The 203641-nt window shown below is 39.9% G+C and carries 180 protein-coding genes and 2 tRNA genes; 109 read left to right on the forward strand and 73 right to left on the reverse strand.

Annotated elements, in window-relative coordinates; translation table 11 throughout:
• Positions 1-111: 111 nt before the first annotated feature.
• Genes SAR02S_RS03495 through SAR02S_RS13645 form a run of 4 tightly spaced genes read left to right on the forward strand, consistent with a single transcriptional unit; the run spans position 112 to position 5487 of the window.
• A complete protein-coding gene (locus SAR02S_RS03495; RefSeq protein ID WP_041956912.1) occupies positions 112-1449 on the forward strand; it encodes a TolC family protein in 1338 nt (445 codons plus the stop codon).
• Positions 1446-2252: an efflux RND transporter periplasmic adaptor subunit gene (locus tag SAR02S_RS03500; RefSeq protein WP_232293978.1), complete on the forward strand. Its 807-nt coding sequence runs from the start codon at positions 1446-1448 to the stop codon at positions 2250-2252. The genes SAR02S_RS03495 and SAR02S_RS03500 overlap by 4 nt, the downstream gene beginning before the upstream one ends.
• 3 nt (positions 2253-2255) lie before the next feature.
• Positions 2256-3845, forward strand: a complete 1590-nt coding sequence (locus SAR02S_RS13640; protein WP_041956915.1) for an efflux RND transporter permease subunit — start codon at positions 2256-2258, stop codon at positions 3843-3845.
• Positions 3832-5487, forward strand: coding sequence for an efflux RND transporter permease subunit (locus SAR02S_RS13645; protein WP_041956917.1), 1656 nt, complete (start codon positions 3832-3834; stop codon positions 5485-5487). The genes SAR02S_RS13640 and SAR02S_RS13645 overlap by 14 nt, the downstream gene beginning before the upstream one ends.
• A gap of 33 nt (positions 5488-5520) precedes the next feature.
• Here the strand turns inward: SAR02S_RS13645 and SAR02S_RS13410 are convergent, their stop codons facing one another.
• Positions 5521-5688, reverse strand: a complete 168-nt coding sequence (locus tag SAR02S_RS13410; protein WP_156961433.1) for a hypothetical protein — start codon at positions 5686-5688, stop codon at positions 5521-5523.
• Complete coding sequence (locus SAR02S_RS03515; RefSeq protein WP_041956920.1) at positions 5685-5933, reverse strand: DNA-binding protein; 249 nt, start codon at positions 5931-5933, stop codon at positions 5685-5687. Before SAR02S_RS03515 ends, SAR02S_RS13410 begins: the two co-directional genes overlap by 4 nt.
• A 220-nt stretch (positions 5934-6153) precedes the next feature.
• Here SAR02S_RS03515 and efp point away from each other — a divergent pair, with 220 nt between their 5' ends.
• The 3 genes from efp to SAR02S_RS03530 all read left to right on the forward strand — a co-directional run bounded on the left by efp (position 6154) and on the right by SAR02S_RS03530 (position 9241).
• Positions 6154-6717, forward strand: a complete 564-nt coding sequence (efp, locus tag SAR02S_RS03520; protein WP_041956922.1) for an elongation factor P — start codon at positions 6154-6156, stop codon at positions 6715-6717.
• A gap of 105 nt (positions 6718-6822) precedes the next feature.
• Complete coding sequence (locus SAR02S_RS13155; RefSeq protein WP_052433511.1) at positions 6823-8679, forward strand: methyl-accepting chemotaxis protein; 1857 nt, start codon at positions 6823-6825, stop codon at positions 8677-8679.
• 13 nt (positions 8680-8692) lie between these two features.
• Positions 8693-9241: a DJ-1 family glyoxalase III gene (locus SAR02S_RS03530; RefSeq protein ID WP_041956924.1), complete on the forward strand. Its 549-nt coding sequence runs from the start codon at positions 8693-8695 to the stop codon at positions 9239-9241.
• A 126-nt stretch (positions 9242-9367) separates the two neighbouring features.
• Here the strand turns inward: SAR02S_RS03530 and SAR02S_RS03535 are convergent, their stop codons facing one another.
• Positions 9368-12301 (reverse strand): MutS-related protein, encoded by a 2934-nt coding sequence (locus SAR02S_RS03535; protein ID WP_041956933.1) that lies wholly within the window; start codon positions 12299-12301, stop codon positions 9368-9370.
• Between the two features lie 104 nt (positions 12302-12405).
• Here SAR02S_RS03535 and SAR02S_RS03540 point away from each other — a divergent pair, with 104 nt between their 5' ends.
• From SAR02S_RS03540 to SAR02S_RS03550, 3 genes are read left to right on the forward strand one after another with little or no spacing between them, the layout of a single operon-like run.
• Complete coding sequence (locus SAR02S_RS03540; protein ID WP_041956935.1) at positions 12406-12810, forward strand: DUF2721 domain-containing protein; 405 nt, start codon at positions 12406-12408, stop codon at positions 12808-12810.
• Between the two features lie 16 nt (positions 12811-12826).
• A complete protein-coding gene (locus SAR02S_RS03545; RefSeq protein WP_041956937.1) occupies positions 12827-13666 on the forward strand; it encodes a CvfB family protein in 840 nt (279 codons plus the stop codon).
• Entirely contained in the window at positions 13663-14877 is a 1215-nt protein-coding gene (locus SAR02S_RS03550) for a BaiN/RdsA family NAD(P)/FAD-dependent oxidoreductase (RefSeq protein ID WP_041956939.1), read from the forward strand. Before SAR02S_RS03545 ends, SAR02S_RS03550 begins: the two co-directional genes overlap by 4 nt.
• Here SAR02S_RS03550 and hemJ read toward each other — a convergent pair.
• Positions 14874-15398 (reverse strand): protoporphyrinogen oxidase HemJ, encoded by a 525-nt coding sequence (gene hemJ / locus SAR02S_RS03555; RefSeq protein ID WP_041956940.1) that lies wholly within the window; start codon positions 15396-15398, stop codon positions 14874-14876. The genes SAR02S_RS03550 and hemJ overlap by 4 nt on opposite strands.
• Before the next feature lie 62 nt (positions 15399-15460).
• A complete protein-coding gene (gene cowN, locus SAR02S_RS03560; RefSeq protein WP_041956941.1) occupies positions 15461-15763 on the reverse strand; it encodes a N(2)-fixation sustaining protein CowN in 303 nt (100 codons plus the stop codon).
• A gap of 194 nt (positions 15764-15957) precedes the next feature.
• Between cowN and SAR02S_RS13415 the strand changes: the two genes are divergently transcribed.
• Entirely contained in the window at positions 15958-16119 is a 162-nt protein-coding gene (locus SAR02S_RS13415) for a hypothetical protein (protein WP_156961435.1), read from the forward strand.
• A gap of 43 nt (positions 16120-16162) precedes the next feature.
• On the opposite strand, the gene SAR02S_RS03565 is transcribed toward SAR02S_RS13415, so the two are convergent.
• The 6 genes from SAR02S_RS03565 to SAR02S_RS03590 form a co-directional block, all read right to left on the reverse strand.
• Positions 16163-17404, reverse strand: coding sequence for an EAL domain-containing protein (locus tag SAR02S_RS03565; RefSeq protein ID WP_052433512.1), 1242 nt, complete (start codon positions 17402-17404; stop codon positions 16163-16165).
• A gap of 98 nt (positions 17405-17502) precedes the next feature.
• On the reverse strand, positions 17503-17937 hold the full coding sequence (locus SAR02S_RS03570) for a host attachment protein (protein WP_041956943.1): 435 nt from the start codon (positions 17935-17937) through the stop codon (positions 17503-17505).
• A gap of 95 nt (positions 17938-18032) precedes the next feature.
• A complete protein-coding gene (locus tag SAR02S_RS03575; RefSeq protein ID WP_156961436.1) occupies positions 18033-19061 on the reverse strand; it encodes an NADH:flavin oxidoreductase/NADH oxidase in 1029 nt (342 codons plus the stop codon).
• 10 nt (positions 19062-19071) lie between these two features.
• Positions 19072-20472: an efflux transporter outer membrane subunit gene (locus SAR02S_RS03580; RefSeq protein ID WP_041956947.1), complete on the reverse strand. Its 1401-nt coding sequence runs from the start codon at positions 20470-20472 to the stop codon at positions 19072-19074.
• The gene (locus tag SAR02S_RS03585) at positions 20462-23587 is read right to left on the reverse strand and encodes an efflux RND transporter permease subunit (protein ID WP_041956948.1); all 3126 of its coding nucleotides are present in this window, start codon (positions 23585-23587) and stop codon (positions 20462-20464) included. Before SAR02S_RS03585 ends, SAR02S_RS03580 begins: the two co-directional genes overlap by 11 nt.
• Positions 23587-24738: an efflux RND transporter periplasmic adaptor subunit gene (locus SAR02S_RS03590; protein WP_052433513.1), complete on the reverse strand. Its 1152-nt coding sequence runs from the start codon at positions 24736-24738 to the stop codon at positions 23587-23589. Before SAR02S_RS03590 ends, SAR02S_RS03585 begins: the two co-directional genes overlap by 1 nt.
• A gap of 150 nt (positions 24739-24888) precedes the next feature.
• On the opposite strand from SAR02S_RS03590, the gene SAR02S_RS03595 reads away from it, so the two are divergent.
• The 4 genes from SAR02S_RS03595 (at position 24889) to dnaE (ending at position 31271) form a co-directional block, all read left to right on the forward strand.
• Positions 24889-25287: a PAS domain-containing protein gene (locus SAR02S_RS03595; protein WP_041956949.1), complete on the forward strand. Its 399-nt coding sequence runs from the start codon at positions 24889-24891 to the stop codon at positions 25285-25287.
• Entirely contained in the window at positions 25284-26987 is a 1704-nt protein-coding gene (locus tag SAR02S_RS03600) for a cache domain-containing protein (protein ID WP_041956951.1), read from the forward strand. The genes SAR02S_RS03595 and SAR02S_RS03600 overlap by 4 nt, the downstream gene beginning before the upstream one ends.
• 122 nt (positions 26988-27109) lie before the next feature.
• Positions 27110-27598 (forward strand): hypothetical protein, encoded by a 489-nt coding sequence (locus SAR02S_RS03605; RefSeq protein WP_041956953.1) that lies wholly within the window; start codon positions 27110-27112, stop codon positions 27596-27598.
• A 127-nt stretch (positions 27599-27725) separates the two neighbouring features.
• A complete protein-coding gene (gene dnaE / locus SAR02S_RS03610; protein ID WP_041956956.1) occupies positions 27726-31271 on the forward strand; it encodes a DNA polymerase III subunit alpha in 3546 nt (1181 codons plus the stop codon).
• Between the two features lie 16 nt (positions 31272-31287).
• On the opposite strand, the gene SAR02S_RS03615 is transcribed toward dnaE, so the two are convergent.
• Positions 31288-32304: a sensor histidine kinase gene (locus SAR02S_RS03615; protein WP_041956958.1), complete on the reverse strand. Its 1017-nt coding sequence runs from the start codon at positions 32302-32304 to the stop codon at positions 31288-31290.
• Between the two features lie 68 nt (positions 32305-32372).
• Between SAR02S_RS03615 and SAR02S_RS03620 the strand changes: the two genes are divergently transcribed.
• Positions 32373-33641 (forward strand): aminotransferase class V-fold PLP-dependent enzyme, encoded by a 1269-nt coding sequence (locus SAR02S_RS03620; protein WP_041957296.1) that lies wholly within the window; start codon positions 32373-32375, stop codon positions 33639-33641.
• Between the two features lie 185 nt (positions 33642-33826).
• A complete protein-coding gene (locus tag SAR02S_RS03625) occupies positions 33827-35647 on the forward strand; it encodes a KUP/HAK/KT family potassium transporter (RefSeq protein WP_041956960.1) in 1821 nt (606 codons plus the stop codon).
• 252 nt (positions 35648-35899) lie between these two features.
• Here SAR02S_RS03625 and SAR02S_RS03630 read toward each other — a convergent pair whose 3' ends face one another.
• The 3 genes from SAR02S_RS03630 to SAR02S_RS03640 all read right to left on the reverse strand — a co-directional run bounded on the left by SAR02S_RS03630 (position 35900) and on the right by SAR02S_RS03640 (position 37695).
• Positions 35900-36379: a hypothetical protein gene (locus SAR02S_RS03630; protein WP_041956962.1), complete on the reverse strand. Its 480-nt coding sequence runs from the start codon at positions 36377-36379 to the stop codon at positions 35900-35902.
• A gap of 52 nt (positions 36380-36431) precedes the next feature.
• A tRNA-Ile gene (locus SAR02S_RS03635) sits at positions 36432-36508 on the reverse strand.
• 80 nt (positions 36509-36588) lie between these two features.
• Positions 36589-37695, reverse strand: coding sequence for an FtsW/RodA/SpoVE family cell cycle protein (locus SAR02S_RS03640; protein WP_041956964.1), 1107 nt, complete (start codon positions 37693-37695; stop codon positions 36589-36591).
• A 179-nt stretch (positions 37696-37874) separates the two neighbouring features.
• On the opposite strand from SAR02S_RS03640, the gene SAR02S_RS03645 reads away from it, so the two are divergent.
• The 12 genes from SAR02S_RS03645 to SAR02S_RS03700 all read left to right on the forward strand — a co-directional run bounded on the left by SAR02S_RS03645 (position 37875) and on the right by SAR02S_RS03700 (position 51092).
• Positions 37875-38858 carry an RluA family pseudouridine synthase gene (locus SAR02S_RS03645; RefSeq protein WP_041956966.1) on the forward strand — a complete coding sequence of 328 codons (984 nt, stop codon included), beginning with the start codon at positions 37875-37877 and terminating at the stop codon, positions 38856-38858.
• A complete protein-coding gene (locus SAR02S_RS03650) occupies positions 38785-40041 on the forward strand; it encodes a fibronectin type III domain-containing protein (RefSeq protein WP_232293979.1) in 1257 nt (418 codons plus the stop codon). Before SAR02S_RS03645 ends, SAR02S_RS03650 begins: the two co-directional genes overlap by 74 nt.
• 9 nt (positions 40042-40050) lie before the next feature.
• The gene (gene trmB, locus SAR02S_RS03655; RefSeq protein ID WP_041956968.1) at positions 40051-41229 is read left to right on the forward strand and encodes a tRNA (guanosine(46)-N7)-methyltransferase TrmB; all 1179 of its coding nucleotides are present in this window, start codon (positions 40051-40053) and stop codon (positions 41227-41229) included.
• Positions 41213-41884, forward strand: coding sequence for a cell division ATP-binding protein FtsE (locus SAR02S_RS03660; RefSeq protein WP_041956971.1), 672 nt, complete (start codon positions 41213-41215; stop codon positions 41882-41884). The genes trmB and SAR02S_RS03660 overlap by 17 nt, the downstream gene beginning before the upstream one ends.
• Complete coding sequence (locus SAR02S_RS03665) at positions 41871-42680, forward strand: cell division protein FtsX (RefSeq protein ID WP_041956974.1); 810 nt, start codon at positions 41871-41873, stop codon at positions 42678-42680. The genes SAR02S_RS03660 and SAR02S_RS03665 overlap by 14 nt, the downstream gene beginning before the upstream one ends.
• Positions 42677-43909 carry a murein hydrolase activator EnvC family protein gene (locus SAR02S_RS03670; RefSeq protein ID WP_041956975.1) on the forward strand — a complete coding sequence of 411 codons (1233 nt, stop codon included), beginning with the start codon at positions 42677-42679 and terminating at the stop codon, positions 43907-43909. The genes SAR02S_RS03665 and SAR02S_RS03670 overlap by 4 nt, the downstream gene beginning before the upstream one ends.
• A gap of 68 nt (positions 43910-43977) precedes the next feature.
• Complete coding sequence (gene pyrH / locus SAR02S_RS03675; protein WP_041957299.1) at positions 43978-44697, forward strand: UMP kinase; 720 nt, start codon at positions 43978-43980, stop codon at positions 44695-44697.
• A 9-nt stretch (positions 44698-44706) separates the two neighbouring features.
• The gene (locus tag SAR02S_RS03680) at positions 44707-44922 is read left to right on the forward strand and encodes a DNA-directed RNA polymerase subunit omega (protein WP_041956977.1); all 216 of its coding nucleotides are present in this window, start codon (positions 44707-44709) and stop codon (positions 44920-44922) included.
• A gap of 11 nt (positions 44923-44933) precedes the next feature.
• On the forward strand, positions 44934-47090 hold the full coding sequence (locus SAR02S_RS03685) for a RelA/SpoT family protein (protein WP_041956979.1): 2157 nt from the start codon (positions 44934-44936) through the stop codon (positions 47088-47090).
• 27 nt (positions 47091-47117) lie between these two features.
• A complete protein-coding gene (tyrS, locus tag SAR02S_RS03690) occupies positions 47118-48323 on the forward strand; it encodes a tyrosine--tRNA ligase (protein ID WP_041957301.1) in 1206 nt (401 codons plus the stop codon).
• Positions 48323-49420 carry a nitronate monooxygenase gene (locus tag SAR02S_RS03695; RefSeq protein WP_041956982.1) on the forward strand — a complete coding sequence of 366 codons (1098 nt, stop codon included), beginning with the start codon at positions 48323-48325 and terminating at the stop codon, positions 49418-49420. The genes tyrS and SAR02S_RS03695 overlap by 1 nt, the downstream gene beginning before the upstream one ends.
• A complete protein-coding gene (locus SAR02S_RS03700) occupies positions 49389-51092 on the forward strand; it encodes an N-acetylmuramoyl-L-alanine amidase family protein (RefSeq protein WP_232293980.1) in 1704 nt (567 codons plus the stop codon). The genes SAR02S_RS03695 and SAR02S_RS03700 overlap by 32 nt, the downstream gene beginning before the upstream one ends.
• Here SAR02S_RS03700 and SAR02S_RS03705 read toward each other — a convergent pair.
• The 4 genes from SAR02S_RS03705 to SAR02S_RS03720 form a co-directional block, all read right to left on the reverse strand.
• On the reverse strand, positions 51079-51813 hold the full coding sequence (locus SAR02S_RS03705; RefSeq protein WP_041956985.1) for a competence/damage-inducible protein A: 735 nt from the start codon (positions 51811-51813) through the stop codon (positions 51079-51081). The two genes, SAR02S_RS03700 and SAR02S_RS03705, sit on opposite strands and share 14 nt — an antisense overlap.
• Entirely contained in the window at positions 51814-52386 is a 573-nt protein-coding gene (locus tag SAR02S_RS03710) for an adenylate kinase (RefSeq protein WP_041956987.1), read from the reverse strand.
• Positions 52387-52400: 14 nt separating this feature from the next.
• The gene (gene aspS, locus SAR02S_RS03715; protein WP_041956989.1) at positions 52401-54149 is read right to left on the reverse strand and encodes an aspartate--tRNA ligase; all 1749 of its coding nucleotides are present in this window, start codon (positions 54147-54149) and stop codon (positions 52401-52403) included.
• A gap of 222 nt (positions 54150-54371) precedes the next feature.
• Entirely contained in the window at positions 54372-54938 is a 567-nt protein-coding gene (locus SAR02S_RS03720; protein ID WP_041956990.1) for a YajG family lipoprotein, read from the reverse strand.
• Positions 54939-55037: 99 nt separating this feature from the next.
• On the opposite strand from SAR02S_RS03720, the gene SAR02S_RS03725 reads away from it, so the two are divergent.
• The 15 genes from SAR02S_RS03725 to mrdA all read left to right on the forward strand — a co-directional run bounded on the left by SAR02S_RS03725 (position 55038) and on the right by mrdA (position 68784).
• Positions 55038-55913, forward strand: a complete 876-nt coding sequence (locus SAR02S_RS03725) for an NAD(+) kinase (protein WP_041956992.1) — start codon at positions 55038-55040, stop codon at positions 55911-55913.
• A gap of 11 nt (positions 55914-55924) precedes the next feature.
• Positions 55925-57451, forward strand: a complete 1527-nt coding sequence (locus SAR02S_RS03730) for an AAA family ATPase (RefSeq protein ID WP_052433530.1) — start codon at positions 55925-55927, stop codon at positions 57449-57451.
• A 101-nt stretch (positions 57452-57552) separates the two neighbouring features.
• Entirely contained in the window at positions 57553-59202 is a 1650-nt protein-coding gene (locus SAR02S_RS03735; RefSeq protein WP_041956994.1) for a lactate permease LctP family transporter, read from the forward strand.
• A 126-nt stretch (positions 59203-59328) separates the two neighbouring features.
• Positions 59329-60582: a GGDEF domain-containing response regulator gene (locus SAR02S_RS03740; RefSeq protein WP_041956996.1), complete on the forward strand. Its 1254-nt coding sequence runs from the start codon at positions 59329-59331 to the stop codon at positions 60580-60582.
• A complete protein-coding gene (locus SAR02S_RS03745) occupies positions 60582-61382 on the forward strand; it encodes a TatD family hydrolase (protein ID WP_041956998.1) in 801 nt (266 codons plus the stop codon). Before SAR02S_RS03740 ends, SAR02S_RS03745 begins: the two co-directional genes overlap by 1 nt.
• A gap of 26 nt (positions 61383-61408) precedes the next feature.
• Positions 61409-62653: a lytic transglycosylase domain-containing protein gene (locus tag SAR02S_RS03750; protein WP_041957000.1), complete on the forward strand. Its 1245-nt coding sequence runs from the start codon at positions 61409-61411 to the stop codon at positions 62651-62653.
• Positions 62634-63434 (forward strand): septal ring lytic transglycosylase RlpA family protein, encoded by an 801-nt coding sequence (locus SAR02S_RS03755; RefSeq protein WP_439645568.1) that lies wholly within the window; start codon positions 62634-62636, stop codon positions 63432-63434. Before SAR02S_RS03750 ends, SAR02S_RS03755 begins: the two co-directional genes overlap by 20 nt.
• 1 nt (position 63435) lies before the next feature.
• On the forward strand, positions 63436-64008 hold the full coding sequence (gene hisB, locus SAR02S_RS03760; RefSeq protein WP_041957002.1) for an imidazoleglycerol-phosphate dehydratase HisB: 573 nt from the start codon (positions 63436-63438) through the stop codon (positions 64006-64008).
• Positions 64008-64505: a KdsC family phosphatase gene (locus SAR02S_RS03765; protein WP_041957004.1), complete on the forward strand. Its 498-nt coding sequence runs from the start codon at positions 64008-64010 to the stop codon at positions 64503-64505. The genes hisB and SAR02S_RS03765 overlap by 1 nt, the downstream gene beginning before the upstream one ends.
• A 17-nt stretch (positions 64506-64522) precedes the next feature.
• Complete coding sequence (gene lptC / locus SAR02S_RS03770) at positions 64523-65035, forward strand: LPS export ABC transporter periplasmic protein LptC (protein WP_232293981.1); 513 nt, start codon at positions 64523-64525, stop codon at positions 65033-65035.
• A complete protein-coding gene (lptA, locus tag SAR02S_RS03775; protein ID WP_041957008.1) occupies positions 65036-65500 on the forward strand; it encodes a lipopolysaccharide transport periplasmic protein LptA in 465 nt (154 codons plus the stop codon).
• Entirely contained in the window at positions 65497-66099 is a 603-nt protein-coding gene (gene yihA, locus SAR02S_RS03780; RefSeq protein ID WP_041957009.1) for a ribosome biogenesis GTP-binding protein YihA/YsxC, read from the forward strand. Before lptA ends, yihA begins: the two co-directional genes overlap by 4 nt.
• Entirely contained in the window at positions 66096-66554 is a 459-nt protein-coding gene (locus SAR02S_RS03785; protein ID WP_041957011.1) for an N-acetyltransferase, read from the forward strand. The genes yihA and SAR02S_RS03785 overlap by 4 nt, the downstream gene beginning before the upstream one ends.
• Positions 66521-66994 (forward strand): hypothetical protein, encoded by a 474-nt coding sequence (locus SAR02S_RS03790; RefSeq protein ID WP_041957306.1) that lies wholly within the window; start codon positions 66521-66523, stop codon positions 66992-66994. The genes SAR02S_RS03785 and SAR02S_RS03790 overlap by 34 nt, the downstream gene beginning before the upstream one ends.
• Positions 66991-68784 carry a penicillin-binding protein 2 gene (gene mrdA / locus SAR02S_RS03795; RefSeq protein ID WP_041957013.1) on the forward strand — a complete coding sequence of 598 codons (1794 nt, stop codon included), beginning with the start codon at positions 66991-66993 and terminating at the stop codon, positions 68782-68784. Before SAR02S_RS03790 ends, mrdA begins: the two co-directional genes overlap by 4 nt.
• Before the next feature lie 51 nt (positions 68785-68835).
• Here the strand turns inward: mrdA and SAR02S_RS03800 are convergent, their stop codons facing one another.
• Genes SAR02S_RS03800 through mobB form a run of 7 tightly spaced genes read right to left on the reverse strand, consistent with a single transcriptional unit; the run spans position 68836 to position 74341 of the window.
• Positions 68836-69414 (reverse strand): DJ-1/PfpI family protein, encoded by a 579-nt coding sequence (locus SAR02S_RS03800; RefSeq protein ID WP_041957015.1) that lies wholly within the window; start codon positions 69412-69414, stop codon positions 68836-68838.
• Between the two features lie 3 nt (positions 69415-69417).
• Positions 69418-69837, reverse strand: a complete 420-nt coding sequence (gene ybeY, locus SAR02S_RS03805) for an rRNA maturation RNase YbeY (protein ID WP_041957017.1) — start codon at positions 69835-69837, stop codon at positions 69418-69420.
• Positions 69838-69849: 12 nt separating this feature from the next.
• On the reverse strand, positions 69850-70854 hold the full coding sequence (locus tag SAR02S_RS03810) for a hypothetical protein (protein WP_041957019.1): 1005 nt from the start codon (positions 70852-70854) through the stop codon (positions 69850-69852).
• Positions 70851-72782, reverse strand: a complete 1932-nt coding sequence (gene metG / locus SAR02S_RS03815; RefSeq protein WP_041957021.1) for a methionine--tRNA ligase — start codon at positions 72780-72782, stop codon at positions 70851-70853. Before metG ends, SAR02S_RS03810 begins: the two co-directional genes overlap by 4 nt.
• A 33-nt stretch (positions 72783-72815) precedes the next feature.
• Positions 72816-73013: a hypothetical protein gene (locus SAR02S_RS03820; RefSeq protein WP_041957023.1), complete on the reverse strand. Its 198-nt coding sequence runs from the start codon at positions 73011-73013 to the stop codon at positions 72816-72818.
• Positions 73006-73842: a class 1 fructose-bisphosphatase gene (locus SAR02S_RS03825; protein ID WP_041957024.1), complete on the reverse strand. Its 837-nt coding sequence runs from the start codon at positions 73840-73842 to the stop codon at positions 73006-73008. Before SAR02S_RS03825 ends, SAR02S_RS03820 begins: the two co-directional genes overlap by 8 nt.
• Before the next feature lies 1 nt (position 73843).
• Positions 73844-74341 (reverse strand): molybdopterin-guanine dinucleotide biosynthesis protein B, encoded by a 498-nt coding sequence (gene mobB / locus SAR02S_RS03830; protein ID WP_041957026.1) that lies wholly within the window; start codon positions 74339-74341, stop codon positions 73844-73846.
• A gap of 100 nt (positions 74342-74441) precedes the next feature.
• Here mobB and SAR02S_RS03835 point away from each other — a divergent pair, with 100 nt between their 5' ends.
• Entirely contained in the window at positions 74442-74918 is a 477-nt protein-coding gene (locus SAR02S_RS03835; protein WP_041957028.1) for a hypothetical protein, read from the forward strand.
• Here SAR02S_RS03835 and SAR02S_RS03840 read toward each other — a convergent pair.
• The 7 genes from SAR02S_RS03840 to sdhA form a co-directional block, all read right to left on the reverse strand.
• Positions 74860-76503, reverse strand: coding sequence for a lytic transglycosylase domain-containing protein (locus tag SAR02S_RS03840; protein WP_041957029.1), 1644 nt, complete (start codon positions 76501-76503; stop codon positions 74860-74862). The two genes, SAR02S_RS03835 and SAR02S_RS03840, sit on opposite strands and share 59 nt — an antisense overlap.
• Positions 76493-76789, reverse strand: coding sequence for a YggT family protein (locus SAR02S_RS03845; protein ID WP_084218441.1), 297 nt, complete (start codon positions 76787-76789; stop codon positions 76493-76495). Before SAR02S_RS03845 ends, SAR02S_RS03840 begins: the two co-directional genes overlap by 11 nt.
• Complete coding sequence (locus SAR02S_RS03850; RefSeq protein ID WP_041957030.1) at positions 76786-77973, reverse strand: glutamate--tRNA ligase; 1188 nt, start codon at positions 77971-77973, stop codon at positions 76786-76788. The genes SAR02S_RS03845 and SAR02S_RS03850 overlap by 4 nt, the downstream gene beginning before the upstream one ends.
• A complete protein-coding gene (locus tag SAR02S_RS03855) occupies positions 77966-80215 on the reverse strand; it encodes a glutamine--tRNA ligase/YqeY domain fusion protein (RefSeq protein ID WP_041957031.1) in 2250 nt (749 codons plus the stop codon). Before SAR02S_RS03855 ends, SAR02S_RS03850 begins: the two co-directional genes overlap by 8 nt.
• A gap of 298 nt (positions 80216-80513) precedes the next feature.
• Positions 80514-81368: an 8-methylmenaquinol:fumarate reductase membrane anchor subunit gene (sdhE, locus tag SAR02S_RS03860; protein WP_041957032.1), complete on the reverse strand. Its 855-nt coding sequence runs from the start codon at positions 81366-81368 to the stop codon at positions 80514-80516.
• 3 nt (positions 81369-81371) lie between these two features.
• A complete protein-coding gene (gene sdhB / locus SAR02S_RS03865; protein WP_041957033.1) occupies positions 81372-82331 on the reverse strand; it encodes an 8-methylmenaquinol:fumarate reductase iron-sulfur subunit in 960 nt (319 codons plus the stop codon).
• Positions 82331-84181, reverse strand: coding sequence for an 8-methylmenaquinol:fumarate reductase flavoprotein subunit (sdhA, locus tag SAR02S_RS03870; protein WP_041957035.1), 1851 nt, complete (start codon positions 84179-84181; stop codon positions 82331-82333). Before sdhA ends, sdhB begins: the two co-directional genes overlap by 1 nt.
• 183 nt (positions 84182-84364) lie before the next feature.
• Between sdhA and SAR02S_RS03875 the strand changes: the two genes are divergently transcribed.
• The 8 genes from SAR02S_RS03875 (at position 84365) to SAR02S_RS03910 (ending at position 93543) form a co-directional block, all read left to right on the forward strand.
• On the forward strand, positions 84365-85264 hold the full coding sequence (locus SAR02S_RS03875; protein WP_041957037.1) for a LysR family transcriptional regulator: 900 nt from the start codon (positions 84365-84367) through the stop codon (positions 85262-85264).
• A 127-nt stretch (positions 85265-85391) separates the two neighbouring features.
• On the forward strand, positions 85392-86033 hold the full coding sequence (locus SAR02S_RS03880; protein WP_041957038.1) for a Crp/Fnr family transcriptional regulator: 642 nt from the start codon (positions 85392-85394) through the stop codon (positions 86031-86033).
• A gap of 226 nt (positions 86034-86259) precedes the next feature.
• Complete coding sequence (gene nrfH, locus SAR02S_RS03885) at positions 86260-86793, forward strand: cytochrome c nitrite reductase small subunit (protein WP_041957044.1); 534 nt, start codon at positions 86260-86262, stop codon at positions 86791-86793.
• An 11-nt stretch (positions 86794-86804) separates the two neighbouring features.
• On the forward strand, positions 86805-88337 hold the full coding sequence (nrfA, locus tag SAR02S_RS03890) for an ammonia-forming cytochrome c nitrite reductase (RefSeq protein WP_041957046.1): 1533 nt from the start codon (positions 86805-86807) through the stop codon (positions 88335-88337).
• 100 nt (positions 88338-88437) lie between these two features.
• Complete coding sequence (locus tag SAR02S_RS03895) at positions 88438-90816, forward strand: cytochrome c biogenesis protein CcsA (RefSeq protein WP_041957048.1); 2379 nt, start codon at positions 88438-88440, stop codon at positions 90814-90816.
• The gene (locus tag SAR02S_RS03900) at positions 90809-91459 is read left to right on the forward strand and encodes a hypothetical protein (RefSeq protein ID WP_041957050.1); all 651 of its coding nucleotides are present in this window, start codon (positions 90809-90811) and stop codon (positions 91457-91459) included. The genes SAR02S_RS03895 and SAR02S_RS03900 overlap by 8 nt, the downstream gene beginning before the upstream one ends.
• A gap of 16 nt (positions 91460-91475) precedes the next feature.
• Positions 91476-92138, forward strand: a complete 663-nt coding sequence (locus SAR02S_RS03905) for a Crp/Fnr family transcriptional regulator (RefSeq protein WP_041957052.1) — start codon at positions 91476-91478, stop codon at positions 92136-92138.
• 28 nt (positions 92139-92166) lie between these two features.
• The gene (locus SAR02S_RS03910) at positions 92167-93543 is read left to right on the forward strand and encodes a type IV pili methyl-accepting chemotaxis transducer N-terminal domain-containing protein (RefSeq protein ID WP_041957054.1); all 1377 of its coding nucleotides are present in this window, start codon (positions 92167-92169) and stop codon (positions 93541-93543) included.
• Positions 93544-93546: 3 nt separating this feature from the next.
• Here the strand turns inward: SAR02S_RS03910 and SAR02S_RS03915 are convergent, their stop codons facing one another.
• From SAR02S_RS03915 to SAR02S_RS03925, 3 genes are all read right to left on the reverse strand, one after another.
• Positions 93547-96021, reverse strand: a complete 2475-nt coding sequence (locus SAR02S_RS03915) for a sensor domain-containing protein (protein ID WP_052433514.1) — start codon at positions 96019-96021, stop codon at positions 93547-93549.
• Between the two features lie 110 nt (positions 96022-96131).
• Entirely contained in the window at positions 96132-101141 is a 5010-nt protein-coding gene (locus tag SAR02S_RS13160) for a PAS domain S-box protein (RefSeq protein ID WP_052433515.1), read from the reverse strand.
• Between the two features lie 12 nt (positions 101142-101153).
• Positions 101154-101882, reverse strand: coding sequence for a response regulator transcription factor (locus tag SAR02S_RS03925; protein WP_041957056.1), 729 nt, complete (start codon positions 101880-101882; stop codon positions 101154-101156).
• Positions 101883-102185: 303 nt separating this feature from the next.
• Here SAR02S_RS03925 and SAR02S_RS03930 point away from each other — a divergent pair, with 303 nt between their 5' ends.
• From SAR02S_RS03930 to SAR02S_RS03945, 4 genes are all read left to right on the forward strand, one after another.
• On the forward strand, positions 102186-103877 hold the full coding sequence (locus SAR02S_RS03930; protein WP_041957057.1) for a methyl-accepting chemotaxis protein: 1692 nt from the start codon (positions 102186-102188) through the stop codon (positions 103875-103877).
• Positions 103878-103924: 47 nt separating this feature from the next.
• Positions 103925-104140: a hypothetical protein gene (locus SAR02S_RS03935; RefSeq protein ID WP_041957058.1), complete on the forward strand. Its 216-nt coding sequence runs from the start codon at positions 103925-103927 to the stop codon at positions 104138-104140.
• A 133-nt stretch (positions 104141-104273) separates the two neighbouring features.
• The gene (locus SAR02S_RS13650) at positions 104274-105902 is read left to right on the forward strand and encodes a methyl-accepting chemotaxis protein (RefSeq protein WP_052433516.1); all 1629 of its coding nucleotides are present in this window, start codon (positions 104274-104276) and stop codon (positions 105900-105902) included.
• A gap of 102 nt (positions 105903-106004) precedes the next feature.
• Entirely contained in the window at positions 106005-106574 is a 570-nt protein-coding gene (locus SAR02S_RS03945) for an RBBP9/YdeN family alpha/beta hydrolase (protein ID WP_041957059.1), read from the forward strand.
• Between the two features lie 30 nt (positions 106575-106604).
• On the opposite strand, the gene SAR02S_RS03950 is transcribed toward SAR02S_RS03945, so the two are convergent.
• From SAR02S_RS03950 to SAR02S_RS03960, 3 genes are all read right to left on the reverse strand, one after another.
• Complete coding sequence (locus SAR02S_RS03950) at positions 106605-107315, reverse strand: LrgB family protein (protein ID WP_041957060.1); 711 nt, start codon at positions 107313-107315, stop codon at positions 106605-106607.
• Positions 107312-107659 (reverse strand): CidA/LrgA family protein, encoded by a 348-nt coding sequence (locus SAR02S_RS03955; protein WP_041957062.1) that lies wholly within the window; start codon positions 107657-107659, stop codon positions 107312-107314. Before SAR02S_RS03955 ends, SAR02S_RS03950 begins: the two co-directional genes overlap by 4 nt.
• A gap of 515 nt (positions 107660-108174) precedes the next feature.
• On the reverse strand, positions 108175-108387 hold the full coding sequence (locus SAR02S_RS03960; protein WP_041957064.1) for a 4Fe-4S dicluster domain-containing protein: 213 nt from the start codon (positions 108385-108387) through the stop codon (positions 108175-108177).
• A gap of 162 nt (positions 108388-108549) precedes the next feature.
• On the opposite strand from SAR02S_RS03960, the gene SAR02S_RS03965 reads away from it, so the two are divergent.
• The 14 genes from SAR02S_RS03965 (at position 108550) to SAR02S_RS04030 (ending at position 123480) form a co-directional block, all read left to right on the forward strand.
• Complete coding sequence (locus SAR02S_RS03965; RefSeq protein WP_041957065.1) at positions 108550-109686, forward strand: nicotinate phosphoribosyltransferase; 1137 nt, start codon at positions 108550-108552, stop codon at positions 109684-109686.
• Between the two features lie 193 nt (positions 109687-109879).
• Positions 109880-111124: an HD domain-containing phosphohydrolase gene (locus SAR02S_RS03970; protein ID WP_041957067.1), complete on the forward strand. Its 1245-nt coding sequence runs from the start codon at positions 109880-109882 to the stop codon at positions 111122-111124.
• Between the two features lie 268 nt (positions 111125-111392).
• Positions 111393-112484, forward strand: a complete 1092-nt coding sequence (locus SAR02S_RS03975) for a methyltransferase (protein WP_041957069.1) — start codon at positions 111393-111395, stop codon at positions 112482-112484.
• Between the two features lie 273 nt (positions 112485-112757).
• Entirely contained in the window at positions 112758-114149 is a 1392-nt protein-coding gene (locus SAR02S_RS03980; RefSeq protein ID WP_041957071.1) for an OprD family outer membrane porin, read from the forward strand.
• 285 nt (positions 114150-114434) lie between these two features.
• Positions 114435-117221 (forward strand): nitrate reductase catalytic subunit NapA, encoded by a 2787-nt coding sequence (gene napA / locus SAR02S_RS03985; protein ID WP_041957073.1) that lies wholly within the window; start codon positions 114435-114437, stop codon positions 117219-117221.
• Between the two features lie 27 nt (positions 117222-117248).
• The gene (gene napG, locus SAR02S_RS03990; protein ID WP_041957075.1) at positions 117249-118070 is read left to right on the forward strand and encodes a ferredoxin-type protein NapG; all 822 of its coding nucleotides are present in this window, start codon (positions 117249-117251) and stop codon (positions 118068-118070) included.
• Positions 118067-118900 carry a quinol dehydrogenase ferredoxin subunit NapH gene (napH, locus tag SAR02S_RS03995; protein ID WP_041957077.1) on the forward strand — a complete coding sequence of 278 codons (834 nt, stop codon included), beginning with the start codon at positions 118067-118069 and terminating at the stop codon, positions 118898-118900. Before napG ends, napH begins: the two co-directional genes overlap by 4 nt.
• A complete protein-coding gene (locus tag SAR02S_RS04000) occupies positions 118897-119421 on the forward strand; it encodes a nitrate reductase cytochrome c-type subunit (protein WP_198133068.1) in 525 nt (174 codons plus the stop codon). The genes napH and SAR02S_RS04000 overlap by 4 nt, the downstream gene beginning before the upstream one ends.
• Before the next feature lie 2 nt (positions 119422-119423).
• Positions 119424-119942, forward strand: a complete 519-nt coding sequence (locus SAR02S_RS04005; protein ID WP_041957078.1) for a ferredoxin-type protein NapF — start codon at positions 119424-119426, stop codon at positions 119940-119942.
• The gene (locus tag SAR02S_RS04010; protein WP_041957080.1) at positions 119939-120886 is read left to right on the forward strand and encodes a WD40 repeat domain-containing protein; all 948 of its coding nucleotides are present in this window, start codon (positions 119939-119941) and stop codon (positions 120884-120886) included. Before SAR02S_RS04005 ends, SAR02S_RS04010 begins: the two co-directional genes overlap by 4 nt.
• Complete coding sequence (locus SAR02S_RS04015) at positions 120883-121236, forward strand: chaperone NapD (protein WP_041957082.1); 354 nt, start codon at positions 120883-120885, stop codon at positions 121234-121236. Before SAR02S_RS04010 ends, SAR02S_RS04015 begins: the two co-directional genes overlap by 4 nt.
• Before the next feature lie 10 nt (positions 121237-121246).
• Entirely contained in the window at positions 121247-121783 is a 537-nt protein-coding gene (locus tag SAR02S_RS04020) for a PAS domain-containing protein (RefSeq protein ID WP_041957084.1), read from the forward strand.
• Between the two features lie 300 nt (positions 121784-122083).
• Positions 122084-123052 carry an SLAC1 anion channel family protein gene (locus SAR02S_RS04025; RefSeq protein ID WP_041957086.1) on the forward strand — a complete coding sequence of 323 codons (969 nt, stop codon included), beginning with the start codon at positions 122084-122086 and terminating at the stop codon, positions 123050-123052.
• Positions 123053-123093: 41 nt separating this feature from the next.
• Positions 123094-123480 (forward strand): DUF6858 family protein, encoded by a 387-nt coding sequence (locus SAR02S_RS04030; RefSeq protein WP_041957088.1) that lies wholly within the window; start codon positions 123094-123096, stop codon positions 123478-123480.
• Position 123481: 1 nt separating this feature from the next.
• Here SAR02S_RS04030 and SAR02S_RS04035 read toward each other — a convergent pair whose 3' ends face one another.
• Entirely contained in the window at positions 123482-124072 is a 591-nt protein-coding gene (locus SAR02S_RS04035) for a DUF134 domain-containing protein (RefSeq protein ID WP_041957090.1), read from the reverse strand.
• Positions 124073-124198: 126 nt separating this feature from the next.
• Here SAR02S_RS04035 and SAR02S_RS04040 point away from each other — a divergent pair, with 126 nt between their 5' ends.
• The 3 genes from SAR02S_RS04040 to SAR02S_RS04050 all read left to right on the forward strand — a co-directional run bounded on the left by SAR02S_RS04040 (position 124199) and on the right by SAR02S_RS04050 (position 126411).
• The gene (locus tag SAR02S_RS04040) at positions 124199-124564 is read left to right on the forward strand and encodes a NifB/NifX family molybdenum-iron cluster-binding protein (protein ID WP_041957091.1); all 366 of its coding nucleotides are present in this window, start codon (positions 124199-124201) and stop codon (positions 124562-124564) included.
• 98 nt (positions 124565-124662) lie between these two features.
• The gene (gene ychF, locus SAR02S_RS04045) at positions 124663-125763 is read left to right on the forward strand and encodes a redox-regulated ATPase YchF (RefSeq protein ID WP_041957093.1); all 1101 of its coding nucleotides are present in this window, start codon (positions 124663-124665) and stop codon (positions 125761-125763) included.
• 81 nt (positions 125764-125844) lie between these two features.
• Entirely contained in the window at positions 125845-126411 is a 567-nt protein-coding gene (locus tag SAR02S_RS04050; protein ID WP_041957096.1) for a toxin-antitoxin system YwqK family antitoxin, read from the forward strand.
• Between the two features lie 12 nt (positions 126412-126423).
• Here the strand turns inward: SAR02S_RS04050 and SAR02S_RS04055 are convergent, their stop codons facing one another.
• A complete protein-coding gene (locus SAR02S_RS04055) occupies positions 126424-127167 on the reverse strand; it encodes a ferredoxin-thioredoxin reductase catalytic domain-containing protein (RefSeq protein ID WP_041957097.1) in 744 nt (247 codons plus the stop codon).
• Positions 127168-127370: 203 nt separating this feature from the next.
• Between SAR02S_RS04055 and SAR02S_RS13165 the strand changes: the two genes are divergently transcribed.
• From SAR02S_RS13165 to SAR02S_RS04140, 17 genes are all read left to right on the forward strand, one after another.
• Positions 127371-127931 carry a TorD/DmsD family molecular chaperone gene (locus SAR02S_RS13165; protein ID WP_052433517.1) on the forward strand — a complete coding sequence of 187 codons (561 nt, stop codon included), beginning with the start codon at positions 127371-127373 and terminating at the stop codon, positions 127929-127931.
• Complete coding sequence (locus tag SAR02S_RS04065; protein ID WP_041957099.1) at positions 127928-130204, forward strand: molybdopterin-dependent oxidoreductase; 2277 nt, start codon at positions 127928-127930, stop codon at positions 130202-130204. The genes SAR02S_RS13165 and SAR02S_RS04065 overlap by 4 nt, the downstream gene beginning before the upstream one ends.
• Before the next feature lie 12 nt (positions 130205-130216).
• Positions 130217-130855 (forward strand): 4Fe-4S dicluster domain-containing protein, encoded by a 639-nt coding sequence (locus SAR02S_RS04070; RefSeq protein WP_041957101.1) that lies wholly within the window; start codon positions 130217-130219, stop codon positions 130853-130855.
• Positions 130856-130859: 4 nt separating this feature from the next.
• Positions 130860-131222, forward strand: a complete 363-nt coding sequence (locus tag SAR02S_RS04075) for a hypothetical protein (RefSeq protein ID WP_041957102.1) — start codon at positions 130860-130862, stop codon at positions 131220-131222.
• Between the two features lie 81 nt (positions 131223-131303).
• Positions 131304-131996: a response regulator transcription factor gene (locus SAR02S_RS04080; protein WP_041957104.1), complete on the forward strand. Its 693-nt coding sequence runs from the start codon at positions 131304-131306 to the stop codon at positions 131994-131996.
• Complete coding sequence (locus SAR02S_RS04085; protein ID WP_041957105.1) at positions 131983-133653, forward strand: ABC transporter substrate-binding protein; 1671 nt, start codon at positions 131983-131985, stop codon at positions 133651-133653. The genes SAR02S_RS04080 and SAR02S_RS04085 overlap by 14 nt, the downstream gene beginning before the upstream one ends.
• Positions 133646-135313 (forward strand): HAMP domain-containing sensor histidine kinase, encoded by a 1668-nt coding sequence (locus tag SAR02S_RS04090; RefSeq protein WP_198133069.1) that lies wholly within the window; start codon positions 133646-133648, stop codon positions 135311-135313. Before SAR02S_RS04085 ends, SAR02S_RS04090 begins: the two co-directional genes overlap by 8 nt.
• A gap of 145 nt (positions 135314-135458) precedes the next feature.
• Positions 135459-136565 (forward strand): OprD family outer membrane porin, encoded by a 1107-nt coding sequence (locus SAR02S_RS13170; RefSeq protein WP_156961438.1) that lies wholly within the window; start codon positions 135459-135461, stop codon positions 136563-136565.
• 144 nt (positions 136566-136709) lie between these two features.
• A complete protein-coding gene (locus tag SAR02S_RS04100) occupies positions 136710-138746 on the forward strand; it encodes a cache domain-containing protein (RefSeq protein ID WP_041957106.1) in 2037 nt (678 codons plus the stop codon).
• Positions 138746-139456, forward strand: coding sequence for a response regulator transcription factor (locus tag SAR02S_RS04105; RefSeq protein ID WP_041957109.1), 711 nt, complete (start codon positions 138746-138748; stop codon positions 139454-139456). Before SAR02S_RS04100 ends, SAR02S_RS04105 begins: the two co-directional genes overlap by 1 nt.
• Positions 139457-139570: 114 nt before the next feature.
• Entirely contained in the window at positions 139571-140161 is a 591-nt protein-coding gene (locus SAR02S_RS04110; protein WP_041957111.1) for a hypothetical protein, read from the forward strand.
• Positions 140162-140171: 10 nt separating this feature from the next.
• Positions 140172-142640, forward strand: a complete 2469-nt coding sequence (gene torA, locus SAR02S_RS04115) for a trimethylamine-N-oxide reductase TorA (RefSeq protein ID WP_156961439.1) — start codon at positions 140172-140174, stop codon at positions 142638-142640.
• A 151-nt stretch (positions 142641-142791) separates the two neighbouring features.
• A complete protein-coding gene (locus SAR02S_RS04120; protein ID WP_041957115.1) occupies positions 142792-143085 on the forward strand; it encodes a c-type cytochrome in 294 nt (97 codons plus the stop codon).
• 9 nt (positions 143086-143094) lie between these two features.
• Positions 143095-143601, forward strand: coding sequence for a Rieske 2Fe-2S domain-containing protein (locus tag SAR02S_RS04125; protein WP_041957117.1), 507 nt, complete (start codon positions 143095-143097; stop codon positions 143599-143601).
• Positions 143602-143610: 9 nt separating this feature from the next.
• Positions 143611-144861: a cytochrome b gene (locus tag SAR02S_RS04130; protein WP_041957119.1), complete on the forward strand. Its 1251-nt coding sequence runs from the start codon at positions 143611-143613 to the stop codon at positions 144859-144861.
• The gene (locus SAR02S_RS04135) at positions 144858-145712 is read left to right on the forward strand and encodes a c-type cytochrome (RefSeq protein WP_041957121.1); all 855 of its coding nucleotides are present in this window, start codon (positions 144858-144860) and stop codon (positions 145710-145712) included. The genes SAR02S_RS04130 and SAR02S_RS04135 overlap by 4 nt, the downstream gene beginning before the upstream one ends.
• 279 nt (positions 145713-145991) lie before the next feature.
• A complete protein-coding gene (locus SAR02S_RS04140) occupies positions 145992-147191 on the forward strand; it encodes an OprD family outer membrane porin (RefSeq protein ID WP_041957124.1) in 1200 nt (399 codons plus the stop codon).
• Positions 147192-147239: 48 nt separating this feature from the next.
• On the opposite strand, the gene SAR02S_RS04145 is transcribed toward SAR02S_RS04140, so the two are convergent.
• Together SAR02S_RS04145 and SAR02S_RS04150 are read right to left on the reverse strand one after the other, a co-directional pair.
• A complete protein-coding gene (locus SAR02S_RS04145) occupies positions 147240-149228 on the reverse strand; it encodes an EAL domain-containing protein (RefSeq protein WP_232293982.1) in 1989 nt (662 codons plus the stop codon).
• Positions 149164-150054 (reverse strand): phosphatidylserine decarboxylase, encoded by an 891-nt coding sequence (locus SAR02S_RS04150; RefSeq protein ID WP_041957126.1) that lies wholly within the window; start codon positions 150052-150054, stop codon positions 149164-149166. Before SAR02S_RS04150 ends, SAR02S_RS04145 begins: the two co-directional genes overlap by 65 nt.
• 184 nt (positions 150055-150238) lie before the next feature.
• Here SAR02S_RS04150 and SAR02S_RS13175 point away from each other — a divergent pair, with 184 nt between their 5' ends.
• Positions 150239-152101: a sensor domain-containing diguanylate cyclase gene (locus SAR02S_RS13175; protein WP_052433520.1), complete on the forward strand. Its 1863-nt coding sequence runs from the start codon at positions 150239-150241 to the stop codon at positions 152099-152101.
• A gap of 11 nt (positions 152102-152112) precedes the next feature.
• Positions 152113-153483, forward strand: a complete 1371-nt coding sequence (dbpA, locus tag SAR02S_RS04160; RefSeq protein WP_041957325.1) for an ATP-dependent RNA helicase DbpA — start codon at positions 152113-152115, stop codon at positions 153481-153483.
• Positions 153484-153509: 26 nt separating this feature from the next.
• On the opposite strand, the gene SAR02S_RS04165 is transcribed toward dbpA, so the two are convergent.
• A complete protein-coding gene (locus SAR02S_RS04165) occupies positions 153510-154121 on the reverse strand; it encodes a helix-turn-helix transcriptional regulator (RefSeq protein WP_041957128.1) in 612 nt (203 codons plus the stop codon).
• Between the two features lie 78 nt (positions 154122-154199).
• On the opposite strand from SAR02S_RS04165, the gene SAR02S_RS04170 reads away from it, so the two are divergent.
• From SAR02S_RS04170 to SAR02S_RS04185, 4 genes are all read left to right on the forward strand, one after another.
• Complete coding sequence (locus SAR02S_RS04170) at positions 154200-155051, forward strand: NAD(P)-dependent oxidoreductase (RefSeq protein ID WP_041957130.1); 852 nt, start codon at positions 154200-154202, stop codon at positions 155049-155051.
• 392 nt (positions 155052-155443) lie between these two features.
• On the forward strand, positions 155444-156760 hold the full coding sequence (locus SAR02S_RS04175; RefSeq protein ID WP_052433521.1) for a 2-isopropylmalate synthase: 1317 nt from the start codon (positions 155444-155446) through the stop codon (positions 156758-156760).
• 91 nt (positions 156761-156851) lie between these two features.
• A complete protein-coding gene (locus SAR02S_RS04180; RefSeq protein ID WP_041957131.1) occupies positions 156852-157541 on the forward strand; it encodes an MOSC domain-containing protein in 690 nt (229 codons plus the stop codon).
• Between the two features lie 17 nt (positions 157542-157558).
• A complete protein-coding gene (locus tag SAR02S_RS04185) occupies positions 157559-158218 on the forward strand; it encodes a LysE family translocator (RefSeq protein ID WP_232293983.1) in 660 nt (219 codons plus the stop codon).
• Between the two features lie 38 nt (positions 158219-158256).
• On the opposite strand, the gene SAR02S_RS04190 is transcribed toward SAR02S_RS04185, so the two are convergent.
• A complete protein-coding gene (locus SAR02S_RS04190; RefSeq protein ID WP_041957133.1) occupies positions 158257-159858 on the reverse strand; it encodes a methyl-accepting chemotaxis protein in 1602 nt (533 codons plus the stop codon).
• Positions 159859-160007: 149 nt separating this feature from the next.
• On the opposite strand from SAR02S_RS04190, the gene SAR02S_RS04195 reads away from it, so the two are divergent.
• Positions 160008-160247, forward strand: coding sequence for a helix-turn-helix domain-containing protein (locus SAR02S_RS04195; protein ID WP_041957134.1), 240 nt, complete (start codon positions 160008-160010; stop codon positions 160245-160247).
• A 104-nt stretch (positions 160248-160351) separates the two neighbouring features.
• Here SAR02S_RS04195 and SAR02S_RS04200 read toward each other — a convergent pair whose 3' ends face one another.
• Positions 160352-161179 (reverse strand): MipA/OmpV family protein, encoded by an 828-nt coding sequence (locus SAR02S_RS04200; RefSeq protein WP_052433522.1) that lies wholly within the window; start codon positions 161177-161179, stop codon positions 160352-160354.
• A 152-nt stretch (positions 161180-161331) separates the two neighbouring features.
• Here SAR02S_RS04200 and SAR02S_RS04205 point away from each other — a divergent pair, with 152 nt between their 5' ends.
• Together SAR02S_RS04205 and SAR02S_RS04210 are read left to right on the forward strand one after the other, a co-directional pair.
• Positions 161332-162783, forward strand: a complete 1452-nt coding sequence (locus SAR02S_RS04205; RefSeq protein WP_084218442.1) for a sensor histidine kinase — start codon at positions 161332-161334, stop codon at positions 162781-162783.
• Positions 162780-163427 (forward strand): response regulator, encoded by a 648-nt coding sequence (locus tag SAR02S_RS04210; RefSeq protein ID WP_041957136.1) that lies wholly within the window; start codon positions 162780-162782, stop codon positions 163425-163427. Before SAR02S_RS04205 ends, SAR02S_RS04210 begins: the two co-directional genes overlap by 4 nt.
• A 36-nt stretch (positions 163428-163463) precedes the next feature.
• Here the strand turns inward: SAR02S_RS04210 and SAR02S_RS04215 are convergent, their stop codons facing one another.
• From SAR02S_RS04215 to SAR02S_RS04230, 4 genes are all read right to left on the reverse strand, one after another.
• Positions 163464-164810: an alkyl/aryl-sulfatase gene (locus tag SAR02S_RS04215; protein ID WP_198133070.1), complete on the reverse strand. Its 1347-nt coding sequence runs from the start codon at positions 164808-164810 to the stop codon at positions 163464-163466.
• Between the two features lie 65 nt (positions 164811-164875).
• Positions 164876-165460 (reverse strand): NAD(P)H-dependent oxidoreductase, encoded by a 585-nt coding sequence (locus SAR02S_RS04220; RefSeq protein WP_041957137.1) that lies wholly within the window; start codon positions 165458-165460, stop codon positions 164876-164878.
• A gap of 47 nt (positions 165461-165507) precedes the next feature.
• Positions 165508-165933 carry a MarR family winged helix-turn-helix transcriptional regulator gene (locus tag SAR02S_RS04225; protein ID WP_041957139.1) on the reverse strand — a complete coding sequence of 142 codons (426 nt, stop codon included), beginning with the start codon at positions 165931-165933 and terminating at the stop codon, positions 165508-165510.
• An 80-nt stretch (positions 165934-166013) separates the two neighbouring features.
• Positions 166014-166724, reverse strand: coding sequence for a YebC/PmpR family DNA-binding transcriptional regulator (locus SAR02S_RS04230; protein WP_041957141.1), 711 nt, complete (start codon positions 166722-166724; stop codon positions 166014-166016).
• A 122-nt stretch (positions 166725-166846) separates the two neighbouring features.
• On the opposite strand from SAR02S_RS04230, the gene SAR02S_RS04235 reads away from it, so the two are divergent.
• The 5 genes from SAR02S_RS04235 to SAR02S_RS04255 all read left to right on the forward strand — a co-directional run bounded on the left by SAR02S_RS04235 (position 166847) and on the right by SAR02S_RS04255 (position 172030).
• Positions 166847-167443 (forward strand): lactate utilization protein, encoded by a 597-nt coding sequence (locus SAR02S_RS04235; protein ID WP_041957143.1) that lies wholly within the window; start codon positions 166847-166849, stop codon positions 167441-167443.
• A gap of 179 nt (positions 167444-167622) precedes the next feature.
• On the forward strand, positions 167623-168564 hold the full coding sequence (locus tag SAR02S_RS04240; protein ID WP_041957145.1) for a TAXI family TRAP transporter solute-binding subunit: 942 nt from the start codon (positions 167623-167625) through the stop codon (positions 168562-168564).
• A 158-nt stretch (positions 168565-168722) separates the two neighbouring features.
• On the forward strand, positions 168723-170789 hold the full coding sequence (locus SAR02S_RS04245; protein ID WP_041957147.1) for a TRAP transporter permease: 2067 nt from the start codon (positions 168723-168725) through the stop codon (positions 170787-170789).
• Between the two features lie 32 nt (positions 170790-170821).
• Positions 170822-171163, forward strand: coding sequence for a DUF1850 domain-containing protein (locus tag SAR02S_RS04250; protein WP_198133071.1), 342 nt, complete (start codon positions 170822-170824; stop codon positions 171161-171163).
• A gap of 33 nt (positions 171164-171196) precedes the next feature.
• Positions 171197-172030, forward strand: a complete 834-nt coding sequence (locus tag SAR02S_RS04255; RefSeq protein WP_041957151.1) for a YitT family protein — start codon at positions 171197-171199, stop codon at positions 172028-172030.
• Here the strand turns inward: SAR02S_RS04255 and SAR02S_RS04260 are convergent.
• Genes SAR02S_RS04260 through groES form a run of 3 tightly spaced genes read right to left on the reverse strand, consistent with a single transcriptional unit; the run spans position 172027 to position 174809 of the window.
• On the reverse strand, positions 172027-172812 hold the full coding sequence (locus SAR02S_RS04260; protein ID WP_041957153.1) for a hypothetical protein: 786 nt from the start codon (positions 172810-172812) through the stop codon (positions 172027-172029). The genes SAR02S_RS04255 and SAR02S_RS04260 overlap by 4 nt on opposite strands.
• Positions 172813-172872: 60 nt before the next feature.
• On the reverse strand, positions 172873-174513 hold the full coding sequence (gene groL / locus SAR02S_RS04265) for a chaperonin GroEL (RefSeq protein ID WP_041957155.1): 1641 nt from the start codon (positions 174511-174513) through the stop codon (positions 172873-172875).
• A 29-nt stretch (positions 174514-174542) separates the two neighbouring features.
• Entirely contained in the window at positions 174543-174809 is a 267-nt protein-coding gene (gene groES / locus SAR02S_RS04270) for a co-chaperone GroES (protein ID WP_041957157.1), read from the reverse strand.
• A 212-nt stretch (positions 174810-175021) separates the two neighbouring features.
• On the opposite strand from groES, the gene SAR02S_RS04275 reads away from it, so the two are divergent.
• Positions 175022-175098: transfer RNA gene (locus SAR02S_RS04275), tRNA-Met, on the forward strand.
• 341 nt (positions 175099-175439) lie between these two features.
• On the opposite strand, the gene SAR02S_RS04280 is transcribed toward SAR02S_RS04275, so the two are convergent.
• From SAR02S_RS04280 to SAR02S_RS04375, 20 genes are all read right to left on the reverse strand, one after another.
• A complete protein-coding gene (locus SAR02S_RS04280; protein WP_041957159.1) occupies positions 175440-176618 on the reverse strand; it encodes a hypothetical protein in 1179 nt (392 codons plus the stop codon).
• A 188-nt stretch (positions 176619-176806) separates the two neighbouring features.
• The gene (locus tag SAR02S_RS04285; RefSeq protein WP_369384979.1) at positions 176807-177223 is read right to left on the reverse strand and encodes a tyrosine-type recombinase/integrase; all 417 of its coding nucleotides are present in this window, start codon (positions 177221-177223) and stop codon (positions 176807-176809) included.
• Positions 177224-177362: 139 nt separating this feature from the next.
• Positions 177363-179414: an HlyD family efflux transporter periplasmic adaptor subunit gene (locus SAR02S_RS04290; protein WP_041957162.1), complete on the reverse strand. Its 2052-nt coding sequence runs from the start codon at positions 179412-179414 to the stop codon at positions 177363-177365.
• Between the two features lie 4 nt (positions 179415-179418).
• Positions 179419-180705 carry an HlyD family efflux transporter periplasmic adaptor subunit gene (locus tag SAR02S_RS04295; protein WP_041957163.1) on the reverse strand — a complete coding sequence of 429 codons (1287 nt, stop codon included), beginning with the start codon at positions 180703-180705 and terminating at the stop codon, positions 179419-179421.
• Positions 180702-181415 (reverse strand): efflux RND transporter periplasmic adaptor subunit, encoded by a 714-nt coding sequence (locus tag SAR02S_RS04300; RefSeq protein ID WP_041957165.1) that lies wholly within the window; start codon positions 181413-181415, stop codon positions 180702-180704. Before SAR02S_RS04300 ends, SAR02S_RS04295 begins: the two co-directional genes overlap by 4 nt.
• Positions 181412-182854: a TolC family protein gene (locus tag SAR02S_RS04305; RefSeq protein ID WP_052433523.1), complete on the reverse strand. Its 1443-nt coding sequence runs from the start codon at positions 182852-182854 to the stop codon at positions 181412-181414. The genes SAR02S_RS04300 and SAR02S_RS04305 overlap by 4 nt, the downstream gene beginning before the upstream one ends.
• 3 nt (positions 182855-182857) lie before the next feature.
• Positions 182858-189577, reverse strand: coding sequence for a beta strand repeat-containing protein (locus SAR02S_RS04310; RefSeq protein ID WP_041957167.1), 6720 nt, complete (start codon positions 189575-189577; stop codon positions 182858-182860).
• 247 nt (positions 189578-189824) lie between these two features.
• Positions 189825-190295 carry a nitrous oxide reductase accessory protein NosL gene (locus SAR02S_RS04315; RefSeq protein WP_041957169.1) on the reverse strand — a complete coding sequence of 157 codons (471 nt, stop codon included), beginning with the start codon at positions 190293-190295 and terminating at the stop codon, positions 189825-189827.
• A 9-nt stretch (positions 190296-190304) separates the two neighbouring features.
• A complete protein-coding gene (locus SAR02S_RS04320; protein ID WP_041957171.1) occupies positions 190305-191132 on the reverse strand; it encodes an ABC transporter permease in 828 nt (275 codons plus the stop codon).
• Between the two features lies 1 nt (position 191133).
• Positions 191134-191643 (reverse strand): hypothetical protein, encoded by a 510-nt coding sequence (locus tag SAR02S_RS04325; RefSeq protein WP_041957173.1) that lies wholly within the window; start codon positions 191641-191643, stop codon positions 191134-191136.
• Between the two features lie 62 nt (positions 191644-191705).
• Positions 191706-192149 (reverse strand): nitrous oxide reductase accessory protein NosL, encoded by a 444-nt coding sequence (locus tag SAR02S_RS04330; protein ID WP_052433524.1) that lies wholly within the window; start codon positions 192147-192149, stop codon positions 191706-191708.
• Positions 192136-192774, reverse strand: coding sequence for an ABC transporter ATP-binding protein (locus SAR02S_RS04335; RefSeq protein WP_041957175.1), 639 nt, complete (start codon positions 192772-192774; stop codon positions 192136-192138). The genes SAR02S_RS04330 and SAR02S_RS04335 overlap by 14 nt, the downstream gene beginning before the upstream one ends.
• The gene (locus tag SAR02S_RS04340; RefSeq protein ID WP_041957177.1) at positions 192771-193679 is read right to left on the reverse strand and encodes a NapH/MauN family ferredoxin-type protein; all 909 of its coding nucleotides are present in this window, start codon (positions 193677-193679) and stop codon (positions 192771-192773) included. The genes SAR02S_RS04335 and SAR02S_RS04340 overlap by 4 nt, the downstream gene beginning before the upstream one ends.
• A 14-nt stretch (positions 193680-193693) precedes the next feature.
• Positions 193694-194179, reverse strand: a complete 486-nt coding sequence (locus SAR02S_RS04345) for a c-type cytochrome (protein WP_041957179.1) — start codon at positions 194177-194179, stop codon at positions 193694-193696.
• Positions 194176-194763 carry a c-type cytochrome gene (locus SAR02S_RS04350; RefSeq protein WP_041957181.1) on the reverse strand — a complete coding sequence of 196 codons (588 nt, stop codon included), beginning with the start codon at positions 194761-194763 and terminating at the stop codon, positions 194176-194178. Before SAR02S_RS04350 ends, SAR02S_RS04345 begins: the two co-directional genes overlap by 4 nt.
• Positions 194760-195494 carry a 4Fe-4S dicluster domain-containing protein gene (locus SAR02S_RS04355; protein ID WP_041957182.1) on the reverse strand — a complete coding sequence of 245 codons (735 nt, stop codon included), beginning with the start codon at positions 195492-195494 and terminating at the stop codon, positions 194760-194762. Before SAR02S_RS04355 ends, SAR02S_RS04350 begins: the two co-directional genes overlap by 4 nt.
• Positions 195495-195505: 11 nt before the next feature.
• The gene (locus SAR02S_RS04360) at positions 195506-196804 is read right to left on the reverse strand and encodes a nitrous oxide reductase family maturation protein NosD (RefSeq protein WP_084218443.1); all 1299 of its coding nucleotides are present in this window, start codon (positions 196802-196804) and stop codon (positions 195506-195508) included.
• A 5-nt stretch (positions 196805-196809) separates the two neighbouring features.
• The gene (locus SAR02S_RS04365) at positions 196810-197595 is read right to left on the reverse strand and encodes a hypothetical protein (protein ID WP_041957184.1); all 786 of its coding nucleotides are present in this window, start codon (positions 197593-197595) and stop codon (positions 196810-196812) included.
• Between the two features lie 131 nt (positions 197596-197726).
• The gene (nosZ, locus tag SAR02S_RS04370; RefSeq protein WP_041957186.1) at positions 197727-200330 is read right to left on the reverse strand and encodes a Sec-dependent nitrous-oxide reductase; all 2604 of its coding nucleotides are present in this window, start codon (positions 200328-200330) and stop codon (positions 197727-197729) included.
• Positions 200331-200525: 195 nt separating this feature from the next.
• Positions 200526-202172 carry a PAS domain S-box protein gene (locus SAR02S_RS04375; RefSeq protein WP_041957188.1) on the reverse strand — a complete coding sequence of 549 codons (1647 nt, stop codon included), beginning with the start codon at positions 202170-202172 and terminating at the stop codon, positions 200526-200528.
• Between the two features lie 112 nt (positions 202173-202284).
• Here SAR02S_RS04375 and SAR02S_RS04380 point away from each other — a divergent pair, with 112 nt between their 5' ends.
• From SAR02S_RS04380 to SAR02S_RS04390, 3 genes are all read left to right on the forward strand, one after another.
• Positions 202285-202974: a response regulator transcription factor gene (locus tag SAR02S_RS04380; protein WP_041957190.1), complete on the forward strand. Its 690-nt coding sequence runs from the start codon at positions 202285-202287 to the stop codon at positions 202972-202974.
• Positions 202975-203097: 123 nt separating this feature from the next.
• Complete coding sequence (locus SAR02S_RS04385) at positions 203098-203376, forward strand: c-type cytochrome (protein WP_232293984.1); 279 nt, start codon at positions 203098-203100, stop codon at positions 203374-203376.
• Positions 203377-203474: 98 nt separating this feature from the next.
• A partial coding sequence (locus SAR02S_RS04390; protein WP_041957192.1) for a twin-arginine translocation signal domain-containing protein occupies positions 203475-203641 on the forward strand: 167 nt, incomplete at its 3' end.

Raw genomic sequence — 203641 nt, forward strand, 5'->3', positions numbered from 1 at the left:
ATTTAATTACCTTTTTCTAAAATAATGCATTTAATCTTTTCAGATAAATAAATAAATATTATAAGTTTGATAACATTGTTATAATTTATGAAATTAGGATAGGAGTTTTGCATGAAAGTCTTGCTTTTTCTCTTACTTGCTAGTGGTCTTTGCTTTGCAGAAGATGGGCTAAGTTTAGACGATGCCATTAAAAAAGTGAAAGAGCAAAACAGTGAAATTGCTATTGCAAAGTTTGATGAGCAAATAAAATCCTTAGAACATCAAGCCGCCGTTGGTCAAAACTATGGTAGTGTAGAACTTTCCCAAACAGCACTTCGCAGCAACGATGCGCTTTCCATTTTTGGTTATAAACTTCAATCCCGCCAAGCCACATTTGCTGACTTTGGTTTTAAACAGTTTACGGGCAGTAACTATATGCAAACGCCTGAAGATCTTAACAACCCCAAAGATAGAAATCATTTTCAAACCAAAGTAGAGTACACCATTCCGCTTTATACGGGTGGTAAGTTAGAGCAGTACGGCAAAATCACCAAAGCATTAGAAGCGATGAGTACATTGGACAGAGAAGCGATGAGTTTACAAAAAATTTATGAGCTTAAAAAAAGTTTTTTTGCCATTTCGCTTTTGGATGCTTATCTTTACAATTTACACATCATTGCTTCCAATACGGCCAAACTTGAAGCGCGTACCGAAGCGATGATGCAAGAGGGGTATGTTAAAAAAGTGGATCTTTTAGAAGTCCAAAGCAAACAAGCCGATGTTGAGCGTCTCATAAATCAAGCTGAAGCCAATAGAAAACTTTTGTACTATTTTGTCTCTTTCTTGGTCGATGAATCTATCCAATCCATCAAAGGAAGTTATGAAGATGCGCAGACTCTTTTAGTCGCCGATGAGCGTCTCTTAAACGATAACCTTGAGATCAAAAAAGCAGAACAAAGTGTGGAAATCTCTAAGATGAACCTCGCAGTGCAACAGAGTGCTTTTTTACCACAGGTGGGTGCCTTTGCCAATTATGGGAGCAGTGACGATAAGTATATGAATGACTTTTCAAAAAACGATGCTTACACGGTAGGACTTCAAGTAAAATGGAACCTTTTCAATGGCGGAAGCGATAAAAACAGTTTAGAAAAAGCGCGTGTCGAAAATCTTAAAGCAACACAGCAGTTAGGGCTTGCAAAGAAAAATATTGCCTTGTCTTTAAAACAGATTCAAACGCAGATTCAAAATCATGAGTATGAGATCAAGAGCCTTAAAAAAGAGGTGGAACTCGCACATCTTATCTATGAAAATTATGCAGGCAGATACGAGCAAAAACTTGTCTCCATCAATGATGTTTTAATCAAGCAATCTGAAGAGCTGACCAAAGTGTTGAGACTTCGTGAAGTCCAGAATGCACGCAATGAGAAGATCTTCGAGCTTCAAAAATTAGCCAGTAAGGAAATGCAGTGAAATCTTTACATGTAAAAGTGCTCATGCTTAGTTTAATTGCCTCTGTAACGCTTCATGCAACGAGCTTAAACTTGAGTGGCAGTGTCATCTCAGAGAACCAAAAAACGATTTCCAGCCGTTACATGGGCTTTGTTCAAGCCGTTTATGTGAGTGAAGGCGATGTGGTTAAAAAGGGCGACCTACTCTATACGATTGACTCCAAAGAGGTTGATACGGCACTCACTCAAAGCGAACTTGCTACTTCCCAAGCAGAGCTAAATTTGAAAATGTATGAGAACCAATACAAAAATTCTGTTCTCAACTTAGAGCGCTATCAGCGTCTGCTTGCCAAAGACATGGTTTCAAAGTATGAAGTTGAAAACCTTGAACTCTCCACTGCCAATCTCAAAGCGACGGTAGAAATCGCACAAAAGCAGGTAGCATCTGCGAAACAAAAGCGTCAAGAGGTTCAAAACCAGTACCAATACCTCAAGGTTAAAGCTCCTAATGAGAGTGTGGTGATCGAAAAGCATATTAAAGCAGGTGAGATGGCACTTTCAGGGGTTCCTACTCTTGTATTGGCTGATTTAAGCTCGCTTAAAATCAGTACGGAGATCGCGGAGAGTTACCTCAAAAGTGTCAAAATAGGAGATCGTGCGCGCGTGGAAGTACCTTCCATTGGTTGCATTAGCGAAGGGAAGGTTGAAGCGATAATCCCAAGTTCCAACCCTATGGCACACACGTTTAAAATGAAACTCTCGTTTACATGTAAAGAAGCCAAAGCTTATCCCGGTATGTACGCTATCGTGGTTTTAGGTGAGTAAACAATGAAATACAAAGAGAAATATCTAGCGGGTTACTTAGCGCGTCTTTTTTTACGTAACCCTCTCACGATGATCTTAGGGGCAACACTCATTACCTTAGGTGTCATAGCGCTCTCTTTGATGCCACGCGAAGAGGACCCTCAAATCTCAATCAGTGGGGGTGTTGTCATCGTTTCTCTGCCCGGAGCCAGTGCTGCGGAAGTGGAGCAAGTCGTCATTCGTCCGCTAGAGCGACGCATCAAAGAGATTAAGGGAGTGGAGCATATTTACGGTGTTGCGAGTGATAATGTGGGCATTGTAAATGTCATGTATTACATTGGTGAAAACCGTGAGGCATCCAACCTCAAGCTTTACGATAAAGTGATGCAAAATATGGACCAAATGCCTGCTGGAACGTCTACGCCGCTGGTTCGTCCTTTTGACATTGATATCGATATACCCATTCTCTCCATTGCTTTTTATGCAAAAAAGCCACAAGGTGTTGATAACGTAAGCCTTTATAAGCGAGTAGAAGCGTTTCGAAATTCTCTTGGAAATGTCCCCAATGTGGCTAAAACGGAGATCAAAGGTGAGCACAAAGAGCAGTTTAACATCGAAATTGATCTTCTAAAACTCTCTGGCTATAACCTCTCGTTAGATCAAATTGTTGGGGCATTAAAGTCATTGACTGCCTCTTCACCCGAAGTGAAAAATAGAACCCAAGACGGTAAATTGATCGTCTTGGGTGTCAAAAATGCGTTAGAGCGCATCGAAGATATTCAAAATCTTATTGTGGCACATTACGGTGGTTCGGTTGTTTATCTTAAAGACATTGCCGCGATTCATTTAAGCGATGATATTCAAAATAAAAAGAGTGCACAGATAAGCTACAAGCAAGGTGAAAACTTTACTCCCTTGCAAGATCAGGTAACGCTCAGTATTTCAAAACTTAAAGGCTCCAATGCTGTTGTCATTGCAAATGATGTATTAAAACGCCTTGAAGCTTCACAGGGAGCATTAGAAAAGGCGGGAATTGGGTATATCGTAACGCGAAATTATGGCGAGCGTGCCAATGAAGCGGTGAATGAGCTGGTGTTTCACCTTCTTATCTCCATTGTGATTATTGCACTGTTGCTTATATTTATTCTCGGGTGGAGAGAAGGTTTGATCGTCACGTTAACCGTTCCTGCCATCTTAGCCATTACCATTTTTATTGCGTATATGAGCGATCAGACAATCAACCGCATTACGCTTTTTGCTTTCTTACTCAGCCTTGGACTCTTAGTGGATGATGTCATCGTGGTGATTGAAAATATCCACCGTCACCTACATGCTGAGGAGGCTAAAGATAAAGAGATGGATGAACTTCTTATCGAAGCAACGGATGAGATAGGCGCTCCCACCAATCTTGCAACGATTGCCATTATTCTTACGATGGTACCAATGGCGTTTGTGGGACAGATGATGGGTGAGTTTATGAAGCCTATACCGCTGAATGTTCCTGTGGCAATGATGGCTTCTCTTTTGATCGCCTATATTTTTACGCCCTTTCTTGCACGCAAACTTTTAAAAAAACCAACGCATACGAAAGGAGAGAGCAATGCAAAAATTTGAGCAGTTTGTTCACTCTCTTTTACTCGAAGAGCGTAAAAAAAAGTTGGTACTTCTTTTCACCTTGGCAGCATTTATACTGGCAGTGTTGATGTTCCCCACAAAAATCGTTCTAGCAAAGATGTTGCCCAGCAAAAGTGCTAATACTTTTTCTATCTATGTTGATCTGCCCAATGGAAGTTCTTACCAAGAGACCAACCATGTCAATGCGTGTGTAGTAGGCATCTTGCAAAAAGAGAAAGAGATTCAAAATATCGAAGTGTTTAATGGCATGGGCTCACCTTTGGATTATGCAGGTTTGGTGAAAGGATCAGGGCTTAAGAGCGGTGAACACGTAAGTGAAATCGTGGTTAATCTCAGTGCTATTCATGAACGAGATGAGCGCTCCTTTGCCATAGTTCATCGCTTACGCCCGTTGATCCAAAAAAACTGTGAGGCACTCATCCCCCAGACGTCCATTAAGATGGTCGAACAGCCCGCAGGCCCTCCAACGATGGCTGCCCTTGTCATTGAGCTTTATGGGGATAATGCCGAACGCCTTGGCACGCTTTCCGAGCAGATCAAACGAATCGTGATGCAGACAAAAGATTTGGTGGATGTGGACATCATGAGCGATGAGATTTATGAGAAGTATGCACTGATCTTGGATAAAGAAAAAGTGAGTCGAACCTATCTTAGTATTGAGAAAATTAACGAGTTACTCTATCTTGGATTTGAAGGGATGCATGTAGCACACAAAAACAGTGAAAATTCTCCTTCCCAAATCCCTCTTTATGTCGTACTGAGTTCACCTTCCAAGTCACTGCCTCACGCTTCCATCGAGGAGCTTAGCGCTAAGCTTAGTTCGTTAAAATTGCTCAATGCACAAGGTATGATGGTGCCACTGTCTGAAGTGGTACGTGTTGAGAAAGTAGCTTCTTCCCCAACCATTATGTCAAAGAACTTACAGAAAATGGTGAGCATCGTAGCAGAAGCAGATTTGGTTTCCCAAGTCTATCCGCTTTTAGAGGCACGCTCTCGCATTAAAGAGGCATTGGGCAATGAGTTTGAGATAAGCAGAAGCCATCTTTTTGATCTAACCCTCAAAGATAAAAAGAGTGGTGAAGTGTACGAGCTGGTTTGGGATGGTGAGATGAAAGTGACGATGGATACCTTTCGAGATCTCGGCGGTGCTTTTATCGCAGCCCTTGTTTTGATCTTTTTACTCATGGTTGTTTACTACAAAAGTTTTGCGCTCTCTGGCATTGTGTTGCTTGGTAGTTTTCTCTCTATTATTGGGGTGATTATGGGGCATTGGATTATGGATCTTTTTTCTTCAACGACGTTTTTTCTCACTGCAACGTCACTTATTGGCTTTATTTCGCTGATGGGCATTAGCTCACGCAATGCACTTTTGTTGATTGATTTTACACAGACATTGATGAAACAAGGTACTCCGAAAAAAGAGGCAATAGCCCAAGCGAGTGCGACACGTGCAAAGCCGATTGTACTGACAGCTGCGGCTATTATTTTAGCCAGTACACTGCTTGCAACAGATCCTATTTTTGGGGGTCTTGGTGTGGCTCTTATTTTTGGGACGATTGCGGCGGTGATTGTCTCTTTGGTGGTAGTACCAGTGCTTATGGATAGTACGAAAGCAATTTAAGGACGTTTACATGTAAATCATAGATAGGGCAACTTATTGTTTTACATGTAAAAGTTTTCGACGCGTTGAAACGAGCAGACGCATGACGCGATACATAAAAAGACGCTTGTTTATCATGCTGATCTTGCGGCAATTTTTATCTTTCAAACATTCAAATACCTCTTCTAACGCCAACTTCTCACTCACGGATAGATTTGTCATACCGTTCCTTTTTGCCCGTCATTTATCTTGCGCACCAATCTCACAATATCTTCATCTCTTAACATTCCAAGCATATTAAAAACCACAGGAATCCCCATAGGCGCGCTACTTCCGAGTCTCCACTCTTGGTAGGTACGCATCGAAATACCAAAGTTTTCTGCCATCTTTTTTTGAGAAATTTTTTTACCCATATTCTCAGCTTCAATAGCATTATGCAAAAGATTGATGATATCGCTTGTTTTCATCGTACGATTCTACTTTAAAACGTATTAAATATAAATTAAATTGTATAAAATATACTAATTAATTTATATTATAAACTTTATAACAGATATTATATCTTTTTAATTGTTATTTTAATCATTTATATTGATTTAAACATACAATATATTGTATAAAAATAAGTCATTTTGTTGTCTTGACTTTTTTCGCTATAATGGCGAAAACTAATATTTAGGAGAAGTTATGGCCTCTATCGGAATGGGCGACTTAAAAAAAGGGTTAAAGATCGAATTAAACGGTGTCCCTTATAAAATTGTAGAGTACCAACATGTCAAACCAGGCAAAGGTGCGGCATTTGTACGTTGTAAAATTAAATCTTTTGCAAATGGTAAAGTAATTGAAAAAACCTTCCACGCAGGCGATAAATGTGAGACTCCAAATCTTGAAGATAAAATCATGCAGTTTTTGTATGACGATGGTGATTTTTTACAATTTATGGATAGCGTTACGTATGAGCAAATCGGTCTTACACGTGACCAAGTAGGTGAGGCAGCAGACTGGATCATTGATGGTATGAATGTCGATATGCTTTTCCACAACGGTCAACCTATTGGTGTTGATGCTCCTGCGTTTGTAGAGCTTCGAATCGTAGAGACTCCACCAAACTTCAAAGGTGATACCCAAGGTGGTAAAAAACCAGCAACTCTTGAGAGTGGCGCTGTTGTTCAAGTTCCTTTCCACGTTGTTGAGGGTGATCTCATCAAAGTTGACACGGTACGTGGCGAATACTTAGAAAAAGTAAAATAAGCTTACATGTAAAAATATAGCGCCGTTAAGGCGCTATACCTCTCTTCTTCTTTTCCCCTTTAGTGCTATAATAACCTCATAACTCAACTGTTTAGGGGGCTTTCAATGTTTACACATCTCTCCATCAAAGCTCGCAATATTATTTTGGCATGTGTCGTTTTATTGGGACTCACAGCGATTCACTCGACAGCAAAATTTTTTAATGACAAAGAAAAAGAACTTTTAAATCTTCGAATGGATGTCACCTTACTCAAAGAGGATATTTTGACGCTGCGAAAGCATGAAAAAGATTTTTTGATGCGTAGTGATATAAAGTATGAAAAAGCACTTATTGAATCAGCAATCCAACTCACCGAGCGGTTACAAACACTTTCTCAACAAGCAAAGCAAAAAGGGATCAATACAGATGAATTGAAACATTTAAGCGAAGTGATTACGACGTATGTAACGGTTTTTAATGAAGTGGTTACTCAAAAAAAGAAAATAGGGCTTACCCCAGATGAAGGGCTAGAAGGGAAAATGCGTCAAGCCATTCATGATGCTGAAAATGGATTTAAAGAGCTCAAAGACTATAAAATGCAAACTTTGATGCTTACCCTTCGTCGCAATGAAAAAGATTTTATGCTTCGTTTCTCACCAAAATATTTTGAAGAACATGGTGCAAACTATAAAAAAGCACTCGAGTACGTTCAAAGCCATGACGAGCTTGCCTTTTCAGTTAAACTTTTGGAAATATACCGTGAGAGCTTTATCGAGTTTGTCAAAGCAAATGAGGTGTTAGGCTTAGATGAAAAGAGTGGGTTGAGTGGTAAATTGCGTACGACTGTACACCAAACAGAAGAGCTGGTTGACTCTTCCATTAAAAATTTAGACCATGAAATAGCATCAACCCTTCAACAAACAACGTTTATTTATGTTTTCGTTGGAGGTACGGTTGTTAGTATCGTTTTATGTTTGATTGTCCTTATTATTCGAAGCGTCCTCCTACCACTACGTGCGTTAACCAAAGCCATTGTTTCTAATGAACGTGATTTGACACTGCGCTATAGTACACCTTACAATGATGAACTCAAAGAAATCGCTGATGCACTCAATGCTTTTATGGAACGACTGCGACAGATTGTTATAGGTGCTATTCATGCAAGCGATGAAAATGCCGCTGTGTCACATGAACTTTCGACAACTTCCAATAACATCGGTAAGCGTGCGGAGGAAGAGAGTCGTATTGTCGCGCTTACAACGCAAACAGGCAATCAAGCGCGTGACAAGATTGATGATTCGGTTAGTAACTCTAAAAAAGCACAAACAGAGATCGCCCAGACCAATGACGCACTGATTGAAGCCAATCAAATTTTTGGTGTTTTAATTCAAAAGATTGAACAGACAGGTGTCGTTGAGAGCGAGTTACAGCATAAGATGATTACCCTCTCTCAAGATGCAGACAAAGTCAAAGACATTTTAAGTGTTATTGGTGATATTGCGGATCAGACCAATCTGTTAGCCCTCAATGCTGCAATTGAAGCAGCGCGTGCAGGTGAGCATGGCCGAGGGTTTGCTGTCGTTGCTGATGAGGTACGCCAGCTGGCTGAGCGAACGCAAAAAAGTTTGGTTGAAATTCATGCTACAGTGAGTGTTATCGTTCAAGCGATTGTCAACTCTGCTGATCAGATGGAAAAAAATGCAAAACTTTTTGATGGTCTTGTCTCTCAGTCGGCGGAAGTTTCACATAAGATAGGGACTTCAGTTGGGCTTATGGGTAGCGCAATTCAAGTCGTCTCTTTAGCGACACATACATCAGAGGAAACGGGCAGTGAAATCAAAACAATCGTCGATGAAATCAATGAGATCAATCACATTACCTCAAGTAATGCAAGAGACATCGAAGAGATCGCCTCTGCTGCGGAGCATCTACACAGTGTGACACAAAAACTAAACGATCAATTGCACTATTTTAAAGTGTAAAAGAAGGAAAAAAATGAACAAAAAAGTACTAGTTCCTTTAGCTACAGGATTTGAAGAGATCGAAGCACTCACGATCGTCGATATTTTAAGACGAGCAAATGTGGAAGTGGTTATGGCAGGTTTAGAGTCTTTACATGTAAAAGGCGCGCATGGTATTGTTGTTGTTGCCGATACGCTTATAAACGAGTTGGACGGAAATAATTTTGACATGATCGCACTTCCAGGCGGACTTCCTGGCGCTACAAATTTGGCAGCGCATACGAAGGTACAAACGCTTTTAAAAGAGTTCGATGCCAAGGATAAATCCATAGCGGCTATTTGTGCCGCACCGTATGCCCTTCATACCGCAGGGGTGCTGAAAAATAACTACACATGCTACCCCGGATTTCAAGCTAAAATTGGGAGTGCAGGGTATAACGCCAAGGATAAAGTAGTGATGGACGCTAACATCACAACATCACAAGGTCCAAGTACAGCGATGCTATTTGCTCTTTCTTTGGTGGAACAACTCTGTTCTCGTGAGGTGAGCGAAAATTTAGCAAAAGATTTACTTCTAGTTTAAGAGGAAAAACAATGTTCCTGGCAACTCTATTATCGTTAAAAAGACCAACATACAAGATTAGAAAGCAATCAATTAACAACTGAAATTATGTTGGGTATGGTCAGTGTTGCTGTATTGCGTAAAGCTTTACTTCTCTTCGTAGTGGAGTTTGAGTCCTTCACTGCTCATCACAAACCCGCTAATAACGATTTTGCCTTCATGCACCATTTTATGATGTTTCGCACACAGTGGGATGAGATTGTAGCGATGGTTTTGATGGAAGTGGTCGATGTTACCGTTGGCATCGGCACTCTCTTGCGCTTTGATGTGATGCACTTCATCGACATATTCATCACAGAGTGCGCATTTGGAGAGGTAGAGATTTTTGTTGTATTTGCTACGTTTTTTCTGCTTTAAAAGCTCCACTTCGCCAAGTTCTCCCGCGAGGCTTCTTCTGATGTCATAAGCCGTTTTGATAAACTCTTTATCCATATGCAAAGATTTGGCAAACTCTAAACCATACAATGAACTACCACTACCAATTTCGAGCTTTCGGTTGTAAAGCAGTTTGTCATTCTCTTCATCGTAACTGACTCCTAAATGCAGATAGATTACTTTTTTAAGCTCCGCGATTAAAGGCAAATGGCTCAGCTGATGCAGATGGGTGGCAAAGACAAAGAAAGAGCCTAAAGCGTGCATCTTCGTAATGGCACTCGCCACAATGGCGAGAGCAGACTCAGTCTCCGTTCCATGGCTGATCTCATCGCCAAGCACGAGTGAAAATTCTGTAGTACGGTTAAAGATATTTTTGAGCTCAAGCATCTCGACCGTGAAGGTTGAAAGCCCTTTGTAAAGGTTGTCATGGCTGATAATGCGTGTGAAGATTTTATCGAACAGGTTAAAACGCATGGAAGCACACGGTACAAAAAAGCCCGCTTGCGCCATGATAACGGCAATGCCAAGACTTTTCATGAGCGAAGATTTGCCACTGGAATTGATGCCATAAAGCAAAATACCTTGTACTTCATTGGCATTGCACGCTTCTAAGGTGACATGATCGTGGGTGATCTCAGGTGAGCAGTTTCCTAAAAAAATATCGTTGGGAATGTAAATGCCATTTTCCTCGCGTGACTCAATGAGCGGATGGCGAAGTCCAATGGCTTCGATAAAGCGTTTTTCTTCTTGCATCGGCAACAGCTCAGGTCTTGCGTAGTTGAAATGTACCGCACATTTGGCGTTGCTTAGGGCAACATCAAGGGTTCCCACAAACGAGATAAGATGCTCTAATGTAAGGGCGTAATGCGTCTCGATTTTTTCCAGCATCTCATCGTAACGCTGTTTGACCAAAGCGATCATTTGCAGGTTGCTGAGTGTGATCTCTTGGGAAATTTCTTCAATCAAGGATGCTGAAATCTTCACGCTGTTTTTGAGATGCCTAAAGGTAAAGTCTTTGAAAAAGTAGTGCTTCTCTCCAATGGTGATGAAGCTCTGCATGAGTTTTTCTTCAATCAGCGCAAAACGGTTTTTGCTGATAGAGATGTAGTGTCCTTCACTCTCCAACCACTCGATGCTTAGCGTCGTGCGGTTGCTCTCTTCAAAAAGTGCTTCAATATGGCGTGAGATATGCTCAAGCGCACTAAAACGCTCTTCTTTGCTCTGCTCGATCTTGTCGATTTGCGGATAGACCCCTTTAAGAAAAAGGTTTTCGCTGATCTGATCTTTGCGAAACTTGGCGCACACATCGAGTACAAACGTACTTTTGAGCATTTCTAAAAGTGCTTCACTCTCATCGAAAAGATCTTTGGGGGTTGGAACTTTTTTAAGTTCGGCTTCTTTGAGAATGCCTAAGATCGCTTCGAGGGAAGTGCTGAGGTAATCAAGCTCCAAAGGGTGCAATTTTTTAAGAGCAATCCGTCTTAAAATGCGCTCCAAATCATAGACTTGTTTTAAAGCAATCTCAAATTTTTTGTACTCTTTGATAAGTTGGGAACTTAGATCAAAACGCTCGTTTAGCGTTTTAAGATCGCAAATAGGATTGAGCAAACGCTCTTTCAAAAGGCGCTTTCCGATGGCAGTAGAGGTTTGGTCGATCAGGTTTAAAAGTGTCATCTCAGAGGGATTTTTGGAGATGATGTCAAGCTGTTCAAGGGCATTGTTGCCGATGTAAAGATAACGACTGTTGCCTAGTAAAATAGGACGACTCATCTTTTCGATAATGTTGGCATCATGCTCAATGATAAAATCGCACAAAATCGCTAAGGATTCGCTCGCGTAAGGGTAGCGTTCGATGTCGAGGTATTCGATAGGTGAGAGCAGGGAACGAATCGCATAAATGCGCCCAAAAAGCTCATTTTGATACGCTACTTTAAGGCGCTCTTTGTTGATGCTGTGCGCGACGCTTGGTGTAATTTCAAGGTAGTTTTGCACCCACTCTTTATCGATGCTTTCGGTGTTAAACGTGAGGACAATTTCGCTGGTTTTATAGGTTTGTAAAAGGTTGAAAATCTCATCAAGTGCATACGTTTTATCTTCTCTCGTACCATGCACCTCGTTGATGATGGTCTTTCCAGTAGTGACATCAATCGCACTGTAGCCAACGGAGTAGATCTGATGATTGCAGTCAACAAGCAGAGAGACAAGGTAATTTTCGCTCGATTCAATGAGGTAGTCAAAGTTTGTACCCGGACTTATGATGTTTGAGATGTAACGCTTTACATGCGGTGGCTCGCCTTTTTGGCGTACTAAAACGATGGTGTATTTTTTACTCTGAACCAGACGTGCAAGGTAGCGATCAAGTGAAACAGAGGGAATGCCCGCAAGCAAAGGATTTTGGAGTGAATTTTCTAAAATGGATTTGTTTTTACGGGTGAGTTGGATGTTCAGTAGCTCTGAAACTTCTTTAGCTTTACCGATTTGATGCGTTTCATTGTTCACTTCGTAGGTTTCAAAAAAAGAGCCTATCTCCATAAAAACAATCGTATTTTTGCCATATTTTGCTTCAAAAAAGAGCTGAAGGTCGAAGTAGATTTCAGTGAGAAGTCTCTCTTTGGAGCAGAGCATTTGAGCAATATTTTCAAGCATTAAAACCAGTACCGCCTTTAAAAGATAGATTCAATTATACACAAAGGAAGCATAAAGAAAGGGGTTGTTTGGTACAATAAAGAGACTATACATGAAGGATGAACATGGAGATTGAAATTTCAACACCTGCTCTTTTATTTCCCGCGGTTTCGCTTTTGTTGTTGGCTTATACCAACCGTTTCTTGGCTGTGGCTCAGCTTATTCGGATGCTTCACCGTCAATCAACAGAGCGTGAAAATTGTGAAGAATATAAGCAAATTGAAAACCTCAAACACCGATTAGAACTTACCAAATGGATGCAATTTTTTGGAGTGCTCTCTATCTTGCTCTGCACACTTTCCATGTTTGAACTTTTTTTAGGACTCTTTGGCATCGGTAAACAGATCTTTGGGCTCAGCCTCATCGCAATGTGTATTTCGCTTTTTATCTCACTTTGGGAAGTGATGATCTCGACGCATGCGCTGAATATGGAACTGAGTGATATGCATGACAAGTGCAAAATAAAATAAACTATAAAGAAATAAAATGAATCAATACCTTCTCGTAGGCGAGAAAAATCGCCTCAAAATCAACCGATATACCGACAATGGCGTTTACTTGATCTGTGAAGATCAAGACGAAGTTCTCATGCCAAACCAATACGTCACTTTTGCAATGAAAGAGGGCGATGAAATCGATGTCTTTGTCTATTTTGACTCGGAAGATCGCATCGTGGCAAGTACCACATTTCCCAAGGCAATGCTGGATGAATTTGGCTGTTTTGAAGTGGTAGATGTAACGCCATTTGGTGCTTTCTTGGACTGGGGATTACCCAAAGATCTTCTCGTACCTAAAGCGCTTCAAAAGTTCCCCTTTTATGTGGGTATGAAGGTCATCGTGCAGGTCTGTTTGGACGATGAAACAGGGCGCATCATCGGCAGTCAAAAATACAATGATTTTTTAAAGAAAGATCTTAGCGCACTCAAACTCAAACAAGAGGTCAATGTGTTGGTGCGTGAGCGCACACCACTTGGCTTTAAAGTGATCGTTAACAATCTTTACGATGGACTGATTTTTCACAATGAAATTTTTGAAAACATCGAAGTGGGCGATGAAAAAGTAGGGTTCATTAAGACCCTAAGGAAAGATGGCAAACTCGACATCATCTTACAACCCATTGGCGATAAAAGCGATAAGGTCGCAGCTGCGAAAATCGTAGAGATTTTAAGCCTCACAGGAGGCGCTTGCGAGATGAATTACAAAAGTACCCCTGAGCTTATTTCCGAGCGTTTTGGTCTTAGCCGTAAGGCGTATAAACGCGCACTTACCAAGCTGATTGATGCGAAAAAACTCGAAGTGAACGATGAGGGAATGCGTCTTTTATGAGCCGTGTTGCCATCATCGGAGCGGGGGCTTCTGGACTGGTCTGTGCCATCGAAGCGGCACGTAAAGGTTTACATGTAACGCTTTTTGAGAAGAACAGTAAAGTGGGTCGAAAAATCCTTGCTACAGGCAATGGCAGATGCAATATCTCCAATGAAAAGATCAACATAACGTGCTATCATGGCGAATCACCTAGCTTTGCCAAAGAGGCATTGAGGCGTTTTGATACGTTTACATGTAAAGCCTATTTTCGCTCTTTAGGGCTGGAAATGCGTGAAGGAGAAGAAGGCAGACTTTACCCGATGAGTCATCAAGCTTCCAGTGTGGTGGATATGCTGATCCATGAGGCACGAAGTTTGGGCGTGAACGTTTCACTTGAGAGTGAAGTGCTCAAAATAGAGAAAAAAGGTGCAGAATTTATTTTACATGTAAACGAAAAAACGCACGCTTTTGATGCATGTGTGATCGCGACAGGAAGTGTTGCGATGCCAACCCTTGGAAGTTCTGGCAGTGGTTATGCGTTTGCGAAAGCTTTGGGGCACAGTGTCATTGCGCCGTATCCTTCACTCGTGCAATTTGTCAGCGATGAGCCGCACCTTAAAGAGGTGAGTGGTGTGAAAGTGGACGCGGGTGTGGAACTTTACATCGCTAACCAAAAACGTCAAAGTGTGCAGGGCGATCTGCTTTTTACCGCGTATGGACTCTCCGGTAGTGCTATCTTAGATATAAGTCGTGCCGCGTCTAAAGCCTTTGTGGATGGTGAGGCCGTGCATGTTGTGCTTGATCTTTTGCCAAATCTCAGTCGTGAAGAACTTACGTCATTGCTTCAAAAACGACTTTCTTTTGCGAAAGATAAATCTCTTACCTTATGGCTAGAGGGAATCATTCCTAAAAAACTCGCTCATTTCATCGTTGAAAATACAAAATTAACCCACATCAAAGAGGCAGCAGCTCTTGGGGCAAAAGAGATGAAAAAGATCGTTTTTGCTTTGAAGTCATTACGTTTACATGTAAAAGCCACCAAAGGATTTGAGAGTGCTGAAGTGTGCGCAGGCGGTGTGGATGTCAGAGAACTGGATGCTAAAAATCTGATGTCGAAAGAGATCAAAAATCTCTATTTTTGTGGGGAAGTTTTAGATATTGATGGCGATTGTGGAGGGTTTAATCTCCACTTCGCTTGGGCTTCAGGCTATCTTGTCGGACAGAGTGTTTAGTCTTTTTTATCTTTATGTGCAGGTTGTTGCATAATCATATAAATGATAAAAGCAAAAAATGCAATGGTAATGGTTGTAAAAAGCAATGAAAACGTTTTAACCACCACATAGGCTACGATCAAAATGGAAAGAAGAGTTGGTACTTCATTGTAGGCGCGAAAAAATTTGCCACTGCGTTTACACTCATCTTTTTCTAATTCTTCTCGGAAATATTCTAATGAAAACGAATACGCGGTCATTAACGCAACCACGACTAATTTTGCATAGAGCCATTCGCCTGTTTCAAATAAGATAGGGTTGATAATGAGCATTGCTGAGCCACTAAGAAGTGTTGCCCAAAAAGCAGGAAGTCCGATGTATTTGTAGACTTTGTACTCTTGTATTTTAACAACTTCCACAAATTCACTTTTGTGAGAGTGTTCCACATGATAGACAAAAAGACGTGGCAGATAAAAAAGCATCGCCATCCATGACATAAATGCCATAACATGAAACGTTAAAATCCAACTATAATACTCCATTTTTCGCTCCTGCAAAAATATGTGCGCATTATAACAAGTATAAGAGGTTTTTTAAGGGATTTTTAACAGCACTCCATTTCAGCTTTTTCCATCAATTCAATGCCTTTTTCAAACTCGTACTCTTCAAAGAGCGCAGAAAGATAAAAAACATGCGAGCAGATGTGGTACAAAATATCTTTCGCGTCATGTTTCGCAAAAACAGCTTTGTAGTCATTCGGAATAAGCGTTTCAAAACGAATCCACAAATCATCTTTAGCTTCAGGGTGAAGCTCAAAAAGTTCGTACATAGCATCGAGCACTTGGGTGGCATTTTCATAGCAGTCAATGTTGTGAAAACTCACATAACGATCGCGTATCTCTTCCATTAAAGGCAGCCTTTTTAAGAGGCTTATGCATGTTGTGTTCCTTAACATTACAAGGAAAATAAATGATTAAAAAAAGTCTCTCACACTTTCCTCTTTGTCAATCTAAAGAGTGCTGATTTTAAACAAGAAATATTGATGTATAGTGGAATTAGCTGCAATGCTATAGCATCAATGAAATCAAAAAAGGATATCCAATGAAAAAGAGTTTAACATTTATAATGCTTCTGTTTGTGGTACTTATGGCGAGTGGTTGTGAAACATGGCGTGGTGTCAAAAAAGACACATCTAACGGCGCTGAATGGAGCAAAGATAAGGTCAATGATGGCGCTAAATACATCGAGAAAAAAACCGAGTAAAGATAAAGAGACAGGCTACTTAAAATGTTTACATGTAAATATTTTAATGAAGCACTAAACTCTCAAAAGGGGTTGGTTCACTCCACAAATAGCCTTGAAAATAGTCAATGCCTAGCTCTTTACATGTAAGGTAAATATCTTCGCTTGCAACAAATTCTGCAATCGTTTGCATTCCTACTTTTTGGGCAAAGGTAACGATGGCTTCAACGACGGCTTTATGGGTGGCATTTTTATTGATCGTTTTAATGAGTGAGCCGTCTATCTTGATAAAGTCCGCTTGGAGTTTGACCAGATACTCAAAGTTCGAGTAGCCCGTTCCAAAATCATCAATGGCGATCTTTACGCCTTGGCTTTTAAGCAAGGTTAAAAAGGAGATGACTTCAGGATGGTTTTCGATGCCTTCTCCCTCTGTGATCTCGATGGTAAGGTGCTCACTTACATTGTGCTCGTACATCTTCTCCAGTAAAAAATCAACTCTGCTTTGATCTAAAATATCGCTCAGCGAGAGATTGATGGAAAACTCCGCCCGTTTGTCTGCAAAAAAAGCAAAGGATTTTTGAATCACGATTTTGGTGATGTTTGCGTAAAGATTGGCACGTTTGGCATGTTCTAAAAAAAGATAGGGTGAGATAATGCGACCCTCATGGCGAAGACGTACCAAGCACTCAAACTTTTGGATTTTCCCGCCTTCAATGCTTTGTGCAAAAACCTCAAAACGATCTTTTTTCAAAGCTTCACGAATGGTGTTTTCCCATGTGAGATCGGCCTTGGCATTGGACTGAGGATTGCATAAAGAAGGATTTTTGGCATCGTAGATCATAAGGTCTTTTCCGATGCGTTTGGCTTGTTTGATGGCAAATTCGGCATTGAGAAAAAGGTCGTCGTAGCCTATGGCAACACCAATGCGAAGCGGAGCGTAAATCTTTTCATTTTCCATTTCAATGGGAGAATAGCCAAAGTACCAGAGGCATGATTCAATGTTTTGTAAAAAATGCGCTTGCTCGATCTCTTTGCCCGCAAGAATAGCAAAAAGATCAGCACCCAGATGAAAGACAACGGCTCTGGAAAAGCGACGTTGGATTCTTTGCGAGATGATTTTGAGGATTTGATCGCCCACTTCATACCCAAAGGAGTGGTTGAAGTTCCAAAATCCATTGACGTTTAAAAGAGCTAGTTTATTGGCTGTTGAATTGGCAAGGGTATTGACAAAGCGCTGGCGATCTGGCAGTTCCGTCAGCGGGTGAATTCTGCCATATCGCAATTCATACTTTAGCTCTTTTCGCATACCTTCGCGCACCTTGTGTGTTTTGTGTGATAGTTTAAATTTTGCCACTATTGTACTATGACATTATTTAAAAAATTATCTTGGGCACCCTAACGAGGTTATTTGGAAAAATGCCCCAATATTTCATCGGTTGGAGTCTTTGTCAAATCAAGTGTTAGATTGAGGGTAAGGCTCGTTTGGATGGAAGGGTTGAGTGCTGTGAAGATTTTATGGTTAATGGCTTTAGGTGCGGCAAAGAACCACTCATCATGCTCATGCTTTAAGAGAGTCTCAGAAATTTGCAAGACAAGCTCGCGAATTCGCTTTAGCTCTTCTTCTTCTGCCATGTTATGGTTCTCTCCTGAGCCTTGGCGACCCCATGCTGTTTCACAATGACCTGAACGATCGGAGAGTTTTTCACTTGGCTTTTGATGGACGTCGAGGCTATCACTGCTTAAAAGGCATTCAAGCGACTCTCTGCCCATAGGGTCTGCTTTAACACGAAAGAGTTTGAAATGCTGTAAGTCCGCAACAACAACTAGTTTGGATGACATATTAACTCCTTTTGAAGCGTATAAAACGCCTAAGATGTTTTATTATACTCCAAAGTTTTTCAAAAAACGTTACGTTTTTAGCTTTACATGTAAACTCAAAAAGCCCTTAAATACGAAGACTCAATTAAAGCTTTTTTCCCTTCTTCTTTGGCCGCATAGAAGACAAAGTTAGGGTTGCGTAGGAGTTCTCTGCCGTAAGCTACCAAATCGCAAAAGCCTCCTTGTAAAAGCTTTTCGCCTTCTTCTGCTGTGGTAATGAGTCCGACGGCAATCGTTGGAATCTTCACACTTTCACGAATGACTTTGGCATAAGCGGCTTGGTAGAGTGGCACAAGTGGGGGCATCTGTTGCGCTTCATTGTTGCCACCTGCTGAGACGTGAATCATAGCAACACCAATATTTTGAAGCTTTTTAGAGAGGTAAATACTCTCTTCAACACTCCATCCCTTTTCCATCCATTCGTCCGCACTGATGCGTACAAACAGAGGAACATCTTGAGTGGCATCTAAAATGGCTTGGGCAATTTCAATAACGAAGGCGCAACGGTTTTCCAAACTGCCACCGTATTGGTCGGTGCGTTGATTCGAAAGTGGCGATAAAAATTCACACAGCAAATAGCCGTGTGCCGCATGTAATTCAAGAAATTCATACCCAGCGTAGATAGCGCGAAGAGCAGCTTGTACGAAGTGTTTTTTAACCTCTTGCATCTCTTCGAGACTCAGTTCATGTGGAAGTTTATAGCCATTTTTATCGCTAAACGCAATTGGGCTAGGCGCTACGGGAGTAGAGGTGGCACAGATACTTTTACGTCCTGCATGGGCGAGCTGTACGCCCATTTTTGCCCCATAAGCATGGCATAAATGGATGAGTTGTTGATGTCCTGATACTTGGTTATCGTCCCAAAGACCAAGATCATTGTCGCTGATTCTGCCACGAGCCTCTACCGCGGTTGCTTCAACGATAATGAGACCCACCCCACCCATCGCGCGTGCTGTATAGTGGACAAGATGAAATGGAGCTATAAGCCCATCATTTTCAGCTTTGTACATACACATAGGTGGCATAACCACTCTGTTTTTGAGAAAAATGCCATTTTCTTCATACGGGCTTAAAAGTAGGCTCATCATCACTCCTTTATTTTATGGCTAAAAGTTCGCTCTCTCTCCATCCACCGCCCAGTGCTTTGAAAAGCTCAGCTTGGGATGTGAGAAGGTATTGTTTGGTCGCAACAACACTTAAAGAAGCACTTAAAACACTTTTTTGTGCATCTAAGACTTCAAGTTGATTGGCAACACCTTGGTTAAAGCGTTTGGTTGAGAGGTCTAACACTTTTTGATACGCTTTAAGTTCCTCTTCTTGGAAGGCGAGTCGGCTTTTGGCTAAGTTCTCTTTTGCCAATGTGTCATGGACTTCTTTATAGGCTTTTTTAACACTTTGCTCGTAACTGATTAGGGAAGATTGTAGATCGGTTTCGGAGATAGATACACGTTGTTTGATACGCCCAAAGTCAAAAATAGGCACGCTCAAACTTGGTCCAAAGCTCCATCTGTTGGCGGTTGATTTAAGAATGTTACCCAGATCATCACTTTGTTGGCCATAACTTCCTGTCAAACTAATCGTTGGAAAATAGGACGCTTTTTCAACACCAATAAGGGCATTTTTGCTTTTAAGATTTTCCAACGCCTCTTTAATGTCAGGGCGATTTTCCATAAGCGATGAAGGGACACCACTCGGAATTGAGAGCGCATTTGGAAGGCTTGTGTCTGCTGTTTGCATTTCAAAAAGTGCTTGTGGACTTTTCCCTACCAAAATAGCAAGAGCACTTTGTTGGAGTTTATAACTTTCCATCAAACTGTTTTGAGATGCTTTAACATTGTTGTATTGCGCTAAAGCTTGGTTGGCTAAAACATCGCTGATGGTGCCGACTTTTTGCTGTTTGGAGCGAAATTCATAGCTTGCTTTGTAAGCGTTCGCACTTTGTTCTAAAATCGCCATACGTGCTTGCAGGGAGGCTAGGTTAAAGTAAGCACTCACAACATCGTGAATCAAGCTATTGCGCAGTGTTTCTCTTGCTGCCTCAGTTGATAAATAGAGTGACCAGTTTGATTCGCTTTGACTGGAGAGTCTTCCCCAAAAATCAATTTCGTAAGACAAGCTACCACCCAGCGTGTAGTCAGAGTACTCAGCGCGTTTATTTTTCGTTGTAAACGCCTCATTACTGGTTTCTTGACGCGTGGCTCCCGCATTGGCATTCAGTGTTGGCAATTCATTCGCTTCACTTAAGCCAAATGTTTGACGTGCTTTAAGGACTTTCAGTGCAGAAAGTTTCAGGTCGTCACTGCCAACAAGCGCTTCATCGACAAGGGCATTAAGCTTGGCATCGTTAAATTGTTTCCACCACTCTTTGTTTACATGTAAAGCCTCTTGGCTGCTTTGAGGTATTCCCACTTTGGGAACATTCAACTCTGGTTTGAGTGAACATCCACCTAAAAAGAGGATGGTAACAAAGGATAAAAGGGTAATGCTACGAGTCATGAACGACTCCTTTTTTGGTCAATTTCTCTTTGGTCTTCATAATGAGATAGAAAAAGAGCGGCACAAAGAATGTCCCGATCAACGTAAGCGTAACCATACCACCCACAACCGTTGTTCCGATGATATGACGGCTATTTGCCCCCGCACCTGAACTGATGGCAAGAGGAAGAGTTCCAGCGATAAAGGCAAACGATGTCATAACAATAGGACGGAACCTTATTTTTGCCCCTTCGATGGTTGCATCAATGAGACTGTGACCTTCACGAAGTTTGTGCATCGCAAATTCAACCATTAAGATTGCATTTTTAGAAGAGAGTCCGACAAGTGTTACAAGACCTACTTGGAAGTAGATGTCGTTTTGCAAATCTCTAAAATAGACTGAAAGTGCCGCACCCAAAAGGGCAAATGGAACGGCTAGAACGATTGCAAAAGGAATCGTCCAACTCTCATAAAGAGCAGCCAAAATCAAGAATACAAAAATGATCGCATAGATAAAGGCGGTATTGCCGCTTTTCTCCAATAGTTTTTCTTGGTACGATGTTCCTGCCCATGCTATGGTGTAACCGTTGGGGAGGACACTTTTAGCAACTTCTTCAATGACACGAAGTGCATCACCGGAGCTGTACCCAGGGCTAGGTTGACCTGAAATTTGTGCCGCTTGGAACATATTGAATTTTTGAATAATCGAAGGACCCACAATGCGTTTAATACTAGCCAAAGAACTAATAGGAACGAGTCTGCCTTCACTGGATTTGACGAAGACATCATTGTAGTTTTCAACACCTTCTCTAAAGGCGCTATCACTTTGGACGTTTACGTGGTAGGTTCTACCAAAGAGGTTAAAGTCGTTGGTGTAGGTATTTCCAAAGGTTGCTTGAATGGTTGTAAAGATGTCTGCTACATCCACGCCTAAAGATTTAGCTTTTTCGTTATCGACACTGATGAGAAACTGAGGTACATTGGTGTTGAGTGTGGAACGCATCGCAGAAAGTTCTTTTCGTTCGCTCGCACGTGCCAAAATCTCTTTAACATAGCCATCCAGCACTTGGATGTTTGCGCCTGTTCGATCTTGCACATACATCTCAAAGCCACCTGTGGTACTCATACCCATAATAGGAGGAGGGGTTACAGGAATGAGCATCGCCTCTTTATTTTGAGACAGACCTCGCATCATTTGACCAGCGATTGCTTGTGAAGTTTGATCCGCATGAGGTCGCTCATCCCACGTTTTTAGACGAATAAAGCTAATACCCGAATCGGTTTTATAGGCATTGATAATAAAATCAAGTCCTGACATAGCACCTACACGTTCAACATTGGGATTGGTAAGGGCAAAGTCACTCACCTCTTGGCTTACCTTTTGGGTACGACCAAGGGATGCACCAGGCATAAGGTTGTTGATGACCAGAATCATACCTTTGTCTTCATTGGGAACCAGTCCTGTTGGAATGCGCGCGATAATCACTAAAATAGCAACAATCATAACCGCAAAAATCGCTACATTGAAAAATCCAAAGCGAATAGTTTTACGAACACCTGTTGAAAAGAGGTTGGTTCCCACTTCAAAGAATTCGTTGAACTTTTGAATAAACCAAAACGGCTCACTCTCATGTTTACGTAAAAGCAGGGCACAAAGAGCAGGTGTCAACGTCAACGCCACGATACCAGAGATGGTAACGGAGATGATGACGGTCATCGCAAATTGCTTGTACATCATACCACTAAAGCCACCCATAAATGCCGCAGGAATAAACACGGCACATAAGACCATTACGATGGCGATAACAGGATTTGTGATCTCTTTCATAGCCTTAATGGTCGCATCTTTAACGCTTAAGTCTTCTTCTCGCAAAATACGCTCAACGTTTTCGATAACAACGATCGCATCATCAACAACCAGACCAATGGCTAAGGTTAGACCAAAGAGCGTTAATAGGTTGATCGAAAAGCCTGCGGCATAAAAACCTGCAAAGGTTCCAACGATGGAGACAGGAATCGCAAGAACGGGGATAAACGTCGCTCGAAGATTTCCCAAAAAGAGGTAGATGATTCCCACAACGAGGGCAATAGAGAGAAGTAAGGTAAAGATAACCTCATGGATCGATTCGCGTACGAAAACGGTTGGATCATACGCAGTATCCACTTCAAGGTCGCTGGGGAAGTTTGGTGAAATTTCAGAGAGTTTTTTCTCTAAAAGGTCAGAAACTTCAAGAGCATTCGCCCCCGAAGCAAGGAAAATACCAATAGGAATCATCGGTTTATTATTAAAAATACCACCAAAATAGTAGGACTCTACGCCCAGTTCAACATTGGCGACATCTTTAAGTTTTAAGGAAGAGCCATCCGCATTGGTTTTGAGCAGAATATTTTCAAACTCATTTGCGCTTTTGAGCCTTCCATCGGTTTTAACCGTATAGGTATAGGTTGGCTGTTTGACCATCGGTTCTTGTCCGATTTGACCTGCTGCATATTGTTCATTTTGACTTTTGATCGCATTAATCACTTCAGCCGTTGTCATCTCATACGTGGCTAATTTATCAGGTTTGATCCAGACGCGAATCGCGTAGTTTTTATTACCAAAGATGGTGACATCACCAATGCCGGGTATTCGCTTAAGATCATCGACGATATTAACGAGCGCATAGTTAGAGATAAAGGTTGTGTCGTGCGAATTGTCTTTTGATGTGAGCGTTAAAACTTTCAAAATATCAGGGGAACGCTCTCTGGTGGAGACACCTTGTCTGCGTACAGCTTCTGGTAGTTTGTTGGTGGCAATTTGCACACGGTTGTTAACATCCACTTTGGCTTGAGCAACATCGGTTCCAATTTGAAAATAGACATTGACGCTCACACTTCCACTTGGAGAGGCTGTTGTGGTCATGTAAAGCATATTGCTTACACCGTTGATCTCTTCTTCTAAAGGTGCAGCAACCGTGGTGGCTATGGTTTGAGCATCCGCTCCTGGATACGTCGCAGAAACAATAATCTGCGGTGGAGCGATGCTTGGATACTCTTGAACGGGCAGTGATTTAATCGCAATAATACCCGCCAAAACAATGACGATTGAAACGACCGTTGCAAAGATAGGTCGATTGATAAAAAACTTTGAAAACATTATTTCGCTTCTTCGTTGATCACTTTATCAACTTTGACAGGTGCACCGGCTTTAATTCTAAAGAAGTTGTTGACAATAACCGTATCCCCCTCTTTAAGCCCATTTTCAATGACATAGTCATTTTCACTTGCTTCTCCAACTTTGACAGGTTTAACCACTGCTTTACCATCTTCAACAATAAACACAACGGTTCCTAGAGGATTTTGAAGGACGGCTTTTTGTGGAACCTTGATAACGTTGTTACGGGTAAGTCCAACAAGATTGACTTTAACAAATTGGTTAGGAAGAAGCTCTTTACCTTCATTTTTAAAGGTCGCACGCGCTTTGAGTGAACCTGTTTTGGCATTAAGTGAGCTGTCTAAAAAGTCAACCACACCTACCTCTTTAAACTTCGCATCACCGATCTGTAAAGAGGCTTTGAGTTTACCCTCTGTTGGGTTTGACCATTTGCCATTTTTGATGTTGTATTTTTGTTTCATAATGTCAATATCGGGAATCGAAAACTCTACATGTAAAGGATTGATCTGTGTTATATCCACTAACGCAGTGCCATCTGTGACAAGAGCGCCAACATCGACCTGTTTGATGCCTGTCATACCGCTCATTGTTGCTTTGATCGTGGTACGATCTAGGTTAATGGTAGCATTCTGTAAAGAAGCTTTTGCACTAGCAAGACTCGCTTTTGCTCCCTCATACGCCCAGTATGCGGTGTCTTTTTCTTGCTCACTTGAAGCACCTGATTCGAAAAGTGCTTTGATTCGCTCCCAATCTTTGGCTGCTTTTTGCAGTTGGACATCCAACGCATTGGCATTGGCTTTGGCAAGATTGAGCGCAGCTTCGTAGCTATCTGGCTCAATTTTATAGAGCACATCGCCTTCTTTAACAAAATCGCCTTCATTAAAGAATTTTTTCATCAAAATACCGTTGGCTCGTGCCTTAATCGTGACACTTTGCGAACTGATAGTTTTACCAGGGTATTGTAAGCTTAACGCTTCTTCTTTAGCCGAGGCAATTTTATAAACATCCACTGCAGGAGCAGGTGCGTTTGTGGTAGCAGGGGAAGGCTGTTTTTTTGCCTCTTCCGCGTAGCTGTGCGTTCCTAAAGCGAGGCACGTGACTAAAAGAAAGATCTTCTTGTTAAGTAAAAACATCAGTATTCCTTAGTATCATTTAATAGTTCATAAATTGTAACATATTGGTGTTAATAATATCTAAATGGCAGTATGTGAATCAAAGCTTTAATAAATTTTAAATCTAACAAAACTTATAATCGAGCCAAAGATGACTTTAAGGATACACGAATGCAAACCATAGGTGATGAGATTTTGCTTGATGACACCTCTATATTGGTTTCCGAAACGGACGCAAAAGGCATCATCGTTTATGCCGATGAAACGTTTGTCAAATACTCTGGCTATAGCTTAGAAGAGCTGATCGGAAAACCCCACAATATCATTCGCCATCCTGATATGCCAAAAGCTGCCTTTAAAGAGCTTTGGACGAGTGTTAAGAGCGGGAATGTTTGGCAAGGGTTTGTCAAAAACCGCATTAAAAATGGAAAATTTTATTGGGTCTATGCGACGGTTTTTCCTTTTGGTAAAGATCATTATCTCTCCGTTCGTAAAATGGCAAGTAGAGATGAGGTTGAAAAATACTCAAAACTTTATGCAACCATGCGTGCAAGTGAGGGACAAAAATGAGACAGTTAACGATTCAATTTAAAGTCACAATGTTACTGGTTGTCTCATTGGTGCTCACCGCAATGATTTCCACGTTGGTGGTAGTTTTTTTAATGAAAAATGAAGCAGCAGGACGGCTGGAAGGCATACGTGCGGTGATGACACGTGAAAAAGTCGAAGCGCTTTCGGATAAAGTTAAGATCGCGTATCACGTGACGAATTCGTTTTATGAGGCATTGCAAAATGATCCCCAAAAGAGCGACCCTGAAGTGATTAAGGCGTACCAAGAAAAAGCAAAAACGGCGATTAAGAAGCTTCGTTTTGGAGAAGATGGCTACTTTTGGATTAACGATTTTGCTCCTAAAATGATAATGCACCCCATTAAACCCGCTCTTGATGGTGCAGATTTGAGCAAGTCTAAAGACCCTGCGGGTAAATTTTTATTTAATGAATTTGTCGATGTGGTCTCAAAAAATGGCAAAGGTGTGGTGAACTATTTGTGGGAAAAACCAGGCTTTAACACACCGCAAGCCAAAATCTCTTTCGTGGAAGGTTTTAAGCCGTGGGGCTGGATCATAGGATCGGGTGTTTATGCAGATGATATCGACGCACTCGTTGCCAAAGAGAAGCAAAAATTGGATGAGGCATTGCTTGATTTGATGATTCGCAATAGCATTATTCTCTTAGTCGTGGTAACACTTTTTTCTTTTATTTCACGCTATCTTAGTCACAAACTGATTGGTCGTCGTATGGCGGATTTGAAACAGTATGTTGAAGATTTTGGTCTTTATGTCACCAACAAAAAAAATCTCATTGATGAGCGTTTGAATGACCATGAAAACGATGAAATAGGCTCAACCGTCAGTGTCATCGATAAAACGTTTAAAGACTTTGAAAAACTACGCTTGGATGATATTCGCGTGGTGGGAGAAGTGTTGATTATCTGTTCTAAAATGTCCAATGGGTATATGAACAATAAAACATCGTACGTTTCATCCAATTTCTTGACCAATCGACTCTCGTATGAGATCGATGCAATGATCGCTAAAGTCAATGAAGTGATGCAAGCAACGCTCTCTTCACTTAAAAATTTTCAAAGCGGTGATTTTAGTAAGCCGATTGTGATCTCTACCAGCGGTGAGCTAAGAGAAATGGTTGAGGGTGTGAATGCCCTTGGTAGTTCTCTTGCCCAAATGATTCAGGAAAATGCGGAACAGAGTGCTAAGATCAATGAGAGTTCACAACAACTTGCAAACTCCGTTGCGATAATCAAAAATGAACCACTGAGCGATCTGAATCGTATTGTGAAGAAAACTACCTCTTCAATGCAAGAGATGGGTTCGATCCAACAGCATCTTGCCGATACGCTGAGTACCTTGACACACAATGCCAAAGAGGCGCATGACATCTTAAATATGATTGGTGATATTGCCGATCAGACGAATTTACTTGCACTTAATGCTGCCATAGAAGCGGCGCGTGCAGGTGATCATGGGCGTGGTTTTGCTGTTGTCGCAGATAACATTCGTGAACTGGCCGATAAAACCAACCACTCATTGAGTCAAATTCAAGCGACGATTGGTGTTATTGTGAACGGGATCGTTGATAGTTCTGCAAAAATGAGCCATAATGCTAAAGAGATGAATACTCTCACCAGCGATGTTGAGGAGATTCAAGAAAAGACAGGAGATATCCTTTCTATCATGAGTAAACTTGGCTAAATAACATTACATGTAAAGATGAATTTCTTTACATGTAACCCCTTTTTACCTTTAGTTCCCCCTTCATTTTTTGTCACACTTCCCGATATAGGTGTGGGGCAAATAAAATGAAGGAGATGGACATGAGTACCATCAACACATCTTACACCAATCAAGTTCTGGTAGATCAAAATCAAAAAAGTACCAGTAGTGCTGTGGCATCAACTCAATCGCAAGATGAGAGTGCTACAACAACCTCTAGTAGTATACCCGTAGACAGCGTTGAAATTTCAGATGAAGCCAAAGCGTTAGCTTCGACTTCACCATCGTCAACTTCGAGTGAGGATTCAACAACGAAAGAAGACTCCAGTAGTAGCACACAAAGCGGGGGCGCCAGTGCAGCTTCAGGAGCCAGCGGTTCGTCATCATCAAGTAGTAGTACCATGATAGATGCACAGATAAAAGCATTAGAGAAGAAAATCGCTGCTCTTGAAAAAGAGATCGCAGCAGAACAAAAAACATCGACAAATGATGAAGCGAGTGAAAAAAATCTTCAGCTAAAACAAGCACTTCTCGCGACGTATCAAGCACAGCTTGCTGAACTTCAACAACAAGCGGCTGAATCAGCCTAAAAACCCTTTTTGGCTTGGGAAAAAGCTTTACATGTAAAAGTTACATGTAAAGCTTTTAAGGCATCTCTTACACCCTCTTAAGTCCTCTTTAGATACAATCGAAAAAATTATATTTAATAGAGAATTTATGAGCGAAATAACCTACACCCATTTACATTTACATACTGAATATTCACTACTTGATGGTGCCAATAAAATAGGCAAACTAGCGAAAAAACTCAAATCCCAAGGCGTAACATCGGTGGCTATCACCGACCATGGTAACATGTTTGGCGCGATTGATTTTTACAAAACCATGCGCAAAGAAGGCATCAAGCCCATCATTGGTATGGAAGCGTACATTCACAACCAAGATGACATCGGCGACAAAACCACCAAACAGCGTTTCCACCTCTGCTTGTACGCTAAAAATGAGATAGGCTATAAAAACTTAATGTACCTCTCTTCCATGAGTTATATCAAAGGCTTTTACTACTATCCACGCATTAATAAACAACTTCTTCGTGACCACTCTGAGGGCTTAGTCTGTTCGGGGGCGTGTTTGCAAGGTGAAGTCAACTGGCATCTCAACCTTAACAACAAGCGCAACGTTCAATTTGGAGCGCGTGGTTATGAGAGGGCTAAAGAGATTGCCTTAGAGTATCAAGAGATTTTTGGTGAAGATTTTTACTTAGAGATCATGCGTCATGGTATTCCCGATCAACACTTCATCGATGATGACATTTTGCGTATTTCTAAAGAGACTGGCATTAAACTCATCGCGACCAATGACACCCACTACTTAGAACAAGACAATGCCGAAGCACACGAGGCATTTATGTGTATCGCAATGAATAAAGAGTTCGATGATCCTAATCGCTTACGCCATTCCGTACACGAATTTTACGTCAAATCTCCAGCAGCCATGAGCGATCTTTTTGCGGATATTCCTGAAGCTATTTCCAATATCCAAGAGATTGTCGACAAGTGTAATTTAGAAATCAAACTGGGCGATCCAACGCCTCCAACCTTTAAGTTTATGAAAGAGTATGCCCAAAAAGAGGGATTGAGTTTTGAGAGTGATGATGACTTTTTTGCGTATCACAGTAGAGAAGGGTTAAAAAAACGTCTTGTCTATGTTGATGAGAGTAAACATGAAGAGTACAAAGCCAGACTTGAGCGCGAGATCAAAATCATCTGTGACATGAAATTCCCTGGTTATATGCTCATCGTTTGGGATTTTATCCGCGAAGCTAAAGACCGTGGTGTTCCTGTAGGGCCTGGGCGGGGTTCTGCGGCAGGTAGCTTGGTGGCCTATTCGCTTTTCATCACCGACATCGATCCGATGCCTTACAACCTTCTCTTTGAGAGGTTCTTGAATCCTGAACGTATTAGTATGCCCGATATCGATATTGACTTTTGTCAAAGCAGACGGGGCGAAATTATAGACTATGTGGTTGAAAAATACGGTCGTTACAACGTAGCGCAAGTCATTACTTTTGGTAAGCTTTTGGCAAAAGGAGTTATTCGTGACGTGGCACGTGTTCTTGCCATTCCTTACGCCGAAGCCGATGCGATGGCAAAACTTATTCCTGATGAACTGGGCATAACGCTCAATGGCATTGGTGTAGAAGGAGAAGAGGGTTACAAAGGTGGAGCTTTTCAAAAAGAGCCAAAACTTCGTGAACTCATCGAAAGCAGTCCAAAAATGCAGCGTGTGTGGAAGTTTGCCTTAGCGCTTGAAGGACTAAACCGAAACTCTGGTATGCATGCCGCGGGTGTCGTTATCAGCGATGAAGAGTTGTGGCATAAAACACCACTCTATCAACCTTCAGGTGAAGATCATCTCGTCACACAGTATTCACTAAACTATCTTGAAGATGTGGACTTAATCAAGTTCGACTTCTTGGGTCTTAAGACTCTTACGGTGATTGATAATGCACTTAAACTCATCAAGTCTCGCTACAGTAAAGAGATCAACTTTAACACGTTAGATATGAATGATCCTAAAGTGTATGAATTGATTCAAAGTGGTGATACTGTAGGCCTTTTCCAGATAGAATCCAGCGGTATGCAGTCTTTGAATGAAAGGCTCAAACCTACCAGCTTTGAAGATCTTATTGCGGTTTTGGCGTTGTACCGTCCAGGTCCGATGGAATCAGGCATGTTGGATGACTTTATTGACCGAAAAAATGGCAGAAAAGAGATCAGCTACTTCTTTGATGAATTTACTGAGCCTCTTCGCCCGATCTTAGAGCCAACCTATGGGGTTATCGTTTACCAAGAACAGGTTATGCAGATTGTTCAGTCCATCGGTGGTTTTAGCCTCGGTGAAGCGGATCTTATTCGTCGTGCGATGGGTAAGAAAAAGATCGATTATATGAAACAAAAAGCCGAAGAGTTTGCGCAGGGTGCAGTCAATCAAGGATTGGATCGTGCACATGCCATCGAGCTGTTTGGTTTAATTGAAAAATTTGCGGGATACGGTTTTAACAAATCGCACTCCGCGGCATATGCGATGATTACCTTCCAGACAGCGTATTTGAAGTGTTATTATCCGCAAGAGTTTATGGCAGCGTTACTGACCAGCGAGCAGGACAATACCGATAAAATCGTTAAGTACATCGATGAGGTTAAACGCATTGGACTTAAACTTTTACCACCAAGTATTCAGCACAGTTTGATCGAATTTAGCGCGATCACTGACAGTAATGGTGAAGAGGCGATTCTCTTTGGTATGGGTGCGATCAAAGGTGTGGGTAATGCTGCGATTAGTAAAATCTTAGAAGCCAGAGCAGATGCGCCATTTGCGGATATGAGCGATTTTATCTCTCGCATCGATAGCTCGAAAGTCAACAAAAAAGTATTGGAGTCTTTCATCAAATCAGGCAGTTTTGATGACTTTGGCTACTCAAGACGTGCGCTTTTAGAGAATATTGATGGCATCATTGATGCGAGTGCTGAGTGCAGTCGTGCGAAAAAGATGGCAGAATACTCACTCTTTGGGGATGCCGAAGAGATGACAACGGTGCAAGTGAACATCGAAAATATTCCAGAGTTTGATAATAAGCGTATCCTCGAACTTGAAAAAGAGACCATCGGTTTTTACATTTCGGGACATCCTTTGGATGCCTTTAGAGCTGAAATTGATGAAATGAACTATACGCTTTCCAGCGAACGCGATCAGATTGAAGATGGTTCAAAAGCTCTTTTTATCGGCAAAGTTGAGAGCATTACCGAGAAGATCAGCAAAAAAGGCAATAAATTTGGCATCATCTCTTTGATGGATTTTCATGGCTCTATGGAGTTAACCGTATTTGAAAAGCAACTCGAAGCGCTCTCTCGTATGGACAGTGAAAAACCACTCTGTTTTAAAGTCGAAGTGACCAATGATGGGCAAAATGCAAAGATACGCGTTATGAAAATCATGGAACTCAGTGATGCTAAAAAAGAGAAGATCGAGACCAAAGTTATTGAAGTGCCACTTGATCCTAAAGTGCTTCTTATTGATCTGAGTGATGACACCACAAAACTCGATCTTTTATACCAGTTGGTGCGTCAGAGTACGGGGCGCAGACCTTTGCATCTTATCATTACGTCTAAGTTACAAGATGTGGTGATCGAAACAGGCTTTGGTGTTGATGATAGTATTGATGAGAAAATCGCAGAATTGGCATATGTAAAGGTTGTATAAACCTTTACATGTAAAACTATTTTGGGATTCTAATTTCAAAGCCTTTAGGCTCTTCGAGCAGATTGATCTTGCCATTATGGGCTTGAATGATTTGCAAAGAGAGAGCCAACCCTAAACCATTGCCTTTGGTTTTGGTCGTTTTAAACGGCTCAAAGAGGATGTTTTTATTCTCAATGGGCTTGCCATCATCCTTTACATGTAAAAGGACAAACTCGTCATCTTCCACAAAAGCGATACTGACATTTCCGATCTCTTTCTCGCACTCTTCAATCGCATCAATCGCGTTAAAAATAAAGTTTTGAAGCACCAAATTCAGCAGCTCAAAATCAGCTTTGATCTCGACATGCGGTAGATCAAAATGAAACGCCACATCTTTGGTGTAGGAATAGTGTGAAATGGCTTGTTCGCACTCTTTGATCAATCGATCAATATAAAAATAACTTGGATTGATCTGCACACTTTTGGTAAAAAGAAGGGTTGCTTTAATAATGCGTTCCACCCGCCAAATCGCTTTTTTGATCTCTGTAACGAGAGGTTTAACACTTGGGTCAACCTTTTTGAGTAGCGTCGAAGCTAAAAGTGAAACAGAGCCGATAGGATTGCGAATTTCATGAGAGAGGTGAGCTGCGACTTGTCCCATGGAAACAAGGCGTTCTTGACGCTTTCCTTCGGTAATATCCGTAGCGGTAATAATTTTTTTATCACTTTTTGTCACGCTTTTAACAAGGTACGATCTTCCTTCAAAGTCAAGTTCACTTGCTTCATCAAGCGACAAACCTTCCAAAATAGCACCCATTTTTTTGGCTTCGCTGTTTTGCAAAAAGATAGCGCCATCTTCATCAAAAACCCACAATGCATTTGGCTGTACTTCGATGATTTGACGAATAAAATCTTGCAGAGAGGTATACGATTCATTCAGTTTTTTGTATTCATCTTCAATGACATAGGTTTGGTTGATAAGATCTTCTAGCCCTTGTTTAAAGAGCTCTTTTTCTTTCGCACTGAGGCTGTTGAGTAACGTTTCATCAATCATATTTGATTCCTATCATCGCTTTAAAGGTTTATAAAGGGTATAATACCCGAAAATTTTTGGATAAAGTCGTGCAAGCAATACGCAAAAATATTATTAAAGATAAAAATCTTCTCTATTTCGACTATACTGCGTCAGGTCAAGCGTATAAACCGATTGAAAAACAGATGCAAGCTATACTTAAAACCTATGCTAATACCCATTCTGAAGTCGCTTCCAATGCCGTTAAAACAAGCAAATATTATGCCAAAGCACGCAGTGATCTTAAAGTTGCCCTTGAAATTGATGAGAGTTTTTACGTTTTTCCTTGTGGAACCGGAGCTACTGGTGCGATTAAAAAATTTCAAGAACTCATGGGAATTTACATTCCGCCTCGCACGTTAAAACGCTTTACATGTAAACCCGAAAATCTTCCTGTTGTCTTTGTAGGACCTTATGAGCATCACTCCAATGAGCTGAGTTTTCGTGAGGGTTTGTGCGAAGTCATCCGTGTACCATTAGATAAAGATGAAAAGATCGATATGGCGTTTTTGCAGACGCATCTTGAGGAAAATAAAGAGCGTGAAATCATCGCCTCTTTTTCAGTAGCGTCGAATGTTACAGGTATTGTGAGTGATTATAAGAGCATTTATACGCTTATCAAACGTTACAACGGTATTTTATGCCTTGATGCCGCAGCAGCGTCGGCTTACATTAACATCGACTGTAATTATTATGATGCACTGTTTCTCTCTCCGCATAAGCTATTGGGTGGGGTTGGGTCATGTGGTATTTTAGTCATGAAAAAAGCGCTGTGTACTGAAAAAACACCGACGTTTGCAGGGGGCGGAACGGTAGGGTATGTCTCTCGCACTTCGCACAATTTTTTAAGCGACATCGAACTCATCGAAGATGCAGGAACTCCTGCTATTTTGCAGTTTATCAAGGCTTCATTAGCGTATAATCTTCGTAATGAAATCGGCTTAGAAAAAATTCATGCACTTGAAGAGGAGTTGAAGTTCTATTTTGGCTCACGCATACGCTTAATTGAAGGTGTTAAACTTTACTGCAAATATTCACAAGATAAATTGCCTATCTTTTCACTGAATTTTGAAGGGATTAACCCTTATACTATTTCTCAGTATCTCTCCGATCATTTTGGAATTCAAACCAGAGCAGGATGCAGTTGTGCAGGACCGTATGGTCATGACCTGCTTCATCTTGAAGATGGTCAAAGCTTTGATGAAAAGCCAGGCTGGCTTCGCATCACTATTCATTATACTCATACGAAAAAAGAGATTGACGCTCTCTTGAAAGCGATTCAAAAAGCGGTTCATGCATTAAAAAAATCGTGTCTTTAAAATGCTTTACATGTAAGGATTTAAGAGGCTAAGCGCTCTTTTAAACCTTACATACTTCTTTTACTTTTTTTTCATTTTTGTTACTTTTAGTAAAATTTAATATTGTTAGCACTAGAATAACAGCTTGCGCATTTAAAAATAGAGCAAAAAAAAACGTTTTTTCACAAAGAAGAGGATACCTATATATGACGTTAAAAGAACGTATTAAAAATGAGATGATGGTTATTAAAGCACTTGGTGTTGTTTATGGAGATATTGGAACCAGTCCTATCTATACCTTGGCAGTTATCTTCTTAATTATTCCGCCAACCATTGTTAGTATTTATGGCATTTTATCGTTTGTATTTTGGGCGTTAACGATTCTTGTAACGATCCAATATGCTTGGTTAGCGACCAGTTTGAGTGAAAAAGGTGAGGGTGGTACGGTTGTGCTCATCCAGATGTTAACACCACATCTCAAAAGTGCCAAGATGGTTACGATGGTATCGATCTTAGGGTTTTTAGGTCTTTCTTTAATGATTGGCGATGGTGTTATTACCCCTGCCATTAGTATTCTCAGTGCGGTGGAAGGTATTCTTTTGATCCCTGCGTACGCAGAACTTCCTCAAATAGCACTTTTAGTACTTGCCGCACTCATAGCCTTTGCTCTTTTTGTGGTTCAGAAAAAAGGAGTTGAAAAGGTTGCCGCCGCATTTGGACCTATCATGGTTATCTGGTTTTTCTGTTTAGGTGGCGTCGGTTTGTGGTATGTGAGTCAAGATGTTTCTATTTTTAAAGCTATAAGTCCTATGTATGCGATTAATTTTGCACTGGATCATCCTGCTATTACGTTTATTATTCTCGCGGACATTATCCTTGCAACGACAGGTGGTGAGGCATTGTATGCGGATATGGGACATTTAGGACGTTTGCCTATTCTGAAAGGGTGGATCTTTGCATTTGGAGCCTTGATCTTAAGTTACTATGGACAAGGTGCTTTTTTATTGACCCATCCCGAATCCGTTGGTAGTCCTTTGTTTGAAATGATGCATGAGTTTGCACCCACTTTTTATATTCCTTTTCTTATCTTAACGATTATAGCAACCGTCATTGCTTCTCAGGCAATGATTAGCGGTATTTTTTCCGTGCTTTATCAAGCGATGACGACACGTATTTTCCCTCATTTTCGTGTCGAGTACACGTCACACGAGTTACGCTCACAAATCTATGTAGGATCCATCAACTGGTTCTTATTTGTCTGTGTCATCATTATGCTCTTTGTCTTTAAAGAGTCTGCCAAATTAGCAGCAGCGTATGGTTTAGCCGTTGCGGGTGCCATGTCGATCACAGGTGCTTTAATGACGATGATCTTTGCGTATCGCAAAGAGTGGATTAAAATGACTTTTGCAGCTTTATCGGGAAGCGTGAGTTTTATTTTCTTCTCATCATGTTTATTGAAAATTCCTCATGGCGGCTTTTGGTCTCTTCTAATTGCAGCCGTTCCACTCGCTTTTATCGTTCTTTATACGCAAGGGCAAGAACGTCTTTACTCTTCCTTTCATTCTGTCGATAAAGAAAATTTTCTACAAGCGTACAATAGTTATTATGCCAAAGAGTCTCACATCGATGGAACAGCACTCTTTTTTGCACGTAAAGCGGAAAATATACCAGCGTATATTCCTAAAACAATGTTTCAAAATGGCATTTTGTATAAGCAAAATGTGATTGTAAAAGTAAAGCCTACCAATGAACCTTTAGGCATTCGTACAGAGTTCAAATCCTTGGCAGATGGGTTAGATCTTTTAGTCATTCATGTGGGCTACATGGAAGTCTTTAATATGGAAGAGATTCTTAAAAAAGAAGATATTCACGAGCGAACCATTTTCTATGGTGATGAAGAAATTGTCTCGAAACATTTTGCATGGAAACTCTACGCATTAGTTAAAGATATGTCACCAAGTTTCGTAAGCTTCTACAATTTCCCACAAGAAAAACTCATTGGCGTTTCACGTCGCATTGAAATCTAAATGACACCAGAGCGCTAGGAAAGGCAAGAAACTTCCTAGTGCTTCCGTCCCTTCCTTCGTTTTACATCTCTTATACACAATGACTGTTGTGCTTTAGACGTAAGAAGATTCTAAAGACACATTATTATATTAAGGTTATGAAGTTTGATATTTGTATGCCATATTTAAGATAAAAAAATTAAATGGGAAGAGATAAAGCAGAAGCGTACATGACGGTAGAAAACCCCCGAAGGGGGAAGAGGAGTCGAAAGATTACTTTCGGCTACCTGATTCGCTGTATTGTTTCATACTCTCAAAATAAGTGTCACGAAGAACGTTAACGTATGCAGAAGCTCTTTTGGTATCGGTCAAAGTAATCAGTGCTTCATTGCCAAATTTATCGCTTACTTTTGAGAGGTCATAAGCGAGTTTTGATTTATCATTAAGTTTAGTAAGTGCTTTGTAAAATGCTTCATCAATCTCTTTGTTTTTGAGTTTGTCATTTTGGTAAAGATAGAGCGCTACACGGTAAACTTCATCTTTATCGGTGCTATAAACTTCGACATATTCGATAGCATTATCTAGGAGCTTAATATTGAAATAATTTTGATCCTTAGTGACACAGGAAAACTCTGTACATTTGAAACCATTGGCTTCTAAATAGACTTTATCTTTACCAATAAGATCATCTAAAAAACCTGCGAAGAGAGAAAGCTGGGAAACGAGTGCTAGAAAAAGAATTCCTTTTTTCATAACATTTACCTTTGTGTATCAAATTAAACGAATTCAAAACTTAAGAAGCAAGTGGTGGGTCCTGAGTGGCTCGAACACTCGACCACCCCGTTATGAGCGGGGTGCTCTAACCAACTGAGCTAAGGACCCATTTTAAAGAGTGAAATTTTACCTTTTTTATTGTTAAAAGAATATAAAAAACAGATGAAAAAAGAACGTTAAATAGGGCGCTAGAGCGAATATTTAATCGAGCGATAGGTTGGATCAAACCTGAATGCCAAGAGATTTTCCAAGATGCCAAAAAGAGCAAAAAAGGTGATAAAACTACTGCCTCCGTAACTGTAAAAAGGCAGTGGAACACCTACAACAGGAGCAAGCCCTATGGTCATGGCAATATTAATGCTCATATAAAAGAAAATGAGCAATGAGATACCACTGGTAATCACCTTAGCAAAGTAGTCATCTTTAAGCAGAAAATTAAGACTTAAGAGGTGTGTTACTAAGAAGGCATAGCATAAAATAAGTCCCAACGCACCCCAAAAACCAAGGCGTTCTACAGTATATGCAAAGATAAAATCGCTGGTAGCAATGGGTAGGAACTTATAGTGTGTTTGTGTCGCTTCACTACGCTCTTTACCTGTGAGTCCGCCTGAGCCAATAGCGATAATAGATTGTTGGACGTGATAACTAGGTTTCTCAGACATAAAATCTGAAATACGTTTTTTTTGATAATCATGTAAGCTATTGTACATGACGGGGCTACTAATACCAATAACAAGCGCGAGCGTTAACCATATTTTTTTATTGACACCAATGACAAAAAGTGTGCTGTACCCTAGTAAAAGAAGGATCATCGCCGTTCCAAGATCTGGCTCTTTGGCAATTAACACAAAAGGAAGCAAGATATAGAAACTCAGTTTAAAAAACGATTTCCATCCATAGCCATTTTCATCAGGGGGATTGTGTTTGATCAGATAGGCAAGCATTAAAATAAAAGCAGGTTTGAAAATTTCAGAGGGCTGAATGGTAAAATGCACAAAAGGAATTTCTAGCCATCTGCGTGCGCCCAGTTTTGCAATACCAAAAAAATCAACACTGACGAGCAAGATGATGGTTACCCAGTAAAAAAAAGGGATGACCCACTCTATTTTTTTGATAGGGATAAGAAAAAACAGAAGAAATGTGGCAAAGCCAACGGTATAGTAAACGATCTGCTTATTGGCAAGCATGACGTTGGCTTCAGAGATAAGAAAATAAGAGAGAACGATAATAGGCAGAATAAGTATAGGAATTAAAAAATCAAAATGTGTTAATATGCGCCTATCAATTTGAAACACAACACTTCCTTGGTTATTGATAAAATTAGATTTTTTGCAGTTTCACAAGAAGTATCTGCCTTGAATAAAGCAATCTTGCGCAGACTCTTAGGTCTTAGACGAAAGAGGCGTTGTAAAAAACTAGGTTCCATTGGAACTTTAAATTGAAGTATATCAAAAAATAGAAGAAAGTAGGCTAGATGGAGTTTACATGTAAAGAGTCAAAAAGGCTGGATGCTGCCATGAGCGAAGCTTTGGAATTACCACGCAATCAAGTCGAAAAACTCATTAAAAACGTGGGTGTCAATGTGGATGGAAAGCTTATCACTAAATGTAGTTTCAAGCTGAATGAAGGCAATGTCGTTCAGTATGAATTTGTCCAAGCAGAAGAAAATCCAAGCAGTTATGAAGTTAATTTTGACGTGCCTATTTTATACGAAGATGATGATCTTTTGGTGATTAATAAACCTCCTTTTTTAACGGTTCATGGAGCACCCAGTGTGAAAGAAGCAACACTGGTGGATTGGCTTAAATTTAAGGGTATTAACCTCTCAACGATCAGTGGAGAAGAGCGTCATGGCATTGTGCATCGTATCGATAAAGAGACGAGTGGCGCACTGGTAATTGCTAAAAATAACGAAGCTCATTTAAGCCTTTCATCGCAACTGGAAGATAAAAGTATGGGCAGGTATTATCTTGCAATGATTGATTTACCGCTTAAAGATAATATGGTGGTGGAGCTACCCATAGGGCGCAGTCCTAATAATCGCTTGAAAATGGATGTTGCAAAGCGTGATGGAAGAGTGGCGAAAAGTGCTTTTTCAAAACTTGTAACATCACGTGATGGTAAAAAAGAGCTGATTGCTGCAAAACTTTTTACAGGGCGAACGCATCAGATTAGAGTTCACCTCCAAGCCCTCTCTCGCCATATCTTGGGAGATAGTTTATACGGCTTTAAGAGCCAAAATGGTACAATACCAAGAGTTATGTTACACGCATACATTTTGTATTTAAAACATCCTAGAACAGGGCAATTTTTACAAATACATGCCCCATTATGGGATGATTTTGATGCTTATTTATCACACCATTTCAGTAAGGAAGAGATACATGAAAAAATTACTTTGGATAGTATCGTTAGTGGCTTTGAGTCTCATGATAGGTGGCTGCACAAAGACGCTTGAAACGCCGAAAGAACCCGTTGTTGACGCTTCTTTACCTCGTATAGAGGGAATTCGCACACTTGCAGGTGCAACAGAAGTCGGTTTTGAATGGACTCCTATTTACAGTGAACAGATAGAAGGGTACTACTTGTACCGCATGGAAGGCAATAGCATGAAAAAAATTGCCACCATTAAAGACAAATACGTATCGCACTATGTCGATACAAAATTAAAACCAAATTCTAACTATTCTTATCAAATGAGTACGTACTCGTCGGATAAACATGAATCTGCGCTAAGTTCTGTAGTAAGTGTAACAACGACAGGTCCCGTTACCAATACAGTCACACTAGGTTCGATTGATTCTGTTTCGTTTATCAATGCCGTTTCAGGACTTCCTGCTCGTATTAAAATCATTTGGCGACCACATTCTGTAGAGACGGTAGAGTACTATATCATCGAGCGTAATGAGTACAAATCTACTTCATGGGACGAAGTTGATAAAGTCAAAGGTAGATTGAATGCCGAATACATCGATCAAGATGTTAAAGACAACTATGTCTATCGTTATCGCGTGAAAGTCAAAACTTCTGATGGTGTTGTCTCAAAACCAAGTGATACTGTTGAAGCGCATTCAAAGCCTTTGCCTCGGGGTATTACCGGTGTAAAAGCAACGTCTGATTTGCCTAAAAAAATTATATTGACATGGAATGCTGCGACGGCTAGCGATTTTTCCTATTATAAAGTCTATCGTTCTCCAACATCGAGTTTGTTGTATAGCTTCTATGGTAAAACCAAAAACACAGAATTTGAAGACTTAATCAATGACAATGGCAAAACATACTACTACAAAGTGGTTGCAGTTGATGTTGATGGACTGGAATCAAAACAAGATGGCCCAACAGCAGGTATGACACTCTCAGCATTGAATGCTCCTGTCGTAAGTTCTGCTAAGTACGATGGTAGCTCCATCTCTATTGCCTGGGGTGGTGATGATAATGCTATTAAATACAGCATTACCAAAGAGTTTGAAATGGCTGGTAAAACACAAAAACAGACGTTTACAGGCATTTTTGAGAGTAACTTTGTTGATCAAGATGTTGTTCGCGGTGTTGAGTATAAATACAATATTATTGCTCTTGACAAATACGGTATTGCTTCGAATCCTTCTGATAGTGTTGTTATCAAGACACCAAAGGAATAACAGTAGCTAATGCCAAATTTTCATACGCAAACATTAAAACCATTAAGCTACCCTTGCACGTATAACGAGACCACCTTTAGTTACGAAGCCCACTCCAAAAGGGGCAATAAACTGGTCATGGCTTCGATGCAAGGGGAGCAACTCCTTATTCGTATTCATCAAAAAGAGGATGGCGTTCTTCTTGTTAAAGGCGACAAAGTCACTCGCCCCACACAAGCCTCTTTTTTGCAAAAAGTATTGATGGATTTTCGTGATCTGAGTGAAGCCAAAGAGATTTTTTCCAATATTGAGCCGAAAAAGTTTTTACATGTAAAGCATTCTCCTTACCTCAAAGAGATCGAATTTTTTGCAACGCATTTTGATGTTGAGCGTGAAATTTGGGTAGAGATTGGCTTTGGAAGTGGACGACATCTCCTCCATCAAGCAAAGAAACATCCGCATATTCAGTTTATTGGATTGGAGATTCATAAGCCCTCCATTGAGCAGGTTTTAAAGCAGTGTGAGCTTCAAAATATTGAGAATATTCTTGTGATTGACTATGATGCACGCCTTTTTATGGAATTTTTACCTTCCAATGTTGTAGGGCGCATCTTTGTGCATTTCCCTGTGCCTTGGGATAAAAAACCGCATCGTCGTGTCTTCTCAGCCGCTTTCATTGAAGAAGCGCTCCGAGTTTTACATGTAAAGGGTACACTAGAGCTTAGAACCGACAGTCCGCTCTATTTTGAGTTCTCTTTTGGACAAATGATGCTACTTTCTCGCTCGGACGTACATGTTAAGAAAAATGCTGAGTTGGAGATAACCAGCAAGTATGAAGACCGTTGGCGTAAAATGGAAAAGGACATTTATGATGTCATTTTAACCAATGAAATTACAGCGGAGCCTATCCCAAAATTAGGCACATTGCATTTTGATGAAGAAGTAGATTTTTCCAAAATTCGAGATGCTTTTAAAGATGACCTTTTACGTGGTGATGGCTTTTTTGTCCATTTTGAAGAGCTGTTTGAAATCGATGATAAAAGCGGACTCATTCGTCTCTCTTTTGGCGCGAATGAACGCAATGAGAAGTGTTTTATACAGATTCAAGAGGGCAAGGTAACGTATCTTCCTGAGACAATTTTAGCAACTAAAAACAATAGCGCTGCGCACAACTTAATTAAAGAGTGGTTTCATGGAATATGTGATTAAAGCCACTGGCTTAAATATTAGCTATGGCAGAGATGAGCCTATCATTACCGATGCTAGTATGCAGATTAAAGCACAAGAGTTTGTCTTTATTACGGGCAAAAGCGGTAGTGGAAAATCGACGATTATCAAGTCGCTTTACGGTGAACTTTTCCCAAATCATGGAAGCCTCAATGTGTGTGGTATTGATTTTAAAAATATTAGCAGCTCTAAGCTCAATCTCTTAAGGCGTTATTTGGGCGTGGTTTTTCAAGACTATAAACTGATCGATGAGTGGACGGTTGAGCAAAATGTGATGCTGCCTCTTATCATTGGTGGCTTTTCAAAAAGTGTCTGTATTAAACAAGCGCACAAGCTTTTAAAACATGTCAAATTATTGCATAAAATTAACAAGTACCCTTATGAACTTAGTGGCGGCGAACAGCAACGTGTCGCTATGGCAAGGGCTTTAGCACATAATCCTGTGCTTATTTTGGCGGATGAGCCAACGGGTAACTTGGATAGCTACTCCAGTGAAGTCATCTGGAATCTACTCAAAGGTGCAAAAGAGCATTTAGGGACAACGGTGCTGGTTGTAACACACAATATTCCCTCAACATTGGGAATTGATTATAAACACTATTTCCTAGAAGGTGGCGTATTGCATGAGGTCAGTTAGCAGTCATTTTTCAATTATGATCTCTGTTTTTGTTCTGCTCTTTTCATTTCAATTTACGAATGTGATTAAGAGTATTGTGAATGATTATGCGACCAAAATTGTTAATGATTATGCCATTGTTGTTGTCTCCTCAGCAGAGCTCAAAGAAGAAGAGCTTAAAAAACAGATCCCTGAGATTGAAAGCTTATCGGAAATTAGCAGCAAGAAAATTTTAGATCGTCTCAAAAATGATATGTCTTCTAAAAACTTATCGCTTTTACAAGTGGCACTTCCTAAGTTTTACTCTTTGAAACTTGAATCCATCCCTAACAAAAAAAGAGTTGAGACTATTAAGCAAAAGCTTATGAGTATTAACACGATCTCACGGATTGAAACGTTTGCAAAAACACATGAGAAGATGTTCAAGATGTTGCAGCTTTTGCAAGCGATGGTCTATATTTTTGCCTTTTTCGTAGCCTTTGTTGCAATTCTTCTTATCTTTAAGCAGATTCGTATTTGGACGTATGAACACAGTCGTCGCATGTCCATTATGACGCTTTTTGGTGCCTCATTCTTTATGAAAAGTGCTATGTTATACCGTATGACCTTGGTTGATTCTTTGGTAAGCTCGATTGTTGTCTGTGCACTCTATATTGTTGCCCCAAAATTAGCGATTGTCAAAGATTTTGCTGCCGAACTTGACATTATGATTCCTGAGTTTAATCTTCTTTTTGAGGGAGGCACACTCATCGGCGCTTCGATTATTTTTGCATTGGTTTCTGTAACGATTGTTTCTCGTAAAATAGGACGTGTATGAGACTATGGTGTTTGCGTGTGGCACTGTTCTTGCCACTCATTTTGGTAGCGGCTCCCAATACAACGCAAAAAATTGATGAAAAAGCAAAAACACTGCAAGAAAAGCTTCAAACCGAAAAGCAAATTCATGGAAAGTTGCAAGATATTGCTAATGATATTGTGAATGAAGAGAAGGATATTGAAAAGATTAAAGATAAGATCGAAGATCTTGGTCGTAACATCAATGAGTCACAAGAGACAGTATCTCGTAAAAATGAATACCTTGATAAACTGACTAAAGATACCCAACAGCTCTCTTCGCAAAAGAGAGATTTAGAGCAAAAAATCATTAAAATTATTGCCGAAGATTTCTCTTTTTATTTGGTTTCTGATAGCGATTATTTAGACAATGAAGATGGTATATTAGTGGATGAAGTGCTTCAAAAAATGGATACGATTATGCGTAAGGAGTTTGGAAAACTCTCATCTGATTATAAGCAAGTAAATGATCAAATCTATTCTCAGAGCCAAGAGATCAAAACCATTCACGGTGAAATCCAGAGCGCTAAAAGTAAAAAAGATGAGTTGGTGGCACTTGAGAAAAAGCGTGAAAGTTCGGTTATAGCGCTTAATACAAAAAAAGAGGGCTATAAAAAGCAGTTGGATGATATTGCCAAAGAACGTGATGAAATTCGTACAACCCTTGAACAGCTCAAAATTATTAAAGTACAAGAAGAGAGTAAAATTTTAGCGGAAAAAAATGCTGCTGCGGCTAAAAGGGATAAAGGTCCTAGCACTGTAGGTGGTGGAGACAATAGCATCAGGCAAATTGGCTCTTCGTATCAAAACAGTAATGTTAAAAAATATGTGGGGGAGCGTACCATTGCTCCACTCGATGGTTACAGTGTCAAACGTAAATTTGGTGATTATGTCGATCCTATCTATAAAATTAAAATTTTTAATGAATCCGTTGTTTTGGCTTCTTCAACTCCTGATGCTACGGTCAAAAGTGTTCTCAATGGCAAAGTCATTTTTGCTAAAGATACGGCTTCAATGGAAAAAGTAGTTATTATCGAAAATAGTGATGAAATTCATACTATTTATGCACACCTCTCTAAAATTGCACCAACAATCCAAGTTGGGCAAAAAATCAAAAAAGGATATGTCATTGGTCGTATTGACAATGACTTAACGTTCGAAGTAACCCAAAAGAATTTTCATATTGATCCACTTGAGTTGATTGCAAAGTAACTTTTTAGGTCTTTTAGGATAAAATAAAGAAGTTTTCTATGCCTAAGATGCAGAAAGGTTTATACAATATGGAGAAGAGAAAAAGGGTTTTAGTTAAGTTCTCTGGTGAAGCGCTTGCTGGTGATAATGGGTTTGGTATTGACACTTCTATTTTAAAATTTATTGCGGATGAAATTAAATCATTGGTAATTCATAATATTGAAGTGGGTATCGTCATCGGCGGAGGCAATATTATTCGTGGTGTGAGTGCGGCAAAAGACGGTATTATCAAGCGGACTAGTGGCGATTATATGGGAATGCTATCAACCGTGATTAATAGCATTGCAATGCAAGAAGCGCTTGAACACACAGGAATGGAAGTACGCGTTCAAAGTGCGATTAAAATGGAAGCTATTTGCGAGACATTTATTGTAAGACGTGCGCAACGTCATTTTGAAAAAGGACGAATTGTTATTTTTGCCGCAGGCACAGGTAACCCTTTCTTTACAACCGACACAGCTGCAACACTTCGTGCTATCGAAATTGGCGCGGATATGATTATTAAAGCGACCAAAGTGGATGGCGTGTATGACAAAGATCCTAAAAAATTCCCTGATGCCGTGAAGCTCCGAGAATTGACGTATGATAGAGCCATGGATGACAATATCAAAGTCATGGACGATACCTCTATCGCTCTTGCAAAAGATAACAATTTACCAATCGTTATTTGCAATATGTTTGCAAAAGGGAATCTACAGAAAATTATTGAAGGCAACTTAGAGAGTTGCTCTATTGTTAGAAATAAATAAGGAAAAAAAATGGAAAGAACAGAAGAAATTACAGCAAGAGCTTTGTCTCTTGTCGGACAAGATCGTTATAAATTGGTTATGATGGTTTCAAAAAGAGCAGATCAATTATCAAACGGTGCAGAGCCATTGATTAAAGCGGATAAAAACAAACAAAAGTTTACAGACATCGCTCTTCTTGAAATTGCTGAAGGCAAAATTAGATTAGAATCTATTACTGATTTATAGCAGTCTGAAACTTGGAAGAGTTAGTCGAAATTGTTAAAGAGTGTAAGCGCTCTGATAAAGCGGTCGAACTCTTATACAAATATATCAAGCCAACACCAAATATTGAAAAAGCAGTTGCCTTTACGATAGCCAAACATCAAGGGCAGTATCGTAAAAGCGGTGAAGAGTACGTTATTCATCCTATTTTAGTGTGCGTTTTTGTAGGCTACTTGGGTGGTGATGAATCGATGATCGTCGCTGGCTTATTACACGACGTTGTTGAAGATACTTCGTGTTCAACCGAAGAAATTAAAGCAATGTTTGGTGAAGAAGTAGGGCATCTGGTCGATGGTTTGACAAAGATCGTTGAGATACGTGATGTTGAGCTTATTCCTTCCTCTTCCAATGACAAACTGGTAGCTTCGGCTCTGACTTTCCGCAAAATGCTCATTGCCTCTATTCGCGATGTACGTGTTTTAGTGGTTAAGTTGTGTGATCGTCTCCACAACATGCTTACTCTTGCCGCACTTGATCCTATCAAACAGCGCCGTATTGCAGAAGAGACCTTAGTGGTTTATGCTCCTATCGCGCACCGTTTGGGTATCTCATCTATTAAAAATCTTTTAGAAGATTTTAGTTTTTACTATGTCATGCCTAATGAGTACAATAAAATCGATGGTTACATCACAGAACATGGTCAACAACTCCAACTGCGCCTCAACCATTTTATTTCTAAAATTAAAAATCATATGCTCAAAGAGGGTTTTATTGAGAGCGATTTTACGATCCAAAAGCGCGTTAAACACTACTATTCCATTTATCTTAAAATGCAACGTAAAGGCGTTACCATTGAAGAGGTTTTGGATCTTTTAGCGATTCGTATTATTGTACGAACACCTATTGATTGTTACAAAGCACTTGGCATTGTCCATCAACATTTTAAGCCCCTTACGTCTCGTTTTAAAGATTATATCGCTATTCCTAAAGAGAATGGCTACCAGACCATTCATACCACTGTTTTTGATGATAAATCGATTGTTGAGTCACAAATCAGAACGTATGATATGAATAAAACCGCTGAGTACGGCGTTGCTGCGCATTGGAAATATAAATCAGGCGGACTTAATCCTAAATTGGATTGGCTGAATGAGCTTAATAACCAAAATGAAGAGATCGAAAATATTGAAGATTTTTACGCCATTGCCAAAGACAATCTCTACAGTGAAGATATCGCGGTATTCTCGCCAAAAGGTGACATCTTTACACTTCCTCGTGGTGCAACGGTTTTAGATTTTGCGTATGAAGTGCATACCGAGGTTGGAACCTATGCGGATGAAGCATACGTTAACAAGCAAAAAGTCCCTCTTTTAAGTGAGCTTAAAAATGGTGATATTGTACGCATTGTGACTTCCAAAGAGCCAAAGTATCGTTGCAGTTGGATCAATAGCGTTAAAACAGGAAAAGCAAAAAGTACTATCCAGTCGAATTGTCGTCAAAAAATCAAAGAGGTTAACCACAAAGTTGCCATTAAAATTCTTGCTCATGTTTTTGGTGTTGCCGAAAATAAGATAGAAGCGTGGGTTGAACAAGAACATGCAATGAAGAAGATTTTTAGGATAGCCACCGATTCCATCTACTTACAAGATGTTTCCAATACGTTAAAACTCTATGCCATGCAAGATACATTGCTTTTCCCATTGCTCAAAAAAGATCGTTATCACATTAAAAAACAGAAGTTTGAAAACATCGTTATCTATTCCAATCATCATATTTCTAACGTCTATTTTGACTATTGTTGTCATCCTAAACGAGGTGATGATATCGTCGGATTTAAAAAAGGGAATGATGTCTTTGTTCATCATAAATTGTGTGAACGTGCGGCTACATTAATGGAAGAGTATGAGCCAATGGTCTTTGTAAAATGGACTAAAGAAGCGCCAGATCGTTACAAGTTGATTGTTAGTCTTGAGAATAAGAAGGGTTCTTTAGCGGCATTTTTAGCTTATTTGGCTAAAATGCAGATCAATCTGGTCACCATAGAGCTTGGAAAAGCCGAAGATGAGGGCCATGCAGACTATTTTGAGATGATTTTAGAATTGCCTGATAAAAATGTCAGTGCTGTACGTGAAAACCTCAAAGGAAAATATCGCGTGATCGAATTTGTTTCGGTCAATGATGCTTATAAATAATCGAAGAAGGAAATAAGAGATATGGATATGCGGATTCAAAATGCGCTTCAAGAGATCAAAAGAGGCATTAGTGAGATTATTGATGAAGAGCGTATTGTTACATTACTCAAAAATTATTTTGAAAAAGGTGAAACATTTTTAGTCAAAGCAGGGTTTGATCCAACGGCTCCGGATCTTCACTTGGGCCATACGGTTTTACTTCAAAAAATGGCACTGCTTCAAAAATTTGGCGCAGTCGTACAATTTTTAATTGGTGATTTTACAGGCATGATCGGTGATCCAACCGGTAAAAATGAGACACGTAAAAAACTCACTCGCGAAGTTGTTTTAGCTAATGCGCAAAGTTATAAAGAACAAGTTTTTAAAATTTTAGATCCTGAAAAAACAGTGGTTATGTTTAACTCGGAATGGTTAAGTTCACTGGGTGCAAGTGGCTTAATTGAACTTACAACGACATTTAGTGTTGCTCGTATGCTAGAGCGTGAAGATTTTGAGAAACGTTATAAGTCTCAAATGCCTATTTCTATCAGTGAGTTTTTATACCCACTGCTTCAAGGCTATGACAGTGTTGCGATGAAAAGTGACATCGAAATGGGCGGAACCGATCAGAAGTTTAATCTTTTGATGGGACGTCATATGCAACGTACCTATAACATTGGTAAAGAGCAAGCGGTTGTTATGATGCCTCTGCTTGAAGGGTTAGATGGCGTTAATAAAATGAGCAAATCTTTGGGTAATTACATTGGTGTAACAGACGTCCCAAGCGAAATGTTTGGCAAGATGCTCAGTATCAGTGATGAATTGATGTGGCGCTATTATGAACTGCTAAGTACCAAAAGTTTAGAAGAGATCGCACTCCTTAAAAAAGATGTTGAAGCAGGTATTGTGCATCCAAAACATGCCAAAGAAATGATCGCTTTAGAGATAATAGAACGTTACCATAGTAAAGTAGAAGCCTTAGAAGCAAAGGCAGAATTTGATCGAGTACATTCTCAAAATGAGATTCCAACAGACATTGAAACGTCTACATGTAATGAATCGCCGATCTGGATTGCTAAAGCTTTGGTCGATTGTGGATTAGAAGCTTCAACGTCTCAAGCAAGACGCGACATCAAACAAGGTGCCGTAAAACTTGACCAAGAAAAAGTAGATGATGACCAGCTACAACTTGAATGTGGAGAGTATATCCTGCAAGTCGGTAAGCGTAAATTTGTTAAGTTAAAGGTGCAATAATGTCACTGAATGCTCTTAAAATCGGCAAATACACGATTGAATATCCTATTGTTCAAGGTGGTATGGGACTAGGAATAAGCTGGGATAAGCTTGCAGGAACAGTAAGTTTAGAAGGCGGTTTAGGTGTCATTAGCTCTGTTGGAACAGGCTACTATGAGAACACACACTTTAGCAAGAAAAATATCAATACACGTCCTTTTGAAACAGAGAATTTCTACTCAAAAACAGCATTAACGGCGATTGTAGAAAATGCACGTAAAATCTGTGGTTCTAAACCACTGGCTATGAATATTCTCTATGCGATTAATGATTATGAACGCGTCATCAAAGACTCCTGTGAGGCAGGGGTTAATATTATCATTACGGGTGCTGGTCTTCCAACCAATATGCCTGAATTTACAGCTGACTATCCTGATGTTGCACTTGTCCCCATTGTCTCTTCGGCTAAGGCACTTAAAATTATCTGTAAACGTTGGACACAACGCTATAACCGTCTGCCTGATGCGATTGTTGTTGAGGGACCACTTAGTGGTGGGCACCAAGGTTTTACGTATGAGCAGTGCAGTCAAGAAGAGTATCAACTTGAAAATTTAATAGCACCTATTAAAGAAGAGATCAAAGCATGGGGAGATTTCCCACTTATTGCCGCAGGTGGTATTTGGGATCGTTCGGATATCGATAAAATGATTGCCTTAGGTGCTGATGGTGTACAAATGGGAACACGCTTTATTGGAACGCATGAATGTGATGCCGATAAAAACTTTAAAGAAGTCCTATTAAAAGCGCAAAAAGAAGACATTCAACTTTTCAAATCACCTGTTGGCTATCCTGCTAGGGGAGTTCGAACGAATTTGATTCGTATGGTTGAAAAAAGAGAAGGTCCGGCAATTCGCTGTATCAGCAATTGTGTTAGCCCTTGCCATAGAGGTCAAGAGGCAAAAGCTGTAGGCTACTGTATCGCAGATAGTTTAAGTGATGCGTATATGGGAAAATTGGAAACGGGGCTCTTTTTTACAGGAGCAAACGGTTTTAAACTTAATGAAATTATTAGTGTGAAAGAGCTCATTGCAAAGTTGGTACATGGGGAAGCAAATTAGATCATTTGTTATTTTGCTGTTGACATGTATAGCGCTTTTTGGCGCACCTAATTACATGCAACAGCTTGAGCAGTATGATGCCCAAATGAAGGGCGCGAATAATGACGAGATGCTACGCGTCTTTCATGGACTCAAAGCAGTCTATATTCAAGCCATTATTTCTGGAGATGAAAACCTCAAAAAAGAGACGTTAGAGCGCCTCATTAAAACGGCAAAACTACTGAAACTTGATGCCTCAAAATATGAGTCAGAACTAGCTACTTTAGGTAGAGATACTAAAAAATCAGCTCCATCTAAACCACTGATTCCACCTCCTGCTGCGGAAGAGAGCTTTGAGTCATCTAGGAGTAGTGCTAGCAACACTGTTTCGACGGTTCCTGCAGCAACTTCTACAGCGTCATCATCATCTTCGTTCAAAGAGAATAAAGTTGTGACCGCACCAGCATCCAGTACATCAGGAACAATACAAACCTCTTCATCTCTTCCAAAAAATTATAATGGTAGCAATGTCTTACATCATGTGAAAACAAGTGAAGAAGAAATTGTGCTTGATTTTGGCTCCGCTGTTACTGAAAGCAGTGTTAAAGTTTTTGTGCTTAAAACGGCAGATGGCTATAAAAAAATCATTGATATCCCTGCCATCATTATGAATGCACCCCTTACCATTGCAACACCGAAAAAGTTACAAGGATTACGCATTAGCCAGTACAATGCCAATGCCATTCGCATTATTTTAGATGCTCCAACTGCTTTTGAAACATATGTGAGCGTTTTAGATACACAAGTGATTTTATCGCTCAATAAAAAACCAATTTTGACTGAAAAAAGAATCATGACACCCGCACCAGTTGCTGAAATACCAAAAAAAGCACCTGTTGTTGCATCTACACCTGAACCAGCTTCCAAATCTTACACGGCAACGGCTTCTGCACTAGAAACTCCCGTTGCACCAAGTAAAGCCACACCATCATCCAACAAAAAAGGGCTAAAACGCGATAAGACAATTGTGATTGATGCAGGGCATGGTGGCAAGGATGCAGGTGCAATTGGCTATAAGCAACGCATGGAAAAGCATCTTGTTCTTGAAATGGCATTGCAACTAGGAAAAGAGCTTAAATCACGAGGCTATAAAGTTTTTTACACACGTCAGAGCGATGAATTTATTGATCTTAGAGATCGTACGAAAGTCGCCAATGATAAAAATGCTGATCTATTTATTTCTATCCATGCTAATGCTGCACCCAATGAAGTCAAAAAGCTTTCTATGAAAGGGTTAGAGACATTTTTTCTCTCTCCTGATCGATCAGAACGTTCTAAAAACGTAGCTGCTTTAGAAAATCAATCAACTATGGAAGAGATGGATTTTTACTCTAAAGAGACCTTCTTAAATGTCTTTAATCGGGAGAAAATCGTTCTTTCAAATAAAGTGGCAATTGATGTGCAATCAAGTATGCTCAAAAGTGTAAGGAAAAAATACAGTGTTGAAGATGGAGGGGTAAGAGAAGCACCATTTTGGGTTTTAGTGGGTGCAACGATGCCTTCTGTTTTAATTGAAGTAGGTTATATTAGCAATCCGGAAGAATCCGATAATATGTTCAATCCTCAGTACCAAAAGCAGCTTGTGGATGGTATCAGTGATGGTCTTGATCAGTATTATACTAACAATCCCTGATCGTTTTCCCTTTTGCTAGAGCTGCATCTTTAAAATAGCGTGACCACTGCTCTACCAAAGCTTGTTTTGTGTGTGCAAGGTAAATCTCAACAATGCGTTTATCTCCCACAAAGCGTGGTAATGACGAGAAGTTCAGCTCTTTGGGAAGGGCTTCCATAATTTCAATCAAATCATTTTCCGTTGAGTCCACCACAAATGAAGTGCTGTAGAGCTTAGGTTGCATTAGGAAATGCTTATCCAGAGCTTCTTGCACCATAGGCCACGCCATTGAGGGGAATCCGGGTGTAAAAAAGAAACGGTTAAAAAGCGAAAAGCCAGGCACGTGATTGACCACATTGTGTAAAAGTTCGGATGAGGGTGGAAGCATTGCCATGTTAATGCGGTACGGATACGCCTCATCTCCAAACTGGTTGACAATGAGCTCTTTTGCTTTTACATGTAAAGCTAAAGGCTCTCCTGTAAAGACTTCACTGGCAATGGCACGCGTAAGATCATCGGGTGTTGCACCAATACCTCCAAAGCAAAACATCACACTCTTTGGATCTTGTAAAATCATATTGAAACAGTTTTGGATGAGGGCAGGGGAATCTTGAATAACGAGACTTCCTACATGTAAAAGTCCGCGGTTTTGTAGCTCTTGGTTAAGAAAGGTGAAGTGTTTATCTACTCTGCGACCATTGAGAAGCTCAGTCCCAATGATGACAGAGTAGAAATGGTGCATTTAGATATTGCTTTTAACGAAGCTTTCCATCTCACTTACGATCTCTTCGATGGTACGTTCGCCATTGATTTTATGAAGAAGGTTTTTAGCACCGTAAAATGCTTGAATTCCTGCTAAGGGCTCTGTGTAAACTTTCATACGGTTTTTGAAGACTTGAACGTTGTCATCAGCGCCTCTTGCACGTCCTAAAACACGGTCACATGCGACTTGCTCGCTGACTTCTACTTCAATGACAGATACCAGTTTAACGGCTGTCTCTTGAGCGAGAATGGCATCAAGTGCTTTCATTTGCTCATCTGAACGTGGGAAGCCATCTATAAGGACAACATTTTTAGGGCTATTTTTGATAGCACTTACAATGGTATTGATAACGATATCAAGAGGGACAAGATTTCCAGCACTGACAAACGAATCAATCGTTTTACCAAGTTCACTACCACTTGCAACCTCGTCACGAAGCAACTCACCGGTTGAATAGTGTGCGATTACATCGCTGTTTTTTTCTGCGATAAGACTCGCATCCGTTGTTTTACCACTGCCTGGGGCGCCAATAATCAAAAATAGTTTCTTCATCAACAACATTCCTTTTATTTGGTTTTTTCTCTAAGTCTAATGCCAAGGTCACGCAACTGATCACCCTCAACTGCACTCGGTGCTCGGGTAAGCAGACATTGTGCTTTTTGGGTTTTAGGGAAGGCAATAACATCGCGAATGCTCTCACTTTTGGTAATAAGCATCATCAAACGATCAAGTCCGATAGCTAAACCACCATGCGGAGGTGCTCCGAATTTAAGTGCATCGAGTAAGAATTCAAACTTCTCATGCGCCTCTTCATCGCTGATACCAAGAAGATTAAATACTTTTTGTTGAATCTCTTTCTTATGAATTCTGATACTACCACCACCAAGTTCAACACCGTTGAGAACGACATCATAGGCGATAGATTCCATCTCATCGATTGGCGTGTTGTCAATGTCTTTTGGCATAGTGAATGGATGGTGAAGTGCTTTAACTCTACCATTTTCAACTTCAAACATTTCAAAATCAACGACCCACACAAACTCAAATCTGTCTTTTGGGATGATGTTCATTTGTTCTGCTAAGAAAATACGGAAACGACCCATATAATCAAGGACGAGTTTTTTCTCACCCGCACCAAAGAAGATGGCATCACCTACTTGAAGGTTTGCTGCATTCACAATCGCTTGTAAATCTGCTTCTTCAAAGAATTTGGTAAGTGGACCTTTAAGTCCATCTTCTTTCATTTGAAAATAGCCAAGTCCTGAAGCTCCGAATTTTCTGACATACTCTTCAAAACCTTGCATTTGGCGTTTTGAGAAGATATTGTCGCCATTAGGTACTTTCAGTGCTTTGATACGATTTTTCTTTGTGTCTTTTGCAATGTTGCTAAAAATTTCATTTTTACAGTTTGCAAAGATGTCCATAACGTCAATCATAGAGAGGTCATAACGAAGGTCAGGTTTGTCTGAACCATACGTTTCCATAGCTTCTTTATAGCGAATACGGTTAAACGGAGTAGTGATCTCATGTCCACATGCTTTGAAAACGTCTTTTAAAAGATTTTCGGTTACTTTCATAACGTCTTCTTGATTACAGAAGCTCATCTCGATGTCGATTTGCGTAAATTCAGGTTGACGATCCGCGCGTAAGTCTTCGTCACGGAAACATTTAGCCACTTGGAAATAACGATCAAACCCTGCACACATTAAAAGTTGTTTGAAAAGTTGTGGAGATTGTGGAAGGGCATAAAATTCGCCATTGTGAACACGACTTGGTACGAGATAATCACGCGCACCTTCAGGTGTAGATTTCGTTAAAATAGGTGTTTCAACTTCCAAAAAGCCCTGTGCATCCAATGAATTTCGAACTGCTACGGTTGCTTTACTTCTTAGTTTGAAAATTTCGTAAGCTTTAGGATTGCGAAGATCAAGGTAACGGTACTTTAAACGTACATCTTCACCGACGTTATTGTCACCAATGACAAACGGAACGGTTTCGCTAGCGTTTTCAACGATAAGCTCATCGACAACAATCTCGATTTTACCTGTTTTAAGACGTGGATTTTCCAATCCTTCGCCTCTGGCTCTCACTCTTCCTTTGGCTTTGAGAACGAATTCATCTCTCACATGAGCGGCAATTTCGTGTGCTGAAACGCTATCTTCAGGATCACAGACGAGCTGTACAAGTCCTGATTTATCACGAAGGTCGATAAAGATTACGCCACCATGATCTCTGTTACTATTTGCCCAGCCACACACTTCTACAACTTCGCCAATGTTGGCGACATCTAAATCGGTACAATAATGACTTCTCAATGTTTATTCCTATAATGAAGGGTGTTTTGTTAACCCTTGAATGTCGTTTTTTAAAAGGTATCAGTATAGCTAAATGTAGCTTTTCTTTAGTTTATTTGGGAAAAGATTGTCATTGTTTTGCTTAGAGTTACGTATCTATACATTTCTGTCTGGTTTGAAGTATTGGTATTGTGGGCGTTTTGGTCAAAAGAAGGGGTGAGGAGAGAAATTCTCCTCGGTACATTACATACGTGTTAAACGTGTAACGATTTGATCGATGCTGTCTGTAAAAAGAGAGTATAAAAAGGGTTCTAAATCTTTAGAATTATACGAAGGTGCGATCCATTTGCTTCCTTTTTGTCGGAAGTTTTGGGTAATCACTTCATCTCCTTTACGAACTACGACTTCGATTTCAATCTCACCTTTTAGGTTCGCATCAAAGTTTTTGTCATTGTAAACAAGCTCAATATCTTTAATCGCAACTTCTACCACTAAGTTAGCTTCATTGGTGTCTGCGTTTGTGTTAAAGCCTGCAAGATTAAGTGCATAGCCTAAGCCTTCGGTATATTTCTCAGCGAAGTTTTCGTTGCTGTAGAAGTTAATTGCACTACCACTTTTTTGATCAACATAACCGATAATGTTTTTCTTTGCACGTAGATCTTTAACTGTTCGTAGATAAACAATTTTTTGATCACGTGTTAATGGTCCTTTGTACTCTGCTTTGTAAGATTCAAGGCTTAGTGCTTCGTTTTTGTAGGTACAACCACTAAAAATTAACAGTGTCATAGCTACGAAAAAGAGATATTTCATTGTAGTACTCCTCGTATATGACCCCTTGAAGAGGTCTATAATATTGGCGAATTATAGCATAATCGCTGATTAATAAAAGACACGCTAGAATGAGTTATCATGAAAATAACCAATCATACTCAAAAATTAACCACTATTTCTGCTGTTGGTCTTGTGAGCAAACCCAACGATGGTACGCTTATGGACTACGTACAAGAGATTGAAGTGGCATTGCAAAAACATGGCGTAAAACTGCTTATCGAAGAGAAGAGTGCCCAAGCGTTAGGTTGCGTTGGTGTTAGCTTCAAGCAGATGTGCGCCCAAAGTGATTTCCTTATCTCCCTAGGCGGTGATGGCACTTTGATCTCATTGTGCCGAAGAAGTTTTACCTACCATAAGCCTGTTCTTGGAATTTATGCTGGGCAATTAGGCTTTTTAACCGATATTCAGACCGATGAAATCAGCCATTTTATTGAAGAACTCTTTGTGGGAAATTACCGTATTGATACGCGTATGATGCTCGAAGTCTCTTTACATGTAAACGGTAAAATTGAAAAAGTAGTCGCCTTTAATGACATAGTTTTGTCACGTTCCAAAATCTCACATATGAGCAATATCAAAGCTTTTGTAGATGGAAAACTTTTTAATTCCTATTATGGGGATGGGCTCATCGTTTCAACGCCTACAGGCTCAACTGCGTACAATCTTTCAGCAGGTGGCCCCGTTGTTTATCCGCTCACCGAAGCATTAATTTTAACACCAATTTGTCCGCACTCACTCTCTCAGAGACCATTGGTTTTACCGGTTGATTTTGAAGTCTCATTTGAAAGTGATGGTGATACGGTCATTGTTGTAGATGGACAAGACACCTATACGATGAATGAGGTTGAACGTGTTAGCGTTCGCATTGCAAAGCAAGGTGCAGAGCTTATTCACAGTTTAGATCGGGATTATTTTGAAATATTGAAAAAGAAATTGCATTGGGGGCATGTGTGATAGAGCGATTATTGATTAAAAATCATCTCTCTTTTGCTGAGTGTGATATAGAGTTTAAAAAAGGTTTAGTGGTTTTTAGTGGACCAAGTGGCGCTGGTAAATCAGTGCTGATGCAAGGGCTTCTTTCTTTGTTTGGGTATGGCGATGTGCATGCCGATGTCATTGAAGCGGTTGTGGGTAAAAAACTTGGTCTTGATGCCTTTGGTTTTGAAGAGGAAGAGCCAAATATTTTTAAATTTCTCAAAGCTAAAAATGCACGATATTTCATTAACTCTCAAGCCGTTTCAAAAAAAGGAATGGTGGAACTCTCGCGTACTTTTGTGAATTATCTCTCGGTCAAAGACAACAGTGAATTTGAAAATAGCCGTCTTTTAGGCTTATTGGATGGTGTATGTGCCAGCAAAGAACCTTCACATACAGAATATGTGAGTAAATTTGAAACATTATTCACTGAATATAAAACACTTAAAGAAGAGCTAAATCGCATCGAAGCTGAAGAGAAAAAAGTTGAAGATCTCAAAGAGTTTGCACGCTTTGAAATTGCTAAAATTGATGAGGTTTCTCCAAAAATTGGTGAAGATGAAGAACTTGTGAGTTTTAAAAAATCACTCTCCAAAAAAGAGAAGATCGAAGCGGCGATGCAAAAAGCAGGTGCTATCTTTGAACTTGAGGGAAGTGTCATCGAAGTTTTAAATCTCATTGAAACCGATAACAGCTTTTTTGATGCCTGCATGAATGAGTTACGCCTTGTCTTTGAAAAGCAAAATGAAACCTTAGAAGCACTCGAAGAGATCGATGTAGAGTCACTTTTAGATCGCATCGAAAAGATCGCACAACTCAAAAAACGTTATGGCTCGATTGAAGAGGCGTTAGCGCATAAACAAAAACGTCAAGAAGAGTTGGCACGGTATGAAAATATCGCTTTTGAGAAAGCTCAATTGGAAAAAGAGGTTGCAAAATTTGAAAGTAATGTCAAAATTCAAAGCCTTAAAATCAGCGAAACGCGTCAAAAATACCTATCTCTTTTAGAAACACGTCTGAATGACTACCTTTCACAGCTTTATATGCCTTCTTTGCAGTTGCGTTTAGAAGAGGGTGTTCTTAACGAATTGGGGTTTGATGCATTACATGTAAACCTAGGAAAGGTTGATCTTAAAAAGATCAGCTCTGGTGAATACAACCGTGTACGCCTTGCGTTTTTAGCGACTCATAATGAGTTTTTGCTCTCAGGTGGAGGCGTTTTGATCTTAGATGAGATTGATGCAAACCTGAGTGGAAAAGAGTCTATGAGTGTTGCTACTGTGCTCAAAACGCTCTCATCCAAGTACCAAATCTTTGCGATTTCACATCAACCACAGCTCTCTTCCCGTGCAGATCAGCACTTCTTGGTCATCAAAGATGCTTTACATGTAAGCCGCGTTCTACCTCTTGGCGAAGAGGAGCGTATTGTCGAATTAGCACGCATGGTGAGTGGTGAAAATGTGAGTGAAGAGGCGATTGTCTTTGCTAAATCCCTTTTAGAGAGTGCAAATTTGTAACATTTTTTTTGAACTTCATTTCTGCTTGTTGTAAAAATCATACGAATATCATACCTTTGCTTTACTCTGCGTGTAGAGTTTACATTTATGAGGAGGTTTGTATGCAAACTTGGCAACAAGTTTATGCGCCTATTGGTGGTAGTTTAGGGTTATCGGCATTAGTTGCGCTTATCCCAATCGTTTTTTTCTTCTTAGCACTTGCTGTGTTTAGAATGAAAGGTCATTTCGCGGCAACTATTACATTGGCGCTTTCTATGATAGTCGCTGTAGTGGCATTTGGAATGCCTGCGGATATGGCATTTGCTTCAGCAGGGTATGGCTTTTTATATGGCCTTTGGCCTATTGCTTGGATTATCGTAGCATCGGTTTTCCTTTACAAGCTAACGGTTAAAAGTGGGCAATTTGGAATTATTCGTAACTCCATCCTTGGCATTACAGACGATCAGCGTATCCAAGTTATCCTTATTGGTTTTGCCTTTGGTGCATTTCTAGAGGGTGCTGCGGGTTTTGGTGCGCCTGTTGCGATTACAGCAGCTATCCTTGTTGGACTTGGTTTTCAACCACTTTATGCTGCAGGACTTTGTTTGATTGCTAACACTGCTCCAGTTGCGTTTGGTGCTTTGGGTATTCCTATCTTGGTAGCTGGTAAAATCACAGGTATTGATCCTTTCTTGGTTGGTGCAATGGCTGGACGACAGCTTCCATTCCTTTCTATTCTCATTCCCCTTTGGATTGTAGCAATGATGGATGGTTGGAGAGGTGTTAAAGAAGTATGGCCAGCGGCTCTTGTAGCGGGCGGTAGTTTTGCACTTTCACAATATGCAACTTCTAACTTCATCGGACCAGAGTTACCCGATGTAACCTCTGCAATCCTTTCTATCGTCTCTTTAACTGTTTTCTTGAAATTCTGGAAACCAAAAAATGTTATGAAAGGTCATGTTTCTGCTGACCTTGAAAAAGAGACACAAAAAGCACATACAGGCGGAGAAGTTCTTAAAGCATGGTCACCGTTTATCATTCTTTCCATTATGGTAACGATTTGGACGACCAATGCCTTTAAAGCGTATTTTGCTAAAGGTGCCATTATGGCTGGAACGATTTTTAACTTTGAGTTTACAAGTATTAGCAATGCTATTTACAAAATGGCGCCTATCGTGGCACAGCCTACAAACTTTAAAGTTATTTATACATTCAACCCTATTTCGGCAACGGGAACAGCGATTTTCTTTGCTGCGATTATCTCTATGTTCGTATTGCGTGTGAATGTTCAAACAGCGATTAAAACGATGGGCGAAACACTCTTTGAGCTTAAATGGGCTATTTTGTCGATCGGTATGGTTTTAGGTTTTGCTTTTGTCATGAACTACTCAGGTATGTCAACAACCATGGCACTTGTGCTTGCAAACACAGGATTCTTGTTCCCATTCTTCTCTCCAATTTTAGGTTGGTTGGGCGTGTTCTTGACAGGTTCAGATACATCATCCAATGCACTTTTCTGCGGATTACAACAAAATACAGCACAACAACTTGGATTGAATGAAACCTTGATGGTTACCGCTAATACAACCGGTGGTGTTTGTGGTAAGATGATTTCTCCACAATCTATTTCGATTGCATGTGCGTCTGCAGGTATTGTTGGAAAAGAGTCAGACCTCTTTAGATTTACGGTTAAACACAGTTTAATTCTGGTCACCATTATGGGCTTAATGACGATGGCACAAGCATACATTTTTACGTGGATGATTCCTTAAATTTTCGTTAGCGTAAAATACTTCTTAGGCGGTGGTTTGATCCTCCACCGCCACCTCTTTAGAAAACTCCCAAAAAATTTATGTTACAATTAAAACTAACTTAACATGTAATAATTAGGATAATTGATGGCACGCGAAAAGATTTTAATTGTAGAAGATAATAAAGCACTTTCAAAACTCATCATGAAAAAGATGGAATCCAATCTTGATTTTGATGTAGATGTGGCGCATAGTTTTGAAGAGGCACAAAATCTTGTGGAAAAAAACAGTGATTACTTTGTTGCCCTTTTAGACCTCAATCTTCCTGATGCCCCTGATGGTGAAGTGGTCGATATGATTTTATCGTACAAAATCCCCTCAATTGTTCTTACTGGCTCCATGGATAAAGAAGTACGCGAAAAGATTTTGAAAAAAGATGTTATTGATTATGTCTATAAAGGCAATATTGATGATGTTAATTATATTTTTATGCTCATCGAACGTCTTCATAAAAATCGTGATATCAAAGTGATGATTGTGGATGATTCGATAGCAACACGTGCACAAATAAAATCTCTGTTGCAACATCAAATGTTTAAAGTTCTCGTTGCCGCACATGGCGAAGAAGCACTGGTCTTCTTGCAGGACAATCCCGATATTAAACTGATTCTGACAGATTATCAAATGCCTGTAATTGATGGCGTTGAACTCACCAAAGAAGTACGCAAGCTTTACAGTAAAAATGAACTCTCTATCATTGCCATGACAGGAACTAGCACGGATCTTATCTCTGCAAAATTTCTAAAAATTGGAGCAAATGATTTTATCAATAAGCCTTTTACCAGAGAAGAGATTGCGTGTCGCATCAACAATTCACTGGATGCCTTAGAGTACATAGCGAAAATTGAAGATATGGCACAAAATGATTTTTTAAGCGGTCTTGCCAACAGACGCTATTTTTTTGATGCGATGAAAGAGTATTTTAAAGAGGCTAAGAAAAAAAATGAGCCGTTTGCTTTAGGATTGATTGATCTGGATAGTTTTAAACAGATCAATGATACGTTAGGGCATCATGTGGGGGATACTGTCATTGTTGAACTTGCCAAAACACTCCAAAAGCATTTGACACATGAGCATTTCCTTGCACGTTTAGGTGGCGATGAATTTTGTGTGGTACTTAAAAATATTGACCAAAAAAAGGCATTGGAGTTTTTTATCAAACTTAAAAGTGCCATTGCTAGTGTACATATTAAAACCAAAGAGAAAAAAGATCTCAACATCTCTGTTTCTATTGGAGTGACTTTTGGTGATTTGGGAAGTGTGGAAGAGATGATTAATCAAGCAGATAAAGCACTCTATGTTGCAAAGAAAAATGGCAAAAATAGAGTTGAGGTTGCTTAATGATTATTGATACCCACTGTCATTTAGATGATGCTCGTTTTCGCGACGATGTGGATGCTGTTATACAAAAAGCTTATGAACAAGGTGTACAAGGCATCATTATTCCTGGAGCAGATATTGACGATTTAGGTTATGCCCAAGAGCTTGCTCATCGTTATGAACATATCTTTTTTGCAGCAGGTATTCATCCCTATCACCATGAACAATATGACGAAAAAATTCTTAGAACTTTTTTGAAAGATGAAAAATGTATTGCCGTAGGAGAGTGCGGTTTGGATTATTTTAGACTTCCTGAAGATGCAGAAGAAAAGCACGCCGAAAAGCAAATACAACAAGAAATTTTTGCTAAACAGATTGCTTTAGCACGAGAGATAAAGAAGCCTTTAATCGTTCATATTCGTGATGCCAATGAAGACAGTAGACGCCTTTTAGTGGAAGGCAAGGCACACGAAGTAGGCGGTGTTTTACACTGTTATAACGCTTCAAAGCATCTTTTAGATTTGGCCAATAGTGATTTTTATTTTGGTATTGGTGGCGTTTTAACCTTTAAAAATGCGAAAAATTTAGTAGAAGTTTTACCTCTCATTCCCAAAGAGAAATTACTGCTTGAAACCGACGCTCCTTACCTAACACCCATGCCATATCGAGGAGAGCGCAATGAGCCAGCTTATACACTTTTGGTCGCAGAAAAGATGGCTGAACTTTTAAATATGAGTGTCACTGAACTTCACAATTTGACCTCAAAAAATGCTTTTACACTCTTTAAAGCTTTGGAAAAGATAAAGTTAGCTACAATCTAAAGTAAATTAAGAGATAAAGGAGAGGCATGTATAAGGTTTTTTTAACCCTTTTTCTTCTGTTTCAGAGTCTCCATGCGTTTTTAAATACCGACAATAACTACGAAAAACAACTTACCGCCCTTAAAAATTTCGATCTTCCAAATACCTTTTTGAAAGATTCCATTTTCATCTCAATGAATGAAGATGTCGAAATTTATAAGACAAAGCACTTCTTGCGCGAGCTAGAAAGCGGTGATAGGTTTGTTCCCGTTTTACAAAAAAAGATGAAAGAAGCTGGCGTTCCACCAGAGTTTTTATACCTTGCAATGACAGAGTCTAGTTTTGATCCTTTTTCATCTTCTTCCGCGAAGGCTTCAGGTATTTGGCAATTCATTCCTGAAACAGCTCGCCGTTATGGTTTAGTGGAAAATGCTTATGTTGATGAGAGACGTGATCCTATTAAATCAACAGAAGCGGCAATTGTTTATTTACAACGACTCCATGACCTTTTTGGTAAGTGGTATCTCGCAGCATTAGCCTATAATTGTGGTGAAGGCACTGTCACTAAGGCAATCGCCAAAGCAGGTACAGATGATATTAATGTTCTCTTAGATGAGAGCCAAAAGTACCTTCCCAAGGAAAGCAGACTTTACATTCGCAAAATTTTGATGATGAGCTTTATTTCGGGCAGTACAGACATTATGCTTGACAATGGCTCTGAATACCTTTTAAATAGAGCCAATAATGCAACTTTCGTTTCAGTTCCAGTTCCAAGTGGTACACATCTTAAGGATGTATCTGAAACGATTGGTATCTCGTTACGCGAACTAAAATCGTACAATCCACATCTTAAACATGCGTTTACCTCTCCTATTGGGACAAAGAGCTACCTTTACATTCCGCAAGATCGCCAAGTTGTGTTTACCCAAAATTTTGATCAAACTAAACAGCCTCAAAAATATGCTGTTTATACTGCCCAAAAAGGGGACTCTCTTCAAAGTGTTGCTAAAAAATATGGTATGAGTTCTCAGTCTTTAATGGATCTCAATAGTTTCAAAACTGCTAACCTCAAACCAAAAACTGAAATTATTGTGCCGATGGGTTCAGCGATGCCTGTAATTGCATCTGCACCTTCTGGTAGTGCTGAGAAAATGTATATTATTAAAGCGGGCGATACCATTGAGACGGTATCAAAAAAATACGATGTCCCTGTAGCCCAATTGCTCAAAGCTAATAATAAAAAGAATGCACTTGTGAAAGTGGGAGAGAGTATTGTCATTCCAAAAAACTAGTGGATTAAGCCTTTGTGTCATCATGCTTTTGTCTTTTTATGGATGTGCTTCTAAAAACGATAGTCATGCTTATCGTGGTCCAAGGCCTACCCCAACAATGGCTGCACCTGAGGGTAGCGGAGCTATTAATGACTCGGCTGCAATGCATAGAGCCACGATGAGACCTTATACCATTGATGGTAAATCGTATACTCCAACAATGGTGAGTGTTGGGGATTATTTTAGTGGAATTTCGAGTTGGTACGGTAAAGATTTTCATGGTAAAAAAACTTCTAATGGTGAAGTGTATAATATGTATGAAATGACCGCAGCACATAAAACACTCCCTATGAATACGATGCTTAAAGTCACCAATCTTAAAAACAGTAAGAGTATTGTGGTACGCGTCAATGATCGTGGCCCTTTTGTAGGTACACGTATGATTGACCTTTCGTATACTGCAGCAACTCGCATTGATCTTGTTGCCAATGGAACAGGACCCGTAGGGATTGAAGTTATCGGTTTTGCCGGTGTGGTCGCACCTGCAGGTGCGCCAAAACAGAGTGTCGTCGAGACAGATTATCTCATCCAAATTGGCGCATTTAGAAATAAAGAGGGCGCAACAAGGTTTGCTCAAAGCAATATGAATGTCAATAATCGCTACAATGCAATTATTAAAGAAGGAACATTTGAAAATGAGCCGATATATCGTGTATGGCTCAAAGGATTTGGCAGTGAAGCTGAAGCCTCTGACTTTATTGCAAAAGGGCCGCATAAAGGCTCATTTATCGTAAGGGAATAAAATGCAGACATTACAACGCATTACCAAAGAGACACACATCAGTGTTGAATTAGAGATTAATGGTACAGGAAAAGCAGTTATTGAGACGGGAATTGGTTTTTTTGACCATATGCTTGAAGCTTTTGCTAAACACTCTTTGATGGATTTGACGCTTACATGTAAAGGTGATACACACATTGATTTTCACCATAGTGTTGAAGATGTAGGTATTGTTTTAGGGCAAGCACTTCGTGCTTCTTTGTATCCTATTTCTGGTGTCGAGCGTTATGGGAATGCTGTTGTTGTGATGGATGAAGCCGCTGTTGAGTGCGCCTTGGATCTTAGTAATCGCCCTTACTTAGTCTATGATGTTGAGATGGAAGGTAAAGTGGGTGAGTTTGATGTCGAGCTTGCCGAAGAGTTTTTTAGGGCGCTCATGGTCAATGCTGGCATTAGCGCACATATCGTTGCGCGTCGAGGTAAAAACAGACATCATCTTTTAGAAGCGGCGTTTAAAGCGTTTGCGGTAGCCCTTCGTCGAAGTTTAGTGAAAAATGAGCGTGTGGGAATTCCCAGTACAAAGGGTGTATTGTAATGATTGAATTATTGGTCTTTGATGTCGATGGATGTCTCACAGATGGCGGCATTATGTATGGGAACGGCGATGCGGAAGAATTTAAAACCTTTAATGTTAAGGATGGTTTTGGCATTGTCTCATGGATGAAGCTTGGTCGTAAAACGGCAATCATTACGGGACGTAGTTCTCGCGTGGTAGACAAACGTGCAAAAGAGCTTGGCATCACTTACCTTTATCAAGATGTTAAAAATAAAAAAGCTGTTCTTCAAGAGATATTAGACAAAGAAGGGCTCAGTTTTGGACAGGTTGCTGCCATTGGGGATGATCTTAATGATTTATCTCTTTTAAAAGCTGTGGGGCTTTCGTTTGCTCCTGCTGATGCCTTGCCTATGGTTGTGAAATCAGTCGATATTGTATTGCAAAAAGAGGGCGGTAAAGCGGCGGTGCGAGAGATGATCGACATTGTTGTTGAAAAAGAAAATTTGAGTGAGGCATTTGTAAAACTTTGGCTGTAAAAATCCTTTCCTATGCAATGATTCTCTTTTTTGGGATGATGCTTTTTTTAATCATTAAAGAACCTTATACGATTAATGTGGTCGATAATAATGGCAATTTAATTCCCGAAATTGAACTCTTCAATGCCCAAAATTATCAGATTAAAGAGGGTCTTATTGAGAGTATTGTACGCTCTGAGCGCGTAGCTCGCTATCAAGATTTTGATAAACTTTATGTTATTAACGCAGATCATAAAACGAAAGAGGGTTTGCTAGGAAAACTCACTTCTGACGAAGGTATTTTGCAAGATCATGTAATGCATTTTAAAACCAACTCTCACTATTATCGAAATGATGGTGTCTCTTTGGATGGGGAAGATATCTTTTACGATCTTAAAAAAGAGGTTTTAAGCAGTGAAAAACCTTTTGTTTTTGCACAGCAGCAAAGCCGTAGCCATGGGCTTTCATTTGTTTATCAGATGAAAGAAGGCACAATAAGTGCTACTAATATACATTCGTTTATACAACAACAAGTAGGGAAGAAGAAGTAGATGAAAAAACTTATAGCACTCTGTTTATGCGCTTCAAGTATGCTTATAGCCGCTGAAGTTGAGGTGACAGCTGATAAATTTTTTGCGGATGAAAGTAAAAAAATCAGTATTTTTGAAGGGCACGTTGTTGTCATAAAAGAGGGCGATAAACTAACCGCTAAAAAAATAGTGATAGAGTTTGATGATAAAAAACAACCTCTTCGTTATATTGCTACAGGCGATGCCAAAGGCAATTTGACAATGAACCAGAAGAAGTATTATGGCGAAGCTGAAAAGATGACCTATGAGCCAAACAAAAGCCTTTATACATTAGAGAAAAAAGCTTTTTTACATGAGATTGAGACCGATAAAAAAGTCTATGGTGATTTTATTCGCGTAGATCAGATCAGCGGGCAGTATCAAGTGGATGGAAAAGGTGCAGCACCTGTCAAATTTATCTTCAAAGTTGAGGATAAAAAACAGTGATCAAAGTCAAAGACGCCTTCTTTGTGAAGTCTGCTTCAAAAATGGAGGAGACAACACCTGAGGGGATGAGTGAAGTTGCTTTTATTGGTCGTAGTAATGTGGGTAAAAGTTCTATCATTAATGCACTCACCAATAAAAAAGGGCTTGCAAAAAGTTCATCAACACCTGGAAAAACACGTCTCATTAACTTCTTTCAGATTGTGTTAGCACAAGATGAAAAAACATATTATGCGCAACTGGTGGATTTACCAGGGTTTGGTTATGCCAAAGTTTCTCACAGCCTTAAAGCAGAGTGGCAGAAAAATCTGACGGATTACATTAAAAAACGTGTTTCCATTCGTGTTTTTGTGCATCTGGTTGATTCAAGACACCCTTTTTTAGAGATAGATCAAGCGGTGCATAACTATTTGAGCGAGATTGTAAGACCCGATCAGACAATTTTACGTATTTTTACCAAACTTGATAAATTAAAACAGAGTGAAATCAGTATTATCAAAAAAAATTATCCCGACGCAATTTTGGTTTCAAGTAGCAGCAAGAAAGGTGTTGATAAGGCCTTAGCAGCTATTTTTGAAACGCTTTTTGGAGCAGAATCATGATTTCTTATACCAAAGCAAAACTCAGTGATATTGTCCAAATGCAAGATCTTGTCAAACCAGAAGTGGAGAAGGGCATTATTCTCTTTCGCAGTTCTGATGAAATGGCAACCAATATTCGCTCGTACATTCTTGCCAAAGAGAATGAGCAGATCATCGGATTTGGAGCGCTGCATTTTCATGCCGATGATTTGGCAGAGATACGAAGCCTTATGGTCAAAGATGGCTTTAGAGGTCATGGTATTGGCAAAGGAATTATTCAAAATCTCCTCATTGAAGGAGAGAATTTAGGTGTTAAAAAAGTCTTTACATTAACTTATCAAAAAGCATTTTTTGAGTCCGTTGGTTTTACTGAAATCCCCAAAGAAGCACTGCCTACACATAAAATTTGGGCAGATTGTATTAAATGCAAACATTTTCCAATATGCGACGAAATAGCGCTGATCAAAACTATCTAAATCTTTTTTGGATCAGTGGATGGCTTCTTTTTGGGCTGGTAATGTCTTCACTCTATCCGCTTATCCCACCTTTTGTTGGTGTGGTATTTTGTTATCTAGTGATTCATTTTAACCGTCGTGAAGAGAATGCTACTACTATATTTCTGGGCTTTTTATACCTGTGTTTGTATGATCTCAATAAGGGCTTTTACCTTTTTTCCTATCTGATCTTATTTGCAATTTTTTATAAATTTGCTATTTATAAAATTCAAAATATTATTACATGTAATAATTGCATCCTTGCAGCTTACGTTACGATTGCCTATCTTGGGCACTTCTTTTTGAATGCATTTTTTGCTTATTTGGATAATGAGTCCTTCCCATACTTCTCAAACTACTACTTTTATTACATTGCCATTGATTCTATCCTCTCTTTTATGCTTTTTAAGGTAACACGGTGAGAATTAAGATTGTTCTGAGTATCTTCATTTTGGCGTGGATTGCCCTTTTGGTGAGGGTTTATTATATTAGTATCAAATCGAATGCTTACTATGAAGAGATTGCCAAACAAAATGCTGTAAAAGTAGAAGAATTAGCGCCTTTACGAGGGGTTATTTTAGACCGAAAACTTAACCCTCTCTCTGTGAATCGTTTGGGTTTTTCCATTGGTATAAAACCTAGACTTAGTTTCAAGGCCAATCGTGCTCTGTTAGATCAAGAAATTGCTTTTTTAGCAGAAGCTTTGCCTGAGTTTAGCGTTAAAGATTTAACCAAAGAGTATCTCAAAGCTGATTCTGCATACAATCATGATTATGTTGAAGTCATTGGTTTTGTTCCGTATGACAAGCTCATTCCCCAGTTTGCTAAGATCGCGCAGCATGATAATTTAAGAATTAAAATCACCTCTAAACGGCATTATCCCTACGGTTCGCTCGCTTCTCATGTGATTGGCTATGTTGGAAAGTCAAATACTCAAGATGTCGCCGAAGATATAACAGCAAAATTGGTGGGCTTCTCGGGTAAAACAGGTATAGAAAAGTACTACAATACTGTCTTACAAGGTACCAAAGGCGAGAAAAAAACCAAAGTAACTGCCTTTAACCAAGAGATCGAGCAAGTCAGTAAAACATTGCCGCTTAGTAATGATTTAGTCTTAAGTCTTGATCTTGAATTACAACAATATATTGCAACACTTTTTGGAGATGACAGTGGTGCTGTCGTTGTTATGAATGCCAAAAATGGTGAAATTTTAGCAGCCGCAAGTTTCCCTGAATACGATTTAAATAAGTTTGTCACAGGTATTTTACGTGAAGAGTGGGCACTTTTGGCGAATGATCTTAATCACCCCTTTACCAATAAATTAGTCAATGGTCTTTACCCTCCGGGTTCCATCGTGAAGATGGGTGTGGGTATGGCGATGATGAACTCTGGTATTATCAGTCCTTCAACTACGTTTGAATCAACAGGTACGATGGAGCTAGGTGGAAGGGTGTTTCGTGACTGGAAAAAAGATGGACATGGCATCATCTCTTATGCCCGCGCCATTCGTGAGAGCTGTGATGACTACTTTTACAAAGCAAGCCTCAAAACAGGCATTGATAATATTGCACCATTTCTCTCAAAAATAGGCTTTGCTGCAAAAACAGGTATTGATCTTCCCCGAGAATTCATCGGAGTTGTTCCGAGCCGTGAGTGGAAAAAAGCACGTTTTGGTAAAGGGTGGTCTCAAGGCGAAACACTGATTAGCTCCATCGGGCAAGGGTACTTCCTTACCACACCAGTACAAGTTGCAAAGTACACCGCTTTTTTAGCGACAGGCAATGGCGTGACACCACATTTTGTGCGCAAAATTAACGATAAAATGATTGATTTTCCTGTGGATCCAAATATTGTCAGTGAGAGTGAAAAGCGTTTTTTAAAGGTGACACGTGAAGGTATGTATGACGTTGCCAACGTTCCTGGTGGTACGGCACTTAGACACATTAACGTTACAGCGCCATTTAAGATAGCAGCAAAAACGGGAACAGCACAAGTTGTTGGTCTTTCTCAAACCGATAAAAAGCGTATGCGTGAGGAAGATATGGACTATTACCAACGCTCTCACGCATGGCTCACTACCTATGGACCGTATGAAAACCCTCAATTTGTTGTCACTGTTTTGGTTGAACACGGTGGACATGGTGGGTCTGAAGGTGGTCCGATTGCTTCAAAAGTCTATGACAAACTTTATCAAATGGGCTATATTAAATAATAGACTTTTTACGAGGGTTATGAACGAAGTCTAATCTTTACATGTAAAGATTTAAAGTGCGCTCACGTCGATACTGTATTCGATTTTTTCTGCAACTTCTTGGGCTAAAGCTACACCAAAAAGTTCACGCAAAAGGTAAAACCCTAACTCTATTCCAGAGCTCACTCCTCCTGCGGTAATAACCTTCCCATCTTGAACCACTTTAGATGAAACAACATTAACGCCATAGCGTGAAAGCTCATCAAAAGCGCTGTGGTAGGTGGTAGCTTCTTTCCCCAACAACACGCCAGCTTCCGCAAGGAAAAATGCTCCTGTGCAGACAGAAGCAAGGTAAGTGACCTCTTCTTTGTGTTGTTTGATAAAGTCTTGCATAGAGGGCTCTTTCATCCATTGCGTACGACCTTTTCCACCAGGAAAAAGCAAAATATCGACCTTTGGGCAATTCTCCAAACTAACGTCGGGAAGAACTCTAAGACCGTTAAAGGCATGAACAGGCTCAAGTGTTGGTGCGATTAAGAGAACTTTCGTGCTATTGGACTGTATTTTGTTGATGTAACTCAGTACTTCGAAGGGGGCCACAAAATCAAGCTCTTCGACGTTTGGGAAGATGACAATACCGATGGTAATCATAGGCTACTCCTCTGTACGAACAATCAAACTTTCTGGTAAATTATACTGCTTTATCCACGCTTTTTCCCTCTCTCGCATCTCACCGTTATCGACTTCGTGATCAAAGCCTAAAAGATGAAGCATTCCATGGATAAACAAAAGTGTAATCTCTTCTTCGATCGTATGCCCTAGCTCTTTGGCTTTTTCATCTGCTAATTCGTAATTAATAACGATCGAACCAAGTGGTGCGTGAGGAAAATTTTCTACGGGGAAGCTGAGCACATCCGTGGTTTTATCCATCCCTCGATGCTCTAGGTTTAGCTCATGCATGCTTTTGCCATCAATCATAATCAGCTCAACTTCTTTTTGCGAATGCTCTTTACAAATTTGTTCTAATATCGTTACATGTAAAGGGGTGTTGGATTCATTTTCAATGAGTAGCATAGAGTGCTCCTTTTAAAACAGGCTTGGTTGTGTAGTAAATGTTTTGATAAAGAGTGACTCGTAAGCTTCTTTATCTCCTAAAATAAGGGCGTATTGAAAAGATTTTTGCGCTAAGCGTGAGAGTTCATCCACCGTGTCAAAGAGAAGGATTTCACCGTCATATGGGATGTCGCGATGAAAATTTTTAGGAAGTGCTAAAATGATATGAGAGCGTTCAATGTGTGTTTGCATATACGCTAGTAATGCAGGTAACAGCGAAGCGTGAGGCTCAAAGATAAGTGCTTTATCACTGCTTCCAAACTCTTTTTTACAGAGTGCATGGGTGATGAATTGTGGGTAAAAATGCTCACAAAAGCCAAGATTTTCTAAACTATAAGCGATGCTATGGGTGTCACAAAACTCAAGTAAGCAGAGTAACTCTTCCACAAAAAGCGATGGAATTTTTTGCTCTGAAAAGTAGCGATCTTGATGCCAAAAAGAGCTGAGAAACAGGCCTTTGGCGATGATGGTAGGCTTTACATGTAAAGAGGTTTCAACTTTGTGTGCGACCGGTGCAATTTGATGCGCTAAGCTGTGATCGCTGAGGCAAAAGCGTTCTTCCTCTTTCGCGTTTAACACCGTTTTGGCAATTGCAAACAGATTTCCACGCAGACGTTTGATGTTTTTGGGCGTTTGAATCATCTCTAGGAGTGCTTCTTGAATAGGAGAAAGTAGCACGATCGTAAGGGATTTTTGGGTAATGGTATAACGCAACAGCTTGATAAGTGTCTGCTCAATAGAGGTGACCTCTATCCAAGCGCACTCATCATCTTCATTGGCAAACGAAAGAGTGGTCACAATGGCGTAAGCACCTTTTTCAAGAGCTTGATGGATCAGTTCGCGTGACGCGGTCGTGTCGATGAACAGATCGCCATGAGAAATGCGAGAAGCCTCAAGATGAATCGAGGCAAACGCATCAATGGGAGGTGTTGTGCGTAATTTCCCATCGATAATACGTACAAAGTTATCTATCTTCATCCAATAGAAGCGCCACTTTGACGAGGACGTTCTGGGCGAACTAAACAGAGTCCCTCTTTATCTTTGGCTGCTAGTAACATCCCTTGGCTAAGTAATCCTTTGATCGTGGCAGGTTTCAAGTTTGTAACGACACAGACTTGCGTGTTTAAAAGCTCTTCGGGGGTGTAGTACTCACGAATACCTGCGACAATTTGTCTAGGTTCAGCCTCTCCTAAATCAACCTTGAGTTTCAAAAGACGATCGCTTCCCTCTAAGATGCTTGCTTCAATAATCGTTCCAATTTTAAGGGATGTCTCAAAAAATTGGTCAATCGTGATGATAGACTCTACTTTATGTGTCTCTTTTTTGCTTTTAACAGGGGCGGGTTCAACGACTGCAGGTGCAGGTTGCGCCATTAACTCTTCTTCAATGCGTGGGAAAAGAGGCGGTACTTTTTCAATGGTAAATTCATCCAAAAATGTTTTACGAACAACGATTTTGTCATAGTTTGCCGTGTTGATCTCAAAGCCCATTGCTTTTGCAATGGTTGATGTTGTTTTTGGCATAACAGGGTGTAGAAGGATAGAAACACGCGCTAAGATGTTTGAAACAAGTGCCACGAGTGCGAGTGCTTGATCTTCTTTACCTTCTTTGATTTTCACCCATGGTTCATGCACGGTGATGGCTTGGTTGGCAATACTGAGTGCTTTCCATAGATCTTCAAGATAACGGTTCGTTTGAAGCTCTTGTAGGGTGTTCTCTACATTTTTTAAGATCTCATCAACAGCAGTTAATTCGCTCGCATGGAAGGTGTTAACATCTTTTGAGTTCACAACGCCATTGCTGTATTTTCCACTCATTCCGATGATGCGGTTAAGCAGGTTTCCAAGTTCATTGCCAAGATCGGAGTTGATGCGATCCATCAATGCTTTTTGACTAAAGTCACCATCTTGTCCAAACGGAACTTCGCGAAGCATAAAGTATCTAAAGTTTTCGAGCCCATACGCATCTGCAACCTCTTTTGGGTTGACAACATTGCCTTTGCTTTTACTCATTTTTTCACCATTTCTTGTCCACCAACCGTGTGCCGCAACGTGTTTTGGCAGAGCCAAACCAAGGCTCATCAAAAATGCTGGCCAGTAGATAGCATGGAAGCGAAGAATGTCTTTTCCGACTAAGTGCATTGTGGCTGGCCAGAAATCCATATTCTTTTCATCCGTACCATAACCAAGTGCGGTGGTGTAGTTTAAAAGGGCATCCAGCCATACGTACATGACATGCTTGTCGTCATTCATGCTTGCAGGTAGTTTGACACCCCAGTCAAAGCTAGTGCGTGTGATGGAGAGGTCACGAAGACCTTGTTTCACAAAGCTAATGACTTCGTTTTTTTTACCTTTTGGAAGAACACATTTCTCATCATTGTTGTACCATTTGATGAGATCTTCTTGGTACTTAGAGAGCTTGAAGAAGTAGCTCTCTTCTTTAACAAGGCGCGTAAGCTTGCCACAATCGGGGCATTTGTCTTCATCCACCAGTTGAGTGTCGGTAAAGAAGGTCTCACAGCTGACACAGTAGTGACCTTCGTATTCACCTTTGTAAATGTCACCTTTGTCAAACATCACTTGAAACGCTTTTTGCACACCCGTTTTATGCTCAGCATCCGTGGTGCGGATAAATTTGTCATAACTGATGTCAAACTCATCCCAAAGGGCGCGGAATTTGCCACTGATCTCATCAGCGTATGCTTGTGGTGTTTTGTTTCGCAATTTTGCAGCTTCTTCGATCTTTTGACCGTGTTCATCGGTTCCTGTTAAGAAAAAAGTCTCATAGCCTTTCAAACGATAATAGCGTGCCATCGTATCAGCGATGATCGTTGTGTACGCATGTCCGATATGCGGAACATCGTTAACATAGTAAATTGGGGTGGTAATGTAGGCTTTTTGGGACATCGTTTTTCCTAGTTAAATTGATTCATTGTATTGTTAAAACTCAAATCCGCCACCTTGTCCTTTGGCCATACTTTCGTAAACGGCTTTGACATAGGTTTTGCGGGTATCACACTCAAATATCTTTTCACAGTCACTGCATGTCACAACGTCTTTACTTTGTTGGCATGCTTGTAATAGTGCTTTTTTTTCTTGCAACTCTTGTTCGTAAATATCGCTTACTTCACTACTCATAACACTTCCGAACACGTTCTATCTCTGCATGCGAGCCAAAGAAACACGGTGTAGTATCGTGTGGATGTGAAGGGGTGAGATCAAGTACTCTTTTTGTGCCATCAATCGCTTCGCCACCTGCTTTTTCATAGACAAAGGCAAAAGGGAAGACTTCAAAAATCATACGTAGTTTTCCTTTGGGTACATCGCTTGTTGCTGGGTAAGAGAAGAGTCCGCCACCTTTGAGAAGGATTTGATGCAAGTCTGGCACCATACCGCCCGAATAACGTAAACGGTAACCATCAGCAAAGATCGCATCGATCATTGCTTTGTGACGCGGTTCCCAACACATTTGGGTTGAGCCTGGAGCATTGATCTTGCCTTTTTCTTTTAGGTTAATCTCTTTGATAAAGACAAATTCACCGTTTTTGTTCAAACGATACATCTTGACATCATCTTCGGCAATGACGAGTTCAACACGTGGGCCATAGACAACATAAACAGCCGCTTTGAGGTGTTTACCAGCGTATCCGCCTTCGTAAATACCGAATATTGAGCCAACACTCAGGTTAACATCAATCAAGCTTGAACCATCAAGTGGGTCGTAACCAACACCGTAAATCCCGTTTACATGTAAAGGTGTTTTCTCCTCTTTCTCTTCACTGACAATCTCTTTGATGCAAGCCACTTTAGCAAACTCTTCTTCAATGATGAGGTCACTTTTGATGTCCAGTTTGAGCTGTGTATCACCTGTAGAGTTAATGTTCTCAGAATACCCTGTATCATCAAACTCAATCGCTTCTCGAATACGGATGGCGGAACGTTTTATAGCATCATAAATTTTTTGCATGTTATTTCACTTTCTTAGCATTTTTTTGTATCCAAGCAACGACTTGCTCGGGGTTATTCAGATCTAAAATCGCAATGTTTGAGGGAACCTCATAATCGCTTAGCGTAATACTTTCATCAATCGCAATGGCATCAGAGCAGTCAAAATAGTCAACATCCAGTTTGTTGCGAAAAATCGCAATGCGAGGAAGAGGAAGATTTTTAAGACCTTCAACCAGTAAAAAATCAAAATCGCCTAGCAATGTGATGATCTCATCCAAACTTTTTTGACGTTTGGAAAAAAGCGTCGTGCGCGTAGGTGACGTAATGATAACTTCTGCCCCTGTTTGCGAAAATTTCCAGCTATCTTTGCCTTCAACATCAAAAATCGCTTTATCGCTCGGGTCATTTTTAATAATAGCAAGGGCATGCTCTTTTTTAAGAATGTTCGCTACTTTGAGGATCAGCGTTGTTTTTCCACTGTCCGATGGTCCTGTAAATGCAACAGCCAAGGATTTCATTTTTTCCTGCTTTTTATGTTATTATGATAACAATAATAGCAAAAAAAGATTTAGCTTTTGATGAGTTGATATGGGTGAGAGCTAAGAATGAGGAATGATGATGCGATATTTTGCAATGGTTTTAGTAGCATTTTTGATGAGTGGTTGCGCTTCCAAGTTAGCTCACGATGAGGGAGAGAAGACTCTGGACTATAGTATGGCAAACTCGAAAAAGATCGAGATTAAAAACTCTGAAACGTCTAAAACATTTGTAACGATCACCTATCTCAATCCGATTAACCATGAGCTGATTACGCAAGAGAGCGAGAAATTTATCGTAGGTACTTACATGGCAACAGGAAATGGATCTTTTGATAAAGTGGAGCTTTCTGGATTTCAAGTCAATGGTTCCGATGAAAACGTAACGGTCACACCTTTAGCGCAAGATGCTTCAGTGCTTAAACTGGTCTCTTCTGTGAACGCTTGGACCAACTATGTGTTAGTGCAAGCGCCTAAAACAGAAGAAATTAAAATGGAGATTAGTTTCGAAAACGATCACTCAGCGAGGGTAACAGTAAAATTTCAAAAAGATTATTAATAGCGACATCATCCCCTAATAAATGGCGATACACAACGTAGTTTGCGAGTACTTTTTTACCGTATTCGCGACTCTCTTCGTTGATCATCGTTTCCATACTCCAAAAAGGCTCGAAATTCCCTTCACTAAATGCGCCACCTTGTAAATGTTTTTTGGTAAAGCCCATACCGCCATTGTAAGCGTAGGCTACAAAAAGAGGATGGTACAAGCTCTTTTCTAAGAAATTAAGGTGAATATTTCCAAAAAGATAGGCAATACGAGGATCAAACATATTCGAGATGGAAAACTCTTCAAGCTTCTCTTTTTTGGCAATATCACGCGCGACAAATGGCATAAACTGCATCATCCCCAGTGCGTATGAGGTCGAAACAACGGAGGGGATAAAACGACTCTCTTGACGTGCGATGGCAAGCATTAACGCTTGACGATGCACAGAATAACTTGAAATCTCTTCAGGATAAGGAATAGGGTAGTAGTTTTTAGAATAGCGTGTAACGCGCTCCATCAAATAGCTGTAATGGGGTAATGTGTTCGCATATTTAAACGTTTGTGCAAGCGCTTCAACCTCTTCACCACTCATACGGTACACTCTGTTCATGACTTTTGGCCATGCAAAAGGATCGCTGACATTGAACGTTGGATGCGTTCCCTCAAGTACAGGTGAAACAATGTTTTTGTACGGTAGACCCAGCTTTTCATAGGCATAGAGTGAGTACATGTTGATGTCAGAATCTTGCACGATGCGCTCTAAAAAGTGTCTGTCTTTTGTGACGAGGTATTGCCAAAAGAGGGCTTTGTCTTTCTCTTCGCTTTTGGTTGCGCGCTCAACGGATAGTTCAAAAAAGTAAAGGGAGCGCTCTTTCTCGTTATATTTCAGGGCATTAAGTCCTAGATAAAAAAGTGACTTAGCGTTTACATGTAAAGATGGCGTTACATGTAAAAGTGATTTTTGCACATTTTCCAGCTTATCATTTTGGACAACATTGTAAGCAAGTTGGTTAAATTTAGGATAGTTGGAGAGCTTGTCCATCTGCTCTTTGGGGATAATCTGTTGATTGAAGATCGCTGCTTTGTATGCAGTGATACTTCCGTTAAAAAGCGTTAAAAAGGTGTTTCCATCGCTATTTAGCGCTGCTTCATAAACGTTTTCACTCTCCATCAACGTGATGAGATTGACAAGCTCGTTATTGCGTTTCAATCTTGGCTTAATCAGTTTGAGCTGACCTTTAGAAAGCGACGTGACTTTCGCAATGTTAATGCCGATATTTAGACATTCATCATCTTCTTTCATTAATGAACTTACATCCATATCAATACATTTGGAGATTTTTTTATACTCCACATTGTCCATTTTTTTAGCAAAAAGGTGGAAAAAGCGGATGTTCATCGTATGCACCATCCCAAAGAGTGCTTTAGCCTCTTTGAGGGTGGTTGTCTCTTGTTGTAGGTACTCGTAGATGTAAAAATCTTTCGCAAGACTTCGTGGTTTATCGTCAAAAAAGGCAAAATTTACAGGCTCATCAGCAAACAGGTCAATGCAAATACAAAGGCAGAAAAAAAGGCCTAAAAAAAGTTTATAAAGCATTGGCAAGCGCAAACAGAAGTTTAACCGCAAAGAGGTCGACAAATTGAAGTGTCAAGATCACAATCAGCGGAGCAAGGTCGATACCACCAATTAAGGTTGGAACCAGTTTACGAATAAATGCATACACAGGGTTGGTTAAGCGAAAGAGAATCTGTACAATAGGATTGTACGGGTCAGGTCTCACAAAAGTAATGAGGGCTGCAATAATGATAACCCAGATATAGATGTTAATCAACGTATGTAAAATGGTGGCAAAAGCTTCAATAAGTGTCGCTAAAACGATCATCTAACAATCTCCTTCAGGTAGTTTTTAATCAATGGATACAAAAGTGCCAGTTCAGGGCTATGGTCAGCCCCACTGAGCCAAAAGCGAAGTGGTTTGAGGAAAGAATCTTCTTTGAGTCCACTTGCTTCTAAAAGATACGCTTTAAAAGCATCGAATTCATCAAAATAGGGCGCTTTTTGAATAAGTTCTTGTAAAAGTTTACTCTCATTTTCAAACTCTGCGTAAAACTCTTTTTTTGCAAAAAGTGCATCTACTTTTTGTTTTATTTCATACGTGGTGCTTACCTCTTCTGTGTAGAGTTTGGCAAGTTTTCCGATGTTCTCACAGGCATACCCTATGCGTTTTGAAAGCTCCATGTCAGCAATGCGTTTGATGTGTTCACGGTTGATAAAACGTAGTTTATCGATGTCAAAATGAGCAGATGACTTGGAAATGGCTGTGATGTCAAACCACGAAATCGCTTCTTCAAGTGTGAAAATTTCGGCAGGTGAGTGGCTACTTAAAAGCACGAGATAATTTACAATCGCTTCAGGCATAAACCCTTGGTCTAAAAGCCATTTAACGTCGCTTTCATCCTTTGGAGTTTGAATGTCCGGGACATGTGTGTAGTGCATTTTTTGCTCATACCCTATCGATTTACGGATATGTTCTTCTTTAGGCGCATTGTGTTCTTGTTCAACTTCTCGAATGATTGTGGTAACGCCTTGAAGCATATCGTCGCAGGCACAGGCGAAAGTGTAGGTTGGGTATTTGTCGGTGCGCATAATGACAAAGCTATCACAGGTATGCTCAGATTTTTTCATACGAATAATAAAAGGTTTTGGGATGTTTAAAACTTCTTCCGAACTCAAATGCTCGCATGTACCATCACAAGCAGATGCCTCGTTTTCGTGGGGACAAAAACAGATAAAGGCTTTTTTCGTGTCCAAAAGCGTGGAGGCAAACTGGAGATGGTACTTGAAATTATTACTCTGATAGTAAAGCTGTGAATATGAAATGCCAAAGAGTTCCAACATCTCTAAAATCTCTTGGTCTTTTCCTTCGATATTACGCGCTCTATCGCCATCTTCAATGCGCACGATCATTTGTTCGCCCGCTTGTTTGGCACAGATATAATTAAACAAAGCAACTTGCAGGTTGCCTATATGCAGATCACCCGCAGGAGAGGGGGCAAATCTATACATGTTTCAACTTTTCGCTCACAAGCTCGTTGACCACGGTTGGATTAGCTTTGCCACCACTGTTTTTGAGTACTTGACCCACAAAGAAGCCAAACAGATTCGTATTGCCTGCTTTAAACTTCGCCACATTGTCGGGATTTTTGGCAATAACATCATCAATGATAGGCTTTAGTTTTTCAGGATCACTGATTTGTGTCAGCCCTTTTGCTTCAACGATTGCTTTTGGATTCTCTCCAGACGTGAGCATCTCCTCAAAGACTTGCTTTGCAATTTTATTGGAAATCGTTCCTTCATCTATCATTTTAACAAGTTCTGCGATCTCTTTGGCGCTAAAGTTTAACGCGCTCTCTTGCTTAAGCTCTCGTGCTACTTCATTGGCTACAAGGTTAGCGATGCTCACAGGACTATTAAAAATCGATAGGCTCTCTTCATAAAAACGAGAAAGTTGCTCGTCACGCGCTAAAATATTGGCGATTTCATTGTTAAGCCCAAGCACTTTTGTGTATCTGTCAAAGGATGCTTGCTCCACCTCATTCATAGGAGTCACTTCACCTTCTACCTGTACCTTTTGAACCACAGGTTTAGGTGCGGGTACTGCCCCTTCTGTTTTTTTCGACCAAGAGTCTTTAAGCCCTACGATTTTATTAAAGACAGGTTTTTCATCGGTGTAATCAATTGGATCCGCATAAAAATACCCTTGTCTCTCAAACTGGAATCTAACATCAGGTTTTTCGGTGATAACAGCGGGCTCAACAAACGCATTTTTGATTACATGTAAAGAGTCTGGGTTTAAATCTTCTAAGCCTTCAGGTGCTTCGACTGAGTATAATCTCTCATAAAGCCTGACTTCAACGGCTTTAGCGTGCTTCGCACTGACCCAATGGATAGCACTTTTAACCTTGATACCGCTTGTATCTGAGCCACTTTTAGACTCAGGGTGATATTCTGCTTTGATTTCGGTGATCGTGCCACTAGCATCTTTCACAATTTCTTTACATGTAATGATATACGCATGTTTTAATCTCACTGGTTGTTCAGGTGTGAGACGGAAGTAACCCTCAGGAGGATTTTCCATAAAGTCATCACGCTCAATGTAAATTTCACGAGAGAACGGAAGCTTGCGTGAGCCCTCTTTCGGCACATCGTGTGGGTAGTAGGAAGCATCAATTGCTTCTTCTCCCTCATAATTTTCAATGGTGATTTTAAGAGGATCAAGCACACACATCACACGAGGCACTTTTGTATTTAAATCATCTCTGATGCAAAATTCAAGCTGTGCAACATCGACCATGGAATTTGCTTTTGCGATGCCGATTTGGTCGCAAAAATTCAAAATAGATTCAGGTGTATAGCCTCTTCGTTTATAGCCTGCGATGGTAGGAAGGCGCGGGTCGTCCCAGCCATTGACATAATTACCATTGACGAGTTCCAACAGTTTTCGTTTGCTCATAACCGTATAGTTCATGCCAAGGCGTGCAAACTCATGTTGGTAGGGGCGAGGAGGTGTTAATTCTAGCGCATCCAGTACCCAGTCATAGATGTCACGGTTGTTTTCAAATTCGAGCGTACAGATAGAATGCGTAACGCCTTCGATGTAGTCCGATAAACAGTGCGCAAAGTCATACATCGGGTAGATACACCACTCATCCCCCGATCTGAAGTGATGGGCATGACGGATACGGTACAAAAGTGGGTCACGCATTTTCATATTGGCAGCGCTCATGTCGATTTTAGCTCGTAAAACATGTTCGCCATCTCGAAATTCACCGTTCTTCATGCGCTCTAAAAGGTCAAGATTCTCTTCAATGCTACGCTCTGCAAATTTACTACGTTTTCCTGCTTGCATAACGGTACCACGATATTCACGTATCTCTTCTTCATTCAGACTATCCACATAGGCTTTGCCCATTTGGATAAGTTTAACAGCATAATCGTAAATTTTTGGAAAATAATCGGAAGCAAAGTACACTTTATCAGCCCATTCAAATCCAAGCCACGTCACAGCATCTTTCAAAGCCTCAACATATTTCATGTCTTCAGTCGTTGGGTTGGTGTCGTCCATTCTTAGGTTACAATGCCCTTGATAATCACGTGCAATGCCAAAATTGATACAGATAGATTTAGCATGTCCAATGTGTGGAAAACCATTAGGCTCTGGAGGAAATCGGGTAATAACTTCTTTATACTTTCCAGATTTTAAATCCTCTTCAACAATTGTGCGTAAAAAATCTTTACTCTCACTCATTTATTAAAACCTTTTTTGATTGATAGCTCTTATATATCTGTATTTTATCATGCCCTACATTAATTAACACAAAAGTGTTAATAGATCACTTTTGTAAGGGCATAACTCGTGAGAGTAATTTGTGGAGAAAAGTAAGCATTGTGCCTGAATACTCAATTAAATCGATTTTACATGTAAAACATTGACAAAAATTAAACAAGAGGCTTGTGGTATTTGTTTATCAAACGAGCAATTTTTTATTATTAAATGTGTCAGAAGTATGCTAACCGCGGTATTAGTACCACGGCTAACAAAAACATTATCCTAATTTATTTGCGTCAATGACATTGTAATCAAGCCCTAATTTTTTAGCAGAAACACCTAGCGCTAAACCCACCAATTGTGAGAGGTGAAGGACGGGAACACGTGTTTTTGACTTTGTTGTATCTTGTGCATCATCTTGATAAATGTCCAGTTGCATTTGACACAGTGGACAAGGAGTTACCACACAGTCTGCTTGAGACTCAGCCGCACTGTTAACAATACTACTGGTCATTTTCATAACCGACTTTTCTGCTGGATAGACTGCATGGAAACCACAACAATCCAAACGTTTTGCAAAAGGCACAACCTCTGCACCCAAAGCTTTTACAACCGTTTCAAAACTGGTCGGATTGACAGAGCTTTCAAAACCTAGATCTTTTTCAGGTCTGACACTGTGGCAACCATAGAAAACAGCTACTTTAAGACCTGTTAGAGGTTTTTTCACTTTAGACTTAATAAGATCCGCATTTTGAGCAAGAACCCAAAGAAGGCTTGTGACTTCACTGGTTCCTTTATAGTTCATGTTGCCTTTTGCAAGAAACGTATTGATACGCTCTTTTTCGCCATGATCTAACTGTGCTTTTGCACGACGTAACATGAGCAAACAGGTGCTGCATGTTGTAAGTACTGGCAGTTTCATTTGTTCGGCAAGGGCGAGGTTACGAGCATTTGCAACCAAGGTTGCTACAGGATCAACATCTTGTGCTTGAGAAGCACCACAGCAACTCCATCCATTAATCTCTTTAAGTTTAATGCCTAGAATGGGAGCTATGGCTTCAAGAGACATTTTAGCTTCGATAGCGGCTTGCGTCAGCACGCAACCAGGGAAAAAAGCAAATTCATTTTGCATACGTTACTCCTTGTTTGCAGCTTTAGCTGCTTCAATCATTTTTACCAAGTCTTTATGACCTTCAATGGTGTGACCACCAAAAATCTCAAGTGGATTCATTTTGCCTGCACGCATTAAAGTAATCGCTGTACCCGCACGAAGCGCTGTACTGACACCCTCAGTTCTAAGAGCAAGACGGATTTCATTCAAGCGACCTGAATCTTCGACTAAATCTGTATAGAACGATTTAGCATGCGCTGGACCGACACCACTGTTCAAGCCTTTTTTCATAGCAAGAGCACGTAAGCCTGCAATGTCATCGGCTGAGCTAATATGTTTTGGACAGCGATTGCTACACTCATGACAGTGAACACAGTTCCATAGACCATTGAGTACTGCTGGTTTAACGTGAATCATTGGATCTTTACTACGAGAGTCATTTGCTACACGCCATGCTTGGGTATAAACAAACGGCTCCATGTAATCTGAGCGATCTGCGGAGAGTTTATTACACTCAGATGCACAGCAACCACAGAGAACACAATCCCATTGCTTTACAATACGATCGTACTCTTCTTGATTTTGAACACAACCCTCTTTTTCTGAGAATTTATCTTTTGCAACTAAACCTGGTTTGATTTTACGAAGATTTTCAATGGCTGGCTCCCAATCCACAGCAAGATCAGAAATAACCGTATAGTTTGCAAGTGGAGAGATACGGAAAGTATCGGCATCTTTATACGCCTCAAAAAGCTCTGTCATTTTGGTATCGCAACCAAGGTATGAGTGTCCATTCACACGAACACCACACGCACCACAAATCGCCATACGACAGGATGCTGTAAAGTTAAGTGTAATGTCTTGATGTTGTTTAATAAAAAGCAAAGTACCAAGCAAGGTCAACGCTTCTATATCCTTTTTCTCTACCGTATAGGTTTGCTGATAATTTTTTTTGCCATCAAAGCGATCAATGATAAATTTCATTAGTATTTCCTCTCTTCAATTTTAAACTGACCGACAACAACATCTTTCCAGTCTAAATGCATTTGACCTTTTTCATCCATTGTGACCATAGAGTGTTTTAAGAAGTTTGCATCATCACGTTTTAAGTAATCTTCACGGAAATGAGACCCTCGTGATTCCTTTCGAGCCGTAGCACCCATAAGTGCAGCGCGAGATGCAAGCAACAAGTTACCAAGTTCAACATACTCTGTATAAGCTGTGTTAAATACGGGGTTTGTATTGGGGATACGAATCGCGTCGTAACGTGCTTGGAATTCTGCGTGTTTGTCAGCGAGAGCGAGTAATTTAGACTCGGTTCTAAAGATACCCATGTTATACCAGTTAGCAGCACCAAGCTCTTCACGAAGGGCGTACATATCGTTCACGTTGCCTTTGCCAGAACCGGTTATCTCTTTGAAATGACTTGTCCATTTGAGTGTTAAATCATTAAGACGTTTACCCGCACCAAAACCTGCTTTAGCTGCGTATTCAGCAGCATTAATACCCGCAATTTTGCCTGTAACGGTTGCATCACACAATGAGTTACCACCAAGGCGATTTGCACCGTGGATAGAGACACATGCTGCCTCACCCGCTGCAAAAAGACCAGGAGCAGGAGTTGCCATAGTGTCTAAGCTTGTCACATGGATACCACCCATTGAGTAGTGTGCTGTTGGGCGAATCGCGATTGGTTTTTCAACCAAATCCATGTTCTCAAACAACATACCAATATGACGGATTTGTGGCAAGTTTTTCATGATTTTTTCTTTGCCTAAATGCGTTACATCCAGTAAAACATAGGCTTCCATATCGTGACCATAACCACGACCTTCACGAATCTCTGTCTCAATCGAACGTGCGACAATATCACGCGGTGCTAGTTCCATTTTATTGGGTACGTAGCGTTTCATAAAACGCTCCCCTAAGTTGTTGAGCAAGATGCCACCTTCACCACGTGCTGCTTCAGTGATGAGCGTACCACCATGGCAAACGCCCGTTGGGTGGAACTGAAGCATCTCTGGGTCTTTGAAGATTAAGCCTGCACGAAGGGCTGCCGCGGCACCATCACCTGTTGCGATGTATGGAGTTGAGGTACGATTCCAAAAAACTCGAGTGTAACCTCCCGTTGCTAAAACGACGGATTTCGCACGAACAGGAGCGATGTCTCCGGTACGAATGTTACGTAACACAACACCCTCACAATGACCGTTTTCAATGCTAAGATCAAGCATATGATGATCCATCAAAAACTTGACACCGTTTTTAAGCGCATCATCCAAACAGGTATGCGTTAAAATGTGACCTGTTTTATCTTCTGCAAAATTACAGCGAATTTTACTAGCGCCACCTGCGTAACGTTTATCAACATTACCTTTGCTATCGCGTGAAAACGGCATACCAATGTAATCAAGCTCATGAATAGCCGCACCTGCGTAAGTTGCAAACTTCATTGCGGTATCTTGATCGACTAAGAAGTCACCACCTTTAACAGTATCTTTAGCGTGAAGCTCAAAGGAGTCTCCTTCACTAAAATCAATAACACCATTAATGCCACCCTCTGCCATGGTTGTAGCACTTCTGGTTGGCATCACTTTGCTCACCACAACTACGCTTAGATTTGGGTTCTTTTTACGTGCGGCAACAGCAGCTCTAAGACCTGCAGCACCTGAACCAATAATTAATACATCACAGGTTGGCATACCTGATGAATTAGGCGTAGAGGTTGAAGATGCAGCAAATGCTTTTTCTACCCCTGTGGTACTCACTGCCAACGCACCCATGGTAATACAGGCTGACTGCAGAAACTCTCTTCTGGTAAACTGTTCACTCATAAGATTTCCTTGTAAATGATTTTATAAATTTAAAATTATATTTTCTAAATACATTTTAAATTTAATGACAGCAAAATATTAATACACTTTTATTCATAAGTCAAAGACTGTTTTATATATGTTCTCATAGGTGTTTTCCTATGGGATAAAGTTCTATAAAATATCGTATTTAAGGGGTTTATAATGAGTTTAAAGCAAATAGAGTGTGTTGTAATGGTTGCAAAATTAAAAAGCTTTACAAAGGCGGCTCAAAAGCTCAAAATTGCCCAGCCATCTTTAAGCCAGAGTATTAATATCTTAGAAAAGCAAATTGGTGTACCACTTTTTGATCGAAGTACAACGCCTATTAGTCTGACCCATGCGGGAGAGATATATCTCTCGAAAGCACATACGATTATAGAACTTTACAATGATCTAAATGTGCAAATGCGCGATGTGACAGGCTTTGAAAATGGGAAGTTAAGGCTAGGGATCACGCAAACGGGTTACCATTTTATTCACGACGCGTTATCGATATTTTATAAAAAATTCCCCAATACAGATTTGAAAATTACGCAAGTATTTTCGACGCTGAATTTAAAAAAGATGCTTCTTGATGGAGATATTGATATCGGAACACTGATTTTACCCCTTCATACGGATGAATTAAGCTATAAAGTTATTAAAGAAGATCAAGCGTGTCTGGCTTTACCGATAACTCATCCTCTTGCTCAAAAAGCAAAGAAAAAAACGAAAGGGTATCCTTTTATTGCATTAAATGAACTCAAAAATGAAAAATTTATCCTACCTAAAGATAGCCAGCGTAGCCGTGCAATTTACGATGCTATTTTTAAAAAAGCGGGCTTTGAACCCAAAGTTTTTTGTGAGACAGAGACCTTTGATATAGCCAATTCTATCGTTGCATCAGGCATTGGTGCTTGTTTTACCTTGCCTCAATTTATCAAAGAAGATAAAGAAGATAAACTCATGCTTTTTAGCATCGATGAACCACTGCTTAATCGTACCGTTGTTTTAGCGTATCGAAAAGACAAACGTTTATCAAAAATTGCGCATGAATTTTTAGCGATAGCAAAAAGCCTATAGAACGGGGAAATTTAGCTTCATAAAGCCATTTGTAAACTCATAAAATAAAGATATTTTAGGATTTCAAGAAAGTTCTAATCATGCTTAAGTTAAGATAATTTATTTTTATTCTCAATAGGGGTTTGTTATGGAAGCGCGTATTCGCAGTATCTCAATATTTTCACATTTAAACGATGAGCAACTTGAAAAACTCAAAAAAATTTCTGTCATTAAAAAGTATAAAGCCAAAGAGATTCTTTTTTATGAAGGCGATGCACCTACGTATCTTTATGTATTGCTTCAAGGAACGCTCAGAGTTTACAAAACCAACCACAAAGGACAACAGATCTTTTTGCACCAATTTTATCCGGGTGGATTGGTGGCAGAACTGGCCAATTTTGAGAACATTCCTTATCCTGCGACGGCTGAGTTTATGAGTGACAGTGAAGTGTTACGCATCGACTACAAGGCGTTAGAGCATGATTTTTTCAAGAACCCTGATATCTCTTTTGAAATTATCAAATCCCTCATTGCCAAACATAAAATTCTCATTGATGTCATTCAAAAAGAGGTTATTTTAACGGCTGATGCGAAAGTAGCGAAGTTTATCTTGGAAAATGGAGAACTCTTTAAAACACTTAAAAATACCCAAGTAGCTTCTATTCTCAACCTTACGCCTGAAACACTTTCGAGAACACTCTCAAAATTTAAGTCTTCCAACATGATTGAATTGGATGAAAAACACCATATACAAGTCATAAATCGTCAAAAATTAGAAGAGGTACTATAACTTTTTTGCATACATACCTTGACATAGGTCAAGGTTTTTTATCACCTTTCTTTATACAATACCCTAAAGCTTTCAATAGATTATTTTATTAAAGATAAATTAATAAAAATAGGAGGTTGTGAGTCTTGGTTCTAGGTTGGCGTTGTTTCTTTACATGTAAAGAAACACAGAACATTAGATCTCTTATGCGAAGTTGTTTTCGTGAGATGTCTATGAAGGAGGAAATGTGAAAAATAGTAATTTCCTAAAGTACGCAGCACTCTTGGTTTTTGTGATTGCTATAGGCTTTTTTGCCTATATGGTTCACGCATCCAAAGCGCTATCGTATCTCTCCAGCGATCCAAAAGCCTGTATCAACTGTCACGTCATGAATACGCAATATGCGACATGGCAACACAGTTCACATGCTGAACGGGCCGGCTGTATCGATTGTCACTTACCACGTGATAATATGGTTAATAAGTACATTGCAAAAGCACGGGATGGTTACAACCATAGTGTTGCTTTTACATTTAATACGTACAAAAATGCCATCAAGATCAGCGACGATGGAGCGAAAAGAGTACAGGAGAATTGTATTTCGTGTCATGCGAGTTTAACCTCTCAAATGACAATAAATAGTGACAATGACCACAAATATGATGATCCAAGCGTTGCTACGGGCAGACGTTGTTGGGAGTGTCATAAAGGTGTACCACACGGTAAAGTCAGAGGTCTTGCAACGACACCTAATAACTTAGGTGTTAAAGAAGTTAAGTAAAAGGAGAAATGATGATGAAATTCAAATTGTTACTTGTTGGCTCACTTGTCGCTATCGGAGCAATGGCATTATTGGCTGGCAATATAACCGAAAGAGAGAAACAAAGAGTCGAACTTGCTAAAGCACCAAGTGAAGCAGGAATCGAAGGTAAAGCAAAAAGTGAAGAGTGGGCAAAATACTACCCAAGACAGTTTGATTCTTGGAAAAAAACCAAAGAGAGCGACAATCTTGATGATATGCTCGCTAAAAAACCTTACCTTGCTGTTGCATGGGCAGGTTATCCATTCTCTAAAGACTATAATGCACCACGTGGTCACTACTATGCGGTACAAGATAACATCAATTCACTCAGAACTGGCGCTCCAACAGACGCTAAAACAGGTCCTCTTCCAACGGCATGTTGGACGTGTAAATCTCCAGATGTTCCTCGTTTGATCGAAGAAGATGGTGAATTAGAGTATTACACAGGCAAATGGGCAAAATACGGCGCGCAAGTCGTTAACTCAGTCGGTTGTGCAACATGTCATGATGACAAAACAGCACAGTTGAGTGTACGTGTTCCACATTTAAATCGTGGTCTTGCAGCTGCAGGTCTTAAAAGCTTTGAAGAGTCTACTCATCAAGAGAAACGTTCACTTGTTTGTGCACAATGTCACGTAGAGTACTACTTCCAAAAAACAGAGTGGAAAGATGCTAAAGGTGATGCTAAAACAGCTATGGTCGTTACACTTCCATACAAAAATGGTCTCACTGTTGAAGGCATGGAAAAATATTATGATGATATTAACTTCTCTGACTGGACAAACAGTATTTCTAAAACACCGATGATCAAAGCACAACACCCTGATTGGGAGCTTTGGAGAACAGGTATTCATGGACAAAAAGGCGTTTCATGTGCTGATTGTCACATGCCTTATACTCAAGAAGGCGCTGTTAAGTACTCAGATCACCAAGTTCAAAGTCCTCTTAAAACTATGGATAAAAGTTGTATGAACTGCCATAGAGAGAGTGAAGAGAAACTTAAAGGCATCGTACATCAAAAAATGGAGCGTAAAGACTTCTTGATGGACATCGCGTTTGATAACATTGGTAAAGCACACATCGAGACTGGCCGTGCGATCGAAGCGGGTGCTAGTGATGCTGAACTTAAAGAGATCAGAACACTCATTCGTCATGCTCAATGGAGAGGCGATATGGCTATTGCAGGTCATGGTGCATTCTTCCACGCTCCTGAAGAGGTCTTAAGACTTTTAGGTTCAGCGAATGACCAAGCACAACAAGCACGTATTAAACTTGTTAGTATTCTTGCAAAACATGGTGTTATGGACTACGTAGCTCCTGAGTTTGACACTAAAGACAAAGCGCAAAAAATTGCAAAAGTCGATATGCCAGCTTTAATTGCTGAGAAGTTGAAATTTAAAGAGACTTTAGAGAAAGAGTGGAAAAAAGAGGCAGCTGCTAAAGGCAGACTTGCTCCAAATTCTGTCGCTCTTGATCCAGCAGTGGACAGCAAATCTTCTTACTTCGATAAAAATAAAAAGTAAGGTTTTAAAACAGGAGGGAGGTCGATCTCTCTCCTGCCTTATGATATACTAAAACTTCCAAAGGCACTTTTAGTGTGTCACATTATCTTCAAGGACAAACGTGTTGCTCAAAGTTTTTGGCTCCTACAAGACAACGCTTACGATTCTTTTCATTTTAGCTGTAGGTGCCGCAGTAGCAACATTTGTCGAAAATGACTTTGGCACAGCGGTAGCGCGCCATTATGTTTATAACGCCATTTGGTACGAAATGCTTTTAAGCCTTGGCGCGCTTAATCTAGCACTTGTGCTCTACCACTCTAAAATGATTTTACATGTAAGCAAATTTACCTTTCATGCCGCGTTTATTCTCATCCTCATAGGATCTGGATTGACACGTTACTTTGGCGTGGATGGCGTCATGAAAATACGTGAAGGTGCCAGCTCAAATGTCATTTTCAGCAGCGAAAAAAACACCGAAATAACCCTTCCTTTTGCTTTACATTTAAATGATTTTGAACTAGAGCGCTACTACGGCAGTCGCGCACCATCAGCCTATAATAGCGATGTTCAAATCATTGATGGCAACATAACTCAAGATGCACACATTTACATGAACCACACGCTCACGTACAAAGGGTACAAATTTTTCCAAACTTTTTACGATCCCGATGAAAAAGGAACGATTCTCTCCGTCACCAAAGACCCTGGTGTTGAAGTGACCTATATGGGCTATGCGTTGCTTTTTTTAGGACTTCTGTTAAATCTATTTGATCCAAAATCGCGTTTTCGAAAACTCATTGCTGAGGTAAAAAGCAGTTCATTGATCGTGCTGTTTTTACTTTTTTGTCAAGCTCCTCTTTTCTCTCAGAGTGAGTATGTTCAAAACTACTTGGATGAACACCAAAGTAAGAGCCAAGCGGTCAGCGACGCGTTTGAAAAACTTGTCGTGCAGTCACGCATGGGACGCATGAAACCTTTTGATACGTTAAGCCAAGAGGTGCTTTATAAACTCAGCGGTAAAAATAGCCTGTACGGTATGGATGCGATGCAAGTAGCCCTTGGCATGCTCTCTCATCCAAGTGTGTGGAAAAACCTGCCGATGATTCAGACTAAAACACCCAAACTTAGGGAGTTTATAGGTATTTCCAAAGATCAGAAGTTGGCAACATTTGAAGATTTTTTTGATGGACATCGCTATAAGTTAGATGCTGAACTTCAAAAAGCATTGGCAATGAAGCCAAGCCAGCGAGGTACCTTTGAAAACGATCTTATCAAAGTTGATGAGCGCCTCAGTATCGCGTTTATGCTCTACCAAGGCGTACTCTTTAAAATCTTCCCACTGCCCAATGACGCCAACCATACATGGTTAGCCTTCGAGCAGATGTTTGCACAGCTTCAAGGCGAAGAAGCGGAAAAACTGCAAGAGAGTTCCACCGCGTTTGTAGGAGCACTTTTTGAGCGAAATTATGAGAAAGCGCTTTTACATGTAAAGACATTTTCGGAGTTTCAAAATAAATATGGCGCGGAGATTATGCCCTCAACGACGCATATTAACGTTGAGATACTTTTCAATAAACTGATGATTTTTGAACGTTTAACCTTAGTGTATGTGCTTTTGGGTTTGATTCTTTTAGCGGTTGCTTTTGGACGCGTTTTTGCGCCTCAAACGGTTACATGTAAACTCACTCGCCCGCTATTTTTCATCGTGGCGTTGCTGTTTGTGCTGCACTCGTGTGGATTGGCATTGAGATGGTATGTGAGCGGTCACGCACCGTTCAGTGATACGTATGAGTCCATCGTGTACATTGCGTGGTCGTGTTTGCTGTTTTGCATGCTCTTTTTGCGCCGTTCGTTGTTTGCACTTTCAGGCTCTGTGATGATGGCGGGCATCTTTATGTTTGTCGCACACCTCGGGCACATCGACCCTGAGATCACCAACCTTGTACCTGTTTTAAAATCATTTTGGCTTTCGGTGCATGTCTCCATCATCACGGCAAGTTATGGCTTTTTAGCGCTTGGTTGTGCGCTGGGATTTTTCACGTTGATACTCTTTACATGTAAACGTTCCACCCAAACCATTGCAAGCATTAAACACCTGAGTGCGATCAATGAAATCACCCTTATTTTAGGGCTGAGTCTTTTGGTTATCGGTAACTTTTTAGGCGGTGTTTGGGCAAATGAATCGTGGGGGCGTTACTGGGGATGGGACCCTAAAGAGACGTGGGCGTATATCTCTATTTTGCTCTATACGATCATTTTACATGTAAGACTTGTGCGACAGCTTTATTCGCACTATCTGTTTGCAGTGCTCTCGCTTTTGGGCTTTGCATCCATACTGATGACCTACTTTGGCGTCAACTTTTATCTTGCAGGCATGCACTCCTACGCTACAGGTGATCCTGTTCCGATTCCTACATGGGTTTATGTTTGTACTTTTGTGGTAGCATTATTAATTATAACTTCGTCTAAAAACAGACAATTAAAGGAAGAAAATGAATAAAATGAAATTATTGGCACTCTCGTTAGCGCTTATCGGCAACCTTCATGCGGGGGATGTTTTTGAGGGGACTGTTGTTGACATCCTCGAAGGTGGTGGCTATACGTATATGCAGATTGACGATACGAAGAAAAAATACTGGGTTGCTGTTGAAGGAACGAAGGTTGAAAAAGGAACAGAGGTTCGTTTTACCGAGGAGCTAAAAGCTAAAAATTTTGAGAGCAAGACATTGAATCGCAAATTTGATGAGATTGTGTTTGCTTCTAACCTTCAGTATCGAACACAAGTACCTGAAAAAGGCAATTTAGCACTCATGAGCGAGCAGGTTAAAGAGTCTCCGTATAAACAAAAAGATACCATGAGTGTTAAAGAGGCGTGGGAAAAACGTGCCAGTTTGAAAGATAAAACAATTGCCATTCGTGGTAAAGTTGTGAAAGCATCACCGAATATTATTGGACGTAACTGGATTCATATTCAAGATGGTACGGGTGAGGGAAGCGAAGTAGGGCGTGTGGTTTTTACGTCTTCTGAATTGCCAAAAGTGGGTGATATTGTAACCGCTTCCGGTGTGGTTCGTGTTGACAAAGATTTTGGTTCGGGCTACTCTTATAAAATCATTGTTGAAAACGCTACGTTTGTTCAATAAATCATAAAGAGGTTTAATGTTAGGCGATCCTTTGGCGCTCATTACTTCATTGCCATTGTTCGATTCTCTACAAAGTGACGATATCCAAAAAATCGCCTCATTTTGCAGTGTACGTCACCATAAAGCAGGTGACGTGCTCTTTTATGAAAAAGACACCAAAGATTCGATTTATTATATCATCAAAGGCTCGGTCAAGTTTTATAAGGTTGACCGCTTTGACAATGAAATCTTCCTCTATAAGCTCTATTCAAACTCTCTTATTTTCAATGTCTCCAAGTTAATAGATAGCTTTTTCATCAGCTGTTACGCCAATGCGGAGTTTTTGGAAGACAGTACGGTGCTTTGCATCCAAAGTGAACCATTTCGAGAGATGATTTATACCAACCACCGCTTGATGACCAAGATTTTGGAAGAGTCGTTTAAGATGATTCAACAGATGCAGTGTATCATTAGTCGTGATGTCGTGTTTGATGGAACAGCAAAAGTCGCTCATATGCTGGTCAATGAGCTTGAGACGTTTAATAAACTCAAAAAACATGAAATTGCCTATATGCTCCACATTCAACCCGAGACACTTTCACGTATTTTAAATAAACTCACCCGTAATGGAACCATTGAGATCGAAAAAAACAGCGTTGTGATCTTGAATATTCAAGAGCTCAAAGATATTTATGAGTAAAAAATGATACTTTTTAGGACATTGTAAAATGAAGCCAACCGCAATTAGTGCAAAGATGCGCCTCGCTGGGGGATTGTTGTCGTTTGTAATTATTTTCATCATTTCATTAACCGTGATGATGAATCAGATGAGTAAAAAAGACTCCTATATCATCAATATTGCAGGCAAACAACGCATGCTCTCCCAAAAGATCAGTAAAGAGACCTTTTTCATCGTGCATCGGCACACCAATGACTTTCGTGAGTTAAACACCGCGGTAAATCTGTTTGAAAATAGCCTGAAAGATCTTTTATACGGCAATGACAGCAAAGGAATTTACGCGCCTCAAAATGAGCGTATCCAAGCTAAACTAGGAGAAGTCATGGCGCTATGGCTTCCTTTTCGTGTCGAGGTTGAGGCATTGAAAAAAGGCATTGAAGAGGTGCGCCCCGATATGGAAGTGCTCACTCCTCGCATCGAAAAACTCCTTGTGCTCTCAGACTCTGTGGTGCAACGTATGGTGCGTGCAAATCTGAGTAATGTTCACATTGACCTCTCAGGTCGCCAACGTATGCTCTCACAACGTATGGGGCTTTATGTCAACCGCTATTTACGCAGTGCCAACGCACAAGATTTGCTTGTTTATGCCGATGCCAAAGCGCTTTACAATAAAACAATTAAGAGCTTTTTAGATGACCCTGCGGTGAAAAATGCTCCCGAAGTCTATGCCATCGTTAAAGAAAACAATGCGTACTGGGAAGAGTACATGCTCTACTTAGACCATGTCATTGCAGTGGAGAGTGAGATCAACAAGCACTTGGCCTTTGTGTATGAAAAAAATGTGCAATTGCTCAACGCGATGGATGAAGCAGTGTGGCTCTATACCGACCACAGCGAAGCGAAAAACGATATGTTTCTCAAATTTCAGTACATTGCACTGATTATTGGGCTTATCATCATCGTTTATGCGTTTGTGATGACCAAAGAGATCATCGAGCATTTAGAAGGGTTTGTGCAAAAAGCCAAAGAGCTAGCACATGGCGATATAAGTAGCTTCTCTGGGCAAAATGTAACGCTCTCCTCCAACAGTGAAGATGAGCTGAAAGAAGCTTCAACGCACATCTCACTCTTTGTACAAAAGGTAAATCTTGCGATGAAAGACTCTGAAGATGCCCTCAAAAAAGCGGAAAATGCCGTTTCTCAACTGCAACAGCTAGCACTTGAAGTCGAAGACGTCATCGAAGATATGGGCATTGATGAGAATGAGAAGAAGACATTTGATAAAAATGTGAACGCGACAGAGGACATTGCCATTCAATCGGCTGAAAATCTCATCCATGTTAACCGCATGTTACAAAAGCTGAAAAAAAGCCTTAATGCCATGGTCGAGAGTAGCCTGCAAATGGACGAGAAAAAAGAGGGGTAAGATTTACCTTACCCATTTCATGGTTGTGTCAATATGTGAAGTGATGTTCTGTGCTTCCATGGGTTTTGCAAAGTAGTATCCTTGCACTTCATCGCAACCATAGTGATACATAATATCTAAAACCTCTTGATCTTCAACTCCCTCTGCAATCGTTTTGAGATTGAGACTTTTTGCCATCTGAATAATGGTTTTTACAATAACAGCATCTTCTTGATCTTGAAGAAGATTTTGAATGAATGATCGATCTATTTTCAGTTTATCGACTTTAAAACGTTTGAGGTACGTTAAGCTTGAATACCCTGTCCCAAAATCATCAATAGAGAGCATAACACCAACTTCTTTTAAGTTTTGAATCATCTTAAGTGTTTCGTGTGTGTTGTGAATGAAGATAGATTCGGTGAGTTCAAGTTCTAAGAAGTTTGGATCTAGCCCTGAGAGATCAAGAGCTTTTTTGACAACAGCCTCAAGATTTCCACGTTTAAACTGAATGGCTGAAATATTGACTGCAACATGAATATAAAGTTGTTTTTGATGCCAAAAGGCGGCTTGTTTACACGCTTCTATCAACACCCATTCTCCTATCTCTACGATCAATCCACTGGACTCTGCAAGCGGAATAAACGTAAGAGGAGAGATGAGACCACGTTCTGGATGAATCCAGCGAATGAGTGCTTCAACACCTGTGATATGATGATTATTCAGATCAATTTTGGGTTGATAGTGCAGTATGAGTTCACTATTTTTAATGGCGACTCTTAAATCATTTTGTAATTTTAACTGCTCTACCATCGCAGAACTTATGTGAGAAGAGTGAAACGCATAGATATTGCGACCTTGTGCCTTTGCTTGATACATTGCAATGTCAGCTCTTTGATAAAGTTTGTTAAAGGTTATCCCATCATCAGGGTAGAGAGAAACGCCAATGGAAACAGAAGTAAAAAGTGTATGGTTTCCAAGTCTGAAAGGATCTTCGAGCATTTTAAAAATTTTATCTATTGTGATGAGAACATCATGAGAGTGATGAATATGTGAGAGAATAATTAAAAACTCATCACCACCTTGTCTACTCAATGTGTCGGTTTCGCGGATACATGACCCTAATCGTGATGTGATAAGTTTGAGTATAGTATCGCCTGCAAGATGCCCAAGTGAGTCATTAATATCTTTAAATTTATCAAGATCAATAAATAAAAAAGCAACCTTACTGTCATTTCGTTTGGCATAAGCGATGGCTTGTTCAGCTCGGTCTTTGGCAAGTGCGCGATTTGGAAGATTGGTTAGCGTGTCATGTTGCGCCATAAAAGCCATTTGTCTCTCAGCATGCTTACGTTCTGTTATATCACGTGCTGTTCCAATCGTTCCAATGATTTTTCCATGACTATCTCTGAAAGGATTTTTAATGCTCTCAATCCATATCTCATGGTCTGGGTTGGGTGAAATCATCTCTTCAACTTTGACGGTGATTTTTTCTTTCATAACCTGCAAATCAACATCAATATGTGCCTTGGATGTTTTTTCATCGAAAAAATCAGAATCATGTTTACCGATCATCTCTTGAGCACTTACACCAAATCGATTAGCAAGTACTTGATTGACGATGATGTATTTTCCCTCTTTATCTTTGATCCATGCCATTTCGGTAATATTGTTAATAAATTGTTCAAACTGAGAGAGTGTGGCATTAAGGTGCATTTCTAATTTTTTGCGTTTGGTGATATGCCTTCCAACGGCTAAAACACTTATCAGCTCTTCATGGTCATCAAATTCTGGGATAAGGCGTACCTCTGCCCAAAGATGCTCACCTGATGATAGTGTTGAAACTTCCAACATCGATTCTTGTTTAGTGTGAATGACCTCTTGCAGTTTTAACTCAAATTCTTTGTAATTTAACAGTAATTTAGACTCTTTGGGTGTTTTTCCCAGTAGCTTGGCAGCAGAACGGTTAAACGCTTTAATAGTCATTGCATTGACATAAATTTTACGACATAAGGTATCGTAACGGATAATGGCATCGGGAGAGTTTTCAGCAAGGGCACGAAACATATTTTCGCGAGAAAGAAGCTCTTTTTGAAGGTTTTTGTATGCCGAAATATCTCGACCAATGGCCAATACGCTCTTGACAGTTTGGTCGTGCGAAAATTCTGGTACATGTAGATGTTGAAAGTAATGGTAACTTCCATCTGTATTTTCAAATGTAACTTCTACGGTATCAACTTTACCTGTCGTGATGACATGTTGAATGCTTTTCATAACATTTAAACGATCATTAGGAATTGCGGCGTGTAAAGATTCGGTAGGTGTTTTACCAAGGAGGTCAGATGCTGATAGCCCACACAGTTTTTCTACCGCATGATTGACATAGATGTGACGGCAGTCACGATCGTAACGGTAAATTGGATCATGTATGTTTTCAGCAAGTGAGCGGATTTCACACTTTCTTTGACAGGTATTTGTGTTATTCGTGTAGGAGTGACTCATCTAGCAACCTTTTTTGCACACATAGCATCACTACAGTGGCTTTTGACAATTTTTAAGACTACATTTTTTTCAATGGCATTCGTAAAGATAGTGCTGAATCTATTCATACGTTAGGTAGCCCCTTTTTCTTTTGTGATATTTTTCACCAGTGATATTCCAAAGTTTGTCTCATTAAATTTAAAGTAAGTGGCAGTCACATGAACATCCAGTATAGATCCATCTTTTCTTTGGTGTTTCGTTTCAAATGTTAAGGTTCTGCTTATATCTTGCTCTTTTGCTATGGTATCTATTTGTTCACTTCCTAAGAGCATATCGATGTCATGAATTTTCATACCAACGAGTTCTTTTGGTTCAAAGCCCAACATACGTGATGCCGTATCATTTGCATAGACTATAGCGCTATTCGATGAGATGATGTAAATTGCATTATCAGCTTCATTGATAGCAGCTTCGAGGAGTTTGAGTTGTTCTTCTGTCATTTTTCGATCGGTTATATCGCGTGAGAGTACTAAGAAAGTATCGTTCAATGCTTTCTTGGAGACTGAAAATTCAAACCATCTTTTTCCTTCTAAGAGATCAACACCAATAATATGTCCAAAAGAAAAGCCTTGTTGCGATGCTTCAGAAAGTGCTTGTATGGTTGTGGTTGCCGCTTCAAAAGAGAGAACATCGTGTACATTGTGGGTTAAAAGGATTTTTTTATGAGCTGAAAGTAAGTGTTCATTTTGTGCCCAGACATTGAGATAATTCCCCTTCCTATCAATTTCAAAGAGCAAATCAGGAATTGCATTGATAATACCCTCGTTAAATTCTAATGCACTTTGAAGCTGAGATGTTCTTTCTCTCACTTTCTTTTCCAATGTAATATTAAGTTCTTTGATAGTATCTTCTGCCTCTTTTCGTTTGCTAATATCACGAATAGTTCCAACTAAATATTTCCCTTTACCATTCACTTCGAACATAGATTTGACCGTTTGAATGTAATAAGTATTACCGTTGCTTGTGGTAAAAAATTCTTCATTTACATTAACTTCATGGGTCTCAAATACAATCTCATCTTTTGCCCAGAAAATATCGGCTTCTTCTTTTGGAAAAAAATCATAATCGGATTTGCCAAGGAGCTCATTTCGTGGTATACCTACAAGTTGGTAGAAAGCTTCATTGAGAAGTACCCAGGTGTGTTGTCTATCTTTAACAAAAACAGGGTCTGGAATAGAATCAATAAGATGATTGAGAAAATAGTACGAATCAGCAAGTTCTTGTTCCATCTGTTTACGTTCTGTAATGTCTCTTCCAATGCCAAGTATGCCTATTAAAGTTTGATCGTTATAGACAGGAACTTTCCTTGTTTCTAAAAATGCGTATTGTCCATTATTTTGAAACACTTCTTCTTCGTTGATACAAATTGTACTCGCAGCCATTGCTTCAGCATCTTTTTGACGGAAATAATCACTTTGTTCTTTGGTGACAAAATCGTAATCTGTTTTGCCGATGATTTCATCTTTATATGTTCCTAAAAATTTTTCGTAAGCTGGATTGCACATCAAATAGATACCGTTTTTATCTTTGAGCCATATCTTATCGGGGATTGTAGAGATAATCGCTAAAAGGTTTGCTTGGTTTTCTTTTAATTGCTCTTCAATTCTTTTACGCTCTGTAATGTCATGAACATAGCCGTACCACGTAATATCTCCGTTGGCACTTCGCTCTGGTTTGGTGTTGCTTTCCATCCAACGCTCACCCTTGTGTGGATGGATGATTCGGTACTCCTCATGCCACACTGACATCTCTTCTGCTGATTTGAGAATGGATTCATGAATGTGTTGTGCACCATCGGGGTGCGTAAGTGCAAGAAGAGACGCCGCATCTTTTTTCATATCTTCTGGGTGTAATCCAAAAAGATCAACAATATTGGGTGAAACGTAGGGCATATACATAGAGCCGTCGGTGCGTAAGCAAAAGCTTCCCATCATACCAGGAGAAGAGTCTGCTAATAAGCGAAGTTCTTGCTCTTTTTGTGCCAAAGCTTCATATGCATGGATCTGTTTTGTAATATCTTCGATAAGTGTTAAGAAGTAACTCGCCCTTCCATCGGTGTCTCTTATACACGTTGTTGAAAGATTGCTATAAAGAAGGCTACCATCTTTGCGAATAAACCGCTTTTGGATTGTAAATCCTTCAATTTCTCCTCTCAGAACGCGTTCAAATTGTGTAACATCAGGTTTTAAGTCTTCAGGATAGGTAATCTCTGACCATGTTTTGTGGGTCAATTCTTCTTGGGTGTACCCAAACATGGTACACAATTTATCGTTGACTTTGAGCCAATTTTTTTCAGGAGAAGAGATCGCCATACCTATCAGCTGTTTTTCAAAAAAGAGGTGCATACGTGCATCTTCTTTTTTCTCTTCAAGCAGTATGCGCTCTGTGATATCACGTGCGATAGCGAGGCTATATTCTGCACCATTGTACTCGAAGTAGTTGGAGCTTACTTCTATCGCAAAGAGCGTGCCATCTTTTCGTCGGTGTTGCGATACTCCTAATGTTGTCCCCATCTTTTTGATGTCTCTCCAGTGTGATTTCCACCACTCCATAGGACAGTTTGGATCTATATCAACAACTCCCATTGTGGAGAGTTCTTCTTTTGAGTAACCCAGTGCTTGACACGCTCCTTCATTAACATAATGAAACAACGAATGTTCATCAATCAAATAGACCGCTTCGTTAATTTTATTGAGTGCGAATTCTTTAAGCAGTAAGTCTTTTTCTGTCGCTTTACGTTCGGTAATATCTCGTATGTTGGCGATATAATAGAGTATTGCGCCCTCGTCATTTTTAATGACGGTCAAATCAATACTAACGGGGAATTGCGTTCCATCTTTTTTTCGATGAATTGCTTCAAATGATACAAAGCCTTTTTTAAAGGCTTCTTTTTGATTTTGTTCTAACAAATCAAGATTTGAGGAGGCAAACAGATCGGGTACACTCAGTGATTTTATCTCTTTTTCTGTGTATTGGTACATTGTTTTAAAAGCAGGATTGACCATTTCAAAAGTAATACTGATTCCACTGTGGAGTGAGACTGCCCAGTGTGTTTGCGAAAAAATATTTTCCCATTGTTTAAGGGTTTTTTCTATTGCATTTTTTATGCTGAGTTCTCTCTCTAATCGTGTTATTCTTTGCAGTGTGGGCTCTGAGATGACATCTATGGTGTCAAGATTTTCTGAAACTTCGCTATCTCCAAGTGGTAAAGAGAGTGTAAATATGGCACCAGTATCACTGTTTTTGACGTTTAAAATACCTCCAAGTTTTTTTTCAATAATGGTTTTAGTGATAAAAAGTCCTATGCCAATACCTTCTTCTTTGGAACTGATGCAAGGCTCAAATATTTTTTCCATGGGTTCTTCAAATATGCCACCCGCATTATCTTTTACTTCTATAATGTTGGCATTATTGGTCTGGTAGGTGTGTATAGATATGGTAGGATTTACGATATTTCTTGCCACAAAAACGTCTTTTGCGTTTATAATAATATTGAGAAGCGCATGGGCAAATTCGTTTTTATTACCCATGATGACCATAGCATCTTGTTTTTCAAATACTAGCTCAATATGATCTGTATCCATGGAGTATTTGATAATTTTTTTGATATTTTCTATCTCTTCAACAATGTTAAACTCTTCTTTTTTATCTGTTTTATATTGAAAAAAACGGTAAAAAGTATCGATTGTACGAGAGAGATGATTGATGATTCCATGGCTGAGTTCTATTGCATTGAGTAGCTTTTCGTTGCTGACACTGCCTTGGAAAACAAGAGTGCTCTTAAGATTGGATTGGATTGCGCCTATTGATCCTAAAGGCTCTTTCCACTGGTGGGCGATGTTGCGGATGAGTTCACCCACAGAGGTGTAACGGGATTGTAAGAAGAGTATTTTATTTTGTGTCTGAAGTTGCGTTAAAGCTTTCGTGTGCTCGAGTGATAAATGTCTTATCTTATAACCAAGGGCAAGGGAGAAAAAAATCATCTCTAGGATAGAGCCAATCAAGAGTGGCATAGAGGTAGAAAAAGAGTAGTCAATAATGCCAATGACCATGCAAATGGTTATGGTTCCTCCTATAAAAAAAGCGGCAATCGATAGTAGAAAATAATTGGCAAGAGGGTTTTTGTGATATTTAGCAAATACTCCCATTCCTAATGATATGAACATCGTACATACAAGCGCTCCCATGGCTATATAATGCCCCATTGCACCCAATGGCATGGTGCAAAAGAGTATGAAGATCACGGCAGCTATAAAGAGGGTATTGCGATAGAGCGTAGATGAGCGTTCTTTGATATTTAAAAAACTGAGTGCAAAAAGTATGAAAAAGAGAGTACCTGCTTGCATAATAATCACTCTTAATGCGTTTCTTACATAAAGATGATTTTGGAGCCAAGGTGAAAAATATTCTCGCATAGAGAGAATGAGGCAAAAAAGGCAAAAAATATAGAGAGAATACAACAAATAGTCGCGTTCTTTTGTTGCTATAAACAAAATGCAGTTGTATAAAAAAAGTGCCAAAAAAACCCCTGCGAAAATGCTTACAGCAATAATGTCTGGTAAAGCAAAACGTTGCAATGCCCCCTCTGTTCCTAAAGTTATAGGAACAATGAGTGCGTTATGGGATTGGATTTTGAAAAGATACACTAAAGGCTCATTGATCTCAAGTACAGGTATGCGTAAATCGAACGTTTGAATATCTCGCTCTTGGATGGGTATCATAGCACCTGAAGAACCTTGCTGTAGCAAAACCCCTTGATGATAGATAAAATACTCAACATGATCTAACGATAAATTTGCAAGGTTTAGAAAAAGTTCTTGAGAACATCCATTTTGAATTTCAATGCCTATCCAGATGGGTTCATCTAAAAAACCAAAGCTTTTTGCCTGTTTTGGAAGTAGCTGAAAATGATTTTGCTGAAAATGCTCATAGGCATCTGAGGGAGAGAGCGATTTATGTGAATAGGCAGGAGATTTTGTGATGACTATATGAGGATGCTGGTCTAAAATAGTGAATGAATCCAATCCAGATAATGGCATCCAGCAGAGTGTGATCAAAAAATAACATAAGGTCTGCATCATAGCACTTCTTTGTTAATCAATGGGATGTAACGTATCTGAGAGATCTTTTATCTCATCATATGTATTCAAACGGTATCCAATACTTCTCACTGAGAGGATAATATCGTCTCCTAATTTTTTGCGAATGCGTAAAATCAAATTTTTAATCGCAGAATCACAGATAGGATCAAATGGCCATAAATGTGTAGCAATATCTTCTTTTGTCAGTGTAAGATGGCGATTTTTGATGAAAAGTTCAAGGAGCTCATGCTCTTTTGATCCTAATGAAATGTAATTGCCTTTATAGTAAATCTCTTTTGTTCCAATATTGTAAAAAAGATCCTCTCTGAGTTTTATGAGTCCTAATCCTTTTTGAATACGTTGCATCGCTGTGCAAATGGTCAACGTAAGTTGTTCAAATTCAATAGGCTTTAGTAAGTAACCATCGACAGAAAGATTGGCAGCATCAATGAGCATGGAAGGGTCTGTAAAGCTGGTGAGGAGAATAATAGGAGTCGTATAATCTTTTTGACGAATTTGTTTAATGAGTTTTAGACCATCTTTTCGTGGCATTTTTATATCGGTTATGATAATATCGGGTCTTTCATCTTCATACCGCTCATAGGCTTCTTCACCGTCTCTTGCCGTATACACTTGTTTAAAAATCATGCTTAAAATTTCGGCTGTTTGCTCTCGCATAACATCATCATCTTCAGCAAAGAGCACGGTTTTATTTTTGAGGGCTAAAAGTGTGTTTGTCATGAGAATACTCCTTCAGTGAGCAAAACTTTTTCATTCTTTGATTTTAGCATTTTAAAAGTCATATTTCAGTCACATTTTAATATTGTAAAAATGACTGTTTACCACCTTCAGCTCAAGTAAAACAATTATAGGTTAAAGAAACCAAATGTCAAAGTATTTGATTATGTTGAATGACTGTTATGCATAGCGAGGGTATAAAAGTCATAATTTGGACACAATCAAGAGTCAAAAATGAGACTGTTTCCTCTCTTGCAATCCGATAAAATACATTCTATAGTTTTTGCAGATAAAGGAAAGAACCACATGAAGATTTCGACACGAATTTTAATCTCTCTTATACTATCGTTGATAGCATTAGGGGTGAGTCTTATCGGTGTGTCATACAGCAATACCCAAAAAAATGCACAAATGTTTGTCTCTGAATACCGAGATGATGCCTATAAAGGGCATGAAGATGAACTTTCTGAGATGATGAATGTTATGAAACAAACGCTTTTAGAGATATATAAAGCTGAAAAAGCCAAAGGCGAATCTGATGAAAAAATCAAAGAAGCACTGTTATCGAAGCTCAATCCCATTCGTTTCTTAGAGGATAAAAGTGGTTACTTTTTTGTCTATCAATACGATGGCGTGAATGTGCTTATGCCTACGAATAAATCACAAGAGGGTAAAAATCTCATTGGACTTAAAGACAGTAATGGCGTCTTGCTCATTAAAGAGCTTATCGAAGCGGCTAAAAAAGGTGGTGGCTTAGTCAAGTACGATTTTCCTAAAGACAAAGATGGCAAACCTTTTCCTAAATTCTCCTATGCGGTTCCATTTGAACCTTATAATTGGATGATAGGTACAGGTATGTATGTGGATATGGTTGATGAAGACGTTGCTAAGCTTCAAAAAGATATTGATGCCAATATTGCTTCACAAATTCAATCTTTTCTCTTAATATCCATTTTATTGTTACTTTTAAGTCTGGGTATCATGCTGTTTATTGTCTCAAAAACGATCACAAAACCTTTAGGTGATCTTATCCATCGATCGGATGAGCTCTCAAGTGGTGATGGCGATCTTACCCGTAAACTTGAAATTATAGGCAATGACGAGATAGCTATTGCGAGTAATAGCATTAACCGTTTTATCGAAAAAGTACGTATTTTAATCAGTGAGGCTAAAAATCTCTCTAATGAAAACTCTTCCATTTCTCATGAACTCTCATCGACTTCACTGCAAGTAGGACGAGCGGTGGAAACTTCCATGAAAATTGTCACAGAGACAACGACAAAAGCCAATAATTTACAAAATGAGCTCAGTGAAGGTATTAGTGAGGCTAACGAAGGTAAATCTGAATTGCTCAAAGCCAATACTTTTTTAACGGAAGCGAACAGTGCTATTTTAGCGCTGACTCAAGATATTCAAAGCAGTGCCGCAACAGAAGTTGAACTTGCGGGCAAAATTCAACAACTCAGCCATGATGCTGAACAAGTCAAAGAAGTGCTTGTAGTCATTGGCGACATCGCCGATCAAACCAACCTCTTAGCCCTCAATGCAGCTATTGAAGCAGCAAGAGCGGGGGAACATGGGCGAGGATTTGCTGTGGTTGCGGATGAAGTGCGAAAGCTTGCCGAGCGCACTCAAAAAAGCTTACAAGAGATCAATGCCACCATCAATGTCATTGTTCAAGCTATTATGGATAGTAGCGAGCAAATGACCGCTAATTCTAAAAAAGTAGAAACATTAGCCAATACGGCGAGTCATGTGGAGGTGAAGATCAATGAGCTTTCACGTGTCATGGAAACAACAACGACTATTTCAGATAAAACCGTTGAAAACTATGTACAAACAGGGAATGATATTACCGTAATGATCAGTGATGTAAGCCAAATCAATGACATTTCAAGTCAAAACGCGAGAAGTGTCGAAGAGATAGCCAGTGCGGCAGAACATCTCAATAAAATGACAGAAATGCTCAACCTCAAACTCTCGGAGTTTAGAACCTGATGATCAAATTCGCGATTTAAAAAGTGAATTTGATAAGGAATGGTACGATGGAAAAAGAATTTTGGGAACAATATACCATTGGTGATGATCACATTTTAACTGATAATTTTACAAAAGAGCGGTTAGGTTTTTTTGTAGATCCTGAGACAAAAGTAGTACGCTTCATGCCAGAATATCACTATAAACAGATGATGAAAAAACAGAGTTGGATACTAAAAATTTGGAAAAGCGTCATCAAAAATGTGAAGCGTGTGAGTCATTAAATCCACGATCTATCCTATTCTATTCTCTAACAGCATAGAATATTCCTACTGATAAAAAAAGAAGTCTACTTATGATTAAAATTTAATCATAAGTAGATATAAAATATATATATTATTTTACAAGGAAATTAAAGTGACCATTAAATCGAAACTTATGCTTCTTGGATTTTGTGTTTTTTTAGCGTTAATATCAGTATCCGTTGTCTCCTATATCAGTATCGAAGCCACAAAAATCAAAGGGGAGAAATACAACGATATTATCCTCTCCAAAGATTTAATCGCAGACATTCTTCCTCCTCCTGAATACATCATTGAAAGCAGGCTTGTAGCGTATAGGATGCTTGAAACCAAAGATGAAAATTTTTTAAATGAACTGATCGTTAAAATGGCTTCTCTCAAAAAAGAGTATATGGAAAGACAAAGCTATTGGGATGAAAATCTCAAAGATGCTGGAATGCGAAAGTATATTTTGGAACATACCAAAAAACCAGTGCTTGAGTTTTTTGATGTCATCGAAAAAGAGTATATTCCAGCTCTTAGAGCACACCATTATGAAAAAGCTCAAGAACTCTCGCTTATCCTTAGCGATAAGTATGAAGTGCATCGTCAGATGGTCGATAAACTCGTAGAGATGGCAAATAAAAAAGCTTTGCAAGATGAAGAAGATGCTACGGTTATATTAGAAAAAAGTGGTACAGCATTGATCGCTACGGTCTCACTGTCACTTGTAGCTATCTTGCTTATACTTTTTCTAACGATAAAAGCCGTTACATCAAAATTGATGATGATTAATGAAGCTGTGGTGGAACTTGTAAAGGGTGATGGTGATTTGACAAAAAAACTTGAATTGAATGGACGCGACGAGATCGTTGATGTTGCCACACTGCTCAATACATTTATTGAAAAAATACGACTGACTATCGAAGAGGCAAAAACGCTTACCATTGAAAATGCAACGGCATCTGAAGAACTTATCGCCACTGCTAAGGCTATTGAAACAAGAGTCTATGGTGAATCAACCATGCTCCAAAATGCCGTTCAGAAAGTAGAACCTATCAGAGAAGCGGCTACCTATAGTTCAAGTACCCTCAACGCCAGCAAATTAGAGATCGCAGAAGCTTCTCAAAAGCTCAAAAATACAAGAATGGCAACGATGGCGATTATGGAGAAAATTAGAGAAAATTCTCAGAGCGAACTTGAATTATCTGATAAGCTTCTTCATCTTGTTGAAGATACACAGCAAGTCAAAAATGTACTCAGTGTTATCTCCGATATTGCGGATCAAACGAACTTGCTTGCGCTCAATGCGGCTATTGAAGCAGCAAGGGCTGGGGAGCATGGACGAGGGTTTGCAGTTGTGGCAGATGAGGTGCGAAAATTAGCAGAGAGAACACAAAAATCTCTGGTTGAAACCAATGCCACCATCAATGTGATCACACAGTCCATTAGTGATTTGAGTGAAACAATGCAACACGATATCGAAAAAATAAAAAGTGTTATGGAGACTTCATCTGACATAGAGCTGGCACTGACGGATGTATCAAGTTCGATTGATAAAATTACAGAAGTTGCACAAACGAGTGCGCAACAAGCCGATGAGACATCTTTTCAAATCAAGGCCATCGCTCTTAATCTTGAGGAGGTTGAAGTCTCTTCGTCTGATAATTCAAAAAGTACCAAAGAGATGATGGTCGCTATAGATCATCTAAGCTATATGACAGAAAAGCTCTCCAATAAAATGGATGGCTTTAAAGTACACTAGTGTTCTAAAAAAGGAACCATTACAGAGACGAAAAAAAGGTTGAGTAACAATTCATTTAAACTCTTGATGTATTATAATCGAAAGAATGCATAAGAGGCTTGAATGAAAAAAGTTACTATTATTCATGGGTATTCTGCTTCGCCGTATGATCATTGGTTTCCTTGGCTGCAAGAGAAGATACACTCCGTGTATGACATTGATGTCGAAGTATTGCGTATGCCAAACTCAGCTGAGCCAAAGGTTGAGGCATGGCTTAGCAAACTTCGTGACAAAATAGGGACTCCTACAAATGAAACGTTTGTTATCGCGCATAGTTTAGGCAGTATAGCATTTTTGCGTTATCTTGATAGTCTCCAAGAGAGTTTCACCCTAGGAGGCATGATCTTGGTGTCCCCCTTTGATAAACCCCTCGAAGCGTTCCCCATCCTTGATTCTTTTGTCGATGTCACACTTGATTATGAAGAGCTTGCGCGCAATACCCTCCAAAAGTATGTCATTTTTTCCGATAACGATATGTACGTCCCCCCTTACGTTACCAAAGCTTTGAGCGCCAAACTCGATTGTGCTTTATTTGAAGTTCCTCGTGGAGGACATTTTCTCGGTATTGAAGGGTTTGAAACATTCCCAGAGCTTTACGAGATAGTCAAGCAGATGATTACCAAGTCTGCATAGTTTCTTACACCAAACACGTTACATGTAATCTTATAAAAACCCAATCACTATTGGCAACACCACAGCGATAAATACTCCCACTAAACCCATTGCCAAGGCAGAAAACGCCGCTGCATTTTCACTGATCTCAAAGGCTCTTGCTGTTCCGACTGCATGAGAGATAAGACCTAGGGCAAACCCCTTTGCTGCGTCATGTTTGATCTTTAGAAGTTTAAAAACAAAAGTGCCAAAGAGTGCTCCCAAAAGTCCTGTGATGACGACAAATCCAATGGCTAATGAGGCATTGGCTCCGATGTCATGCGCGGTGATGAGCGTAATGGGTGCCGTGACCGATTTGGTGGTCATCGAAAGCATTGTAATTTTCGAAGCATCAAAAAGCCACAAAATGCCAACAGCACTGAGGATGGTAAAGATGCCACCTGCGAAAAGCGTGATGATGATGGGCAGAAAATAGGACTGAATCAGTTTAAGGTTTTTATACAACGGAAGGGCTAACGCAACCGTGGCAGGTCCTAGAAAAAAGTGCAATATAAAGACCGCATCAAAATACTGTTTATAGGGGATTTTCGCCAGTAAGAGGATGGGAAGCATAATGACATACGCGATGACGATAGGCTGCAATAAAGCGTGTTTGCCACTTTTTTCATAAATGAGAATCCCGATTTTATAGGCACTTATCGTGATGATAATCCAGCTTAGAGGGGTGTTCATCACATAAGCGATCAGTGCGTCAACATTCATTTGTTCTCCTTGCGTGAGATCAAAATATCCATTAGTTTTACACTAAACGCAAGGGCTAAAAATGTCCCTACAATCAAAGAAGCGAGAATGGCAACCAGCTCATTTGAAATGGTCTCAAACTGCGTGATGATGCCTGCTGCCGCTGGGATGATGAAGAGTGGCAAATAGCGTAACAACCAAAATACTGCGTTATCAAGTGCGTGAAAACTCCCTTTACGGATGATTAAAAAGAGCAAGAGCAACACCATACCGATGATGGCTCCAGGGATTTTGAGTTCAAACAGTTTACTGATACACTCTCCGACAAACTGGAAGAGTAAAAGGGTTAAGATACCGTGTAACATGGCTTTCCTAAAGTTTTAAATGATCGATTATACAGAATTTAGTTTTGATGTGCTTTATAGCTTTTGATTAGATGCTTGAGTGAAACGCCAAGCCAGTATAAGAACTAAGCGTAGGGTTGCGTTTCATCATCTCCACATCTTCCCTTTCCATGAGTGCAATGTGCGCATAGCCTTCGATTTCTTTAAACAAACTGGTTTGAAAAAATGTGCTTGGTCTCTGTAAGGTATTTTTGTGAGATAAGTACGGAAATTTACCATCGTTTCGATGCAAAAAAGTTCAGGATACGTGTGGATTTTGGGTATATATGGTGCTGAAAATTGCCTCAAAACTCTCCGAAGAATTTTTACATGTAAAGCTTTTGGCGGATGTGGAGATCAAATGCGATTAAAAGAAATTTAACCCGTATTGCTATGGAAAAGAGTGCCCGATATTTTAAAAAGGCTTTGAAGTAAGGGGTTGAAACTAAAGTCTTTAGTTCCAACCCCTTTTATACTAGCGTTAGCTAACCAAGGTATTAAGCACCTAAAACGATACAGCCCTCTGTTGGACAGGCTTCCATACACGCAGGTGATGAATGATGACCGACACACTCAACGCATTTGTCAGCGTAGACATAATAAATATCAGCACCCGTTGGGTTGTCGCTATCATCTACAATAGCCTCTACTGGGCACTCATCGATACACGCTCCACATGCGATACAGATATCTGTAATTTTTACTGCCATAACTTTTCCTTAATTGGGGTTTTTAATCAAAAAATCTTACAATAAGATCGTAGCATGAAAATAGCTTTGCAGATAAATTATTTGAAGTCATTCTCTTTTTGCTCTAAGCAATTGTATAGCAAAAGGAGACTATAAAGTGAAAATGAAACTACAAGGAGCTGTATGCAAAACAGTAACAGACTTGATGCCATTGACATCCCCTCATGGACTGATAAATATTTTTCAAACACCAAAGCGATCATCGAGCATTTTGGCGATACGGACGTAACGTACGCTTTCTTTTTACGCCGCCCAGTGCTTTGCGCAACTCGTTTAGCCACGCAGTGGGTTCAGGTAGAAGCGAAAAAGAACGGAATGAGCGTCACCATCGAAGTGATGCACGAGGAGGGCGCATGGGTAGGAGCAGGTGAACCTCTGTTTTATCTCAGTGGTTCTTTTGCTTTTTTAGCGGAACTTGAAACACTCATCCTACAAAAATTAGGCTCAGCCTGCGTCGCCGCTTACAACGCGTATGAAATGTGCCAAACACTTCCAAACGTCGCTTTTTTGGCGATGGACGCGCGCCATTGCGCAGGGACGGAAATGGCTGAAATGATGGCGTATGGTGCATCGGTTGGCTCAGACGTGGCACAACGCACACTCAAAGCGGTAGGATTTATCGGCAATGCAACCGATGCGACAGCGCATTTCTTTGGTCGTGAAAAAGGACTAGGCACGGTTCCTCACGCCCTCATCGGCTATGCAGGTTCAACACTTCATGCCGCTCAAATGTTCCATGAATGTTTTCCTAACGAAAATATCCCCATCTTAGCGGATTATTTCGGTCGAGAAATCACCGATACCTTAGAAGTGTGTAACGCGTTTTCAGATTTAGCGCAAGAGGGAAAGATAGCCGTGCGCCTCGATACGCACGGAGGACGTTTTTTAGAAGGGATTGATACCCAAAAAAGCTATGACGTTCTAGGACGCCATGCACCTGATGCCGTACGCGACTACCGCACCGAAGCGGAACTGCACGATCTTATCGGCACAGGCGTTTCGGCGGCGGCTATCTGGAGTATGCGTGAAACGCTTGACAACGCAGGATTTACCAAAGTGCGCATCATCGCTTCTTCGGGCTTTACACCGCAAAAGTGCCGTTCGATGGCATGGGCAAAAGCTCCCATCGACATTATCGGTACGGGTTCCTTTTTACCAGATCGTTGGAGTGAAACTAATGCCACTGCCGACATCATTGCTTATGGTGGAGTGCCAAGGGTTAAAGTTGGAAGGGAATTTTTGCTCAAAAAAAGTCATTAAATTGATTAAGATTTGTAGAGGAAGTAAGGTGCTAATTGACCTCTGAATTTCTAAATTATTAACTTTCAGGAAGCAGTATTCAAGAGAAAAATATTTGAAAAACTGATTTGAATATAACACGAATACAACATTTGAAAAGTATAATAAAATAAAAAATGATTCGTTTTATGTTTTGTTGCCAAAGGAAATAGGAATGAACTACAATCTTAATATACGAGAAGTTACTTATGCTTTATCGGAAGCTTTAGATTTAGTAGGTATTGATGATATCTTACACGGTAAGCGAGTAGCGTATATGGCGGCAGAAGTTGCCAAAGAATTAGACTGGGATAAAAATACAATTGATATGCTTATAGCACTTGGAATGCTCCATGATTGTGGTGTTTCTTCAACATATGTCCATACGCATCTCGTCAATGAGCTTGATTGGAATAATTCTGATGTACATGCAATTATTGGTGAAAAACTCTTAAAAAAAACAGCCATGTACGCTCATCTTGCAACCTATGTCAGATACCATCATACCCATTGGGATGCATTTCCTGAGACATTAACGACTCAAGAAAAAGAAATTTCTAATCTCATATATTTAGTGGATAGAGTTGATGCGCTGCGAGCACAAATGAGTTCGCTAGGGGTTAAAGCTATTTTTTCAATTGAGGAAGTGATTAAAAAATATGTTAACACTATGTTTTGTCCAAAATTAGCAGAAGCATTTCTTCGTATTTCTTCAAAAAAATCTTTTTGGTTTTATTTGGAGAATGAGGCATTAGATAGCTATTTGCATGAATGGATTAAGGGATGTGAAAATCATATTTTTTCTTTTGAAGAGATCAAAGAAGTTGCTTTAATGTTTGCGAATATTGTTGATGCTAAAAGTAAATTTACAGCTGAACACTCAATTGGGGTAAGTATGCTCTCTCGTTATTTAGCTGAATTATTTAATTTGCCTGAGGAAAATTGTGAACATGTAGAGTTAGCAGGACTTTTACACGATTTGGGAAAATTGAGGGTAAATGATGACATTCTCAATAAACCAATGGCCCTTAATGCGGATGAAACGCTTAGTATGAGTCGTCATGCATTTGATTCGGACATCATTTTAAGAAAAATAACGGGCTTTAAAGACATTGCCCGAATTGCATCTTTGCACCATGAAAAACTTGATGGTGAAGGGTACCCTTATCGTTTAGGAGAGGAAGAAATTCCTTTTACGGCAAGAATTATAGCCGTTGCAGATATTTTTCAAGCATTGGTGCAAGATAGACCGTACCGATATGGTCTAAGCAAAGAAGAGGCTTATGATATGATTGATGATTTATGCACGAAAAATCAATTGGATAAAAATATCGTCTTAAAGCTAAAAGAATATTTGCCGCAGTGTTACGACTATGCCTGTGCTAAAACAGCTACAGAGAGTTTTTGCCATACGTTTTAAAGAAATTTTATGTCAAATTGTTTTGATGTTGAAATGGTTACGGGTTTTACTTGGGACGAAGAGGGATAGGCTACGTTGTTATCTTTACATGTAAAAAGATTGTAAACGCCAAAAGTTTAGCATCGCATCTTCTTCTTGCCCCTCTCTCACAGACTTCTCTCAAAAAAACTTACAATGCTTTTACTCTCTAAATCATCAGGAATCTAAGCACCAACCCGTACCAAAGCCTTTATACACTAAACTGCACCACACTATAAAGGCATCATCCATGAATCACGATTTACTCACTCTCCAACCCGATAGACCGCCAATCATCACCTCAGAAATCGAAGTGATACGTTTCTATCATGACACGAATGTAAAGGCTGCCGTCCAGCAGATGATAGAAGGGACGTATGTTCTGGTTGAAGAGTATTATAGCAATGGCTTAGAGGTTTTGGCTGAACTTAAACGAACGCTTCTAAGTTATTATACAGACACAAAATTTCAAGGACAACGCGATTTTCGTAGTGCCTTTAGAGAAGCTTCACATCGACTATTATTGGAAGTCAAAGGTCATAAACTGGTTGTGAAGAAGTCTCCACAGATTGGCTGGTTGGAAGTGTTATACCCCGAAATTGCTGACTTTTATGTCTCTTTTCCTGAAGTTCAGGGTATGAATAGTTCGTGGCAGTGGTATCAAAAAGGCATTGAGGTGAAAACCTTGGGCATCACGCTTCACCCATTTTACGGCACTTACTTCCCCACACGGTTTGAGCATTTAAGCCTTTTTGACAAATGGCTCAAAAAATACGTTGGCTCAAAAGAGAAGGCGATAGAAATCGGTGTAGGAAGTGGCATTTTATCGTTTCAACTCATCCAAAATGGTTTTAAAAACATCTTCGCATCCGATACCAATAAAAATGCGATTATCGGTGTTGCGCAAGAGTGCAAGCGATTGGGCTATGAAGAGAAAACAACACTCAATCATGGTGATTTATTTGAAAATTGCGATGTTAAAGCGGATGTGATTGTCTTTAACCCTCCTTGGTTATTGGCAAAACATGCTTTGGAAGAGGGGCTAGATAAGGCGATTTATTATGAAAAAGAGCTTTTTCCACGGTTTTTTGAACAAGCCCAAAAGCACCTTAATCCTGAGGGAAAACTCGTGCTACTCTTCTCAAATCTAGCGCAAGTCATCGATGAAAAAAGCGCTCATCCCATCATCGAAGAACTACAAAATAACGATCGTTTTAGAAAAGAGTTACACCTCAGACGAGACGTTGGCGCATCATCGAAAAAAACAAAACGTACCGACTCAAGAGAGAATGAAAAAGTCGAACTGTGGGTTTTAGCACCAAAAGAGAAAAAAGAGGTGTAGGAGGGCAAATTCTTTTGTATTTTCATAACAGTTTTTAACGTTACATGTAAAGTTAAAAGTCAAGTCCACACCCCTAAACTATTACTCTACCTCATCTGAGGTGGAGCTTTTCTCTTTCAATTTAGTTCTCCTGTTTAATTTTAAAATAGTCTTAAACTTTTATGCTATTTTCATGCTATACATTTGATGTAAGATTTTGACAGATTTCTTACATAATTTTGCATAATCCCATTGCGATAGGTAATGAAGTCTAATCTGCATTCAGGAGGCAATATGAAATTAGCTAAACTTAGCTTGGCAGCTATGGTAGTTGCAGGTCTTGCATCTAGCTCTTTTGCGGCATCAGATACACTTGCTGACGCATTTAAAAACGGGAAAGTAACGGGCGAATTAAGAGCCTGGTATTTTGACAGAGATACAGGTGCTTCTAACCCAGCTACGTCTACGCCAGGGGCGACAGGAACACTTGGTAAAGGTAACTCTGACCTTTTTTCTACAGGTGTTATGCTTGGTTATGTAACAGATTCATTGTATGGTTTATCTCTTGGTGCAACATTCCAAGGAAGCGCTGCTCCATTTGCTGACGCAGATGCAAAAAATCTTTATGCTGCAGATATGTATGGTTCAGGTGCGGTACTTTCAGAAGCCTATGTAACGTATACTCTTGGTAAAACAACTGCAAAAGTGGGTCGCCAATTTATTACAAGCCCACTGGTTAACAGCTCTGGCTCACGTATGATTAAAGAAGCATTCCAAGCAGCTGTTCTTATCAACACAGACTTACCAAACACAACATTGGTTGCTGGTTACTCTGACAAATTCCAAGGTAGAACGTCCGATTATGATAAAAGCGTAGCAGGTGGTGATTCACAGATGCCTACCTTTAAAAAAGAAGCTGTATTCTACGGAACGGGCGCAGCTAATGGAGGATCAAACGTTTTTACATTTGACGGAGCATACACAGCTGCTGCGATTAACACATCAATCACAAACTTGACATTAACAGGTCAATACTTATTTGTTAATGATGTTGAATTAACCAATGGTGGAGATGCAAACGTTTTCTATGCAGAGGGTAACTATGTGTTGCCTTTAAGCACTATGAAATTACTCTTTGATGCAACATACCGTGGTTCTAGAACATCAAATGCTACATTTGATAGTTTCCATGTTGAAGGTGATATGTACCAAGGACGTGTTGGATTTAAAGAGCTAGTAGGTTTTAATGCATCTCTTGCCTATAGTACCGTATCAAGTGACCAATCTGTTCTTTTAGGTGCAGGAAATGGTCCTACAACGTATACAGCTCCACTCATCAAAGGTGCTGAAGTAACTTCTGGTGCAAATACAGATGCATACAAAGTCGAAGTGGGTTATGATTTTACAAAAGTCGGTGTTACGGGTCTTAAAGTCTTAGGTCAATATGTAGAAGTCAAGCAAGATGCTTCATCTGTGGCTGTAGGCGCTATATTGAATAATGCCTCTAGTAATACGAAAACCAAATACTGGGAAGGGCAAATTGCTTATGACATCCCTTCACTTAAAGGTTTAACACTATCCCTTGAGTATGAAAGTGCTACAAAAGATGTTGCAGCACTTGGTGCGACAGCTGCTAGTTCAACAGATTCTAATGAAATGAGATTTAGAGCGAACTACAAATTTTAATGTTGACACGCTTTAATCTTTTCTAAAACAGTGGCAATGATGCCACTGTTTCTTCTTTCAACTCCTAAATCCTCACATTTTCCTATTTTAAGAAAAAGAGAGAGGCTATTCTTACCTTTTCTAAGTTTACTTTAATCTTTCAAAAAAATTAAACGATATTTTTACATGTAAACCCTATTTCTCGGTAAAATTAAATTTATAAAACTAAAGTATTGACTTAAGTCATAGATTGGATTTTTGCTTAGTGATAGAATGACCACGTAACTCAAATCAGGAGGTATCAATATGTCGCTTTCAAGAAGAGACTTTCTAAAAACAACTGCCGCTGCAAGCGCTGCTGCTGCTGTGGGTATTAGCGTACCTACCGAGCTAAAAGCTGCGGGCGAGCAAGCAGAAGCCGGTTGGCGTTGGGACAAATCCGTTTGTCGTTTCTGTGGTACCGGTTGTGGTATTATGGTGGCAACTAAAGAGGGTAAAATTGTCGCAGTAAAAGGTGATCCAGCAGCTCCAGTAAACCGTGGACTTAACTGTATCAAGGGCTATTTTAATGCCAAAATTATGTATGGAGCTGATCGTCTCAAAGAGCCACTTTTACGTATGAATGACAAAGGCGAGTTTGACAAAAAAGGTCAATTCAAAACTGTCTCATGGAAAAGAGCGTTTGATGAGATGGAAAAACACATGAAAGCCGCGATGAAAGCGGGTGGTCCTGAAGCGATCGGTGTGTTTGGTTCAGGTCAATACACCATTCATGAAGGCTATGTTGCTGCAAAACTTATGAAAGCTGGCTTTAGATCAAATGCGATCGATCCAAATGCACGTCACTGTATGGCTTCAGCGGTTGCTGGATTTATGCAAACCTTTGGTATTGATGAGCCTGCGGGCTGTTACGATGACATTGAACTGACCGACACCATTGTGACATGGGGTGCCAATATGGCGGAGATGCATCCGATTCTTTGGTCAAGGGTGAGCGATCGTAAACTTTCCAACCCAAATGTGAAAGTCATCAATCTCTCTACATACACACACAGAAGTTCTGATCTTGCGGATATTGAGATTATTTTCTCACCAAGTACAGACTTAGCACTTTGGAATTACATTGCTCGAGAGATTGTTTACAATCACCCTGAAGCGATTGATTGGGATTTTGTTAAGAAAAATACCATTTTTGCAACAGGTTTTGCTAACATCGGTTACGGTATGCGAACCGAAGCAGATGCACGTAAAAACGGCTACTCTGAAAAAGAGCTAGAGATTAACAAAAAAGAAGACAAAAAAGTTATCTCCGAGAAAGAAGCTCCAGGTCTTGCTCACTTAGGCATTAAAGCTGGCGATACTATGGTTATGGATAAAGCTGACTTAGCGGGCGTTCACTGGGAAATTAGCTTTGAAGATTTCAAAAAAGGTTTAGAGCCTTATACGTTGGACTATGTTGCAAAAATTGCAAAAGGTAATCCAGATGAGAGCATTGCAGATTTCAAAGTAAAACTTCAAACACTTGCAAACCTTTACATCGAAAAAAGTAGAAAAGTGGTCAGCTTCTGGACCATGGGTATGAACCAACACCAACGTGGTACGTGGGTCAATGAACAAGCATATATGGTTCACTTCCTCCTTGGCAAACAAGCAAAACCAGGGGAAGGTGCGTTCTCACTAACAGGACAACCAAGTGCATGTGGAACAGCGCGTGAAGTTGGAACATTTACACACAGGCTTCCAGCGGATATGGATGTTTCGATTCCAAAACACAGAGAAGTAACTGAAAAAGTATGGAAGCTTCCTGCAGGTACATTAAACCCTATGGGCTACCAACATATTATGAATATCCACAGACAAATCGAGAGTGGAAAAATCAAATTTGCATGGGTTAACGTCTGTAATCCTTACCAAGACACAGCCAATGCAGAACACTGGATTAAAGCGGCACGTAACTTAGACAACTTTATCGTTTGTTCTGACGCGTATCCAGGAATTTCAGCCAAAGTATCTGACCTTATCTTACCTTCAGCGATGATTTATGAAAAATGGGGCGGATACGGTAATGCAGAGCGTCGTACACAACAGTGGAAACAACAAGTTATCCCAGTAGGCGATGCGATGAGTGATACATGGCAGTGGGTTGAGCTTTCAAAACGCTTTACCATCGCAGATGTATGGGGCGAGCAACCGATCAAAGGTGGCAAAATTCCTAGCGTCATTGAAGCGGCAAAAGCAATGGGTTATAAAGAGACAGATACGCTTTATGACGTACTTTTTGCCAATGATTTCTTTAAATCATTTAAAGCAAAAGACCCGATTGGTGAAGGCTTTGACAACACAGAAGTCTTTGGTGACAAACGTGGCGTAATGGGCAGTGATGGTAAAGAGTGGAAAGGGTATGGCTTCTTCTTGCAAAAAGCAATTTGGGAAGAGTACCGTCAATTTGGTATGGGTCATGGACATGACTTGGCTGACTTTGACACCTACCACAAAGTAAGAGGACTTAAATGGCCTGTTGTCGATGGTAAAGAGACACAATGGCGTTTTAATGCAAAATACGACCCATACGCTGCAAAAGCGAACAATGGCGAGTTTGCATTTTACGGTGACGCTGCAAAAGCACTCAAACGTGGTAATCTTTTGAAACCAACAACCGAAGAGACATTCTCTCTTAAAAACAAAGCTAAAATCTTCTTTAGACCGTATATGGATCCTTGCGAAATGCCAGATAAAGAGTATGACAGCTGGTTATGTACAGGTCGTGTGTTAGAGCACTGGCATAGTGGTACGATGACGATGAGGGTTCCGGAGCTTTACCGTGCCGTTCCTGAAGCATTGTGTTATATGCATCCTGAAGATGCCAAAGTTAAAGGCTTCAAACAAGGTGAACTTATCTGGATCGAGAGTCGTAGAGGTTCGTGTAAAGCACGCGTTGAAACCAGAGGTCGTAACAGAACTCCAAGAGGTTTAGTGTATGTTCCTTGGTTTGATGAGAAAGTGTTCATCAACAAAGTGTGCCTTGATGCAACATGTCCGATCTCTAAACAGACAGACTATAAAAAATGTGCGGTTAAGCTTTACAAAGCTTAATGCATACACTATGTAAAAGGACTTTTTGTGAGCAATCACGAAACAAATAAAATCGCAATCACCGATCGTCGTAAATTTCTCGCTTTGATGGCTCAAAGTGGTGGACTCATGGCGCTAGGTGGCATGGTTTGGACAGGGTATTTGGAAGAGGCAAAATCAGCTCCGTTGATTCTTCGTCCTCCTGCCGCAGTCCCTGAAGTAGACTTTATGCGTTTATGTATCAAGTGTGGTCAGTGTGTTACTGCCTGTCCATACCATACGCTCAGTCTTGCCAAGCCAGGTGACACGAAGCCTATGGGAACGCCTTTTTTCATACCTAGAGAGGTTCCGTGTTATATGTGTACAGACATACCGTGTGTGCCTGTATGCCCAAGCGGAGCACTGGATGCGAAAAGTGTTTCCAAGATCACTGAGGGTGTCAAAGAATTTGACATCACCAAAGCACGTATGGGACTTGCCGTCGTTGATGTTGAGTCGTGTATCGCGTTTTGGGGGATCCAGTGTGATGCGTGTTACCGAGCGTGTCCTATTATGGACAGTGCGATTAAGTTAGAGTATAGACGAAATGAACGAACCGGCAAACATGCCTACTTAACACCGATAGTCAACAGTCTCGCCTGTACGGGTTGTGGTTTGTGTGAGAGAGCGTGTGTCACTGAAAAAGCGGCGATTCATGTGTTGCCTTTGGAAATTGCTAAAGGTGCCATTGGCTCACACTACATCAAGGGCTGGGAGCAGGGTGATGAAAAGCGCTTAGAAAAAGCAAGCGGTGATGTCACGACCCATACCAAACGTAGCGAGAAGTCTGCGACAGATTATCTCAATACGAATGAGGAGTTGTTCAAATGAGAGAATGGATAAGAAGCCACCGATTTATGATGGCACGACGTTTCACTCAGTTGGGCATCCTTGGGTTATTTGTTGCGGCAAACACGTATGGCTTTATGTTTCTAAGTGGCAATCTCAGTGCATCTTTAGTGCTGAAAAAGCTTCCTTTAGCCGATCCATTTGCTTTGTTGCAGATGTTAACAGCTGGAGCACTTTTAGGACTTGATGTTCTTTTGGGTGGCGCTTTGATACTGCTTTTTTACATCGTTGTGGGAGGTCGTGCCTTTTGTTCATGGGTCTGTCCACTCAATATGGTAACCGATGCGGCAAGCTGGACACGCAGAGTTCTTCTTCTTGATAAATCTGTCGAGAAAAAAGTGTGGATGAGTCGCAATGTAAGGTACTGGGTTTTAGCCCTTACGCTTATATTGTCGTTCATTACAGGCATTGCGGCGTTTGAGATGGTAAGTCCTATAGGGATTTTAAGTCGAGGTATCATATTTGGAATGGGGCTAAGTGTTGCTCCTATACTCTGTATTTATTTGTTTGATCTTTTTGCTGTAAAAAATGGCTGGTGTGGACACATCTGTCCTTTGGGTGGGTTTTACTCAATGGTCGGGCAACTCAGTCTGATTCGTGTTAAACACGATCACACGAAATGTACGCTGTGCATGAAGTGTAAAGAGATTTGTCCTGAAAAACAGGTTCTTGGCATTATCTCCAAACAAAGCGGAGCGATTGTTTCGGGAGAGTGTACCAACTGTGGCAGATGCGTTGAGGTGTGTGAGAGTGATGCACTCTCTTTTGGTGTGAGGAATTACATTAACACAAATGTAGGAGAAAAAGAATGATTAGTACAAAAACGTTAATAATGGGTTCTTTGTTTAGTATTATTGTCGCTACTGGATGTGCCGTAACACAATCGTACAATGAAGAAGAATTAGGGCTTAGAAAGGTGGATCTCTACAGCGAAAAAACCGTTGTAGGTGAGCCAACATCGTACTCTACTGTAGCTGCAGGTGAATCAAAAGTGATTCAAAGATCGTTTGAAAATGCACCTCCATTGATTCCACATGATGTGGAAGGAATGCTGGATATGACGAAAGAGAGCAATGCGTGTACGGGTTGTCACTTGCCTGAAGTTGCTGAGGCAGTGAAAGCGACACCGATTCCTAAGTCTCACTTTTTCGATATGAGAACGCAAAAAGTGTTGACAGAGATGAGTCAAGCTCGCTATAACTGTTCAGCATGCCATGTGCCTCAATCTGCTAACGAGCCTTTGGTTCAAAATAATTTTAAACCAGACTATCGTAAAGAGAGTGAGAAAAATCGTTCAAACCTCATTGATAACCTTAATGAAGGCGTGAGATAGCCATGACAAATGGCAGCAGAAGAGGGGTTTTTACCTCTCTTTTTGGTATGAAAAAGGCGCAAAAAATTCAAAATGAGTTGTGTGTAGTGCGCCCACCGTATCATCAAGAGGGGTATAAATTTTCTGATATTTGCGTTACATGTAACGATACACCGTGCATGAATGCTTGTGAAGAAAACATTATCTTCCTCGATGCTGCTCATACGCCTTGCTTAGACTTTACCAAACGGGGTTGTACGTTTTGTGAAGCGTGTGCAAGTGCGTGCCCTAGTGATGTTTTAAGCCTTACATGTAAAGATGAAAAAGATTTACATGTAAAAGCTATGATTGATATAATGACATGTATGGCATGGCATCAAAGTTTGTGCAACAGCTGCCTTGATGCCTGTGAGCCTAGAGCCATTCACTTTTTAGGACTTTTCCGTCCACACATAGAGATGGATGTGTGCAATGGCTGTGGTATGTGTATTGGCATTTGTCCAAGCGATGCTATTGGTATAAAACATGAGGAGCAAGCATGAAGTATCTTCTACTCTTAAGTATTATTTCAAGCATGCTTTTAAGCGCAGAATTAAGCCCTCGAAGCATCATTCAAGCAAGTGGAAACGTTCAACAAATAGCGCTTGTGGAGGGTAAAATCATCGCAGGAACGAGTGTGGGAACGCTTGAGATGTACAAAGTAGAAGATGCTTCTAAACTTTCCCAAATTGTTTTTCCAAAGATCAAAGACTTTACAGGCGATGAGGTAGCTCCCAAAGTCTTCTCGGTGGATATGTTAGGCAAAACATTTTTAGCGGTGGTTCAAGCCAGTAGTGGCTCACGTGAGCTTTACCTTGTCGAAGAGGGTAAGCCTAAAGTGCTCATTGACGCTCACGCCAATCTTTTCATCTCCAAAGCCAAGTTTGTTGATAAAAACCGCATCTTAGTTGCTCTTTTGAGCAACGAATTTCTTTTGTGGGACATTCAAACCAAAAAGGAGATCTACCGCATTCAACCTTCCTCTTCCCACTTTAGCGATTTTGCATTGAATGAAGCGAAGAGTATGGTAGCAAGTTCCAGTGAGTCAGGTGAAATAAGTGTCTTTGATGCGCTTAGTGGCAAGATTATCACCGTACTAAAAGGCGGTAATGTGGACAATGTCTATAAAGTTGACTTTAAAAAGGATAAAATCCTCTGTGCTGGGCAAGATCGCAGAGGCATTATTTACGATCTTAAAAGTGGTGCATACGAGCGCTTTGATGGCTCATTTCTTATCTACGCAGGTGCTCTTAGCCCCAGCCTGAATTTGGGCGCATTTGCCTTTAATGAACAAAATGATATTGTCCTTTTTGATCTTGCCTCTAAAGGTAAAGTCCATACGCTTAAAGGGCAAAAAAGTACGCTCAATACCATTGTTTTTGCTAGCGACAAAGAGCTAGTAAGTAGCAGTGACGATCAATTTATTATGATTTGGAGACTCCCATGAATATTTCAAGTATTGTTATACAAGCGAAGCCAGAATATGTCGAAGAAATCATCGCTGTTTGTGAGGCGAGCGATTTTTGTGACTACCATTTTCACGATGTAGAAAAAGGTAAGATCATCGTGACGATTGAGGGTGAAAACATCGACGAAGAGATGTCAAAGATGAAAAAGATCGAGCAGATTCCTCATGTCATCTGTGCCGATATGATGATGGCATACAGTGAAGATGAACTCGACAGTGAGAGAGAAAAACTAGAGCATTCGCCAAATGTCCCACCCATACTCAATGATGAAACGATTGCATTCAAAGACATTGTCTATAAGGGTGATTTGAAGAAGAAAATACACTAAAGGCTTTCCCATGCAAACGACGTATCAGATGTTTGTTGAAACGACGGTTCCGAGTGATGAACTCATTGTCTCACGTACGGATTTAAGCGGAAAAATAACGTATGCCAATGAAACATTTGCACAGATTTCTGGCTATGAGGTTGATGAACTCATCGGCAAACCCCACAACATCGTACGCCATCCCGATATGCCTCACTCGGTTTTTAAAACACTCTGGGAAACACTGCAACGAGGCGAAATGTGGAAAGGGTATGTCAAAAATCTTCGCAAAGATGGCGGTTACTACTGGGTTTATGCAGAAGTTTCAGGTGTCTATAAAGATGGCGTACTCATTGAGTATAAATCATTACGTGTGCCTATGGACGAAGAGACAAAAGTAAAAATGCAACGCACCTACGATGAAAAATGCGAACAAGAAGAGCACAAAAGTCGCGTTGTTGTTTATCTTCAAAGTGATCTTGTGCATAAAGTTGAAACACTTGCACGCGAAAAAGCATGTTCTAGCGATAAGATTATTAACGATATTCTAGGTGACACCCTCTTTTAATTCTACTTCTTTGGATTGAAGTGTACGCTTCAATCCACCACTTTTCTTTGTATTTTCATAATAGAGTTCTTGCAGAACGCAACAAAACACTTTTAGAGAAAGCTATGTTAACACTGCGTTTTCCTCGGCAGAAAGCCCACGCACCTTTGGTGCTTTTATTTCTTGTAAATCGAGTTTTGCAAGAAGTCTAATCTTTTTTCTATTAATGCTAAAACATAGCCGTATTTATTTATACTTTTCTAATTAATAAAAGTATATTCTTATAATTATATTTACTATAAATTATAATTAGGAGAAGGCATGGACGAAGTTCTTGCATGTGAAAACAACAGAGTAAAATTCTTTCCGATCATGATGTATGCGATGGTTATGGGACTAAGTGGTTTAACGATTATGTACCAAAAAGCGGCACTTTGGTTAGGGTTTAGTGAGATGATCGGAGCAGTTTTAATGGTGGTTTCAACTGCATTGTTTGTGATGATCTCTTTGATCTACCTTGGAAAATACATCAAATACGCGTCTATCGTAAAAAAAGAATTTTCACACCCCATAAGACTCAATTTTTTTGCAGCTATTTCTATTTCGATGTTGATGCTAGCGATTATTTACAAAGAGGTCAATGTTAATGTATCGGCTCTTTTTTGGTATGCCGGATCTGGACTTCATTTTTACCTCACCATGCATACCATCTCGTTTTGGATCAATAATAATCAAGAACTAGATCACTCAAATCCTGCATGGTTTATTCCCGTTGTGGGAAATGTGTTGGTTCCAGTAGGTGGCATAGGCTTTGCGAGTCAAGGTGTACTGATGTACTTTTTTAGCTGTGGTATTTTCTTTTGGGTGATACTATTTGCTATTTTACTCAATCGCATCATTTTTCATCATCAATTAGCCGTGAAGTTTATGCCGACAATGTTTATTCTCATCGCTCCCCCTGCGGTTGGCTTTCTCGCGTATTATAAAATGTATGGTGTGGTAGATGTCTTTGCAACCATGCTGTTTAATCTTGCACTCTTTTTTACACTCCTAGTCGCATTTATGTATAAAAATTTTGTTAAAATCAAATTTTTTATCTCTTGGTGGGCATTTGTATTTCCACTGGCGGCTATGGCGATTAGCTCGATGCTGATGTACCATGAAACCAAAGATGCTGTGCTTTTAGCACTCTCATATGTTATGGTGGGTGTGACAACGGTGGTGATTTCTATTGTTATTTACCAAACGGTAGCGCATATCCGCAAAGGCGAAATTTGCGTACAAGAATAGACACGTTACAGATTTATCATTAAATATCAAAGGAAAATTATATGGAAAAAACAGTTTTTATGGATAAGTATCCTATTCATTCACTCACATTGCGAAAATCAGAACTGCGCTATGAGAGCATGACTCAAATGCTTGACTACTTTAAAGAGAAAATAAATGCTCATCCTGTAGCACATTTTATAGCCATTTTTGACCACTATGCTCATACGAAATCATTGGGTGGTGAAATTATGGAAGGGTTAAAAGATGTTCAAAATATTGTTTTTTGTTTTGGAAGTGCCATTCCGAGCACTAAAATGGTCGCAGTTCGCCCTCGAAGCATCGGGATTTGTGAGTTTGAGGATCGTTTTGTGATTGAATTTATGGAAGCACCGAAAGAGGAGCTTCATGCGGTGATGCAGGCATGGGCAAAAGCGTTGGTAGATTAATCTACCAAAGTGCTGTAATCTCTTCGTCCGTTATCGCCTCTCTTAAAAGTACGGGGATTCCTTTAGTGGAGAGAGTACTTTTAAACCCTTGTCCAATAGTTCCTGTAACAAATACATTAACACGCTGATTGACGAAAAGTTCACTTAAGACGGAAGAAGGCTTTGTTTGATTGAGAAGCAGAGGATTAGGAATCATCTGCTTCTCAATGGTTTGATGGTTCTCAAGCGTGAAAAAATGAATGTACTTGCCTTTAGGATTTAATACTGTGTAAGGAGAGGTTTCACTTTCACTGCACAAGGCAACCACGTAACGTTCTTTACTGCTTTCTAGATGCAAAGCATGACCTCCAAGTAGTGCCAAAGCGACTTTATTGCGCGCTGATTTAATGATGCGAGCAAAAGTTGGGCGAGAAACTTCCATCTTTTGTGCAGCTTCCTCTTGGTACAGCTCCAACAAATCCATCAGATAGAGTGCTTCAACCTCTTCGGCTAAAAGGGAGATAGCTTCTTCGTGTAAGGCATGTTCTTGTGGAATAAAATGGCTACAAGGTGGACGAAACGAAATAGATCGTTTACTTTTGTGGCGTGCCATAATTCCCCTTTACGTGTTGATGGCATATTATAACATGATTTGAAATACTTGACATATGTCCATTATGAGAGTATTATTTTGGACATATGTTCAAATAGAATATTAAACTCAAGAAAAGGATTTAAAATGACTATTATATTTCCAACAATGAAAGACGATGGGCTTGAAGCAAAAAGAGGTGCACATTTTGGTAAGGCAACGTTTTATACGGCAGTTGTCGTAGAAGACGGTGTTGTTAAAGAAGTAAAAGTGTATAAAAACCCTGGTCATGTAACCGGAGGCTGCGCTAATGCTGTGGCAAATATACAAGCACTGGGAGCTGATACACTTGTGGTTTCAGGCATCGGTGGAGAGCCTTTGAAAAAGTTTTTGGCTGTTAATGTTGCTGTTTATTTCGATGACAAAAACGAAACAGTGAAAGATGCGTTAAGCGATTTTTTAGCGGAAAAAACGGTTAAGATTGACCCAAATCATACCTGTGCACATCATTAAAAAAATGAGCATAAAACTGATACGGCTACGGCAGATGTCAGTTTTTAAGACGCTTTTGGGTAAAATCCCCCTTAAAAGCTAATTAAAAAGGTCAATCAATGGGTTTAGGTGTCGGTATCGTAGGACTCCCCAATGTCGGAAAATCAACCACGTTTAATGCACTTACCAAAGCGCAAAATGCAGAATCTGCAAACTATCCTTTTTGTACAATAGAGCCCAATAAGGCTGTTGTTCCCGTTCCCGATCCAAGACTTGAAGAGCTTGCAAAGATTGTCAATCCTGAGCGCATTCAGCACTCAACGGTGGACTTTGTGGACATCGCTGGTTTGGTAAAAGGTGCGAGTGCGGGTGAAGGACTTGGCAATCAGTTCTTGTCTAACATTCGTGAAGTCGAAGTCATTTTACACATGGTGCGTTGTTTTGAAGATGAGAACATCACGCACGTTGAAAACAGTATCAACCCGCTTCGTGATATCGAGATCATCGAAAGCGAGCTCATTTTTGCAGACGTTCAACAGCTGGATAAAAAACTAGACCGTCTTAAACGTCAAGCCAAACTTGAAAAGGGCGCGCAAGCGATGGCAGAAATCGCCACGGAACTTCGCGCACACCTTGATGACATTAAACCTGTCAGCACTTTTCCTCGTAAAGACGATGAAAATTTCCAAGCACTCGATAAAGAGCTACGTTTTCTCTCCAATAAAACCATCATCTATGGTGCCAATGTCGATGAAGCGGGGCTTTTAGAAGAAAATATTTTTGTAAAAGCGGTCAAAGAGCATGCCAAAGCAGTCGGTGCCGATGTTGTTGTTTTATGTGCGAAAGTCGAAGAAGAGATGATCGCGCTTGAGGATGATGAAGCCGAAGAGTTCTTAAAAGAGCTTGGCATTGAAGAATCAGGTCTTAAACAGATCATTCGTCTAGCCTTTGACAAACTTGGTCTTGCGTCTTACTTTACCGCAGGTGTCAAAGAAGTACGTGCTTGGACGATTGAAAAAGGCTGGCGTGCTCCTAAAGCGGCGGCGGTTATTCACAACGATTTTGAAAAAGGATTTATCCGTGCGGAAGTCATTGGCTACAATGATTTTATCGCCTATAAGGGTGAAGCTGGCTCAAAAGAGGCAGGTAAAATGCGCCTAGAAGGTAAAGAATACATCGTTCAAGATGGCGATGTAATGCACTTTAGATTTAACGTATAAACTGCTTTAAATGTTTACATGTAAAAGCTTTACATGTAAACATTCTTCTTTTACATTTCAAATTTTTTTAGGGAGTCATTCATGAAATTATGGGTTACTTTAGTATGTTCGGCACTGATGCTTTGCGCGGCTGAGAGAACATATACATACGAAGAGTTAGATGTCCGTGAAGATGGTGTTTTGGTAGAGACACAAACACTCAAACTTGCAAACGGCATTGGACAATTTTTCTACGAAGCTGGACAACTCAAAAGCGAGACACCGTTTAAAAATGGACTTCGCGAAGGTCTTGGCAAAATCTACTACGAATCAGGCAAACTCAAAAGCGAAACCCCTTTCAAAAACGATAAAATCGAAGGGCTCAAAAAAGAGTATTACGAATCAGGTGTGCTTCAAACCGAAGTCACTTTTGTCAATGACGAAGCTGAAGGTGTCGGAAAGTTTTACTACCCAACCGGCAAACTCCAAGGCGAAACACCTTTCAAAAAGAACCAACCAGCGGGCATCACCAAACTTTACAGCCCAACAGGTCAGTTGATCCGAACTATCGAATTTAAAGAGGGGAAAATCCTCAAAGGCTTTGACTACAACGACCAAGGCAATAAGATAGAACTGAATCGTGATGAGTTGATAGAAGCTACAAAGTAGCTTCTTCTCATTTTACTCTCCACTCTGCGTTTCTCCATCATACGCCATAATCCCATATTCAAGATTGAGGACAGTTTTAAAACCCATATGTTTTAAAATGCGTTGACAATACGCACTCCTACTTCCGCTGTAACAGTATAAAATAACAGGGATGTTCTCTTTTCCATTTAACTGTTCCATAGCATTGTGAAAGCTGGTGGTTGGGATCAAGAAGTCTGTTCCTTTGATGCGGTTTCCGATCCACTCCATCCACTCGCGTGTATCGACAAGGTTGAACTTCACGTTGCCATTTTCTCTAGCTTCTAGGAGTGCTTCAAGCTCACTGCTATCGAGCTGCTCTTTTTTCATTAACACTTCACATTCTTCTTTGCTTAAGCCCCTAACGTGTGTATGAGCTACTTCTTCTATATTCTCTTCTTTGGCAAGTTCGCGCGCGTGTTCAGGGGTGCAAAAAATTGTGCAGTGGCATTTGCCTTTTTGAGGGATTTCTACCGTGAGTGCAGGGGTACAAGGACACAAGCGATTATCTGCTTTGGCTTGCTCTTCGGGTGTGCTTCCGATGACCATAAAACAGGGACAGTAGCGTTTGCCGTAGATGAGTTTATTACGCGTTAAGCCCTGTTGAATCGACTCTTTTACTTCAGTAAGTGGTGTGTATGAAAAGCCAAATTGCTCACATACCTTGTCGGTAAATACTTCTGTTTTTTCAAATTCTGCTAAAAATTCGGGTGAGTTCATATCTATTTTAGTTATCAAATGTATTTCCTTCATTTATTTTTATATGCCGTATTATAGAGAATTTGTATTGGAAGAAAATTAAAAGAACGCTTTACATGTAAAGCATCAAGAAAAAGAGCAGATTGATTTTACATGTAAACCCTTTTGCGATTTTTTTGCTCTTTTTTTGCTTTACTATTTCTCTAGTTGGTTAAAAAAATAAATTAAAAAAAGAGTTTAAGATGCAAACGATTCAACCGCAAGACCGTTCAAGACTGGATGAACTCAAACATCTTCGTGATATTTTTAATGCTCAAAATTCCAAAGAGCTTAAAATTGCGTTTGGTGCGCTTCACTCATGCCTTGAAATTTCGGAAGAGGATTTGGAAGTGCAATTTAATCGTTATTTTGTAGGTCCCATGGAGCCTATTGCCGACCCATTTGCTTCCATTTACATCGATGATCCTGATGTGGTGATGTCAAAAAGTACGTTACATGTAAGAGAATTGTACGAAACGATGGGCTTTACGAATCCACTCAAAAACATCATTCCCGATGATCATTTGGGTGTTGAACTGGACGCGTATTACCAACTACTCTATCTTGAAGAGGCTAAAGGAATAACTTACTTAAGTGACCTTCGTCACTATTTTTTACATGAACACTTAAGCCTTTGGGTGCCGCGCTTCATTGCGCGTGCCTTAGAGCACAGTGAGCATGACTCCAAAGCCATGACCTTTATTTTATTACAGCTCAAATCGTTATTGATAAGAGAAACTACTACACAAGGAGTTACCGCATGAGTTACTCAAAGGAAAACGTTGAGTCCATTGTGAACAATGGACTCAGCCGAAGAAGTTTTTTAAAAGGGCTTGCCGCCAGTGGTGTGTTGTCTTCATTCCCTGGAGGCATTCTCCAAGCCAATGAAGATCTTAATACTAAAATACCGTACCTAGGTGAGAAGAGTTATAAAACCTTTCGTAATGCCTGTCCTAGAAACTGTTACGACACCTGTAGTATTAAAACCTACGTTAAAGATGGTGTGATGCAGTTTATCGAGGGTGCGACTGAATCTACATACACCAGAGGTGGTTGTTGTGTTAAAGGCAATTCTTACGTCAAGCGCGTTTACTCAGCGCGTCGTCTTAAATTCCCGATGATGCAAGTAGGTGGTAAAGGTTCAGGCAACTGGAAACGCATCTCATGGGATCAAGCGATGGATATTATCGCGAAGAAACTGTTAGAGATGAAAAAAGAGGATGGCACACTATTAGGTGCGGCACTGACAAAATACTCTGGTAATTTTGGTATCACGCATTATGGTATTGAGGGTATGTTTAACTCCATTGGTTATACGACAAGACTTGCGGGCACACCGTGTTGGCCAGCAGGAATTGACGCGCAGAACCTCGATATGGGTGATATGTGGTGTAACGATCCTGAAGAGATGAAAGACAGTAAGTTTATTATTCTATGGGGTGTCAATCCTGCGAGTAACTCAATTCACTCGATGAAATACATTTATGAAGCCAAGAAAAAAGGGGCTAAAGTTGTTGTCATCGACCCCGTTTTCACAGAAGCAGCTTCTAAAGCAAGTCAATACATTCAGATCAAAGCAGGCACCGATGGTCTTTTAGCGCTTGGAATGGCGAAGATTATTATTGACGCCAATTTGCACGATCAAAAATGGCTCGATGCAAACTCAAAAGGGTACAAAGAGTACAAAGCATATCTCGATAAAGAGATCAAATTAGACAATGTTTCCAAAATCACAGGCATTCCTCTTGCAATGATTAAAGAGTTGGCTTTATCGTTTGCAAAAGCGAAACCTGCAACCATTTGGATGGGGTATGGTATGCAACGTCACACCAATGGCGGTTCGATGATCAGAGCGATTGACGCATTCGTTGCAGTCTCTGGAAACATCGGCAAATACGCAGGTGGAGCACGTTATGGTCACCTCAATACATGGGGCTTTAACTATGCAGCGCTCAGCATGCCAAAACCAGAAGGCAGTGTGGGTTATACGGGTCCTGAAGGGGCAAAAGGGGATGTTGCGCAAGGTAAAGATGCTAAATCAAACTATACCGACCGCTTTTTAAATATCAACAAAACCGCGCGCGAACTGATTAACGCAAAAGAGCCAAAAGTAAGATTGCTTTGGGTGGCATGTAAAAACGTTTTTGCACAAGATTTTGACCGCAATCAACTCATCCGTGCTTTCCAACAACTTGACCTTGTTGTAGTGGCAGACCAGTTCTTCAATGAAACCGCCAAATGGGCAGACATCGTTCTCCCTGTCGCGACGCAATTTGAGGAGTACGATGTGAACGTCTCGTACTGGCACTATTGGTTAACCCTTAATGAGCAAGCGATCAAACCTCTTTTTGAAGTCAAATCCGATCTTGAAATTGCAGCAATGCTTTCCAAACGCATGAATCAACTTCAAGCTGGTTCGTGTACTTTCCCTCAAAGTGTCGATACTAAAGCGATGATGGTCAAAGAGTTTAACCCTGGCATTTACGAGCAATTTGGCATCAAATCATGGGAAGAGCTTAAAAACGGACCCGTCAAAGCTAAAGCGGTGATCCCGTATGCCGATGGCAAGTTTAAAACACCAAGCGGTAAGTTTGAGTTTTACTCGGACAAAGCATTGGAACTTTTTGGAAGCGCATTACCAACGTATCTTGAAGTACGTAAACCGTACGATAAATTCCGTATGACCTCACCTCACAGCAGATGGAGTTTGCACTCACAGTTCCAAAACTTAGAGTGGATGGAAGATGTGCATCCTGAGCCTTACGTGTACATCAACCCTGATGATGCGGAAGCCAAAATGGTCAAAGAGGGTGACACCGTAGCGGTCTTTAACAAACAAGGACTCTTACGAGTGAAAGCAAAACTCACCGACAATGTTCAAGCAGGAACCGTTTTGATGTACGAGCAGTGGTATAACAACAACATTTACAACGTCAATGAGCTTATCGATGATACCAGCTCTGACATGGGTGCATTTAAGACAGGTGCGCCTGGCGTTGCACTGCATGATACCTTTGTCAATTTTAGAAAACTATAACAGGAGATTGTGATGCAAAAAGCTTTTTTAGTCGATGGCAGTATCTGTCTAGGATGTAATACGTGCGCAATGGCCTGTAAAAATCAGTATCATCAAGATAAAGGGATTTTGTGGCGAAAGGTGCGTGAGATCGGAGCGGAGGAGTATCATATTGATAACAACAATATTTTACCAACCTTAGTTTCGTACCAAAAAGCGCCCACAGCGGAGATGCCGATGGAGCGATTCTACTTTTCACTTGCATGTAACCATTGTGAAAATCCAGCGTGTGTGGCGATTTGTCCTGTGGGAGCGCATACGAAAGATCCTGAAACGGGCATTTGTAAACATGACCAAACGATCTGTATTGGCTGTGGAGGATGCGTTAAAGCATGTCCGTTTGGCGCTTCAAAGTTCAATGAAAAGATGGGACAAGCGGAGAAGTGCAGTATGTGTTGGGAAAGACAAGCGGATGGTAAAACAACGGCATGTGTTCAGTCTTGCCCTGTAGGCGCTATTGCTATCATTGATCTTCACGATCCAAAGTATAAAGAGTATGCCAATGCTTCTCCGATAGGCATTGACTATGCGATCAACGCGGAGACGAAACCGACGACGCGCTTTATCCACCCTTCGATGCCAAAAGAGGTCTATAGACTTCCAAAAGGATAATCTCATGAGAGCAACACTTCTTACTTTAGTGTTCGCTTGTAGTGTTGTGTTTTCTTACGCTTGGGGGAATCCTCCCCCGAGTACCTGTAGTTTTGGTGACCCTCGTTTTGAGGCATTATCCCACCAAAACGTTACGCTTGTAGAGCCTAAAAACTACGTGGTAGGCGAAGAAAACTTCGTTATAATACAGCTCGAAAAGCCTGAACTTCCCTCAGGCTACATGGTAAGTGTTTTTGTGGATACTCTAAAATCACCCAAGAGTGAGCCTGAAGTTCAAGGTTGGTACCCTAAAACGAGCATCAAACCTTTGGTTGAGGGAGTTTATGAGATGTCGGTTCGTGTGAATCTGATGTATAAGGGGAGCTGAGGCGGTATTTTGGTTGCAAGTCTTGCAAATACAAAGATTCGTTTTACCGCAAAAAAGCCAAAATGATAAGGAGCATCAAACGTGGATAAACTTTTTTTGGAACGATTGAAGACGCTCACAATTCTCTATGCCGAAGATGAAGAGGGCATACGTAAAAACATTGCGGCATCGCTTCGCTACTATACCAAAGAGGTGATCGAAGCGGAGAACGGCAAAATTGCCTTAGAGCTCTACAAAACTGAAAATCCAGACATTGTGATTACCGATATTTTAATGCCTGTAATGAACGGCGTGGATCTTGTAAGAGAAATTCGTAAAACCGATGAAATAACACCGCTTGTCATCATCTCTGCACACACCGATAGAGAGTATCTGCTTAAAGTGGTTGATTTACACTTAGAACAGTACATCATCAAACCCGTCAATCTCAATGGTCTCTTAGAAGCCCTCGCGCGCTGTTTAAAGCGCATTGCTCAAACGCATACGATTGTGTATGAACTTCCGTGTGGCTACTTGTATGATGTTGACCATAAGCATTTAACTTATGAAGGTGAGACCATTCATCTCAATAAAAAAGAATCGGGATTTTTAGAGTTACTGCTTCATAATAAACAACGCATCGTTACCTATGATGAACTCCAAGCCAATGTATGGCAAGATGATGTGATGACCGATAGTGCACTTCGCTCCTTGGTGCGAAATTTACGCAAGAAGTTACCGAAAGATTTTATTACCAATTTATCGGGAGTGGGGTATCGATTTGAGATGTGCTAGACTTTTTGTTTTACTGCTCTGTTGGGTGAGCTTAGGCAGTGCTCAGGAGTGGAAAAATCCTTTTTACTACCGCAATGACGATACCGCTTCGGTTCTTATCAACGAGCGTGTGGCAGGCTCGCACATCAAAGTTTTTTTACCGACAATGCCTTATTTGTACGTCTCCAAACTGGTCAATGGCACACTGGTTCGCTCCAGTGGCAACCATGAAGGGTGGGAGTATATGATGGCAACATCGTATACGAAAATAGACGATCTCACCTATGAATTTTCCCTGCGCAAAGGGGTTCTGTTTCAAGATGGAACGCCGTTTAATGCGGACTCTGTGGTGGAAAATTTTAGTTATTTTATGAAAGACCCTGTGGTCTATTCGGACATTCATAAAAGGCTTAAAGGTGTGAGTAAAGTCGATGAATATACCATTCGTATTCATCTGCACAAACCTTACGGACTACTTTTTAGCGATCTCACGTCCATCAATCTTTATACATCCGCCTATCTCAAACGTTATGGTTGGAGTACGAAAGAGGGTTCTACATGTAACAGCATGCAAGCCCCTGGTCCTTATGGTTTAGGCCCTTACATTCTGAAGCAAGGGTACGCAACAGGGCGGTTTCAAACGCCTATTTTAGAGCTCAAAGCCAATCCAAACTACTATGAAGCGGGCTTGCCTTACATTGAAAACATTACCATCTATACAGAACTTACCTCCAATCAATCAGTCTCAATGGCGTTGGAAGAAGAGCAATTGGATATAACGCCCATTCCTTTCAACAAAAAAGTGGAAACGGTACTTTCCAAGTATGCAAGGCTCTACACCAAGCCTTCAACGCACAGTATTTCGATCTATTTTAATCTGCTTAAAGCGGACAGTAAACTCCAAGATCAAAACGTACGCATCGCGCTTAATAAGGCACTCAACCAAGCCAATTTACTCAATTTTGTTTATAAAAAAGAGGGTGAACTAGCGCCCACAGAAGCTTCAGTAAATTATCGCTCCGTCAAACGAGCAACGGGGAATCTTCAAACATGGGGTGAACGTGCGCGCCAAAATCCCGAAGAAGAGAGGGAACTCAAAAAGATTTTAAATGGGTTGGAGCTGGATGTCATTACAATGGATCGTTTTATGTTTTTGTGGCGAGGTATCGAGCATCAGCTTAAAAAGTACGGTGTGACCCTTCATTACACGACCACACCGAATGAAAAAGAGATATACGAACAGCTCCTCACCAATCGTCAAGCGCCAAAAAAGTGGGATATCTTGACATGGGGCAATGATGACTGGAGCAGTAATAACCCTTGGACGGCCTTTTTTGCATACCGCATCTCCGATAAATGGTCAGCGATTGATAAAGACGATTTGATGCAAGAGTACATCGAACATTTCTTTGATGTCGAATTTCAAAGTCCTGCATATGATGAGGTGGTTTCTAAAATTGTCAAACGTGCGTATGAGAAGGCGTATATGCTTTTTGTTCCCTCTCCAAACATTGTTTTAGCCGTAAACAAAGAGGTCCGTTATGAGCCTTCTTCTGTTTTATTGATGCCCCTTTGGAGAGCAAAACTGACCAAATATCACTGGTCGATTAGAGGCAATGCAGCGTATCCTAAAGAGCGTGAGGCTCCCATGTTACCATTAAGGTTTGATTATGATTAAGTATCTTTCCATGCGTTATAAATTTTTTCTGATGGCTTCTTTGGGCATTTGTGCGATTGTCACGCTCTCCTTTTTAGCATTTGATATAACCAATAAAGGTGTGGTCAATGTCAACAATGTCTTTGAAGGTTCCAAGCGGGTTCAAACCATTCAGCAAACCTACATTTTGCCGCTGTTTAAGCTAAGAGAACAATCGCTTTCACTCATTATGGCACCGAATGAAGACTTGCGTAAAGATATTCTCTCAAAAATCAATGAGATGCACACTCAAATGGAAGAGCCGTTTAGCAAACTTCCCTCTACGGTTTATGCTCAGTGGAAAAATTATGTAGCACTCATTTTAGCCAATCAAGCCTACCTCAAAGATGATTTTGAAGAGGGCGCGTTCATTAACGCCAATACAGCAGAGCGCGACCAATTTTACACGCTCATGGATTCGCTTGAAGTGTTACAGCAAAACGAGCTGACCCACTCTTCTGAAACCTATACTAAAGCGAATAAAGAAGCAATCAATTCGCGTTATTTTATTGCAGTTTGGTTGATTATTATTGTGCTTTTAACTTTTATGTTTGGTTTTTTTATTGCTAAAAATATTGTTGATTCTATTTTACATGTAAGACGAGGGCTTAGAGAGTTTTTTGACTACTTGAAATCACCTTCCACCGAAGAAGCCACACGTATTCACATTCCCCTTACCAATAAAGATGAGCTGGGCGATATGGCAAGGCAGATCAATCAAAACATTGAGATTATTCAAGCCAACCTCGAGCAAGACAGCAAACTCATCGAAGATGCAACCAATGTCGTTGAAGATCTAAAACTAGGCAATCTTGATCGCAGACTCGTCGCTTCGGGAAATTCTGACCAACTCAATTTACTCAAAGCTGTGATGAATGAGATGCTCGATAATTTGGAGTTACGCATTCAACAAGAGATCGATGAGCGCACCCGTCAAGAGCAGTTACTGATTCAGCAAAGCAAGCTTGCTGCCATGGGCAATATGATCGGTAATATTGCCCATCAATGGAGACAACCCTTAGGTGAGATCAATGCACTTTTAATGATCATTCAAGTGAGACAACACTTTGATGATTTTAATGAAGCCTTTTTAACAGAAAAAATTGATGAGTGTAACCGAATCACAGCCTATATGTCTAACACGATTAGCGATTTTCAAAACTTTTTTAAACCTTCCAAAGATAAAGAGATTTTTGAGATCAATAATGCATGTGAGCGGGCGAGCTCCATCATTCAAGCCTCCCTTCGTTACCACTCGATTGAATTCTCGTTTAATGCTGCAGAAGAGATTATGGTGCTTGGATATCCTAATGAGTTTGCCCAAGCACTTTTGAATATACTCTCTAATGCTAAAGATGTTCTCACTGACAGGCAGATTGAAAATCCGTTCATTCGTATGAGCGTAAAAAATGGTGAGAAATACACGCTCATTAAGATTGAAGATAATGGTGGTGGCATTGCGGAAGAGTATTCGGAACGTATTTTTGAGCCTTACTTTACGACCAAACACGCTAAGCAAGGTACTGGAATTGGGCTTTATATGACCAAAATGATCATTGAAAACAACATGAATGGTATCGTGACCGTTAAAAATACAGAGCAGGGGGCACTCTTTACAATCAAAATTAAGCATCACGCATAATAAACTATTATCCTTGATACAGCATTACTTCAAAATTTGAATTTTTATACTTTTTTTATACTTTTACTTTAATATTTTTTTACAATATTAAAAAGGAGAAAAAGTGAAAGTATCAAAATCGGGTATATCATTAGCTGTTCTAACAGTGTTGATAAGCAATTCTTTTGCAGCAGACACGTTGGCTAATGCATTTAAAGAGGGCAAAGTAAACGGTACTCTTAAGTCAATGTATCGAGATGCAGATATCTCAGGGCAAGATAGTAGTGGCTTTGCACTAGGTGGTGAATTGGGATATGTGACTGGTAATGTCAATGGTTTTGGTGCAGGTGTAACCTTTCAAACTTCTCATACTATGGGCTTAAAAGACGATAATTCTGCTGAAGTTGATGGTAGTGTTGCTATTTCAGAGACTATGCTGAGTGAAGCGTATTTATCATATACCTTTGATAAAACAGTTGTTAAAGTGGGCCGTCAATATATCGATACTCCTCTTGTTTCTTCTTCAAGCTCAAGAATGCTCAACGGTATGTTTCAAGCAATTACAGTTACCAATACTTCTTTACCCGAGACAACACTGATTGCAGGTGCTATCAATAAATGGCAATATAGAGCTGAAAAAATTCAGGATTTAGATGAAGAAATCTATACGTTTTATGCCCTCAATAAGTCGATTAAAGGTTTAGAACTAACGGCACAAGGAACTGTTCATAAAGATGATCGTAATTTACTCTTTGTAGATGCTTCCTATAATTTACCTATCAATTTTCCTCTGACATTAGGTGCTCAATATTTAGGTGACTATGCAGATATCGCTGGTGAAAAAGACTCTTACATGTATGGCTTGATGGTTGGCACTAAAGTAGCAGGGGTTGGTTTATCTGCTTACTATAACTCAACGGCTAAAGAGGGTGATGTGAATTATGGCTATGGACAAGGAACAGATTGGACATACAATAGTGTTCAATGGTTAACGGGTGTTACGGCAGGTACAGATTCTTATCAAGGTAAAATCTCTTATGACTTTGCGCAAATTGGTATACAGGGGCTAAGTGCGTTTACACGTTATGCAGTTTATGATAACTCCGTTAATGCTGCCAATGATGCAAAAGAATGGAACATTGATGTGAAATATAAATTCTCTGGTGCAATGAAAGGATTAGAAACACGTATTCGTTATGCAGATATTACGTATGATCTAGCAGGTAAGCCTGACGAACACGATTTTAGATTTATTGCTAATTATCAGTTTTGATTTCTAAAAGAATGAGTTTGATGCAGGATTTGATCACTTCTGACTCATTCTTCTTTATTTCATATAATGTTTAGATATAGGAGAATACCTTGATATTGAGTTATAATATAATGCATCTTTACACTTTAAAACGTAAGCTGATCCATGACACATTTTAAACGAAAATATCTATCAACGATCCTCTTCATTCTTATTTTCTTCTCTTTAACATTTGCCTATATTGTTCTTGTTTTTATTAATTATGACGCTAATCAAACGATGATGCAAGAGTTAGTGAAAACAAATCAATTAAATATTGTCAAAGGGTATAAGCGTCAAATTGATGAGTGGCTTTCCGTTAAAAAGCGTATTGTCTCTTCTGCTTCAACCTTTTTAGAAAAACTAGATCCTGAAAAAAACTACCATGAGATCAGACAAATTTTACAAAGTGCCATTACAACCGGAGAATTTCGGAGTGTTTATATTGGTTATGCCAATGATGCTTTTATTACGGGTATTAATTGGACTGCACCGCTAAATTATTTTCCTACCGAGCGACCCTGGTATAAAGTAGGTGAAGAGCGCCAAAGTGTTGCCATTACGCTACCTTATATTGATTCTGATCTTTTACAAGAAGTTGTTTCTATCGTTTCTCCTGTGTATAATCATGAAAGTGGACAGCTAATTGCTGTTCTTTCAAGCGATTTGATTTTAGATTCTATTCAAAAAGAAATACTTTCTATAAATTTACCCTTTAACGGGTTTGCATTCCTTGTCAGTAAAAATGGCAAAATTCTTGTGAGTCCTGATGGCTTTAGCGAACAAAAGTGCAATGGATGTGAACCTGCAATATCTGCTATTCTTTCTAACAGTGAGATGGGGGGAACAACAACATATGCACACAATGGCAAAAAATATTTGGTTTTTTATGAACCTTTGGAAAACAGTGATTGGATTTTTGCTACGGTGTTAAATGAAGAGAGCATTTTTGGGGAACTCAATGAGCAGCTTTTTCAAAATGTCATTATGGCGGTTAGTTTTAGTGTATTTGGTGTTTTGGGAGTACTCTTATTTCTTTTTTTATCGCGAAAAATCTTTGAACATAAACGGCTTTTAGATTCTTTTGCACATAGTAGTAGCCATGCTATGGCAATTATTGATAAGCAAAAAAATGTTCTTTTAATCAATGATCCACTGCGAAAATTTTTAACCATCAATGAATCAATAGAACTAGGCGACTCCATCTCTCATTTAAAAGAGATAGCAGGAAATGAAGAATTGATCCAAACGCTTATTGAAGCTGTATATGAGGTAATGGATTGTACTTTTACGGCAAAAATTATTAAAATCCCTAACGATGATACGGCGGAGTGCCTTTTAGCTCAGATAATGCCTATTATAGATAAGGCTTCAAAAATAGAAGGTTGTATTTTAACCATTAATGATATTACCAATGAATACCGCTTAGAAACGCATGCAAAAGAGCATGAACAGATTATGATTCAGCACAGTAAAATGGCGGCTATGGGCGAAATGGTAGGCGCCATTACACATCAATGGAGGCAACCTCTCGCCGCAATTTTAGTTTTGATGGGAATGCTGAGAATTCAAGTAAAAGATAAAATTATTAGTGAAGATAGACTGATTGAGAGTTTTGATAAAGCCGTTGAAATTATAAAATTTATGGAACAAACATTACAGTCATTTAAATCATTTTATAAAACGGGACAAGAGAAAGAGTATTTTGATAGTGCGACGGTTATTGAGGAGGTCGTTAGTATCATGAGACCTATTGCACGTATCCATAACATTGACCTCGCATTTAGTTATGATTATAAAAAAGATTATCCAATGGTTTCGTATCCAAATTATTTGAAACAAATTTTGGTCAATCTCATTTCCAATGCTAAAGATGCTATTTTGGAAAAAAATAGCACCGTTGATGAAGGTCATATCATTGTCTCTTTATCTGAATTAGATGAAAACTATACTATTAGAGTTGAAGATGATGGCATAGGTATCCATCCCGGGTTTGAAGAAAAACTTTTTAAAACAATGCAAACAACTAAAGGGACTAAAGGCACGGGACATGGGCTTTATTTGTGTAAATTATTAGTGGAAAACAAGTTAAATGGTACTATTAACATCATTTCTTATTCCAATCCGACTGTCTTTGAGTTGGTTTTTTTGAAAGGCAATTAATGGATAAAAGTGTTTTAAAGCGGTTTAATGACTTGCGCATTTTATTAGTTGAAGATGATGATTTATTGCGAGGCATTATACGTGATGCATTAAGTCTTTATTGCCAAGATGTACAATGTGCAAAAGATGGGGAAGAAGGGCTAGAGTGTTTTCATAATGGTAATTTTAATGTCATTATTACCGACATTAATTTACCTAAGATGAGCGGACTTGTTATGGCAAAAGAGATTCGCAAAGCAAGTTCGGAGATCTCCATTATCGTGTTAACGGCTTACGATACTTCCGATAATATATATGCCTCTATCGATATTTGCGCATGTGCTTTTTTACATAAACCTTTTGAGCTCGAACAACTTTACAACACATTACTGATGTGTCTTAGTAAAATTGTATCAAAACATCAATGGCTTGATTTATCGCGAGGATTCTCTTATAACCTTCAAACAAAAGAACTTTTTTGTGACGAGAAAGAAATTCATCTTACAAAGAATGAGTCGCGTTTGTTGGCTATCTTAATTGATCATTTGGGAAAAACTGTCAGTTTTGAAAATATTGAGGGGAATGTTTGGTACGATAAAAGTGCTACACCTGAAACCATTAGAATGCATATCAACAAACTCCGTTCCAAGACCTACTATGAACTTATTGAAAATATTCAAGGATATGGATATAAACTTTCTCCCAAAGCGAACATACCTTTAGAAAAATAATTCCTCTTTTCTCTTTTTAGAATAATCCAATTCACCTCTCTTCCTCAATATTTATACTTTTTTTACACTTTTTTTTTACACTTTTCTTGAAATTCAATTACAAGGAGATAGCGAATGAAAAAAGATGTAGGGTTGAAAGCACTACTCTGTTTAAGTGCTTTATTGGTCATCCCATCTATGAATGCGACAGATGTTTTTCCTAAAACAACACTTGAGTTGACAAGTGATTCTGGCGATACCATTGGTAGTATAACACCCGGTACAAAACTTATCAAACTTGATGAAAAAAGCGATAAGAGTTTTGTGATGGTAAATGGTTGGAGTGCGTATGGGGAAGAGAGTGTTATTTTTCAAAATATTGGACAAAGAGTTGTGTATGCACTCTTAAAACCTAATGCTTTCAGAAGTATCGAAAAAGGTCAAAGTAAAACCGATGACTATGATGCCGAATGGATACCCAGTCAAATTAAAGGATGGGTAAAAAGTTCAGATTTAGCCTCCAATCAAGAAGATGTTTGGAAAGAAGGTGCGAAATTGTTTGGTGAGCGATGTGGTTCTTGCCATCAAGCGCACCCTTCAGATGAATTTACAGTCAATCAATGGCCAAATATTGTTAAGGCAATGAAAGATAGAGCAGGACTTTTACCAGAGCAACAATGGCAATTAACGAAATATATGCAAGCGCATGCAAAAGATGCAAAGTAAGGAGATGAAAATGAAAAATAATTCAAGAAGAGATTTTCTTAAAACAAGCCTTATGGGTAGTGCAGCTGTTGTTGGCAGTGTCAACAGTCTAAATGCTATTGATATCGCTAGTGGACCTATTTTAAATGAGTCCCAAAAATTTAGTGCAACACACTTTGGTGCTTTTAAAGCCTATATTAAAGGTGATCAGTTTACGGGAGTCAGTGATTTTGTGGATGATGCTCTCCCAACACCTATGATACAAGCGCTTCCCTCCCGTACCTATGCTCCAACACGCGTGAAATACCCTTATGTACGAGAAGGTTTCCTCAAAAAAGGCCATCAAAGCGATACTTCTAAAAGAGGTAGTGAAAAATTTGTACGTGTTTCTTGGGATGTAGCGTTAGATCTTGTTGCTAAAGAAGTAATGCGTGTACAAAATACTTACGGTTACAAAAGTATTTATGCGGGTAGTTACGGTTGGTTCTGTGTTGGAAAACTCAATAACCCACAACGCCTTATGAATCGTATGATGAAAATTGCAGGTGGCTATGTGGGCAGAACGGGTGATTATTCTACTGGTGCCGCTCAGGTCATTATGCCACACGTATTGGGGACGAATGAAGTCTATGAGCAACAAACATCATGGGATATGGTACTTAAACATGCTAAAAATGTTGTTTTTTGGGGTGCTGATCCTATGACAACGAATCAAATAGCATGGGAGATACCAGCGCATGAATCATACAGTTATATGAGTGAACTTAAAAAGCTTAGTGATGCTAAGAAGATTAATGTCATGTCTGTTGATCCCGTCGCAAATGATACCCAACGCTATTTTGATGGAGAGCATATTCGTATAAGACCAAATACGGATGTTGCCATGATGTTAGGTATGGCATATCATCTTTATAACAATAAACTTTATGATCAAGAATTTATTAAAAAATACACGGTTGGATTCAAACAATTTGAGCAGTACCTGATTGGCGAAAAAGACAATACACCAAAAACTCCTGAATGGGCAGAGCGAATTTGTGGTGTTTCAGCTAATACAATCAAAAAATTTGCAGAAAAGCTTATGAAAGAACGCTCTTTATTGATGGCAGGATGGGCAACGCAAAGAGCCGATCATGGTGAACAATTCCATTGGACGATGGTGACACTTTGTGCAATGTTAGGGCAAATTGGTCTTCCTGGTGGAGGCTTTGGTTTTAGTTACCATTATGCAGGTGGCGGAACACCAACAGCAGATGCACCAGGACTTACCGGTATTTCAACCAATATTGTGAGTGATAAAGAAGGTCCTTGGACTAAGTATAAACCCTTTAATATCCCTGCGGCAAAAGTCGTCGATATGATCTCAAATCCTGGCAAAAAAATTGCATTTAATGGCAAAGAGATTGTGTATCCTAATATTAAAATGGTTTACTGGGCAGGCGGAAATCCTTTCCATCATCATCAAGATCGAAACGCAATGCTTAAAGCATGGAAAAGGTTAGAAACCGTCATTGTTCATGAACCTTTTTGGACATCGACAGCACGTATGGCAGATATCATCCTTCCAGCAACGACTGAAATAGAGCGTAATGATATTGAGAGAATTGGGGATTATTCATCAACACATTTCTTGGCACTTCAACAAGGTATTGACCCTGTTGGCGAATCCAAAAATGACTTTGAAATTTGTCGTGAAATCTGTAAGCGATGGGGCTATGAAAAAGAATTTACAGAAAATAAAACACCAATGCAATGGTTAGAACAATTTTATAAAGAAGCGCTTTCTCAAGGGCTTGAAAAAAACATCACTATTCCAAAATTTGAAGAATTTTGGAAGCAAGGCTATATTAAGTTTGCAACGCCTCAATCTGCAAAAGAGTTTGTGAGACATGCTGATTTTAGAGAAAACCCTATGTTGAATCCATTGGGAACGCCTTCTGGAAAAATAGAGATATTCTCAAAAGTGGTTGATAGTTTCAAATATGATGATTGCAAAGGGCATCCTATGTGGTTTGAGCCAATGGAGTGGCTTGGTAGTTCTAAAGCTAAAAAAACATCATTACATGTGCTTTCTCCGCATCCAAAGTATCGTCTACATTCTCAATTAAGCAATACATGGTTGAGAGATCTTTACGAAGTGAGTGGAAGAGAGCCTATTTGGATTAACCCCGAAGATGCTAAAAAAAGAGGTATCAAAAGTGGTGATGTTGTTAAAGTCTTTAATGAAAGGGGCACAACACTTGCCGGAGCTATCGTAACGCAGGCTGTATCGCAAGGTGTACTTCGAATGTGTGAGGGCGGATGGTATGATCCTATGGAGCCTGGTAAAATTGGTACTATGTGTAAACATGGTGATGTCAATCAGTTGACGATTGATAAAGGAACATCTAGCCTTGCGCAAGCCAATATTGCCAATACTGCATTAGCTGAAATCGAAAAATATACAGGTGAAATTCCTAATATTACTATATTCGATGAACCTAAAATTGCAAGAAAATAATTTTTATACCAAGTAGCCTTTTATAAGGCTACTTCTTCTTGAGATAAATTTAATCTCAAAAAAATAGCAAAATCATTGATTTTATTTTCTTAACATTTTTTTGCCATTTTTTTTTAATATCATTCATTTCAAAATTATTAAGGAGTATCAAATGAAAACATTAACTAAATCAATTGTAGTGACGGCATTATTTTGTAGTATCACTGCGCAAGCAACACCACTGTATACCAAGTGTGTAGCGTGTCATGGATCTACGGGCGAGAAATCTGCTTTGAACAAAAGCTTGATCATTAAAGATATGAGCAAGGCTGATTTTGTGAGCGCGATGAAAGGCTATAAAGATGGCAGTTATGGCAAAGATCAAAAAGCTCTTATGAAAGTACAAGTCACTACGCTTAGTGATGCGCAGATTGAAGAGATTGCCTCTTTTATCGTTAAAAAATAGGTTATATCTATGGCAACTTGTCAAAAAAGGCGTGATTTTATAGGCATGGCACTTACTGGCGTTACAGCTGTGGGTGGTGTGTGTGCGCTTGGTGCGATGAAAAAGAGTTGGGATCCACTCCCAAGTGTGCAATCGGCTGGCTTTGTTACAGTGGATATCTCGACCATACAAGAGGGCGAAGCGCGCAGTTTTCAATGGCGTGGAAAGCCGATCTTTGTGTTACGTAAAAGTGCCGATACGCCTAAAAATGCAAAACGCGATGTGGTTATTGGCGAGAAAATTTTTACTCTTGTCATTGGTTTGTGTACGCACCTCGGCTGCATTCCTTCATACGATGCGAAAAAGAAAAGTTTTATCTGCGCCTGTCACGGTGGCGTTTTTGATGCGAGCGGCATTAACACCTTTGGTCCACCACCTCGTCCATTAGACATTCCTCCCTTTAAAATTTCAGGTGAAACACTTGTCTTAGGCGAAGAAGGCGAAGAGTACAAAAAATTAATCGCGAAAAAAGCGTAGGAGTAGGGCATGGCAGAAATTCGAAAAAGCGAAGGCTTTATAGACTGGCTAGACCAGCGGTTAGCGGTAAAAGCGTTTATGCGTGTGATGATGACCGAATACTGGATACCCAAAAACATCAATTTCCTCTGGGCGATGGGTGTGGTTTTGGTCATTTTATTTGGCGTGTTGTTGGTGACGGGGCTACTTTTATTGATGTACTACAAGCCTGATATCAACCTCGCGTTTGATAGTGTGAATTACACTATTATGCAAGAAGTAGAGTATGGTTGGTTGTGGCGTCATATGCATGGTGTTGCGGCTTCGGCGACATTTCTTATCATCTACATTCACCTTTTTACGGGTATTTATTATGGCTCTTATAAAAAAGGTAGAGAGATGATCTGGATAACAGGCATGGTGCTTTTTATCGCCTTTTCCGCCGAAGCGTTTAGTGGTTATATGCTTCCTTGGGGGCAGATGAGTTACTGGGCGGCACAAGTGATAACTAACCTTTTCAGTGGCATCCCTGTTATTGGCGATGATGTCGTCATTTGGATACGGGGTGATTACGTGGTGGCGGATGCGACATTAACACGCTTTTTTATGCTTCATGTTGTACTCCTTCCTTTGGTGATTATCGTCGTGATTGCGGTGCATTTTTACTCACTTCGCTTTCCGCATGTGAATAATCAAGATTCCGTTGAGTTTGATTTTGATGCTGAGTCAAAAAAGTTTTTAGATGGAGACAAAAAAGAGTCTAAAGTCGTTCCTTTTTGGCCTGTCTTTCTCTCCAAAGACTTTTTTGTGGTTGGCTTTTTTATGACGATTTTCTTTGCCCTTGTCTGTTATCACTTTGACTTTGCGATGGATCCAATTAACTTTGAGCCTGCAAATTCAATGAAAACACCAGCGCATATCTACCCTGAGTGGTATTTTTTGTGGAACTATGAAGTGCTTCGAGGCTTTTTCTTTGACATCGGTGGCATGGCGGCGATGGATATTGGGTTAATCGCGTTTGTGATCGCCAACATTGTTTTTATGATCTTGCCATTTTTAGATCGCAATCCGATGAATACGGCACCTGCACACAAACGACCTATCTTTAAATACTGGTTTTGGCTTTTGGTGTGCGATATGATCGTGCTCACGGTCTATGGAAAACTTCCTCCCACAGGTATGAACGCATGGGTTGGATTTGTCGCAGCCGTTATTTTTCTAGGATTGTTTATCGCCCTTCCATTTATTACCAAGCACGAAGCCAAAGGAGATGAACAATGAAAGAGATCAAAATTTTAGCCATTGTGCTCTTTTTTACGGCGGTGACTTATTGGGGCGTGGAGCCATATGCACATTCGCAAATGCACCCGCATGTCGCACCCGCTGATTTTAGTTTTAAAGACATGGAACCTTTACATGTAAACGGAAATGTGGAAAATGGTAAAGCTCTTGTTGAAGCTAATTGCATTGCGTGTCATAGCATTAAAAGTTTAGGACAAGAAGCGCCTATGAGCTTTGAAGATGCGGCAAATGCGTATGGTGTCGTCCCACCAGATCTCAGTCATGCAGGTGTTATTTATGATAAAAATTACCTTGCAGGCTTTTTGAAAGACCCTGTGGGGGCGACCAAACTTTTGCATAAATTTGGAGATACCAAACCTTATGCTATGCCCAGCTACACTTTTTTAAGTGAGCAAGAGATAGCCGATATTGTGGCGTATTTAGGGAATATTGTCTCCACAAAAGCTTCCAATAAAGTTGTTTTTGAAGAGGCGTGTGGCAGATGTCATAGTATAAAGTACGACGGGTTCAAAGCACAAACTCCTACAGCTTCTCTAAAAGGTTATCTTGGTGCTGAAGCTCCTGATGTGTCGATGATGATTCGCTCTAAAAAAGCGGAGTATTTAAACACGTTTATCAACGAACCACTGAAGATGGTTGAAGGCATTGCGATGCCTCGCGTGGGACTGACTGAAGCGTCTCAAGAGCAAGTGGTCGCTTATATGGAAAATGTCGGGGATCGCAAAAAAGCAGAGCGTGAAAGCCTTGGCTTAAAGCTCATTGGATTTATGGCTATTTTTACCCTAATAGCGTATTTGTGGAAAGTTAAAATTTGGAAGGAGGTGGAGTAATCCACCCCTTTTTACTTCATTCCTTCGTCTTTGTTTCTTCAATTTTTATCGTCAAAAATCTTATTTTCTCTGCGATTATTTTGCTCTTTTTTTTATTTAAAATTTTCCTTGAAGCTTCAAATTAATTAGTAAACAAACGGGCATATTAAAGGTTTTGACAGATGCGTTTATGGGTCTGTCTGGATGCGGATTTGATTGAAAATAGCGCATCATTCTTGGCATAAATTAACGTCATAAATACTTTACATGTAAAGTGTTTTTACTACGAAGGAGAAACGGATGAAATTGGCAAATCTTAGCTTGGCAGCTCTTTGTGTTGCAGGACTTAGTACCTGTTCTTTTGGTGCAGATACGTTGGCTGATGCCTTTAAAGAGGGCAAAATAAGTGGTGAGTTAAAGGCATTTTACTGGGATCGTGATCGCAATCCATCCATTCCGAGTGATTCTATTTTTAATATGGGTGTTATGCTCAATTATAAAACAGGCTCTTTAAATGGCTTTAGCCTTGGCTTAACGGGACAATCCAATAATGCTCCCTTTGCGAGTTCTAATGCAAAGCAACAATTTGGTTGGGATGAATACGGCTCTGGCGCACAACTTTCTGAAGCATATCTTGCTTACCATGCAGGTAAAACCACCGTTCAAGTGGGTCGTATGTTCTTAGATACGCCACTCATCGCCTCATTAGGCAACCGTATCATCAAAGAGTCATTTGAGGGTGCAAGCATCGTCAATACCGACCTTCCTAATACGACATTAACCGCAGCCTACGTTCAAAAATTCCAAGCGCAAACCGATGGGGCTGGAAACGTCGGCAAATTTACTACCTATAGCAATCCTTACGGCACATCCCCTCTTTTGGAAGATGGTGCGTATACTCTCGTAGCTGTTAATAAATCGATTACAGGCTTGACCTTAACCGCAGCGTATGCCGAAGATATGAATACCAACGGCTCAATGGCGTATGCAGAAGCGGCGTACAGTGTTGCCGTGAATGCATTTACGTACGGGCTGGCAGCGCAATACTACTACAATGACAAAGAGATCACAGGGACGAAAAGCTCTGACTTGTACGGATTCAAGGCAAGCCTAGGATACGGTGCTATGAGCGGTTATGTAGCCTACAGCAGTGTCAGTAAAGATGCAACCGTCACACCTGGTATTGGTTGGGGTGCAGACCTTGCATATACGGGCACGATCATACTTTCAAGCAGTTATCCTGCCAATACCGATGCTTATGCTATAGGTCTTGGTTATGCGTTTACGCCAACAACGACGGTGAATGTCGCTTATACGGTAACGGACGATGATGACCTCTCTTACGGCAAAGCATCCTATATTTCTCTTACGGGCAATTACGCCTTTGATGGAGCACTTAAAGGGCTTAACTTCTTAGCAATGTACGATAAAGAAAATAGAGATAAAGCAGGTACTAAAGATAAAGATGAATTTAGATTTAGTGCAGTGTACAAGTTTTAAAACGGATAAACTCTTTTACATGTAAAGTTACATGTAAAAGAGTTCTCTTTAAAACAGTTCAGGTTTCCCGAAATAATACCCTTGTGAATAATCAATCCCCATGTCGCGTACGATCTCGTAAATCGCTTCATTTTCTACAAACTCAGCAACCGTGGTAAGGTTCTGTTTTTTGGCAAAAAGTATCATGGTCTCTACAATATTCTGATTGACTTGATTATTTTGAATATTTTTAATCAAACTACCATCAATTTTAAGAATATCAGGCTCGTACGAAAGCAGTCGCTCAAAGTTAGAATAGCCCGTTCCAAAGTCATCTATAGCGATTTTAACACCCTTCATTTTGACCTTTTTGATAAACTGTTTTATCATTAAAAGATCTTTAATATCTTCACTCTCCAACAGCTCAAAAATGATGCGATGTGCTTCATCTTCGTACTGTAACAACAAATTATCAATGTAGTCTGTAATCTCGCCTCGTTCGATGTCGTGCATAGAGAGATTGATGGAGATGGATGCTTCAGGAATTTTAGCAAGTGCTGCAAACGAGTTTTCCAAAACGATTTTGGTAATTTTGGTGTAGTAGCGACCTTTCTTTGCTGTTTCTAAAAAATAAAAGGGCGTTAACAGTTGCTCATCTTCGGTCACAAGGCGTACTAAGGATTCGTACTTTTCAATTTTTTGCGTGGTATTGTTTACGATAGGCTGAAAATAGGAGATGATTTTGCGATTATCAATCGCTGTTTTAATCATATGAATCGTCTCAATATTTTTCAGGGCATTGTCATACTCAATGCCTGAGAGTCCATCGGCATAGACGATAGATTGTTTCTTTTGAATGGCATTTTCAATGCCGATTTTGGCGTCTTCAAATATTTTATAAATGCCATACGTAAAACTACAAATAACAGAGATGTCATACTCAATAGCGTCAATTTTGACAATATACTCTTTGACATTGGCTAAAAATTGCTCGAGTACGGCATGAATTTCCTCTTTACTCGCACGACAGTTTCGTCTGTCTATCGCAAAGGCATAAAGCCCATTTCCGAGGTGATAGACTCTTTGAAAACCCCAACGATTGGGCATAAGGTAGAGCATGTTTTTACCAAAGGCATCTTCGATTTTTTCAACATTGGCTTTATCGTAAAACTTCTCTAAAATGGTGTAGTCTTCAATCTGTACTAAAATCAACACAGAGAGACGGTTGGCTTCCAAAAAGTCAAAAAGTTGCTTTTTATCACTCATAATAGCTGTAATATCATGACGCAATGAGATGTATTCATCCACATGACCATCAGGATTTAAGATAGGCTGTACGGTTGTTTTCACATAGTAGGTGTCGCCATTTTTAGCGCGATTTTTAACAATGCCCTGCCATGTTTTTTTCTCATCTTTGATGGTCTTCCAAAGATCTCGAAAGGCCGTTTTAGGCATGTCAGGATGACGAATGATGTTGTGTGATCTTCCAAGAAGCTCTTCTTTGGTAAAGCCTGAGATTTGGCAGAACTTATCATTGACAAAGGTGATGACACCTTTTGGGTCGGTTTTAGAAATGATGGAACTGGTGTTGGTAATGTTTTCGTACTGTTTGAGCAAGAGCGCGTTTTTCATGTTTTCATGACGCAAATGCAGCTTTTCAAGAACCTTACCCAATGTTTTAACCATCTGCGTAACGCCCAAAGGTTTAAGCAAGTAGCCGTCAACGCCTGCTTCGATCGTTTGCGTAAGATAATGTGCCTCATTGTGCGCGGAGATGACAATGATGGCAACTTCTGGGTTGATAGCCCGCATTTTTTCGATCATCTCGATGCCGTTCATGCGTGGCATCGTAATGTCCGTAATGACAAGATCAATATGTTCGTGGTGAGTGGCATACAAGCGTGCGCCATCCTCACCATCAAACCCTACGATGACATCATCAAAAAATTCCGAAAAGAGACTATTGGCAGCATCTCTTGCAAGTGAATCATCTTCAATGTAAAGAAGCGTCATCCCCTTGCTCATTTGTCTGAGTGATGCTGTTTGTGTGCTCTTCATGGTGTATTCCCCCTATAGGTTGTCCAAATTTGACATGACCGATTCCATCTAGGTCTAAATTGACAGAATTTTTTTCAAAAAGCATAACGATGGTTGATCCCATTTCAAAATGCCCGAGTTCCTCTCCTTTTGAGAGGTTCAAGTTGTCGTAGAGGTAACACTGTTGTAGGTTGGCTTTTGCGTTCGTTTGGATGGTTTTATCAAAGGTAAATGCCATCTTTCCGACGTTGAGAGCGCCCACGAAAACCATATAAAAGAGTCTATTTTCTTTGGTATAACATTCCAGGACTACACGCTCATTTTCAACAAAAAGACCGTGAATTTTTTTTAGCCATGTAAAGTTTACAGGGTAGAGGTGCCCTGGTATATGCACCGCTTTGGCAACGCGCATATCGATAGGCGTGTGGTAACGATGGTAATCGCGAGGAGAGAGGTAAAAGTTGACAAAATCACCTTCATCCAAACGCTCTTTTGCCTCTTTTGAAATATAATCTCCAAGAAGGCTTCTCACATCGTATGAAAATCCTTTAATCTGCAAAGCGAGACTGTTTTCAATTTTTCCAAAAGCACTGATAAGACTATCGCAAGGCGAAATGAGCGTTTTGTCATTGATGTTAAAAAGGCGACGCGTTTTAAAACGTCTGGTAAAAAGGGCATTAAGGCTTTTATAGGCTGAGGCTTCTTCAAATTCCATCAAGTCAACTTTCATCATTGAGGTGTAGGTTTTGTTGATGGTGCGTTGTATTGGGTTTGGGAACTCTTTGGACGCAAAAACGCCAAAAAGACGAGACGCAATAGAACTTTTAAAGTTAGGGTAACGTTGCATAGGACTCTTTTGTATAACTTTTTTCGTGTTTAAAAAAGGGTGAAAAAAGTAATGGAATTTTTAAAAGAATAGATTATACCAAATAAAATAACTTTTTTGTTGTTCAAAGATCATACATGCTAAAATTATGCTAGGATTTTATCTTTTATTCTTAATACTTTTTTAAAAAAAGGACAAAGCAGCGATGGAAAAAGTGACAGGTTTTTGGCAGCGTTTTGTACAGTTTATTACATTTGTGAATCTTCCAATTCGCAAGAAATTTTTCCTTTTTGAACTTGGAACTTTCTTTTGGTTTATGCTTATCGGCTGCGTTGCCGTCGCTTCCTTGAGTTTCATACACTACCGCTACTTGCAAATCACCCAAACCACATTTCCCTATATGAAAGTGGTCTTCACGATCCAGCCAGAACTCTCTTCCTTGGAGCGAATACTCAATAGCAAAGAGGTCGATAATAATTTTTTGGTGGTGAAAGGGCCTATCTCTCAGATGAAAAGCAGACTTTCAGAGTCTTTAATGAATGGTCAAAAAAGTAACAACAATAGCAACATTTTTGAGATGATCATCCAGTCATTGTCCAAAGATGACACCGAAAGTGTGCGTGCTTTACAAGCTATCTCGAATGAGATCAATGCGATGGAAGAGATGGTGCTTTCTTTGCAAAAAAAACGTGGTACGATAACAGCTGGTGATATTGAAAAAATGAAAGAGTTCTTGGCTTTACATGTAGAGACAACGCAAGAGATGACACAAGAGCTTTCTAGCCGCATCAATGGGCTTTACCAAGGCTACAACCAACAAGTAGGCAACACCATCCGACTCTCCATTAACACGATGGCTATTGTGATTTTTATTGCGGTTGTTTTATTGATGCTCTTCACACGATGGCTTAGAGAAGCATTTTCACGTCCGATTGAGTCGATGATTCATCAGATACACTCCATCGGTACGGGTGAGGTAGACCTGAGTAAAAAACTCAAAATAAAATCCAAAGATGAGATAGGCACACTCTCCAAAGAGTTCAACAAACTGGTCGATACCGTCTATGGCGTTACCGTTTTCAAAAAAGTCATTGAAGAGGACAGCTCGCTTGAAGTGGTTTATACAAGACTTGGCGAGGTTTTTGAAAAAGAGGCGGGCATTCACAACTACCGCATTTTCGATGTTAATTCTGCGAAAGGAACGATGAGTGTGGTTTATCCGCATATTACCGATGAAAAAGAGTTCTTAGTGTGTAATGAAGAGATACAACATAACTGCACCCTATGTCGCGCTCAAAAAACAGGGCATAAAGTCTCGTCGTTTGAGTACGAGGGCGTGTGCAGAGAGTTTATACACGATGGAAACAAACGACATGTGTGCATTCCGCTCATCGTCTCAGGTCATGCGGGCGCTGTTGTACAGTTTGTATTCACTAAAGAAGATGCTGAACACGTTAACGAAAAAGTATTCAAAGCGGAGAGTTACATCAAGCATTCGCTTTCCGTTATCGAGACAAAACGTTTGATGAACACGCTGCGTGAATCTTCACTGGTCGATGGACTGACAGGGCTTTACAACCGTCGTTTCTTGCAAGACCACAGCAACCAAATCATCGCAAGCACACTCAGACGTAAAAAGCAGATTAGCCTTTTGATGTGTGACATGGACTACTTTAAGCAAGTTAATGATAAATATGGTCATGACGTTGGTGACAACGTTCTAAAAGAGACATCGCACATCCTTAAAAAATGTGTGAGAGAGTCAGACATCATCATTCGTTTTGGTGGTGAAGAGTTCTTGATTTTGCTCATCGACACTGAGGTCAATTACGGTGTGAAAGTCGCTGAGAAGATTCGCCTAGCGGTGGAAGAGTTTAACTTTAAAACAACCGATGGTATTCTTAAAAAGACCATCAGTATGGGTATTAGCGACTTCCCTCATGACACCGATGGCTTCTGGCAAGCGATTAAATTCGCCGATGTAGCACTTTATAAAGCCAAAGAGAGTGGACGTAACCGTTGTTTGCGTTTCACAAAAGAGCTTTGGGATCAAAAAGCAAATTTTTAAAAAAGGTATTTATGTTTAACGAGTTTATCACCGAGCCAAAAATGCTCCAAAATCTAAACGATTTGGGCTATGTAGCCATGACACCGATCCAAAAAGCGTGTATTCCTTTAGCACTTGCTGGCCGTGACCTTGTCGCCAAAGCTAAAACAGGCAGTGGCAAGACTGCCGCGTTTGGATTACCGCTTTTGATGGCGTTACATGTAAACTCCATGCGCATCCAATCGGTCGTGCTTTGTCCCACGCGTGAGCTTGCCGAACAAGTGAGTGCAGAGCTTAGACGTTTGGCTCGTTTTGCCCATAACATCAAGATCGTTACGCTGTGTGGCGGTGCTCGTTTTGTACCTCAGTGCATCAACCTAGAACATGGTGCGCACATTGTGGTTGGAACACCTGGGCGTATTTTGCAACATTTACAAGAGAAGACTATCAACTTTGAGCATATTAAAACGCTCGTTCTCGATGAAGCCGACCGCATGCTCGACATGGGTTTTTACGAAGACATCGAGAAGATCATCGCCAAAATGCCAAGTAAGCGTCAAACCTTGCTGTTTTCTGCAACCTTCCCCAAAGAGATCGAGCGCATGTGTAACGAAGTGCAAAATGATGCCATTCGCATCAGCATCGAAGAAGAAGCACACACCTCTCCGAACATCACACAAGTATGCTACACCGTCGAACCACGCGAAAAAGAAGCAGCACTCAAAGGTGTTTTACTGGAAAGTGATGCCAAGTCGGTCATCATCTTTTGCAAAACGAAAATAGGAGTCGCCGAGCTTCAAGGTTATCTTTTGGATGAGGGTTTTGACGCACTTTCGTTGCATGGCGATTTAGAACAAATCGACCGTGACGAACACCTGCTTCTGTTCGCTAACGGCAGTGCGCAAATCCTCGTTGCGACCGACCTTGCTTCACGCGGGCTGGATGTCAAAGATGTCGAGATGGTCATCAACTACGAACTACCTCAAACGATGGAAATCTATACGCATAGAATTGGTCGAACAGGACGCATGGAAAAAGAGGGCATGGCAGTAAGCTTCGTCACACCAAGAGAAGAGGGTTTCTTTGAAGAACTCACAGAAGCCAATTTTGCCTTTACATGTAAATCCATAGGCGATTTGGACACAAAACTTTTCAAGCCTAAAAAAGCCCTTTACATCACGCTCTGCATTGATGCGGGCAAAAAGCACAAAATGCGCGCTGGTGACATCCTTGGAACTCTCACCAAAGACTTAGGCCTCGAAGCGAGAGTCATTGGAAAAATTGACATCTTAGAGAAGTTTTCTTATGTCGCGATAGCTCGAGAATACGCCGACAAAGCATTTGATGGGCTTTGTGCTACTACGATTAAAAATAGACGGTTTAAGATATGGAAATTGGGGTGAGTTTTTACATGTAAAGTGGTGAGAGTCTAACCTCTCACCGCTTTCAACCAATTATAAATCGTAGCCTTCGAGACATTTAAAACCGAACAGATATACCCCACGACATTGCGAATGGCAAAGATGCCTTCGCTCTCTAAAAAACACACCAACTCTTTTTTATCATCGCTTGAAAGACCCGAAAGGGCGATGTTTTTACTACTCAAATACTTTTCTATCGTCTCATCGGTATGTTCTCTCCAACTCTGTGAAAAAAGTACGGAAGGTTTAGGCGTAGTATCGTTTACATGTAAAAAGCCTTTAAGTGATTCGAACAGCGATGCAATCGGTTCTGTATTGTAGTTGATGCAGATCATCCCGATGGGTTTTTCATCTCCATCTCGCACGATGATGCTCACCGCTTTGAGGCGTTTGCCTTCACTGCTGGTTTTATCGTATGGTCCGACCCAGTTCTCTTTGATGCTGTTTAGGTCTTTGAGCTCACTGAGCATTGCATCACCGACGCGACGTTTGGAGAAGGCATTGACGATGTGGACGAGTTTTTTGGCTTCCAAGTCGTGCATGACGACTTCAACATTGGGGTAAAACAGTTTTCCGATAGCGTCACATAAAGTGACATAAGGTTTGAGTTCTTTTTTCATTCCTAAATTATAACACTAATTTAAAGATAATTTGTCTAATTTAGACTATAATTCTAAAAATTACCACAAGGAAAAAACATGGCAATCGGTTTTATAGGACTTGGAAATTTAGGTTCAGCTATCGCAAAACGACTTGAAAGTATGGGTGAAGAGGTAATCGTTTGGAATCGAACAAAAGCGAAAGCGGAAGCCAAAGGGTTTGTATGCGAAAGCTCACCCAAAGTTCTGATCGAAAAATGCGATACGGTACTCATGTGTCTGTTTGACTCTGATGGTGTACGAAATGTTCTTACGATGGATAACGGACTTTTAAGCGCAAACCTCAAAGGCAAAACCATCATCGACCTTACGACCAACCATTTCAATGATGTCATTGAGTTTCATGCTACGGTTGAAAAGCAGGGTGGAAATTACCTAGAATGCCCAGTGCTTGGTAGTGTAGTGCCTGCGAGTAAAGGTGAGCTCACGGCAGTATGCGCTGGGAAGGAGAGTGTATATCTTACATGTAAACCACTCCTTTCAAAATTTGCCTCCACCATTTTTCATCTGAAAGAGGCTGGATTTGCGGCAAAGATGAAACTTATCAATAACCTCTGCTTAGGTTCTTTTATGGCGACTATTGCCGAGTGTACAGCTCTTGGCGAAGCATGTGGCATTGATAAAAAAGAACTTTTAGAGATCTTGGGTGCAGGTGGCGGAAAGTCACTTGTTCTTGCTGCTAAAACACAAAAACTGATCGATGAGGACTTTAGCCCACATTTTAGCACTGCCGCGATCACGAAAGATTTGCATTGTCTGCAAGACTTGGCGTACAGTCTGAACCGTCCACTTTACACGGCAAGTGTCACCAAAGAGCTTTTTTCCAAAATGAAAATGATGGGAAAGGGTGATGAGGACTTTAGTTCGATCTATCAACTTTTCAAAGCGTAACACTTCAAGGGCGTTTTACATGTAAAGCGCCCATTTTTTGCAATTTATAAACTTCTGTGCTATACTTCACGTTACAAATTTTCTTAAAGGAGACCCGATGGCAACTTTTATATCCCATCAAACCATATACCAACCTCAGACAATAGCGCAATTTTCTAACGCATCTGTCCTCGTCGTCCTCCTCCTGAAGCTCCGTTAATACTTCACACCAACCCCTTTTATTTTCACTGTTAATTTTTAAATTGGCTTTTTAGCCCTGAGGATACCTCTACCTAATTAGCACAATTTATATCATTTTTCATTGTTGTTTTCTTGCAATGGCGCAAGATTTTTCTGCCTGATTTTAGGCACATTTGAGCATTTTGACTCATTATAATAACTAGGATAATACTATGCAAAATACACAAACTTTTAAAAAATACAAACCGTATCCATTGGTACATTTAGCACACCGTGAGTGGGCAAGTAACGTTATAACTGGGGCGCCCATTTGGGTTAGTACCGACTTACGTGATGGCAATCAAGCCCTTGTAGAGCCGATGAATGCGACCAAAAAATTGGCGTATTTTCAAAAATTGGTTGAGATGGGATTTAAAGAGATTGAGATCGCGTACCCGAGTGCTTCACAAACGGACTTTGACTTTTGCAGAACGTTGATCGAGCAAAACTTGATCCCTGATGATGTTAGGGTTGCAGTTTTGATGCCGTCCATTGAAAAACACATCAGAAGAACCTTTGAAGCGATGAGCGGGGCAAAAAAAGTAACGATGCACCTTTACAACCCAACCGCAGACAATCAGCGCAAAATAGTGTTTGACAAAAGCAAAGCGGAGATTATCGTTTTAGCAGTTGAGGGGACGCGCATCATCAAAGAAGAGGCAGCAAAATTCAAAGGCGATGTGATGTTTCAGTATTCACCCGAGAGCTTTTCTCAAACCGAGTTGGAGTTTGCGCGCGATGTGGTCAATGCAGTTATCAGCGAGTGGATGCCGACCAGAAATGCACCGATGGTTATCAACTTGCCGAACACCTTAGAGGCATGCACACCCAACATTTATGCCGATAGAATCGAGTGGATGAGTAAACAGATGTTGGAACGTGACGCGGTTATTTTGAGCGTTCATCCGCACAATGATAGAGGCACAGCCGTAGCGAGCGCTGAGATGGCGATATTGGCTGGAGCGCAAAGAGTTGAGGGGACATTGATGGGCAACGGCGAGAGAGCGGGCAATGTTGACTTGATCACGATGGCGTTCAACCTTTACTCTCAAGGGATTGACCCGATGTTGGATATTTATAACATTGATACGATTTTGCAGGAGATCATCACTTTGACACACAGCACGATTCCTCCCCGTCACCCTTATGTAGGCTCTATGATTTACACGGCTTTTTCTGGCACGCATCAGGATGCAATAAAGAAGGGTATGGAGTTTCAAAAGGTGGCGTTAGATGGCTATTGGCACGTACCGTACCTTGTGATCGACCCGAAGGATATCAAGCGAGATTACCGCGATGTGGTGCGCATCAACTCGCAGTCGGGTAAAAGTGGTGTGGCGTATGTGCTCAAAGAGTTTTACGGTATTGAGACGACCAAAGCGCTTCAGATCGAAATTGCCACAGAGGTTCAAAAGTTGTGCGATGAAAAAGGCATAGAGGTGAATGCTGAAGAGATTTTCAAAGTATTTCGTCAAATGTGCAAGCTATAAACATTTTACATGTAAAGGTTTTTGATGTGCATCAAAGCAAAATTTGATGTGTTGTATTAGAATGTGCAAAAAAGATCAAGGAGTGAGCGTAATGGCGAAAGTACTCTCGGTACAAGTGGGACGTGCGCAAACTTATGGTGATGCAGGGTCGAAAGATTTTTTAGAAAAAGAGTGGCGGAGTGCTTCCTTTAAAGAGGTGAGCGAAACACCTCTTTATGTCAGTTTCAGTGGTTTATCGGGTGATGAGGTCGCCGATAAAATACACCACGGTGGAGTAGACAAAGCCATTTTTGTTAACAGCTACGAAAACTATGCCCATTGGGCTTCGTTCTTAGGTCTCAAATATTTACCTTTTGGGGCATTGGCTGAGAATTTGACTATGACGGGTTTGCATGAAAGTAACGTTATATTGGGTGAAATTCACCAGATAGGCACGGCTCTCTTGCAAGTCTCTCAGCCACGCAAACCATGTTGGAAAATCTCACGAAGATGGAATCATAAAGCTTTTACCAATGAGATTTTTACCAGTGGACTTACAGGGTGGTACTATAAAGTGCTGCAAGAGGGCATCATTGGCACAGGCGATGAGATTCGAGTCATTAGGCAAGAAACCCCGCGGATTTCCATTTTAGAGGCGAATGAAGCCTTCTATGAGCCTGAGAAGTATCAACGCATGCTTGAAACAATTTTAGAGATACCCTCTCTGGCTAGCTCTTACAAAGAGAGCATTGTAAAACGGTTGAGTCATGAGAGTGACCTTGGGTATATGAAAACAGAGTAAGTTTAAAAAGATAATGTGTGATAAAATTTCCCCATCATTATTATGCGGGAGCTCTTGTTATGATTAGCATTGAATTTCTTATTACCTCTTTGATTGTTGTTCTAATTCCAGGCACTGGTGTTTTGTTTACCATCTCAACAGGGTTGGCACAAGGTCGAAAAGCCAGTGTTTATGCTGCTCTTGGATGCACAGCAGGCATTGTGCCCCATCTTTTGGCAACGATTTTTGGACTTGCTGCCATTATGCACACGAGTGCACTTGCGTTTGAAGTCTTAAAATTTGCAGGTGTTTTGTATCTGTTTTATCTTGCAATCATGACATGGAGAGATAAAAGTGGTTTTGAAGCTCAAGTTCTCTCCTCGCGTTCAAGTGCGCTCTCTTTGGCGACTAAAGCATTTTTACTCAACATCCTCAATCCAAAATTGACCATCTTTTTTTTGGCATTTTTACCGCAATTTGTTGCACCTGAAACGACATCACCACTGGGTGATATGTTGGTGTTAAGTGCCGTGTTTATGTTGATGACCTTTGTGGTGTTTGTTATTTATGGTCTTTTGGCGCATGGTTTTCGCCACAGTGTTATAGAATCTCATCGTGTTCAAACATGGTTAAGACGTGGTTTTGCTCTGACCTTTGCAGGACTTGGCATACAGCTGGCTTCTTCAACGCAGAAGTAATGAAGAACTTTACATGTAAAGCTCTTCATTGAGTGTGTTTATGCGGTTTTAAATTGTGAGAGTGTTAGGTTTAGTCCCTCAGAGAGTTTAGCCAAATGTTCTGCTGCAGAAGCGATCTCTTCTACGCTTCTTGCATTTGAATTTGAAATGGTGCTGATATTGCGAATACGTTCAATAACGTTGATGGCTTTTTCGCGTCCCAAGTTGGCTTCACTTGCCGTCTCTAGCGCGACTTCTTTGGCATTGTTCATGTTGGTGACGGTTGTGAGCATGAGCGTTTGAGTTGTTTCTGCACGATTTCCTAGGTGTTGTATCTCCGTAGCACTTTTGCGCATCATCTCAGAAGCTGTGCTGACAGATTGGACGATGACAGCAACGGTTGCATTACTCTCCACAAGACTTTTTTGCGTGCGTTCTGCAAGCTTTCGCACTTCATCGGCAACAACGGCAAATCCACGTCCATGTTCCCCCGCTCGTGCGGCTTCTATGGCAGCATTAAGCGCTAAAAGATTGGTCTGTTCTGCAATGTCTGCAATGACAGAGAGCACTTGTTTGACCTGTTCAACATCTTGGTCGAGGTGTTCCAGTCTTGATGAGAGGTCGGTTTGGTTAACCACTACATTTTTGAGTTCATCCGAAACAGAGAGAACTTCTTCTGAGGCATTGGCGAGTTCATCTGAAACCGTGGCTATGACTTGTCCTGATTGGTTAGAGCTTTTGGCACTTTGCTCTAGGATAGAGACCACCGCTTCGGTTGCTTGGGTTGTCTCTTCGATTTCACGTGCGGAATTCTCGGTACTTTTACCAATGTGAAGTGATGTGCTTGAGAGTTCTTCTGCCACAGCAGCATTTTCATGAGCGCCCTGTTTTGCTTCATCGATGGCTTTAGCAAGTTGCGCTAAAAGAGCATTGAAAATGCCCATCATATGAGCAATTTCATCGTTATCACCCGTTTCTATTTTATAGTGCAGATCTTTGTTCTGTGCAATGTATGCACAACCATCTGATGCTTTTTGAATGGAGAGGCGAATCTTACTGATAATAAATAAAAAGAGCAGTGTTACGATGATTGATAAGATGGTCGATGTGATGATACCTGTTATTTTTGCATTCTCTAAAATAGCAAATTCAGATTCTTGTACTTTTGTGGTGAGTTGATCGATCATCTCTTGAAGCTTAAAGTAGTGTTCCGCACCTTCCTCGCTTAGTTTTTTAAGTACTTGTCCATCTTTAGTGATTAAAAACTCTGGTGAATTCGTATTGTGCGTATGTTCTTTAATGATTTTAAAACGCGTTTCGTTGGCAGTTTTGTAATTCGTCGCTTCTTTGCGAATACTTTCTAATAATGCTAATTGTGTGGTGTCTGTTGTGGTTTTTTGAATGATATTCATATGCTCTATAAGGTCTTTATCTGTCTTGAAATAACCTTCAAAATTTTTGCTATCAAATGATAGTTGATATCCCCGTGCATACGTACCGAGCATAGCACTTAAAGCGCGAGCTTCTCCTATAGAATCAATCTTCGATGCGACTTTTTGCGCACCGCTCGTATTTGAAATAAGAAGATACGTTAAGCCTCCAGTGGTACCAAGAAAAATAACCAGTAAAAAGAGGAGTTTCGCCCTAATTGTCCTTAACATTTAATATCCTTTTGTGTAAAATCTCATAAAGCTAAGAGTATATAACTTAATCCTCTACATGCGCAATGTCCTATAGGACGTTGAAGTAAACTTTTTATAAAAGTAAACTCATGAAAAATTAAACTTGATAGGTAGTGTTTTGGAAGATTATGTGTAGTGTCAATATTGATAAATTGCATACTCGGATAAGAAATAACGTAAAAAAATTACGAGAAAAGAGGCATAAGAGTCAACTTGAAATGGCTTTAGCCATTGGTCATTCATCCGCAGCATTTTATGCAAAAGCAGAACTTGGCATACAAAATAAAAAGTTTAATATTGAACATCTTTGTAAAATTGCAGAGGTGTTAGAAGTGGATATTCGAGAGTTTTTTAAAGATTTATTTTAGTGAAGAAAGAGAGCTTTACATGTAAAGCTCTCACAGGATTTAAAAAAGCTCTTTGAGCGTTAATTGAACGGATACTTTTTTGGCAAGACCACGTTATTCTCAGATTAGAATTTATAACTGAGCGTAGCCATTGTAGCCGTGTTCAAATCTTTTTTTGTTAGTGGACTATCAGCGGCATCAGATAACAATTTATCAGCCGTGAGCATAACTTTAGCTTCCCAGTTTTTAGTTATCGAATAGAATGTATCAATCGAAACTCCAGCAGATTTCATTCCAGATTTTGCCTCATATTGGTTATAGCCAGAACGCATTGCTTGTGCTGGAGAAATGCCAAAATAACTTTGCATATGCTCTTCATCCGCCCATGTATTACCCGCGGCAACCTTTAATTTAAGCTGTTCTGTCAGTGAGAATGTCTTGCTTACCTCTAGTTTTGCCGTTGTGCCATATTCTTTATCTCCCTTTGAGATCTTTCCTGAAAGTTTCATAGGCCCAAAATCATATTCTCCAAGAAGATTGACTACGATTCCAGTATCAATATCGCCCATACCTCGTAGATTTTCTCTATCATCTTTTTCTTTCCTACCAAAAGATGGGCTTATTGAAGCACCGATTTTATAGTTTTTCTCATTAATGGGATAACTCCCGATTCCATTCCAATTTGCAAAAATCAAACCGTCTTTATACCTAGCTGAGATGTCAGGGATAAATACAGCATGGTAATTATCCGAACCTTCATATTTTGCTCTATACATCATGCCACCACCAAGTGTAAAAGCCCAGTTCTCCTCTGCAAATAGCGCAGAAGTAACCTGATCTGTTTGTATGGGTTCAGGACGATTTGGTATGTCTTTGCCAAAGGCATTGAGCGTAAATATTGCAATAAGTATAGTAAGACTCATAAATGAGATTGAACGTGAATTGTATGGCATAGTATAGCTCCTTTTAAGTGTGATTTACGTGTTTGGAAATATAGCTGATTATTATATTTTGCACATCGGTCTAAAGTATGAGATACAACAAATAATGACACATCAGACTTTAGACTGATGTCTTTTTTATAAAATTATTTTATAATGAAGGTATGAAAAATTTATTCAACTATTATCTGACTTTTATGAATCGTTTGTGGTGTCAGCTTGCGATAAGCTATGCGTTGCTTTCTTTTTTTGCCATCATCTTAATTGCCATAATGCTCAACAGCATCAACAATTACACTAATTTTCATACAGCCATTACGCTTGAAAATGTTGAAAGGATCATAGACAGTGAAGAGCTTATTGTTACACAAGCCATTCTTGATACGAATAACATCGAATGGTTAAACAAAGCTCGCAATAATATCCGTGAAAAATTGATAAACTTGGAGCAAGGGAGTGGTTCTTCAATTTACCGTATTACAAGCTCTAGCTCTCCAAAGGTGTATATTGAGATAATCGATAAAAATGGTTACCCTTTGATATCGGATTTTGATGATTTTTCAAAAGAAATATCACCCTATCTTAGCAAAATAAAAAGTCAGGACGCAATAAAAAACAGTGTTATATGGCTAGCAAAAAACGGAGCTATCTTAGCGGATAAGGAACTTATAAAGCATGACACTGAAGAACTCATCGGACATTTACGCATTGTGTATATTGCTGAATTTGATCCATGGATACAGTTTAAGAGTGTCATGATTTTTCTGTTTCACATATGGGGTAAGGTTTTATTGCTTTCGGTGCCGATAGGTATTATCTGTGGACTCATTGCATCTCGTTATGTAACGAAGCAATTGCAAAAAATGAATGAGATTACTGAAAGCTGGCGGCAAGGTAACTTTCAAAAGAAGATTTCTCTGCCAAATGATGATGTACTGATGCGGCATAGTGAACATCTTAATAACATGGCACGAGATTTGGAGATGTATCTGAATTTGAAACAAAATCTTGCCATAAGTGATGAGCGAAACCGTCTGGCGCGTGAACTTCACGATACGGTAAAACAGAAGCTCTTTGCTTTGGGTTTACAGATGGCAACCATCAAGACCAAGTCTGCCGCAATGGAAGTTGCTGGTGAACATATCTTTGAGGCAGAAGCTATCACTCGCGAAGCACAGCATGATCTCATGGAAATTATCACGCAACTGCACCCCATAGAAGGCAATAACACTTCATTATTTGAACGTATCGTTATGATTGCTGAAGATTTCAAGCGCCGTTTTGGCATAAGCATAGAACTAAAGTATTCTGAATTTCTCCAGTGTAATACGTATACGGAGCATCATATTTTACGCATTGTTCAAGAATCGCTAATCAATGCAGTGCGCCATGGTAAGGCGTCTAAGATCGTGATTGCAAGTGAAAGACACTCCGAGACTATTACCCTTACGATCATCGATAACGGAGTAGGCTTTATGACTGAGCAAAAAACAGGAGGACTTGGGCTTATTTCCATGCACGAGCGCGTACAAGAACTGATAGATGGAACATTTGACATTAAAAGCACCGTAGGTGTGGGAACTCAAATCACCCTTTCATGGAGAAATGAATCATGACTGAAAAAATTACACTTATTCTTGCTGATGACCATGCAATGGTTCGCAAAGGGCTAACAGCTTTTCTTTCCACTGCTGAGGATATTCAAGTGATGGCTGTTGTGGAATCTGGTATGGAAGCTGTGAGTGCTGCGATGCAATATGCACCTGATGTTGTATTGCTTGACCTATTTATGCCAGATAAACCAGCCGTTGATACGATACGGCAGATTAAAAAAGTGAGTCCTCGTAGCCAGATTATCATGGTAACTTCACATGAAGGCGATGAATACGTGGTGCCAACAACACAAGCAGGAGCTATTTCTTATATACTCAAAGATACAACACCAGAAGACCTTATTTGTACCGTGCGGAAAGCGGCACGCGGAGAAAGTATCATAAGTCCGCGTGTAGCAAAAGCACTCGAAAAAGTTGTTGCAACAAAAATGGAAGATGAACAGTTCCATGAGGATTTAACAAGTCGCGAAATGGAAGTGTTGCATTATATTGCAGAAGGATCGTCGAATATGGATATTGCAACGCATCTGAATATTTCAGAAAAAACTGTAAAATCGCATGTCAGCAATATCCTAAGTAAACTCTATTTAACGGATCGAACCAAAGTTGCGGTATATGCATGGCGTCAGGGGCTTGTAAAGAGATAAGATAGATTTTATCTTACCCCTTTACAAATGTCACGCTTAATCAGCCAATAACTCTTTAGCATAAGCAAAGTAATAATGACGTCCATTTGCACTGGTTTCTTTGTTCGCTAAGATGATAAGACCTTGGGCTTTATGCTGTTTAACAGCCTTATTGTTGCTCTCTACTGCTAAAATAATATCTGCTAATTCAATAGCCCATTGTGCATCTTTTTTCTTCAAAGCGTCTTGTATTGCAACAATCACAGCTTTTTTCCCACCCATAAGTGCGAGGGTTTTTTGGGCATGCTCTTTTGCTGGTAAAGGATGTATTTTTGTTGGGTTTCCATCAAACCACCCAATGTAGCCAGTAAATATACCCCTGATAGTCCACTCAACCGTTCCATAATATTCACCAAGGTAAGGAAGTTTAGCCCATTTTTCGGGCAATTTAACCACTTCAGCGACTTGGTCTATACTCAAACCTTGATTGATAGATTTGAGTGTTTCGTTAAAGACAAACTCAATAGCATCATGGTAATTGGTGAGAATTTCTTTAACATTAGACTCTCCCATAAGTGGACGCGTATGCCCTGGTAAGACGTACTTGGCATTATACGAGAGCATTTTTTCTAACGTATCAATCCATGCACTTATATCACGATATTGTCCTCCACGAATGGGAGAAATATTTGGCCAGCAACCATAATAATTATCGCCACTGAAAAGAACTTTGTAGGAAGGTAACCAAATCAGTAAATGATCATCTGTCTCACCAAGAACGCCATTTAGTTCAAAAGTAACACCATCAATTTCACGTACTACTTTTCGCTCAGTAATGATAGTAGTTGGTGCAACAAAAAGTTGTCTATCTCCTTGTTTCGTGGTGATGCCTTCACGGATGCCAATGCCCTGAGAGAGCGCTTCTTCATCGCTTAACTGATAGCCATGTTGCCTGATGCTTCGTAGATCAAAGACCTCTTTTAATGCATTCATTTTCCCTAAAATAGGTTTTATAGGTGCTGATGCAATAATTTCTGGCTGAGTATCCATAAAAACCCCAGCTCCTCCACGATGATCGGGATGCCCATGGGTATAAATGATCGTTTTTACAGGCTTATTGGTATGCTCTGCAATAATTTTCTTCAACATCATCGCTCTTGATTCCGAATCAAGTGTATCAATTAAAATAACCGATGTATCACCAATGATAAAGCTTGCATTACTATGTGCATATCCCATGACATGATAGACTTTATTTGGGATGATCTCTGTGACTTGCTTTGGATAGGCTGTCGATGAAAACGCTTTTAAGGATTGTTCATCGACAGTATTTTTGATTGATTCGGATGCTGCAAACAGACTACTAGCCATAATGGCTAAAGTGCATAAGAGAGCATATTTCATATCTTTACCTTTTAGATATTTAGTGTTAAGTGTATTCTAGCCTGCCCACTTTTTCTCATAAGGGGTTAAAAAAGCTCTTTGAGCGTTAATTGAACAGTTTTAAGCATCTCTTTACGCATCGCATCATCACTCGTAGAAATTCCTCCAAAGAAGAGATGATCTAGTGTTTTAGCACCACAAAACCCAAAAATTCCCTCATCAGTTGTTTGCTTTAGACTTTTTGTCATTCCTGACGCATCATAGTACGCATTTGGCGTGCCTTGCGTGGTAATCATAAGAGCTTTTTTATCTGAAAGTAATCCTTCGACAGTACCTTCTTTGGTGTATTGGTAAGCAAAACCGTACGCAAAAACACGATCAATATAGCCTTTTAAAATTGCAGGCATCCCCGTCCACCAAAGAGGGTAGATGAGGGTGATGGCATCGGCATTTTTGATGTACGCTTGTTCGGTTTCAATATCGTCTGGCGTATTACCACTGCGTAATTCTTTAAAATCTAGAGGGCAAAGAACAGGGTTAAATCCAAGTGCATAGAGGTCTCTCACCACAACGCTGTGTCCTTTGCTCTCAAGCGAACTGATCGCATTTTCTAAAATGGCATGATTGAAGCTATCCTCAAAGGGATGAGCATAAACGATAAGATGATTCATAATAACTCCTTTTAGTTTTATATCTAACTATTTTTGGTTTAAAAAAACTACTTCAGATTGTGCATGATCTTTTCCAAAATAGGATCGACCACATTCATCTGCTCTTCTGAAATCCCTTGAAAAATTTTAGTGTTCAGACTTTGCGAAATCTCTTGAAAATCTTTCTCAAACGCCTTGCCTTGTTCGGTTAAACGAATGTAGGTTACGCGGCTATCTGTGTCACTTTTCTCTTTGAGCACATAGCCTAAAGTAACCAGTTTATCGACCAGTACAGTGATAGTTGGTTTGCTACGATGGATTTTTTCCGCAAGCTCTTTCATTGTAATATTCTCATGACTGTAAAGAAATGACAATATACCGCCATGTGATGGCACGATGCCATAGATGCCTCGTTTTTCAAGTTCTTGAATAATGAAGCGATGGGCTTTGTCTGAAATTCTGCTGATGCGTGCAATAGTAATTCTAGGTTTCATGAGGAGTATTATAGTTAGATGTCTAACAAAAGTCAAGAGGAAAAAAGAAATTTAGGGCTTTACATGTAAAGCCCTAAGGATTAACCGATGTTGGTATAAACGGCTTGAACGTCGTCGTCGTCTTCGATTTTTTCGATGATTTTATCTACATCAACCATTTGCTCTTCGCTAAATGTTACAGGATTATTGGCGATGCGCTCTAAGTTAGCTTTAGTCAGAGTAATGCCAAGGCGATCAAACGCTGCATTGAGCGTTCCAAAGTTAGTGTAGTCTGCATAGACAAGCACTATGCCTTCTTCTTCCTCGATCTCTTCAAGTCCAGCGTCGATGAGTTCAAGTTCTAACTCTTCGATGTCCATGTCCGCAGTCTTTGCAAACTCAAAAACGGCTTTACGAGAGAACATAAATTCGAGTGAGCCATTGTTAACCATCTCGCCGCCCGCTTTTTTAAACGCACTTTTGATGTTCGCTACTGTTCGTGTGTTATTATCGGTTGCGCATTCCACAAAAAAGAGTGAACCATGAGGCCCTTTGCCTTCAAAGGTGACTTCACTTAGGGTTTGAGCATCTTTGCCAAGGGCTCGCTTAATGGCCGCATCGATGTTGTCTTTAGGCATATTCTCAGCTTTGGCATTGAGGATCGCTGTACGGAGTTTTGCATTACTCTCAGGGTCTCCACCGCCTTCTTTCGCTGCCATCATAATCGTTCGGCCAAGTCTTGGAAATACGCGTGACATATTTCCCCATCGTTTCATTTTTGATGCTTTTCGGTATTCAAACGCTCTTCCCATAGGGGTCAATTCCTTGTTGTAATGTTCTTAATAGTGCACTATTATAGCTTGTTTATACCTTGTTTAAAATAAGAGTTTTTTCTATAATTCCAAGAACGTTCGCAAATTCAAAGGATAATATGATGGAAAATCTCAAAAAAATCTATAAAAAACATGGCTTTGAGCTGATTTGCGTTCCTACGCAAGAAGAAGCTCTCAGCGTTGCTATGAGTTTCATTAAACCACATATGAGCATAGGTCTTGGTGGCTCAACGACAGTTAAAGAAATAGGACTTTATGATTATGTTACTTCTCGTAAAGACATTACACTTTTTAATCAGTACGAAGCAGGCATTAGCATGGAAGAAAATAGCGAGCGTAGGCATAAAGGCATTCTTGCGGATCTTTACATCACCAGTACGAATGCACTCACTAAAAATGGCGAACTTGTCAATGCCGATGGCAGTGGAAACAGAGTAGCTGCGCAGATATTTGGACCTAAAAAAGTACTCATCATTGCAGGCATTAACAAACTCGTTGAAAACGTGGAAGAGGGCTTTAAACGCATACACGATGTGGCAAGTCCTAAGAACATTGAGCGCATGAATAACCTTGCGATTAGTTTGGGCAAAGAACCACGTCATAACATGAGCAATATTGGTAAAAAATTCTCGTATATTAATGGTGATGATGAAGGTCGTACGACGATTATTTTAGTCGATGAGGTGCTTGGTTATTAAGATGTTTCTATACGAAGCATTTTACATGTAAACAGCTAAAGGTGTGACATTTTTAGATTTTCCAAGGAAATTTGCATTAAAGTAGAATTATAAGAAGCTTGTTGTTAAGTGAACACTAGAATAAAACGCAACAACAAGCTTTTGTTTTTACATGTAAATTACTTAATAAGGAGCAATCTATGAAAAAATCACTTTTAGTGGGTGCTGTGGCAGTGTGTCTTGGGGCATCGCTTTACGCGGCAGAGTTTATCAATGTTCTCACCGGTGGAACAAGCGGTATTTACTATCCTCTAGGCGTTGCGCTTTCGCAAATGTATGCCAAAGCGATTCCTGATTCTAAAACTGCGGTTCAAGCGACCAAAGCCAGTGTTGAAAACCTCAATCTGCTTCAAGCCGGACGTGGTGAAGCGGCGATTTCTTTGGGCGATTCACTTTCCGATGCGTATAAAGGCAATGCGGAAGCAGGCTTTAAAGCTCCTCTTTCTAAACTTCGCACCATTTCAGCGCTTTATCCAAACTACATTCACTTTGTTGCCGCAGCCGATTCTGGCATCAAGTCATTTGCTGACATCAAAGGTAAGCGTATCTCTGTAGGTGCTCCAAAATCAGGAACGGAGCTGAACTCAAGAGCCATTCTCGCAGCAGCAGGGCTGAGTTACAAAGACTTCTCTAAAGTTGAGTATCTCTCTTATGCCGAGTCTGTAGAGCTTATGAAAAACAGACAGCTTGATGTCACATTGCTTTCATCGGGAGCTGGTGTTGCTGCGCTTCGCGATCTTGCGACCTCTCAAAAAGTGGTTTTCTTGACTATTCCTGAAGAGATTGTCAAAAAAATTGACGATCCTGCATACCAAGTAGGCATCATTCCTGCCAACACGTATGAAGGTCAAACGAGCGACGTTAAGACCGTTTCTGTTCAAAACTTCCTTGTAACCCATTCTGGTGTATCAGAACAAACGGTATATACTATGACCAAAACAATGTTTGAAAACCTAGACCAAATGGTTGCTGCACACGCTGCAGCGAAGGGTATTAGCCTTGCAAATGCAGCGAAAAATCCTCCAGCACCATTGCATCCAGGAGCTGAAAAATACTACAAAGAGATGGGTATTATTAAATAGACTTCTTACAAAACCAAATTTGTAAGAAGTCAAGCACCAAGGGTGTGTGGGTATTCTGCCTAAGAAAACCCAGTGTTAACGTAGTTTTTGAAGCTTTGCTTTAAAAACGTGTTCAGAGTTCTGGAAGAACTTTAATAAAAACAGTTGAAGGAATAAGTATGTCTGCCTTATTAACCGAGGAAGTTCACGAAGATACTTCCGATTTTGAAGAGCATGGGCACCAGCGACAGCTTATAGGCTGGGCATCACGTTTGGTGATGTTTGGTGCGCTCGCATTTTCTGCTTATCAGATCTCTGTTGCGGCGTTTCATCCATTTTCAAGTTTGATTATTAGAGCTTTACATGTAAGCTTTTTGGTTTTCTTGATTTTTATGCTTTACCCTGCAACGTCAAAGGGTCGCACACAACAGAGTATTCCTTGGTATGACCTTTTTCTCTCTCTTTTTGGGTTTGCGCTTGGTTTTTATCATCTGGTTTTTGAAGCAGATCTCATTGAGCGTTCGGGTGATCCGACGAGCATGGATCTTTTTGTAGCAACGGCTGCAAGTGTTCTTGTTTTTGAAGCTGCAAGGCGTGTTGTAGGTTTCGCTCTGACCTTGGTGTGTGGCATCTTTTTGGCGTATGGCTTTTTCGGTCAATACTTGCCTCTTTCCATAGCACATCGAGGTTTTGGGTTTGATCAGATCGTGAGCCAACTCTACTTAGGAAGCGATGGCATTTTAGGAACACCTACGCTTGTTTCAGCTACGTATATCTTCTTGTTTATTCTCTTTGGAACGTTTTTAGAGCATGCGGGAATGATTCGCCTTTTTAACGCACTAGCTCTTGGTCTTGTTGGTCGTGCTCAAGGTGGACCGGCTAAGGTTGCAGTCATCTCTTCAGGACTCATGGGAACCATCTCTGGCTCAGGCGTTGCCAATGTCTTAACCGTTGGTCAATTCACCATTCCGTTAATGAAACGCTTTGGCTACACCTCAGTTTTCGCAGGTGCAGTAGAAGCAACAGCATCCATGGGTGGACAGATTATGCCTCCTGTTATGGGGGCGGTGGCGTTCATTATGGCAGAGACGCTGAATGTGCCATACGCTGACATTGTTATGGCGGCGATTATTCCTGCAATGCTGTATTACTTTACTGCCTTTTGGATGGTGCATCTTGAAGCAGGGCGATTGAAACTCTTAGGAATTCCTGCCGATCAATGTCCCAACCCTTGGAAAGAGCTCAAAGCAAGCTGGTACTTAGCGCTTCCACTCGCAGCCTTGGTGTATATGCTTTTTCATGGCTTCACCCCGATGTTTGCAGGAATGATGGGTTTGACACTCACGTCTGTATTGATTTTAGGCGCAGCTCTTGCTGCGCGCATTTCCCAAGTTGCATTACGTTATGTCTTTTGGGTGGCCATCGCCCTTGGTGCATCTAGCTTTTTAGCCTGGGGCATTGTTCCCGTACTTGGTGTCATTGCTCTTTTAGTACTTCTTAACTTTGTCGTTCAAGGTGGGCGCGATACGCTTAGAACGATGAAAACAGCGCTTATTGATGGTGCAAAACAAGCACTGGGTGTGGGAATCGCTTGTGCTATTGTCGGTGTTATCATCGGTGTTTTAACACTAACGGGTGCGGCATCGAACTTTGCTGGGTTTATCCTCGAAATTGGAGAGAAAAGTCTCTTTCTTTCCTTGCTTCTAACGATGGTAGCGTGTTTGATCTTGGGAATGGGAATTCCTACCATTCCGAACTACATCATCACAAGCTCTATCGCGGCACCTGCACTGTTGAAACTGGGTGTTCCGCTCATCGTAAGCCATATGTTCGTTTTTTACTTTGGCATTATGGCTGACCTCACACCTCCAGTTGCACTTGCTGCTTTTGCGGCAGCTTCCATCGCCAAAGCTTCAGCCATGAAAATTGGTTTTAAAGCAACACAAATCGCCATAGCAGGCTTCGTTGTTCCGTTTATGGCAGTGTACGACCCAGCGTTGATGCTTCAAGGTGATCCGACGGCTCTAGCCGTTGTTTACATCGTGATTAAAGCGCTGCTTGCGATCTATCTATGGGGTTGCGCAGCGATTGGGTATTTGTGGTCACCACTGCATATGTATGAGCGTGTCATTGCTGCCTCTACAGCAGCTTTGTTGGTTGCAGCGATTCCTTTGACCGATCAGATTGGATTTGTGTTAGGGTTTATGTTTATTGCATGGAATTGGTGGAAAACCCATAAACAATGATGGCGTTATGTCTAAGTTCAGGAGCAGTAACCGTGACACTGTTCCTGAACTCTTTTACCCTCGCTTGGATGCACTCGGTTGAAAAAGTACGCTGGGAAGAGCAGTGGAAAGTCGAGGGGAAATCTTTACATGTAACTTCTGCCAGTGTGCGTGGAAGTGGGGCAGGGATGGAGCCACCACTGGATGCTGTATTTAAAGAGGGTGCTTGGCACTATACGCCTCATGTCGCACCACTTCAAGCACTCCGTCTTGCACATTCTCCGTTTACAAAAGAGTATGAACTTTGTTTTGATGGTAGATGTACACCGCTGAGTGACTTCTTCTTAACACTCCCTCAAATTGACACTATTGTTCTTGAAGCCTGCGAACGCTAGAATACCGCCAATTTTTACATGTAAGGCTTTTTAGTGAAATCAGAACTCAAAAACTACAGTTATATTTTTTTAGGCTCGCTTTTCTTGAGCTTTGGTGTTGTCTCTTTGTTTATTCCCAATGCTTTGGTAACGGGTGGAACATCTGGTATGGCGCTTTTGGGGCATTACGTTTTTAAACTGCCTGTTGGAATGCTTATGGTGCTTATTAACGCACCGCTTCTTTTGTTGGGTACAAAATATTTTGGAAAGCATTTTACGATTCGCAGTATCATCGCGATTGGTTTTACCTCTTTGTGTATTGATGTGATGGTTGAATATTTACATGTAAGCGCTCTCAGCCACGATGTTATCTTGGCGGCTATCTTTGGAGGCATTGCTGTTGGTATTGGTTTAGGGCTTATTTTAAGTGGTCACGCTTCTGCTGGGGGTTCGACCATTATCGCTAAAATCGTAGCGTCTAAGACGAGCATTAAAGCCTCTTCTGTGATGCTTTTCATCGATATGCTTGTTATTATAGCGATTGCAATTTTATTTGGTAAAGTTGACTTGGCTTTGTGGAGTTTGGTGAGCATTTACATTACGGCTAAGAGTATCGATATGTTTTTAACACGTGGACCTTCTAAAAAAGTGGTACACATCGTTTCAACCAAGATCGAAGAACTTTGCTCTCAAATTGTGCTTCATTTGGGTAAAAACGGCACGATTGTGCAAGGTAATGGTATTTTTGAGCACGAAAACAAACGAATGATATTTTTAGTTGTCGAAAATGGCAAAGTACCACGTTTAAAAGAGCTGATTCAAAAAGTTGATGCTGAAGCGTTTATGGTGGTTATGGAAGCGTCTGAACTCTTAGGTCGTGGGCATTAAAACTTACTTTTGATGTTAATCCCAAACTGATCGTTTTGCTTGGCAATACCTGTTTTATCGTAGGAAATACCAAGGTTGAGTCCTTTGACGATTTCATTGAGCTGAAAATTGCTATAGACACCCGTGTAGGAGAGATTGGTTTGCATCTCATTGGCAATGACATAGCGTGATCCTAGCGTAACGTCTTTACGAGGTGAGTAATTTAGATCCACGGCGTATGCAGAGGTGTTGGGCGTATAATTGTTCGAACTCAGAGCGGAAGAGGTTGGCAGAAGATGATCTTTGCCTTCCAAGTCGCCACTTGCGCTATGACTGCCTTCACCGACTTTAGAGTAGGCGATGAAACTTCCAAAATTCTCATAATTCACTTGCGCTTTTACCCCAAATGCATTGGTTGTACTGATACCACTTTGTGCGATGTTTTGACGGTAAGTGTCAGCATAGTAATTTGCACTCAGTTTATACCCAAGCTCTTCTGCTTTGCCATGGTACAGAGCTTCGGTGTAGTAGATCGTATTGTCCGTACTACTTTGGTGCATTTCTGACGCAAAAGACTGGGTTGCAACTTCAAGTTTCAAACCTGCTACGGGAGCGGTCTGGTAGTGAAAAAGAATCTTTTGGGTTTTAGTGCTTGAAAATGCAGTCTCGTCCTCTTCTTTTCCTTCATTGTAGCTAGCATTGATTTTATGTGTTAAATTGCCATCAAGTAAGGCATCGATGAGTGAGTCAGCAGCAAAGAGTGTGTGGGAAAGAAGGATGAGGCTAAAGGTAAGTTTTTTCATGGTGATGATGAAAGCGTAAAGCCACCGAAATGGCTTTACATGTAACGCAGGAGGGAATGATTACATCATTCCGCCCATGCCTCCCATTCCGCCCATGCCACTCATATCTGGCATTGATGGAGCTTTGTCCTCTTTTGCATTGCTAATAGTAGCTTCCGTTGTCAAAAGTAGACTTGCAACAGAAACCGCATTTTGAAGTGCGATGCGAGAAACTTTAACAGGATCAACGATGCCTGCTTCAAACATATCCACATACTCACCTGTTGAAGCGTTAAAACCATAGTTTGCTTTGTTGCTTGTTAGAACGTTGTTTGCGACAACGCCTGCATCAAAGCCAGCATTCTCAGCGATTTGTTTAAGAGGTGCTTTAAGGGCACGCGTAACGATCTCAGCGCCGATAGCTTCATCGCCTGTAAGATTTAATTTGATTTTTGCATTTGCAAGCAAGAATGCAGAACCACCACCCACAACAATGCCTTCTTCAACAGCCGCTTTAGTCGCTGAAAGTGCATCATCTACTCTATCTTTTTTCTCTTTCATCTCTGTCTCAGTTGCAGCGCCCACTTTAATGACCGCAACACCACCGCTTAGTTTTGCTAAACGCTCTTGGAGTTTTTCTCTATCGTAATCACTGCTTGTCTCAGCGATTTGCGCTTTGATTTGACCAACACGTGCATCAATTCTAGCTTTATCGCCATTGCCATTTACGATGGTTGTGTTGTCTTTGTCGATCACGATGCGTGCTGCTTGACCAAGATCTGCCAATGTAGCTGCTTCAAGTGTACGTCCTAGCTCTTCGCTGATCACTTCACCACCACTGATGATAGCGATGTCTTCAAGCATTGCTTTTCTTCTATCGCCAAAACCTGGAGCTTTAACCGCAGCGATGTTTAAAACACCTCTGAGTTTGTTCACAACAAGGGTTGCCAATGCTTCACCATCGATGTCTTCAGCAATGATAAGAAGAGGTTTACCTGTTTTTTGAACTTGCTCAAGTACTGGGAGTAGGTCTTTAAGGTTAGAAACTTTTTTGTCAAATAACAAAATATAAGGGTGCTCTAAAACCGTTTGCATTTTTTCTGGGTTAGTCACAAAGTAAGGAGAAAGGTAACCACGGTCAAACTGCATACCCTCAACAACGTCTAACTCGTCTTGGATACCTTTAGCTTCTTCAACGGTAATAACGCCATCTTTGCCTACTTTTTCCATAGCTTCAGCGATTAACTCACCGATAACCGTGTCAGAGTTTGCCGAGATAGTTGCAACTTGTGCGATCTCTTTTTTATCTTTAACCGCTTTTGCCATTTTTTTAAGCTCAGCGATGATCGCTTCTGCTGCTTTGTCCATACCACGTTTCACTTCAACTGGGTTTGCACCAGCAGTGATGTTTCTAAGACCTTCTTTGAAAATTGCGTGTGCTAAAACCGTTGCAGTCGTTGTACCATCGCCCGCTTGGTCAGCCGTTTTAGAAGCAACTTCTTTAACAAGTTGAGCGCCCATGTTTTCGATAGTATCTTTAAGTTCGATCTCTTTTGCAACAGAAACACCATCTTTTGTGATGCTAGGAGCGCCAAAGCTTTTTTGAATCAAAACATTGCGACCACGTGGTCCCATTGTAACTTTTACAGCGTCATTGAGTTTTTTGACACCTTCATAAAGTGCATTGCGTGCGTTATCTGAAAATTGAATCTCTTTTGCCATGTTTATTTCCTTTTTCTATTATAGATTAATTATAAAACGCCTAAGATATCGTCAGTGTTCATTACAAGGTATGGTTTACCTTCTAAAGTGAGCTCGGTACCTGCATATTTTGCAAACACAACTTTGTCTCCAATTGAAACAAGACCTTTTTCTGCAACTTTTGGACTTACCGCTCTAACAATACCGCTAAGAGGTTTTTCCTTAGCATTGTCAGGGATGATAATACCTGAAGCAGTGGTAGTCGCTTCTTCGATTCTCTCAAGAAGTACTCTTTTTCCTAATGGTTTGAAAGTCATTTGTATGTCCTTTTGACTAAAATTTTTAGCACTCGCTTATTTCGAGTGACAAAATTTTACACAAATATGGCTCAAAAGTCAAGAAAAAAGCGGTAAAAGTTTAGTCTATTGTACTCAATGTTTTTCAGTTTTTTTTCATATTTTAAGAAAGACACTATAATTAACCTAAGTATAAGTTTTATGACTATATAATGCCAACCTCTTTTAACCATGTCAAGGTAGCTCAGCTGGTTAGAGCGCTGGTCTCATAAGCCGGAGGTCGAGGGTTCGAGTCCCTCTCTTGACACCACTCACTCTTCACAAATCCCTATACTATCGAACTTTTAAACAACTCAATCATAACTTTTAATTATTCTCTCTGGAGTCGGAGGTCTAAAATTTTGACTCATTTTTGGCACAATTTGGCTCAGAAAAGACTCTGAAAATACCTTGCATATGTTCTCGCTTTTACTTATAATATTGATATATGAGATGAACAAAAAAACAATTATCAGATTTTTATAGCCTATTTATTCTAAGTCTTTGGTCAGTTAACTGTTTATCGTTGATCTTTATTTTAGATAATCAAGTAAAAAATAGATCCAATCCAACTTGAATTTTTAGGATGATTTAACATTGTTTTTCTGCTGCTTAACTAATAGTTTTTTTCTTCATTGTGTCTAGATAACTTTGTAAAAACATTTGAATGTGCTTTAATGGTTGTAGTTTTTTTTCTTCTATTATTTGTATGGCTCTTTCTAGTATTTGATAAGTCTCACCATTTATTAAAGTATTTACATCTTGTGTTGATATAAAACCATTTTCTAAAAGTATTTTCATAATAAGGTCATATTTTTTGTCAATAAAATTTATAGATTTTTCATCTAATAAATCGCTTGAGTAATTTGAGTGAATTAATGTGTATAAATGACAATGCTGTAATAAATGTCTTAATAAACCGTTAGGGTGAACTCCACTGCCTTGAAGTGTTATTTTCCCTCGCATTCTCTGTGCACCAGCAATTCCCATTAACAGTAATAAGCTTTGGTGACTTTCAAAAACCAAATCTACATTCCTACAAAGTGCCTCAGAAAAATTTTTCACACCTCTCATGTTAAAGTATTCAGGTGTTTGTGGAGTATTTTTTATCATGTGTATATAAAACCATTCTATAGCCAATAGATCAGCGAGGAGCTCATAGGCAGAACAATCAATTTCTGGACCCCTTTTCCAATCAGATAATTGACCTAAATATGCGTGAGCTATCTCATGATTTCCAATTAATTTTGTTAACAAATCAAAATGATTGTATGAATCGTTTAAGTCATTAAATCCATATCCTATTGTACTATAAGCTTCTCTAACCGCAAGCCCAATACTATTGGTATTTTTTTTATAGCATTGAACGCTTTTATTAAGAACATCAAATAATGATTGAATGCTTGTTTTAAGTGATTCTTCTTTTTGATTATACGAGATTAAATTTTTATAATCAAAAAATTGATTTGCCACTATGTGAATATAAAGATGTATTATCACAGGAAGAAATTCTGGTAAATTTACCTCAAATCCTAATAAATCTCCACTCCGAGAACGATTGTTTGTTATTGAAGCATTTATCAACCAAGGGTCACTATCTAAACTTAATTTTGTGTAATCAACTGTAATACTTTCTGGTAAATCAACTTTATTTAATGCTTCAATACCAAGATGAAGTATATTATATGCGAATCTTTCATATGGAAATAGTTCATATTTATGTAGAGTAAATAATGAAGAAGGTAGTTTAATAGAGCTATTGCAAAAAGTATCAACTGGTTTAAGTGCCATTATATTCTCCACATAATTAAATTAGTATTTGGTATAAACCTCTTGTAAGTCCATAATATAACAAAATTTTTCTTTTTAAATCCTAGGAACATGGGCTGACTTTTAACTTTGTTTGATCAAAAAACAGTTAACCCATCAGAACTTAACATCCAACGGGTTATCTTTTTTCTAAAAACTCCCTACCTCACCTACGCAAACAACCTATCAATCTCTTTGTCAATATTAGCAACATCCATCCACCCATTCTTAACGTAGAAGTCCATCGTAGTAGAAAGCTTTTGATGTCCTAAATACTTCTGTGCCAAAGTGATTGGCAGGTTTTTCTCAACAACAGAACTCGCAAAGCTGTGACGTGTTGCATAGAGGGTTTTGTAAGGTATGTTTAAACACTCTAGAAGCGGCTTTAAATACGTTTTAACGATAGGGCAAGACTCGAAGTATGGTTGTAGCGTATTTTCATTAGGGAAGACCCACAAATCACTCTTTGCAGTTTGTCTGTGAAGTTGTAAAGCTTCTTTAACAGGCGAGGGCATGTAAACCGTATTGACGATGTTGGTTTTCGTTTCTTTTAACTTGCCATGTCTTTGACTTCTTTGAATAGTAATGGTGTTGACAGATCAATGCTTTAAATTCATAGGAAAGATAATACCATTATGTTACGCTGAGTGACAAAAGAAAACGGTATTGATCGAAGATGTGGATTGTTGCTTGTCATGTACATCAATCGTTTTTAGCACAATATCGTTAAAAACTATTCTCTCGAAGAAATAAAGAAACAATGGAATGCAACATTTTTTCGAAAAATGAGATCGAATGTATAGTGATCTTTACCTCTCCCACATGGCGATAATAAAGCATATCTGAACTTTCTATAACGCGTAGGGTGAGTTTGTATTTTGATCGCTCTGGAATATTTTCTTTGCCGACAGTGATGGCCCCTTTATAGTTAGAATTGAGGAGCGGTTCATTGAGAAAATGAATCGGACTGTGCTCAATTGATTCGATTTTAACTTTGATTGTTTTACATGTAAGCGTATCGAACAGTTCTCCTTCCATTCCCTCCTTGATATAAGAGAGATCAACATCGGAGATATAAGCGCTCACGAGCAAAGAAGTGGGATCAATGATCCTACCGATCGGCTGTGCTGCCCCGACAGATTCCCCTTTCGATAATGGGGTGTTATATTCTAAAATGCCATCGACCGAGGCATAAAGGTCTATATGGTCTTGGATAGCGTTTGCTGCGTCAATTTTAAATTCTTCACCTTGTTCCATCTGTTGATACTTTTTATGATCGCGCATGGTGTCATTGGACGTAAATGCATTGGCCGATTGCTGTTGAAATAAGTCGCGTTTTCTTTGTGCTATTTGCCGGTCCAGATCATTGCTGATGGAGGTTGCTGAAAAGATCAAATCACCTTTATGAATTGCACCTTCAGGTCTGATTGAGATGAGTTGCGCGTCATAGTCTGCATATAAAACCGTCGTGGTATTGGAATCGATAACCGCTGGCAACCGAAGGGTTGTGGTGTAAGGGATCAAAAAAAGCAGACCAACCAAACATAAGATCACCCAGTTGACAAGTAACTTTACATGGAAGGTTGTTTTGGATCGCAATTGATACCACTCTTTCACTTCACGAAAAATGGGTTGCAGCACAAAAAACCAGATCTCTATCCAAAACAAAAGGATACCCAGCGCTTTAAACGCATGATTATACACAAGATACGCGATTCCTAAAAAGAGACCAAAACGGTATCCCCACGTCACCAAAGCAAAAAGAATTAAAAAATTTCTCTTGTATTTAGGAAAAGGCTCAACAGGGACGCGAATACCCCATAAATGTTTTTTGATAAAGGCTTTAGCCTGTAAAAAAGCGCGCTGATGTAAATTTTCGATTCCCAAATAATCACTGAGCACATAATAGCCGTCATAGCGCATAAACGGTGTTAGGTTCACCACGAGCATGCTGATGAGCGAAACGGCGATCATGAAAAACGCGAGACTTTTGAGTAGTCCATCAGCGAGATACAGCCACGCACCCATGGCAAAACTAGCAACAATTAGCTCGGCTTTAATCCCCGCAAGTGCGATATGCATGCGCTGTTTATGCGGCAGTTTCCATGCATCAGATGTGTCGGTATAGGGCATCGGGTAAAAAACCATAAATGCGATGCCCATTGATGGCACGTAACATTTTGCTCTTTTGGCAGTATAGGCATGTCCTAATTCATGGATCAGTTTCACGATTACGATCGAGAGTGCCATATAAATAAGCCCATCCAATGTTGCAAAATTGGTCAGTGTTGAGATGAACTCAGGGAAGCGGTCAAAAATGAACAAAATATTCAAGGAAAAGAGAAATACAATCATCCAAAAGAAAGAACGCGTATAAACAAATTCCACAAATTTTAGGGTCTTCTCTAAAAAAATATCGGGATTGAAAAGATGAATTTTAAAAAAAAGATAACTGTGGATGAGCTTCGTGTACCATTTTACGTGTGTTCGTTTTTGGGAAAGCGTTACTAAATCGTTAAGATGTTCTTTTGAGAGTTGCATCAAAAAATTGCGTTTGCAAAATTCCAGTGTCTCTTGTACGTCGGCTTCGGTGCATATCACATACTGTTTTGCCAAAGAGAGCAACTCATCCGCTGTTTTAGCTTGCTGCAAAAAAGACAAAATCGTAAAAGAGAGCTCATTGAGCCGATAATATTTGCCAGAAGCCCTGTCATGCAGAGTCCATTGTTCTTCATCTGAAGCTGAAATTTCGATATCTTCGCGTAGTTTTAGAAGCATCTCTTTAGCCTAAATACCATCGCGCATAGGCAATCGGTTTTCTGAAGATATACCAAAAAAGAGGGACGCTCTCGCCTTGGATTTTGGCATTACCGCACATCCCTACCGAAGGCTGACGTGAGACATCTTTTAGGCGTATAAAGGCTTTGTAGCTTAACACATTGGAAGGGGCAATCACAGGTTCATAATTGATCTTATAGACTTCGCCTTCAACTGGATGCAGAGGATTGTCATCGAGGTAAATATTGACGCTGTCGTTTAACGACACGACGTTGGATTCATGTGCCGCAAGCAGTATCTCGACTTCAACCTTCTTAGGGTTAATGATGCTTAAAAGCTTTTCACCTGTTTTAACGGGTTTGCCGATGAGATCGAGTGGAGCATCTAAAATAATCGTTCCATCGACAGGAGCATTGAGTGTCAATTTGTTTAACTGGGCGGTAATAGCACTGTATTCCATCTCTTTGACGGCGCGCTCTGCACGGGATTCTTCGAGTTTATTTTTGATGCTTGGATCGATGAACGAGGATCTTTCTTGTTTAACGATCTCAGCAGCAGAAATATTGATGGTTTGTGCCGTAATGCGCTGTTTACCGACTATATCTGTATCGTCAAATGTGAGAAGAAGATCTCCTTTTTTGACCGTGTCATTGCTTTTGACCTTGACAGTTTTGATGACACCATTCATCGGGGCAGTGATAATCGTCGGCTCATAAGCTACAACTTGCACTTTGCCTTGTGTCGATAAATGAACGGGAAACAGCATCACCACACTAGCACTTACAGCGATTATTGCCCATGTTTTGAGCCTTGAAATGGATGGAAAATAAGAGTGTGAAAATGCAGCAAGCACAAGTGCGATGGTCTCCGCACAATGATTCACAATGGCCACAGCCTCGTTGCTAAAGCCTTTAATAGCGCCAAAGACCAATACTCCCAAGAGTCGCCTGTTGGTAGGATGAATCAATGGAACGATCAGTGCGTAAGCGATGCCTTGATGGTGCAGTTCTGGTGAGAGCTCTTCTGTAGGAATGACCTTAGAGCCTTGTGTCAAATCCATCTGTATTATATGATGTGCGATGGCCGTGACAAAGGGCGATTTTTTATTAAAATCGGGAAGATCGGAGTATGCAACCGCTTTCAAATAGCCTTTATAGGAAAAACCGATTGCCATTTCATGCGCCAAAAGTTCACGAAAGACGTTGACGGCCAGCAGATAAGTCTCATGGGCATCGCGTGAATGTCGAAGACGACTTTCAATCTCGACGATAGAAAGGATATGCTCTTTCATAGGACACCAAACTTGGCATCGCCGACGATGCCTGGGATGATATGTTCATCAAAACGGATTAATTTGACGCGAATGTGAATGGTCTGGCTTACAGGATCGGCCGCAGGGTCAATACCAACGATCACGCCTTCTGCAAGGAATTTTATATCATCCGCGATAAACGAAACCCCTTGTCCCTCTTTGAGTGAGGCGATTAGGGATGCAGGTACTAAAACATTTAAATCAAGATTTTGCGTGCCTACGATTTGAATCAGCTCTTTTTGTTCGCCGACATATTCGTATTCATGCACCAATGTTTTTAAGACTTTGCCCGCATAGGGTGCTTTGACTTGGCATTTGGAGACAGTAATCGTGGCCATTTTCAATTCAGCCTCTTTTTTCCTCACCTCAGAGCGTGCTATCACAGCGTCCAACTCGCTCATCGAATGAAGTTTCACCATTCGATCGTATGCATCGGCTTTTTGTTTCAGTCCGACAAGTTCGACGTCGATCTTTTCTTTTTGCGTTTTAATCAACGTGCAGTCGTATTCGATTAAAACGCTCTCTTTTTGAAAGGACTCCCCATTTCGAAAAGGGAGTTTGATGATTTTGGCGGCCAATTCGCTTGAAAGCACACTTTGCTCTTTGGCTTCAACGATTGCGCGATGGGCAAACGCCGGTTGTAGGCTAAGGATGAGTGCCAATAAAGCTAAAAAAGGTAATGTTTTCATGGTTGTACAATTTGCTCTATTTGGTGGCTATTGTTTGGCAATCCGATACTAAAGAAGAGATTGCCGTAGCTGTTTTGTACCTCTGCATACGCTATATCGCGTTTTACGTTGGCGATTAGTTTTGAGAGCTTTTCACGTGATAGTTGCTGTTTTGTACCAATATTATTGGCATTGGCCTTTTCACTAATGTCACTGATCTTTTGAACGACAGTGTAATATTGGTTGCTAGCATCCCAGCCTTCAAGCGCTTCATTATAACGAATATCCGCAAGATGCACTTGTGTCAAGATTGCCATCGCAACAGCTTTTTGTTGTTCTTGAGCCACATTTTCACCCATCTTGGCACGCTCTTGCAGATCATTGATCGTAAAGACTTTGAAGAGATTCATACTGACATGGGCACCGTAATCAAACCACGAGTTATTATAAGCGTAAGAATTACTTGTGTAGTTGGTACCGGCATCAAAGGAAATGCTCGGTAACAAAGAAAGCATAGCCGCTTTGGTCTCTTGAAGGCTAATGCGGTTTTGGTAACGGCTCTCCATCAGCTCAGGACGATGGGCAAAAGCGAGCATTTCCATCTTTTCCATATCTAAATGAAGTGTTTTAATAGCCTTTTCATCGATCTTTCCCGAAAGCTCAAAGGGTGTTCCCGGAACCATTCCCATCAAAACAGCCAATCTTGGTTTTGCATTTAAGAGGTCTTTTCTGAAGTTTTGCAACGAGATAAGAATATCGAGCATCTCGCGACGAAAGCTTAATGAATCCATCAAGTTTCCTGTGAGTGATGTCTCTAGTTGTTTGGATTCGTCGATGGATTGGCGAACCTCTACGATCACTGGTTCGATCTGTGCTAAGAGGTTTTGCGCAGAAACTGCTTTCCAGTAGGCTTCTCTTATATCTTGTTCGATTTGGTTGTCCATCTTACGCTGACGTTCTTGTGCTATAAGAACTTTATCGGCTTGCTGTTTTGCGCGAACATACGAAAGACCAAAATCAATAATGTTCCATGAGATACGCGCTTCTGCGGTTTTAACATCATCGTCTGTTGAGGTTGAATAATCATATGTTTGACCATTGGTGAGAACATTGCGACTATTGCTGGCAGAGGTATTACTACGATTTGTATAGCCACCTTGTGCCATAAGTGTCGGCCACATACCGTATTCTGCCATCGCTAACTGTTTTTCTTCAAATTGTGCTTCAAGTGTTTTCAGCTTATGGTCACGGTTGTACATCAATGCCCTCTGAATCGCTTCATCTATTGAAATTGGTGCTAGAACGGGCTGTTGAACCGTTTTGAGCTCTGCCAAATCAGCTTTTGATGAAGTATTGATCTCCTCTTGGCTAAGTTGTTGGACGGCAACTGAACAGCCGGACAAGGAAAGAAAAATGATCGTTGCAAGACTTAGTTTTAATGTATGGTTAAAATATTTCATAATTTATGCTCCAGTGTTGGATTGATGCAAAAGTGTGATCAACTGATCACTATTTCGGTATTGAGCAGCATACATCTGCATTTGCTGGGACAGTGTACCGTTTATGCTCAAGGTTATTTTTTTGGCCACATTGATTTCAACATCGACAGACTTCACTTTACCGTCTTTGCCGATGATTTTAACTTGAACAATAATATGCTCTGTTCCTTGTGGCGGAGTGCCTGTAATTAACCCAGTTTGTGAGTCGATGCTCAACCAATTAGGTGACTTGGTACCATCAAGAGCATACAATGCAAATTTAGCCTGTCCCTCTTGATACGAAGAGTCTTTGACGATAACTTTTACAAAGCTAGGGTCCATCTTGAACGCACGCACTTCGATGACGTCGTTGTTGGTGGTTTCATGCTGACCTTCAAAGTCTAAGGTAATGCGTCCAGTATGATTGACGACCATTGTTTGGGTGTTGTCATTATGGGCTGGTTGTGGCAAGGATTCTGGTGTTTTATACGTTTCAATGGCTTTTTCTACCACGATGCTCTCTGTTTGTTCTTGTAACTGGTGCAAGGTTTTGGTCACAATCGGTTCTGTTTGAACCTGTAACTGAATTTCTGTCGGTCGTTGTGGCGAAAGTGGTACTGGATTGGTCGGTTCTACTAGCGCGTGCTTAATTGGGGTGACTGGGTTGACTGTAATGCTCACCGTATACGTATTCGTTCCTCCATTTTCATCAGAGACCGTATACGTAAAGCTGTCTGTTCCATGATAGTTCGTTGATGGCGTATAGGTATAAGTTCCATTTGCATTCACGGTGACTATTCCATGGCTAGGATCAGTCGCTTTTGCATAGGTCACATTATCCCCATCACTATCTGTTGCATTTGGTAAAGTTTGATCCTTAGCAGTGCCCTCATTGGTCACCAAGGTATCATTTCTAGCTGTCGGTGCGTGGTTGATGTCTGTAATCGTCCCTGTCGCTGCTGCTGTAGTAATTGTCAGTGTCTCACCATTCGTCATTGGTACATGTGTTGTGGTATCGATTGTCGCAACAACTGTCTCTGCTCCCTCATACGTGTTATCAACCACAGAAGTTACATTGAAGTTAGCTGTTGTCGCACCAGCAGCGATAGTAACATATGTACCATTCGCATCGCTTGAGAGACCTGATGCCGTGTAGTCTGTTGTGGAAGTTGCAGTACCACTCAAGTTTACATACACTTTAGTCTCAAATGCGGAAGGATGACTCAAACTCACTGTATAGGTCATTGTATTGCCTGAACCACCCGTGTCACCCTCTACGATACCTGCGGGACTTACTGCAATGGAAACTGCAGGTTTGTCATTGTCTAATGTATGACTTGAATCTGTCGCTGGAGTTGTTGCATTTGTAGGGTTTGCATCTGGATAATAGGTACCCGTACCATCATCATGGATTGTACCCGTTCCACTGGTAGTTATTCCACCTGTATTCGTAGCATTTAACGTAAATGTCTCTGCTCCCTCATAGGTTGTATCATTCGTGATCGCTGTGCGAACAAGCAGTGTTGTTCCCCCACTTGGAATAGTCACATAACTACTTGGTGTGTAATCTACCCACGAAGAACCATTATAATATTGTAATGAAACCGCCGTCCCAGCATTGCTTGTATCGGTTCCAAGTGTTGCATCTACATCTGATGTTGATGCTGTATTTCCTAAAGCCAGCGAAACTTGTTGTCCTGATACCCCTGTTACTGTAAACACTGCGTAGGGAGAGCCCTCATTGACGCTTATATCACTTACATGTAAGCCTCTGTCATCATCTAAACCAGTTGTGCTCGTTTCCGGATAACCACCCGTAATTATTCCGTTATACTTAGTGCCAGTTCCATCATCGACGATAGTGCTATTTTCACTAGCATAAATGCTCGTAGCGTTCGTATAAAAAGCTTTGAGAGCAAAGGTTTCTGTTCCTTCATAGGTCGTATCTTTCTCAGAGCTGATATCGACGCGAACATAGTACAAGCTTACACCGCCAACGGGTTTATGTGAGTTGTCATACGTTGTCCAGTGTGTGCCGTCAGCTGAATATTCAATCGTTGTAAAACCACTCCATGTAGCTGCTGTACCAGAAGTCGCGTTTTGTAAAGTCAGATCAATAATATCTGCGCTTGTGCTGTTGGTAGGTACAACCATAAACAAGGCATACGGTGAGTTTTCATTTACAGGAGTTGCACTATTTACAGTGATTGACATGTGATCAATATTGTTCACGGCGATCGTCAATGTAGCAGTAGATTGGTCACCATCTTTGTCTTCAATCGTGTAGACAAATGTATCGGTTTGATTGGTTGAAATAGATGCCGTAGCGTAATAAGTGTAACTACCATCATGCTTCATCGTTAGATAACCATATGTTCCATAAATGTAAGTACTACCATTAGCGCCTGTGGTTATGGCGGTTGTGGTGTCACTACCTGCTACACGAACACCGACAACGCCACCAGCCGGAGAGGTTACTTTCGCACCATCCACACCAAAAATATCCGCTGTTCCATCTGTAAGTACATTGCCTGAAACATCAGAACCTTCTGTTACTGAATTGGTATCTGCCTGTGCTGTGGGGGCGTCATCATTAATCGTGACTGTTACAGGGTTTGACGTTGCATTGCCAAATTGATCGTAAGTCGTAACATAAATAGTTCTTGTAGATGAATCACCTGAAACCTGTGGTGCCGTGGTAAGTGTGTAGGTAAATACACCTCCAGTTGTTAGTGTCCACGTACCATAAGTATCTGTTCCAGACTGTGTGCTTGTACCAAAATTTTGTCCTGTAGGAGTAGATAATGTTGCGCTGTTTGTCTCTCCTGTTCCACTTGGCGTTGACCCCGTAGATAAGTCGCTCTCTTTAACTGTTGGACCATTAAATGGTGTAGGAATATTGATAGCAAATCCATCACTATCGTAGGCTTTATTTGAATCTTGACTAAAAATAGTGAGGAAGTCAGTACCGGTAAAATTAGCAGTTGGGGTATAGCTCAGTGAAGCCAACATGGCATTGATTTGAGCTTGTGTCCCTGTGATAGTAAGATCAGCAGAAGGGGTAGAATTTCCTGAATATGTGAGAGTTCCATGATCTACATGTACTGTAACCGAGCTCAAATTCCCATCGACATCTGCGACCGAGACTAATCCTGTAAACGTAATTGGCGTATTGATACTACCGGTTACTGATGAAGGGAAACTATTGACTGGTGCATCGTTTTGGCCTGTTACGGTGACGCTCAAAGTTGCTACAGAAGTTGCACCGTTTGTATCTTTCATCTGATAGCTAAACGTTTCAGTTGCCGTTGCATTTGCGGCAAGAGCTTGAACGCTTGCAAGAGTTTCATCAATCGCATACGAATACGTTCCATCAGGATTCAGTGTCAAGGTACCGTAAGTGCCTGCAATGGTCGTAGCCGTAGAAATAGCCGTGCTTGGCGTAGCTGTCGTGCCAAACTGTGCATAAGTCACCGTTTTTGTATCACCAGAATCTACATCGATGTCATTTGTCAGTACATTCCCCGTTGCTGCACTTTGCCCAGAGTAGGCAGTAACCGTGTCCGTAAAAGTAGTAGGAGCGTCATTCGTTCCTTGAATCGTAAAGGTTACTGTAGACCAATTGACTCCACCAGCGGTATTCGTGACTTTATAGTTAAACGTTTCAGCCAATGTGCTACCAGGAAGCAAAGACTGAACGGCAGTTACATCATTTCTCACCGTGTAAGTAACTGCCCCTGTACTTGATATGGTCAAGTACCCGTAATTACCTGTAAGTTGGGAGCCTGCGTTGGTTGAACTCGTCCCGTCTATGTTTGTATAACTTGCTACGACGCCACCCGTTCCAGCAGTGTCGTTAGAGAGTACATTATACGTGATCGTTTTGGCAACGCTTGTTGTTCCTGTTACAGCTGTCGTAGAAATATTTTCACCAAGGAAGACGGCATTTTTATCACTTGTAGCCGTTGATGGAGTGTCTGAAGTTCGACCCACTCCCGATTCGTAAACAGTTACAGAATCACTCACAACGACAGGATCAGCCGTTCCTGAACCATAAACGGTGATGTAGAGTTTTGCGTTACTTTGTAAGCCGCCACTGTCTTGCATAGTGTAATTGAAAACTTCTACAGCGGATTGCCCGGAAGATAGATAATTGTTGTCCGTTGTTGGTGTATACACATAGCTACCATTTGTATTTAAGACCAATGTACCATGTGTCCCTTGAAGCGTTTGAGCTATGCCAGAGCTCCCCGTAAATCTAAATACAGTTCCATTGGAGCTTGTTATTTGGTCCGAACTAAGTTTAATGGATGTAATAACTCCATTCGTTACAACGATATCAGTAACCGTCGTTCCGATTGGAACACCACTGTCCGCTGAAACAGTCATTCCTTTGGTAATTGTGCCAACCTGTGCACTCAACCCCGTAATTGTTGTATAGCCTGTTGACGTAACAGCATTAACGGTTGCTGTTTTTCCTTGATTACTTGCAGCAGTGTAGTCAATTGCCCCATTATCAGAATATAAACGCACATTTGGATTAGTAGTCAAGTAGGTAATATAATTTGTACTAAAAGTATGTAATCCTCCAACCGTAGCGTCAGCTCGATAACTACCTGGATCTGCCGACAAGGAGAGTAGGGTTACCCCATTTGTTGTCACAGGATCTCCTGTAAGCGTAATTCTATTTGTACCAGTACTGTCGTATACTGCGTAGTAAGTGGTTCCATTATCTGGGCTGATGTATAAATCATCACCTGACTTTACAGCGGTAAATCCAGAGGCAGTATTAAACGTTAGGGTAGCTGTTCCTTTGACTACACTTATGGTTCCACCAATTGCACTACCTTCAACAAAAGCCCCTACAATCGAAAAGTCACCAGATGGTAAAGTCCCATCCGTTGTTTGCGTTTTATAAGTATTGTCTACATCCGTATCATTTGGTAAAACATTTCCTATAGCCGAGTACCCTGTTACAGCTGTAGTTGTTGTTGCCGTCGTTGTTGATTCTTTTGCAACGTTATAGTCATTGCCTGCTACTGGGGCATCGTTGCTGCCGTTGATTTTCGTTGTCAATGTTGCAGTAGCTGTCCCACCTTTGCCATCGATGACGGTATAGGTAAACTGTTCGGTCAATGGTATACTACTCGTATTTAAGGCATTTACAGTTGCGTTGGTATCATCGGGCGTGTAGACCCACGTTCCATCTGATTGTATCTTTAAGGTACCATATTTACCTACGATATCTACACCCGATGCGGTAGCTGTTGTCGATATACCTGTCGATTTACTGACAACCGTTGTTATACTGAGTGTGTCTGAGTTTGTATCTGTATCATTTACCAATACATTTCCTGTTCCGACGATAGAGGGTGTTATCACACTTGAAGTATTCGCATTGTACCCTTGCTCCAATGCAGTATTACCTGCCCCAATAGATGCGGTAGTACTCGGAGTGCCGTTTGCGACATCATCATAGGCAATGGGTGCAGCGTTAGAGACAAGCAAACTATTTATCTCGCTATCAACACGGTCTGATGATGAGCCGACATTGGCGTACGTATGAAGTGATGCATTGCCATCAATATTGGTTGCAACAGTTTTACTGGTAGATGCTATTTGACTATCAAACCAGGCTTGATCTACAACAAGTAAAAAGCCTTTGTTGTCATTTACATTGCCATCACCATCTTGATTTCCATCTGCTTGGGCTGTGGCTAAATTTGCGGCTGCTGAACCATTATTGTTAAAATCAGCATCCGTCCAAAAATAAAATCCTCTGACAATTCCTCCTGATTTAATGGGACGGCTAACCCAGCCATAGTAAGTCTCACCACCAATGTTGAGTCCTATAGCCGAGACATCATTGCCGCTAAAATTTACATTATTACTACCATCATTAATACTTGCTGCCCCTAAAGAGGTCGTATTAAAATTGTGAGAGTTTTGTTCTTTTGCCGCGGCTGTTTCACCCGTTGATCCCACAATTGAACCATCGTTATTCAAATCATACACCATTGCATAGGCATTAACAAAATTAAACGAGGCAAGCTCTACATTTAGTTTATCGCCTTCTACTGTCATTGTGAAATGGTCGTTATCTAATCCGACAGTAGGGTCTAATGCCCCCGTTGTAACTAATGTGGCAAATTTTTCACCTTCGTCACCGGTGCTATCTTTGGCTCCGTTGAGGAGGGTGTCAAAATTGTGTCCGATCTCTTCGATGACCACTTTCTCAAGATGGGCCTCATCGATACTGGATGCCCAATCACCATTAATGTAAATGACAGGTGTCCCATCAGGTCCATAGGCTGTGTAAGCGCCTTCTGCCACTCCCATGGTTTTAGCATCCAATATCTGAATGTCAACACTGTAATTTCCGCTGGTGATTTGGGCGCAAAGTGCATCTAACGTATTTTGTTGTTCTTGCGTGCTAATAGAATAAATTTGAGCTAATTGTGCATTGTTAGTATTAGAAGAGAAAAAAGTGGCAATACTCTCTTTTGCATTAGCAACAGCGCTTTCGACTTTTGCCGTAGGTGCACCGTCGGCACCGATGACTGCTGTGATGATAGAATGATCGGAATTATCAGTCGAAGCGTTGGTCGTACTGGCTTCGGCGGTCTTTTCTACCACGGCTGCACCTACGGCATCAAACATAATTCTTGGTTCAAGTTCAAGAATGAGTGGTTTTCGATTTTCCATGACAAATCCTTGTTTTTATATACCTCTTTGTTATACATATTGTAAGGCAGATGTGTTGCATCAGAGTTGCATTTAAAAAAATAATCACTATAAATCATCGCTTAATTATCTCAAGTGCTACTAAAATAAACGAATGCGGTATAAATGTTATGAGAAAAGATATTGAAGAATGGGTAGAGAGATATTCTAAAGTGTATGGGAGTAAGCGTTTTTGATGCGAAGCTAAGTGCCTCGCATCGTACTTTAACTAGCGAAGTTTGTCATTAAGAAGATTAATGAGTCCATTGGAAACTTGTGAAAAATCGAGAACTCTTCGTCCTTGATATTGTTTTGCAAATTTTTCTGCTTTCTCTTTGTTCGCAAATGCGGGTAAATCGTCTCCTGCTGGACTTGTTTTTTGGCTTCCATAGACATAAAATGCTTCGCGTGCAGGAATTTTTTCTAGTGTTTCATAATCTGTTACATTGATACGCATATCATCATTTTGTTTTACTTGGTATTCTGGCCAATGTGATGGTTCAAAATAGAATTCAAACATGGATTTTGGGCTTGAAAAATAGATGACTTCACCACTTCTTACTTGAATTGTTGCTGCCCATTCCGGTGCTTGATAAACTTTGATATTTCGTATTAGGCATGTTGCATCTTTTGAAATTTCCATTTTAGCTCCAAAGAGAGCACCTACCATCAAAGCAATAATAAGCAATTTTTTAATCATTTTTTTCTCCTAAACTAAATCTGTTTTTTTAAAGATATGAAACCCAAAGAATGCAAAGGCTAATCCTAAAAGAATAGGGTAGACAATAGAAAATAAAATAAAGAAAGAAAGACGGATATGATCCAAAATATAAAAGGCTACAGGTCCCATAACGGTTAATTCTGGATCAAAAAGGCTAATGGCGGCTACTCTAAAAATTTCCATTGGATTGATGAGTGAGATAGCGATGATGACCTCTTCACTCAAACGGTGTTGCATCATAAGACTAATTAAAGCAATGTCGATGAATGCAAGTAAAACAATCCAAATAAAAAAAGAGAGACCCAACGCAACCTCTGAAGATTTGACAATAGAAGATATTAAAAAAGATATGCCTAAAAAGGCGGCACTAAGGGAAAAAAGTAGTCCAGCATAAAGGAGAAATATATTCCAAGGGATATTGGCACCTTTGATAAGACCGATAACCAATGCGAGAATCATTGCAAAGAAAACAGGTAAAAAGACTGTTGTAAATCTTCCAATAATTTTCCCCCAATAGTATTGTGGTAAAGAAATAGGGAATGAAAGCATATATTCTAATATATGGTTGTCTCTATCACCTGAAATGGATCGGACGGTGGTGATAAGAATAAAAATAGGCAGAATAACAATCGTGACTTGGATATACATCAGCAATAATCTACTCAGTCCACTAAATCCCATCACTTGTGATTCTGTAACACCTGCAATAAAAAATAGAGCAATAAGCCCTCCAAATACGAGAGTGTAAACAACAAACCAGCGGGCTCTTACAGATTCTTTGATGTCGAGAAAAGCAATAAGCAATAAATTTTTCATCTTAGTGTCCTTGTTGTAAATGTTGTCGAATTTTAGGATCGCTCATATTCTCGCCTCTAAGCATGCGAAGGCGCATTTCATTAAAGTCGATCAATCCTTCCTTCTTGTGTTCATACGCCCCAAATCCATAATGCATAGGTGTTACATCATTGATTGAGTAAAATGCTTTAAACGCATCTATATAACGATTTGTATCGTTACTGAATATCCACAATGTTATCGTTTGTGCTTCTATTTTCTGCTCTTTCATCCATACAATAGCACAACCCATGTCATCAAAAAAATGGGTTTTAAGATCGTTGGTAATGATCTGTACAGAATCTTTTACGCCCATAAGATACATATGACACTGTGGGCATTGAATGGTGTTGTCTTTAAATTCCAAGGGAACTTTTTTGCTATTGGTGATTTCAGTGGGGAGTTGATACTTTACATGTAAAAACAAAAAGAATCCGCTCAACACAATAATAGGAAATAAAATAAGTATCCAAATTAAAACTTTATTTTTCACAACAAAGCTCCATTAGTGATTCAACAAATCATAGAATGAGTTGAGATAACGTGTCTGTAACATCATTTTCCTATTTTAATAACTCTTCGAGACACTTCTTCAAAATCAATTATTTCTTGACCTTCTTTAATGTCTTCGCTCTTCACATGTGCTCCAAAACCATATGCCATCGGAGTGATGTTCGCAACATCGTAAAATGCTTTTCGTGCATCTATCCATTCCCCCGTTTTAGCATCGTTAACCCATATAACAGCGTGTTCTTTCCATGCAATACTGTTTTCTTGAAACCATAAAATAACACAGCCAATATCATCAAAAACATAGTTTTTTCCATTATCAGGGTTGATGACTTGTGCTGAGAATTTACGATCACTCAGAACCATCTTGCATCGTTCGCACATATCACGATCCCAGTGAATTTTTTTGGGACTCAAATCAATCTTACTGTCACACCCGCAAACCAAAATCGTCATTAAAAGAAGAAAAAATGTCTTAAAGAGTTTCATCGCTCAATACCTTTCCTAAGTCCATATAGATTTGTCGATTAACGAGTTCTTTCATCTCATCAAGTCGGTGCGTGACAAACAGTGCAATTTTAGAACGTGTTTCATTTTTTAAGAGGCGATGAAAGTTGTCTCGTGCTTTGGGATCAAGATTGGCGGTTGGTTCGTCATAAATAATAATATCGCTTTGACGTGCCAAACTGATCGCTATTAGCATTTTTTGCTTCATCCCACCACTGAGTTTAAAAAATGATTTGTTTAAATTAGGCTCTATATCAAGTTCCATCTCTTTAGCAAAATGGATGATGGCATCTCTTTCCATTTTTGTGCTTTTACAGGCATAACTTATCAACTCTTCTAAATTTAATTTGATGGGTGGAGGAAGTTGGGGAACAAAACTAATGTTTTGTAATACGTTAATCCTCTCTTTAATCGGATCAAGCCCGTTAACCAATACGGTGCCACTATTCGGATGATAATAGCCAAGTATTAGCCTGATTAAAGTGGTTTTTCCAGCACCATTAGGTCCCATAAGAGCGATACAATCATCTTTCTTGAATGTCAAGGTTAGATCATCTAACGAGAGCGCATTGCCAAATTTTTTGCTGATATTTCGAATTTCTATCATAGAAGACTCTTTAATCTAAAAGTATAATTCAATGCATCAGAATGACATACATCAATACAACGTCCGCATAATGTACAATCGCCACTGGTCACAATTTCTTTTTTAATGCCAAGTTCTTTATGTTGCTTATCGTACTGTGGTTTTGTTAGTTCCAAAATGTGATTTTCAAAGCAAACATCATGACACACCATACAATGATCGCAGTTATCATTCCACTCTATCCTTGAAGCACTCACAACCCCAACAAAGCCGTATGTTGTTCCAATAGGACAGATGTATTTACACCATGCACGTCTTGCAAAAAAAACTTCAATTAAAAAAACGGTTACGACCCAAGCCAGAGCAGCACTCCATCCATAGGTTATAAAACGACTTAAAATACCAACAACATTAAAGAGTTCAAAAACTAAGTAACTGCTTGTAAAGGCAAGGATTAAGAAAATCCCCCAGAAAATATACTTTATACGATGATCAAAGTTTCTTTCTTTAATAATGTTTTTTTGAACCAAAATACTATGCAGTTTCTCACCAATTTCACTGAGTAAACCATAAGGGCATACCCATGCGCAATAGGTTCTTCCTCCAATGAGCAAATAGACGATTAAAATACTGACCGTTCCAATAATCATATTAATCGGCATATGATACGTTGCTAAAAAAACTTCTAATGTTGTAAAAACATCAATAAGATGAAATCCTAACAATCGCGATCCGTTGAGTGTTCCTTCAAGTATTTGTATATCAACTTTAAAGGATAAAAAGAACAAAAGATGAATACTGATAATAACAAGCCACCTGATAGCTCGAATACTTAATCTCTTTTTTCCATCTCTTGTTTCATCCAAAAATGTAGAAAAAAACGATGTTTTTGCAATCGTTTTTCGTTCATCGTATTTACTACTCACATAATATCCTTTGGTTATTTTGCTGCTTCAGCTCTTGCTTTAAATTCACCAATTTCCGTGGAAAGTTCTTTAAAATCATCGTCGTTGAGATTTGAAATGGCACTTTTCATGATTGGATTGTCTCTTTTTCCACTTTTAAATTCAAGTAACTTAGCGTGAAGTTGTTCGGCACTTTGTCCAAACAGAGGAAGACCAACGGCACCTTCTCCTGTAACACCATGACACGATGCACATTTGCGTTTGTAGTTATCGCTTACTTTGAATGTTGAAGCATTGCCCGCTTTATCTTTAATAGCTTTAATTTTTTCAGCTTCAATGTCTCTATCACTTTTTTCTGTAGGTGCTTGAGTATTTTGTTGCGATACTGTATTTTGCGTCTTTGACACATTTTCGATAATTTTAGCTGCATTTCCACCTTGAAATGCAGTACCTTGAGTGATTGTATAAACCATAGCTCCAAGAATCACAAAGGTGATTATTCCCACGATAATGTTTTTCATTTTTGTCTCTCTTTTAATTTTTTAACTTCTTGATTAAACGTATAAATTTCATCCGCTAACGCTTTGATCTCTTTATCATCCATCTGTTCAATAAGTTCTTTCATTAAAACGTTCTTTTTCTCTCCGGTTTTATACTGAGAGATGGTTTTAAAAATATAAGCACTGTCTTTACTCAAAAGGGATGGACCAATGATGCCATTGGCATAATGATTATGGCATGCAGAACATTTAACAATAAAATTTTTACTGAGTTGATTTACAAGCAGGCTAACTTCGACATGTTCATAAGGGCTTCTTGCTTTAAGCACTGCACCCAGCGGTGTGTAGTTGCTTTCTTCTTCTTTTTGTGCATGCGCTTTTGTCTCTTGATGATAGTCGTAATAAAAGTTTTTACTCTCATTGCTGTCGTCTTTTTTGACTTGAACTTTTTCCTCTTTAAAATTATCATTTTCAACCACTTCAATTTTGCCAGCTTGTTGTGATACATTTTTTTCAATTACCTGAACATTTTTTTCTTCTTTTTTGTCAGAGCAAGCATTGAACGCTAGTACAATAAATAAACAAAGAATGGAATATTTTTTCATATTTGATCCTTCTTGTAGAATGTTTCGTAAGTTTCTCGTGGTTTAATAACAATGGAAGGAGATGAGGCTGGGCAAAGCTCCTCACATACACCGCATCCAACACAATTGTGGTTGATTTGTGGTTTTTTAATACCATCTTCCGTGACAATCATCTCAATAGCGCTCGCTGGATTAGGAAATGGACACATGTCTGCACAAATCGTGCAGCTTTTTCCTTCATACGTTGAGAGTTTTTTTAGGACATCTTCTTCGAGGCTTCGTGTATGAGGATGAGCATAAATTCGTTCTATCTGATTTTTAGGCACGATGGTTCTCGTCATCGCTAAACAGGTCTCTGGAAATGCAAAAACGGCTATCCCCATTTTGACATCTTCAGGTTTTTCGGCATGGTGATCCAGTGCTCCTGTTGGACAGGCTAAAACACAAGGAAGTGCACCACAAAGATAACATCCTCGCTCCCTTGCTTCAATATAAGGAGTCCCCATACCATAACCTTTTGCAAAGTCTGCTAACTTTATAGAGTGGTATGGGCACACTTGTAAGCATTGTCCACATTTAATACAAAGCGAGAGAAATCGATCTTCATCCACAGCTCCAGGAGGACGTAGATGTGTCTCTTTTGCTTTAAGATAAGGGGCACCAACGACACCTGCTCCTAGTACTAAACCTAAAATACCAAGCGTAGAATAGTGGATAAATTCTCTTCTTTCTTGTTTTACATGTAATGCCATCTTCTCTCCAATTAATTTGTAAACTTAGGTGTTTTGTCTTCTAATAAGAAAATTGGTTCTGAAAATGGAGCCAACTTCGACAAAAAGTTTAATAAAGTCATAACAGGTGAACCGTAAAAAAATTTTACAGAGGGGTTGTACATCCATAACTTATCAGCATACTGATAAACGCGATAAGGGTTATCCCCATACCCATCCATATTTGTATCAAAACCTTCATAATTGTCCCAATAATTTCGTGTAAATTCATTTTTAAAATTATCGCTACTGCGTGAATCGTTGACAACATCTTCAATGTTGCCTTTGATAATGTTGTTTTCAAAGATGCCATTTTCACACAGAGAGTGAAAATGCAACGCTTCTGAGTTGAATAGGAATTTATTATTCCGAATCCAAAGATGTGAATCTGGCTCAAAAGGAGAGCGATCAATGTACATTCCTTGGGCACTATAGACAATGGTGTTGTCTTCAATGGTAAAATTGGATGCATCTTTGAGCCCAATACCAATGCCTGTAGCTCCTTGAGAATTTTTAATGATGTTTCCCGTTGCAATCGTGTCATTGGAGTACATAAAAAAGATACCCACGGAGTTGTACTGATAGACATTATTATGCACATAATTTTTACCTGCATACATAAAATGAAGGGAATATCTTCCATATTCAGCTAAATTTTCTTCAATAGTATTGCCATGTGAATACCAAACCACCATATCACGGGAGCGATAGAGATGGTTTTTTTGAATCATATTGTCATTGCTATACCACAGTCTAATGCCATCGCCTCGAAGTCCAAGTTCATAATTTTTTGACGTGATATAATTGTTCTTGATGAGTGAGTGATTGACTATTTCCATATTGATACCCAAAAGGGAATTCAAGATTTTGCATTGACTCACTTCATTTTGAACCAGTGCCCCCGTTGTTGTATCACCCGTCATATTAATTGCAGCATCCAGTACATCAGATCTTTCGCCGCTGTTTTGAATTGTTAAATTTTTAAGGGTGACATAAGAGCTTTTAATGGTTACAACGCTTCCAACGCCTAATCCATCAAGGATGACACCCTCTTCAACACCGATAATGCTAATAGGCTTTGTAATGACGACATTACCTTCATAAACACCCGCTTTGAGCTTTATGATCGAGCCTTCTTTCGCATTGTCGATGGCATCTTGTATGGAGCTTCGGCGTGTTTCTTTAATGGGTCCTGTATAAGTTACGACTTCTTCCCTCGTTTCGTATATAAAATCACTCTTTGCGTAGAGTGCTGACAATGTTAAAAGAGTGAGAAAAAGAAGTTGTTTCATAATGATTATCTTACACCGCTCTCTTTGGTTGCTTTGCTTCTTGACAAAAGGGCAAGTAGCGAAAATATACCAATAAGAACTAAGCAATAAAATCCAATGGATGGATAAGAATGCGTTGTAAATTGTGCAACTTTACCGTCACCAAAAACAGTGGGCATAAAAGGTTTGATTTTAAAAGCACCCCAGTCATGGAGGTTATGTCCAAACCAATAGAGCCAATAAGAATAATCCGCTATAAACAGCAATGGTAAAGAGGTTGGAATGAGCATAAAATAGCTCATTACTTTATGGTTGTAAGCAATAAAAGAAACCATAATCAAACTTACAAACAACAAGGCGTAAATACCAATTTCACGCTCCAGTATACCGCCTCTCCACATTGGATCCATACCGATGTAGTGGTTAATCGTATTCATCTCATGTACTTCTCCACTAAATCCATCAAAGTGAAAAAAGACAGGTATACCTTCTGGAAATGCCTCTTTGGGATAGTTTGGAGCTTCAAGCGAACACGACCAAATGGGTAATGAAGCTACACCGATTTCTGAAGAGCTAGAAATCATTTTTTCTAAATTATTATGAGCATCTTTGGGGGTAGTGGTACTTTTATATCTACCTTGATTGTATATTCCCCAAACCATCTTTTGAAAAGACGAAATCTCCTCTTTTTTACCTGCGTCAATTTTATTCAGTACACCATGAAAACTAATCATTGGGAAGGTAAATGACAGTGTCATGATTAGCAATGCAATGCCTGCAAATATTTTTGATTTTATTAAACTTTGATTCATCTTTTCTCCTTAATATCCTTAGCTAAAAACTAACGTTAAATTTTTAGATAAAAATAGTGTATCTCGAATTTTTCTTTTTAACCATGACACATGTCAACCCACAAAGACCGAGTCTTTGTGGGCTAATGCTCTTAAAATAAATTGGCGTTGCTGTCAACCCATTTAAGGTATTCGATTATATTTTTAACTTCTTCATCTTTCATGTTTTGGTCCGGCATTCTTAAATTAAAGTAATCAATCATCGCTTTAACATAAGGGTCATCAAACTTCTCTTTAGGGTTTTTGATAAAATCAGCTACCCATTTTGTACCGTTTTCATGACGTCCCAATACACCTGTAAGATCAGGTCCAGAACTTACTTTTCCAATAACGTGACAGCCAGAACATCCACCTTCATTAAAGGCAGTTTCGCCTTTGGCAGCTTCAGGAGATTGTTTGGTTGCAACAAACTTAACCAGTAAGTCTTTCGCTCTAATTCCAACATCCGCTGTTTTAACCATGTATTGCCAGATCATATTTTCAAATAAGACAGCTTTCTCAAAATCGCCTTCTTTGATGGCAGCATCTGAGAGTTTTTTCTGCTCAGGGATTTTGCCGTATTGGTCAAGCGCGTCGGTTACAAGGTTTTTAACAACATCGTGTTTCTCGTAATGATTTTCTTTGAGGAATTTCACAACACTTTGAATAACATCATCTGTTGCTTTATTGACCGCAACCGTTTTGTCGTATTCAGCTTTGAGTTGCTCTTTACTCATCGTTGCCATTTTGAGTTTTTGTGCACTTTCATACTTTTTATTAGGGTCTTTAACCATTAAATAACCCATCATTTCCAGGTGAAGTGCAGAACAGAATTCTGTACAGTAGTATGGGAATACACCTTCCATATCCGCTTTAAACTTAACCGTCGCAACTTTACCAGGCTCTACGGATGCATGAACATTGTAGTTGTCCACTGTAAAACCATGTGTTTCATCTTCTGCGCGTTCAAGGTTTGTCATATAGATGGTAACATTGTCGCCTTTGTTAACCGTAATTCGCTCTGGATTGATGTGAGAACGTACAAGCGTTGCATAGACTTTGACATCATTGCCTTTACGTTCGATTCTTTCTTGTCCAGCAAGCGTTTTACCTTCACTGATTTGTTCCGTTCGAGAGTTTGTTCCCATCTCATAACGTACTTTTGGATTAAGTTTGCTAACACGAATAGCAACAGCATCGTGAGGCTCACCAAGAGGGATTGGCATATCGACAAGAAGATCCATTTTATTGCCGCTAATATCAATCAATTGGTGATTTTGTGGATGTAGAGGTCCTACATTATTAAATCGATCAATCGATAATTTATTCAGTGCAATAATATACTCACCTTGTGGATCAGCCGTATTACTCTCCATACCCGCTAAGTGACCAATGTTGTAGTGGACATTAACGCGATCAAGTACTTTGAGATTTTTAAAGTTCCACTTAACAACTTGAGAGTCCACATATAATGAGGTATAGACTTCGCCATCAACATTAGAATATTGATTATGCAATGGTCCAAGGCCTAATTCAAGCTGACCGTGTAAGGCTTTTTTCATATCCAGAATAGGAATTCCATAAGGATCTTTACCTGCATAATCTTTATTTTTGATCAATGCCTGAATCTTTGAGAAACTATACACAGAAGCATGTGTATCAAGCTTTCCACAAACGATGATATATTCACCCGTAGGGTCAACATCGACACCATGCGGTGATTTTGGCTCTGGAATAAGGAAAAGTGCATCGTTTTTGACAGCAATATCCATAGGAACGACTCTATGTCCATTGATTACTTTGACATTTTTGGGATCTTTTGCAAGTTCCGCCAATTTTTGCCAATTGTACACATGAAGGTAGTCAGTATCGTTTCTACTCATACCCGCTTCATTTGGTGGCATACCTACTTCAATTCCACCAGTGTACATTTCTGAGTTAAATGAGTTTGTAAATCCCCAACCGTGGCTTACTCTTTTACCCGCATCACTTAAGTCTTGCATATACGGAGGAAGTTCGATGGTATAAGAATCTTTCTCTTGAACTCTACCTTTTTTAGGGTCGAATTTCCACATGGTTACACCACCACGATAACTCTCTTTATAGTCTTCAATCGGGTGATAGTTATTGTCAAATGGAGCGGCATATTGTGCTGCTTCAATAATCCATTCAGAATCTTGAGTGAAGAATGAACCACCATGCTCAGATTTAAAGACGGGGTTAACAACAATTTGTTTTGTCTCAAAATCGCTCAAATCAATAACGGCCAATCTTGGATTTGCTTTATCGTTGATAATCAACCATTTTCCATCGACCTTAGCATCTGTTTCAGAAAGAGCTGGATGGTGTGTATCACCCCATGTAATGTCTTTACCTCGAATTTTGCCTTGGTCAAGAACTTTTTTGCTCTCTTCATCAAAACCATATCCTTGCCATGGTTCTGGGGTAAATACAGCAATGTATTTGAGTAACCTCATAGAAGGAACACCATATACCAATACCTGTCCAGATTGCCCACCTGAACTAAAGATGAGGTATTTATCATGTACGCCCGTTGGATTATAAGTCTTTGCAGCGCGGATAACATCCGCTTCGCTGAGACCTCTTGCTTTCATCACTTTATCTAAAGTACCATCTCCGCCAGCAGCAATAGATGCTGTTGCCAATAAAGTACTAGAGAGCACAAGCGATGAAAGGAGTTTGAAACCTCTTTCCATATTTCCTCCTTTAAAAACATAAGATTATGCTAAATAACTGTTCTAAAGTGCGACATGGCCAGTATCGTCTTTATTCTTTTTATTTAACATTAATTTAACACTTTAAGTTGACTATGGAATTCTATAACAGAGTCAGTTTCTTTTGAGTCGCTAGAATTTTATATGTAAAAAATGTGTAATAAAAGAAGGCTTTTTTTACATATTATCGCAGCATGAAGGGAGTAATATACTGAATTGTGCACCATTATTGATATTTTTAGCGGTTATTATTCCATGAAATTGATTTTCTATAATTAATTTTGACATATAAAGTCCAATACCAGTGGAGAGTTTATTCTTATTACTGTGAAAAGGCTTGAATATATCACTAATTAAAGGCGTTTGAATACCTCCTGCATTATCTGCTATTTTTAAAACAACAAATTTGTCGGAGTTTTCAAGCGTAATATGGATAAAGGGATTTTTGATTTCAGAAATTTTAATAATGTCAATCGTGTTTTGGATAATGGACAAAATAACTTGTGATAAGCTATTTGAATTACCAAAAATATTCATTTTTGAGTCAATTTTTTGAATGAGTTCGATTTGATAAAGTTTTAAAGATGATTCGAGCAGTACAAGCGTTTGTTTGATTGAGATGATTGGATTGAAAACGGTGTTATCAACATGCTTATAAAAGTTTTCAAAATTGGTGATGGTTTCTGACATAAATTGAATAATTTCCTCATTTTTAGCCGTTTCCTCCATAAGTTCTGGGTCTGTGAGCTTTTTTCGAATGTACATGCAGTTAAAATTAAGTTGAGCAAGTGGTTGTCTCCATTGATGCGCAATAATGGCAATCATCTCTCCCAGGGCTGCAAATTTAGCTTGTTGTATCATAATCTTATCTTTGAGAATTTCTTTGGAAATATCCTGCATGCTGATGATGAGCATATTCTTTGCTTCTCCACTAATACCAAACGAAATTCGAATAGGAAATACGTGGCCTTTTTTATTGATGGCTTTGATTTCTCGTACTTCTTCTTTATTCTCTATCTCTAGAATTTTTTTAAAATTCAAAATGCCTTCTTGTTCTACGGGAAGAGACTCTTTTGAGATGATTGTTTGAAAGAAAGGCTCTCCGATAATTTCTTCTTTTGTATAGCCAAATATCTTTTCTGCCATATGATTGAATGTTTGGATTTTAAGCGTTGAATCAAGCGTTACAATAGCATTGGTATTGGATTCAATAATGGTATTGGCATAATCATGCTGTTTAATCAGTTCTTTTGTCACTTCTGTAATTTTTTTTGTGGCTGGTCTAAAAATAAAGATTGCTTCAAAAAAAAGCGTTACAAGCGTAAAAATGAAAATGAAAAATTCAACGTTTTTTAGTTTTATCGTATTGGATTCGGTCGTTGCAACATAGATTGAAGTGGCTAGATCTAAATTATCTAAAAGTTTTTGAGAGTTTTGTAATATATACGTTAGGCTTCTTCCATCACGATTCTCTTCAAAGCGTTTTGCATGAAACAAATACGTTCTAACATTTTTATCTAAGAAAAAAGGCTCCTCAAAGTAAATTTTTTTCAATTCATTTGACATCGGAAAAGAAATTAACAGATTATGAGAATCTTCCATAAGCGCAATGTTCGTTCGTAAATTTTCCGTTTTATAATAGATAGCATACAGGGCAATTTGTTGAGAAAGCATTCCTTGTTTACTGCTGATATTAATTATTTTTCCATCATTGGATTGGCTACTAATGAGATGATTGAGGTTATAATAAGCTAAAATTGAAAGTAGTGCTATGATCGAAAGTGCAATAATATATCGTTTCGTAAAGTTAATAGTCTCAATCATTTTAAATTCCTTTATGAAACTAATATTACACTACACTATGAGAATTATAGCTTTCTTTTAGAGAAAAAAGTGTTACAATTTCTCGAGGCAAGATTCAACATGGAGGGTATTTTTGTTAGATAAATATGAATTTGTTTTAAAAAATAGTTCGTTATTGCTTGCTGAAGATGAAAAAAATCTTAGAGATAGTTTTGCAAAAGTTTTGTTACTGTATGTTGATAAAGTTTATACAGCCTCCGATGGAGAAGAGGCATTAGCGCTTTACAATGAGCATCATCCAGACATCATTATTACAGATGTTAAAATGCCTAAATTAAATGGACTTGAGGTCATTAAACACATTCGAAAAGACAATCACGATATTCCTATTATTGTTACAAGTGCTTATACTGATAAAGATTTTTTATTAGAATCCATCAAACTTTCATTAGTGGATTACATTGTAAAACCGATTAAAGAAGGAGATCTGACAAGACTTTTAGAAAGCAGTGCAAGCATTTTGCTTGAAAAATCAAAAACTATCGTCAAAATTAATCCTACGTGTTTTTATGACTATACCAATAAAACTTTCTTGCAAGATACTATTTCGATTACCTTAACGCAAAAAGAGATTGAATTTATTGAACTATTGTTGGCGCATAAAGGCAATTTAGTGACAAGGCAAATCCTCGAAGACAAGCTTTATATTTATGAAGAAGCTCCTCCTTCCGCTCTTAAAAATCTCGTTTTTAAATTACGCAAAAAAATAACAAATGATGTCATTAAAACGATTGGTAACCTAGGGTACGCAATTAAAGATTAACGTGTTTATTTTTATCAAGCGACTGAAAAGAAACTCATGCTATTATAAAATGTCACTCTATTATTAGAAATACATTAAAATATTAATGAATGGAGGGACTTAAGAATGAAGAAGATAACGTGTATGCTTATATCGGTGGCTGCTGTATCTCTTATGGCGGCTGATGGGGAAGCAATCTACAAAAGTAAATGCTTTTCATGTCACGGAGAGAAGGCTTCAAAATCTGCATTGAACAAATCACAAATCATTGCTGGTTGGGATGCATCTAAAACCATAGCTTCTGTTAATGGCTATAAAAATGGTGAAGGTGGCGCTATGAAAGGTGTTATGAAACCAATTGCAGTCGCATTAAGCGATGATGATTTAAAAGCAGTTGCTAGCACCATAGCTTCTTATAAATAATCAAATTGTGGTGATAAATTCACCACAATTTGACCGCGTTTTTTAGTACCTAGTATTCATAAATTCTCACTATTTTAAACAACACGAAAGGAAAAAGAATGGCTGTTGAGACAAGCAGAAGAGACTTTATAGGCATGGCATTCGGCGGTTTTGCAGCGGCAGGTGGTGTAATAGCCCTTGGCGCTATGAAAAAGACTTGGGACCCACTTCCAAGTGTACAATCTGCTGGATTCATCACCGTTGATCTCTCTCCTATGAAAGAAGG

The sequence above is a fragment of the Sulfurospirillum arsenophilum NBRC 109478 genome, from assembly GCF_000813345.1.
Lineage (GTDB): Bacteria > Campylobacterota > Campylobacteria > Campylobacterales > Sulfurospirillaceae > Sulfurospirillum > Sulfurospirillum arsenophilum.

Excerpts from the sequence above, each read along its gene's own strand:
- SAR02S_RS03495 (WP_041956912.1), top strand. The coding sequence starts at position 112 with ATGAAAGTCTTGCTTTTTCTCTTACTTGCTAGTGGTCTTTGCTTTGCA.
- SAR02S_RS13640 (WP_041956915.1), top strand. The coding sequence starts at position 2,256 with ATGAAATACAAAGAGAAATATCTAGCGGGTTACTTAGCGCGTCTTTTT.
- SAR02S_RS13645 (WP_041956917.1), top strand. The coding sequence starts at position 3,832 with ATGCAAAAATTTGAGCAGTTTGTTCACTCTCTTTTACTCGAAGAGCGT.
- SAR02S_RS13410 (WP_156961433.1), bottom strand. The coding sequence starts at position 5,688 with ATGACAAATCTATCCGTGAGTGAGAAGTTGGCGTTAGAAGAGGTATTT.
- SAR02S_RS03515 (WP_041956920.1), bottom strand. The coding sequence starts at position 5,933 with ATGAAAACAAGCGATATCATCAATCTTTTGCATAATGCTATTGAAGCT.
- efp (WP_041956922.1), top strand. The coding sequence starts at position 6,154 with ATGGCCTCTATCGGAATGGGCGACTTAAAAAAAGGGTTAAAGATCGAA.
- SAR02S_RS13155 (WP_052433511.1), top strand. The coding sequence starts at position 6,823 with ATGTTTACACATCTCTCCATCAAAGCTCGCAATATTATTTTGGCATGT.
- SAR02S_RS03530 (WP_041956924.1), top strand. The coding sequence starts at position 8,693 with ATGAACAAAAAAGTACTAGTTCCTTTAGCTACAGGATTTGAAGAGATC.
- SAR02S_RS03535 (WP_041956933.1), bottom strand. The coding sequence starts at position 12,301 with ATGCTTGAAAATATTGCTCAAATGCTCTGCTCCAAAGAGAGACTTCTC.
- SAR02S_RS03540 (WP_041956935.1), top strand. The coding sequence starts at position 12,406 with ATGGAGATTGAAATTTCAACACCTGCTCTTTTATTTCCCGCGGTTTCG.
- SAR02S_RS03545 (WP_041956937.1), top strand. The coding sequence starts at position 12,827 with ATGAATCAATACCTTCTCGTAGGCGAGAAAAATCGCCTCAAAATCAAC.
- SAR02S_RS03550 (WP_041956939.1), top strand. The coding sequence starts at position 13,663 with ATGAGCCGTGTTGCCATCATCGGAGCGGGGGCTTCTGGACTGGTCTGT.
- hemJ (WP_041956940.1), bottom strand. The coding sequence starts at position 15,398 with ATGGAGTATTATAGTTGGATTTTAACGTTTCATGTTATGGCATTTATG.
- cowN (WP_041956941.1), bottom strand. The coding sequence starts at position 15,763 with ATGGAAGAGATACGCGATCGTTATGTGAGTTTTCACAACATTGACTGC.
- SAR02S_RS13415 (WP_156961435.1), top strand. The coding sequence starts at position 15,958 with ATGAAAAAGAGTTTAACATTTATAATGCTTCTGTTTGTGGTACTTATG.
- SAR02S_RS03565 (WP_052433512.1), bottom strand. The coding sequence starts at position 17,404 with ATGCGAAAAGAGCTAAAGTATGAATTGCGATATGGCAGAATTCACCCG.
- SAR02S_RS03570 (WP_041956943.1), bottom strand. The coding sequence starts at position 17,937 with ATGTCATCCAAACTAGTTGTTGTTGCGGACTTACAGCATTTCAAACTC.
- SAR02S_RS03575 (WP_156961436.1), bottom strand. The coding sequence starts at position 19,061 with ATGAGCCTACTTTTAAGCCCGTATGAAGAAAATGGCATTTTTCTCAAA.
- SAR02S_RS03580 (WP_041956947.1), bottom strand. The coding sequence starts at position 20,472 with ATGACTCGTAGCATTACCCTTTTATCCTTTGTTACCATCCTCTTTTTA.
- SAR02S_RS03585 (WP_041956948.1), bottom strand. The coding sequence starts at position 23,587 with ATGTTTTCAAAGTTTTTTATCAATCGACCTATCTTTGCAACGGTCGTT.
- SAR02S_RS03590 (WP_052433513.1), bottom strand. The coding sequence starts at position 24,738 with ATGTTTTTACTTAACAAGAAGATCTTTCTTTTAGTCACGTGCCTCGCT.
- SAR02S_RS03595 (WP_041956949.1), top strand. The coding sequence starts at position 24,889 with ATGCAAACCATAGGTGATGAGATTTTGCTTGATGACACCTCTATATTG.
- SAR02S_RS03600 (WP_041956951.1), top strand. The coding sequence starts at position 25,284 with ATGAGACAGTTAACGATTCAATTTAAAGTCACAATGTTACTGGTTGTC.
- SAR02S_RS03605 (WP_041956953.1), top strand. The coding sequence starts at position 27,110 with ATGAGTACCATCAACACATCTTACACCAATCAAGTTCTGGTAGATCAA.
- dnaE (WP_041956956.1), top strand. The coding sequence starts at position 27,726 with ATGAGCGAAATAACCTACACCCATTTACATTTACATACTGAATATTCA.
- SAR02S_RS03615 (WP_041956958.1), bottom strand. The coding sequence starts at position 32,304 with ATGATTGATGAAACGTTACTCAACAGCCTCAGTGCGAAAGAAAAAGAG.
- SAR02S_RS03625 (WP_041956960.1), top strand. The coding sequence starts at position 33,827 with ATGACGTTAAAAGAACGTATTAAAAATGAGATGATGGTTATTAAAGCA.
- SAR02S_RS03630 (WP_041956962.1), bottom strand. The coding sequence starts at position 36,379 with ATGAAAAAAGGAATTCTTTTTCTAGCACTCGTTTCCCAGCTTTCTCTC.
- SAR02S_RS03645 (WP_041956966.1), top strand. The coding sequence starts at position 37,875 with ATGGAGTTTACATGTAAAGAGTCAAAAAGGCTGGATGCTGCCATGAGC.
- SAR02S_RS03650 (WP_232293979.1), top strand. The coding sequence starts at position 38,785 with ATGAAAAAATTACTTTGGATAGTATCGTTAGTGGCTTTGAGTCTCATG.
- trmB (WP_041956968.1), top strand. The coding sequence starts at position 40,051 with ATGCCAAATTTTCATACGCAAACATTAAAACCATTAAGCTACCCTTGC.
- SAR02S_RS03660 (WP_041956971.1), top strand. The coding sequence starts at position 41,213 with ATGGAATATGTGATTAAAGCCACTGGCTTAAATATTAGCTATGGCAGA.
- SAR02S_RS03665 (WP_041956974.1), top strand. The coding sequence starts at position 41,871 with ATGAGGTCAGTTAGCAGTCATTTTTCAATTATGATCTCTGTTTTTGTT.
- SAR02S_RS03670 (WP_041956975.1), top strand. The coding sequence starts at position 42,677 with ATGAGACTATGGTGTTTGCGTGTGGCACTGTTCTTGCCACTCATTTTG.
- pyrH (WP_041957299.1), top strand. The coding sequence starts at position 43,978 with ATGGAGAAGAGAAAAAGGGTTTTAGTTAAGTTCTCTGGTGAAGCGCTT.
- SAR02S_RS03680 (WP_041956977.1), top strand. The coding sequence starts at position 44,707 with ATGGAAAGAACAGAAGAAATTACAGCAAGAGCTTTGTCTCTTGTCGGA.
- tyrS (WP_041957301.1), top strand. The coding sequence starts at position 47,118 with ATGCGGATTCAAAATGCGCTTCAAGAGATCAAAAGAGGCATTAGTGAG.
- SAR02S_RS03695 (WP_041956982.1), top strand. The coding sequence starts at position 48,323 with ATGTCACTGAATGCTCTTAAAATCGGCAAATACACGATTGAATATCCT.
- SAR02S_RS03705 (WP_041956985.1), bottom strand. The coding sequence starts at position 51,813 with ATGCACCATTTCTACTCTGTCATCATTGGGACTGAGCTTCTCAATGGT.
- SAR02S_RS03710 (WP_041956987.1), bottom strand. The coding sequence starts at position 52,386 with ATGAAGAAACTATTTTTGATTATTGGCGCCCCAGGCAGTGGTAAAACA.
- SAR02S_RS03720 (WP_041956990.1), bottom strand. The coding sequence starts at position 54,938 with ATGAAATATCTCTTTTTCGTAGCTATGACACTGTTAATTTTTAGTGGT.
- SAR02S_RS03725 (WP_041956992.1), top strand. The coding sequence starts at position 55,038 with ATGAAAATAACCAATCATACTCAAAAATTAACCACTATTTCTGCTGTT.
- SAR02S_RS03735 (WP_041956994.1), top strand. The coding sequence starts at position 57,553 with ATGCAAACTTGGCAACAAGTTTATGCGCCTATTGGTGGTAGTTTAGGG.
- SAR02S_RS03740 (WP_041956996.1), top strand. The coding sequence starts at position 59,329 with ATGGCACGCGAAAAGATTTTAATTGTAGAAGATAATAAAGCACTTTCA.
- SAR02S_RS03745 (WP_041956998.1), top strand. The coding sequence starts at position 60,582 with ATGATTATTGATACCCACTGTCATTTAGATGATGCTCGTTTTCGCGAC.
- SAR02S_RS03750 (WP_041957000.1), top strand. The coding sequence starts at position 61,409 with ATGTATAAGGTTTTTTTAACCCTTTTTCTTCTGTTTCAGAGTCTCCAT.
- hisB (WP_041957002.1), top strand. The coding sequence starts at position 63,436 with ATGCAGACATTACAACGCATTACCAAAGAGACACACATCAGTGTTGAA.
- SAR02S_RS03765 (WP_041957004.1), top strand. The coding sequence starts at position 64,008 with ATGATTGAATTATTGGTCTTTGATGTCGATGGATGTCTCACAGATGGC.
- lptC (WP_232293981.1), top strand. The coding sequence starts at position 64,523 with ATGATTCTCTTTTTTGGGATGATGCTTTTTTTAATCATTAAAGAACCT.
- lptA (WP_041957008.1), top strand. The coding sequence starts at position 65,036 with ATGAAAAAACTTATAGCACTCTGTTTATGCGCTTCAAGTATGCTTATA.
- SAR02S_RS03785 (WP_041957011.1), top strand. The coding sequence starts at position 66,096 with ATGATTTCTTATACCAAAGCAAAACTCAGTGATATTGTCCAAATGCAA.
- SAR02S_RS03790 (WP_041957306.1), top strand. The coding sequence starts at position 66,521 with ATGCGACGAAATAGCGCTGATCAAAACTATCTAAATCTTTTTTGGATC.
- SAR02S_RS03800 (WP_041957015.1), bottom strand. The coding sequence starts at position 69,414 with ATGATTACCATCGGTATTGTCATCTTCCCAAACGTCGAAGAGCTTGAT.
- ybeY (WP_041957017.1), bottom strand. The coding sequence starts at position 69,837 with ATGCTACTCATTGAAAATGAATCCAACACCCCTTTACATGTAACGATA.
- SAR02S_RS03810 (WP_041957019.1), bottom strand. The coding sequence starts at position 70,854 with ATGAAGATAGATAACTTTGTACGTATTATCGATGGGAAATTACGCACA.
- metG (WP_041957021.1), bottom strand. The coding sequence starts at position 72,782 with ATGTCCCAAAAAGCCTACATTACCACCCCAATTTACTATGTTAACGAT.
- SAR02S_RS03820 (WP_041957023.1), bottom strand. The coding sequence starts at position 73,013 with ATGAGTAGTGAAGTAAGCGATATTTACGAACAAGAGTTGCAAGAAAAA.
- SAR02S_RS03825 (WP_041957024.1), bottom strand. The coding sequence starts at position 73,842 with ATGCAAAAAATTTATGATGCTATAAAACGTTCCGCCATCCGTATTCGA.
- mobB (WP_041957026.1), bottom strand. The coding sequence starts at position 74,341 with ATGAAATCCTTGGCTGTTGCATTTACAGGACCATCGGACAGTGGAAAA.
- SAR02S_RS03835 (WP_041957028.1), top strand. The coding sequence starts at position 74,442 with ATGCGATATTTTGCAATGGTTTTAGTAGCATTTTTGATGAGTGGTTGC.
- SAR02S_RS03840 (WP_041957029.1), bottom strand. The coding sequence starts at position 76,503 with ATGCTTTATAAACTTTTTTTAGGCCTTTTTTTCTGCCTTTGTATTTGC.
- SAR02S_RS03845 (WP_084218441.1), bottom strand. The coding sequence starts at position 76,789 with ATGATCGTTTTAGCGACACTTATTGAAGCTTTTGCCACCATTTTACAT.
- SAR02S_RS03850 (WP_041957030.1), bottom strand. The coding sequence starts at position 77,973 with ATGTATAGATTTGCCCCCTCTCCTGCGGGTGATCTGCATATAGGCAAC.
- SAR02S_RS03855 (WP_041957031.1), bottom strand. The coding sequence starts at position 80,215 with ATGAGTGAGAGTAAAGATTTTTTACGCACAATTGTTGAAGAGGATTTA.
- sdhE (WP_041957032.1), bottom strand. The coding sequence starts at position 81,368 with ATGCAAAATGAATTTGCTTTTTTCCCTGGTTGCGTGCTGACGCAAGCC.
- sdhB (WP_041957033.1), bottom strand. The coding sequence starts at position 82,331 with ATGAAATTTATCATTGATCGCTTTGATGGCAAAAAAAATTATCAGCAA.
- sdhA (WP_041957035.1), bottom strand. The coding sequence starts at position 84,181 with ATGAGTGAACAGTTTACCAGAAGAGAGTTTCTGCAGTCAGCCTGTATT.
- SAR02S_RS03875 (WP_041957037.1), top strand. The coding sequence starts at position 84,365 with ATGAGTTTAAAGCAAATAGAGTGTGTTGTAATGGTTGCAAAATTAAAA.
- SAR02S_RS03880 (WP_041957038.1), top strand. The coding sequence starts at position 85,392 with ATGGAAGCGCGTATTCGCAGTATCTCAATATTTTCACATTTAAACGAT.
- nrfA (WP_041957046.1), top strand. The coding sequence starts at position 86,805 with ATGATGAAATTCAAATTGTTACTTGTTGGCTCACTTGTCGCTATCGGA.
- SAR02S_RS03900 (WP_041957050.1), top strand. The coding sequence starts at position 90,809 with ATGAATAAAATGAAATTATTGGCACTCTCGTTAGCGCTTATCGGCAAC.
- SAR02S_RS03905 (WP_041957052.1), top strand. The coding sequence starts at position 91,476 with ATGTTAGGCGATCCTTTGGCGCTCATTACTTCATTGCCATTGTTCGAT.
- SAR02S_RS03910 (WP_041957054.1), top strand. The coding sequence starts at position 92,167 with ATGAAGCCAACCGCAATTAGTGCAAAGATGCGCCTCGCTGGGGGATTG.
- SAR02S_RS03915 (WP_052433514.1), bottom strand. The coding sequence starts at position 96,021 with ATGAGTCACTCCTACACGAATAACACAAATACCTGTCAAAGAAAGTGT.
- SAR02S_RS13160 (WP_052433515.1), bottom strand. The coding sequence starts at position 101,141 with ATGATGCAGACCTTATGTTATTTTTTGATCACACTCTGCTGGATGCCA.
- SAR02S_RS03925 (WP_041957056.1), bottom strand. The coding sequence starts at position 101,882 with ATGACAAACACACTTTTAGCCCTCAAAAATAAAACCGTGCTCTTTGCT.
- SAR02S_RS03930 (WP_041957057.1), top strand. The coding sequence starts at position 102,186 with ATGAAGATTTCGACACGAATTTTAATCTCTCTTATACTATCGTTGATA.
- SAR02S_RS03935 (WP_041957058.1), top strand. The coding sequence starts at position 103,925 with ATGGAAAAAGAATTTTGGGAACAATATACCATTGGTGATGATCACATT.
- SAR02S_RS03945 (WP_041957059.1), top strand. The coding sequence starts at position 106,005 with ATGAAAAAAGTTACTATTATTCATGGGTATTCTGCTTCGCCGTATGAT.
- SAR02S_RS03950 (WP_041957060.1), bottom strand. The coding sequence starts at position 107,315 with ATGAATGTTGACGCACTGATCGCTTATGTGATGAACACCCCTCTAAGC.
- SAR02S_RS03955 (WP_041957062.1), bottom strand. The coding sequence starts at position 107,659 with ATGTTACACGGTATCTTAACCCTTTTACTCTTCCAGTTTGTCGGAGAG.
- SAR02S_RS03960 (WP_041957064.1), bottom strand. The coding sequence starts at position 108,387 with ATGGCAGTAAAAATTACAGATATCTGTATCGCATGTGGAGCGTGTATC.
- SAR02S_RS03965 (WP_041957065.1), top strand. The coding sequence starts at position 108,550 with ATGCAAAACAGTAACAGACTTGATGCCATTGACATCCCCTCATGGACT.
- SAR02S_RS03970 (WP_041957067.1), top strand. The coding sequence starts at position 109,880 with ATGAACTACAATCTTAATATACGAGAAGTTACTTATGCTTTATCGGAA.
- SAR02S_RS03975 (WP_041957069.1), top strand. The coding sequence starts at position 111,393 with ATGAATCACGATTTACTCACTCTCCAACCCGATAGACCGCCAATCATC.
- SAR02S_RS03980 (WP_041957071.1), top strand. The coding sequence starts at position 112,758 with ATGAAATTAGCTAAACTTAGCTTGGCAGCTATGGTAGTTGCAGGTCTT.
- napA (WP_041957073.1), top strand. The coding sequence starts at position 114,435 with ATGTCGCTTTCAAGAAGAGACTTTCTAAAAACAACTGCCGCTGCAAGC.
- napH (WP_041957077.1), top strand. The coding sequence starts at position 118,067 with ATGAGAGAATGGATAAGAAGCCACCGATTTATGATGGCACGACGTTTC.
- SAR02S_RS04000 (WP_198133068.1), top strand. The coding sequence starts at position 118,897 with ATGATTAGTACAAAAACGTTAATAATGGGTTCTTTGTTTAGTATTATT.
- SAR02S_RS04005 (WP_041957078.1), top strand. The coding sequence starts at position 119,424 with ATGACAAATGGCAGCAGAAGAGGGGTTTTTACCTCTCTTTTTGGTATG.
- SAR02S_RS04010 (WP_041957080.1), top strand. The coding sequence starts at position 119,939 with ATGAAGTATCTTCTACTCTTAAGTATTATTTCAAGCATGCTTTTAAGC.
- SAR02S_RS04015 (WP_041957082.1), top strand. The coding sequence starts at position 120,883 with ATGAATATTTCAAGTATTGTTATACAAGCGAAGCCAGAATATGTCGAA.
- SAR02S_RS04020 (WP_041957084.1), top strand. The coding sequence starts at position 121,247 with ATGCAAACGACGTATCAGATGTTTGTTGAAACGACGGTTCCGAGTGAT.
- SAR02S_RS04025 (WP_041957086.1), top strand. The coding sequence starts at position 122,084 with ATGGACGAAGTTCTTGCATGTGAAAACAACAGAGTAAAATTCTTTCCG.
- SAR02S_RS04030 (WP_041957088.1), top strand. The coding sequence starts at position 123,094 with ATGGAAAAAACAGTTTTTATGGATAAGTATCCTATTCATTCACTCACA.
- SAR02S_RS04035 (WP_041957090.1), bottom strand. The coding sequence starts at position 124,072 with ATGGCACGCCACAAAAGTAAACGATCTATTTCGTTTCGTCCACCTTGT.
- SAR02S_RS04040 (WP_041957091.1), top strand. The coding sequence starts at position 124,199 with ATGACTATTATATTTCCAACAATGAAAGACGATGGGCTTGAAGCAAAA.
- ychF (WP_041957093.1), top strand. The coding sequence starts at position 124,663 with ATGGGTTTAGGTGTCGGTATCGTAGGACTCCCCAATGTCGGAAAATCA.
- SAR02S_RS04050 (WP_041957096.1), top strand. The coding sequence starts at position 125,845 with ATGAAATTATGGGTTACTTTAGTATGTTCGGCACTGATGCTTTGCGCG.
- SAR02S_RS13165 (WP_052433517.1), top strand. The coding sequence starts at position 127,371 with ATGCAAACGATTCAACCGCAAGACCGTTCAAGACTGGATGAACTCAAA.
- SAR02S_RS04065 (WP_041957099.1), top strand. The coding sequence starts at position 127,928 with ATGAGTTACTCAAAGGAAAACGTTGAGTCCATTGTGAACAATGGACTC.
- SAR02S_RS04070 (WP_041957101.1), top strand. The coding sequence starts at position 130,217 with ATGCAAAAAGCTTTTTTAGTCGATGGCAGTATCTGTCTAGGATGTAAT.
- SAR02S_RS04075 (WP_041957102.1), top strand. The coding sequence starts at position 130,860 with ATGAGAGCAACACTTCTTACTTTAGTGTTCGCTTGTAGTGTTGTGTTT.
- SAR02S_RS04090 (WP_198133069.1), top strand. The coding sequence starts at position 133,646 with ATGATTAAGTATCTTTCCATGCGTTATAAATTTTTTCTGATGGCTTCT.
- SAR02S_RS04100 (WP_041957106.1), top strand. The coding sequence starts at position 136,710 with ATGACACATTTTAAACGAAAATATCTATCAACGATCCTCTTCATTCTT.
- SAR02S_RS04105 (WP_041957109.1), top strand. The coding sequence starts at position 138,746 with ATGGATAAAAGTGTTTTAAAGCGGTTTAATGACTTGCGCATTTTATTA.
- SAR02S_RS04110 (WP_041957111.1), top strand. The coding sequence starts at position 139,571 with ATGAAAAAAGATGTAGGGTTGAAAGCACTACTCTGTTTAAGTGCTTTA.
- torA (WP_156961439.1), top strand. The coding sequence starts at position 140,172 with ATGAAAAATAATTCAAGAAGAGATTTTCTTAAAACAAGCCTTATGGGT.
- SAR02S_RS04120 (WP_041957115.1), top strand. The coding sequence starts at position 142,792 with ATGAAAACATTAACTAAATCAATTGTAGTGACGGCATTATTTTGTAGT.
- SAR02S_RS04125 (WP_041957117.1), top strand. The coding sequence starts at position 143,095 with ATGGCAACTTGTCAAAAAAGGCGTGATTTTATAGGCATGGCACTTACT.
- SAR02S_RS04130 (WP_041957119.1), top strand. The coding sequence starts at position 143,611 with ATGGCAGAAATTCGAAAAAGCGAAGGCTTTATAGACTGGCTAGACCAG.
- SAR02S_RS04135 (WP_041957121.1), top strand. The coding sequence starts at position 144,858 with ATGAAAGAGATCAAAATTTTAGCCATTGTGCTCTTTTTTACGGCGGTG.
- SAR02S_RS04140 (WP_041957124.1), top strand. The coding sequence starts at position 145,992 with ATGAAATTGGCAAATCTTAGCTTGGCAGCTCTTTGTGTTGCAGGACTT.
- SAR02S_RS04145 (WP_232293982.1), bottom strand. The coding sequence starts at position 149,228 with ATGAAGAGCACACAAACAGCATCACTCAGACAAATGAGCAAGGGGATG.
- SAR02S_RS04150 (WP_041957126.1), bottom strand. The coding sequence starts at position 150,054 with ATGCAACGTTACCCTAACTTTAAAAGTTCTATTGCGTCTCGTCTTTTT.
- SAR02S_RS13175 (WP_052433520.1), top strand. The coding sequence starts at position 150,239 with ATGGAAAAAGTGACAGGTTTTTGGCAGCGTTTTGTACAGTTTATTACA.
- dbpA (WP_041957325.1), top strand. The coding sequence starts at position 152,113 with ATGTTTAACGAGTTTATCACCGAGCCAAAAATGCTCCAAAATCTAAAC.
- SAR02S_RS04165 (WP_041957128.1), bottom strand. The coding sequence starts at position 154,121 with ATGAAAAAAGAACTCAAACCTTATGTCACTTTATGTGACGCTATCGGA.
- SAR02S_RS04170 (WP_041957130.1), top strand. The coding sequence starts at position 154,200 with ATGGCAATCGGTTTTATAGGACTTGGAAATTTAGGTTCAGCTATCGCA.
- SAR02S_RS04175 (WP_052433521.1), top strand. The coding sequence starts at position 155,444 with ATGCAAAATACACAAACTTTTAAAAAATACAAACCGTATCCATTGGTA.
- SAR02S_RS04180 (WP_041957131.1), top strand. The coding sequence starts at position 156,852 with ATGGCGAAAGTACTCTCGGTACAAGTGGGACGTGCGCAAACTTATGGT.
- SAR02S_RS04190 (WP_041957133.1), bottom strand. The coding sequence starts at position 159,858 with ATGTTAAGGACAATTAGGGCGAAACTCCTCTTTTTACTGGTTATTTTT.
- SAR02S_RS04195 (WP_041957134.1), top strand. The coding sequence starts at position 160,008 with ATGTGTAGTGTCAATATTGATAAATTGCATACTCGGATAAGAAATAAC.
- SAR02S_RS04200 (WP_052433522.1), bottom strand. The coding sequence starts at position 161,179 with ATGCCATACAATTCACGTTCAATCTCATTTATGAGTCTTACTATACTT.
- SAR02S_RS04205 (WP_084218442.1), top strand. The coding sequence starts at position 161,332 with ATGAAAAATTTATTCAACTATTATCTGACTTTTATGAATCGTTTGTGG.
- SAR02S_RS04210 (WP_041957136.1), top strand. The coding sequence starts at position 162,780 with ATGACTGAAAAAATTACACTTATTCTTGCTGATGACCATGCAATGGTT.
- SAR02S_RS04215 (WP_198133070.1), bottom strand. The coding sequence starts at position 164,810 with ATGAAATATGCTCTCTTATGCACTTTAGCCATTATGGCTAGTAGTCTG.
- SAR02S_RS04220 (WP_041957137.1), bottom strand. The coding sequence starts at position 165,460 with ATGAATCATCTTATCGTTTATGCTCATCCCTTTGAGGATAGCTTCAAT.
- SAR02S_RS04225 (WP_041957139.1), bottom strand. The coding sequence starts at position 165,933 with ATGAAACCTAGAATTACTATTGCACGCATCAGCAGAATTTCAGACAAA.
- SAR02S_RS04230 (WP_041957141.1), bottom strand. The coding sequence starts at position 166,724 with ATGGGAAGAGCGTTTGAATACCGAAAAGCATCAAAAATGAAACGATGG.
- SAR02S_RS04235 (WP_041957143.1), top strand. The coding sequence starts at position 166,847 with ATGGAAAATCTCAAAAAAATCTATAAAAAACATGGCTTTGAGCTGATT.
- SAR02S_RS04240 (WP_041957145.1), top strand. The coding sequence starts at position 167,623 with ATGAAAAAATCACTTTTAGTGGGTGCTGTGGCAGTGTGTCTTGGGGCA.
- SAR02S_RS04245 (WP_041957147.1), top strand. The coding sequence starts at position 168,723 with ATGTCTGCCTTATTAACCGAGGAAGTTCACGAAGATACTTCCGATTTT.
- SAR02S_RS04260 (WP_041957153.1), bottom strand. The coding sequence starts at position 172,812 with ATGAAAAAACTTACCTTTAGCCTCATCCTTCTTTCCCACACACTCTTT.
- groL (WP_041957155.1), bottom strand. The coding sequence starts at position 174,513 with ATGGCAAAAGAGATTCAATTTTCAGATAACGCACGCAATGCACTTTAT.
- groES (WP_041957157.1), bottom strand. The coding sequence starts at position 174,809 with ATGACTTTCAAACCATTAGGAAAAAGAGTACTTCTTGAGAGAATCGAA.
- SAR02S_RS04280 (WP_041957159.1), bottom strand. The coding sequence starts at position 176,618 with ATGGCACTTAAACCAGTTGATACTTTTTGCAATAGCTCTATTAAACTA.
- SAR02S_RS04290 (WP_041957162.1), bottom strand. The coding sequence starts at position 179,414 with ATGCTTCTAAAACTACGCGAAGATATCGAAATTTCAGCTTCAGATGAA.
- SAR02S_RS04295 (WP_041957163.1), bottom strand. The coding sequence starts at position 180,705 with ATGAAAGAGCATATCCTTTCTATCGTCGAGATTGAAAGTCGTCTTCGA.
- SAR02S_RS04300 (WP_041957165.1), bottom strand. The coding sequence starts at position 181,415 with ATGAAAACATTACCTTTTTTAGCTTTATTGGCACTCATCCTTAGCCTA.
- SAR02S_RS04305 (WP_052433523.1), bottom strand. The coding sequence starts at position 182,854 with ATGAAATATTTTAACCATACATTAAAACTAAGTCTTGCAACGATCATT.
- SAR02S_RS04310 (WP_041957167.1), bottom strand. The coding sequence starts at position 189,577 with ATGGAAAATCGAAAACCACTCATTCTTGAACTTGAACCAAGAATTATG.
- SAR02S_RS04315 (WP_041957169.1), bottom strand. The coding sequence starts at position 190,295 with ATGATTAAAAAATTGCTTATTATTGCTTTGATGGTAGGTGCTCTCTTT.
- SAR02S_RS04320 (WP_041957171.1), bottom strand. The coding sequence starts at position 191,132 with ATGAAAAATTTATTGCTTATTGCTTTTCTCGACATCAAAGAATCTGTA.
- SAR02S_RS04330 (WP_052433524.1), bottom strand. The coding sequence starts at position 192,149 with ATGAAACTCTTTAAGACATTTTTTCTTCTTTTAATGACGATTTTGGTT.
- SAR02S_RS04335 (WP_041957175.1), bottom strand. The coding sequence starts at position 192,774 with ATGATAGAAATTCGAAATATCAGCAAAAAATTTGGCAATGCGCTCTCG.
- SAR02S_RS04345 (WP_041957179.1), bottom strand. The coding sequence starts at position 194,179 with ATGAAAAACATTATCGTGGGAATAATCACCTTTGTGATTCTTGGAGCT.
- SAR02S_RS04350 (WP_041957181.1), bottom strand. The coding sequence starts at position 194,763 with ATGAAAAAATATTCCATTCTTTGTTTATTTATTGTACTAGCGTTCAAT.
- SAR02S_RS04355 (WP_041957182.1), bottom strand. The coding sequence starts at position 195,494 with ATGGCATTACATGTAAAACAAGAAAGAAGAGAATTTATCCACTATTCT.
- SAR02S_RS04360 (WP_084218443.1), bottom strand. The coding sequence starts at position 196,804 with ATGAAACAACTTCTTTTTCTCACTCTTTTAACATTGTCAGCACTCTAC.
- SAR02S_RS04365 (WP_041957184.1), bottom strand. The coding sequence starts at position 197,595 with ATGAATCAAAGTTTAATAAAATCAAAAATATTTGCAGGCATTGCATTG.
- nosZ (WP_041957186.1), bottom strand. The coding sequence starts at position 200,330 with ATGGAAAGAGGTTTCAAACTCCTTTCATCGCTTGTGCTCTCTAGTACT.
- SAR02S_RS04375 (WP_041957188.1), bottom strand. The coding sequence starts at position 202,172 with ATGATTGAGACTATTAACTTTACGAAACGATATATTATTGCACTTTCG.
- SAR02S_RS04385 (WP_232293984.1), top strand. The coding sequence starts at position 203,098 with ATGCTTATATCGGTGGCTGCTGTATCTCTTATGGCGGCTGATGGGGAA.